Origin of the sequence: Bacillus sp. ISL-78, assembly GCF_018613455.1 — a bacterium.
In the GTDB taxonomy this organism is placed as follows: Bacteria; Bacillota; Bacilli; order Bacillales; family DSM-1321; genus Peribacillus; species Peribacillus frigoritolerans.
Genome location: NZ_JAGGQC010000027.1, coordinates 114,923 through 335,372, shown reverse-complemented (window position 1 = coordinate 335,372; position 220,450 = coordinate 114,923). Strand labels below are relative to the sequence as shown.

220 protein-coding genes, 1 other RNA gene, 5 pseudogenes and 2 riboswitches (1 of these 228 only partly in view) are annotated in these 220,450 nt (G+C 40.6%); of the genes and pseudogenes, 34 read left to right on the top strand and 192 right to left on the bottom strand.

Annotated elements, in window-relative coordinates; genetic code table 11:
- Positions 1 to 178 precede the first annotated feature (178 nt).
- The 6 genes and pseudogenes from J7I96_RS23935 to J7I96_RS23910 form a co-directional block, all read right to left on the bottom strand.
- Positions 179 to 1,594 (bottom strand): amino acid permease, encoded by a 1,416-nt coding sequence (locus J7I96_RS23935; protein ID WP_214771883.1) that lies wholly within the window; start codon positions 1,592 to 1,594, stop codon positions 179 to 181.
- 52 nt (positions 1,595 to 1,646) lie between these two features.
- Positions 1,647 to 2,408 (bottom strand): dimethylarginine dimethylaminohydrolase family protein, encoded by a 762-nt coding sequence (locus tag J7I96_RS23930; protein ID WP_214771884.1) that lies wholly within the window; start codon positions 2,406 to 2,408, stop codon positions 1,647 to 1,649.
- A 140-nt stretch (positions 2,409 to 2,548) separates the two neighbouring features.
- A pseudogene (locus J7I96_RS23925) lies at positions 2,549 to 3,735 on the bottom strand (amidohydrolase).
- Positions 3,736 to 3,786: 51 nt separating this feature from the next.
- The gene (locus J7I96_RS23920; RefSeq protein WP_251025263.1) at positions 3,787 to 5,130 is read right to left on the bottom strand and encodes a YfcC family protein; all 1,344 of its coding nucleotides are present in this window, start codon (positions 5,128 to 5,130) and stop codon (positions 3,787 to 3,789) included.
- Positions 5,131 to 5,285: 155 nt separating this feature from the next.
- Complete coding sequence (locus tag J7I96_RS23915; RefSeq protein WP_214771891.1) at positions 5,286 to 6,902, bottom strand: M20/M25/M40 family metallo-hydrolase; 1,617 nt, start codon at positions 6,900 to 6,902, stop codon at positions 5,286 to 5,288.
- Positions 6,899 to 7,777, bottom strand: a complete 879-nt coding sequence (locus J7I96_RS23910) for a dimethylarginine dimethylaminohydrolase family protein (RefSeq protein ID WP_214772158.1) — start codon at positions 7,775 to 7,777, stop codon at positions 6,899 to 6,901. Before J7I96_RS23910 ends, J7I96_RS23915 begins: the two co-directional genes overlap by 4 nt.
- A gap of 175 nt (positions 7,778 to 7,952) precedes the next feature.
- Between J7I96_RS23910 and J7I96_RS23905 the strand changes: the two genes are divergently transcribed.
- The gene (locus tag J7I96_RS23905) at positions 7,953 to 8,693 is read left to right on the top strand and encodes an IclR family transcriptional regulator (RefSeq protein ID WP_214771893.1); all 741 of its coding nucleotides are present in this window, start codon (positions 7,953 to 7,955) and stop codon (positions 8,691 to 8,693) included.
- Positions 8,694 to 8,768: 75 nt separating this feature from the next.
- Here J7I96_RS23905 and J7I96_RS23900 read toward each other — a convergent pair whose 3' ends face one another.
- From J7I96_RS23900 to J7I96_RS23890, 3 genes are read right to left on the bottom strand one after another with little or no spacing between them, the layout of a single operon-like run.
- Positions 8,769 to 9,017 (bottom strand): biotin/lipoyl attachment domain-containing protein, encoded by a 249-nt coding sequence (locus J7I96_RS23900; protein WP_048687574.1) that lies wholly within the window; start codon positions 9,015 to 9,017, stop codon positions 8,769 to 8,771.
- Between the two features lie 17 nt (positions 9,018 to 9,034).
- Positions 9,035 to 9,325 carry an SAV0927 family protein gene (locus J7I96_RS23895; protein ID WP_034307765.1) on the bottom strand — a complete coding sequence of 97 codons (291 nt, stop codon included), beginning with the start codon at positions 9,323 to 9,325 and terminating at the stop codon, positions 9,035 to 9,037.
- A gap of 34 nt (positions 9,326 to 9,359) precedes the next feature.
- Complete coding sequence (locus J7I96_RS23890) at positions 9,360 to 10,637, bottom strand: Glu/Leu/Phe/Val family dehydrogenase (RefSeq protein ID WP_214771895.1); 1,278 nt, start codon at positions 10,635 to 10,637, stop codon at positions 9,360 to 9,362.
- Between the two features lie 437 nt (positions 10,638 to 11,074).
- On the opposite strand from J7I96_RS23890, the gene J7I96_RS23885 reads away from it, so the two are divergent.
- Positions 11,075 to 11,278, top strand: a complete 204-nt coding sequence (locus J7I96_RS23885; protein ID WP_215048116.1) for a hypothetical protein — start codon at positions 11,075 to 11,077, stop codon at positions 11,276 to 11,278.
- A 330-nt stretch (positions 11,279 to 11,608) separates the two neighbouring features.
- Here the strand turns inward: J7I96_RS23885 and J7I96_RS23880 are convergent, their stop codons facing one another.
- Together J7I96_RS23880 and J7I96_RS23875 are read right to left on the bottom strand one after the other, a co-directional pair.
- Complete coding sequence (locus J7I96_RS23880; protein WP_053535505.1) at positions 11,609 to 12,955, bottom strand: APC family permease; 1,347 nt, start codon at positions 12,953 to 12,955, stop codon at positions 11,609 to 11,611.
- Positions 12,956 to 13,058: 103 nt separating this feature from the next.
- Positions 13,059 to 13,232 (bottom strand): hypothetical protein, encoded by a 174-nt coding sequence (locus tag J7I96_RS23875; protein ID WP_214771899.1) that lies wholly within the window; start codon positions 13,230 to 13,232, stop codon positions 13,059 to 13,061.
- A 133-nt stretch (positions 13,233 to 13,365) separates the two neighbouring features.
- Here J7I96_RS23875 and speB point away from each other — a divergent pair, with 133 nt between their 5' ends.
- Positions 13,366 to 14,334: an agmatinase gene (gene speB, locus J7I96_RS23870; protein WP_214771901.1), complete on the top strand. Its 969-nt coding sequence runs from the start codon at positions 13,366 to 13,368 to the stop codon at positions 14,332 to 14,334.
- A 114-nt stretch (positions 14,335 to 14,448) separates the two neighbouring features.
- Positions 14,449 to 14,682, top strand: coding sequence for a hypothetical protein (locus J7I96_RS23865; RefSeq protein ID WP_214771903.1), 234 nt, complete (start codon positions 14,449 to 14,451; stop codon positions 14,680 to 14,682).
- Positions 14,683 to 14,915: 233 nt separating this feature from the next.
- Here the strand turns inward: J7I96_RS23865 and J7I96_RS23860 are convergent, their stop codons facing one another.
- Together J7I96_RS23860 and J7I96_RS23855 are read right to left on the bottom strand one after the other, a co-directional pair.
- The gene (locus J7I96_RS23860) at positions 14,916 to 15,980 is read right to left on the bottom strand and encodes a M14 family zinc carboxypeptidase (protein ID WP_251025243.1); all 1,065 of its coding nucleotides are present in this window, start codon (positions 15,978 to 15,980) and stop codon (positions 14,916 to 14,918) included.
- Positions 15,981 to 16,218: 238 nt separating this feature from the next.
- The gene (locus J7I96_RS23855) at positions 16,219 to 17,412 is read right to left on the bottom strand and encodes a M14 family zinc carboxypeptidase (RefSeq protein ID WP_214771905.1); all 1,194 of its coding nucleotides are present in this window, start codon (positions 17,410 to 17,412) and stop codon (positions 16,219 to 16,221) included.
- Between the two features lie 346 nt (positions 17,413 to 17,758).
- On the opposite strand from J7I96_RS23855, the gene J7I96_RS23850 reads away from it, so the two are divergent.
- A complete protein-coding gene (locus J7I96_RS23850) occupies positions 17,759 to 18,517 on the top strand; it encodes a GntR family transcriptional regulator (RefSeq protein WP_214771907.1) in 759 nt (252 codons plus the stop codon).
- A gap of 38 nt (positions 18,518 to 18,555) precedes the next feature.
- Here J7I96_RS23850 and J7I96_RS23845 read toward each other — a convergent pair whose 3' ends face one another.
- The 10 genes from J7I96_RS23845 to J7I96_RS23800 all read right to left on the bottom strand — a co-directional run bounded on the left by J7I96_RS23845 (position 18,556) and on the right by J7I96_RS23800 (position 29,047).
- Positions 18,556 to 19,392: a PfkB family carbohydrate kinase gene (locus J7I96_RS23845; protein ID WP_214771909.1), complete on the bottom strand. Its 837-nt coding sequence runs from the start codon at positions 19,390 to 19,392 to the stop codon at positions 18,556 to 18,558.
- A gap of 17 nt (positions 19,393 to 19,409) precedes the next feature.
- Positions 19,410 to 20,216, bottom strand: a complete 807-nt coding sequence (locus J7I96_RS23840; RefSeq protein WP_250211001.1) for a carbohydrate ABC transporter permease — start codon at positions 20,214 to 20,216, stop codon at positions 19,410 to 19,412.
- Positions 20,217 to 20,302: 86 nt separating this feature from the next.
- A complete protein-coding gene (locus tag J7I96_RS23835; RefSeq protein WP_214771913.1) occupies positions 20,303 to 21,181 on the bottom strand; it encodes a carbohydrate ABC transporter permease in 879 nt (292 codons plus the stop codon).
- Between the two features lie 42 nt (positions 21,182 to 21,223).
- On the bottom strand, positions 21,224 to 22,510 hold the full coding sequence (locus J7I96_RS23830; RefSeq protein ID WP_214923477.1) for an ABC transporter substrate-binding protein: 1,287 nt from the start codon (positions 22,508 to 22,510) through the stop codon (positions 21,224 to 21,226).
- Positions 22,511 to 22,626: 116 nt separating this feature from the next.
- Positions 22,627 to 23,613: an SIS domain-containing protein gene (locus J7I96_RS23825; protein ID WP_214923474.1), complete on the bottom strand. Its 987-nt coding sequence runs from the start codon at positions 23,611 to 23,613 to the stop codon at positions 22,627 to 22,629.
- 232 nt (positions 23,614 to 23,845) lie between these two features.
- Complete coding sequence (locus J7I96_RS23820; RefSeq protein WP_214771917.1) at positions 23,846 to 24,931, bottom strand: GerAB/ArcD/ProY family transporter; 1,086 nt, start codon at positions 24,929 to 24,931, stop codon at positions 23,846 to 23,848.
- A gap of 12 nt (positions 24,932 to 24,943) precedes the next feature.
- A complete protein-coding gene (locus tag J7I96_RS23815) occupies positions 24,944 to 25,177 on the bottom strand; it encodes a hypothetical protein (RefSeq protein WP_214771920.1) in 234 nt (77 codons plus the stop codon).
- Positions 25,178 to 25,183: 6 nt separating this feature from the next.
- On the bottom strand, positions 25,184 to 26,371 hold the full coding sequence (locus J7I96_RS23810) for a Ger(x)C family spore germination protein (RefSeq protein ID WP_214923471.1): 1,188 nt from the start codon (positions 26,369 to 26,371) through the stop codon (positions 25,184 to 25,186).
- Between the two features lie 26 nt (positions 26,372 to 26,397).
- Positions 26,398 to 27,996 (bottom strand): spore germination protein, encoded by a 1,599-nt coding sequence (locus J7I96_RS23805; protein ID WP_396020133.1) that lies wholly within the window; start codon positions 27,994 to 27,996, stop codon positions 26,398 to 26,400.
- 697 nt (positions 27,997 to 28,693) lie between these two features.
- Entirely contained in the window at positions 28,694 to 29,047 is a 354-nt protein-coding gene (locus J7I96_RS23800; RefSeq protein ID WP_214771926.1) for a GNAT family N-acetyltransferase, read from the bottom strand.
- A 531-nt stretch (positions 29,048 to 29,578) separates the two neighbouring features.
- Between J7I96_RS23800 and J7I96_RS23795 the strand changes: the two genes are divergently transcribed.
- From J7I96_RS23795 to J7I96_RS23785, 3 genes are all read left to right on the top strand, one after another.
- Entirely contained in the window at positions 29,579 to 30,694 is a 1,116-nt protein-coding gene (locus tag J7I96_RS23795; RefSeq protein ID WP_214923468.1) for a GerAB/ArcD/ProY family transporter, read from the top strand.
- A 125-nt stretch (positions 30,695 to 30,819) separates the two neighbouring features.
- Positions 30,820 to 31,386 carry a DUF2238 domain-containing protein gene (locus J7I96_RS23790; protein ID WP_214771930.1) on the top strand — a complete coding sequence of 189 codons (567 nt, stop codon included), beginning with the start codon at positions 30,820 to 30,822 and terminating at the stop codon, positions 31,384 to 31,386.
- A gap of 20 nt (positions 31,387 to 31,406) precedes the next feature.
- Positions 31,407 to 31,982: a DUF2238 domain-containing protein gene (locus J7I96_RS23785; RefSeq protein ID WP_214771931.1), complete on the top strand. Its 576-nt coding sequence runs from the start codon at positions 31,407 to 31,409 to the stop codon at positions 31,980 to 31,982.
- A gap of 217 nt (positions 31,983 to 32,199) precedes the next feature.
- On the opposite strand, the gene J7I96_RS23780 is transcribed toward J7I96_RS23785, so the two are convergent.
- Positions 32,200 to 32,670, bottom strand: coding sequence for an endolytic transglycosylase MltG (locus tag J7I96_RS23780; RefSeq protein ID WP_214923464.1), 471 nt, complete (start codon positions 32,668 to 32,670; stop codon positions 32,200 to 32,202).
- A complete protein-coding gene (locus J7I96_RS23775) occupies positions 32,660 to 33,040 on the bottom strand; it encodes a hypothetical protein (RefSeq protein ID WP_214771933.1) in 381 nt (126 codons plus the stop codon). Before J7I96_RS23775 ends, J7I96_RS23780 begins: the two co-directional genes overlap by 11 nt.
- A gap of 481 nt (positions 33,041 to 33,521) precedes the next feature.
- On the opposite strand from J7I96_RS23775, the gene J7I96_RS23770 reads away from it, so the two are divergent.
- Positions 33,522 to 33,968 carry a DUF5392 family protein gene (locus tag J7I96_RS23770; protein WP_214771934.1) on the top strand — a complete coding sequence of 149 codons (447 nt, stop codon included), beginning with the start codon at positions 33,522 to 33,524 and terminating at the stop codon, positions 33,966 to 33,968.
- Between the two features lie 179 nt (positions 33,969 to 34,147).
- Here J7I96_RS23770 and J7I96_RS23765 read toward each other — a convergent pair whose 3' ends face one another.
- The 14 genes from J7I96_RS23765 to hmpA all read right to left on the bottom strand — a co-directional run bounded on the left by J7I96_RS23765 (position 34,148) and on the right by hmpA (position 51,191).
- Complete coding sequence (locus tag J7I96_RS23765) at positions 34,148 to 35,179, bottom strand: aromatic ring-hydroxylating oxygenase subunit alpha (protein ID WP_214771935.1); 1,032 nt, start codon at positions 35,177 to 35,179, stop codon at positions 34,148 to 34,150.
- 64 nt (positions 35,180 to 35,243) lie between these two features.
- Positions 35,244 to 36,638 (bottom strand): aldehyde dehydrogenase family protein, encoded by a 1,395-nt coding sequence (locus J7I96_RS23760; RefSeq protein WP_214923462.1) that lies wholly within the window; start codon positions 36,636 to 36,638, stop codon positions 35,244 to 35,246.
- A 166-nt stretch (positions 36,639 to 36,804) separates the two neighbouring features.
- Entirely contained in the window at positions 36,805 to 38,208 is a 1,404-nt protein-coding gene (locus tag J7I96_RS23755; protein WP_214923460.1) for an amino acid permease, read from the bottom strand.
- A gap of 58 nt (positions 38,209 to 38,266) precedes the next feature.
- Positions 38,267 to 39,448, bottom strand: a complete 1,182-nt coding sequence (locus J7I96_RS23750) for a Glu/Leu/Phe/Val family dehydrogenase (RefSeq protein ID WP_214771937.1) — start codon at positions 39,446 to 39,448, stop codon at positions 38,267 to 38,269.
- 55 nt (positions 39,449 to 39,503) lie between these two features.
- On the bottom strand, positions 39,504 to 41,168 hold the full coding sequence (locus J7I96_RS23745; protein WP_214771938.1) for a thiamine pyrophosphate-dependent enzyme: 1,665 nt from the start codon (positions 41,166 to 41,168) through the stop codon (positions 39,504 to 39,506).
- 79 nt (positions 41,169 to 41,247) lie between these two features.
- Positions 41,248 to 42,744 carry a sodium:solute symporter family protein gene (locus J7I96_RS23740; protein WP_214771939.1) on the bottom strand — a complete coding sequence of 499 codons (1,497 nt, stop codon included), beginning with the start codon at positions 42,742 to 42,744 and terminating at the stop codon, positions 41,248 to 41,250.
- The gene (locus J7I96_RS23735) at positions 42,744 to 42,965 is read right to left on the bottom strand and encodes a DUF3311 domain-containing protein (RefSeq protein ID WP_396020130.1); all 222 of its coding nucleotides are present in this window, start codon (positions 42,963 to 42,965) and stop codon (positions 42,744 to 42,746) included. Before J7I96_RS23735 ends, J7I96_RS23740 begins: the two co-directional genes overlap by 1 nt.
- Positions 42,966 to 43,018: 53 nt before the next feature.
- A complete protein-coding gene (locus J7I96_RS23730) occupies positions 43,019 to 43,993 on the bottom strand; it encodes a hydroxyacid dehydrogenase (protein ID WP_214771940.1) in 975 nt (324 codons plus the stop codon).
- 186 nt (positions 43,994 to 44,179) lie between these two features.
- Positions 44,180 to 46,114, bottom strand: coding sequence for a sigma 54-interacting transcriptional regulator (locus J7I96_RS23725; RefSeq protein WP_214923458.1), 1,935 nt, complete (start codon positions 46,112 to 46,114; stop codon positions 44,180 to 44,182).
- Positions 46,115 to 46,393: 279 nt separating this feature from the next.
- Positions 46,394 to 46,522, bottom strand: a complete 129-nt coding sequence (locus J7I96_RS28495; protein WP_285289428.1) for a hypothetical protein — start codon at positions 46,520 to 46,522, stop codon at positions 46,394 to 46,396.
- Between the two features lie 235 nt (positions 46,523 to 46,757).
- On the bottom strand, positions 46,758 to 47,192 hold the full coding sequence (locus J7I96_RS23720; protein WP_214771944.1) for a general stress protein: 435 nt from the start codon (positions 47,190 to 47,192) through the stop codon (positions 46,758 to 46,760).
- Positions 47,193 to 47,272: 80 nt separating this feature from the next.
- Complete coding sequence (locus J7I96_RS23715; protein WP_214771946.1) at positions 47,273 to 48,520, bottom strand: glutamate-5-semialdehyde dehydrogenase; 1,248 nt, start codon at positions 48,518 to 48,520, stop codon at positions 47,273 to 47,275.
- Between the two features lie 39 nt (positions 48,521 to 48,559).
- Positions 48,560 to 49,648: a glutamate 5-kinase gene (gene proB, locus J7I96_RS23710; RefSeq protein WP_214771948.1), complete on the bottom strand. Its 1,089-nt coding sequence runs from the start codon at positions 49,646 to 49,648 to the stop codon at positions 48,560 to 48,562.
- A 334-nt stretch (positions 49,649 to 49,982) separates the two neighbouring features.
- A complete protein-coding gene (gene hmpA / locus J7I96_RS23705; protein ID WP_214771950.1) occupies positions 49,983 to 51,191 on the bottom strand; it encodes an NO-inducible flavohemoprotein in 1,209 nt (402 codons plus the stop codon).
- Positions 51,192 to 51,361: 170 nt separating this feature from the next.
- Between hmpA and J7I96_RS23700 the strand changes: the two genes are divergently transcribed.
- A complete protein-coding gene (locus J7I96_RS23700; protein WP_057277839.1) occupies positions 51,362 to 51,826 on the top strand; it encodes an RrF2 family transcriptional regulator in 465 nt (154 codons plus the stop codon).
- 15 nt (positions 51,827 to 51,841) lie between these two features.
- Here the strand turns inward: J7I96_RS23700 and J7I96_RS23695 are convergent, their stop codons facing one another.
- The 3 genes from J7I96_RS23695 to J7I96_RS23685 form a co-directional block, all read right to left on the bottom strand.
- Positions 51,842 to 52,810 (bottom strand): HD-GYP domain-containing protein, encoded by a 969-nt coding sequence (locus tag J7I96_RS23695; protein ID WP_214771952.1) that lies wholly within the window; start codon positions 52,808 to 52,810, stop codon positions 51,842 to 51,844.
- Positions 52,811 to 52,894: 84 nt separating this feature from the next.
- Positions 52,895 to 53,080 carry a zinc-finger domain-containing protein gene (locus J7I96_RS23690; protein ID WP_034307842.1) on the bottom strand — a complete coding sequence of 62 codons (186 nt, stop codon included), beginning with the start codon at positions 53,078 to 53,080 and terminating at the stop codon, positions 52,895 to 52,897.
- Between the two features lie 5 nt (positions 53,081 to 53,085).
- Positions 53,086 to 53,757, bottom strand: a complete 672-nt coding sequence (locus J7I96_RS23685; protein WP_251025245.1) for a ribonuclease H family protein — start codon at positions 53,755 to 53,757, stop codon at positions 53,086 to 53,088.
- A 220-nt stretch (positions 53,758 to 53,977) separates the two neighbouring features.
- Between J7I96_RS23685 and J7I96_RS23680 the strand changes: the two genes are divergently transcribed.
- Both J7I96_RS23680 and J7I96_RS23675 read left to right on the top strand, forming a co-directional pair.
- The gene (locus J7I96_RS23680; RefSeq protein WP_214771954.1) at positions 53,978 to 54,391 is read left to right on the top strand and encodes a reverse transcriptase-like protein; all 414 of its coding nucleotides are present in this window, start codon (positions 53,978 to 53,980) and stop codon (positions 54,389 to 54,391) included.
- Complete coding sequence (locus J7I96_RS23675) at positions 54,375 to 55,283, top strand: DMT family transporter (RefSeq protein WP_214771955.1); 909 nt, start codon at positions 54,375 to 54,377, stop codon at positions 55,281 to 55,283. Before J7I96_RS23680 ends, J7I96_RS23675 begins: the two co-directional genes overlap by 17 nt.
- Before the next feature lie 44 nt (positions 55,284 to 55,327).
- Here J7I96_RS23675 and J7I96_RS23670 read toward each other — a convergent pair whose 3' ends face one another.
- A complete protein-coding gene (locus J7I96_RS23670; RefSeq protein WP_048688421.1) occupies positions 55,328 to 55,621 on the bottom strand; it encodes a DUF6123 family protein in 294 nt (97 codons plus the stop codon).
- Between the two features lie 304 nt (positions 55,622 to 55,925).
- Here J7I96_RS23670 and J7I96_RS28170 point away from each other — a divergent pair.
- Positions 55,926 to 56,115: pseudogene (locus J7I96_RS28170) on the top strand (transposase); the annotation flags it as partial.
- A gap of 97 nt (positions 56,116 to 56,212) precedes the next feature.
- On the opposite strand, the gene J7I96_RS23665 reads toward J7I96_RS28170, so the two are convergent.
- The 9 genes from J7I96_RS23665 to J7I96_RS23625 all read right to left on the bottom strand — a co-directional run bounded on the left by J7I96_RS23665 (position 56,213) and on the right by J7I96_RS23625 (position 67,356).
- Positions 56,213 to 57,088, bottom strand: a complete 876-nt coding sequence (locus tag J7I96_RS23665; protein ID WP_053535539.1) for a 5'-3' exonuclease — start codon at positions 57,086 to 57,088, stop codon at positions 56,213 to 56,215.
- 85 nt (positions 57,089 to 57,173) lie between these two features.
- On the bottom strand, positions 57,174 to 58,001 hold the full coding sequence (locus J7I96_RS23660; protein WP_214771956.1) for a sulfurtransferase: 828 nt from the start codon (positions 57,999 to 58,001) through the stop codon (positions 57,174 to 57,176).
- Positions 58,002 to 58,012: 11 nt separating this feature from the next.
- Complete coding sequence (locus J7I96_RS23655) at positions 58,013 to 58,774, bottom strand: nucleotidyltransferase domain-containing protein (RefSeq protein ID WP_214771957.1); 762 nt, start codon at positions 58,772 to 58,774, stop codon at positions 58,013 to 58,015.
- Between the two features lie 15 nt (positions 58,775 to 58,789).
- Positions 58,790 to 62,503: a dynamin family protein gene (locus J7I96_RS23650; protein ID WP_214771958.1), complete on the bottom strand. Its 3,714-nt coding sequence runs from the start codon at positions 62,501 to 62,503 to the stop codon at positions 58,790 to 58,792.
- 189 nt (positions 62,504 to 62,692) lie between these two features.
- The gene (locus J7I96_RS23645; RefSeq protein ID WP_202315735.1) at positions 62,693 to 62,857 is read right to left on the bottom strand and encodes a hypothetical protein; all 165 of its coding nucleotides are present in this window, start codon (positions 62,855 to 62,857) and stop codon (positions 62,693 to 62,695) included.
- Positions 62,858 to 63,004: 147 nt separating this feature from the next.
- Complete coding sequence (locus J7I96_RS23640) at positions 63,005 to 63,535, bottom strand: isoprenylcysteine carboxyl methyltransferase family protein (RefSeq protein WP_214771959.1); 531 nt, start codon at positions 63,533 to 63,535, stop codon at positions 63,005 to 63,007.
- Positions 63,535 to 64,623, bottom strand: a complete 1,089-nt coding sequence (locus J7I96_RS23635; RefSeq protein ID WP_214771961.1) for a type III polyketide synthase — start codon at positions 64,621 to 64,623, stop codon at positions 63,535 to 63,537. The genes J7I96_RS23640 and J7I96_RS23635 overlap by 1 nt, the downstream gene beginning before the upstream one ends.
- Positions 64,624 to 65,450: 827 nt before the next feature.
- Positions 65,451 to 66,764, bottom strand: a complete 1,314-nt coding sequence (locus J7I96_RS23630; RefSeq protein WP_214771963.1) for a nucleobase:cation symporter-2 family protein — start codon at positions 66,762 to 66,764, stop codon at positions 65,451 to 65,453.
- Positions 66,757 to 67,356 (bottom strand): xanthine phosphoribosyltransferase, encoded by a 600-nt coding sequence (locus J7I96_RS23625; protein WP_096337561.1) that lies wholly within the window; start codon positions 67,354 to 67,356, stop codon positions 66,757 to 66,759. The genes J7I96_RS23630 and J7I96_RS23625 overlap by 8 nt, the downstream gene beginning before the upstream one ends.
- A 160-nt stretch (positions 67,357 to 67,516) precedes the next feature.
- A riboswitch (purine riboswitch) is annotated at positions 67,517 to 67,618 on the bottom strand.
- A gap of 537 nt (positions 67,619 to 68,155) precedes the next feature.
- On the opposite strand from J7I96_RS23625, the pseudogene J7I96_RS28165 reads away from it, so the two are divergent.
- A pseudogene (locus J7I96_RS28165) lies at positions 68,156 to 68,467 on the top strand (transposase); the annotation flags it as partial.
- Positions 68,468 to 68,593: 126 nt separating this feature from the next.
- Here the strand turns inward: J7I96_RS28165 and J7I96_RS23620 are convergent.
- The 11 genes and pseudogenes from J7I96_RS23620 to J7I96_RS23570 form a co-directional block, all read right to left on the bottom strand.
- A complete protein-coding gene (locus J7I96_RS23620) occupies positions 68,594 to 70,105 on the bottom strand; it encodes a carboxypeptidase M32 (RefSeq protein WP_214771965.1) in 1,512 nt (503 codons plus the stop codon).
- Positions 70,106 to 70,235: 130 nt separating this feature from the next.
- Positions 70,236 to 72,149 (bottom strand): annotated as a pseudogene (locus J7I96_RS23615) (ATP-dependent DNA helicase).
- 229 nt (positions 72,150 to 72,378) lie between these two features.
- Positions 72,379 to 72,579: a cold-shock protein gene (locus J7I96_RS23610; protein ID WP_034307871.1), complete on the bottom strand. Its 201-nt coding sequence runs from the start codon at positions 72,577 to 72,579 to the stop codon at positions 72,379 to 72,381.
- Between the two features lie 193 nt (positions 72,580 to 72,772).
- Complete coding sequence (locus J7I96_RS23605) at positions 72,773 to 73,921, bottom strand: THUMP domain-containing class I SAM-dependent RNA methyltransferase (protein ID WP_214771970.1); 1,149 nt, start codon at positions 73,919 to 73,921, stop codon at positions 72,773 to 72,775.
- 613 nt (positions 73,922 to 74,534) lie between these two features.
- Positions 74,535 to 74,924: RNase P RNA component class B (rnpB, locus tag J7I96_RS23600), an RNA gene on the bottom strand.
- An 80-nt stretch (positions 74,925 to 75,004) separates the two neighbouring features.
- Positions 75,005 to 75,316: a cell division regulator GpsB gene (gpsB, locus tag J7I96_RS23595; RefSeq protein WP_034307876.1), complete on the bottom strand. Its 312-nt coding sequence runs from the start codon at positions 75,314 to 75,316 to the stop codon at positions 75,005 to 75,007.
- 199 nt (positions 75,317 to 75,515) lie between these two features.
- Positions 75,516 to 76,067 carry an SLOG family protein gene (locus tag J7I96_RS23590; protein WP_214771974.1) on the bottom strand — a complete coding sequence of 184 codons (552 nt, stop codon included), beginning with the start codon at positions 76,065 to 76,067 and terminating at the stop codon, positions 75,516 to 75,518.
- A gap of 66 nt (positions 76,068 to 76,133) precedes the next feature.
- A complete protein-coding gene (locus J7I96_RS28160) occupies positions 76,134 to 76,613 on the bottom strand; it encodes a CotD family spore coat protein (protein ID WP_238141512.1) in 480 nt (159 codons plus the stop codon).
- A 452-nt stretch (positions 76,614 to 77,065) separates the two neighbouring features.
- On the bottom strand, positions 77,066 to 78,322 hold the full coding sequence (locus J7I96_RS23580) for a ribonuclease H-like domain-containing protein (RefSeq protein WP_214771976.1): 1,257 nt from the start codon (positions 78,320 to 78,322) through the stop codon (positions 77,066 to 77,068).
- A gap of 36 nt (positions 78,323 to 78,358) precedes the next feature.
- Positions 78,359 to 80,635: a DEAD/DEAH box helicase gene (locus J7I96_RS23575; RefSeq protein ID WP_214771978.1), complete on the bottom strand. Its 2,277-nt coding sequence runs from the start codon at positions 80,633 to 80,635 to the stop codon at positions 78,359 to 78,361.
- Between the two features lie 122 nt (positions 80,636 to 80,757).
- Entirely contained in the window at positions 80,758 to 81,519 is a 762-nt protein-coding gene (locus J7I96_RS23570; RefSeq protein WP_214923456.1) for an alpha/beta fold hydrolase, read from the bottom strand.
- A gap of 141 nt (positions 81,520 to 81,660) precedes the next feature.
- Between J7I96_RS23570 and J7I96_RS23565 the strand changes: the two genes are divergently transcribed.
- On the top strand, positions 81,661 to 82,113 hold the full coding sequence (locus J7I96_RS23565) for an Hsp20/alpha crystallin family protein (protein ID WP_214923454.1): 453 nt from the start codon (positions 81,661 to 81,663) through the stop codon (positions 82,111 to 82,113).
- A 70-nt stretch (positions 82,114 to 82,183) separates the two neighbouring features.
- On the opposite strand, the gene J7I96_RS23560 is transcribed toward J7I96_RS23565, so the two are convergent.
- The 4 genes from J7I96_RS23560 to J7I96_RS23545 all read right to left on the bottom strand — a co-directional run bounded on the left by J7I96_RS23560 (position 82,184) and on the right by J7I96_RS23545 (position 84,855).
- Positions 82,184 to 82,768 (bottom strand): YppG family protein, encoded by a 585-nt coding sequence (locus tag J7I96_RS23560; RefSeq protein WP_251025246.1) that lies wholly within the window; start codon positions 82,766 to 82,768, stop codon positions 82,184 to 82,186.
- 76 nt (positions 82,769 to 82,844) lie between these two features.
- Positions 82,845 to 83,213, bottom strand: coding sequence for a YppE family protein (locus J7I96_RS23555; RefSeq protein WP_214771985.1), 369 nt, complete (start codon positions 83,211 to 83,213; stop codon positions 82,845 to 82,847).
- Between the two features lie 69 nt (positions 83,214 to 83,282).
- Positions 83,283 to 83,558 (bottom strand): hypothetical protein, encoded by a 276-nt coding sequence (locus tag J7I96_RS23550; protein WP_214771987.1) that lies wholly within the window; start codon positions 83,556 to 83,558, stop codon positions 83,283 to 83,285.
- Positions 83,559 to 83,913: 355 nt separating this feature from the next.
- Entirely contained in the window at positions 83,914 to 84,855 is a 942-nt protein-coding gene (locus J7I96_RS23545; protein WP_251025247.1) for a DUF2515 family protein, read from the bottom strand.
- A 140-nt stretch (positions 84,856 to 84,995) separates the two neighbouring features.
- On the opposite strand from J7I96_RS23545, the gene recU reads away from it, so the two are divergent.
- Positions 84,996 to 85,607, top strand: coding sequence for a Holliday junction resolvase RecU (gene recU / locus J7I96_RS23540; protein ID WP_034307899.1), 612 nt, complete (start codon positions 84,996 to 84,998; stop codon positions 85,605 to 85,607).
- Between the two features lie 29 nt (positions 85,608 to 85,636).
- The gene (locus tag J7I96_RS23535) at positions 85,637 to 88,405 is read left to right on the top strand and encodes a PBP1A family penicillin-binding protein (protein ID WP_214923452.1); all 2,769 of its coding nucleotides are present in this window, start codon (positions 85,637 to 85,639) and stop codon (positions 88,403 to 88,405) included.
- Positions 88,406 to 88,447: 42 nt separating this feature from the next.
- Here the strand turns inward: J7I96_RS23535 and J7I96_RS23530 are convergent, their stop codons facing one another.
- The 6 genes and pseudogenes from J7I96_RS23530 to J7I96_RS28150 all read right to left on the bottom strand — a co-directional run bounded on the left by J7I96_RS23530 (position 88,448) and on the right by J7I96_RS28150 (position 92,733).
- Positions 88,448 to 88,987, bottom strand: coding sequence for a YpoC family protein (locus tag J7I96_RS23530; RefSeq protein WP_214771993.1), 540 nt, complete (start codon positions 88,985 to 88,987; stop codon positions 88,448 to 88,450).
- Positions 88,984 to 89,640 carry an endonuclease III gene (gene nth / locus J7I96_RS23525; protein WP_063593994.1) on the bottom strand — a complete coding sequence of 219 codons (657 nt, stop codon included), beginning with the start codon at positions 89,638 to 89,640 and terminating at the stop codon, positions 88,984 to 88,986. Before nth ends, J7I96_RS23530 begins: the two co-directional genes overlap by 4 nt.
- 22 nt (positions 89,641 to 89,662) lie before the next feature.
- The gene (locus tag J7I96_RS23520; RefSeq protein ID WP_214771995.1) at positions 89,663 to 90,358 is read right to left on the bottom strand and encodes a DnaD domain-containing protein; all 696 of its coding nucleotides are present in this window, start codon (positions 90,356 to 90,358) and stop codon (positions 89,663 to 89,665) included.
- A gap of 114 nt (positions 90,359 to 90,472) precedes the next feature.
- Entirely contained in the window at positions 90,473 to 91,765 is a 1,293-nt protein-coding gene (gene asnS, locus J7I96_RS23515) for an asparagine--tRNA ligase (RefSeq protein WP_214771997.1), read from the bottom strand.
- Positions 91,766 to 91,928: 163 nt separating this feature from the next.
- Positions 91,929 to 92,403, bottom strand: a pseudogene (locus tag J7I96_RS28155) (4-hydroxyphenylacetate 3-hydroxylase N-terminal domain-containing protein).
- A 168-nt stretch (positions 92,404 to 92,571) separates the two neighbouring features.
- Positions 92,572 to 92,733, bottom strand: coding sequence for a hypothetical protein (locus J7I96_RS28150; RefSeq protein WP_251029228.1), 162 nt, complete (start codon positions 92,731 to 92,733; stop codon positions 92,572 to 92,574).
- Positions 92,734 to 92,931: 198 nt separating this feature from the next.
- Between J7I96_RS28150 and J7I96_RS23505 the strand changes: the two genes are divergently transcribed.
- Genes J7I96_RS23505 through J7I96_RS23495 form a run of 3 tightly spaced genes read left to right on the top strand, consistent with a single transcriptional unit; the run spans position 92,932 to position 94,909 of the window.
- On the top strand, positions 92,932 to 93,720 hold the full coding sequence (locus J7I96_RS23505; protein ID WP_214771999.1) for a fumarylacetoacetate hydrolase family protein: 789 nt from the start codon (positions 92,932 to 92,934) through the stop codon (positions 93,718 to 93,720).
- Positions 93,717 to 94,505 carry a fumarylacetoacetate hydrolase family protein gene (locus tag J7I96_RS23500; protein WP_214772002.1) on the top strand — a complete coding sequence of 263 codons (789 nt, stop codon included), beginning with the start codon at positions 93,717 to 93,719 and terminating at the stop codon, positions 94,503 to 94,505. The genes J7I96_RS23505 and J7I96_RS23500 overlap by 4 nt, the downstream gene beginning before the upstream one ends.
- Positions 94,506 to 94,522: 17 nt before the next feature.
- Positions 94,523 to 94,909 carry a 5-carboxymethyl-2-hydroxymuconate Delta-isomerase gene (locus J7I96_RS23495; RefSeq protein ID WP_214772004.1) on the top strand — a complete coding sequence of 129 codons (387 nt, stop codon included), beginning with the start codon at positions 94,523 to 94,525 and terminating at the stop codon, positions 94,907 to 94,909.
- A 79-nt stretch (positions 94,910 to 94,988) separates the two neighbouring features.
- On the opposite strand, the gene hpaB is transcribed toward J7I96_RS23495, so the two are convergent.
- Positions 94,989 to 96,461, bottom strand: coding sequence for a 4-hydroxyphenylacetate 3-monooxygenase, oxygenase component (hpaB, locus tag J7I96_RS23490; protein WP_214772006.1), 1,473 nt, complete (start codon positions 96,459 to 96,461; stop codon positions 94,989 to 94,991).
- Positions 96,462 to 96,624: 163 nt separating this feature from the next.
- Between hpaB and J7I96_RS23485 the strand changes: the two genes are divergently transcribed.
- Positions 96,625 to 97,494, top strand: a complete 870-nt coding sequence (locus J7I96_RS23485; protein ID WP_214772008.1) for a LysR family transcriptional regulator — start codon at positions 96,625 to 96,627, stop codon at positions 97,492 to 97,494.
- A 181-nt stretch (positions 97,495 to 97,675) separates the two neighbouring features.
- Here J7I96_RS23485 and J7I96_RS23480 read toward each other — a convergent pair whose 3' ends face one another.
- The 22 genes from J7I96_RS23480 to J7I96_RS23375 all read right to left on the bottom strand — a co-directional run bounded on the left by J7I96_RS23480 (position 97,676) and on the right by J7I96_RS23375 (position 118,271).
- Positions 97,676 to 99,241 (bottom strand): solute symporter family protein, encoded by a 1,566-nt coding sequence (locus J7I96_RS23480; RefSeq protein WP_214772010.1) that lies wholly within the window; start codon positions 99,239 to 99,241, stop codon positions 97,676 to 97,678.
- Positions 99,242 to 99,244: 3 nt separating this feature from the next.
- Positions 99,245 to 99,583: a DUF485 domain-containing protein gene (locus J7I96_RS23475; protein ID WP_053535567.1), complete on the bottom strand. Its 339-nt coding sequence runs from the start codon at positions 99,581 to 99,583 to the stop codon at positions 99,245 to 99,247.
- A gap of 345 nt (positions 99,584 to 99,928) precedes the next feature.
- Positions 99,929 to 100,252 carry a nucleotidyl transferase family protein gene (locus J7I96_RS23470; protein WP_214772012.1) on the bottom strand — a complete coding sequence of 108 codons (324 nt, stop codon included), beginning with the start codon at positions 100,250 to 100,252 and terminating at the stop codon, positions 99,929 to 99,931.
- Between the two features lie 208 nt (positions 100,253 to 100,460).
- Positions 100,461 to 100,643, bottom strand: coding sequence for a hypothetical protein (locus J7I96_RS23465; RefSeq protein ID WP_214772014.1), 183 nt, complete (start codon positions 100,641 to 100,643; stop codon positions 100,461 to 100,463).
- A 144-nt stretch (positions 100,644 to 100,787) separates the two neighbouring features.
- Positions 100,788 to 101,771, bottom strand: a complete 984-nt coding sequence (gene hpaD / locus J7I96_RS23460) for a 3,4-dihydroxyphenylacetate 2,3-dioxygenase (RefSeq protein WP_134782127.1) — start codon at positions 101,769 to 101,771, stop codon at positions 100,788 to 100,790.
- A gap of 31 nt (positions 101,772 to 101,802) precedes the next feature.
- Positions 101,803 to 103,317, bottom strand: a complete 1,515-nt coding sequence (hpaE, locus tag J7I96_RS23455) for a 5-carboxymethyl-2-hydroxymuconate semialdehyde dehydrogenase (RefSeq protein ID WP_214772016.1) — start codon at positions 103,315 to 103,317, stop codon at positions 101,803 to 101,805.
- A gap of 77 nt (positions 103,318 to 103,394) precedes the next feature.
- Positions 103,395 to 104,312 (bottom strand): 2,4-dihydroxyhept-2-ene-1,7-dioic acid aldolase, encoded by a 918-nt coding sequence (gene hpaI, locus J7I96_RS23450; RefSeq protein WP_063590708.1) that lies wholly within the window; start codon positions 104,310 to 104,312, stop codon positions 103,395 to 103,397.
- Positions 104,313 to 104,420: 108 nt separating this feature from the next.
- Positions 104,421 to 105,098 carry a GntR family transcriptional regulator gene (locus J7I96_RS23445; protein ID WP_214772018.1) on the bottom strand — a complete coding sequence of 226 codons (678 nt, stop codon included), beginning with the start codon at positions 105,096 to 105,098 and terminating at the stop codon, positions 104,421 to 104,423.
- A 177-nt stretch (positions 105,099 to 105,275) separates the two neighbouring features.
- Positions 105,276 to 106,460, bottom strand: coding sequence for a pyridoxal phosphate-dependent aminotransferase (locus J7I96_RS23440; protein ID WP_053535574.1), 1,185 nt, complete (start codon positions 106,458 to 106,460; stop codon positions 105,276 to 105,278).
- Between the two features lie 19 nt (positions 106,461 to 106,479).
- Complete coding sequence (locus J7I96_RS23435; protein WP_214923450.1) at positions 106,480 to 106,956, bottom strand: cell wall elongation regulator TseB-like domain-containing protein; 477 nt, start codon at positions 106,954 to 106,956, stop codon at positions 106,480 to 106,482.
- 18 nt (positions 106,957 to 106,974) lie between these two features.
- On the bottom strand, positions 106,975 to 107,145 hold the full coding sequence (locus J7I96_RS23430; protein WP_214772022.1) for a YpmA family protein: 171 nt from the start codon (positions 107,143 to 107,145) through the stop codon (positions 106,975 to 106,977).
- Between the two features lie 151 nt (positions 107,146 to 107,296).
- Positions 107,297 to 110,077, bottom strand: a complete 2,781-nt coding sequence (dinG, locus tag J7I96_RS23425) for an ATP-dependent DNA helicase DinG (RefSeq protein WP_214772024.1) — start codon at positions 110,075 to 110,077, stop codon at positions 107,297 to 107,299.
- Between the two features lie 160 nt (positions 110,078 to 110,237).
- Positions 110,238 to 110,621, bottom strand: coding sequence for an aspartate 1-decarboxylase (panD, locus tag J7I96_RS23420; RefSeq protein WP_214772027.1), 384 nt, complete (start codon positions 110,619 to 110,621; stop codon positions 110,238 to 110,240).
- A gap of 24 nt (positions 110,622 to 110,645) precedes the next feature.
- Positions 110,646 to 111,494, bottom strand: coding sequence for a pantoate--beta-alanine ligase (gene panC, locus J7I96_RS23415; protein WP_214772029.1), 849 nt, complete (start codon positions 111,492 to 111,494; stop codon positions 110,646 to 110,648).
- On the bottom strand, positions 111,491 to 112,327 hold the full coding sequence (gene panB / locus J7I96_RS23410; protein ID WP_214772031.1) for a 3-methyl-2-oxobutanoate hydroxymethyltransferase: 837 nt from the start codon (positions 112,325 to 112,327) through the stop codon (positions 111,491 to 111,493). Before panB ends, panC begins: the two co-directional genes overlap by 4 nt.
- Positions 112,328 to 112,670: 343 nt before the next feature.
- Positions 112,671 to 113,651, bottom strand: coding sequence for a biotin--[acetyl-CoA-carboxylase] ligase (locus J7I96_RS23405; RefSeq protein WP_214772033.1), 981 nt, complete (start codon positions 113,649 to 113,651; stop codon positions 112,671 to 112,673).
- The gene (locus J7I96_RS23400; RefSeq protein WP_214923448.1) at positions 113,636 to 114,820 is read right to left on the bottom strand and encodes a CCA tRNA nucleotidyltransferase; all 1,185 of its coding nucleotides are present in this window, start codon (positions 114,818 to 114,820) and stop codon (positions 113,636 to 113,638) included. Before J7I96_RS23400 ends, J7I96_RS23405 begins: the two co-directional genes overlap by 16 nt.
- 13 nt (positions 114,821 to 114,833) lie before the next feature.
- Positions 114,834 to 115,973 carry an N-acetyl-alpha-D-glucosaminyl L-malate synthase BshA gene (gene bshA, locus J7I96_RS23395; protein ID WP_214772037.1) on the bottom strand — a complete coding sequence of 380 codons (1,140 nt, stop codon included), beginning with the start codon at positions 115,971 to 115,973 and terminating at the stop codon, positions 114,834 to 114,836.
- 7 nt (positions 115,974 to 115,980) lie between these two features.
- On the bottom strand, positions 115,981 to 116,691 hold the full coding sequence (gene bshB1 / locus J7I96_RS23390; RefSeq protein WP_214772039.1) for a bacillithiol biosynthesis deacetylase BshB1: 711 nt from the start codon (positions 116,689 to 116,691) through the stop codon (positions 115,981 to 115,983).
- On the bottom strand, positions 116,675 to 117,100 hold the full coding sequence (locus J7I96_RS23385; RefSeq protein WP_048681639.1) for a methylglyoxal synthase: 426 nt from the start codon (positions 117,098 to 117,100) through the stop codon (positions 116,675 to 116,677). The genes bshB1 and J7I96_RS23385 overlap by 17 nt, the downstream gene beginning before the upstream one ends.
- An 18-nt stretch (positions 117,101 to 117,118) precedes the next feature.
- Positions 117,119 to 117,919 carry a 4-hydroxy-tetrahydrodipicolinate reductase gene (gene dapB, locus J7I96_RS23380; protein WP_214772042.1) on the bottom strand — a complete coding sequence of 267 codons (801 nt, stop codon included), beginning with the start codon at positions 117,917 to 117,919 and terminating at the stop codon, positions 117,119 to 117,121.
- On the bottom strand, positions 117,912 to 118,271 hold the full coding sequence (locus tag J7I96_RS23375; protein WP_214772170.1) for a nucleotide pyrophosphohydrolase: 360 nt from the start codon (positions 118,269 to 118,271) through the stop codon (positions 117,912 to 117,914). Before J7I96_RS23375 ends, dapB begins: the two co-directional genes overlap by 8 nt.
- A 168-nt stretch (positions 118,272 to 118,439) precedes the next feature.
- Here J7I96_RS23375 and J7I96_RS23370 point away from each other — a divergent pair, with 168 nt between their 5' ends.
- Positions 118,440 to 119,312, top strand: coding sequence for a YitT family protein (locus J7I96_RS23370; RefSeq protein ID WP_053535584.1), 873 nt, complete (start codon positions 118,440 to 118,442; stop codon positions 119,310 to 119,312).
- 134 nt (positions 119,313 to 119,446) lie between these two features.
- Here the strand turns inward: J7I96_RS23370 and J7I96_RS23365 are convergent, their stop codons facing one another.
- The 26 genes from J7I96_RS23365 to J7I96_RS23240 form a co-directional block, all read right to left on the bottom strand.
- Positions 119,447 to 120,121, bottom strand: a complete 675-nt coding sequence (locus tag J7I96_RS23365) for a zinc metallopeptidase (protein ID WP_214772043.1) — start codon at positions 120,119 to 120,121, stop codon at positions 119,447 to 119,449.
- Positions 120,122 to 120,206: 85 nt separating this feature from the next.
- The gene (gene ypjB / locus J7I96_RS23360) at positions 120,207 to 120,992 is read right to left on the bottom strand and encodes a sporulation protein YpjB (protein ID WP_214772045.1); all 786 of its coding nucleotides are present in this window, start codon (positions 120,990 to 120,992) and stop codon (positions 120,207 to 120,209) included.
- Between the two features lie 119 nt (positions 120,993 to 121,111).
- On the bottom strand, positions 121,112 to 121,708 hold the full coding sequence (gene lhaT / locus J7I96_RS23355) for a lipoprotein heptaprenylglyceryl N-acetyltransferase LhaT (RefSeq protein ID WP_214772172.1): 597 nt from the start codon (positions 121,706 to 121,708) through the stop codon (positions 121,112 to 121,114).
- A 177-nt stretch (positions 121,709 to 121,885) separates the two neighbouring features.
- A complete protein-coding gene (locus tag J7I96_RS23350) occupies positions 121,886 to 122,653 on the bottom strand; it encodes a menaquinol-cytochrome c reductase cytochrome b/c subunit (RefSeq protein WP_034307972.1) in 768 nt (255 codons plus the stop codon).
- 56 nt (positions 122,654 to 122,709) lie between these two features.
- Positions 122,710 to 123,384 carry a menaquinol-cytochrome c reductase cytochrome b subunit gene (qcrB, locus tag J7I96_RS23345; RefSeq protein ID WP_034307974.1) on the bottom strand — a complete coding sequence of 225 codons (675 nt, stop codon included), beginning with the start codon at positions 123,382 to 123,384 and terminating at the stop codon, positions 122,710 to 122,712.
- Positions 123,385 to 123,387: 3 nt separating this feature from the next.
- Positions 123,388 to 123,894: a Rieske (2Fe-2S) protein gene (locus J7I96_RS23340; protein WP_214772047.1), complete on the bottom strand. Its 507-nt coding sequence runs from the start codon at positions 123,892 to 123,894 to the stop codon at positions 123,388 to 123,390.
- Positions 123,895 to 124,054: 160 nt separating this feature from the next.
- Positions 124,055 to 124,516, bottom strand: coding sequence for a YpiF family protein (locus J7I96_RS23335; protein WP_214772048.1), 462 nt, complete (start codon positions 124,514 to 124,516; stop codon positions 124,055 to 124,057).
- 162 nt (positions 124,517 to 124,678) lie between these two features.
- Positions 124,679 to 125,230, bottom strand: coding sequence for a ReoY family proteolytic degradation factor (locus J7I96_RS23330; protein ID WP_034307987.1), 552 nt, complete (start codon positions 125,228 to 125,230; stop codon positions 124,679 to 124,681).
- Positions 125,231 to 125,271: 41 nt separating this feature from the next.
- A complete protein-coding gene (locus J7I96_RS23325; protein ID WP_214772049.1) occupies positions 125,272 to 126,543 on the bottom strand; it encodes a tetratricopeptide repeat protein in 1,272 nt (423 codons plus the stop codon).
- A 369-nt stretch (positions 126,544 to 126,912) separates the two neighbouring features.
- Positions 126,913 to 128,199, bottom strand: coding sequence for a 3-phosphoshikimate 1-carboxyvinyltransferase (gene aroA / locus J7I96_RS23320; protein ID WP_214772050.1), 1,287 nt, complete (start codon positions 128,197 to 128,199; stop codon positions 126,913 to 126,915).
- Positions 128,200 to 128,221: 22 nt separating this feature from the next.
- The gene (locus J7I96_RS23315; RefSeq protein WP_214772051.1) at positions 128,222 to 129,325 is read right to left on the bottom strand and encodes a prephenate dehydrogenase; all 1,104 of its coding nucleotides are present in this window, start codon (positions 129,323 to 129,325) and stop codon (positions 128,222 to 128,224) included.
- Between the two features lie 47 nt (positions 129,326 to 129,372).
- Entirely contained in the window at positions 129,373 to 130,485 is a 1,113-nt protein-coding gene (gene hisC, locus J7I96_RS23310; protein ID WP_214772052.1) for a histidinol-phosphate transaminase, read from the bottom strand.
- Positions 130,486 to 130,560: 75 nt separating this feature from the next.
- Positions 130,561 to 130,929: a chorismate mutase gene (gene aroH / locus J7I96_RS23305; protein ID WP_214772053.1), complete on the bottom strand. Its 369-nt coding sequence runs from the start codon at positions 130,927 to 130,929 to the stop codon at positions 130,561 to 130,563.
- A gap of 24 nt (positions 130,930 to 130,953) precedes the next feature.
- The gene (aroB, locus tag J7I96_RS23300; protein ID WP_214772054.1) at positions 130,954 to 132,033 is read right to left on the bottom strand and encodes a 3-dehydroquinate synthase; all 1,080 of its coding nucleotides are present in this window, start codon (positions 132,031 to 132,033) and stop codon (positions 130,954 to 130,956) included.
- A gap of 3 nt (positions 132,034 to 132,036) precedes the next feature.
- Entirely contained in the window at positions 132,037 to 133,209 is a 1,173-nt protein-coding gene (aroC, locus tag J7I96_RS23295) for a chorismate synthase (protein ID WP_034308003.1), read from the bottom strand.
- Positions 133,210 to 133,461: 252 nt separating this feature from the next.
- Positions 133,462 to 134,235 (bottom strand): CheR family methyltransferase, encoded by a 774-nt coding sequence (locus J7I96_RS23290; RefSeq protein ID WP_214772055.1) that lies wholly within the window; start codon positions 134,233 to 134,235, stop codon positions 133,462 to 133,464.
- A gap of 185 nt (positions 134,236 to 134,420) precedes the next feature.
- On the bottom strand, positions 134,421 to 134,867 hold the full coding sequence (gene ndk, locus J7I96_RS23285; RefSeq protein WP_034308008.1) for a nucleoside-diphosphate kinase: 447 nt from the start codon (positions 134,865 to 134,867) through the stop codon (positions 134,421 to 134,423).
- A 96-nt stretch (positions 134,868 to 134,963) separates the two neighbouring features.
- On the bottom strand, positions 134,964 to 135,926 hold the full coding sequence (hepT, locus tag J7I96_RS23280; protein ID WP_053535594.1) for a heptaprenyl diphosphate synthase component II: 963 nt from the start codon (positions 135,924 to 135,926) through the stop codon (positions 134,964 to 134,966).
- A 34-nt stretch (positions 135,927 to 135,960) separates the two neighbouring features.
- Complete coding sequence (locus tag J7I96_RS23275; RefSeq protein WP_034308012.1) at positions 135,961 to 136,671, bottom strand: demethylmenaquinone methyltransferase; 711 nt, start codon at positions 136,669 to 136,671, stop codon at positions 135,961 to 135,963.
- 3 nt (positions 136,672 to 136,674) lie between these two features.
- Positions 136,675 to 137,505 carry a heptaprenyl diphosphate synthase component 1 gene (locus J7I96_RS23270; protein ID WP_214772057.1) on the bottom strand — a complete coding sequence of 277 codons (831 nt, stop codon included), beginning with the start codon at positions 137,503 to 137,505 and terminating at the stop codon, positions 136,675 to 136,677.
- A 247-nt stretch (positions 137,506 to 137,752) separates the two neighbouring features.
- Complete coding sequence (gene mtrB, locus J7I96_RS23265; protein WP_076365643.1) at positions 137,753 to 138,001, bottom strand: trp RNA-binding attenuation protein MtrB; 249 nt, start codon at positions 137,999 to 138,001, stop codon at positions 137,753 to 137,755.
- Positions 138,002 to 138,021: 20 nt separating this feature from the next.
- Positions 138,022 to 138,588 carry a GTP cyclohydrolase I FolE gene (gene folE, locus J7I96_RS23260; RefSeq protein WP_034308020.1) on the bottom strand — a complete coding sequence of 189 codons (567 nt, stop codon included), beginning with the start codon at positions 138,586 to 138,588 and terminating at the stop codon, positions 138,022 to 138,024.
- Positions 138,589 to 138,893: 305 nt separating this feature from the next.
- Positions 138,894 to 139,166, bottom strand: coding sequence for an HU family DNA-binding protein (locus J7I96_RS23255; protein ID WP_034308023.1), 273 nt, complete (start codon positions 139,164 to 139,166; stop codon positions 138,894 to 138,896).
- Between the two features lie 504 nt (positions 139,167 to 139,670).
- A complete protein-coding gene (spoIVA, locus tag J7I96_RS23250; RefSeq protein ID WP_214923446.1) occupies positions 139,671 to 141,149 on the bottom strand; it encodes a stage IV sporulation protein A in 1,479 nt (492 codons plus the stop codon).
- A 233-nt stretch (positions 141,150 to 141,382) separates the two neighbouring features.
- The gene (locus J7I96_RS23245) at positions 141,383 to 142,105 is read right to left on the bottom strand and encodes a hypothetical protein (RefSeq protein WP_396020132.1); all 723 of its coding nucleotides are present in this window, start codon (positions 142,103 to 142,105) and stop codon (positions 141,383 to 141,385) included.
- Positions 142,106 to 142,121: 16 nt separating this feature from the next.
- The gene (locus tag J7I96_RS23240; RefSeq protein WP_048681698.1) at positions 142,122 to 142,319 is read right to left on the bottom strand and encodes a DUF2768 domain-containing protein; all 198 of its coding nucleotides are present in this window, start codon (positions 142,317 to 142,319) and stop codon (positions 142,122 to 142,124) included.
- Between the two features lie 261 nt (positions 142,320 to 142,580).
- Between J7I96_RS23240 and J7I96_RS23235 the strand changes: the two genes are divergently transcribed.
- Positions 142,581 to 142,730, top strand: a complete 150-nt coding sequence (locus J7I96_RS23235; protein ID WP_214923443.1) for a hypothetical protein — start codon at positions 142,581 to 142,583, stop codon at positions 142,728 to 142,730.
- A 301-nt stretch (positions 142,731 to 143,031) separates the two neighbouring features.
- Here J7I96_RS23235 and J7I96_RS23230 read toward each other — a convergent pair whose 3' ends face one another.
- The 6 genes from J7I96_RS23230 to J7I96_RS23205 form a co-directional block, all read right to left on the bottom strand.
- On the bottom strand, positions 143,032 to 144,405 hold the full coding sequence (locus J7I96_RS23230) for a putrescine aminotransferase (RefSeq protein WP_214923442.1): 1,374 nt from the start codon (positions 144,403 to 144,405) through the stop codon (positions 143,032 to 143,034).
- A gap of 303 nt (positions 144,406 to 144,708) precedes the next feature.
- Entirely contained in the window at positions 144,709 to 146,814 is a 2,106-nt protein-coding gene (locus J7I96_RS23225; protein WP_238141516.1) for a sigma 54-interacting transcriptional regulator, read from the bottom strand.
- A gap of 879 nt (positions 146,815 to 147,693) precedes the next feature.
- On the bottom strand, positions 147,694 to 149,031 hold the full coding sequence (locus J7I96_RS23220; RefSeq protein ID WP_214772066.1) for an APC family permease: 1,338 nt from the start codon (positions 149,029 to 149,031) through the stop codon (positions 147,694 to 147,696).
- Between the two features lie 376 nt (positions 149,032 to 149,407).
- Positions 149,408 to 150,460 (bottom strand): NAD(P)H-dependent glycerol-3-phosphate dehydrogenase, encoded by a 1,053-nt coding sequence (locus J7I96_RS23215; protein ID WP_238141517.1) that lies wholly within the window; start codon positions 150,458 to 150,460, stop codon positions 149,408 to 149,410.
- A gap of 16 nt (positions 150,461 to 150,476) precedes the next feature.
- Positions 150,477 to 151,787, bottom strand: coding sequence for a ribosome biogenesis GTPase Der (gene der / locus J7I96_RS23210; RefSeq protein WP_034308039.1), 1,311 nt, complete (start codon positions 151,785 to 151,787; stop codon positions 150,477 to 150,479).
- Between the two features lie 497 nt (positions 151,788 to 152,284).
- On the bottom strand, positions 152,285 to 152,905 hold the full coding sequence (locus J7I96_RS23205; protein WP_214923440.1) for a YphA family membrane protein: 621 nt from the start codon (positions 152,903 to 152,905) through the stop codon (positions 152,285 to 152,287).
- A 112-nt stretch (positions 152,906 to 153,017) separates the two neighbouring features.
- On the opposite strand from J7I96_RS23205, the gene J7I96_RS23200 reads away from it, so the two are divergent.
- A complete protein-coding gene (locus J7I96_RS23200) occupies positions 153,018 to 153,149 on the top strand; it encodes a YpzI family protein (RefSeq protein ID WP_095389675.1) in 132 nt (43 codons plus the stop codon).
- A 68-nt stretch (positions 153,150 to 153,217) separates the two neighbouring features.
- Here J7I96_RS23200 and fni read toward each other — a convergent pair whose 3' ends face one another.
- The 20 genes from fni to J7I96_RS23100 all read right to left on the bottom strand — a co-directional run bounded on the left by fni (position 153,218) and on the right by J7I96_RS23100 (position 172,392).
- On the bottom strand, positions 153,218 to 154,264 hold the full coding sequence (gene fni, locus J7I96_RS23195) for a type 2 isopentenyl-diphosphate Delta-isomerase (RefSeq protein ID WP_214772071.1): 1,047 nt from the start codon (positions 154,262 to 154,264) through the stop codon (positions 153,218 to 153,220).
- A 19-nt stretch (positions 154,265 to 154,283) separates the two neighbouring features.
- Positions 154,284 to 155,423, bottom strand: a complete 1,140-nt coding sequence (gene rpsA, locus J7I96_RS23190) for a 30S ribosomal protein S1 (protein WP_053535602.1) — start codon at positions 155,421 to 155,423, stop codon at positions 154,284 to 154,286.
- 216 nt (positions 155,424 to 155,639) lie between these two features.
- A complete protein-coding gene (locus J7I96_RS23185) occupies positions 155,640 to 156,227 on the bottom strand; it encodes a lysophospholipid acyltransferase family protein (protein WP_214772075.1) in 588 nt (195 codons plus the stop codon).
- Positions 156,224 to 156,898 carry a (d)CMP kinase gene (gene cmk / locus J7I96_RS23180; RefSeq protein ID WP_214772077.1) on the bottom strand — a complete coding sequence of 225 codons (675 nt, stop codon included), beginning with the start codon at positions 156,896 to 156,898 and terminating at the stop codon, positions 156,224 to 156,226. The genes J7I96_RS23185 and cmk overlap by 4 nt, the downstream gene beginning before the upstream one ends.
- A gap of 194 nt (positions 156,899 to 157,092) precedes the next feature.
- Positions 157,093 to 157,278: a YpfB family protein gene (locus J7I96_RS23175; RefSeq protein WP_048681726.1), complete on the bottom strand. Its 186-nt coding sequence runs from the start codon at positions 157,276 to 157,278 to the stop codon at positions 157,093 to 157,095.
- 68 nt (positions 157,279 to 157,346) lie between these two features.
- The gene (locus tag J7I96_RS23170; protein WP_214772079.1) at positions 157,347 to 158,006 is read right to left on the bottom strand and encodes a flagellar brake protein; all 660 of its coding nucleotides are present in this window, start codon (positions 158,004 to 158,006) and stop codon (positions 157,347 to 157,349) included.
- A 151-nt stretch (positions 158,007 to 158,157) separates the two neighbouring features.
- Positions 158,158 to 159,513, bottom strand: a complete 1,356-nt coding sequence (gene ypeB, locus J7I96_RS23165) for a germination protein YpeB (protein WP_214772081.1) — start codon at positions 159,511 to 159,513, stop codon at positions 158,158 to 158,160.
- A 14-nt stretch (positions 159,514 to 159,527) separates the two neighbouring features.
- Positions 159,528 to 160,352, bottom strand: a complete 825-nt coding sequence (sleB, locus tag J7I96_RS23160; protein WP_396020131.1) for a spore cortex-lytic enzyme — start codon at positions 160,350 to 160,352, stop codon at positions 159,528 to 159,530.
- A gap of 136 nt (positions 160,353 to 160,488) precedes the next feature.
- Positions 160,489 to 161,175 carry a glutamic-type intramembrane protease PrsW gene (prsW, locus tag J7I96_RS23155; RefSeq protein WP_214772084.1) on the bottom strand — a complete coding sequence of 229 codons (687 nt, stop codon included), beginning with the start codon at positions 161,173 to 161,175 and terminating at the stop codon, positions 160,489 to 160,491.
- A gap of 97 nt (positions 161,176 to 161,272) precedes the next feature.
- Entirely contained in the window at positions 161,273 to 162,238 is a 966-nt protein-coding gene (locus J7I96_RS23150; RefSeq protein ID WP_214772085.1) for an asparaginase, read from the bottom strand.
- A 27-nt stretch (positions 162,239 to 162,265) separates the two neighbouring features.
- Entirely contained in the window at positions 162,266 to 163,234 is a 969-nt protein-coding gene (locus J7I96_RS23145; protein WP_214772086.1) for a YpdA family putative bacillithiol disulfide reductase, read from the bottom strand.
- Between the two features lie 153 nt (positions 163,235 to 163,387).
- The gene (locus tag J7I96_RS23140) at positions 163,388 to 164,665 is read right to left on the bottom strand and encodes a Glu/Leu/Phe/Val family dehydrogenase (RefSeq protein ID WP_053535610.1); all 1,278 of its coding nucleotides are present in this window, start codon (positions 164,663 to 164,665) and stop codon (positions 163,388 to 163,390) included.
- 269 nt (positions 164,666 to 164,934) lie between these two features.
- On the bottom strand, positions 164,935 to 165,510 hold the full coding sequence (locus J7I96_RS23135; RefSeq protein WP_214772087.1) for a genetic competence negative regulator: 576 nt from the start codon (positions 165,508 to 165,510) through the stop codon (positions 164,935 to 164,937).
- 90 nt (positions 165,511 to 165,600) lie between these two features.
- Positions 165,601 to 166,494 (bottom strand): MerR family transcriptional regulator, encoded by an 894-nt coding sequence (locus tag J7I96_RS23130; RefSeq protein WP_251029227.1) that lies wholly within the window; start codon positions 166,492 to 166,494, stop codon positions 165,601 to 165,603.
- A 97-nt stretch (positions 166,495 to 166,591) separates the two neighbouring features.
- Positions 166,592 to 167,407: a metallophosphoesterase gene (locus tag J7I96_RS23125; protein ID WP_214772090.1), complete on the bottom strand. Its 816-nt coding sequence runs from the start codon at positions 167,405 to 167,407 to the stop codon at positions 166,592 to 166,594.
- Positions 167,408 to 167,489: 82 nt separating this feature from the next.
- Positions 167,490 to 167,948 carry a YpbF family protein gene (locus J7I96_RS23120; RefSeq protein ID WP_034308074.1) on the bottom strand — a complete coding sequence of 153 codons (459 nt, stop codon included), beginning with the start codon at positions 167,946 to 167,948 and terminating at the stop codon, positions 167,490 to 167,492.
- A 426-nt stretch (positions 167,949 to 168,374) separates the two neighbouring features.
- Positions 168,375 to 169,229, bottom strand: a complete 855-nt coding sequence (locus J7I96_RS23115) for a LysM peptidoglycan-binding domain-containing protein (RefSeq protein ID WP_214772091.1) — start codon at positions 169,227 to 169,229, stop codon at positions 168,375 to 168,377.
- Positions 169,207 to 169,833: a CPBP family intramembrane glutamic endopeptidase gene (locus tag J7I96_RS23110; RefSeq protein WP_214772093.1), complete on the bottom strand. Its 627-nt coding sequence runs from the start codon at positions 169,831 to 169,833 to the stop codon at positions 169,207 to 169,209. Before J7I96_RS23110 ends, J7I96_RS23115 begins: the two co-directional genes overlap by 23 nt.
- On the bottom strand, positions 169,823 to 171,328 hold the full coding sequence (locus tag J7I96_RS23105; protein WP_214772095.1) for a RecQ family ATP-dependent DNA helicase: 1,506 nt from the start codon (positions 171,326 to 171,328) through the stop codon (positions 169,823 to 169,825). Before J7I96_RS23105 ends, J7I96_RS23110 begins: the two co-directional genes overlap by 11 nt.
- A complete protein-coding gene (locus J7I96_RS23100; RefSeq protein ID WP_214772097.1) occupies positions 171,328 to 172,392 on the bottom strand; it encodes a YpbB family protein in 1,065 nt (354 codons plus the stop codon). The genes J7I96_RS23105 and J7I96_RS23100 overlap by 1 nt, the downstream gene beginning before the upstream one ends.
- Positions 172,393 to 172,682: 290 nt before the next feature.
- Between J7I96_RS23100 and J7I96_RS23095 the strand changes: the two genes are divergently transcribed.
- Entirely contained in the window at positions 172,683 to 172,931 is a 249-nt protein-coding gene (locus J7I96_RS23095; RefSeq protein ID WP_034308087.1) for a ferredoxin, read from the top strand.
- Positions 172,932 to 173,071: 140 nt separating this feature from the next.
- Here the strand turns inward: J7I96_RS23095 and J7I96_RS23090 are convergent, their stop codons facing one another.
- The gene (locus J7I96_RS23090) at positions 173,072 to 173,653 is read right to left on the bottom strand and encodes an ECF transporter S component (protein ID WP_214772099.1); all 582 of its coding nucleotides are present in this window, start codon (positions 173,651 to 173,653) and stop codon (positions 173,072 to 173,074) included.
- Between the two features lie 162 nt (positions 173,654 to 173,815).
- Positions 173,816 to 173,952: riboswitch (FMN riboswitch) on the bottom strand.
- A 321-nt stretch (positions 173,953 to 174,273) separates the two neighbouring features.
- Here J7I96_RS23090 and serA point away from each other — a divergent pair.
- A complete protein-coding gene (gene serA, locus J7I96_RS23085) occupies positions 174,274 to 175,848 on the top strand; it encodes a phosphoglycerate dehydrogenase (protein WP_214772101.1) in 1,575 nt (524 codons plus the stop codon).
- 46 nt (positions 175,849 to 175,894) lie between these two features.
- Here the strand turns inward: serA and J7I96_RS23080 are convergent, their stop codons facing one another.
- The 18 genes from J7I96_RS23080 to J7I96_RS22995 form a co-directional block, all read right to left on the bottom strand.
- Entirely contained in the window at positions 175,895 to 177,118 is a 1,224-nt protein-coding gene (locus J7I96_RS23080; RefSeq protein ID WP_214772103.1) for a GerMN domain-containing protein, read from the bottom strand.
- Entirely contained in the window at positions 177,084 to 177,644 is a 561-nt protein-coding gene (gene sigX, locus J7I96_RS23075) for an RNA polymerase sigma factor SigX (protein WP_048680217.1), read from the bottom strand. Before sigX ends, J7I96_RS23080 begins: the two co-directional genes overlap by 35 nt.
- Before the next feature lie 212 nt (positions 177,645 to 177,856).
- Entirely contained in the window at positions 177,857 to 179,650 is a 1,794-nt protein-coding gene (locus tag J7I96_RS23070) for an ATP-binding protein (RefSeq protein ID WP_214772174.1), read from the bottom strand.
- On the bottom strand, positions 179,647 to 180,363 hold the full coding sequence (locus tag J7I96_RS23065) for a response regulator (protein WP_034308096.1): 717 nt from the start codon (positions 180,361 to 180,363) through the stop codon (positions 179,647 to 179,649). The genes J7I96_RS23070 and J7I96_RS23065 overlap by 4 nt, the downstream gene beginning before the upstream one ends.
- Positions 180,364 to 180,652: 289 nt before the next feature.
- Positions 180,653 to 181,831: a c-type cytochrome biogenesis protein CcsB gene (gene ccsB / locus J7I96_RS23060; RefSeq protein ID WP_034308099.1), complete on the bottom strand. Its 1,179-nt coding sequence runs from the start codon at positions 181,829 to 181,831 to the stop codon at positions 180,653 to 180,655.
- The gene (gene resB / locus J7I96_RS23055; RefSeq protein ID WP_214772105.1) at positions 181,824 to 183,473 is read right to left on the bottom strand and encodes a cytochrome c biogenesis protein ResB; all 1,650 of its coding nucleotides are present in this window, start codon (positions 183,471 to 183,473) and stop codon (positions 181,824 to 181,826) included. The genes ccsB and resB overlap by 8 nt, the downstream gene beginning before the upstream one ends.
- 18 nt (positions 183,474 to 183,491) lie before the next feature.
- A complete protein-coding gene (gene resA, locus J7I96_RS23050; protein WP_034308103.1) occupies positions 183,492 to 184,022 on the bottom strand; it encodes a thiol-disulfide oxidoreductase ResA in 531 nt (176 codons plus the stop codon).
- A 209-nt stretch (positions 184,023 to 184,231) separates the two neighbouring features.
- On the bottom strand, positions 184,232 to 184,972 hold the full coding sequence (gene rluB, locus J7I96_RS23045; protein ID WP_034308106.1) for a 23S rRNA pseudouridine(2605) synthase RluB: 741 nt from the start codon (positions 184,970 to 184,972) through the stop codon (positions 184,232 to 184,234).
- Positions 184,973 to 185,275: 303 nt separating this feature from the next.
- The gene (locus tag J7I96_RS23040; RefSeq protein ID WP_396020129.1) at positions 185,276 to 185,803 is read right to left on the bottom strand and encodes a spore maturation protein; all 528 of its coding nucleotides are present in this window, start codon (positions 185,801 to 185,803) and stop codon (positions 185,276 to 185,278) included.
- Positions 185,804 to 185,816: 13 nt separating this feature from the next.
- Positions 185,817 to 186,410, bottom strand: a complete 594-nt coding sequence (locus tag J7I96_RS23035) for a nucleoside recognition domain-containing protein (protein WP_101222457.1) — start codon at positions 186,408 to 186,410, stop codon at positions 185,817 to 185,819.
- Entirely contained in the window at positions 186,403 to 187,563 is a 1,161-nt protein-coding gene (locus J7I96_RS23030) for a D-alanyl-D-alanine carboxypeptidase family protein (RefSeq protein ID WP_214923436.1), read from the bottom strand. The genes J7I96_RS23035 and J7I96_RS23030 overlap by 8 nt, the downstream gene beginning before the upstream one ends.
- Before the next feature lie 158 nt (positions 187,564 to 187,721).
- Positions 187,722 to 189,368, bottom strand: a complete 1,647-nt coding sequence (locus J7I96_RS23025) for an FAD-dependent oxidoreductase (protein ID WP_214923434.1) — start codon at positions 189,366 to 189,368, stop codon at positions 187,722 to 187,724.
- 176 nt (positions 189,369 to 189,544) lie between these two features.
- On the bottom strand, positions 189,545 to 190,108 hold the full coding sequence (gene ahpC, locus J7I96_RS23020) for an alkyl hydroperoxide reductase subunit C (RefSeq protein ID WP_034308115.1): 564 nt from the start codon (positions 190,106 to 190,108) through the stop codon (positions 189,545 to 189,547).
- A 443-nt stretch (positions 190,109 to 190,551) separates the two neighbouring features.
- Entirely contained in the window at positions 190,552 to 191,427 is an 876-nt protein-coding gene (locus J7I96_RS23015; protein WP_214923432.1) for a superoxide dismutase, read from the bottom strand.
- 121 nt (positions 191,428 to 191,548) lie between these two features.
- Positions 191,549 to 192,037: a YpuI family protein gene (locus J7I96_RS23010; RefSeq protein WP_214923430.1), complete on the bottom strand. Its 489-nt coding sequence runs from the start codon at positions 192,035 to 192,037 to the stop codon at positions 191,549 to 191,551.
- A gap of 22 nt (positions 192,038 to 192,059) precedes the next feature.
- Positions 192,060 to 192,476, bottom strand: a complete 417-nt coding sequence (locus J7I96_RS23005; RefSeq protein ID WP_214923426.1) for a hypothetical protein — start codon at positions 192,474 to 192,476, stop codon at positions 192,060 to 192,062.
- A gap of 55 nt (positions 192,477 to 192,531) precedes the next feature.
- Positions 192,532 to 193,113 carry an SMC-Scp complex subunit ScpB gene (scpB, locus tag J7I96_RS23000; RefSeq protein WP_034308120.1) on the bottom strand — a complete coding sequence of 194 codons (582 nt, stop codon included), beginning with the start codon at positions 193,111 to 193,113 and terminating at the stop codon, positions 192,532 to 192,534.
- Positions 193,100 to 193,867: a segregation/condensation protein A gene (locus tag J7I96_RS22995; protein WP_214923423.1), complete on the bottom strand. Its 768-nt coding sequence runs from the start codon at positions 193,865 to 193,867 to the stop codon at positions 193,100 to 193,102. Before J7I96_RS22995 ends, scpB begins: the two co-directional genes overlap by 14 nt.
- Positions 193,868 to 194,082: 215 nt before the next feature.
- On the opposite strand from J7I96_RS22995, the gene J7I96_RS22990 reads away from it, so the two are divergent.
- Together J7I96_RS22990 and J7I96_RS22985 are read left to right on the top strand one after the other, a co-directional pair.
- Entirely contained in the window at positions 194,083 to 194,175 is a 93-nt protein-coding gene (locus J7I96_RS22990) for a YjcZ family sporulation protein (RefSeq protein WP_072273196.1), read from the top strand.
- A gap of 165 nt (positions 194,176 to 194,340) precedes the next feature.
- Positions 194,341 to 194,877, top strand: a complete 537-nt coding sequence (locus tag J7I96_RS22985; RefSeq protein WP_214923421.1) for a DUF309 domain-containing protein — start codon at positions 194,341 to 194,343, stop codon at positions 194,875 to 194,877.
- 28 nt (positions 194,878 to 194,905) lie between these two features.
- Here the strand turns inward: J7I96_RS22985 and J7I96_RS22980 are convergent, their stop codons facing one another.
- Positions 194,906 to 195,250, bottom strand: coding sequence for a GNAT family N-acetyltransferase (locus J7I96_RS22980; protein WP_034308124.1), 345 nt, complete (start codon positions 195,248 to 195,250; stop codon positions 194,906 to 194,908).
- A gap of 577 nt (positions 195,251 to 195,827) precedes the next feature.
- Here J7I96_RS22980 and J7I96_RS22975 point away from each other — a divergent pair.
- Positions 195,828 to 196,697, top strand: a complete 870-nt coding sequence (locus J7I96_RS22975) for a DUF1002 domain-containing protein (protein WP_251025251.1) — start codon at positions 195,828 to 195,830, stop codon at positions 196,695 to 196,697.
- A gap of 38 nt (positions 196,698 to 196,735) precedes the next feature.
- On the opposite strand, the gene lysA is transcribed toward J7I96_RS22975, so the two are convergent.
- From lysA to spoIIM, 17 genes are all read right to left on the bottom strand, one after another.
- Positions 196,736 to 198,061: a diaminopimelate decarboxylase gene (gene lysA / locus J7I96_RS22970; protein WP_214772118.1), complete on the bottom strand. Its 1,326-nt coding sequence runs from the start codon at positions 198,059 to 198,061 to the stop codon at positions 196,736 to 196,738.
- A gap of 270 nt (positions 198,062 to 198,331) precedes the next feature.
- Positions 198,332 to 199,798: a spore germination protein gene (locus tag J7I96_RS22965; protein ID WP_251025269.1), complete on the bottom strand. Its 1,467-nt coding sequence runs from the start codon at positions 199,796 to 199,798 to the stop codon at positions 198,332 to 198,334.
- Between the two features lie 4 nt (positions 199,799 to 199,802).
- Complete coding sequence (gene spoVAEA, locus J7I96_RS22960; protein WP_214772121.1) at positions 199,803 to 200,384, bottom strand: stage V sporulation protein SpoVABEA; 582 nt, start codon at positions 200,382 to 200,384, stop codon at positions 199,803 to 199,805.
- Between the two features lie 43 nt (positions 200,385 to 200,427).
- Positions 200,428 to 200,850, bottom strand: a complete 423-nt coding sequence (locus tag J7I96_RS22955; RefSeq protein WP_034308131.1) for a stage V sporulation protein AB — start codon at positions 200,848 to 200,850, stop codon at positions 200,428 to 200,430.
- The gene (locus J7I96_RS22950) at positions 200,840 to 201,457 is read right to left on the bottom strand and encodes a stage V sporulation protein AA (RefSeq protein ID WP_311315203.1); all 618 of its coding nucleotides are present in this window, start codon (positions 201,455 to 201,457) and stop codon (positions 200,840 to 200,842) included. Before J7I96_RS22950 ends, J7I96_RS22955 begins: the two co-directional genes overlap by 11 nt.
- Positions 201,458 to 201,615: 158 nt before the next feature.
- Positions 201,616 to 202,905: an NCS2 family permease gene (locus J7I96_RS22945; RefSeq protein ID WP_048680228.1), complete on the bottom strand. Its 1,290-nt coding sequence runs from the start codon at positions 202,903 to 202,905 to the stop codon at positions 201,616 to 201,618.
- A gap of 279 nt (positions 202,906 to 203,184) precedes the next feature.
- Complete coding sequence (gene sigF / locus J7I96_RS22940) at positions 203,185 to 203,952, bottom strand: RNA polymerase sporulation sigma factor SigF (protein ID WP_034308137.1); 768 nt, start codon at positions 203,950 to 203,952, stop codon at positions 203,185 to 203,187.
- A 13-nt stretch (positions 203,953 to 203,965) separates the two neighbouring features.
- Positions 203,966 to 204,406, bottom strand: a complete 441-nt coding sequence (spoIIAB, locus tag J7I96_RS22935; RefSeq protein ID WP_034308139.1) for an anti-sigma F factor — start codon at positions 204,404 to 204,406, stop codon at positions 203,966 to 203,968.
- Between the two features lies 1 nt (position 204,407).
- A complete protein-coding gene (gene spoIIAA, locus J7I96_RS22930) occupies positions 204,408 to 204,758 on the bottom strand; it encodes an anti-sigma F factor antagonist (protein ID WP_034308142.1) in 351 nt (116 codons plus the stop codon).
- A gap of 131 nt (positions 204,759 to 204,889) precedes the next feature.
- Positions 204,890 to 206,056, bottom strand: a complete 1,167-nt coding sequence (locus J7I96_RS22925; RefSeq protein ID WP_214923419.1) for a D-alanyl-D-alanine carboxypeptidase family protein — start codon at positions 206,054 to 206,056, stop codon at positions 204,890 to 204,892.
- Positions 206,057 to 206,262: 206 nt separating this feature from the next.
- Positions 206,263 to 207,567 carry a pyrimidine-nucleoside phosphorylase gene (locus J7I96_RS22920; RefSeq protein WP_048680161.1) on the bottom strand — a complete coding sequence of 435 codons (1,305 nt, stop codon included), beginning with the start codon at positions 207,565 to 207,567 and terminating at the stop codon, positions 206,263 to 206,265.
- 66 nt (positions 207,568 to 207,633) lie between these two features.
- On the bottom strand, positions 207,634 to 208,446 hold the full coding sequence (locus tag J7I96_RS22915) for a purine-nucleoside phosphorylase (RefSeq protein ID WP_048680164.1): 813 nt from the start codon (positions 208,444 to 208,446) through the stop codon (positions 207,634 to 207,636).
- Entirely contained in the window at positions 208,447 to 209,649 is a 1,203-nt protein-coding gene (deoB, locus tag J7I96_RS22910; protein ID WP_214923417.1) for a phosphopentomutase, read from the bottom strand. It lies immediately after the preceding gene.
- A gap of 296 nt (positions 209,650 to 209,945) precedes the next feature.
- A complete protein-coding gene (xerD, locus tag J7I96_RS22905) occupies positions 209,946 to 210,839 on the bottom strand; it encodes a site-specific tyrosine recombinase XerD (RefSeq protein ID WP_214772124.1) in 894 nt (297 codons plus the stop codon).
- A gap of 5 nt (positions 210,840 to 210,844) precedes the next feature.
- Positions 210,845 to 211,072: a YqzK family protein gene (locus tag J7I96_RS22900; protein ID WP_034308153.1), complete on the bottom strand. Its 228-nt coding sequence runs from the start codon at positions 211,070 to 211,072 to the stop codon at positions 210,845 to 210,847.
- A 166-nt stretch (positions 211,073 to 211,238) separates the two neighbouring features.
- On the bottom strand, positions 211,239 to 211,688 hold the full coding sequence (gene fur / locus J7I96_RS22895) for a ferric iron uptake transcriptional regulator (protein ID WP_214772180.1): 450 nt from the start codon (positions 211,686 to 211,688) through the stop codon (positions 211,239 to 211,241).
- 119 nt (positions 211,689 to 211,807) lie between these two features.
- Complete coding sequence (gene spoIIM / locus J7I96_RS22890; protein ID WP_034308157.1) at positions 211,808 to 212,455, bottom strand: stage II sporulation protein M; 648 nt, start codon at positions 212,453 to 212,455, stop codon at positions 211,808 to 211,810.
- A 139-nt stretch (positions 212,456 to 212,594) separates the two neighbouring features.
- Here spoIIM and J7I96_RS22885 point away from each other — a divergent pair, with 139 nt between their 5' ends.
- Positions 212,595 to 213,158 (top strand): GNAT family N-acetyltransferase, encoded by a 564-nt coding sequence (locus J7I96_RS22885; RefSeq protein WP_214772125.1) that lies wholly within the window; start codon positions 212,595 to 212,597, stop codon positions 213,156 to 213,158.
- A gap of 36 nt (positions 213,159 to 213,194) precedes the next feature.
- On the opposite strand, the gene J7I96_RS22880 is transcribed toward J7I96_RS22885, so the two are convergent.
- Positions 213,195 to 214,376: an endonuclease Q family protein gene (locus J7I96_RS22880; protein ID WP_214772126.1), complete on the bottom strand. Its 1,182-nt coding sequence runs from the start codon at positions 214,374 to 214,376 to the stop codon at positions 213,195 to 213,197.
- Positions 214,377 to 214,928 (bottom strand): NUDIX hydrolase, encoded by a 552-nt coding sequence (locus tag J7I96_RS22875; protein WP_214772128.1) that lies wholly within the window; start codon positions 214,926 to 214,928, stop codon positions 214,377 to 214,379.
- 75 nt (positions 214,929 to 215,003) lie between these two features.
- On the opposite strand from J7I96_RS22875, the gene mciZ reads away from it, so the two are divergent.
- From mciZ to J7I96_RS22860, 3 genes are all read left to right on the top strand, one after another.
- A complete protein-coding gene (gene mciZ, locus J7I96_RS22870) occupies positions 215,004 to 215,165 on the top strand; it encodes a Z-ring formation inhibitor MciZ (protein WP_072273199.1) in 162 nt (53 codons plus the stop codon).
- Between the two features lie 56 nt (positions 215,166 to 215,221).
- Positions 215,222 to 216,130, top strand: coding sequence for an aldo/keto reductase (locus J7I96_RS22865; protein ID WP_048680187.1), 909 nt, complete (start codon positions 215,222 to 215,224; stop codon positions 216,128 to 216,130).
- A gap of 237 nt (positions 216,131 to 216,367) precedes the next feature.
- Positions 216,368 to 216,793, top strand: coding sequence for an Ohr family peroxiredoxin (locus tag J7I96_RS22860; protein WP_053535641.1), 426 nt, complete (start codon positions 216,368 to 216,370; stop codon positions 216,791 to 216,793).
- A 45-nt stretch (positions 216,794 to 216,838) separates the two neighbouring features.
- On the opposite strand, the gene J7I96_RS22855 is transcribed toward J7I96_RS22860, so the two are convergent.
- Together J7I96_RS22855 and J7I96_RS22850 are read right to left on the bottom strand one after the other, a co-directional pair.
- Positions 216,839 to 217,276 carry a MarR family winged helix-turn-helix transcriptional regulator gene (locus J7I96_RS22855; protein WP_214772130.1) on the bottom strand — a complete coding sequence of 146 codons (438 nt, stop codon included), beginning with the start codon at positions 217,274 to 217,276 and terminating at the stop codon, positions 216,839 to 216,841.
- A gap of 157 nt (positions 217,277 to 217,433) precedes the next feature.
- Entirely contained in the window at positions 217,434 to 217,694 is a 261-nt protein-coding gene (locus tag J7I96_RS22850; protein ID WP_034308173.1) for a YqkE family protein, read from the bottom strand.
- Between the two features lie 130 nt (positions 217,695 to 217,824).
- Between J7I96_RS22850 and J7I96_RS22845 the strand changes: the two genes are divergently transcribed.
- Positions 217,825 to 218,724, top strand: a complete 900-nt coding sequence (locus tag J7I96_RS22845; protein ID WP_214772132.1) for an alpha/beta hydrolase — start codon at positions 217,825 to 217,827, stop codon at positions 218,722 to 218,724.
- A 42-nt stretch (positions 218,725 to 218,766) separates the two neighbouring features.
- On the opposite strand, the gene J7I96_RS22840 is transcribed toward J7I96_RS22845, so the two are convergent.
- From J7I96_RS22840 to J7I96_RS22830, 3 genes are all read right to left on the bottom strand, one after another.
- On the bottom strand, positions 218,767 to 219,177 hold the full coding sequence (locus J7I96_RS22840; protein ID WP_311315202.1) for an iron-sulfur cluster biosynthesis family protein: 411 nt from the start codon (positions 219,175 to 219,177) through the stop codon (positions 218,767 to 218,769).
- A gap of 128 nt (positions 219,178 to 219,305) precedes the next feature.
- Positions 219,306 to 219,638, bottom strand: a complete 333-nt coding sequence (locus J7I96_RS22835) for a YolD-like family protein (protein ID WP_054400243.1) — start codon at positions 219,636 to 219,638, stop codon at positions 219,306 to 219,308.
- Between the two features lie 26 nt (positions 219,639 to 219,664).
- Positions 219,665 to 220,450, bottom strand: partial view of a Y-family DNA polymerase gene (locus J7I96_RS22830; RefSeq protein WP_214772134.1) — the 3' portion only. The gene runs 474 nt beyond the window's last position; the window shows 786 of its 1,260 coding nt (coding positions 475-1,260); its start codon lies off the right edge, out of view; the stop codon is at positions 219,665 to 219,667.

Genomic DNA, 220,450 nt, shown 5'->3' with positions numbered 1-220,450 from the left:
ATTTCTTTCTCAGTAAAGAGCTTTTTTGGCATTTAATTGTTCTCCGATTCTCCCATTTTTTTCATTATACATAAAAGTACCCTACAGAGCAGACCTTTTTTTAGTGTCTACTCTATAGGGTACAGTTTAAAAAACTGGCTAACCTTTTATACGAACGGGCAATCGATATAGCAATCTATTACAATATTTTTTCATTTTCCAAGTTCGTGTTCGATTCTGCTTTCTTGGCCAATTTAAATTTATAGAATAATATACAGGCTACCAAAAATCCTATTCCATAAAACAGTCCGACTCGTTGAGTAGGGTCAAAGGCAAGGAATACTAGAATCAGTGAACAAAAGCCTAAACAAAACAACGGGACGAATGGGTAAAATGGTACTATGTATTGTAAGTCTTCCGTTTTACCACCCGCTTTAATAAATTTCTTTCTAAACATATATTGCGATAAGGCAATTCCCATCCATGAGATCGTGACGGAAATACCGGCTATGGACATAAGTATCACGAACACAGTATCTGCCGCAATGAAGCTAGTCAATAACGAGAGAAGTGAAAAGCATATCGTAAAAAGAAGGGCATTCAATGGCACTTTCCTTTTGGACAATAGACCAAATACCTTTGGTGCCATTCCATCATGGGCCATCGACCAAAGCAATCTTGTAGATGCATACAGACATGAATTCCCCACTGAAAGAATGGCTGTCAAAATAATGAAATTCATGATGCCTGCTGCATAAGGTATCCCCGCTATCTTCATCAAAGTTACAAAAGGACTTTCCAATAGGCCTAATTCCGAAGAAGGGAATATGGCGGAAAGGATGATAATGGACGAAATGTAAAAAACAATGATTCTAAATAGTACGTTACGAATGGCTTTTGGGATGTTCTCTTCAGGTTTTTCACTTTCACCTGCCGCAATTCCGATAAGTTCCGAGCCTTGATAAGAAAATATAACATTCATCATTGTCACAAAGATAATTGTAATGCCGCCAACTGGAAAAAGACCAGAGGGAGCCAAATTCTCGAAGAATGGGGTTGGACGATCAGATAAAGAGACAAAACCAAAGATACCAGCGATTCCAATCAAGATAAACAAAATCACTGCAACGATTTTTATTCCAGCGAACCAATATTCCGCCTCTGCAAAACCTCTTGTCGTTAATGCATTCAATGTAAATAAAAGCACTATGAACACCGCACACCAAATCCAGGTAGGACTATGGGGGAACCATTGTTTCATCAATATTCCTGCTGCCGTAAATTCAACTCCTGCAGTTGCGGCAGAACCTACGAAATACATCCATCCTAGAGAAAAACCAGCGGAAGGCCCAATATATTCGGCAGCATATTTTTGGAATGATCCTGTAACCGGCATATGAACGGCTAGCTCGCCAAGGCAGACCATGACCATATACAAAATTAGACCGCCGGCTAGATAACCGACCAAGGCACCTCCTGGCCCCGCTTGGTTAATTGTATAGCCTGCATTTAAAAAAAGCCCTGTACCAATAACGCCGCCAAGTGAAAGCATAAATAAATGGCGTCTTTTCATTGAGCGTTTCAGCTGATCATTATTCTCCAGTCCATACCCCATATAATCACGTCCTTATTTTATCTATTAAACCTATGCCTTCTCCCAAACCATATTAGAACCTCAATGAAAGACAACTAAGTCCGCCATCTTGTTTTTGAAATTCAGTCATCTCCACTTCAATCACTGTGTATCCCAAATCTTCAATTTTTTTCTTTGTACCATCAAACCCTTTAGGGACAATAACGCATTCGTTCATTCTGACGCAGTTACCGGAATACTCTTCTTCCTCTTTTACGATGATTTGATTAAAGCTAGAAAAAGCCTCGTGATTAATGAATTCCCCTGCCACTAATAAGTTATTGTCTCCCAGGTAATTGACACCCGTTTTTAAATGAAAGAATTTCTTAAGGGGAATGATGGTCGTTTCATATCCATATTTACCCATAACATCTTTGAACTGAAGAGCACCGGCTTCATTCGTTCTAGTTGAAAGGCCAACATAGAAGTGATCCTCAACTTGCATTACATCCCCACCATCTAACATACCTGGAGATTGAATATATTCGATTGTGTCATAAAAGTCCTTTAAAACTTCTTTCATTTCATTGATCTCACCATTCCGGCTTTCTGCACCGGGATTGGTTACAAGGGCACATTTTGGCGTCAACACCGCGGTATCTTCAACAAACGTGGAATCAGGGTATCTCTCATCCGATTCGAGAACGGTCACTTTCACACCGCAGCGTTTTAATGCTTCTACATAAGCCTCGTGTTGTACAAGCGCTTTTTCATAATTCGGGGTTCCTAAATCCGATGTTGTTAAGCCATTTACAAAACTTTTTCCAATCTTTCTTACAATCGCATGATTAAACATATATATATTCCTCCTAAATAGGTAGCTTATTTTTTAAAATGTGGAAAATTCACCTTTTTGAAATAACTATGACAATAGCGAGAGAAGTGACAACCGAAAGCCTTTCTTGATAAGGGGTGTCTCTTATTAGCCCATGCTTCTCAATTATTTTGATGACCGCATAATTTATCCGCTATTCCTACAAAATATCTTACTCCATACCCTAAAGCCTTCTCATCGATTTTAAATTTAGGATGGTGCAAAGGATAAGCTTTTCCAAACTCATTATCATGGACGCCTAGAAATTGCATGGAAGAGGGAACGATTTCGGAAAAAGCCGAAAAATCTTCTGTCCCAAACATTGGATCATCAACCTGGATGATATTATTTTCTTCAAAAATACCTTCCATGACCGTTCCTGAAATATCAACGGCAGCTTTATCATTCACCACTGCTGGATACCCTAAATACCAAGTGACTTCACACTTTGCCCCATGCGCTTCTGCAATCCCCTTAACGATTTGCTCTAGATACTCCCTTGCTTTCACTCGGCTTTCAGAGTCCAAGGAACGAATGGTACCGCCGATTTCTGCATATTCAGGTATGACATTGAGCGCACTTCCGGAATGGAATTGGGTGACTGAAATGACAGGTGTCCTAAGAGCTGAAATTTTTCTGGAAACGATATGTTGAATATTCGTCGTTATTTCTGCACCAATGATAAGCGGATCCACCGTTAATTCCGGAGTTGACGCATGACCTCCCTGACCAATAATTTTAATTTCAAAATCATCGGCTGCTGCACAGAATACCCCTTCCCTTGAACATATGGTCCCTGTTCGTTCATAAGGAGTAACATGCAGTGCGAATGCATAATCCACTCCTTCCATGACCCTTTTTTCACCAATTCCTGAGCTCCTCCTGGCAGAACCTCTTCGGCGTGTTGGAAAATAAACCTGATTTCTCCATTAATCGCATCTTTTTTCGCGGAGAGGACTTTTGCAGCACCTAATAACATCGCAGCATGTGCATCATGTCCGCATGCATGCATAACCCCAGGATTTTTTGATTTATATTCAATATCTGCTTCCTCTTCAATCGGGAGTGCATCAATATCTGCACGAAAGGAAATGGTATTCGATTTTTGGGGTGATTTTTCAGCTCCTTTGAGAACCGCTAAAACACTCGTTTCGGTAGGTCTCGTCACTTCTAATCCTGTAAAGGTTTTTAATTTCCTATAAATGAATTCGGAAGTCTGGTGCTCCTGATACGAGAGCTCCGGATTTTCATGAAAATGACGTCTCCATGAAATCACTTCATCCACAACTGTCTCCTGTATTGTCTTCATCATAAATGCCTCCTAGATCACCTAGTTCGAATATTCAGTTTTTTCAGAACTTTAAAAAGGGCCATACTTTATGCTTTGAGCAATGATCAAAAAGATAATCGCTACGGCAACCTGAATCAAAAGAAAGGGAAATACCCATTTTACCCATTTCGTAAATGATATGCCGGCCACTGCCAGTCCAGCCAATAGCACTCCAGAAGTCGGAAATATCATATTCGAAATCCCATCCCCTAATTGGAAAGCTAAAACTGCCGTTTGTCTTGTCACACCCATTAAATCCGCTAATGGAGCCATGATCGGCATCGTCAATGCTGCTTGTCCACTTCCTGAAGGAACAATGAAGTTAAGGAATAATTGGACAATGAACATTCCGATTGCATTTATGGCGGGAGGAAGCTGCTCAACCAATCCTGCAGCATAATATAAAATGGTATCAAGCAATCCACCACTTGTAATGATGACCAAGATTGTCTGAGCAACACCTATTATCAATGCCCCGGAAACCATATCGCCTGCTCCTGAAATAAAACCATTAGCCATCTTGGACGGAGTCAAGCCTCCGATTAGGCCCATTATGATCCCGCTTAATAAGAACAAGCCGCCAATTTCACTTATATACCATCCTAATTTAATAACTCCATAGACTAATAGGATGAAATTCACCAATAAAATAATTAAAGCAGCGCTATGTCTTTTGCTCATCCTAAAGTTTTTATCAAGTTGTCCATGTTCTTCACGCCTGAATTTCCCATACTCCCCCAGTTCAGGGTTCCTTTTGACCTTCATTGCATGAAAATAGATGTACAATACTGTAACGACATAAAAAACTGCAAGAAGAGCGATTCGCAATCCCATTCCCGAATACATGGGCAATTCTGCAATGCTTTGGGCAACTCCGACATTAAATGGGTTCGTAATGCCCGAAATGAATCCAGTCGCCAATGTTCCAAGGATGACGATCGCAAAACCAGTAAGTGCATCAAAGCCTAATGCGATCGTCATCGGAACAATGATGGCGATATAAACTAATGCATCCTCAGCAGAGCCGATCAGTGTCCCTAATGATGCGAAGATTAATACCATCAACGGAATAAGCAATTTTTCTTTTGTTCCGAATCGGACAGCCACAAACTTAATGAAAGAATCCAGTGCTCCTGTTGCCTGCATGATTCCCAGTGCTCCGCCAAACAAAAAGACGAACAAAATAATTGACGCTCCTTCAATCATCCCTCCATGAATACTGCTGAACATTTCCAATAATCCCACAGGTGTTGATTCCACGAACTCAAAAGAAGTGGGATCGACTACACTTCGGCCATCCTTTTCAATTCTTTCATATTGGCCTGCTGGTAAGATATAGGTTAGAAACGTCACTATCACAATTACGATAAACATTAATACAAAAGGATTTATCCCTTTTTCCGGCAGCACCGTTAGTTGGTTAAGTGGCTTATTATTCTGATTAAGCGGCTTGGAAGTGATTGGACCATTAGGCAGGTCATTCATCTTTATACCCCCAGTTAAAGTTTAATACTTTCCTAATCGGACCATCACTTCTCAACCAAACACTTAAACATACTCATTATTAACTTCTCAAGCATAACGGGCGTATGGACAAAGGCGCTATCGATGTGAAGGCGCTCAGTACGCTGATGGGCATCCTTGCCGAATGGCCCCACATTAAGTACGGGTGCCTGAAGTTTTTGCATATCGGCAAAGGGAATGCTGTAAGTATCGCCCCAGACTGGTGTATTTTTTTCAAAAGCCGTCCAGCCATCAGAGTCATCAGTATATTGAACATAGCTTAAATCGCAAAGGCCATTAAAATAATGAATTTGTTTGACTTCTTCATCAAACTTTCTGGCAGTTTCCTTCATTAATTTCACAGATTCGATGATAAGCGGATCATCGGACGAATTGACGGCTGGATAATATGGCGGTGCGAACAGCAATACAATGGCGGGTGAAAGCTCCTGACATTGTATCATCAATTTTTCAGCGATCCGCACTGATTTTTCCCGTTCATCCAAATCCTTGTTTCCTTTAACTTCACTCTTTATTTGCTCAACAAAACTCCCGCCAAATTTGCCCTCGGCATATGAAAGTAACTTTTCGTAGCGCAATACTTGTACTTCGCCTACACCTTCAATTTGTTCACGCAGACAAAGTTCTTTATAAGATTCATTGCATTTCATCGCTGCTTCGTTCGCAACCTGCTCGAATAGTCCCATTATTTCTGCAGCTGTTCTTTTCATGATGAACACATTATAAAGCGCGGCTGCCCGATAAGGTGTCTGTGTTGAATATTGTAGTTTTAGGTCTTTTTGCTGAAGAGATACTGGTAAAGGTGTTTCCTCGCCAAGGTCACTTTCCAGAAAAAGAGTGTTCCACTCCATGAGCTGCGTGAGAAACGAGGCTATATAGTTAGCCGTTATGCCCTTTAATGGCTCACCTACATGAGTTTCTTTCCCATAAAAAAGGGCAGCGGGCATAATTTTCCCCAAAGTTCCGGAATAAATATAATGATTATTATCACCCGGTTTCTGTGAAAAGGACGGTTCACTATTGAGAAACACTTTATAGGAAAGGTCATATCTATCACGTAAAGCCACAAGTTCTTTAACTGCAGCCCTCATTCCAGCAGAATTCACTTCCTCATCCGGAACCGTTAACAGCAGGAGATTGATCGGCCATTGTTCGATGCTTGCCTTTTCGATGATAGCCATATGAAGGGCAAGCCCCATTTTCATATCCATCGTTCCTCTACCAAACAAATACTTTCCTGATTCCAGATCAATGCGCGCTTCTTCCGGCAGATCATCTTTCCTACCATGAAGTTTTTTCGTGAGCTCCTCTGGTTGAAATGCAAGAGTCTCAAGGTCACCGTATTCTTCAGTATGAACCGTATCAAAATGACTAATTAAAACAACGGTCTCCTTGCTATCGGGATGTTTATAAAAGGCATTGACAAAATTCCTGCCTAAATCTGCCTCGTGAAGCGATAAATGTGCCGGATTCCTTTTAAAATAATCGAGCTCCCTTAATTTCTCTTGCACCTTATAAGGGAACATTCGCTCCCCTGGTGTAAGAGTACGGCTTTCCCAGCTAACAAGTTCACACAACAAAGCACGGAGCCTTTCTGGAGTACCCCATAGTAATTGACTCATTTCAATCCCCCTTCATCAATATTTGTACGCACCACCGGGCAGGTTAAACAGGTAGGACCTCCAGTGCCTTTGAAACTGATTTCAGTTCCTTTGTACTCATAAACTGTCGCTCCCGAATCAATAAGCTTTTGCTTTGTGTAAGCGTTCCCAGAAGGTATCACGCAAACCCGCGGAGCAATGGCAAGCACATTACAACCCAAGTTCAAGTACTCATCAATCGGCACTTCGATAAGCTTAATGCCTCGTTCAATAAGCAGTTTTCTGAAAAAGACAGGCATAAGGCGGGAATGAACTACCGCTAAATCATGGTCGACCATGCTGATGAAAGACATTAGATGGAGACACTCTGCCTCTCCTTGATCATGCGGAAGCTGAACTACGATAAATTCATCCACAAGATGTGCGGTCATTTCCTTTAATTGCCGAATGGCTTCAGCGTTTGTACGATAACCATGTCCGACAACCAAGGTCTTATCATCAAGCCAAACGATATCACCGCCATCCGCGACCGCATCACCCGTTAAATACCCAATGATCGGAATGTTTTTTTCCTTACAGTATTCCTTGTATACAGTCGCTTCAGGCTGCCTCGATTCTTTCCCCGACTTTAAAATAATGGCCCCTTGGCTAGTGAATTTGACTGGGTCATGCGCATATAAGGAGTCAATGCCAACTACTGAAGATGCTGGCAAATAATCGATGTTTGGGACATATTTCTCCAAAATGGATATAAAGTCACCAAACTCCGTTAGCGCTTCGTTGAAATCTGGCTCTTCCAGAAAGTTGAAGTTCCGCCATGTTTGACTTAAATGCTCTTGACTAATAAAAGCTTCTTTCGGATGTTTTACAATGACACGATCCAATGGTTTGTACATGGACGAGCAAAATGTCACTGCCTCCCCCTCCTTTTCCGCATATCGGAAAACGTTTCCGCTAATAGGAATTTTTCTTTTATTATAAATTTAGTTTTGGTATAATGTCAATATGTTTTAAATTTTCAAATAAATTAACTTTTTATTTAACTTGTATGGAAAGATAGGTGGTTTGTATATGCAATCAATTGACCGCGCCATGAACGTCATAAAGGTGCTGGTATCCAATTCTTCTGAAAACTGGCTGTCAATTACGGAACTTTCCCAAGAATGTGATCTTCCTGTCAGCTCCATGCATCGTTTGTTAAAGGCAATGTCCTTGCATGGATTAATTCAACAGGACGGGCAATCCAAACAATATGGTTTGGGGAATATTTGGCTCGAATATGGTTTACGCATGTATGACAAAATGGATTACATTAGTCAAATAAGGCCTGAACTCGAAAGGCTTATGAACAAAGTGGAGGAAAGCGTCTATCTAAGCCAACCAATCGGGATGGAATCACTCGTTATCGAAAGGATCGACAGTGAAAAGAGCCAAATCCGGGTTTATGACCAGCTTGGCTCACGTGTACCTATGCATATCGGGGCTGCCAATAAAGCGATGCTCGCCTATATGCCATATAATCAAACGAAAAAAATCGTCGATGCTCTTCTGCCAACTCAAGAAAGAGCAGCTTTTTGGGATATATTGCAAGAGACTAAAACGAAGGGACATGGAATCAGTCACAGTGAAAGAACAGAGGGAACATGTTCTGTTGCCGTGCCGATATTGAACCATTTTGGGGAAGTTCACGGTGCGGTGAGCATTGGTTTTGTCAGCTTTAACCTGACAGATGAAAGACTCGATTTCCTCATTAAGAATGTGATGGAAACTGGGAATCGGGTTTCTGCAAAATTGGGGTATAGGGGACCATGATAATAAGAGAGAAGTGAAGGATTATCGGATAAAACGAAAAGAAGATGAATCATTTCATCTTCTTTTCGCTTTATATTAATCGCTGCCGGTCACAAATAAATCTTCTTTAAAATAGGCGAGGACCTCGCCGGCCACCACTGGTTCGCCTTCCAATACCTCCAATGTTTCTATTTTCCCGCTGACACCAATATCAATGATTTCCACACTTCCATCTGCCTTCTTAATCTGAAATAATTGTTCCCATTCGTAAAATCTGGAATTTTTGGATATTGAAATTTTTTCAACCCTGCCATCACAAGGGCTAAGAATCACATCAACGTACATTTACATCATTCCTTCCTTCAGTATTCTTCAAAATGAAATGGGGTTTGTAAAACTAACCTAAGAAAGTTTTGGAACTCAGATATATCTTCTTGTTCAATGCCGAGGGTCGGAGCCCAGTACTGATCTAAATTAATATCATTGGCACAAAGCAGGATCATTCTTCCGCTTTGCATGGAAGTCACCATTGCTTTACCGAAAAACTGGGCCGAATATACAATGGTTACATCATATCTATAATCTTGTGACAATAAGCAATAATGATGAATAGCCTGGTTTTCTTTATTTTCGGAAAGAATATCAAAATTCAACGGATTGCCCCCTTTCTTGTAATCCATAATTCGTTCAGAACCTGATCCACCCCCGAAGCTGGGATGCTTCTGCTATTTTGCGAATCCCTTCAATATAAGCGGCCACTTTCATGTTCACGGAATATTTTTGTGAAGTATGGTAGACATTCAAAAAGCTGGCCGTTATCTTTTCCTTCAATCGTTCATCGACAAGCTCTTCCGTCCAGTAATAACCTTGATTGTTCTGGCACCATTCAAAATACGAGACTATCACCCCTCCTGAATTCGCCAAAATATCAGGGACTAGGACTATACCCTTATCATCGAGAATCTTGATCGCTTCCTTTGTCGTCGGCCCATTTGCAGCTTCAATCAGGATTTCACATTTTAGTCGTTTCGCATTATCCTTATTCACCACTCCGCTAATGGCTGCGGGAATCAGCACATCACACTCTTTTTCCAATAATTCTTGATTGGATAAGGAATCTTGGTATAAGTTCGAAACCACCCCAAAAGAGTCCCTGTTCTCCAAAAGGTAAGGAATATCCAATCCATTCGGATCATATAAACCTCCAAGCTCATCCGCTATTCCGACAACCTTGGCCCCCATTTCATGTAAATACAATGCTAAATGACTGCCAACATTCCCGAATCCCTGGATAATTACCCGCATGCCTTCAATCGGAATCCCCTTTAAATCACAAATCATTTGAAGTGTATATAATACGCCCTTGGAAGTGGCTTTTTCCCTGCCCTTCGATCCTCCTAATCTCAGAGGCTTTCCTGTAATGAAGCCAGGTGAATCGAATTCCCTGATGTGATCATATTCATCCAGCATCCAGGCCATGATTTGTGAATTCGTATACATATCTGGTGCCGGGATATCTTTTGTAGGGCCCACTATTTGACTTACCGCCCTGACATACCCTCTGCTTAATCGTTCAAGCTCAAATGAACTCATCTGTCTCGGATCACACACAATGCCGCCTTTTGCCCCTCCGTATGGAAGATCGGTTATTCCGCATTTCAAGCTCATCCATCCGGCCAATGCCTTAACTTCTTCAGGAGTGACATCCGGGTGAAACCGGATACCCCCTTTCGTTGGACCGGCTGCATCATTATGTTGAGCACGATACCCTTGAAACATCCTTGTCTCGCCATTATCCATTTGAATAGGAATACAGACTTCCAGAAAACGCATTGGCGCTTTCAAAAAATCAAAAACCTGCTCTGGATAGTCCAAAACATGAATCGCTTCTTTTAAGATATCCTGGAATTCTTGCAGTGGATTATCCAATTGACGTTTTTCAATAACCTTAATTTCCTCTGACATTTTAGCACCTCACTTTTATTCTTATTACTTATTAAGCAACTTTCATGCCAGCTTTGAGGATATTGTATGAATAGCACCATACCGCCATCTGTCCTCACCCATATCACACATACAATCATCAGGACATATGTATTAATTCATAAGCAATTCAGATTTGCATATGTAAAAAGTGATGATTAAACACATAAAAAAACGCATCCTTTTAGGATACGTCAGACTGTAGACAAACAGCGATAATAATACATTCTAACGTAGCTTCCAGGCACTCGCTTTACGCGGGCGGTCCTGGTGCCTCCTCGGCTTTCGCCTGCGGGGTCTCGCACCTTCCGTTCCAATCAACTTTGTTTATCCTTTAAATAGAACCCTTTTGCCTACAGTCTTATTTGTTTTTAAAAAAGAAGTATTAAAACTTGAAATCAAAAGGATACTTTCTAAACATGATTCTATTAAGTGAAATCGACTTTAAATGTTGTCATTTGGAGCATTCGAATCATTTGGTTCGTATAATTGTGGACGCCATTGATATCTCTTTCATTTATGACTTAGTGAAAGAAACAGAGGTAGGCCCAAGTATTGACCCAGTAATCAAGGTTAACCTGACAATCAATCAATCAATCAATCTACCCTATTTAACCGATTGATGCGTAAGACCATTGAAGAGGTAATACGAACGTGGCCTATGCTGGTTCTTAGGTTATGTCTCTACTACTTATGGAAATATTCGCTGATGCAAAAGAAAAGCCATGGCATGCTTTGGACAACAAGCGGACGTAAAATATTGTCAGTGCAGGCGACTCTTACATGAATATAAAGAAGATATCCAACTGGACAGGCAAGGGCCAGAAATGGTCGCGGTCATCTATTCTTATCCAATTAAAAATCAAAAAGGTTTCGGAATGAAACCATTCCGAAACCTTTTGAAGTCTATAAATTGAAGCATCCTTATCGGATGCGTTTTTCCTTGGAAAATCTCATAGCTGAATTTCTTCAACTTGGTATTGGGGCGGTGCCTTCCTGAATGCCTTTGTGATATATAATAGATAACAAAAACCAATAATGAACCAACTCGTCCCCATTATTAGGGAACTTGCCTCAAGGTTGATCCATAGAATGCCAATTGCTATAGCTCCAATTAAAGGCATAATTAAGTATTTAATACACCCCTTTATCGTTCGGTGCTCCTTTTCCCGAATGATAAAATGGCTGATCACTGAAAGATTTACAAAGGTAAATGCCATTAATGCACCAAAGTTAATCAGTGACGTTGCTGTCACTAAATCAAAGAATAAAGCCGACATTGAAATGACTCCAACTATGAGTACATTAATGGCTGGTGTCTTCCACTTGGGATGAATGAATCCAAACCATTTTTCCGGAAATACTTTATCACGGCCCATAACATACAAAAGACGGGAAACGCTGGCATGCGAGGCTAGTCCCGAGGCTAGCGTATTGACGAATGTCGTACAAAGAAAAATGGATTGAAATAGCTTCCCGCCTACATAAAGGGCGATTTCCGGTAATGCAGCATCCGGTTCCTTAAAACGGGATATATCCGGAAAAAAGAGCTGAATAAAGAAAGATGCGGTAATGAAGATGATCCCACCCCAAAGCGCAGTTAAAAATATCGCTTTTGGAATCGTTTTTTTCGGATCCGGCGTTTCCTCAGATAGTGTCGTTACCGCATCGAATCCCAAAAAGGAAAAACAAAGGATCGTAGCCCCGGTAATTATGGCCGAGAAATCCATCCCTTCATTTACGAAAGGCATTAATGTAAACACTTCTCCTGTACCTTCCCCATCATTTAAACCTTTGACAACAAGAATGATGAACACTGCCATGATGGCAATCTGAATTAAAACAAAAAGCGCATTAAAGTTAGCAAGCACATTGACGCTCCTGAGATTGAGAATGGTGACGATTGCTACGAACAATACTACCCAAATCCATGTAGGAACTCCTGGAAATAATGCTGTCAGATAAATTTTGGTCAACAATGCATTGACCATAGGTAAAAACAAATAGTCCAGCAACGAAGACCATCCTACCAGGAATCCTAAATGAGGGTTTATCGCCTTTTGCGTATAAGTGTAGGCAGAACCTGCAGCAGGAAAAACCTTTACAAGTTTTCCATAGCTGGCAGCTGTAAAAAGCATCCCCACCAATGCAACGATATAGGCAGTCGGCACATGACCACCCGTAATCCCAGATACAATGCCGAATGTATCAAATACGACCATCGGGGTCATATATGCTAACCCCATCATAACGATTTGCCATAATTTCAGTGATCTTTTCAATGTAACCTCATTTTCCACCTATCATTCCTCCTTGAAACCGCTTTCAAATCAGTGAGTTCAATTTCTTAACTAGAATAATCCCCATGCCTCCCTCTATTTTAAAAGTTTTACCTGTATACCTTTATGCAATTTCTGTGCCATATGATTTCGGTTTATTTCGACAAACGAAAAACGCCCTAATTCCTTTATTCTTACCCGCAAATGATTGATTCAAAGATATGAAGTCTTCCAGCATCATCTTCATCGGCGATTCATTTCCCCATAACTTATTCGCCTTTGCATACACAAAGCCCATGTTATCTCGTAAAAAATCTCATTAAATCACTCACAGTGATTTGGCATGGTAATTGCATGATTAATCATCTATAGGAATTCATTTAAATGAGTTTCAAAATTATTAAGCTATAAGAAAATGGAGGAATAGAAAAATGAAATATCCTTTATCACCTGATGTTAAACCGGAGTTTTGTACCACCGGATCATTTATGCGCTTACCTGCTTCAAGGGAAAATGCCAAATTGGCAGTCGTAGGTATGCCTTTCGATACAGCTGCTTCATTCAGGGTAGGAGCCCGGTTTGCTCCACAGGCAGTCCGCCAAGCATCCATGACGTTGTTTCCTTATCATCCCATTCACAAGGTATTTCCGTTTGACGAATGTAATGCAATTGATATTGGGGACGTGTCAGTTATTCCCCATAATATACATCGAAGCTATGAGTTAATTGAAAAAGCTATGGCAGACTTGATGAAAAACGGCATCATTCCAATAGGCATCGGTGGAGATCACTCAGTAACATTGGCTAATTTAAGAGCAGCCGCAAAAATACACGGCCCTGTTGCACTTCTTCATTTTGATTCACATACAGATACTTGGGATACCTATTATGAAGAAAAATACTGGCATGGTTCCCCATTTATCCGTGCATATGAGGAAGGCTTGCTCCAAACGGATAAAGTTTTCCAGATTGGCATCAGAGGTACGCTCAATCATCCAGGAGATTTAGATTCCAGTACAGAACTAGGATACAATGTGATAACTACGCCCGAGCTGAAGAAGAGAGGAATCGAAGATGTCGTGAAGGAAGTCAAGGAAACCATCGGGGATACACCATGTTTCTTGACATTTGATATTGATTTTGTCGATCCATCCTGCGCTCCTGGAACTGGCACATTGGAGGTCGGCGGTCTGAATAGTTTTGAAACCCTAGAGATGATACGCTCTCTGCAAGGATTCAACTTTATTGGATTCGACCTGGTGGAAGTCCTCCCGCCGTATGATCCAACACAAATTACATCACTATTGGCAGCCACCATCATTCATGACTTTGCCAGTCTAGTAGCCTTACAACTAAAAGAAGAAGAAAAAAAGGAGAATTCAGCCGAAAAAAGTTTATAGGACAAACACTGGCCATACAGGCCGATACTGTTAATCGATCAGAAAGATCCAAGCTAATGATATAAAAACTAAGTAGAAAATAAAAAAGTCCTGAAATTCAAAAAGCATCTGTTTATGAAAACAGATGCTCAGACTGTAGACAAATTCGAAGAAAGCGAATTTGTCTACAGTCTTTTTTCTTTAAAAATGTTCCAGCTGATTTCAGAAATCCGCTCCCTTTCCGCCGACTGTCTGCCAAGCTTCCTCCACGCAAGCGTCGCCAGCTATTCGGCAGGAGTGTCGCAAATTTCTTCAATTGAGGGTCATAAAACAGAAAAAAACATTAAGGATCATCTAATCTTCCTTTAAAATCATGGTTCTATGTGAAATCATTCCGAACCCCCTTTTGTCGACAAACTGAGCATCTTCTTAAGTGAAAGCAGATGCTTTTTTTTATGTCAACTTTTACTATAGTAGTACTGCTATTTTCACTGTAAATAATGTCATATCGGGTAGGGAAAATTGGCTCCTCCTCCTGTTTCCGGCGACATAAGGAATCAAAAAAACACATCCCATCTGAAAGAGTGGAATGTGTCTTCATTTTATTCGTCTGATTCTGACCCAGGACGATTGTATTGTGTTGGCAGGGTGTCCCAAAAGCTTGCATCGACAGTTTCAATTGAATCATCGGCAAGAGCTCTTACAGCTGCATCCAAAGTGGTTACTGTTTGCTTAATGAGATAGCCATTACTTTTTTGTCCTAGCGCTACTGACTCCACATTGTGGTCCGACATACCTCGCATCTCAAAGAGCAATGTGGCAATATCATAACGGACGGCTGCACCATTACGGCCTATATTTTCTCCAGAACCGCCATCATACCTGCCAATATGCCCCCAACCAGTTGGTTCAATGGAGTTATATACGACAGCACCCAGTTTTTTTGAGGCTTCTAACACTTCAGGCTTTACGTTCGCGTTTGTAGGATAAAGAATCGAACCTGAAACAAGTTCACCGTCCGTTTCGCTTAGCGTCCCTTGATGGTGTAAATCTATCATGTAATCTATATCGTATTTCGCAAATACATTTTCGTGTAAAGCTTTTACCTCTACTTGCATGGAATCAGTTTCTTTAGCATGCTCACGATTCAAGTCGATCCCATTTGCATTTGCCCGTGTTAGATGCCGATCACCTTTTGCTAAATAGTCATCAAGAGGGAAATTAACATCTCCCATGGCCCCATCTGCATTTAACATGGGAATGATCAGTATATTAACATTTTCCAAAATGCCTTTAGTCTTGTTCGTGCCTAGATGTTTAATGAATTCGAGTGCGCCCTCGGTAGTCAGTTGTTCATTTCCATGCTGTTGCGTTAAAAATAGTATAGTAGGATTCTTAGGATTTGACATGTACTTCGCGAGGTAAATGTCCCTTCCTTTTACCGTTTCCCCGATTACTTCCAGTGCCAGCCTTTCTTGTTTTGCATCCTGTGTTTCAAGATAGCTTACCAGGCTTTCATATGTATGAAGATTTGAAGTTGTCACTTGTCCATTTCCAGCACTGGGGCCATTTCCAACCGCTCCGACTGGCACCGCAACAGCTGTTACTGCGCCTAACGTCATTAAACTAGATAATGAAACTGATAGAACTTTCTTTTTAAAATTCAATAAAAACCCTCCTTATAAAATATAATGATCAAAATATAACTATTAATAATATTCTGACATTTTTACTACTTTATGTTAATAGTCAAAAATGACTATGTTTCCAAATAGTTTTCTCCTACACTAATAAATTGTCAAAGGCGATATTCAAAAAACTATTTCTGTTTGCCGTAACCGATCATGAAGAAAAACCAGGCGGGCACCCGTCTGGTTACTAAGTTGATAAAACTATCAATTTTTATTATTGCCTGCCCTCCGTCAAGGGAATTGACTCGTATTGTTCCGGATTGATTTTATATACTGAACCATCAGTAACTCCATCAATTATTCCATATAACCCTCTTTCCACTGCTTTAATGAGCATGCCTTTTTTCTTTTGGCCAAAAGACTGTGTTTGACCCCTGACTTCAAAGAGCACTGTCCCGCTTCCATTTAAAGCAAAGGCTCCTAAAGCCGTTCCAGGAAGGTTTTGGTTTTGCGGATACAAGGATATATTCCCAAATGGAGAATTACCTTGTGCTTTCATGGCATTATATACCGCCACATTCAATTGTCTGGAAAAATCATAATTATAGTTTTTTGCATATTTGGCATAATCTTGTCCTGAAGGCGAGCTTGGATCAGGAACAAATTGAGCGGAAATCGAGTAGGTGACTAAATCATCCGTTCCATCAACTTCGTAATAGGGAGCTTGGTGATGTAAGTCCACAAAAATCTCCACCTTTCCGTATTGCTTCAGTAGAGACTTGTAAACATCACGTGTTGTTTGTGATTCAGGTGTAATGAACCAACCAGGGGTGGATGATTTTCCAGGGAAGTCTTTAGCTTGAGGAGTATAGTTTAAATCAGGATTAAAATCACGATTGACATCGAAGCCAGGTTTGGACTCATAATCGAATGATTCATTTTTGTATGTATAATAGTTCCAGGATGGTTTCGCTCCTGCTAACTGCGGAAACTGTTCCACGACCTCTGCCCAGGTCATATCATTTCCCCGACGGTTCAATTCAGCAGCATCCGGATTAATTTTAGGCAAAGCCACTAGGGTAATTTCTTTACGAATTTTCTCCGCTTCAGGAGAATTGGTCCCCAAAAACTTCAAAATATTCAAGATGGCATCCGTACCAGTTTTCTCATTTCCATGAATCTCACTTTGAATTAAAACGACTTTGTCGCCAGTCCCCACGGTTGCTTTATAGATTTCTCTATTTCTATTGGAATATCCAGCTACATCCACTTTTACTTTACCTTGGCTATCACTCGCAATTTGTTCTAGCTTTTTCCCTAGTTCAGCATGATCTGTAAAACCTGAAACCGAATAAGTTTGTTGAATGGGTGTTCCCGGGGATGTTTCATTAGCTGCAAATGCTGGTGCCGCAATACACGCCGATAAAACGGCAACTCCCAGAGTTGAAATAACTTTCCTGTTTTTCATATGACAACAATCACTCCCTTAGACTATTTTTCTATTTCATTATACAAAAAGGAAAAGTGGAAATATGTTGGAATTTGATGTCGTATTATGGCTATTTTATGATGCAGGCACCTGCTTTAACTATAAGTTAGGTGCTGCACTAATAAATACTCTTTTTATATTAGCTGTGTAAAAATGCATATTTTCCCACAACCACGATCCCCGACATTGTTATCTCGGATCGTTGTTGCAGAATGCCTTTAACCATTTATATATGTTGACTATGCATTTAGTCGAATTGATGATTTGTACTATAACATCACATTACGTTATAATAAAAGAAAAAAAATAAGAGAAAGGGGAAAATATGAAACTCAACACTCATAGTTCTACGCCATTATATATGCAATTGAAACAATCTATTATTGAAGATATAAACAAAGGGATTTACTCTCCTGGCGAAAGATTACCAACTGAAACAGAATTATGTGACATATATGGAGTTAGTCGCATTACTGTTAGAAAAGCTGTTTTGGACTTGGTGGAAGAGGGTCTTCTAATACGTCAACAAGGAAAGGGAACATTTGTCCAATATCCTAAAGTAAAAAGGGAACTATTTGCTGTTAATGGTCATGCTGAATATATGTCAGAATTAGGGAAGATACCTCAAACTAAAATCCTTTCATTTGGGACCATACCCGCACCGGCTAATATTTCTAAATCCTTGGAGATTACTCCTGAAAGTGATGTTCTTGAATTACAACGGATCTTATACTATGATAATCAACCTCTCACCTTAGAAATTTCTCATTATTCCTTAAAGGTTCTGCCTAAATTAAATGAACATGTCCATAACTCCGTTTCCATGTATGACATCATAAAGCATAAATATAATATAACTCCTGTTCATAACACGAAACTTTTAAATATGGTATTGGCAAATGCAGATGAAGCAAAATTTTTAGAGTGCGAAGTGGGAGATCCCCTTTTCAAAGTGGAGAAAGTGGCATTTGACGCAAAGAAGCAGCCCATCCATTCCTCCTTCTTATATTATCCTGCCAATCGCGTGACCTTTACGATTGATAGTTCCATGTCGCAAGAAAAAGGTAACGAATCCCCGTCCTAATCCGGGATCTCGTTACCTTTTTCCATCTATAAATCATGCTAAACCAGTATATGGTCAGGAATATATTCTTTACCATACCCAAAAGCTCCATAATCCTGACAGGTTTGGGAGGCAACTAAAGCTCCTTTTTGTAAAGCTTTATTTACATCTTGCCCTTGGACGTACGATGAGAGAAAACCAGCAATAAATGAATCTCCCGCCCCCAATGTATCCACAACTTTGGTTTGGATAATAGCTTGCTCATATAATTGATTTTCAGTTGATAAAATTGCTCCCTTCTCCCCACGAGTAACACATATCACTTTTGTGCCGAACGAATGCACCTTTTGAATCAGTGCATGGCACTCTGCAGTGTTTAAATTACTTCCTGAAAAAAATGCATAAGTCACATACGGACAAACTTTTTGTAAATAGTGTTCTTCTTTATTTGTCGAAAAATCAAAAGAAATGTCAATAAGTTGGCTTAATATTGGGAGGTTATGCTCTATATGGCTATAAACACTTGTATGAAGAAGGTCGTGTTGCCGAATATAATCCAAATCCTCGTCATCCAGTACAATCCCCAATCTCGATTGAATTCCCCCTCTATTGGAACCAATGAAAATTCGGTCCCCGTCCTTATCCAACGCGACGACGGCCATACCATTCTCTCCTACTGCTTGTCTTACTCTACTAATCTCCATCTTTTCCTTTTGCAATACCTCCAACACATGGTCTGCCGCCCCATCATTTCCTACAATGCCAATATATGAAGATTGCTCTTCATTTAAACGATTGTACATTACTGCCACGTTTAATGAATTGCCGCCGGGATATATCTTTCCTTGGTCTTTATAAAAATCTACTACGTTATCCCCAATTCCAATTAGCTTCATGCCTGTTCCCCCTGTTATCATTTTACACTTCCACTAGCAATTCCACGGATAAAATACTTCTGCATGAATAAAAATAAAATGACGATAGGTGCCGCTGAAATCGTTAATCCAGAAAGCAACACTCCCCAATCGGTTTGCAATGCATCTCGGAATTGCATTAAACCGGCAGGTATCGTACGCAAACTATCATCGTCTATAAAGATGATGGCGAACATGAATTCATTCCATGTATAGTAAGCTGTTAAAATTACCGTCGTTAATAAAATAGGTTTACTCATGGGAATGAAAATCCTAAAAAGGATTCCAAGGTTTGTGCACCCATCCAGCCGGGCAGCCTCTTCCAGTTCTTTCGGAATGGACAGGAAGTAGGCCCGAATCAACAAGATGGTTAGCGGAATTCTGTATGCTACATAAGGTAAGATTAACGCCCAATGGGTGTTATATATCCCAAGCTTCTGAATGATATTATACAAAGGGATCAGGCTTACTTGGGGAGATAGCATCAAACCGCCTAAGCATATGACCAAAATGAAAGCCTTTCCACGAAAATCAAAGCGAGACAATCCGTATGCACCTAACGCACTCACTAAAACCGTTAGAATACAAGTCATGCCAGTAACCATGACACTATTTAAAAAGTAGGAAGAAATCCCACTATTCCAAGCTGTAACATAATTTTCAAACAACCATGTATGAGGAAGTGACCAACTATGGTTGAAAATTTCCTCAGTGCTTTTGAAAGAACTGATGACCATCCATAATAAGGGATATGCAACAACAAGAAAGTAGGCGATCAAACCCGCATAAACAAGCGCTATTCTCATATTATAGGTTTTTCTTTTTCTTGCATACTTTAGATTTTCCACAACTAATTCCGGTATTCTGATCGTTGATTTAGGCATCTCCATTATTAATCCCCCTTTCCTGTTTTAAATATTTTCATTTGAACAAGAGAAATAAGTAACGTAATGATTAAGATAACCGTTGCTATGGCAGAAGCATATCCCATCATATCTTTTGAAAAAGCCGTTTTATATAAATAGGTACTCAGGACTTCCGAAGAAGTTCCCGGTCCCCCTCCGGTTAAGATATATGGCTCGTTGAACACTGTAAAGGCACCTGTCAATGTTAATATTACGGCTACAAATGTCATTTCCTTTGTTGCTGGAACCGTAATGTGAAAAAACGTTTTTATTTTATTCGCTCCATCCATTTCAGCTGCTTCATATAGTTCAGGTGAAATTTTTTGAATGGATACGATATATAACATGGCTATATAACCTATTGATTGCCACTGTGAGACAGCAATGACTGCATAAATTGCCGTTTCACTATCACCTAACCATGGCAGTGCTAAATTATTCAATCCAATCATTTTAAGAAACTGATTTAACAATCCTACTTCCGGGTTGTAAAAAAATGAAAACAGCAAGGCGATGACTGTCATTGAAACGACGACTGGTAAAAAATAGACTGTTCGAAATATAGGTGAAAATTTACGGATTAATTTATCTTCTAAAACAGCTGCAACAATTAACCCTCCAAAAACCTGGAAAATAATTGAAATGACTGCATAAAGAATATTATTTTTTAAAGCTTCATAAAATACGGGATCTTTAAATAAAGTAAAATAGTTATCCATCCCTACAAATGCTTTATCTGGTGAAAATGTACTCCAATTATACATACTATCGCCAATATTCTGGAAAATGGGAATATAAACAAGCAATAAAAAAACCAAGGCTGGAAGAAGATATAGATAAGGTACAAATTTATCGAGTTTTATCATTAAAATATCACTCCCTTAATAAACCGGAAAAATGATTTCCCCTTATTTCCTCGCTTCAAATCTAACGGTATCAGCAGCTTTTTGAACATCACGCATAATTTGTTTAGGTGTTTTATCTCCATTTAACATCATTTGTGTTCCTGTTAAATAGGCATCTGCAATACGCGCATCAATGCTCATGTCAAACCATGGGGCCATTTCTTTTGTGTTTAATATGCTTTGAACCGCTTCCAGCTGTTCCGGGGAAGAATTATTTTCATTCACCGTACCTTTAACTGCACTATACTTGCCCACATCAGTGACTAGTTTTTCTCCCATATGTTTAGTGGTTAGAAACTTTAAAAACTCCATCGCTTCTTTGGGATGCTTTGTCTTGGAAGAAATCATAAAGCCTTCAGGCGATCCCGTTAGATTTGTTTGATTACCCTTTCCTCCTTCTACCTCAGGAAAGTTAAACATTCCAAGTTCAAACTTAGTGGGTCCAAATAACTTGATCTCTGCCGTTTCTGCGTAAAACATAGGTGCTTTTCCATTTGAAAATTGCTGCCTTGCATATTCATGATCTATTGAATTAGTATTCTCATTAAAATAAGGTAACAACTCTTGGAATTTCTCAAGCGCTTTTATGTAGCCGTCATCCTTGAATTTTCCGGTTTTTCGATTATAATCCATTGCCAGCACTTCCGGACTAACCAGACGTTGATTCAATGTGCCCACATAATGGGAAATTGTCCAAGTATCTTGACTGCCGAATTGAAGAGCTGTGTAATCATTCTTTTTTAACACTTTTAATACATCGATAAATTCATTCCAGGTTTTAGGTGGGTGTATGTTCAATTTTTCGAAGACATCCTTGTTATAGAAAAACATTTTCCCATCCATAGTTACGGGGACACCATATACCTTATTATTAAATGTATATGGTTTGACTTGGGATGGAACGAGTTGAGAAGACCATGTCGGATCGTTTTTATAATAAGAAGTTAAATCCAAAGCTTTATTGCCTCGCACAAACTGACTGGCAAATTCATCACTCCAAGAGAAATAAACATCTGGTGGATTATTTGTACCTGTCATTACTTTAATTTTGTCTTTATACGAATCGTTTAGGACTGCTTCGGTTTTAATATGGATATCGGGGTTTTGTTTTTCAAATTCTTTTACAACTTCATTAAAGTAAGTTTTTTCCGGTTCCTTTGGCCACCTATGGAAAAATGTTAAGGTAGTTTTTCCAACATCTGATTCTGAAGATGTTCTTTCACCAGAACATCCCCCAAGCATTAAAGATAAACTTAAAAATGATGCGAATATAAGTTTTGTCTTTCTCATGAATACCCTCCTTTTTATAAATGCTTTTATCATCAGGAAATTATACTATAATGTTATAAAACATTATAGTATAATTCGCAAATAAAATATACAGAATATTAAGTTTTCTTCAATTATCAGTATTCTACTTTCCACATATAACGCCTTTTGCTTAAAGGATGATTACGGGCTTCCGCTAATTCTTCTGCATATTGACGTAATACACGATTTAAGATAAGCGGTGCAATATATCCTTTTACTTCTTCATCAATACCATCAAGATCATACTGTTTTGCATCTAACACCGTTAGCTTTTTGCCATAACGCTGTGAAAAAGCTAATGCTCTTTCTTCCAATGGTCTTGTTTCATCCAATCCCAATAGAATGATGAACGGTACATTTTCGTCAATAATTTCAAATGGTCCATGGAAGTACTCACCAGCATGAATGGCATGTGAGTGTATCCATTGCATTTCCATTAAGATACAAATGCTGAACGAATAGGCTGTCCCATAGTTCGAACCACTTGCCATTGTATAGATAACAGGTTCTTTTGCATGAGATTGTGCGAATACCCTTGCATTGGAAGCCTCTTGCTCAAGGGCTTTCTCATACACTGGCTGTAAGTTCTCCAAACTTGATACTAGTTTTCCAAACTTTTCATTGTTCTCCACCATATGAAGTACACCAAAAACTAATTGATATAAAACACTGAGGTTTGTATCGAAGGCGTTTACACCATTACCCCATTCATATTTAATATACACGTCCGAATTTTTGGCCAATGGTGATGCTGGTTCGTTCGTTAATGCCACTGTAAACGCACCTTTATTTTTTGCAAACTTAGCCGCTTCAGCTGTTTCAGGAGTTGTTCCGGACATAGAGCATAAAATCACTAAAGATTCCTTCCCTAGTTGTTGTGGATTGCGATGTATAAACTCATTTGAACTATACAGATCGGAGGTTATATTATTGGCTTCACGATCCAGTATATACTTAGCTGAATACATAATGGCAGATGATCCCCCGCATGCTACCAAATAAATATTGTTAATTTTCCTACCCTTTAATTGATCCAATACTGTTTTTACATTACTTTTTACATTCATAACCGATTTACTCATTTTCCCACTCCTTTAATATTTGATATACAACATTATGTAATGTTATATATTGTTATATTAAATCATCAACATTCTTTAGTCAATATATTTATCAGAAAATTTAATTTACTCCCTTTCCATGAATCAGTTAGCTGCTGAATTGCGGTTTTACCATCAAAATTTTCATGGCAAATTATTTTGTTTACAGATTATTTAACGTCCACTAGAACATCAAAAATGATGGACCCCATTCTTACTTCTTTCTAATTTTCCCAACCATTAATAATAACAATGGCAGAATAAAACAAATCGTTAAGGATAATGGTGTCCAAGCTGTAGCCATAAAGTTTTGATAATGTACGATATCGGGATGCGAAAAGATGGTAAAAGTAAGAATTAGAAAAGCTAATGGGAATAGAAGTATTTTGTAATTTTGTATCCCCAGCAATTGAGCTAGTCCCAAGGCGAGTCCGTAAAAACATATGGTCAACTTAAAATACTCTGTAAAAACCCATATGAAGGCCACAATGACCTCGACCCTTTCAAAAAAATCACCGATGCTTATCCTCATTCCCAGTTTATAAGAAGGGTAGGTTAACCTTGCTGTATTATCAGCACCCACTACGAGGATACAGAAAAGGATCACTAAGAAAAGAACGCCGCCACCTAATATAGTCCCTAAATAAAAGCTTTTCTTCATTTGAGCCTTTTCATGTACATATGGAGTGATCATCAAAAAGAAAACAAGCTGGACATAAGGCAGTGCTAAAGAGTGATATGATCCCTTCATTATCGGTTTCATGCCTTCTTCAAATATAGGTTGCAAATTTTCGATTTTGATATCCGGGATAAGAAATACGAATAAAATGAAAAGCAGCAGTACAAGCCAAGGAAAAAAGATTAATGCAGTCCGGCAGATAACTTCCAATCCTAGCCGTGCACCAAATAAGCTTGTTATTATAAACAAGATCATAATCATTTCCATAGGTGTCTCAACCAGAACCTGTGATGAAAAAAAATTCCCAATTTCACTAAGTAACGCTGAAGAAAGGTAATATAAATAAAATAAGAATAGCAGTGCAGAGATCTTCCCGATCCATTTCCCAAATATTTTTTCATTAACTTCTATATAAGTCATGGATGGGTAAAGCGATGCGAGCCGGGTAAATAAGAAAACGAAACATAACCCGATGAGAGTAGCTATAATATAGGCAATCCAGCCATCCTGTTTTGCTAAAGAGACAAGTACGGAAGGTAAAGTAAGTATCGCTCCTCCTATGGTGAATATGATGACCATTATAAGAAATTCACCAGAGCTGATTTTTCCTTTTTCGAGCATATCGATACCTCCCTAGGATAAAATACGATCCAAGAAATGAGCGAGTGGACTATATATTTTCGTTATCCAATCTATAGGAGTGGGAATGGTAACATCCTTGATAATTAAAATACTCAACGTCATGCCAACTAAAAGCAATAAAATGAAAATGACAATTTCCTTCCAGCACTTCTTTTTAATAAGGGGTGGTATTTCGAAAAATGAAATAATAGCTCCCGTACACACAGTTCCAATAATTGCCCACATTGATCTTTACTCCTCGATTTCTTTTTGAAAGGATTCTGATATGGTGCCTAAATTGCGTATCTTTGCATTAACGGTTACTTTCACATCCAAATTTGCGAATTCCTGATCCCAATTTCCTTCTAAACGTTTCCATTCTTTGGGATCAGTTCTATGAATTTCTTCACCAAAACCGAAGATGTCACTTTGATACTTCTCTTGAAGCGTTTTTATCGATCCTTCTATTTTATCCTTAATGTTTTTTGCGTATCTTTTATTCAATTCTTCAATTTTTTCAGGTTTTGATAAATCGATAGTGCATTCTACTTCACCTATACTCCCTTCTGACGTGACATTTATATCAATTTTCGGATTTCCATTTTTCACTTTCCCCTTGATTTTCGTTTTTGAACTAGTCGTGTTGACCGTAATTTGCTCACCCTCACATGGAATATTTACCGCAGTAGACTTAACATGATCTGTAACGTAACTAACACCTTTACTATCGTTCCTGTTTAACCAGCCGACAAGTTTATCCTTCTTGAATACTCCAAGATAGTCCAATCGCAAACCGGATATCGGGGAGATATTTTGTGCATTCGTAACCTTGCTTCCGGATTCGGGATCACCATAAACTAGAATCCCCGTTAGCATGGCCTGTCTGCCTTTGCTGACGATACTGCTGACCAGCTCATCCAAAGTGACCGTCCTTGTCGGCGCCCATCTTTTCTCTGAATTTTCCAAGGAGTTAAACACTTTATTTGCCGGTATTTTTTCAAGGGCCGTTTGCACATTAAGCGTATCATAAGCAGTTGAACCCTTCGCAACGGTCATATAGAAATCGGAACGCAACTCCTTTTGCCGGGAAAGGACATCCAGAGGCTTTGCAATTCCTGCCCTGGCCATTTCCTCACCAAAGACAACTTCACGAAGATGTGCGACATATAACCTTCTTGGTACATCAGTTGATAGGCTTCTTATTGCTTCAGCAATGGTTACACCGCTTTTCCTGAAGGTTACAACTTCCGTGCGTCCAGACCTGGCATCACCAGCCAGCTCACTCGGATTCAGAACTTGGACGGTTACAAGATATCCTTTATCCGATTTATCGATTCCCATGGCAGTAACGATGGCAAGTTCATTCAACTCAATGCTGCTCCAACAGCCTGATAAACAAATTATAGGTAACATTAAAAATACCTTTAGCAATTTTTTCATCGAAAAACCCTCATAATCTCATCAATTTAACTAGGTGGTTTCGGAGAACTGATATCTCCTCTGTCTGTATCGTTTTTACTGATCAATCGGGGCCGCTTTAATAATGACCAATGTGGCATACGAATGATGTTGTCTTTTTGATCTTGTAAAATGAATGGTGCATTTGGAGCTAAATATGGTAAACCAAAAGATCGTAAGCTATTTAAATGCAGGACCATCACGATCAGCCCCAAAATGATCCCGTATAATCCAAATGTAGCGGCAAGGATCATAAACAAGAATCGAAGCATACGAAAAGCGCTGGCCATACTATTGGCTGGAAACACAAAGCTGCAGATGGCTGTCAAGGACACGATGATAACCATTGTTGCTGAAACGAACCCTGCTTCCACAGCAGCCTGTCCAATTACTAATGCACCAACGATGGAAATGGATGAACCGATTGCCCTTGGCATCCTCACACCTGCCTCACGCAAAATTTCAAACACTACCTCCATCAGCATCGCCTCGACAAAAGCAGGAAAAGGAACTCCCTCTCGTTGTGAAGCTAGACTTATGAGTAATGGAGTAGGAAGCATTTCCTGATGAAAAGTCGAAACAGCTACATACAGTGACGGTGTCAGCAAAGCAAGGAAAAAGGATAAATACCGTAATACTCGAATTAATGTGGCAATATCTGCCCGTTGATAATAGTCTTCACTGGACTGGAAAAAATGCACCATCAGAGCCGGAACGATAAGGACAAACGGCGTTCCGTCAACCATTATCGCAATCCTTCCTTCTAAAATGGCAGCGGCTACAGCATCAGGACGCTCCGTATTGTAAACCGTCGGAAATGGAGTGTATACTTCATCCTGAATAAGCTCTTCAATGTATCCACTCTCAAGAATCGCATCTATATTGATTCGATTTAACCGGCTTTGCAATTCTGAAACGGTTTTATCATTGGCAACACCTTTTAAATACATAATCGCAACGTCCGTTTGCGTTTTTTCTCCAATCTGCTTTGTTTCAAGCCAAAGGTTAGGATCTTTTATTCTCCGTCGTATTAAGGCAGTATTTGTTCGCAGCGTTTCAGTAAATCCATCCTTTGGCCCTCTTACTACTGTTTGGGAGGAAGGTTCTTGAACTCCGCGATCGACCCACCCTCTCGAGCCGAGTGCCAATCCTTTTGGGGAGCCTTCCATCAATAACATCGTGTCTCCCGATAAAACATGGTTGAAAAGCTTTTGAAAATCTGTAATTTCCACTATTCCCCCTACAGGAAGAGTATGTGATTTTATCAATTCAAAACAATCAGGTACCGCTACGTCCAAGTCAGAGTTCCGAATTTCAACCATCAAAGTGTCGAGGATTAAATCCTGGATGGAAGCAGAATCCGTTAATCCATCTGTGTAAACGATGCCTAACTTAATTTCCCCATTTTTACCTGCTTGGAAATCCCTGATAACGATGTCTGAACTATTTCCTAACGTTTTCTTAATATGGTCTATATTATATTGAAGATCAGGGGATATAAGTTTTGTTTGATGATTCTTTGAGCCATTACTTCTGTTTTGGGATGTAACTGGATTTTGGTTTTGGTTTTTGGTTTTGCTGGAGTTTGGATTTTCGCTTTGATTCAGGTCTTCTAGTTGTTTTTTATTTTTCACCGATTGTTTAACTTCAATTAACTTCCTCAATGGGATAGGAACTCGAGATTTCAATGCTAACCCCCTCATAACCAAAAGTTTGTTAAAATTAGGTTTTCACCTTCGCTGCAATTATATCCATGTATGTAAAATAAATTGCTGTTCAAAAAACATTATATACATGATAATCTTTTATCAAAATTTCACTTTTTCCCTTATATCTACGATTGTTATCAACCACTTCCCGCATCTTTTCACACTCGGAAACAATTTGCCTTTTAGAATCAATTCGGCAGGGTGCACAATCTAAATCAATCCATTGGGAGTTATGTATAAAAGCAGCCTATGAGTAAATGCATAGATTGCCAATATTCGCATAATCCATTATTGGACTAAATTGACAGAAAAAAGGATGGTTTAGGGCCAAAAAAAACCCTGTATATTTCCACAGAGTTTTTAAAAGCTTTCAACTAATTTTTGGATGGCTTATATTAGGGCGTAAAGAACTTTTTTCCTTCATTCCAAGTTAATTAATACCTGGTTTTTCCAACCTCAACTTCATAATCATTATGTCCCCATTTTCCCAACACACTTGAAGTCGCGACATTTAATTTCCGGTACATGTACGATAAAAAGACTACGCCCAATAAGTCCTCTTCCCCATCCTAATATGGGTGAAAAGGCGCCGCTTTCAAGCTTCCAACGTAATATATTCAGCTCCTTGTTCTTTTGCCCAATTATGTATATAACTGAGCAGATTATATCCAAGGCCACTGGGACGATGATTTACATCAGTAACCAAATCTTGTACATAAACATAGCGTTCATTATATGAATCTTCACGCCAGCTAATACCTGCTAATGCTACAATGCTTGTATCATGATATAAAGCAAATAACTGTTTACCCTCCTTACGCATATCATTTAATAAATCTAGATATTCCTTTAAACTCAAATCTTTACGTAACTGACTCAATATAGGATAAGCCTGTAAAAATTGATGTTCTACAGTTAACTCCACTATATTTTCCACTGGTATTTTCATACTAATATTCTCCTAACATTTTAAGTTAAACTGCTTCGCCTTGCCCTTTATGACTCCGGATTAATTTTCTGACATTTAGCCCTATCAAATATGCTTGATAACCTAGAGCTTAAATGTTTTTCAATATCCTCTTCCTTTCTCCATATATTAGATATACCTATAAATCATATGCAAGGATCGTGCCATACCAAAGGAAATGTACAAGTTCAGTTCTATTAATATCGTCCCGGAAAGTCGAGAAGGTCCCTAACAAGTACGGATTTTTGAAAAATTAGGCCATGATAAAACAATATACGTTCCTTAACCATTTAGGTTCGGGACTAAGGAATTAAATTACTTTCTCTTGGACAGTAATTCCATGATTGTATAGTAGAGCTACATCAGTAAAAAGGCAGAAAATTCGCGACCGATTGATGTAACGGGGTTGGATTGTTGAAGATAGGCAATTATGTCCGTGTGAATAACTTGAACAAGAATAGACAAAAATAAGGAGTATTAAGAAGGAAGGAACAAACAAATAGGTGAAAAATAATGCCTGGTAGTTTCAAAATTTCATCACATCAATTGATGATTTTAATCCTTTTGTATTCGGTAGGAACGGTTATTTTACATACTCCTTCTCCTTTAGCTGGTTTTGCAAAGCAAGATGCGTGGCTTGCTGCATTATTTGGAACAGGAATCGCATTAATTTTTGTATGGTTTTACATCAGGGTTGGAAATTTATATCCTGATCTCGCTTTAGATCAAATAAATGAAAAGGTTTTCGGTAAGTTAGTCGGAAAGATGATCAATCTCACTTTTTTCTTTTGGTCTTTTTCAACTGCTGCAGAGACCACTTATTATGTGGGGAATTTCATTAAAACTTTTTGGATGCCGGATACTCCTCTTGTAGCATTAAATATATTGTTAGCTGCCGTGGTGATCTTTACAGTTCACCTTGGTATTGAAACTTTTACACGTACTCTGGAAATATTCTTCATACCCGTATTACTATTACTGACTATTTTTTTGGTTTCCATCATTCCTCAAGCAAACATTCATAACATTCAGCCAGTATTTGAAGGAGGAGCCAACCCCTTAATACGGGCGATACTTTTTTATGTCAGCGTGTTCACGCTGTCCCCTGTTATGTTTTTAATGATTTTCCCTTCAAAAGTCAATGAAAGAAAAAAAGGGGAAAAGGCTTTTTATATTGGCACTTTGATTGGAGGAATCATATTAATTCTGGTTATCATGATGAATATCTTGGTTCTTGGACCCGATAACACCGCAAGAAATATCGCTCCAAGCTATACGATGGCAAAAAAAATAAATGTAGGGAATTTCCTAATGCGGATCGAAGCAGTAATTGCCACTATTTGGATTTTTACAACCTATACGAGGACGGTTATGTATTTTTATGTTTCTGTTGTCGTATTTTCAAACATATTCAATATAAAAGATTATCGGCCATTTACTACAGCATTAGGGATGATAATGGTTTGTTATTCATTGATTGTTTTTCCGACGGTCTCTTCATCCGGGGAATACAATAAACATATATGGTTATTCCATGTAGCGGCTTTTGGTCTGGTATTGCCTTTATTATTATTTATAACAGCTAAATTTAGAAACATCATTAAAAAGCCCCCTGGTAGACAACAATGATCATACTAAAGTAAGATGGAGAATTTAAAAAAGAACAACATAAAAATACCCTAAAAATTCAATTTTGCCGTTCAATCTGCTCGATTGGATGATCGTAATGAATATTTACGAATGAGGTGAGTATATTGAAACATAAAATAATCATTATTTTTAGTTTGGTATTTATAGCATTCATGACTGGTTTACTCATCTTTTACCTCAAAAAAGATGATTCTTCTCGATGGATGGTGGCTCTAGGGGGAATATTGGTAAGTGCCTTGCCCATTTCATTACTGTTTGTAAAAAACAACCCCTTTAACATTCCAATCATAATCGGCTATTATGTTTTTGTTTTCTGTACTTCATTTTTAGGGTCCATCGCAAATTTTTATGTTGATTTTAAATGGTGGGACTCTGGACTTCATTTCTACAAAGGCATCTTCGTGGGTTTTGTGGGGATTGCCCTTTATAAACTATACATCCCTCAAAAAGCGGGAAAAGATGTTTCTAGGTGGGTCATTTTCCTTTTTGTTCTTTCACTTTCAGTCACTGCCACTGTTCTTTGGGAAATATATGAATTTGTGGGAGATCTCACTTTTACTCATACCATGCAACGAGGCGGTAATAAAGATACCATGTACGATATGATTTTCGGACTTACTGGCGGCTTGCTCATTTCCATTTATTCTAGTGTACAAAAATTAAAATTATAATGATTTGTTGAGGTAATCATATGAATCGTAAGCTAGTTATTTCATTAAGTTTAGTGTATGTACTTTTCATGGGGGCTTTATCTATTTATTACTATACAGCCGATGAAACTTTCAAATCACTGGTTTCGATAGGCGGTGTGGTATGTGGGGCACTTCCCCTTTCACTGGCCCTATTTACCAAGCTTCAATTCAATTTGCCAATTATCATTTCCTATTTGATCTTCTTATTCGGTTCACAATTTTTAGGATCTATTTTAGGTTGGTATGGACTGGGTTGGTGGGACACATTTTTGCATTTGTTAAGCGGTTCCCTTCTTGCTTTTACGGGAATTGCTTTATATGAACGATTGGTATACAGAAATGCGGGCAAAGAGATTTCCCCTTGGTTCGTCATTTTGTTTACCCTTTCTTTCTCGGCACTTGGTGGTGTCATATGGGAGATCTACGAATTTAGTTCTGATCAATTATTCGGAATGACACTACAAGGCGGGGGAAATAAAGATACAATGATCGATTTAATCGCGGATACGATTGGAGGACTTATCATTGCAGTGTGGGCTGGAGTGCGGACAAAGGTAAAGTTAAAAAAAATATAAAAAAACATTCCAGTTGATTTCAGGTACCTGCTCCCTTTCCGCCGACTGTCTGCCAAGCCTCCTCGACGCAAACGCCTCCGGGGTCTCGGAAAGCGAGTGCCCCACGTTCCAATCAACGTCCAAATTTGTACCAGCAAAAAAAATGTAGCCAAACTCGATGAAAATCGAGTCTGGCTACATTCTGAAACGACCATCTTAACAAGGGTCATTTTTATGTTCATTTAAATATGATGGAAATTATTTTTTCCGTCGTCATCGTACTATCCACCACATATGTTCCAGGTCGTAACCCGTTGGCCTTGCCTTTCTTTTCAACCGCGTCGGAAAACTCATTGGCATTTTTGATGACTTTCGCTTTTTGCAGGGTTTTACCCACATCGATGCTTGTCGAGCCTTTGGACACAGTAAGAACTGTACGGTATATGATTTTTTCCGTTGGTTCTTTTACCGTTTCTTTTTCCGCCTCCGCCTTATCTTTAACCGACTGTGCTTCAGCAATCTGATCTTCCCATTCTTTTTCGGAATGTATGACATACCCTTCTGAAGCCAGAGACTCTTTCATTTCATCTTCTGATAGTTTCTCAGACGTGCCGGTCGCTTCACCTGGACCAAAGAAGTTCACTGCACCGCATAAGCCTGCGGCAACAACAAGGCCTCCGGCAAAGCTGCGCATTGATTTAGATGTCATTGGCCACATTTCTCCTTTCATTCGTCGTTTTCATGTAAGGAGTAAGCATCCGTACTATTTCTTCTTCCGGCTGTTTTGTCTTAAGTGCGATGCTTTCAAATGAATAGCCCCGCTTATGTAGGTCGAGTACTTCACGCAACATGTTTCGCTTTTCGGAAGACATTCCCAAAATGCCTGCCTCTTGCACCGTAATTTCAGCATCTATCTCGATGTTCCTGATTTTTTCCTGTAATACATTCATTTCATCCCCAAAAGTGCTGGCAATCTGTTCCAATTGACTGTCCACTTTTACAGAATCCTTTTTAATAAACGATAAAATGAACAGTAATACTGCTGCAGCGAACAAAATGATCAGAGCCCATTCCATCATTCTATGTCCCTCCTTAATCTTTGAATCTAATATCTCGCTTTCTAATTATATATTGATTTGTTCCAAAACTCGATTTAAAAGTACTAAATACCACAATAGTCACGTATTTATGACAAAAAAAGGCGTGGGAAGGTCATCCATAACTATTAATAATGAAAAAACTAAAAATAAATCTTCCATTTCAGGACCATTTTACCATAACCCATTCAGCATTCATACCATTATTGGTATATTAAGGTGAATGATCTTTATTTCGCCTCCTCATACTGCGACAATTTTTTTCAACACATATAACAGGGCATTCCATTGATCATCCACATATATCACTGCGTTTACTTTTCCCTCAAAAAGGTCCAAGGGTATATTAAATGACAAACATGTTTCCAAACGATAAGATATATATAGGTTCCTTTTCCTATTTCATTAATAGGTACGATTTTTTCAGTGCCATTTATTGGTGCAAGATAATAAGGAGGAAGCAATGAAGATCAAAATAAGCAATATACCGGGTTTCATGCAAGACGAAATCGAACAACTTCAATTAAAGTTGTCCCCCTTGTTGAAGAAAAATATGAAATACGGTTTTTTTTCAACGGTGATGATAGGCTTTTCCATCATTAATCTTTTTTTTCTTTTATTTAAGAACGACTCTTTGCCCATCTCGAAAATCGCACTTGGAATCTATGCATTGGTGGGAGCTGTAGGATTTGCCTTATTAAAAGAAAACAAACACAACCAAAGAGAAATAGTTAAAATGAGTCAAAAATATATGTTGGATAGAATCAATAAAAGCAACTATTTAACAGATGCCAGAAAAAACAATTACTTTAAACGGGTAAATGAGTATCCGCTTACCGCCATGAATGTTTTTTTTGACTTTCTTGCTGAAGAACAACAAAGGAAGAACAATTCCTCCCACCCCGAATAAATAAAAAGAAGTTTGCAAATTCCATAACAAATAAGGGAAAAAGGCAACACAAAAAAAACAACTCAACCAGTATGCACCGGTAAACTGCCGAATCATACTGGTTGGTTGCTTAGGTTTTTTGATTTGCAAATTCTCCATGAACGCCATTTTTAAGTGCATTCCAATTTCGAGCTCAGTGGTTAGTCCTGGAGCTTGTTTTCAATGAGTTCATGAAAATAGACTGCAGCATGTTCTGTTGGAGAAAAGATTCCATTTGTAAATGCCTCGGTACTTAATCCTTTTTGCAGTTTTTCCACTAGATCAAAATCTTCCTGCCGTACTTGATCAACAAATTTAAAATATTCTTCTTTTTCTATGGTTGTTTTTTCATCTAAGGAATAATCCCGATAAATACCTAACGACGTCACAGCATCAACCGGAATTACTTGAATGGTATTCACGTTTCCATCTCCTGGATAAACGTTAATCATCATATTTGGCCAAACCCAATAAAAACGCGCTTGGTCCCCTTCGCCATTTTTGCTTGCTGTCATATATTGATAGGTGAATTTGTCATGTGTCGTTGTGCAAAAGTTTGCTAAATCAAAGGATTTAGCAAAGCCAGGATGAGCAATGGAACAATGATCACATTCCAGGTAATTGTCAACAACGGCCTTCCAATTAGCTTTTACTACACGGCGGGTTTCCCTAACTAGTTTCAGAGAATCAAAGAATGGATACTCTTTCATTTCCTCTAAAAATTCCCGATATGCTTCTGCCATAGAGGGTGCATTTTTGTCAAGATTGACAAAAATCATGGCATTCTGAACTTCTAAGCGAATGGATTTCATACAGCTGTGTACCCCCAGTTCATTCGTTTTAAAATTAGGGGCTCTATTTACACTTCCGTCTAATTTGAACGTCCATCCATGGTATCCGCATTGCAAAATTTTCTTATTTCCTTTATCGGCGTTTTCTACTTTCATTCCGCGATGAGGGCAAATATTGTAGAAAGCACGCAGTTCACCATCGGTCCCGTGAGAAACGATAATAGGCTCTCCGGCGATATCCAATGTCATGAAATCGCCTACCTTTTCCACTTGGCTTGCATGCCCCGCCAAAATCCAACTCTTTCTGAAGATCTTTTTACTTTCTTCATTGAATACCTCTGGATCGACATACCGTGAATAAGGCAGTGTAGGGCTGAACTGTACATTTTCTTTCGTGGACATATTGAAATCCCCTCCTGTTTTTGATCTAAGTTAAAAGTTTAAAAACGCTTTAGTTTAATTTTAGTTATATCCGATCCATATAGACTGTCTTGACTTCTGTATAGAATTCAACGGCACTTTTCCCTTGTTCACGGCTGCCCGCACTTGAATTTTTACATCCGCCAAATGGCATTTGCGGTTCGGTTCCTGCAGTTTCCGAATTGACATGAACAAGGCCCACTTCAACATCTTCAATAAACCGTTGAGCCGAAGTTAAATTATTCGTACAAATGGCTGCGCTCAATCCATACTCTGTATCATTCGCCATCTTAACTGCTTCCTCATAATTTCCGGCCTTAAAAAGGGCAATGACTGGTCCAAAGATTTCTTCACGCGCAATGCGGGCATGTTGAGGAACATTTTCAAAGATTGCCGGCTTGACGTAAAAACCATTTGCCAATTCCGCTTCTGCCGGGATCTCTCCTCCGCACAAAAGTGTAGCTTCTGATTTCCCAACATCGATCATTTCAAGCACTCCATCGCGTTGTGATTTAGATACAGCCGGACCTATATATGTTTCTTCGTTGAGCGGGTTGCCCATTTTTAATTCTTTCGTACGAGCCACCAGAAGATCCCGGAATCCTTCATAAATTCCTTCCTCCACAATCACACGGCTAGTGGCTGTGCACTTTTGCCCTGTGGATTTAAAAGCTCCGCCAATGGCTATTTCCACTGCTTTTTCAAGATCAGCATCTGCAAGGACGACGAGCGGGTTTTTACCTCCCATTTCCACTTGCACTTTCTTACCATGTTCAATGGCTAGTTTTTGAATTTGCTGACCTACTTGATTCGAGCCTGTAAAAGATATAGCCTTCACATCAGGATGTTCCACTAATGCAGCGCCAATGACGGAACCCCTTCCGAATACACAATTGATGACACCGGGCGGAAGACCCGCTTCATCAAATGCTTTTAGCACATGATGGACAGACTTAGGTGTAAGATCAGCCGGTTTAATCACGACTGTATTCCCGTAAATCAGGGCCGGCGCCAATTTCCATACAGGGATGGCGATAGGAAAGTTCCACGGTGTAATCAAACCCACCGGACCGAGCGGGGTACGGGTAGTATATAAAAATGTATTGGCATTGGCTGAAGGAATTACTTCCCCGAGTGGCTGCCGAGCTTCAGCAGCATAATATTCAAGTATGCTGGCAGCCCGATTGGCTTCCCCCATCCCTTCCAAGAATGTTTTCCCTTCTTCCTGTATCAAATCTTGACCTACTTCCGGCATATTCCTTTTCAAAATATCAGCTGCTTTTTGCAAATATGAAGCCCGTTGCTGAAACGACAAATTTTTCCAGTCAGGATATGAATTTTTTGCGGCTGCCACTGCATCATGTAAATCAGCCGCAGCACTTGATGGAAATTCCCCTAAATTTTCACCATCATGGGGACTAAGATTTTCTCTATACTCCATTCAATAGTGATTATTATATGCAAGTTATAAGAAAACGGTCGTTTAAGATTCATGTAGAAGTTTGCAGTTAAAAGCAAACCTATAAATTAGAGAAGTAGAATAATAGAATACGGAGGAAATAGTATGCGTTACTTAAATTATATTAATGGAAAATGGAAAGAACCCACTACAGGAAGGCTGGCACCTCGACGTTCCTTCGCGCATATCTGAAGTAGTAAAATATATAGCAAGCAACAACGAAACCCAATCCCCAATACAACGAAGTTCGCTGTGTCGGATCATAAGCGGTGAACACGAAAATACCTAGACACATAATGATGCAGAGAATCGGGGCAAACGGGAAGAAAGGCACTCTAAACTTCAGATTTTCAACCTTTCCGCCTGCTCTGATATACTGCTTCCGGAATCTGTACTGTGCGAAAGCAATCGCCATCCAAGTAAGCACCCCTCCAACCCCGCTTATGGAAAGCATCACAACGAATAACGTTTCTTCCGCTACTACACTAGTAAGCAGCGACAGTAAGGCAAAGACCATGGTGACTAGTAAGGCGTTCATAGGTACACCGCGCCGATTGAGCTTTCCAAATGCAGAATGCGCCATACCGTTTTGAGAAAGGGAGAAAAGGATCCTGGTACAAGCAAACAGACCCGTGTTTCCTACAGAGAGGACCGCCGTCAAAATTACGAAATTCATAATGTCAGCTGCATAAGGAATGCCTACCATTTCAAACACGGTAACAAATGGGCTTTCCAGTACACCGACTTCTTGCCAAGGAACGATGGCCGATAGAACAAAGATTGCCAGTACATAGAAAAGCAGTACACGTATTACAATGTTTCGAATCGCTCTCGGAATGCTTTGTTGCGGGTTTTCCGTCTCACCTGCTGCAACACCCATGATTTCCGATCCCTGGAAAGCGTATACGACTGTCATCATAGATATGAACACACCCGTGAATCCTGTAGGAAATAGTCCATCACCTATAAAATTGGAAAAGAACGGAGCAGGTTGTGCATCCTCCATATGAATCAATCCAAACATCGCTGCTGCACCGATAATTATGAAAAGAATGACGGCAAGCACTTTAATACCGGAGAACCAATACTCTGTCTCTGCAAAACTTCGCGTAGTCAATGCATTTATAGTGAATAAAAGTACTGTAAATATCACACACCATATCCATACTGGTATATCGGGAAACCATCTGGTCATGAGCAAACCGGCCGCTACAAATTCCAATCCTACGTAAAGTGCCCAGCTCAGCCAGTAAACCCAGCCAATGACAAAACCAGTGGCGGGTCCAATAAATTTCGTTGCATGGACCTGAAAGGAACCAGACACCGGCATCACTACCGATAATTCACCGAGACAAATCATCGCCAAGTACATTAATAAACCACCGACCAAATAGGCGACAATCGCTCCTGAGGGACCAGCTTCACCGATTGCATATCCTGATCCCAGGAAAAGACCTGTTCCAATTACCCCACCTAAGGAGAGCATGAATAAATGTCTACTCTTCATTGAACGCTGTAATTCTTTTGGCTGATTTTCATCTTCTGTTTGCATGAATTCCCCCCCTTTTCTGATCGATAAACTGCCTAAGCACCTTTATGGTTAACATTAGTTAACGAGAGTTCCCCGATAACGCTTCGGATGGCTCTTCATATTCCGGCAAGTCGCTGATTGTCGGTTTAAATATTTCATAAGCTACTTCTCTTTGATATTTATTTTCGTATTTAGCTTTTTTAAACAAATGATACGTATTTTTCCTGCATAGTCTTTCAATATCATCAACGACAGCTTGTGGATTTGGTTTAACTAGTCCGAAAATCACCGCATCATAAAACCTTATCGCCCCCAGGTTGGCAACGAAATCATTGACAACATCAATACCTCTTTGTTTTATGATCTCGTCTCCCTCAGGAGAAAGGGGAATGTTTGCCGCCTCCACAATCAAACTCGCTTTTACGCTTTTAGCATTAGATATGTGGATGACATCCTCCAGTGCGGACGGAATTAAAATGTCGCAATCAATGTCGAGCCATTCCGTGTTTGGCCTTACATCATAACTCGGTTCAAAAAAGGCCTTATCCATTTCTCCGTACATATTTTTATGATCAATAAGCTTTTGGACATTCAATCCTTCTTCACATGTAACCAAAAGGGCTGCATCGGAAATTCCCACAACTTTATAACCTAACTGGGTCATTTTCAATGCACAGCTTGCGCCTACACAGCCGAACCCTTGAATGACGACTCTCGCTCCGGCTTTTCCGCCTTTAAATTTCCATGCCTCATCTGCGGAAAATGCCACACCATAGCCTGTTACGACATCGTTTAAAAACAACCCGTCGATTTTTGTCGTCAACAGTTCATCGAAATCTTTTATCCCTTGCAGAACATTCGGATTCTGCTTCATTGATTTCGTTAGGGGGATATCAATGCCAAATTCATTAAATATTTTGAGTACATCTTCATATTTGGTACCTAAATCACTGCCTAACGATACCCCTATATCTATATAAGGCATCATCGCAATCAGAAATCTTCTTAACACTGCATATGCGTCTGGCGCTTTATAATCATAGGCAATGCCCGCTTTACAACCGCCAGTCGTCTCAGACTCACAGGCTACATACTTATAAGCCATCGCCTCGGCCAGCCTTTCGACCTCTTCTCTTGTAACCGTTGGGTGCATTCTTGTACCGCCGCCTGTGTATCCTTTTACAAAGTTATGGACGACCAGCCAGCCTTTAGCATCTGTTTCCGTATCATTCCATTCAACAACTATATATGGTTTTAACAACTATGATACCTCCCTTGCATGCCTTTTTTTTATTGGGTCCCGCCAACTTCCAATGTTAATTGTTAGACACTAGCTTTTCGTGTACTTCCTTCTTATCCTGGCCTACAGTTAGAATCTTTGGATTTACTGCAACTTCTATTACAGCCGGCAGCCCTGATGCAATCGCCCGTTGCAGCGCTGGCGCAAAATCAATATTTTTTTCAACCTTTTCACCATGCGCCCCAAATAAGCGGGCCAATCCGGCAAAATCAGGATTAGATAAGTCAGTTCCAACGGCCCGGTTTGGAAAATGCTTTTCTTGATGTGCTCGAATTGTTCCGTAAATATTGTTGTTCACAACAATTGATATGGTCGGAATTTTATACCTTACAGCGGTTTCAATCTCTTGGAGAGTCATCATGAAGCCGCCATCTCCTGAAATAGAAACAACCTGTTTGTGAGGCTGCGCCAGTTTTGCCCCAATAGCAGCAGGCAGTCCATATCCCATTGCACCCGACGTTGGCCCCACGTATGTGTTTTCTTGTTCAAAACGATAATATCTTGATAGCCATCCAAAAAAGTTGCCTGCATCATTTGTAATGATGGTATCCTTCGGCAGACAGACAGCCAGATCATGCATCAATCCGTCCATATCCACGAAATCTTCTGTGTAATCGAACTTCGGTTCAGAAAATTCAATATATTTATCGTGCAATTCTTTAAGATGATCTTCGCCTGAAATAAAAGATCCTGATTCTGGCGCTTGCAGTGCTTGTTCCAAAAAGCTCCTGGCATCCGCTTCTATGGCAAGCGAAGGAGCATACACTTTACCAAAAATATCGGGACAAATATCCACATGAATCAGCTTTGAATTTTTAGAAAGCAAGGTGTAATCTTGTGTTCCTACTTGAGAGAATCGTGTCCCTAATGCCAAAACTACATCTGCCTCCCGGATTGCATCAAGTAAATATTGGGGTGTCCCAAATCCAAGCCATCCTGCATAGCAAGGATGTGAGTTCGGAAACGCGTCAAAACGACGGAAAGCTGTAACGACAGGAAGTTTCATTGCCTCCACAAACTGTACAAGCAACCTATTGGCCTTAGAATGAATCACACCTCCGCCAGCAATCAATACGGGGCGCTCCGCGTTTCGTATCATATCCCTCGCCTGCTTCACATCTTCCATATGTGGTTGAGGAGGAAGCGAACGATATGAAGTGAATATGTTCAACTCTGCCTCGTCTTCCAACATGTCATGCGGCAAAGCCACTAATACAGGGCCCGGACGCCCGGATCTCGCAATATGGAAAGCACGTTGCAATAATTCCGGGATTCTTTCCACACGATCGATCTCTACCGTCCATTTACATAAATGACTGAAAAAACCCGTCAAATTCACTTCCTGGAATGCTTCCTTTTCTTTAAAAGGGCGTTCGACTTGGCCAATAAGCGCAACCAAAGGGGTTGAATCCTGAGCAGCAGTATGAATGCCGATAGCTAAGTTTGTAGCACCCACTGCACGCGTTGCCATACAGACTCCCACCTCTCCTGAAGCCTTGGCATACCCTTCCGCCATAAAAGAGGCACCTCCTTCATGCCTTGCGGAAATAAGTTCTATTTCAGGATGTTGGTATAGTGCATCCATTACACTAAGATAACTTTCACCTGGTACACAAAAAGCTTTTTTTACCCCTTCTTTAGCCATTACTTCTACGACTGCTCTTCCTCCACTGACTTTCATAATCAAGCCTCCCGCTTTCAAAAACGTGTTTTTATTCTATTAATCTATGATTATATGAATATTGGACTGATTCCCACTGTCATTTAACAAGCTTTTCCATTCCTGTAGCCTGTTTATTATCTTCTTTCATCCCAATTGAAGTTTTTCTTGTAACGGCACTCACTCCTAAAGTCACTGCGATGTTGATGAATAATACAGCTAACCCTACATCAAGATCTTGTATGGCTTGCGGCAGAGATGGAAATAATGTAGCAAGTGTCGTACCTGATGTGGTCAAGTACACAACAATTAGAATTCCAACGATCATTCCGGCAAATGCCCCTTGAACCGTGACAGGATTCTTTTTCCACAGACTGAAAAACAATGCTGGAAACAACTGTGCCATGAAGCTATATGCCATAAGATACAACGTAAAAATCGACTCCCCGCCATTGAACGTAAAATATAGAGTCACTATAGAAATGACAGGTACTAACATCCTGCTCAATCTTTGTAGCTGGTCATCCGATGTATTTGGCTTCCATACCTTATATACATTTTTTGAAAGTATCGTGGCCGTGGCCGTCAACACGAGTGAACTGGGAATAAGGGCGGCCATTGCCCCTGATGCTCCAATAACCCCGACAAACCAGGGATCAAATGACATCTTCGCCATTTTAAATAAAGCTAAATCTGCTTCTGCTCCTTGTAAATTCGGAACTTGGAGAATCGCAGAAAAACCAATAAATAACGAAAAAATGATGATTACTTGATAAATTGGCATAACCCCAGCATTCCAACGAAGTGATTTCGGACTTTTTGCAGAGAACACTCCCGCCAACATATGAGGAAACATATAGAATGCCAGTGCTGTCATGATCGTAGCTGATATAAACCAAGAGATACTCAAACCTTGTTCCGGGAAAATCAAAAATCCTTGTTTTGCTGTATCGATTGATTCAAACATCGGCTGTATACCACCGTAATAATGAATTGGAAAATAAATCCCCATAAAGACGACAACAGTCAGAATCATGATATCTTTAATGACCGCGGTCCACGCCACTCCATGCATCCCTGAAGCCGTTACATAAATCGTGATTGCAATTACCCCAACAACTATAGCCACATTCGGAGAAATGGACTCATAGGAGGCTTCCGATACGATTATTCCTAATCCTTTCAACTGCATGATCAGATATGGAATAATAGAAATGACGCTAATTACCGCCACAAGAACACCTAGAGCCGGACTGTTGTATTTTTTGTCATAAAAATCAGATTGAGAAATGACATTATTTTTTTGGGCATATCTCCAAATAGGCGGCAACAGCCAATAGGCGATTACAAAATAGAAGCAATTGAAAGCGTATAAGGCAGGAGGCATACCAGATCGATAAGCTCCTCCGCTTGCCCCCAAAAACGTATATGTCGTAAACATTTCACCTGCTATCAAGAAGAAGAGCAATAAGCTGCCGAAACCTCTTCCGCCAATAGCCCATTGTTCCAAACTCATATTTTTACCTTTTCGAGCTTGAAGCCCTAACGATATACACAAAACCAGAAAGAAAAGGATAACGAGCAGGGCTTCATTCATCAGTCTTCTTCCTCCTCGGTTGCAGGATCAAGTTTATTAGCGATTATCAAAAACACTGATGTAAGACAAACCCATAAAATAGCCCAAAAAAGAACGAATGGCATCCCTAAAACATAAGGTTCAATTCGATTGATAACCAAAAGCGAACCAAGTGCCGGTATTGCACTTATCACATAGACTATTTTCTTCATTTGTTCACCATCCTTATCAACAAATGCCAAACTTGAACCACCCAACCTGGTTTTCTGAAAAAACAGATAATCTTTCTGTATGATTACATGGACAGCCTTTTAATTAAGGGCTCATTTACTGCCCAATTCGGTTTCACGCCAGAAAGAACTTGTTCCACTTGCATGGCTGCATGTACAGCCATGCGTATCGAACCTTCCTTCGTCAATGCCGCATTATGAGGACTGACAATCACATTATCCAATTTAAAAAGGGGGTTCCATTTATCAGGAGGCTCAACTTCAAATACGTCTATTCCGGCACCGGCAATCTCGCCAGCTTGCAAAGCATTTACTAAATCAGCTTCCTTCACCACACCTCCCCTGGAAGCGTTTACAAAAAAGGAGGAAGTTTTCATCCAGGAAAACTCACGGCTCCCTATTATTCCTTTTGTTGTTTTCGTTAACGGCAGATGCAGACTAATAACATCAGCGTTCCTGAATACCCATTCTAAATCTGTTGCTATCTCCAGCTCAGAATTCGGTCTGGCTGTAACATAAGGGTCGTAGCCAATCACTTTCATATCGAAGCCTTCGGAAGCCTTTTTTGCCAGTATTCTGCCGATTCTCCCCAGTCCGATAATCCCCAAAGTCTTGCCTTCCAAGTCCATGCCAAAAAGTTGATTACGGATAGCAAAATTGCCGCTGCGCAGCTCTTTATCAGCCAAGCTTAAGTTTTTCGACAATGCTAAAATTAATGCCATTACATGTTCAGCTACAGAATTCGCATTAGCCTCTGGGGTATTTGTTACATATATGCCACGCTCTGTAGCGGCTTCGATATCGATATTGTCCAAGCCCACTCCATACTTAGCTATTACTTTGAGGTTTTCAGCTGCTGTAATAACTTCTCTATTTATTACAGCCGTCGATCTCGTCAGTACTGCATCACAGCCTTTGATTTCTTCAATAAGAATTTTTTGCGACAGATCAGACCCTACTTTAATCTTAAAGCCTTTTTCTACTAAAAAACGTTTCCCCTCTTCCTCAATATCTTGAGGAATATACACTAAATGACTCACATTGCCACCACCCTTTCATGTTAACCTTGAAGGAAAAATCTTTCCTACACCATTGTATATATACAATTATTGTGCCAACATAAAAAAGATCCGTTTATTCAAGAAAGAAGCCAATTCGATCTCAAACCAAGACATAAATAAAGTTAACAAATTGTTTCAAAATGAATTAATTTGTTTCATTACGCTTCAATTTGTTTCAATATTCAAATTTTTCATCTTTCTCCATAAAGTCGTCCGACTCATCCCTAACTCAAAAGCAGCTTTTCCTTTGTTAAAATTCACCTTTATTAACGTTTGAACAATTCTTTCACGCTCGGATAAATGTATCCCAGGTAATATATCCATCTCTTCGTTTTGTTCCGAAAGCAGTATCTTCTTATTACTTTTATTCGGAAAATACATTTCGATATCGTACACATCAATTATCTTGTTCTTATAAAGAGCGCATAATCGCTCACAAAAATTTTGCAATTGGCGAATATTCCCTTCCCAATTCCCTTCACTCAGCCTTTTCATGGCAGTTTCCGAAATTTTGATTTGTTTTTGCTCCGAATGACCTTTCCGAATAAAGGCATTCACCAATAACGGAATATCTTCTCTGCGTTCCCGAAGCGGAGGCAATACAAGGTCCAGCACACTCAGGCGATAATATAGATCCTCCCGAAAGTCATTATTCTTTACCATTTGCATGAGGTCTTTGTTCGTTGCCGACACTATTCTCACATCAACCGGGATTACTTTATCATCACCTATGCGCATGATTTCACGCTCCTGCAGGACACGCAGCAGCCGGCTTTGCATTTTTGGGGAGATTTCTCCTATTTCATCTAAAAAAATCGTTCCTCTATGGGCCAGTTCAAAAAATCCTTGCTTTCCGCCTTTCATGGCTCCCGTGAAAGCTCCTTCTGCATATCCGAAAAGCTCACTTTCCAATAGATTTTCGGGAAGGGCTGCGCAATTAATGGCAACAAACGGGTTGTTTTTCCGGTTGCTATGATTATGTATGCTTTGGGCGAATATTTCCTTGCCCGTCCCAGTTTCTCCAATTATAAGAATGTTTGAATCCACTTCACTATAACGTTGAGCCGTTTCAATCGTCCTCTTGATTTCCGAACTCCGGTACAATATATCATCAAATGTGTACTTCGCTACATGTCCGCGTGAATGAAGCTTTCTAAAGAACTTCCCTTCCATCTCCTGAATGCGTGTAACATCTTGAAAGGCGACCATATCCCCCACTTTTTTACCCTTTAAAAATATCCCGACTTTTTTTACCGATAATTGAATGGATTGGTAAGCAACGGTATCTTTTTCGTATTCATCGTCGCTTAAAAGCATATTACGAAATTTTCCGGGCTTTATTATATCGTATACTGAATTTCCAATTACGCTTCCCTTGGAAATGGCTAATATCTCCTGAGCGGCCGTATTGAATACGGATATTTGTCCTTTTAAATCTATTGCAATAACCCCTTCATAGGCATAATTAAGAATCGTTTGGTAACGCTTGGTCTTCTCCTGTTCCCTTCTGCTGACAAGAGCTACCCTTTTCGCCTCAATCAACGCCTGCCGAAATGATTCCTTTCCAGTATCAACCAGAATGGCTCCCAATCCTATCTCTTCAGCATATTTACAGGTACTTAACCCACTTAATACAACCTCACAGCCATCTCTGGCGGCTAAATCCACTAAACTGACTGAGGACTCGATATCATTTAATATATAGGACTGAATTGGCAAATCAACGATATCCGAAAGGTTTTCCACGCCATAAATCATATTCAAAGCTCCTATGACGGCCACTTTTTTACTTCCGAAACGTGCCTTGCAATCATGCAGGGAACGAATGAGGTCAATGCCCTGCACAGGTATATCAACGATAGGAATGGATTCATTGCATTCTTTTAATAGTTTCGTGATTAATCCCCTTGAGATGATTACATCGGCATCAAGCTTCAACTTCCCAATCTTATCGGCATCCTCAACTACCTCCTCTAAAACAAACTTCACTGAACCGTTACCATTGTTTTCCGATTCCTCTAACTTGTTGAACTCCTCAAATCTTTCAAAAGCATCCGTAATATACCCTCTGCGGGGAACAACGAGTTTTATTTTTATCAAAATACCCACCTCCAGCGTAAAATCAATTTGGCTTATTAGATGCAAGCTCTGGCAACCTGTTATTCTAGCCCAAGTCAATAAGGACGAGATATAATAAAGGTAGCTAATAAGCAATTTAAAGCCGCGATGAGAAAAGTAATGGCCATAAGTACGCTTGAAATTTTTTCTGCATTTTATTAAGATTTTTCATTTTGAAAAATAAAAAACCCTGTTATCCTGGGTTTTTAAGGATTCCGATTGATATTAATTATTACAAAAAGAATGGACATTCAAATCATCTCATTTAAACTTACTTTTCATTACCAGAAAACGATTTTCAACATCAACAACCGCATAATGATCCTTATGGCGAAATTCATCATGCCTCTTTAATTTCTTAAAGCGGCTTCCATCTACGTTATTTCCCATAATTCCCCTTCCTTTCACGCTAACAGGACTATATTCCTTTTATTCTTCATACAAATGTAGAATTCCTCTTGATTTATTGTTACGGACAATAAAATTAGTCTACAAACATTTTAACCCCGTTCAAGAAATCCTGAACGGGGTTTTTCAATAAATAATGGTTTTGAGTTTTTGTGGGCATTGAGCTCAGTTGTCAAACTTCGTAAATCTGTTCATTCGAGGGGCTTTACTTACGAACTTAAAAGGGATCGGCGATGACAAGGATTTTCCCTGCCTTAATATCCTCTACGTATTGATCGACTTCGGCTTCCTCCAGCCCAATGTCCAATAATGGCTTTCTCAATCCGCCTGCTCCCGATGCTGCCCCGGCTGCAGCTCCCCCAAAAGTGGCGAAAATCGGTCCTGCTGCCAATATCGGACCTATTCCTGGTACGGCCAATGCACTCATTCCAATAAGCAGTCCTGTCAATCCGACCGCTCCGCCGGCAGCTGCCCCAGCTACTAATCCATCAGTCTTTGCCGGGCTGACTTCCTCGGCTTCATTTGGTAATTTATCAATATTTTTTGCCAATACTGATATTTGATCGGATGTATATCCTTGTTCCTTTAAATTTCCGACTGCTGAAATCGCTTCATTTTCATTTTCATATATTGCTATAAACCTCTTGTCCATGGTATCTGCTCCTTTAAAAGTAATGTATTATACAATACCCTTAATTGAGTTTTAATAACCTTCCATGAATGAAATGAATTCTATTCCCGGATTTGCCCCTGGCCATAAATGAAGTACTTGCTTGATGTTAATGCAGGTAAACCCATTGGTCCGCGCGCATGCAGCTTTTGTGTGGAAATGCCGATTTCTGCGCCATAACCGAATTCAAAGCCGTCGGTGAAACGGGTGGAAGCATTGTGATAAACGGCTGCGGCATCCACTTTATTCAAAAATGCAGAAGCATTTTGTTCATCCCTCGTTAGGATTGCTTCAGAATGCTTGGAACCGTATCGGTTTATGTGATCAATGGCATCGGATACACCTTTTACGGTTTTCACGCTGATTTTTAAAGCAAGGTACTCAGTTGACCAATCTTCCTCCGTAGCCGTTTTTGCTCTCGGAAAGACGCTGCAAACCGCTTCATCTCCAAATACTTCAATACCCTTTTCGTCCAGGAGTTCCAAAATACGCACTCCATTTTCTTTAAACCATTCTTCATGGATTAGAAGCCCCTCGATAGCATTGCATACGGAAGGGCGCTGAGTTTTACCGTTTAAGACAATTTTCTCGGCCATCGTGATATCTGCGGTCTGATCGATGAAGATATGGCAATTGCCTGCACCTGTTTCAAGGACGGGAACAGTGGACTCCTTAATGACCGTTTCAATTAAATTCTTTCCGCCTCGTGGAATCAAAACATCTAAATACTCATTAAGATGAAAAATTTCCTTAGCGGTTTCACGACTTGTATCCTCGATCAACTGAACAGCTTCTACTGGGATTTCCGTATTCTCTAATGCTTTATGAATGGAAGAGACTAGTGCCATATTGGAGTATTTGGCTGACGAGCTGCCTCTTAAGATGACAGCATTCCCCGTTTTCAAGGATAATGTAGCTGCATCGATGGTCACATTCGGCCTTGCTTCATAAATCATCCCGATTACCCCGATCGGCACCCGTAACTTTTTAATCAGCAAACCATTTTCTTTTTCGATCGTCTCCAATTGTTCCCCAATTGGATCATTTAATTCGATTAGAAGCTCAATGGCCGCTGCCATGTCATCAATACGGTTACCATTCAACATAATTCGATCTAATATAGACTCACTGAAGCCTTTTTTCCTGCCTTCTTCCAGATCCTTTTGATTTTCCTTTATCAAAAAGTCTTTATCGATAATAAGTTGCTTAGCAATTTTTCCAAGTGCCTCATTTTTCTTTTCCGTACTTAATCCGATTAACTGATAACTGGCTTTTTTGGCTGCCTTTCCTTTCGCTGTCACTTCACTCATTTCCCAAATTCCCCCTTTTCTTTCATGAAATTGATTTTTTTATGCTTTCACCCATTTATCACGATGAATTACTTCTATGGAAGTGATCACAAGCTCGGATGTCCTCTTTCCCATGGCCTGTTTTAATTCTTCGTCGGAATAAAGGACCTCCCCCCTCCCTAATAATCCATTTACACCAAAGACTTCGACAACATCGCCCTTGTTGAAGGCTCCTTTAATTTCATAAATCCCAGCTGGCAGCAGACTGCTGCCATTTGAAACTAGAGCCCTTTCGGCACCTTCATCAACGAAAATTTTTCCGGAAACTTGTGAATGAAGGGATATCCATTGTTTGTTTTTCGTTACCATCGTCATGTCTTCATTCCCTATATATGTGCCATCACCATTGCCTTCAAGGATAGTTAGAAGTTTATCACTCCCCAAACCAGATCCGATGAATACTTTCACCCCTAGTGACAATGCTGTTTGCGCTGCAATCAGCTTCGATTTCATGCCCCCGGTTCCGACATTAGATCCTGCGCCTTCTGCCATTTGCAATAAATCCGCCGTTACCTCGGATAATTCATCAAATCGTTTCGCCCCTGGATTTGTCTGTGGATTGGAATCATAGAGCCCATTAATGTCCGTTAATATGATCAAGTTCGTGGCGTGGACTAACCCGCTTACCAGAGCGGATAGCATATCATTATCACCAAAAGTCAACTCCTCGACCGATACTGTATCATTTTCATTTATAATCGGAAGGATGCCGCGTTCAAGCAATTCCATCAATGTCGCATATGCATTTTTATATCTATCTTTTTTCGAGAAATCTTTCCTAGTTAATAAAATCTGCGCCGGAACGATTCCAAAGTTCCCTAATTGTTCCATATATGATTGAATCAATAGGCTTTGCCCCACCGCTGCAGCAGCTTGTTTCCCTTTGAGCGTGACAGGTCGCGTAGGGTAGCCGAGCTTGCGAAAACCTGTCGCTACAGCACCAGATGAAACAAGGACAACTTCATGCCCCGCTTTCCTTAACGCTGCCACTGCCTGGATATGATCGGAAAATTTGTTTTGGTCGATTTCACCTTTTGTGTTGGTCAAAGAACTACTTCCTATCTTTACAACGATGCGTTTCTTTTCCATCGATAACTTCCTCCAATAAATATCTAAGACATGAAAAAAAGCCCTTTTCATCCTCGAAATAAGGACGAAAAGGGCTGCTCTCCGTGGTACCACCTTCATTGAATGCAAGTTCATGCATCCCACTTTGCCTGATAACGCCAGGATTTGCGCCTATGTTTTGCATAGGACTCAAGAAGCAGGTTCTGCGCATTCCTGTCGCGGGTCTTCCAGCAATTGACGCCGCTCTCTGTCACAGTGATTCTCGCATACTAATCTTCTCTCAACGTTCATTGTTTTAATATAGTATGCAAAATTATCTGCTTGATGTCAATAACATTCCTGCGATGAATGAACCTTATAAGGCAATTGCCGGGCCGAAGAACTCATAGTGAATTTTATCCGTATCTATCCCCAATTCCTTCAGGTAAGTGATGATCGCCTTCATGAAAGGAACAGGGCCACACACATAATAATCAGCCTCGGGTTTAACAAAACTGCTCAATAATTCCTTATCAATATATCCTTCCTTTTCAAAATTCGGCAGGTTCTTATCATCCTCACTCGGACTTTTAAAAACAAAGGATAATTGATAGTTGATAAGCTTGTGGCCTAGTTCTGTCAGTTCCATTCTGAACGGCTGTAGATTGCCATTTTCGGTTGCATGTATGAATTGTACATCACGATCAGGTGTTTGTTCAGCTACCGCATTTACCATGCTCATGAAAGGCGTTATGCCAACGCCTCCGCTCAAGAATACTGCCGGTGTTCGTTTATCCAAGTCGATGGTGAAATCACCTGCAGGAGCCGTTACGTCAATACTGTCACCCATCTGAATGGATTCATGCAAGTAGTTTGAGACCATTCCATCAGGAGAGGTTCCCGGTTTTTCCTTTTTAACGGAAATACGGAAGTAATCTTTTCCCGGAACATCAGATAAACTATACTGACGGTTGAATAAATAGCGTTCACCCGGTATCTCGATCCGAACGGTAATATATTGTCCTGGAAGAAATGCCGGAACCACATCTCCATCTGATGGCTTTAGATAAAAGGATGTGATTACGTCACTTTCCCGTACTTTTTCCACCACTGTGAATTGTTTGAAATCAGACCATCCTCCGACCTGATTGGAAGCTTCGTCATAGATTTCCTTTTCGATGCTAATGAAAACATCCGCAATGACTCCATACGCCTCTCCCCAAGCTTGAAGGATTTCTTCTGTAGCCGAATCTTGTAACACTTCCTTGATTGCGCCTAATAGGTGTTCTCCAACAATTGGATAATGTTCGGGTTTGACTGCAAGACTTCTATGCTTTTGTGCTATTTGCTTCACGGCAGGTATTATCGTTTCAAGTTGATCTATATATTTAGCTGCTGCCAAAACCGTGTTGGAAAGTGCAGTTTGCTGGCGCCCCTTTTTTTGATTGGCATGATTAAAAACATTTAATAATTCAGGATGTGCTTCGAAAAGATTTTTATAGAATACAGTTGTGATAGTTGTACCATGCACTTCTAATACAGGTACGGTTGATTTGATAATATCGATAGTTTTCTGGGATAGCATAGGTAAACCCCTTCTCATAAACAAGTATTTTAAATACATGTTTATATTAGAACTTAAATGCATTAAAAGCAATATTTTTTATACATCTTTTCAGATAATAAGTTTTCATGTTTATAAAATGTTCACATTTATGATATAGTCAAATGGGGATAGAATGTGAGGCGATAAACATGAGGTTGACGAGTTATTCCGATTACTCACTTAGAGTTTTGATTTACCTGGCTACCCACGACCAAAGCAAATTATCTAATATCAAAGAGATTTCTGAAGTATATCAACTGTCTAAAAATCATTTGATGAAAATTGTTCATAATCTAGGTAAATTAGGCTATATCGAGACGATACGTGGAAGAAATGGCGGTTTCCGGCTTGCAAAATCCCCTGCTGAAATAAATGTAGGGGAACTAGTGCGGAGAACCGAAGAAGATTTTTATCTAGTGGAATGTTTTAAAGATCACGATAACTGTGTGATTTCTCCCGTTTGTTCATTGAAATTTGTCCTTAACAATGCCTTGGATGCTTTTCTTCAAGTCCTTGATCAATATACGATTGCAGACTTCAGCGAAAATAAAGTAATGCTCAAAACCTATTTTGATTCGGTAAAGCAGAATGACGAAGAGCCCGATTTTTTATAATCGGGCTTTTTTCCATTAACCGATGATTCGTTCGATTTGCCATTCTTTTTCCATCCGCAAATCTATGATCTCTGTACCGGTTTTCAATAAAGCTTTAAGGGGATCGTATGGATCGATCATGATAATCGTCCCGAACCGTCCATTGGTAAGCATGACTTCTTTTCCTACCAACGTGGACATTAATCGGCTTACAAGCTCCATTAGGATCTCAGGATTGAATTTACTGAACATATCCCTGTTCATTTGCTCGATCACCTTATAAAACGGCATGGCCTGATGATATACACGATTTGATGACATCGCGTGGAATACATCGGCTATAGCGACGATTTTCGCATGTAGATGGATATCCTTTCCACCCAGCCCTAGAGGATAGCCTTGCCCATCTTCCCGTTCATGGTGCTGGAGGGCTGTTAATGCAATCGATGGTGGGATTCCAGGGATATTTTTAAGTAATTCATACCCATAAATGGCATGGCGTTTCATCTCTTCATACTCTGCCTCATTCAGTTTACCCGTTTTTTCCAATATACTATCCGGAATCTTGGTTTTACCCACGTCATGCAGCATGGCTGCCAATGTCAGGGCTGAAAGGTTTTCTTTAGATATTCCAAGCTTCATCCCTAGATAAGTGGCGATGATCCCGACACCGATATTATGCCGATACGTGTATTCGTTATCTGCATGCAGCTCATCGAAAAGGGAATAAATATCAGGATTCATAGCAGCTTCTGCAATGACAGGTGCAACTTTTGCTTTAATCAATACAATCTTTTCAAGCTGTATTTTTCCTTCTTTACGTATATCTTGAAAGATGTTTTTCAATTGAAGAGAAGCTTCGTTGATTCTATCCTGAATATTTACGTTAGGTTGTGCATGATTTACTCTTAAAGCAAATGCATCTTTTTTCAATTCTTCCCTTATTAAATCAATTTGGGGTATGGTAAGAGGCTGTTTCACAAGCTTCCCTCTTCTATTTTTCATCGCTCTCACACTTTTCTCTATTTTTTACCTATAATACCATATCCTTCATTGCCTTGTGTCTTAATGAAAGCAATTTTTGGGCACTTAAGTTCGGTCACTAAGTTCATTGCCCAGCTGTTTTAATTTTTCACCAACCGTGCATTCTGAAATACAGAACTGATGGGCATACGTACGCCCCTTCTCTTTTCGAAAATGCTTTCTTAAAAAACAATCTTGGCAAAATGAAGCGAGAACATCTTCCACTTCTTCATATATTTTTTTCCTGTTCATCGTTGTTATGGCTCCTTTGACCCAGCAATTTCTATTTTACTGAAAATGTCTTTTCCTTGTAGTGCAAGTGTGGCCAGGCGATCGGCTTCCTGGTTTTCCTTTCGGGAAATCGGCTTGCAGACGGGAATGATCTTTAATTTATCCAGTTTCGCTTCAATGCGGTCCAGCCATTTATTTAAGTTTTCTTCCATACAGGGCCATTCACCGGAAAGTTGATTTAAGACGACGAGAGAATCCCCTTTAAAGACACAGCTTTGATGGTGGATTCCAAGTTCGTCCATCTGCCTGACCGCTTCATGAAAAGCCGCATATTCAGCTTCATTATTGGATTCGAATTGCTCCAATTTCACATTGCTCCGTAACCGCCAGAACTTCTTTCCTTGTCGATAATAAATGGCAACACCAATTCCTGCCACCTTTTCATCTTTTTGAAAACCTCCATCAAAGAAAACCGTCACATCCTGCGGTTCTTCCTCAATTTCCGTCAGGAGTTTCTTTAACTCCTTCTTGGTCCATGTTGTATCGAATTCATCCTTGAATTCCACTTCTTTCAGCCTTCCTGCCTTTTCAAGATCTTCTGTAATGACCAGTGCAGTCCCGGCATCAAGCCAATCCGAAACGAAATCGGCAGATGGTTTTTTTGAAGCTTGATATGTCCATTGCATAATTACCTTCAAAGATTTCCAGCTCCTTATCCATTCACGATTCATGCAGAACAGCTTACAATTTTCATACCTTTTTTTCGTCATACCCTTTATAATATATTGTAAGCATTTTAAACACTCTTTTTAATTATAGTTCCCATATGAGCCTGAAATTCTCATGTTCAATCTTAATTTTAAAAGGAACGTTTTTATATCGAACATTTTAACAGTTAAACTCGAGGAGGAGCACATCTTGATCGAAGTGTATATTGATGGTGCCAGTGCGGGCAATCCAGGGCCTAGCGGTGCAGGTGTTTTCATAAATAATAACGGTGTGGTCGAGAGGCATTCCTTTCCGCTTGGGAATATGGAAAACCATGAAGCGGAGTACCATGCCTTAATCAAAGCATTGGAAATTTGTGTGGCCAATAAGTATCAAGTCGTTTCTTTTCGTACGGACTCCCAAGCCATCAACCAAGCCATTGAAAAAAGATTTGCAAAGAATAAATATGCACTTTTGCTGGAACGGGCATTAAAGCTTTCCGACAAGCTTGATTTATTTTTCATGAAATGGATTCCAAATATCGAAAATAAGTCCGCAGATGAGTTGGCGAGACGGGCCATTCGATTGAATAAGGCTGAGGAAATTCATGAACAAGACAGCTGATTTTTCATTATTATTCGTTGTATTCATCTGGGGCGTCACTTTTGTCATGGTCCAAAATGCGCTATCTTTTCTTGACCCCTTCACCTTTAATGCCGTCCGTTTTTTCATGGCGTTCGTATTCTTGCTCATCCCTTATTTATTGACTCTACACAAAAAGGGAAAAAACGGGAGCAAGGGCCTTTTTAAAGCTGGGTTTCATATTGGTGTATGGCTTTTTCTCGGTTATGGGCTTCAAACGATCGGATTGAATTATACAACGCCTGCAAAGACTGGCTTTATAACAGGATTAAGTGTTGTCATGGTACCTGTTTTTTCCCTGCTGCTTTTAAAGCATAGGCTTTCCCGCAATACCATAATAGGTGTCGCAGCCGCAACCATCGGACTTTATTTAATGACTTTCGCTGACCGCTCCAATTTGAATATCGGTGATTTACTTGTATTTTTATGTGCAATCAGTTTTGCCATGCAAATCATTACTACCGCTAAATATGCCAAGACACTTCCCGCTTTACCGCTGACGTTGATTCAGGTTTCCACCGTATCTTTATTATCATTTGTTTCAGCTTTCATTTTCAAAGAGAATCATTCCGTCATCTTCAGCTCAGAGGTCATGTTTCAAAAGGATGTATGGACTGCTTTGTTGGTTACGGCAGCCCTTGCCACGGCCTTCGCCTTTTTCGCACAAACCTTCTTCCAAGCCTATACGACACCTACAAGAGTGGCGCTGATCTTTTCAATGGAACCGGTTTTTGCAGCGTTATCCTCATACATATTGATAGGGGAACAATTGACTTCCGCTTCCATCATCGGCTGCGCATTCATATTCTTGGGAATGATTTTTGCAGAACTGCCTGTTAAGAAAAAGAAATCGGTGACACAGGAGTTTTCTTGAAAAGCCCAATAAAATAAATCGGACTTCCAGTTACGAAGTCCGATTTATTTAAGTAGCCCCTGTTCTTTTGCAAACGATACCGCTGCACTACGCGTTTCAATGCCATTTTGTTTTAAGTTTTCCAAAAAGGAGATATAAAAGCTGCCATCAAAATTCTTTTGTACCTTCAATGTCAACTCTATTGCTGCATTGACTAAAATATCACTTGCATCCGTGTAGCGCTTACCAAAATAAATAAAACCAATCGCGTCATTACCAAAAGTGAATCCCTTACCCTCTAAAAAACTAACATACTCTTCAGTTGATTTCGCCACTTCTGCATCCACTCCATACTTCATGCCTTATTTTCATCTTACCGTATATCAAAGAATTTGACTATCCATTTTTCGACAAAAAAATCATCGTACAAAATAAAGGACCTCCCATTAGGAAGGTCCCAGACTGTACAATTTGAACGTTGATTGGAACGTAGGGCACTCGCTTTCCGTGGGCGGTCCGGGAGCCTCCTCGGCGCAAATGCCTGCGGGGTCTCCCTTCGACGCACTTTTCTAAGCAGGGGTCTCGTACCTTCCGTTCCAATCAACTTTGTTTCACCTATTAGAAACTTAAGGTGATGTATCATCTCGTCAACATCAAGCTGTAAAACCTATATATGCGAAAAGCAATTAAAGATTGAACGTGTATTCGGAGATTCAAAAGAAAAGCATGATATGCATTGGACTGCTTTAAGGGGGTTCTTAAAAAATTGTCGATTCAGGCGATGCTAACTTTCGCTGGCATTAATTTAAAGAAGGTGGCCAATCGTTTAATGGCAAGTTCCAAAATGGTCTAACATAGTGGGCTAGTAGAGCCCCAATCTCTTAAATTCAGGCGAAAATTTAAAGGGAATTCCAAAAGGGGGCTCCCATGTGGGAGCTCCTCTTTTTTGATTAGATCATTCGCAGTAAAGTCCTGAATTCATGATCCCTAGCCAGATTTTTGACCTTTTCGCGATCATACTGATAGACCGCATCGTCCAAAGGACATGAAATTGGTACATCACATTTTATTTCTGCTAGCTTTCTGGATAAATGAAGCATATCGACAGCGGATTCAATTTTAGCCCGTTGCCCATTCGTCAATGAAGCAACATTTTCAAGAATGCCTTCGATACTTTGATACTGTATCAATAATTTCAATGCTGTCTTCTCCCCAATTCCTTTAACCCCGGGATAGTTATCAGCTGTATCACCCATTAAAGCCTTTAAATCGATCATTTGCCTTGGTGTAATCCCTTTCCACTCAAAAAAGCTATCGGGATTATGCACCTCATAGTTACCATACCCTTTTTTTAACAATAGTACGGAAATGTTTTCATCTATTAACTGAAGCATATCTTGGTCGCCAGTCAATATACCCACTCGGCTATGCTGTGCAGATGCTTTGGCAATTGTCCCGATACAGTCATCCGCCTCATAACCAGAGAGTCCTATGTTAGGGATATCGAATGCTTCAACCGCTTTTTTCGCTAAGTCGAATTGAGGAATCATTTCGACTGGAGCTTCTGATCGATTCGCCTTGTATCCATCAAATAATTCATTTCTGAAAGTCTTGCTGCCCATATCCCAACATACCGCTACATGACTGGGTGAAAAGTGATTCACCGCCGTCAGCATATGCTTCAAAAAACCTTGAACGGCATTTGTCGGGATGCCTTTGGAGTTAATCATGAATTGACCAGTAACGGCCGTTGCATAAAAAGCTCTAAATAGAAGCGCCATTCCATCGACAAGCATAAAGGATGGATGCTGCTCATTTTCTTTCATTAACACATTATCACCTCTATCATGATGTACTTCCATTTTAACATAACTGTCCCTTTTTTTAAGGATTGTTTAATTGGAAAAAATATTATTCAATTGGATTATCATCATACGAGATCCAGTCACTGAAACTGCCAATATAAATCTTCACATCTTTAAAGCCCGCTTCTTTCAGGGCGATATAATTGGGTGAGGCCGTCACACCTGAACCGCAGTACACAATGATTTCCTTATCTTCACCGATGCTTGTGAAATTCGACTGAAGATCTTCCTTCTTTTTAAAATAGCCATTTTCCAGAACGTTCGTCCAAACCTTATTTATTGCACCAGGTATATGGCCGGCTTTTTTATCAATTGGTTCCTCGATTCCCTCGTAGCGCTTAGATTCTCGTGAATCCATTAATACGATATCGTCAGGTCTATTCAAAGTGTAATCCTTCACTTCTCGAAAAGATGCAAAAACGTGCTCATTTATATCGATATGATATTCGGTTGGCATATAATTCATTTGAATCGAGTCAATCGGATAGCCCGCATCCCTCCAGGCGCGATATCCCCCGTTCAGGACAAAGACTTTCTGATGCCCAAGGTAGCTTAGCAACCAGACAAACCTGGAAGCAAAAGAACCTTCCCCGCCATCATAAGCGATAAGTACAGTATCGTTGGTGATTCCACTTGATTCCAGTTTACCTTTAATGGTTTCCAGGTCAGGGAGAGGATGTCTTCCGCCATGCTCTTGAACCTGACCAGACAAGTCCTTTTCAAGATCGAAATAAACAGCGCCTGAAATATGGTCTTTCTTGTAATCATTATACCCTGCATCAGGAGAGCCTAGTTGAAAGCGGCAGTCACAAATCCTGATATCCCTGGAATTCAACAACGGCAACAGCTCTTCTTTATCGATTATAAAACTCATCTCATATCCCCCTATTCCAAAATGGCCCAAATTAATTCATTAAGTTCCATTTCCATGTTCTTCCCTTGATGTAGCTTAGTTATCTCATTCTTTATGGAAAGTGATTTCCCTTCTATCAGCGAAAGATTATTTTCACCTTCATCGTTGCTTATACATTCTTCCATTTGTTTTGCTTTAAATATCCGGGTCATCCTGTTTTTCATTCCTTGATCCGTTGAAACCGAATCAAGTAATTCCCATACCGATAATGGTGGCAGCGAACCCCGTTGGATGATATATTCAAGGGCTAAATACGAGCGGTATACTTGTACCCATATTTTTAGCTCTTTTCTTTCGGAACCCCTTGTTTTTGTCACTTGTTGAAGATTGTCGCTCATCATCCGATAGTAATGGTGCCCCAGTGCCTTTTTGGAATAGCAATCCGCTATCAAACCAGTCATCTTCCTATCATAATCCGGATGGGTTATCAACCTGATAGGTGACTGAAACAATTCAAATAGAGCAGGGTTACTCTTTAAGGTAAGTCGGGATGATTTAAAGAGATCCCAGCCTTCCATATCAAATAGGCCTTCTTTCACTTGAATGACCTCAACTGGCTGACTCAAGCTCAAGTATGATCGCTTATCATTATGAACATATATAAACCGAACATCGTAATCCGATTGGACCGATGATAAACCAAAAGAATGGCTGCCAGTAACAGCAGCCATCAATATGGTTATATCCTCATTCTTTTCCAGGTATCTCAAGCGTGAAATAAGGTTTTCTTTCATGAATGAACCCCGTTTCTATTTCGAATGCATTTTAGCCAATTCCGCTACAGCATTTTCATAATACGGTAAATCAACCGTTTCCTCCAATGCTGCACGTAAACCTGCAAAGATATCCGATACTTCCATCTTAAACTCTTTTTGAATCGCGAGTAGCTCTTGATCGAGGACTTCATTATACATTTCGAAAATCCGCTCACTCTGTTCTTTTGCATATATAAGGGCAGGTTCATCCAAACGCTTCTGAAGACCTTCACTCATTTTCGCTTTTTCATTCTTTTCAAAGAAAGATTTTGGATTCTTGAATAATGACAATTCCTTTTTGAATTCCCCTGTATCCAATTGGGCAAAAGCTCCAGTGAATTCAAGGGATTCCCTCTCATTGGGTTCATATGGCTGTAATGAAAGGGTTCTTCTTATTTTTTGCATCTGCTGAAGCAAACTGCCCTGTTTCTCATTCAGTAATTTATTTACGAACATTTCCGTCCTTAAAGCCGTTGCCCGCATTTCCTGGGCAAGGTCAAAGCCTAACGCATCCAATAAGTTCTTCATCGATTGCTTGAGGACAATTTTCAGATCGCCTCCATCATCTTTTAAAACAGCTGGATTGAACGATTCTTTGAAGAAATCATTAAACCGGAAGAAGACCCGTTGTTTACTATAGAAAGTCAATTCGTCTATCTCTTTTTTCAACCGTTGCTTTTCGGCATCCCCTTTAATGACTGAAAGGAGTTCTGAAATGGCCTGTGACTCATGAGAAAGTGTCTCCAGGGCTTTTCGTTTCGCTTTCTCATCCTGTCTGGAAGCTGTAATTACATCTCGTAGCAATTCTTCGGTTCTTTTTACAGCCGCTTGAGCCGATTCAATCGCAAGTCCAGTTAAATCGTTTTCTATGAAAGAATCGAATTGGCCTTGGAATTCCATGATTCCGCTATTAGGAAGGAATGAATGCTTAAACGAACCAGGCGTTTGTTTTTCCATCAACGCCCCCTTACTCGTAAGCGGGAACAGTTTTGGAAAACGGATACCGAATCCATTCAATTGATCTGTGACATAATCCATCACTTCGTCCAATTCGTCAGTCGTTTGTGCCAGGTCGACTGCATTGACGATGAAAAACATCTTATCCATAGCGAAAGAATCTTTCACACGTCCAAGCTGTATCAGGAACTCCCTGTCTGCCCGGGAAAATGGATGATTATAATAAGTCACGAATAGGATGGCGTCCGAATTCTTAATATATTCGAAAGCTGCTCCAGTATGGCGTGCATTAATCGAATCGGCCCCAGGTGTGTCAACAAGGACCATCCCCTGCTTTGTCATTTCACAGTCATAACGCAATTCGATCAGATCAACAAGACATGACTTGGACTCTTCCGCAGCAAACCGTTTAAATCCTTCAAGGTCTACCGTAACCACATTTCCTAAATCATTTTGGTACTCGGGAAGCCCTTGATGAAACGCCCTAAGAAACGATAAGTGCGTTTTACCCTTATCAACTTCCCCTGCCTTCGCAATGATTTGCCCTGCTAGTTGAAGTGCTTCATCCAGAGTTTTTGCCGATTTATCAAAAGCTGCCAATGCCAGGCTTACATCTTCCAACAGCATCGCTTCTGTCTTTAATTTGACGGTTGCCGTTCCATGTGGATGCTCAGCGTCCGAAGACATGATTTTGTTGATTGCGGCAGTTGTCGGATTTGGTGAGACAGGAAGGACGCTTTCTCCCATCAAAGCATTGGCAAAGGAAGATTTACCCGCACTGAATGCACCGAAGAGGGCAACCGTGAACGTCTGTTGTTCCAAGCGATTTGCCTTCTCTTTCAATTCTTTATAAAGCGATTGAAACCCTCTCAGAGGTTGGATCAGCCCGGCCGCCTGTTTTAAACTCGCTGCAGTCTCCATCAGCTTTTCTTTTCCGCGTAAATCAGTAGCATCAGATGAAGAAACAGTCACGGAAGGTACAGCTTCCTTGAGTTCTTTAACATGATCACTTACAGATTGTTCGTTGACAGACCTTGAATTACTTACTTTATCGGTTGTCATGATTTTGACTGTAATATTTTTTTCCTCTTCATTCCATTGAGTTAACAGCATATCGATTTCACGCTCATCGACCAATGATTCAGTTTGATGGGCAATGGCATCTAAACGTTCCGTTTGGTACTCGATTTCCGCGTTCATCGCAGCAGTAACTTTAAGAGCTTCCGCAAATTCCGAAAAACCTTCAAGTTCCTTATCGATGGAGATAGACTGCCGTTCCACAATTCCTTCCATAACGGTAACCATATCATTCAAAAATCCTTCTGATACATCACGTGCTTTCTTTTTAATGGCTGATGCTAAATCATTCGTATAGTTTAAAACGTATTCACCCGTAATATCGACTTGAGGCTTCAAAGAGTTTTTTATGTAAGATTCCGTTACCTCGATCTGAAGCACCTGAGCCTTACTTTCAAGTGTTGAATCATGGATTTCCGCTTGATTAAGCGTTTTAACCGCCAGTTCTTTAAGATGCCATTCAAGCTGGGTTTTTACCTTTTCTTGTAGATCGCTCAAGAACGCCTTAATACGTGCCTCACGTTCGGCATCCGTTTTTTTCTTGGCAAATAATAGACCCATTTTAAAGTCCGGCTGGGCCGATTCCAAGAATGATTTACCTAAGTCCCGTGTTGCCGCCGGCATGATGTATGCGCCTTTTAAAATGGTTTCCAATGCATCGGCATACTGGACCTTGATTTCCTCTATGCGTCCAGTCAATGATTTTTTTTCTTTCAATAGGCTGTCCACCTGATTCGTCAGGTGTATCCGTTCTTCATGAGGAAGTTCTGATAATACTTCGAAAGCATCGGCATGTTCCTCTTCATACTGCTCCTTCAGCCAATTAAGATGTCTTTCGACAAGAGCATTAGCCGATTGCATGATGGCATCTTTCCCATCATTTAAACCTTTGCCCGCCATTTCATATATGAATTGCTTGACCACTTCTATTTCATTTTCGGTATTGTTCAAGTCTCTTACGGATGTATAAAAAATACCATCAGGATATACATTCCAGTTCGCAAAAGCTTCAGAAACGGAAAGCTTGAAGTCTTGAAAGCCAAGCTCATTCTCATCATGCTTATCGATCATATTGATAATTAAATATGTCGGTTTTTCAGCCTCCAACAATTCTTTCGTGAATAGGAAGTTCACTTCTGATTGGACGTGATTGTAGTCCATGACATAAAAGACGACATCAGCTAGATGCAAGGCAGATTCCGTAGAAACTCTATGTGCATCGTCTGTCGAATCGATTCCTGGCGTATCCATGATCGCACATGAATCCGGCAGTGAAAAATCATTGGAACTTATCGTTATTGCCGATACAGAATCTCCATCCTTGGCAAATTTCTTGACCTCTTTAAAGTCATAAGGTGCAGGAAATAAGACTGGTGGCTGATGATGGTAAAAGACTTTGGCATAGTCTTCCCCTTTTTGTACTTTTACCGTATTTGCACTTGTTGGAATCGGACTTGAAGGCAATACTTGATCACCCAGGAAAAAGTTGATCATACTAGATTTCCCCGCTGAAAAATGCCCGCAAAAAGCGATGATGAACTCCTCTTTATTCACTTTCATAATTAACTGTTTCATTTTATCTGCATTGCCTGTATCACCTGCCGATTGAAATTTCTCATACATGGCAGTCAAAATCCCCAATTTGGACTGTTGCTTTAACGTTTCTTGAATCATGAATCCATACCCCTTAATCTATCGTCATTTTGATAATCTTATTGTAAACGATTTCGTTTATTATTCATACCGTCAGCTTTATTTTACTATATGATTCATTACAGGCCATGTTCAAAAAAAAACCACCAATTGGTGGATTCGCTCAGTTTGATCATATTATTAAAAACGCAAAAAAAAAAACCAGGATGTTTACCTGGTTGTTGGGGTGGGGTTAAAAGCAGCTCGGTTTTCCATCGGTGACTCGGTATAAGGTTTTACTGCCTTTGCCGGTTTTTGTATATTATTCAATACATGTTTCATCACAAAACCATATGTAGCGATTGTCAATAAAATGAATACCCAAACCATTACCAACACCATCCTCTTTTATATTGATTAGCTTTTAGTTTTTAGTTTTTAGTTAAAATAACTGATTGAAATCCGAATGAGAATAATTTTCATCTTCATTTAGAATCTTATCACGAACGATAATCATTTTCAATAAGTAATTAAATTTTTTTATTATTCTCCCTTAAAAACCGTAGAATATTCCGTATGTTCCTTTAATGCCTTCTCTTCCAGTGGGATTCTTACCGTCATCATCCAAACATTCAATAAACTAAAGATGATAGCAGTATAATATGCATTGAATAATAAGGAAATAACTAAAATCTCAGTTGCCACTATGATATAGTTCGGATGTTTGAAAAATTTATAAGGACCTTTAATGACCACATCGGCATCAGGAACCACTATGATTTTTGTATTCCAATGTTTTCCCAATGAACGGATTACCCAAATCCTTCCTGACTGCGCAATTAGAAAAAAGGGCAGCCAAATTGGCCAAAGTCCAGATATATCCATTTCAAGACCGACCACTTCAATAATGAGAACAATAAAAAAACTAAGATGCATCAGAACCATCCATTTGTAATGGGACTCACCGTATTCTATTGCTCCCCCAGCTTTCAACTGTTTTTCATTTTGTTTGGCGATATATAATTCAACAAGGCGCTGTATAGCGATCAAGATAATGAAAATGGCGAAGATCATCACTTCCACCTCATTAACACAAGTTCAGATGAAAACCCAGGCCCCAATGCAGCAGCCAGGCCCACCTCACCTTTATTCCCGCCCCGCTGCATGAACCTCTCCAGAACGTACAAAATAGTTGCTGAGGACATATTGCCGAATTCACGCAATACGCTCATTGACTCTGCCGTCATGCTTTCATCGAACCCGAGGGCTTCGTGATAAGCATCAATTACTTTCTTGCCTCCAGGATGAGCGATGAAATCTTTTACATCGTTTAGATCGAATCCATTTTCCATTAAGAACTCTTGAACATTCGGTTTAAGCCAATCCTTGATGATTGTAGGGATATCTTTCGAAAAAATCACGTATAACCCTTGATCTTTAACATCCCACCCCATTACATCCAATGAATCCGGCATAAGCGTCGATTGCGAATCCAAAAATTGCAAATGTCTTACTTTTTTTGAGAACCGAACACTCGGCACTTCATCACCACAAACCAAAACACAGCTTACTCCGTCGGAAAATAGGGAAGTCCCAATTAAATTGCTTTTAGAGATATCATTCCTTTGAAATGTCAGACTGCATAACTCCACGCTTAAAACAATCACCTTCGCAGTCGGGTATGCTTGGCAATATTCAAAAGCACGTGATAGGCCACTCGCTCCCCCTGCACAGCCAAGCCCCCAAATCGGAATCCTTTTAGCATGCGGGTTAAATGTAAGTTCATTCATTATCCTGGCATCAATGGTCGGGGTGGCAATCCCCGTGCTTGAGATAAAGAAGAAAGCATCTAGCTCGTTTGCCTGCAGTCCTTCTTTTAAAAATTCTTTGTTGGCTAAGCATTTTTCTATAGCTTCTTTCCCAAATTTGATTGCCTGCTGTATATATAAATCATTTCGATCGGCAAAAGAATGATCCTCTTTAAACCAATCGAGATCATTTGAAAAATATCGATTTTCCACTTGTCCATTCTTAAAGGCCTTTAGTAACCGTTCTATATTCTTAAATGATGCTCCAAATATTTCTCTCGAAAATTCCATGATTTTTTCTTGCGAAAGCAAATGTGGCAGCTTTACATGAGATGCAGATAATAAATACGGCATGATTCCACCCCTAAATATTCATGATATGGTTAATATACCCACCATGATACCAATTATGCTTTATAGCTAAATGGTGATATGTATAGGCATTTAATAATTTCCATACAATAGAAAATACAACAATACAAGTGGAGGAAAATCTGCCACGAATATCACCTTTCATGCAGATAAGGACGCTAATGGATTCCTGTACGAAAGGCTGACTTATGAGGTTCGGCTTTTGAATGTCCAAAGAGAAAGGAATAATGGAGTAAAGATCGAGGGAACCAACGGATGGGATGAGTAAAACGGTGAAATCATGTTTGAATCCTTTGCAGCAGAATTCGGCAGCATGCTTGCCGGTAATGTTACCGCCTCTTTAGACAAAGCATTGATATTACACCTCCCACGTCATTATGGGCAATGGCGAAAAAATGGCGAGGTACCTTTCACCTTAATAATCGAAATGTATACACGATATAATAAAACCCCCTTACCTATAATTTGGTAAGGGGGCGCTTTCAGTCGTCTTTCTTTACTGAAGATTGATTTTGCACTTGTATAATGATGTTTTGAAACTCCTCTTTTCCACACACACTGCACCTATACTCCTGGCTAAGTATGGTCCGGCAATGAATACAATATTTTTTCTCCATCCCTATCACTACTTTCCTGAACATATACTATCAATATATTCAAAAAGTGAAGAGAGTTTCCTTTTATCTGACAAAACTCTAAATTCATTATCAATGATATGCTTCTGCCAAAAAATGCCCAAAATCCTCTTCACCTGAGGATTTTGGGCATGTAAATGGGTGAATCTATCAAGAGTATAGAATCTATTTTAATCAGGCTACATTTTGCCCTTCAATACGGGCTTCCTTCACTTTCCCTTTTGTAGGGATGATGTTAAAGACGATATTCAAGAATATGGCTGTCAAACTTCCGGCAACAATACCGTTTTCCGTTAAGATTTGAAAGCTTTCCGGAATTTGCGCAAATAGCTCAGGAACGACGGTCACCCCTAGTCCCATCCCTACTGAACAAGCGATGATCAATAAATTTTCTTGAGAAGCAAAATCAACTTTGCTCAACATCTTAATTCCAGCGGCAATTACCATCCCGAACATCGCCACCATTGCACCGCCAAGCACGGATGAAGGGATAATTGTCGTGAATGCACCGATTTTTGGAACAAAACCTATGAAAATAAGAATGCCAGCCGTTGTGAATATGACATTTCTTGTTTTAATGCCTGACAATTGAATCAAGCCGACATTTTGTGAAAAAGCTGTATACGGAAAAGCATTGAACAAACCGCCAATCATGATGGCAAGTCCTTCAGAACGATATCCGCGAGCCAGATCGTCTTCTGAAATTTCTTTGTCCGTGATTTCACCAAGAGCATAATAAACACCAGTCGATTCCACCAAGCTGACAATCGCCACCAATGTCATTGTAATGATTGCCGTGACGTTGAATGTCGGGGTTCCAAAGTAGAAAAAATGAGGCATATGCAGCCAAGTGGCACTGGCAACCGAGCTAAAGTCCACTTTCCCAAGGAAGAAGGCTGCAAATGTTCCTACTAACAGCCCCAATAAAATAGAGATGGAGCGTACGAATCCTGATGAGAATTTATACATGAATATAATGAATAACAAAGTTCCGAATCCAAGAGCTACATTATTCAAGTCTCCGAAATCAGCAGCTCCTTGGCCTCCACCAAGGTTGTTGATGGCAACAGGAATGAGCGTAATGCCAATAATCAAAACGACCGATCCAGTGACAATGGGCGGGAAGAACCTTGCCAGTTTTCCGAAAAACTTACTAATGATAATGACGATCAATCCTGACGCCAAAATAGATCCATAAATGGAGTTGATTCCATATTGCGTACCAATTGCAATCATCGGGCTAACTGCTGTAAATGTGCAGCCCAGGACGACCGGAAGCCCAATTCCAAAGAATTTATTTTTCCATACTTGCAATAAAGTTGCTATCCCGCACATCAAAATGTCTATCGAAACTAAATAAGTTAACTGCGCTGCAGTCAATCCCAGCGCCCCACCGACTATCAATGGAATGACGACTGCACCGGCATACATGGCAAGAACATGTTGTAATCCTAATGAAGCAACTTTTAATGGTGATTGACTAGACATTAACGGCTTCTCCTTCCTTTTCCTCAGCAAACGTTATCTCCCCGAATTTCAACTCAGCAATCCGTGCAAGTGATTCCACTTGAAAACCTTGTTCCCTAAGATCCTTACCACCGCTTTGGAATGCTTTTTCAATCACGATGCCGATTCCGGCCACTTCTGCTCCAACCTGCTTACAGATTTCCACCAACCCCCGGGCTGCCTGTCCGACAGCAAGGAAGTCATCGATGATCAAAACCTTATCTCCGGCTTCAATATATTTATTGGAAACCGTAATGGTATTGGTTTCTTTTTTTGTAAAGGAATGAACGGACGCCGTTACTAAATCATTTGTTAAAGTAAGTGATTTACGTTTACGGGCAAAAATGAGCGGAACTTCCAATTCCAGCGCAGCCATCAAACCAGGTCCAATGCCAGAAGATTCAATTGTCAGCACTTTCGTTATTTCCTTTTGTTCGAAACGTTTTACGAATTCTTTACCAATTTCTTTCATTAATATAGGATCCATTTGATGATTTAAAAATGAATCTACTTTTAAAATATCTTCTGATAAAGCTTGACCCTCGGACAAAATTTTATCCTTTAAAAGTTGCATGAAGGTTCCTCCCAATCTTGGATGTTTATTGACCCATAATCTATGCAATTGTTTCCAGGCATATAAAAAAGCCCAAGAAACATTGCGGCACTTTTTTGGAGTGAAGCAATACTTCTTGGGCATGAATGAAAATGAATCAGCAAAAGCCTTCAATATGCAACAAGATCTATTACTCACCCATAGTCGAATTATTTACGGTAATCCGGTAGAAACTTGCAGGCCATATCCCTGCTATTATACGAGTGAAGCTTAATATTTTATTAATATATGAATTATAACAACGCTGACTCTATTTGAAAAGTTATTTTTGTTAAAAACCGAACTTTCAATAAAAAAAATAATTCATCATTCGTATTAATAGAATATTGTGAAATCACTAAACCTAAATGACATGGATTTACCTATAAAGAAAAAACATCGCTCCCACTTCAAATAACATTTGGATTTTGCACATGCCCTTTTATGGTTTGTACCGTTGAGTTCCTCTACAGTACTCGCTTTCGGCGGGCGGACCACCCTCGTCGCCTTTGCGCCTGCGGGGTCTCCCCTGGCGCTTTTCCCACAGGAGTCTCGCATCTTCCGTTCAACTTTGTTTTAACTTTTAGAATCCTATTGCCTATAAAGCATGATTCTATTCAGCGAAATTAACTGAAAATGATTACTTTAAATCAACTAGTGCCAGCGAACCATTAGATTCGTGAAATGAAGGCTGCCATTGACTTCTTTTCCATTTATGATTTGGTGAATGATAGGTATTCAGTTTAAACTGACCTTTGGCTAAGCTATTAATGACTCCTTAACATATAAAGAGGGCTATCGTGGGTACAAATCGCCAAAACACATCTGTGCAACATCCTCATCTTTATCACAGTGTACAAAAAGAATATCAAAAAGTGGTGACACGGCCTATCTGGCAAACATATGTGGAAGAGGCAGATCATCTGCCTCTTCATTTAGATGAAAAACTATATATGCGAAACGTAAAGAAACGATTGAGCGTGTATTCGCAGATGAAAAAGCAGTGGACTACTTTAAGGGGACTTAAAGATTGTAGATGCAGGCGATGCTTACTTTTTTCGCTGGATTACTTAAAAAAAGATGGCCAATTGGACATAGTAAGGTCCAAAAATGGCCTAACCTAGTGGGCTTGAAGAGCCCCAATCTCTTAATTTCAGGCGGAAATGTAAAGGGAATTACAAACTGAGAAGGCCTTGACATTTAATGCAAGTCCTTTGATTCATTTGATTTTATAAACTTCTTTATATTTATCTTCAAGATACTTTATTAAATACTGAACATTCAGGCCTTCCCCTGTCGTTTCTTTCAAAATCTCCAAAGGTTTTTTTGTTTTTCCATATTTATGTATCTTTTCATTAAGCCATTCCCTGATTGGCGCAATATCCCCCGCTTCCAACAGTCCATCAAAATCAGGCAAATCTTTAAGCATCGCTTGCTTGATTTGAGCTGCATACATATAGCCCAATGCATAAGAAGGGAAATAACCAAAGCTGCCATCTGCCCAGTGTACATCTTGCAACACGCCCATGGCATCATTTTCAGGAACAATCCCCAAATAATCCTTATACTTTTCATTCCAGACTTCCGGTAAATCCTTCACTTCAAGTTCTCCATTAAAAAGAGCCTTTTCCAGTTCATACCGAATCATTATATGTAGAGGATACGTCAGTTCATCTGCCTCAATACGGATGAACGATGGTTTCGATTCGTTAATGCCCCGGTAAAATTCATCCAGTGTCACGTCATTGAATTGTTCGGGGGCATATTCTTTTAATAAGGAGAATTTATTTTTCCAGAAGCTATGGTTCCGTCCAATGAAGTTTTCGAAAAATAAAGATTGTGATTCATGGATCCCCATGGATGTCCCGGAATCAAGAAGTGTTCCAATTAACTCATTGGCGATATTCTGTTCATAAATGGCATGTCCACATTCATGAATGGTACCAAAGATTGCCCCTCTAAAATCATTTTCATCGTATCGGGTCGTCACCCGGACATCTCCCCTATTTATTCTAATTTCGAAAGGGTGAACCGTTTCATCCAGCCTGCCAGCCTTGAAATCGTATCCTAGCTGTTTTAGAATTTCCAAGTTGAGTTGATGCTGTTTTTCTTTTGGAAATTCTTTATAAAGAAACTCTGTTTCAGGTCTATGTTCGCTCTTTGCAATCTGTTTTACCAAAGGAACGATCCTCGACCGAAGCTCACTGAATACGCTGTCAAGTACATCTACAGTCATGCCTGGTTCATACATATCCAAAAGGGTATTATATTTCGTCCCTTCATATCCCCAGTATTCTACAAACCTGCGGGTATACGCTACAATTTGCTCCAGATAAGGTTGAAATAAAGAAAAATCTGCTTTTTCCCTTGCCTCTTCCCATGCACTTTCAGACCGCGATTGTAAAATGACGAATTCCTTATATTCGTTTGCAGGAATTTTCTTATTCCTTTCAAAATCTTTCTTACACTCTTGCACCATTTTATTAGTCGTTTCATTAAGAGGCTCCTTCGAAAGTTCTGCAATGAAGGATTCCATTTCTTTACTTGTGGTCATATTAAACACTTCGGAGGAAAGCACCCCGATAACTTCGGAACGCTGCTCAACTCCCTTTTTCGGTGCACCTGTGCGCAAATCCCAAAAAATTAACGCGAGTGCTTCATTATACGCCGAGATTTTCTTTACATATTCTTTGAACTCTTTTTCTACCAGATCGATACCCTTTTTAACCATAATCACTGCTCCTTCCAACTACACTTTACCATATTATACAAAAATCATTCCTATCAGAACCACTCCGATTAATAAATTAAAATAAAAAAGAACCAAGGGGCACCTTGGCTCTTTTTTGGATAGACTTGAGTTAAAGCGTAACAGGAAGAATGGATATAATCTTCTCTTTCACCTGCTCCGAAAGATCCTTATCAATCAAAATCTGGACTGTCCCCGAATCATTGCTCGTCCTGATCAAACGCCCTATTCCCTGGCGCAAGCGAAGGAGCATGTATGGAAGATCCACTTCTTCAAATGCGTCGGTAACCGAGTTGCGTTTGGCCTCGAAAACTGGATCGCGCGGCGGGAATGGCAGGGAGTGTATCACAACATTTTGTAATGATGGCCCTGGAACATCAAGCCCTTCCCATAAATGATAGGAGAAAAGAACAGATTGCTCATTCTCTTGGAACTTCTTAACCAGCTCGCTGATTTCCGCTTCCCCTTCAAAATAAAATGGATAAGAAGATATTGGGCAGTTTTCCTTGAACCAATGCAATTCTTCTTTTGACTGGAACAACACGAGTGTTCGACCTTCATTTTCCTCAATTGTCTTCATCGTATATTGAAGTTTAGCCAATTGATCTCCGTTTTCGAAGGCAGGCATGTTCATTTTCATGACTTCATCGTAATCAAACGGTGATTCAACCGAGAAGCTGTCATACTTTTCTATCCCTAAACTATCGGCAATGTATTGGAAGGATTTATTATCCGATAATGTTGCCGATGAAAAAATGTAAGGGATTTTTTTAGAGAATACCTGTTCAGACAAAATATCCTGTACGAGCCTTGGCATGATGACCAATGTTTTGGTCATTTCATTTTCTTCAAACCAGGAAACGGCCTGTTCATCCTTTACAAATAGAGAAAGGGAGTAGCCCAGCTGCTCTAAATATTCTTCCGTCACTTTTAAATCATAATCATTGATCGTGTACATTTCCGCTTCAAAAACCAGGTTCTCTTCTAACTCCTCAACCTTTTTGTGAAGCTTATGGGCAAAGCTTGTAATTTCTTTGGACATTGGGATTTCATAACGATTAGATCCGCTGACATGTATCGCTTTTTCATCCAACAAATCAAAAAATTCTTCATTGATATCAATTAAATCCTCAATGATGTATAAGGTTTCTTCACGAACCTGATTGGCTGTAAGCAATTCTAAAACCGAGGCAAGGGTTTGTTCCCCAACTTTATAAGTTAAAGCCTTTTGAGCGGCAAATTCCAATAAGTGACCTTCATCAAAGACAACGCAGCTATGATCTGGCAGCAATGGCAACTGTCCTTCACGCTTACGCTTTTCCTTAGTCCATACATGCTCCATGAAGAAGTCATGTGAACAAATGATCAAATCACTTGATTTTCGATAGTGGTCCCGTGATAGGGTTTGCCCGCATCGATGGCGTTTATCACAAGTGAAACAGTTTTGGAGTTGGTCCCAGCCAACTTTAGACCAGTCTTCATCATTTAAATATGGGTACTGTTTACGGTCCCCATATGCTGTATAGGCGTTCATGGATGAATTATCATGGACAAACTTGGGAAGTTCATCATATAGCTGATCTATTCCCTCTGAATCTTCATGATTCACTGCGTATTCCAACTTCTTTAGACATACATATTGATCGTGATATTTGGCAAGCCGAACATCCACTTCAATACCTAAAGCATTCTTGATTTTTTAGATGTCGCCTTCCTCTTTGACAAGTTGTTCAATCAACGTTTCATCTGCACACGAAATAATGGCCGGTTTATTCGTATATCTCGCATAACAAATCGCATATAGTAAATAGACCAATGTCTTACCGGTCCCTACCCCTGCTTCAGCAAAACTTACATTCTTTTCCTTAAAGGCTTTTTCTAACTGAAATGCCATGAATATTTGTTCGTCACGCAGCTCAAATCCTTTTTCGGGAAGAATATCGTAAAAGACATCACCGATCCATTCTGAAAGCTTATCGTAAAAAGAATCTTCCTTTGTTACCGAAAAAGGCAGTGTTTTAAGCATCCTGGTCTCCCCTTTTATCTATCATCAGTGTATAGAATCCGAATCATTATAATCTTAGGCAAAAGTATATTATCCTTTATTTCACATTAATAGTCAAGATATTTACCAACCATTAGAAAATGAAACGTATTATGTATGTTTTTTCTATGTATGCTGCCTCGTTGCCCCATTCGTAAAATAAAAGACAGGCTCCAAAAGAGAGCCTGTCTGTAAATAATATAGGGTTGAATTAAGCTTTGTTTACGTTTGATGCTTGTGGTCCACGTTGACCTTGTTCTACATCAAATGTAACGTCTTGGCCTTCTTCAAGAGTTTTGAAACCTTCGCCTTGGATAGCTGAGAAATGTACGAATACATCGTCTCCACCTTCACGTTCGATGAATCCAAAACCTTTTTCTGCGTTAAACCATTTTACTTTACCTTGTTCCATTTTTGTTGCCTCCTAGTGTGTTCTCCACACATTATATTACTATCCTTGCTCAAAAGAATATTAAGGTATTCCTTAAATTTGAACAAAAATAATTCATTATTAGAATAACAGAAAAGGAAATGATAAGCAAGACTGGAACCTATTATGAATAAATCGTCCTGACTATCAGAATCCTCCGTTATATTCTACCTACTTATTCACCTTGAGGCTGTCTTGGCGGCCTTTTCCCCCAATATTGATAAAGGTCAGCACGGATGAAACCATTGAACAATTTCCTTTTTTTCGTTGCAGGCTTACCATAATGCTGTTCGAAGTCAGGGTTGGAGGTAATCATGTATACTGACCATGTATCAAGCTTCTTGAAGGCTTGGCCCATTTCCCTATACATCTGCTCAACCGCTTTTTTCTCACCAAGACGTTCTCCATAAGGCGGGTTCCCGACAATGACACCATACTCTTTCCTGGTCGAGATATCCCTCACCTGCATTTGTTTGAATTCGATCAGATCACCAAGACCGGCTTCAAAACTATTAGCTTTAGCTATATCGACCATTCGATGGTCAATATCACAACCGGATATGTCCAAGTACTGATCATAATCGGCTAAATCTTCAGCCTCGATCCGTGCTTCATCCCAAACCTTGCTGTCCATCCATGACCAAGTTTCAGATACGAATTCCCTATTAAACCCAGGTGCTATGTTCTGACCAATTAAGGCCGCCTCGATGGGAATCGTTCCAGATCCACAAAATGGATCTATGAAAGGTTTATCCGCTTTCCAATTGGTCAGCATGATTAACGCAGCCGCCAATGTTTCTTTAAGAGGCGCCTCTCCCTGCCCGGTTCGATATCCCCGTTTATGCAGACCTGCACCCGAAGTGTCTATGGTAAGTGTCACAACATCTTTTAAAATAGATACTTCAATTTTAAACAAAGGACCAGTCTCGGCAAACCAAGACACTTGCTTGTATTTACTTTTCAATCTATCAACAATTGCCTTTTTGACAATCGCCTGACAATCAGAGACACTGTATAGTTTTGACTTAACGGATTTTCCACTCACGGGGAATTCGACATCGGCCGATAAGTAATCCTCCCAATTCAATGCCTTTGTTTTTTCAAACAACTCATCAAATGAATATGCTTTAAATTCCGCGACTTTAATTTTCACCCTATCGGCAGTGCGCAGCCATAAATTAGAGCGGGCAATGGCGGATTGATCACCTTTATACGTGATTTTACCATTTTCGACTTGACAATCGTAACCAAGATCCCGAACCTCCTTGGCAACAATTGATTCCAATCCCATTGCTGATGTTGCGATAATATCGAATTGTTTCATTTATTCTGCACCTTCTTTCCATTAATCCAAATCAATGGCACCTTTTCATGAATTTCTTCATTTATGTATTTTAGAAGCAGGCATTGATTTTTTACATGTAAACCTTATTTAAAAGGTCTACCGCCTTTTATCTTGTCGCTAGAATTCTTCATTGTTGGCCAAGCTTCTATCATGATCATATAGCTGGAACAATTATGGATTACCGTGAGACTTTACCTTATTATCACTGCACCTTAAGATACTCGCTGCAATTATATGATTGAATTCATCCAAACCAATTATGTATGGTTCCCATCCATTATCCACCTTCATTTTTATGGCAAACAGAAGATAGGGAACCTTTATAAATAGGATACCCAGAATCAAAGAAATGCTTAACATTCCAACACTATTTTTAAAAACGTTTCCGAAGACTTCATTCAAGCTATTTTCTATCCGCTGAACACTTTTCGAAGGGTATGAAAAACTTGCCAAGTTCTAAGTTTAACACAGCGGAGTTTCAGAAAACGAAAAATAAATGGAAATGCCCAATCTTTTTATATAAGGCCAATCTCCATAAACAAAAACTCTCCTTTTAAAAGGAGAGTTGTGCTTTTGGTGTAATATGATAACGTTTTGTAAGCCATGTTTTGTTCCTCAGTACTGCAAGCGACTCGCGTCTCGTACTTCGGCGGTAATCATCTATCTACAGAAGCAAGTGCTCCTGTCCTTCTCCTCGTTCATTTCCAAGGAAGAAAGCGCCCCTACCATTAATTTGGGTTTCTCGCTCGTGGGGTTTACCTCGTTCCACCCTTTACATTTCTGTAAAGGCTACGTCACTGTGGCACTTTTATAGGTATTCATGCCATATCCAAAAGGACTTAGGCATTTTCCCAGCCGTCAGCAATCCAAGATTGCTGCCCAAGCTTATTTTTTCGCCAGGCACGAACACTACGGACATCGCAGTCCGTGCGAGCATGGACTTTCCTCTACTGCATAAATGCAGCAGCAATTACCCAAACGTTAACATAACATAATTGATTATACTCCATTATTCACGAAAACACAATACCAAAATAATTTTCATTTTTACAATGCAAAACCTCAATCAAAAAGCTTGTTACCAAAAACGTGCTTTTCCAAGTTGGATAACCGTTTAAGGATGTCAAAGTTAGTGGTTCCCGGGGTAGCACTTGGAGCAGGTTGATTTGGACGTTTTGTACTCTCGTCGGCTTGTTTTTTCAATTTAAGATTTTCTTGTTTAAGATCTTCAATTTCCTGATGGAACACTTCATAATCTTTAATGATCAGATCCAGGAATTGATCCACATCTTCAGGTTTATACCCGCGCATGGCTGTTTTAAAATCTTTTTCAAGAATATCTTTAGCCGTTAATTTTATCTTATCGGATAGCATAAGACTTCACCTCAATACTTTCGCCAATACAATCGACTTTTTTATTATTTTTTCAAATCTGCTTGGGTTTGTCAACGAAACACCTTTTTGTATCTTACTGTTTCAGTGAACGGTATGTAATCCCATTAAAACTGTATCTAAATTTCATAATAATATGATTATGCTTTAGAAACAACTTTTAATCCATAATTATTTTCTCTCATTCTTCGGACCAGCTCGCTTCTTCCGCAGCCGATTGCAAATCATCAAAGTTTATCTGAAAGATGGGGTATGGCTGTGTTTCAGCTTTTTTCATCGCTTCGAAATAAGGATATCTGGCTGATCCTTCTTTTTCGGCTTCGAAAATGATGAGCATGGCATCACTTTTATGGACCATATACCTATTTTTGATTTTAAGCTGTTCGGGCCCTTCATATGGTTTGTTGAAAATGGATTCAACAAAATCGGCACGGGCCAATATGGATTGGTAAAACTCTTGGTTCGTTTCATTCCATGATTCTTCCTGTTTCAGGAAAGGAGTAAGCACCCCTAATTTTAGCTGATGAAATTCTTCCTGTAATTCGAAAACCACTTCGGCACCCCATAGTTCCGTACCCAACTGACCTGAGATGATCACCCATTCCAGCCCATCTTCCACCAATGGCAGGAGACGCTGTTTCATCGCTTTCTTTATATATTTTACGGCTTCATGGTCATTTTTAAATATCCCGAATTCAAAAGCTTTGTAGCCGGTCATATACAAAACCTTCATTGCATAGTCAATCTCCCTTTTAACATGATTATGTAAGAAAATAAGGGCTTAATAAGCCCTTATTTTTTAGTATCCAAAATGCCTAGGCGGACAGCATGGGTTTTGCGGCGGCCTTCCACAAATCAAGTGTTGATTATAGCACTCGTTCACAACGGATTGAGTATGCGGGAAATAATGCTTAAATGTGTTCACATGTTTATTGACATTTGTAGTATGTGATGGATGAACGACAGGAATCACTGTGTTCGATACATTCGTATTGACAAATTGCTGTGTCGGAGAGACTTGCGCTGGGGCAACTTGAGATGGAGATGTTTGTGTTGGACCATATTGCGCTGGAGACACTGCCGATGGACTATAGGCTCCCATTACGTTGGACTTTTTACCAGTTGACGCTCCCATTACGTTGTTCTGTTTACCGGTTGATGCGCCCATTACTCCAGGTGCGTTCCCGTATGCTCCCATCACATTGTTGGATGCGCCCATTACATTGTTGTATGCACCCATTACGTTGGGGTTATTTCCTCCACTATTACGAAAATACATTTATAATACGTCCCCTTTCATCATGATAAGTTTAGTCTTACCATTATAGACTATGAAAAAAAGGGGATACGTGTACTGATGAAATGACCTAATTATACAGAATAAGTATAAAACGATGTATGGCTGTCGATAAGTACACTATTATATGAATGCTATCTCTTCAAATATAGAGGTTAATTTTCTACAAAAAGGAATAGAGACTGTCTTTTAATGAAGTAAATAAAACTATCGTTAAACAAAGGACAACAAAAAATAGAAATAAAGTCGTTTTATACATTTCTCCGCTCCGCTTTCACCTTAATTTTATTTGATGTAAAGGTATGAAATGAACGCTTGGAATTTCACCCTCAACTCTTTCCATTTTACACACAATAGTTGAAGGCTACAATAATTGTATACATATTTTTTATTTTCATCCTTTTGCACTAAAAGACCATTCTCATTCCTTTATTTTATACAGAAATATCCTTTGAACCTTCTTTCTTTTCGAGCCGCCGAATCCTCTTTTCCAATTCCAATTGTTTTTTTTCCTGAGTGATCCCTTCTCTTACCATCTCTTGATGGGCGATTATTGAACATTTTAGAGCATGGCCGACTTCCTTAAATTGATGTTCGTATAATTTTGCACATTCAATCTGTGCCTTTATCCTTATTTGCACATTCCCTTTTAAGGCAACTTCCTTCCAAATCTCCAAAGCTTCATTGAATTGTTTTAGCTTCTTTTTCTGGAAAGCTAAGGCATGACCAGCCATTATTCGATCTTCCTCACTTCCCGATTCCAATATTTTTTGATATGTCTCAACTGACTCCTCTTTTTTCCCCAAATAATCGAGCCATCGTGCAATCTCCATGGACTCTTCCGTATATCCATCGATTTGGAGGATTTTTCGAGACAAATGAATATACAATGTGATCAGTGATAAGATATCCCATTCATTATGCTTCATGATCCCAAACAGAATTTCCGGATTCTTCCTCTCAACAAAATCAAAATAAATCATCGGCGCCAAATATCCAGGAATATCATCCTCTCTATGTACACCTAGAATATCTGTTTCGACCGCAGATAATTTCACTCGCTCCAATTTGTTTCTCCAAAGGCGCCTTGAAGCATGATACAAATCGAAATGTCCGAACTCCGGTAGTTTTGGTACATGTTCTTTTATTAAGGTATGTCTTGTTTTCAGCTGAGGCCAATCAAAGGATTTACCATTATATGTGACAAGGGTTTCGTAATTGATGTTTTCCAGAAAGCTTTGATAAAGCGGGATTTCACTTCCTGGCTGCGGAAGGATATGTTGCTTCACGACAACTTCTTCACCTTCTAAATAGGCATAGCCAAGTAAAAAAATGGTATTGCCCGCTCCGCCTCCAAGCCCTGTCGTTTCCGTATCGAAGAAAAACAGATCTTCACTTTTAACGCCCTTGGCGGAGAGTGGATGCTCCAATGAAGCTTGATTCCACTCTTTTACGACCTTTTTCAACTCGGAAAATGCATATAAGCCGTGTTTGTGATTTATAGGGTAGCGGACTTCCCTAATGAAACAATAGTCACCATCGAAATGAAAGGAAACGGTATCGTTCTCCAGCCACTTTTCAAAGTAAGGAATTTCTTCATTCTCTTTCTGGTCGATTACTTCTATAGGAGAAGTATGTTTCTCTAGGTTCATATGGGTTTTCATACGGTTTAGTTTATTTTTTAAAGACATGAAATTACGCCTCTTTTCACGGATCCCTGTAATCTATTAATGTTTTTGCTTACAAAATTGACCTAATAATTGTTTGGCATCACTCTTGGCTGTTTTCGTTGCGGATTCCGTTCCGATACAGGAGGGACAGCCGCTTTCACAAGTGCAATTCTCGATCATTGATATTGTTTCCATCAGGATGACTTCTGAGTTTTCATATACTTTATCACTTAACCCTATGCCACCTGGATAACTATCATAGATGAAAATGGTCGGTTTTTCATTATGCGCTGCCTTAACCTGCGGATACACATGGATATCATGCGGATCGCACATAACATATAGCGGAATCATGTAATTTAGAGCATGGGAGGCTCCTATCATTCCTTGTTCTATTCGATTTTCGTCCCAATTGAATATATCAGAATCCATGGAAAGCATGGCCGAACTCGTATGCAGCTCCATCTCCGGAAGACTGATTGGTCCTGAACCAATATTTTCATGAGTTTCGAATTTGATTTTCTTGAAGATCGTAGGCATTGCCCGGATTGCGACATCACCAAAAGCAGCTGCTGTGGAAGCGAAAGTTCGCTGTTTATCGACTTCCAATACAGACAACTGGACAGCAAGGTTAGCATCCGTATAATAGTCCACATTTACTTCTCGTACATAAGCTTTCTTTTCATCCCAATCAAGTTCTTCCACCTGAAATTGAATTCCCTGGTGCAAATAAATGGCTTCATCGTGGAGAAGGGTCATTGCACTGAACGTATCCATTTCCCCGATGACCCGATTAACCGGTGCATTCGTTTGGTCGATGATCACGACATTTTCCTGTGCCGCTGAACGCAGGCTGATATTGCTTGCGGGAAAAGCATCATTCATCCAATGCCATTTGTCCCCATTCAAGTGTAAGACCCTTTCTTCTGTAAGGAATTCAAGAACGTCCATAATCTCTGTTTCCCCAAAGGTGTCGCCTTTTTTAAATGGCAGCTCATATGCTGCACATTTTACATGATCAACCAGGATCAAAAGATTATCCGGATTGATTCTTGCCGTTTCTGGATTTCTGGTAAAGAAATAGTCGGGATGCTGTACGATATATTGATCAAGGGCACTGGAACTGCCAACCATGATGATCAATGCTTCACCATGCCTTCTTCCCGCACGTCCCGCCTGTTGCCAGGCACTCGAAATGGATCCCGGGTAACCAGTCATTATGCAAACCTGAAGCTGGCCGATATCGACACCCAACTCAAGTGCATTTGTGGATACCACTCCATAAATGGAACCATCCCTAAGGCCTTGTTCAATCTCCCTACGCTGTGTTGGCAGATATCCGCCGCGATAGCCCCTGATTGATTTTGGCCCCAATTGCTTTGACACAAGTTCCTGTAAATATGTCAATAGAATTTCCACACGAACCCTGCTTCGCGCAAAAACGATGGTTTGAATTTTATTTTTCAAAAATTCATTTGCAAGCTTCCTGACTTCCAAAACCGCACTCCTGCGTATGTTCAGCGGTTTATTGACTATTGGGGGATTGTAAAACACAAAATGTTTTTTCCCACTCGGGGCTCCGTTATTATCGATAAGGACCATTTGTTTTTCCGTAAGCTCTTCTGCCAACTCTTTTGGGTTATTGATCGTAGCGGAAGTACAGATGAATACAGGGTCGCTTCCATAAAAATTGCAAATCCTCTTTAACCTTCTAATGACGTTGGCTGTATGACTTCCGAAAACGCCGCGGTAAATATGAAGTTCATCGATGACCACATACTTCAAGTTTTCAAATAAAGAGACCCATTTCGTATGATGGGGCAGGATTCCTGAATGGAGCATATCAGGATTGGTGATCACGATATGTCCGGCCTGGCGGATTTTTTGCCTGATATTTGAAGGTGTGTCCCCGTCGTATGTATAACTATTTATTTCAGCATCCATTTCATGGATCATTTCATTCAATTCGCTTTTTTGATCATAGCTCAGTGCTTTTGTCGGAAAAATATAAAGCGCCCTGGTTTTTTCATCTTCCAGTATTTTTTGAAGGACCGGCAAATTATAGCATAATGTTTTACCAGAAGCAGTAGGTGTGACCGCTACAAGGCTATTGCCGCTGACAGCAGTATCAAATGCAGTAGCCTGATGGGTATACAACCCATTTATCCCCCGTATTTCAAGAGCATGCTTGATCTTATCATTCATTGCTTCGGGAAAAGGAACATGTTTTGCCTCTTTTGCTTCAATGACTTGCCAATGTACTATATTATCTTTAAAATCTTCATTTGTTTTTAGATCCTTGATGACTTCCAGTAAATTTTTTCGCAGTTTCATTTAACCACCTCATACTCCTATTCTACCGAATGAACGTTCTATGCAAAAGGGAAACTATTTCCTATTCAAAAAAAAAGCTAGAAACGTCAACATCTCGTTTCCAGCCCGGTCATTTTTTTCACTTAATTCTTCTCGACAAAGCGAATGATTTCTTCAATTAGTCTGCCTGGAGCTTCCAACATTCCCATATGGCCGCTGCCCTTAAGTATTACTTCATTAATACGGCTCCCTTTTACAGAAAAGGTTTTTTCAACGGGAATCACCTTATCCTTTTCACCTGCAACCAAAAGGACAGGCAACTCCGTATCTTTGAGAACATGATTTCTGTCTATTCTGTTCCTCATGGCATGTAAAGACCCTATCGCACCAATTTCACTTGTTTTATATCCGATTTCCTTTGTATGGTCAATATTGGGATCATCGGAATTAGCGAAAAGCTTTGGTATAAGTCCGTCAATGAAAGCAGGGATTCCCTCACCTTCGATTTTCTCGACTGATTTTAATCGCCCCGCCTTTCCAGTCTCATCATCTGGGAAAGCGGTGGAATGTACCAATGAAAAACCAGACAATTTCCCAGGAAACCTTTCTGCGAATGCCAAGGTGATATATCCCCCAAGCGAGTGACCAAACATATATACCTGTCCGATTTCCAGTTCTTCCAAAAATGACGCAATATCAGCAGCCATATCTTCAATCGAGAAAGACTCCCCTATTTCCTCACTTGCACCATGTCCCCGTAAATCAACGGCAATAACCCGGTATTCTTCCTTTAATCCAGCAATGATGTCACTCCAATATTCATGGCTTCCGCAAAATCCATGGATAAACAACAATGTCTCCCTTCCCTTCCCGGTATCTATGTAGGAAAGCTTGCTATCTGTCATATTAATCCCTCATTTCCTTTATTAATCATTCAGTACCGTTATTCCCTATGGACCTGAATCTGAAACCCAACAGTCCATTCACATTTCTTCATTCCTCACATAGCTTATAGGCAAAGGAATTTTTTAGAAAGGAGCACCGTGATGACCTCTTCTGAAAAAAATAATAACCGGAATCGAATGGAACCCTTTTCCCATTTCATTAACAAAATGGATCGGCTGTTTTCCGAAAGGCCTCCTAAAGGCATGTTGAAATCTCTTGACGATTTCTTCGGTTCGGCGAAAGAACGCAGCTTTCCAGTTGATATTCACGAAACGCATTCAGAATATACCCTTACTGCCACCTTGCCTGGAATTCCACGCAGCCAAATATCAATTGATGTACTGGCCCATGCCGTAACCATATCTGCAAAGCATGTAGATGGAAAGCATAAAAATCAAGGATTGTACCAAAAGGAAGTTTCAACCGGTACTTTTTCAAGAACCATTTCCTTTCCAAAACCGATTGATGAAGCAAATGTGACCGCTCGACATCGCGATGGCATCCTCACGCTTCACCTACCCAAAATCAGGGGGAATCGGATTGAAATCCATTAGGCATGAATAAAAGCAGACTTAAAAAAGTGGCTGGTCACTTGTAAGTCTGCTTTTTTCTTTTATTCACCTTCTATGCTTTGAAGAAGCCTCCTACTCCTTTGACCATTGAAGATACTTGGGAAACTGTATTCATCATTTGTCCAGCTGTGTTCATCATCTTCGTTATATCCATGGAGCCATCTTGTGTTTTGAATTGATTCATGACCGATTTGAAACCCGATGGCTGGGGTTTTTGCATGAACTGCTGCTTTGGATATGGATTATGAGCCTGCTGCTGACTTTGCGGAGGTCTTTTAGCTGGCTGTAACGGATTTGCGAACGGACTAAAAGCTTGCGGCTGAAGATTGGACTGGAGTGGCTGCATGTGTGCCATTGGCTGCATAACACTGTTGCCCGGATAAGCTCCAACAGGCATCGCCTGCTGCGGGACTGGTTGAAATGGGTGATAAGCTGCCTGCTGATAAGGATCATGATATGGCGTCATATAGCCCCCTGTATCCTGGTGATGATATGGATACATAAATGGTTGTTCGAGATTATGATTATTTGGCGGAGGATACGGCATTGGCTGTTGGTATCCTCCCCAATTTTCCGGCATTGATTGAGGAAACTGTCCTTGATTTGGGGAGATTTGGTTATAACCGGATCTCATCATGACAATAAGCCCTCCTCTTTTTCATTACATGGTTCTGATAATATATGAAAAAAGAAGGAATAAAGTGTAGGTGTTTTTATGATAAAATCCGATCGATTTCCATTTTTACATTATTAAGGATGAATTCGATCGACTGGACATGGCTTTTAAATCGCTTATAACTTGTTTTAGGAAAAAATGCCTGAACGGCCACATCAGAAAGGTTATGGGCGGTTTGTTCGATTTGCTCGGGGAAAAGATGCCTAAATTCGGTTTCTTTCATCCACTCCTTCATTCCGGTTTCCCATTCGATGCATACGGTCCTGACCTGATCTGCAAACGGCTTTACTTCAGAAAAGAAATCCTTTTCCTTTCCTTCCAGGCGTACACTTTCATAAATATCATCTGCCTGGTCCGTATATTTAATCAATTGTTCTGTTAACAGCTGCAGTTTTTCTTTTTGCACAATATATTCCTCCGTACATTTGTTTCCCTTAGTATAATCCAGTTCTCCATAAAATGAAATTCCTGCGAATTATACGTGCACTTCAGTGAAAACCTTGTGTTTTATAATTGTTTTTTCCGGAACAATGGAAAAGGAGTGGTTCACACCTTCAGCATTCACCCAATAATCCTCGGCTTTCTCAATGGCTTCCTGGGCTTCATTAACCAAAGTATATTGTTCCGCCCATAGTTTACACCGCACTGTATTTACAGTTTCCCCATATGAAATTTCCAAACGATCCAGGCTGGTACTGATCTCAGCTATCATCCTTAATATCTCTTCTGTTGCGACACTTTTATTGACCATGCTGATCCCTCCCATTCTTTACCTGTACTATTCTTTTTTTTATCTGAAAGCCCTTCATGACTGACAAAACTAGAAGCGAATCGGCAAAGAAAGTGCAATTCACTTAATTTATTATGCCCTTCGACAACAATGGCAGAATGAAGAATGGAGTTTTAAACAAGAATACAGACAGGAGGTGATTTTATGCAGTCGAATGAAAGCAGACAGCAGAAAAACGAAAAACGACAAAAGCCGCCCACTAAAGAGGCAGGAACGGGAAACCCGAAACTTAGTGGAGAAAACCGCCCCTCTACGTAAGTAATAAATACTGAACGATAAACAGGGAAGGCTTCATCGACGCCTTCCCTGTTTCCTATTATAAAATCCAATTTTTGATTATTGCTGCCGTGTGCAGCTGTTTTTGTTTATGATCATACCATTCCGTCAAATGCGGGTCTTCTTCCCATTTGGGTTCAATGAACCATTTTTTTTTAACCTTTTTTTTCATATCCCATTGCTCTGTCCCCCCTGCTTGATGATGAATCAATGGATATACTCCTCTCAGCATAGGGGTTTCATGGTACCTAGGCTTTTTCCGATATTGTTCATAATCATATCTGGCACCCGTTGGTTCAGTCCTGCAGGAAAATTCATAAAATAGTGGAAATAAATCTTCAGAAAATAAAAGCCCAGCCAACCGTTTCCCCAATTCAATCCTTTTATCGATATTTCTAAAATGCGCAACGGACGATCCATACAGTTCTCCATTGCAAGTAGGAAATAAAACAGTGCTAAAATGCATCCAGTCCTGCAGGAAAAATAACAAAGAATGAAAAACGAAGGATTGCTTTTTAATAACCGGTTCTTCAATGATATTTTGTTCATTTATGATAAGCGCAGTGACTAATTTTTCACGATTTCCATGTTTCCAAAAGGAATGCCATTCGTTTTTCATGAATTTGGTAATAAAAAAATAATGACATAAGTGAAACAATGGACGTCCATATTTCGTCGAATAATGATAGAGAAGTAATTGCGGATATGCATCTTGGAATATCCTCCAGTTGGCTTCTTCATAGGTTAGGAATAATTGATGCCTGTATTTAAGGCCAAGTAAATTGGAAAACCAAATCCCTTCAAGATCACACATATTCCAGCCTGCATTCCTGGAAACCATCCCGGCTAAAAATGACCATTGTATTTCTGGATGGATTCTAAAAAATTGTTCATATGCTTTCGTTCTTGATATATTATCCCTATTCCCTTTTGCAGTTTGGGCTTTTATGGATTGGAGCAACTGCTTTTCCGTCTTTAACATTCGCATCTAGCCTTTCTATAGCGATGAATTGTGACATATAGTTGTACATAAATCCTATCGTTCTAAGAAACAATTCTTTTTATTCACATTTTGGATTCTTTTTTTGCTAATATAGATAAGTGAAAAAAGGAGGGGTAAAAGTGGCATTTCATTATCCCAACGGACGAAGATTTGTACCGCAGGCTATGGAAGAAAAGAAAAGTCCACTAAAAAAAATCAGTTACAGCAACCGGGGAAAAACATTGGAAGACGATTTGAACGAAACCAATCAGTATTATTTAGCACACGGCATTGCCGTCATCCATAAAAAACCGACACCCATCCAAATTGTCGATGTCCACTATCCGAAAAGAAGTGCTGCAGTCATTAAAGAAGCTTATTTCAAACAAGCATCGACCACCGATTATAATGGTGTTTATAAAGGAAAGTACATTGATTTTGAGGCAAAGGAAACGAAAAACAGCAGTTCGTTCCCGCTGAAGAATTTTCATGACCATCAAATTGAACATATGAAGCATATCGTTCAGCATGACGGAATTGCGTTTGTCATCATCCGGTTTTCCGCAATGGATGATATATATTTAATGAGTTCCGAACAATTGAGTTTTTATTGGAAGAGAATGAAAGAAGGCGGACGCAAATCTATAACTCTTCAAGAGGTTGAAAGCAGTTCACGAAAGATTACTCTTGGCTTTCAACCGAGAATTGACTATATTAAAGTAGTAGATTCGCTCATCTCAGAAAATTTTTAGTTTTTTAGAAAGGCAGGTTAGCTGTAAAAATGGCTGAAAAATATAATACTAGAGAAGAACGCCGAAAGCAGGGGCAGACTCAAAAAAAGGGACAGAATAAAGGTCCTAAAAAGCCAACCAATATGCTTAAGCGGATTTTCCTTATACTTGTTACAATCGGAATAATAGGCCTGGTTGCCGGAGGAGCTGCAATGGCTTACTTTATAAGCGACGCTCCAGAACTTGACGAAAAGCTTTTGAAAGATCCGGTTACATCAAAGATTCTCGATGAAAATGGTAAATTACTTGCTGAAATCGGAAAGGAAAACCGGGATTATGTAAATTATGAAGACATACCCGATCTTGTCGAAGAAGCTTTCCTCGCAACGGAAGATTCCCGCTTTTATGAGCATCACGGGGTCGATTTCTTACGTCTGGGCAGTGCCGTCATAGCCAACTTCAAAAACGGATTCGGCTCAGAGGGTGCAAGTACATTGACCCAGCAGGTCATCAAGCGGTCTTATTTAACACCTGATAAGACCATTAAAAGGAAAGTCCAGGAAATGTGGCTATCCATACAGCTTGAAAGAAAATATACAAAAGAAGAAATTTTCGAAATGTATGTGAATAAGATTTTCTTTGCAAACCGTGCCAACGGGATCTTAACTGCATCGCAAACTTATTATGGAAAAGATCTTGACGAATTGAAATTGAACGAAGCGGCCATGCTTGTAGGATTACCGCAAAGCCCAAGCAGGTATGACCCGTATAAATACCCTGAACGTGCGAAAGAACGCCGTGATATTGTCCTTCACTTAATGAACAAACATGGATATATCACTGAAACGGAAATGAAAAATGCACAAAGCATCGATATAACAGAAGGACTTCAAGAAATCGATAAGAGCCAAATCGATACGACCGCATATGATGCATTCATCGATTTGGTAATTGAGGAAGTCGGAGATATGGGTGACTATAACGTATTTACCGATGGTTTGGAAATCCAGACGACCATTGATAAAGATGCCCAAGAATATGTTTATAACATGTTGAACAGTGATGAAATCATCAATTATCCAAGTAAAGATCTCCAAGCCGGAGTCACATTACTCGATACAGAAACTGGTGAAATTAAAGCAGTGGGCGGCGGCAGGAATACGACGGTTAAACGCGGCTGGAATTATGCAACGGATGCCAAGCGATCACCTGGTTCGACCATTAAGCCGATTCTGGATTATGGTCCTGCCGTGGAATATTTAAATTGGTCCACCTACCACCAAATCAAGGATGAGGAATACACTTACAGCAATGGAACACCACTTAAAAATGCTTCCGGACGACATTATGGCAATGTAACGACTCGGGAAGCACTGGCACGGTCATTAAATATTCCTGCCCTAAAAACGCTTCAAGCAGTCGGCTTGGACCGTGCACGTGACTTTGCCACTGATCTTGGGATTCCTTTCGACAAGGAAATTACCGAATCGGCAGCATTGGGCGGCGGTAAGGATGTTTCTACACTTGAACTTGCCGGTGCATACAGTTCATTCGGAAACAATGGTATTTATAATGAACCGCATAGTGTGAAAAAGATTGTTTTACGTGATAAAACAACCATCAAAAACAAGACGGAATCAAAACCGGTCATGAAAGATTCGACAGCTTTCATCGTGACGGACATGTTGAAAAGCGTCATGAAAGAACCATATGGAACAGGAAGGTTAGCCAATATACCTAGCCTCCCGGTAGCCGGTAAAACCGGGTCAACCAATTTCACGCCTGAACAGCGTGCAAAGAATAACATCCCATCTTCGGGTGTAAAGGATAGCTGGATGGCAGGTTACACTACCAATTATACAGTCGCAGTTTGGGCTGGTTATGATAATGCATCTGGTGAGCAAATGGAATATCTGGGTGAATCATCTCAAAGAATCCCTAAATACATCTTTAAGAATTTAATGGAACATATGGCTCAATCAAAAGAAACGAAAGACTTTGATCAACCTGACAGTGTTGTGAAGGTTGGAGTCATCAAAGGTTCGAATCCAGCTGTTAAAGCCAATGAATATACACCAAGCAGTAAAATCACTTATGAATATTATGTTAAAGGTCACGAGCCAACACAAGTGACGACAGAATATGAAAAAATCGACTCTCCTGGCATTAACGCTTCTTACAACCAGGAAAGCAATGAAATCAATTTATCATGGTCATATCCTAAAGGTAATGGGAATACCCAATTCGAGGTTATGATGTCTGTTGACGGCGGCGCACAGAGCGTATTGAAAAAATCGAAGGATACTAGTTTAACGATTCCTAATCCAACCCCTGGAAGTAAATATACTTTCTCAGTGGTAGCATTAGTGGATAACCAACAAAGTGATCCTGCGAGTACATCTGTCAAAATACCTGCTGAAGCGGAAGTCCCTGAAGATACTGAGGACGAGAAAATTGAAGATCCGGCCGAAGGTGAGGATACGGAACAAGAAGCTCCGGCTGAAGGCGAAGAAGACAAAAAAGACGAAGACAAAAAAGACGAAGACAAAAATAACAATGGCGAAAACGACAATAACGGTAATAACGGCAATAACGGCAATAGCGACAATAACGGCAATAACGGCAATAATGGCAATAATGGCAATAGTGATAATAATGGTAATGGCAACAACACAGATGACGGAAATGGCAATAATGGTGAGGACGTCGAAGGCGGGGACGGTACCACTGACCCTGGAACGGTGGAAGAGGAAAAACCAGTCGAGACCCCTGTTCCCGATCCTAATCCGGACCCAGATCCAAACCAAGATACTGAATAAATATTAATGAAGAATGAACAAAAAAACGTCTAAGCTTTTGGCTTAGACGTTTTTTTGGCTGTTCGTATTTTTGATCATGAACTTCACATATTGTTTTTCAAATTCTCGGAACAACTCACTAAGCTGTCTATAAGAATGAAAAAAAGCGGGTCTAGCTAGGATGAAAGAAAGTCTTTCATCCATGTTCACCGGAATATTGTTAAAAGATTGCATTTGGAACCGGAAATCATTCAATGCCACTGGCTGCCCATGCATCCAGAAGACTGCGGTTAAAAGTAAACCGATACCCTGCTTCATGAGTCCCAAGGTCTGTCCCGCTTTTCGCTCAGAAAATAGCAAACTGCATTCTGAATCAATTCCCTTCCATCTCTCCAGCAGTTCCTTTACATGCATTGACCCTTTCGTCCAAGGAGCATAAGCTTCTACATTATTATAATAAAGTAACTCATACGGGAAAGCCTCGAATGGAATCGTTTCACTCCAAGCTGCATATCGTTCTTTTTCCAAGATGGTTTCCTTTTCAGGAAAAAACAAATGATGGACCAATTCTTCAGGGACTTTTAATGATATGGACTGCGTCAATTGGCTTCTTTCCTTTTCATTCTTTTTTTGCCTTCACGGCATAATTCGAGAAGCGGGCAGGTTTCACATCTTGGTGACTGGGCCTTGCAATGATAGCGTCCAAAGAATATCAGGCGGTGATGCGTAACGGACCACTCATCCTTTGGTATCTTAGCCATCAACGTTTTCTCAACGTCGAGGACACTATCCTTCCAACGGCATAATCCCAGGCGCTTGGAAACACGCTCTACATGGGTATCCACAGCGATCGCAGGCACATCAAAAGCAACGGAAACGACCACATTCGCCGTCTTTCTGCCAACGCCAGGCAATTTAACAAGCTCATCACGATCTCTCGGAACTTCCTTACCGTATTCTTCGATCAACATGCGCGACAGCTTTTGTATATTCTTAGCCTTGTTACGAAACAAACCGATTGAGCGAATGTCATTTTCCAACTCTTCAATCGGAACGCTTATGTAATCCTCAGGCGTTTTATATTTCTGAAATAAATCCTTCGTCACTTTATTGACTAATACATCCGTACACTGAGCTGACAGGGCAACAGCAACCACCAATTCAAATGGATTGGAGTGATTCAGCTCACAATGGGCATCCGGAAACATTTCACCCATCGTATCCAGACAATATCGAATTTGAGCTTTATTCAACATATTGGTTCTCCTTCAATTTACTTTACTGCTCGAGCCAGTTATAGAAAGGCACATCTTTCAATGGTTGTGCAGTTTCCGTCTTTCGGTCCCTCTTTTGATGAACTCTAAATTTTTGTCCTTGCTCCCTTGCCTGTTCCAAGGTTTTAATGCCATTCTTTTTCCACTCGAATAAAATTCGATCAATGTATCGGAAATTCAATTTTCCTGAAATGACAGACTCCCTCAGAGCTGACTTAATGATTTCAGGTTGATGGTCATCCTCCATCCACATTGCCAATGTCTCACATTCAAAGGGAGATAAAGGGCGGCCGAACTCCTGTTCAAAAATCGTATAAAGGCTCTCCCCCGCTTTTTGGATTTCTGCAGACTCTGCCTGTTTCAAGGTTTTCAGGAAACAGTCCATCATTTTTTCATACAGTGGAGACAATGAATATTTTTCCTGCCCGATTTCTTGGCTCCCCTCAACCACCATTTCAACAAATCCCCTTTGGACCAAACGCTGGATCATGAATAGACATTCCGTTTCCTGCAATGTCATTCGGTCAGAAAGTTGGGAGGGTGCTGGGAAATGATTACCTCTATCGATGAAGCTTTGCAATTGTAATAATAGGACCATTTCTTGTTCATTTAGTCCCATTGCACTATAGTTAGTCAACAAAAAGGATGGAATCGTTATCGTTCCTTCCTTAAACCACGCATATAAATGTTCTTTATTCATGTTTTTGGACACCTCTGGTTTAGTATAACATGAATACGGCCCATCGAATAAGTTTATAATTTTAACAAAAAACGGTTATCTGCCAATAGGCAAGATAACCGCTTCATTACGAAATCAAGGATATAATCGATTTAATAGACGAGGGAACGGGATGGTTTCACGTACATGCTCGACTCCACTGATCCATGCTACGGTGCGTTCCAATCCCAAACCGAAGCCTGAATGCGGCACAGAGCCATATTTTCTTAATTCCATATACCATTTGTAAGCATCTTCGCTCAAGCCATGCTCATTGATTCTCTGTTCAAGCAATCCCTGATCATGAATCCGTTCTGAACCGCCAATTATTTCTCCATATCCTTCCGGAGCGATCAAATCGGCACAAAGAACGACTTCTTCCCTTTCAGGATCTGGCTGCATATAGAAAGGTTTGATTTTGGTTGGGTAATGAGTTATGAAAACGGGCTTATCATAACTTTCCGCTATCGCAGTTTCATGCGGAGCTCCAAAATCATCACCCCATTGAATATCATCAAATCCTTGTTCATGAAGGAACTTAATGGCTTCATCATATGTAATGCGCGGGAAAGGAGCTTGGATTTGTTCAAGCTTCGATGTATCACGGCCCAGTGTATTCAACTCAAGCTCGCAGTTTTTCAATACGGATTGGATGATGGAAGAAACGAATTTCTCCTGGACCTCCAGGTTTTCTTTAAATTCGATGAAAGCCATTTCTGGTTCAATCATCCAGAACTCGATTAAGTGTCGTCTTGTTTTGGATTTTTCTGCCCTGAAGGTTGGACCAAAGGAAAATACCTTCCCAAGTGCCATGGCAGCCGCTTCCATATAGAGTTGACCACTTTGTGAAAGGTAAGCATCCTCATCAAAGTATTTAGTCGCGAACAATTCACTTGTTCCCTCTGGTGCGCTTCCCGTTAAAATTGGGGGATCCACTTTAACGAAGCCTTCTTCATTAAAGAATTCATATGTAGCACGGATTATTTCATTCCGGATTTTCATGACTGCATGCTGCCTTTTTGAACGCAGCCACAAATGGCGGTTATCCATTAAAAATTCAGGACCATGCGCTTTAGGTGTAATGGGATAATCCAATGATTCATGAATGATTTCAATATCTTTCACCTGTAATTCAAAACCGAACGGCGAGCGTTCATCCTTTTGAATGACACCTGTTACATACAAGGATGACTCTTGCGAAACCGATTTCGCACGAGCGAAAATCTCTTCACCCACTTCAGCTTTCACGACCACCCCTTGAATAAACCCAGAGCCATCACGTATTTGAAGGAAAGCAATTTTCCCACTGGAACGTTTGCTGGCAAGCCAGCCTCCAATGGTTACTTCTTGATTGACGAATTTGCTAGCATCTTTTATTGTAATTTTCACGGAATTTACCTCCAAAAATAACTTAACTTACTAATGAATTTACTCTACTTATTATACCCATAGCCCTGCTTACAAGCAAATAAATCAATTGATGCGGAGGTTCCATGCCTTTTATATCATTCTTATTATGTTTTTTAGTGTATTCGCTAGATTGCATGGCAGTTTACCATTCTCGAACGCCCATGCTCTTAGGCACGAATACATGATCAAGGACGCTGACTGCGTCGAAGCGACTAGAAAGCGGGTAATCGAAAGGAGTGCCTGTCTTGGCAGCCGTTTCTTCAAAAGACTGTCTGCTGATCATTTTTAATCCCGGCGCATTCATCGGCACAAAGAAAATCAATGCATGGCTTCTATCTCCTTCCCCAAGATCGACAGGAGAATGATTCGTGACAAAATTATATTTCGTAAGTGCTGCAGTAGTTACAACCATTTTAGCTCCGCTTACGATTATTCCATCATCCCGCTCTTCCACGGTACGTACAAATACCCCCTTCATTTTCATGTAGCGGTTTATTCCTCTCCATTGCCGGATTTATAATTGTATGGTTACAGAAGGGAACGTCCCTTGTCGTTTTTTCATACCATCTTTTCGCATTATCTTCAAATCCCTTATAAAAATCGCTATAAGGTCCCAATGATCCTGTAAGTGCAGCTTTGTAATCAGGGGTAGACCCATGAAACCATAACTCAACTTTGACTATTGTGGTATGGCTTCCCTTGCTTCAAGCAGCTCTGTTGCGTTCTTTGAGGCCTTGAAGAACTTATGGGTAGTATGACCTTATGACCTCCATCTGTCTCAGCCGTTAAAATCCGTGCAGTATCCGGGGCATGCAGGGCATCATATAACTGCGCAATTTACCTGGCAGAATTGCGATAGGGGGCGCCACTTCATCTACCTTATCACCGTTCAAGAATACCGTTTGTCCATCTCGTAAACTTTCTAAATACTCTTTGCTATTCATCATCCGAACATCCCCCATCCACAATCTTTGAATTCCTAGCTTCATACTAACTAAATATTCCAGGCATTTTTCTGTTGAAACTCAGCTTTTTTCTAACATTTTTTGTCTAATTATACTGAATAATCTAAAAATGTTGAACTTAAACAAAAAATCATATACGATATCATATATGATTAATTATAAAATCAAGGGGTGAGTGCCATGGCAAAAGCAAGAGTGAAGCTTAAAAAGTCAGATTATTCAGAAGAAGTGGAAATACTGTCGAACCGCTATATTTTAATGAACGGTGTTAAGTATGAGGTATCACGAATCAAGTTGGATAACCCTATTTCAGGAACGGTATATGGAACATTATTAAACTATAAAGGGTCATTGGAAGCATTGAAGGGAAAGATCGACCATCCGCCTTATAATGAACCTCCTAAAGGGCCGATCCTTTATATTAAACCTAGAAACACGTTTTCTTCTTATTCAAATCCAGTTCCCCTTCCAGCCGGCATACCTGAATTGGAAATCGGAGCGGCACTTGGAATAGTGATCAGTAAAACGGCTACAAGAGTCAAGAAAGAACATGCATCGGATTATATAGAAGGTTTTACGATCGCCAATGATATTAGCATTCCTCATGAAAGCGTTTTTCGTCCTGCTATCCGCCATAAAGCCCGTGATGGATTTTGCCCGATCGGTCCATGGGTCGTATCCAAGGAATCCATCTCCAACCCCGACTCTTTAGGACTTCGTGTATATATTAATGGAGAGCTAAGGCAAGAAAATTCAACTTCAAATCTAATTCGCTCCATCCCCCGGCTTATTGAGGATGTAACGGACTTCATGACCTTGAGTACGGGTGACGTCCTTCTAGTTGGAGTTCCTGAGAAAGCACCGCTGGCCAAAGCCAATGATCAAGTCAGGATAGAAATAGACGAAATTGGTTATTTGGAAAATACGATCATTTCCGAGGAAAAATTATCACTGGAGGGGATTTTATGAAGAGAGCCCGTGTAGCCTATGCAGGTGCCATACATCCAGCAAGTGAATATCATGGCCAGCTCCAATTGGCGGATGGCCGGCTTGTCAATGAGCAGGACGTTGTCTGGCTTCCCCCTGTGGAACCACGAACTGTCTTCGCGCTTGGCTTGAATTATGCAGACCATGCGAAGGAGCTAGCTTTTAAAGCCCCGGAAGAACCCCTTGCATTCTTAAAAGGTCCCAATACATTCATCGGCCACCGGGGACAGACAAGGCGGCCTGCTGATGCAGCTTATATGCATTATGAATGTGAACTGGCAGTGGTCATCGGTAAAAAGGCGAAGAACATAAAAAAGGAAGAAGCCTTTAATTATGTAAGTGGATATACGATTGCAAATGATTATGCAATAAGGGATTATCTGGAGAACTACTACCGGCCAAATTTAAAGGTCAAAAATCGTGATACCTGCACCCCCATTGGTCCCTGGCTCGTCGATGCCGAAGATATTCCAGATCCTTCGAATCTTGCCATCAAAACTTACGTCAACGGAAAATTGACTCAGCAAGGCAACACGAAAGACATGATTTTCGGCATTGCTGATTTAATCGAATATTTCAGCAGCTTCATGACATTGAGTCCAAACGATATCATATTGACAGGCACACCTGAAGGCTTGGCGGATACTGCTGTAGGCGATGAAATCATCACTGAAATTGAAGGTATCGGAAAACTCGTTAGCACAATAGTCGGGGACGATGTATTTACTGAAAACGGGGATCGGCTCCACCTAAAAATTAACAAATAATGGAGGGGATTAACCATATGCCTCATATAATTATTGAATATACGGATAATATCAAAGATGAAATCCAGATTGACGGCTTATTAAGAAAGGTGAATGATGTACTGATATCCTATCCCACCATCTTTCCGATTGGCGGGATTCGATCCCGAGCCATTGAATTGAAGCATTATCGTGTTGCCGATGGTACAGAGGATGATGCTTTTGTTCATGCCATACTAAAAATTGGCGCTGGACGCCAGGACAGTGATAAAACAAAAGTATGTGACCACCTTTTTGAAACGCTGGAGTCCCATTTGGCATCCCTCTTTTCAAAAAGATACTTTGCCCTCTCCATGGAACTTGCGGAATTCAGTGATTTTGGCACATATAAAAAGAATAATATCCATAATCGATATAATAAATGAACAAAGTTTTCATATTTAAAGGCCTTCCACATCATCGGGAAGGCCTTTAAATTAACATTCTTTGCCACCGCTACCTGGCTTAGTTGATTTCTGCAAGGTTTTCAGTGCGGTTCAAGAACTCTTTGACACGGTCCACATATTCTTGTTTATCATAGCCGTTATATAAAGCGCTTGCCATACGGACCGGATCCCCAAAAAAGAACCTTTCGTACAGCGTTTGCCTGGATCCAAATGAACTCATGCATACATCCCATGCAAGACGGTACAATTTAACCCTGTCATACGCTCCACCATTCGCGGCTTGAAGATATTTATCCAAATCCGGTCGAAGCTCCGAATTGAAATCCGCTTCATTTGGTATCGCCATTAAGCCACTAGCTCCAAGAAGCTGCATTATTTCACTGAATCTAGGGTAAATCTTCGGATAATAATTACGGGCTATGTTTAAAGGTGTGAAATCGGGTGTCATCATTCCCCACTTATCCACTTTCGCATTTGCCTCCGAAGCTGTAATGAAAGCCTTTACCGTTTCAAGCGCTATGATGACTTCCGAGACTTTCTCCTGAACATGCTGGTATTGCCCGATATTGATTGTTTCCACCATTAGCTGCAAAATCCCCAGAATGAACTCGGTTTTAGCGATATTCTTCGATACCACCTGATGGGTCATATGAACAACGGCATTGCTTTCATTATAAGCCTGGTTGCAAATGCTGACATCCCCATATGCAAATACCCGATTCCAAGGTACGACTACATCATCAAAAACGATAATCGTATCCATTTCCTCAAATCTTGAACCAAGGGGATGGTCAAAATGCGATTTGCCATAGTCGAATGATTCACGACAGATAAATTTCAACCCCGGAGTATTATTTGGTATGGAGAAGGCGAATGCATAAGGGTTTTCTTCTTCTGATTGTTTAAGCAATGTGGAAGGGAAAACCATGATTTCATCCGTTATTCCTCCTTGTGTAGCTAATAATCTTGCACCCTTTATAATTAGTCCTTCTGAATTCTTGCCGGCAATCCTTGCAGCGATGTAAGGATCCGGAAGCTTTGCGGCACTAACTCCCCTATTAACCTGGGGTTGAATCAAGGTATGTGTCAACGACAAATCCTTTTCCCGGCAAAGCTCATAATAGTCTTTCATATTTTTAGCAAATGCCGAATCCTGAGTACCGAACATATCAGCTGCAGTACCGTACGCCATCATCCCACTGTTGATATAGTCAGGGGAACGTCCCATCATTCCATTATTATGTCTTGCCCATTCTTGAATCATTTTCCTCCTCTTTTCAAGGTCTTCCTTAGTCCGCGGCTGCATGAATGAGGTTCCTACTCTTTCGTTTGAAGTTGGTGAAATATAAGTCATGATGTCATGTTTCTCAGAATCATGCTGCAAATCATATAATTCGGCCTGTGTTTTCATGACCCCTTTAAAAGCTGGGTGTTGACTGATCTTATCTTTTACTTGCTCTCCATTGATCCATACATTCGCCTTTGCTTTGTCTACCCTATCGATATATTCTTTACCTGTTTTAGCCGGCATAATTACATCCCCCTTAACACTAAAGTGATAAAGCGCTTACAATTAAATAAATTCCAAATATTGAATTAATTACTATAACAAAATATACCATGTGTTATGATATATATATAATACTTAAAAAATTCAATATGTATATGTTAATCATATGTATGAGGTGTATATAATGGACATCCGGCAGTTAAAATATTTTGTGACGATCGTTCAGGAAGGGCAAATAACCAAAGCCGCAAAAAAATTACATATGGCTCAACCGCCTCTTAGCCAGCAACTTAAAATGATGGAAATGGAAATCGGTGAAAAACTGTTCGATCGGAATGGAAAGAAACTTGAACTCACTGAAACTGGCAAGGTCCTTTATAAAAAAGCTGAAGCATTATTAAACCAGTTCGAAGAATCGCTGCTGGAAGTGAAGGAAGTCAGTAAAGGGGTAAAGGGCACTCTTTCCATAGGGTCAGTAAAAACTTGCTTTTCTTACATTCCGCAAAGGATGAGAACCTTTAGAGTTAAATACCCTGACATACGTTTCAAGTTAATGGAAGGTGATACGTTCCGTTTGACAGAAGGCTTAATAAACAGGGAAATCGAGTTGGCCATTGTAAGGCTTCCTATTAACGGTAAGCAATTCTCATCGATTAACCTTCCGCCGGAAGACTTTGTGCTTGTCACCCCAAAAGGTTGGGATATCCCAGACTCGATCGAATTCAAACAAATTAAGGAATATCCCCTCTTATTGCTGCATAGGGTTAGCGGACAAGGTACCTACGAACTTATAGTGGATGAATGCTTAAGACATGGATTTGACCCTACGATTGTATGTGAATGTCCTGATGCTGCAATGATCTTATCTTTAGTGAAGGAAGGAGTAGGCGCTACCATCATGCCACGTACCACGTCCAAATCGTTTTCAACCCAGGGGATAAAAATAGTCGAATTGATAGATTGTGAAGTTCAATCGGAAGCCGCCCTTATTTGGCTCGAAGATCGCTACCTTTCTAAAGGCGCCGTCAAATTCCTAGAAACTTTTTCTGAATGAATGCCCAGTTATCCTTGAATATTAGTGCGCCTGTACTTCTTTCTAATAATCTTTTGTATTCGTTCGAATTTCTATATCCATTGAAAAGAAAAAAGCAACCCATCAGGAGATGGCTGCTTTTTCAAATCCATTCACAAGTGCATTGACCTGCGCTTTATTTATAGGCATGCCTTTACTTCATTCAATGTCGTAAAACACCTTTAACATCATGACCGGTATGGGACTTTACCAGGATTTCATTATAATTGTCTTTTGCAACCGTTTTTAGACCGGTCCTGCGATTACCGACCAAGGCACCTAAATAGCAGGCGATGAATCCAAGCGGAATGGAAACGATTCCTGGTGAATTCAAAGGGAAAATCGGCTCACCTGTCATAATCGTTGCTCCAGGGACCGGGTTCCAGACATTTGGACTGAGGGCCACGAGCAAAAGTGTACCAAAAAGACCTGTCATCATACCGACTATCGCTCCAGTTTTATTGAATTTTTTCCAATAGATCGTTAGAAGGATTACTGGCAAATTCGAACTGGCGGCCAATGTAAAGGCGATAGATGCCAGAAACGCTACATTGAATTCCTGCAGACCTAATGATAAAACAATCGTAAGTGCAGTCACACCAATGGAAGCCCATCTAGCCATCGTCATTTGCTGTTTTTCCGTCGCTTTTCCATCTTTTAATATTTCATTATAAAAATCATGTGAAAATGCCGTAGCACCTGTTAAAACGATTCCTGCAACTACTGCGAGTATCGTTGCGAAGGAAACGGCCGCAATAAATGCGAATAAGATGTCCCCGCCCACAAGTTGGGCCAATAGAGGTGCAGCCATGTTACCTGCTGGATTAGCGGCCATGATATTCGATGTTCCGACCAACTTCGCAGCACCGAATCCGAGAAAAATGACCATGATATGAAAAGCACCCATAATCCACATCACCCAAACAACCGATTTTCTTGCCACTCGTGCATTCGGGACAGTCAAAAAACGTATTAAAATGTGAGGCAGACCTGCCGTTCCCAAAATCAGGCCCAATGACAAGGAAGCTGCATCCCATCCACTGGCATACTTAATACCTGCCTTCAGGTAATCTGCACCCATTGGTGTTGCTGTTTTCATATCCGTGAAAATTCCGATGAAACTAAAATTCAACTTCCACATGACGATCATGAATAATATAAACACTCCGCCTATCAGCAGGATCGCTTTAATGATCTGCACCCAGCTCGTCGCCGTCATCCCCCCGAATAGAACAAATACCAACATTACAATACCTACGATGATGACAGAGGTATTATACGGGATGTCCAAAAGCAATTTAAATAAAGCACCTGCAGCAACAAGTTGCCCCAGCATGTACATGACTGATATCACCAGGGTATTAAAAGCGGTCACTCCCCGGACCTGTTTATATTTAAACCTTGCAGTAACCATATCAGCCAATGTGTATTTCCCTAAGTTCCTTAATGGCTCAGCCACTAGGAATAACACGACAAGAAATGAAACAAGTGCTCCATACATCAGGAAAAATCCATCATATCCAGTTAAGGAAAATGCCCCAATCAACCCTAAAAACGTGGAAGCCGACATAAAATCCCCGGCCAATGCAAGTCCATTTTGCCTAGCGGTCAACCCGCCCCCGGCCGTATAAAAGGAGCCTGCCGTTTTAGTTTTTTTGGAAGCGAAATACGTGATGAAAAGCGTACCCATCGACATTAGCGCAAAGAGAATGATAACTGTCCAATTCATGATTCAAAGCCCTTCTTTCTCGATGATTTCTTTTATTTGTTCATCGATTCTTTCAGATTTCCTTACATATATGCTGCAAACCCATACAGACATAACCGTAATGGAGACACCGTACACCCACGCCCATGTTATGTCCCCAATGAAAGGGTGATCCAGGATATCTGTGTAAAAAACTAAGAAGGGCAAAAGCAGGGAATATCCCATAAATAAAATCGTAAAAGGGATGACGAACTTCTTTTTATCGGAAAGCATATTCTGAAACTCTTTCGAGGCAACAATTTTTTCATAATCCACTAGATCAGTTTGTTCCGATTCTTCAAGTTTTTTTTCCAGCCGAACCATCTCTTCACACCTCTTCTGATCTTTATTTTTTCCAAGGACGGTCCTGGTAGTATTCCTCCGATGTCAGCCGCATTCTTCAATGGCAAATTCTTCCTACATCCCAAAATCCCTACAATCCAACAGTTACAAATAGGGCAGCAGTAAGCTCCCACTGCTGCCCTGTCCCAGACCATATCTTTTAGAAGGCTTGCAATTTGGCAATAGACTTGGCTCGCCTATCCTTCATCTATTTCACTTTTCCATTTGATATGAATCTTCTTTCCTTTCAAAGGAAGAGAATCATTGAAATGTAAGTGCCAACTCCCTTGAAATGATCCGTCCATCATTTGATGGGCTATTCCTTCATTAATATTTCCTTCGGTATGGATTTCGATTTAATACACACCGGGCGGGGGGTGTCAGGAATGCTTCTGACAATGTAACGATGATGTGTTGATTATCCTCGGAATCGATTGTCCCTTGACTTTCAAAATATGAGCCAAGATATGACGGGATATCAGCGAACCGACTTTCCGCAATCAAGTTTCTAAGCTTAGTGGAACTTACTTTTTCATGGTCAATTTCTAATTTCTTCATTTCCGTCACTTCAAAAAATCGCTTACCTTCGATTTTCAGCGTTTCCATATTCCCTTCCCCTTTATGCCCATACCGGAAATCGAATTCAGCCACGGCATGTTTGCTTTAAATCCAAATAGAAAATCCTCGATAAAATCAGAAGGTGAAAGATGGGCAAATGCGGAATCGAAGTACAAGTCTATCAAGGTATCTACTAAATCCTGCATAGTTTTGCTTTTTGCTCTTAAGGAGTAATGTATGTTTGAGGGGTTTGATCGTTTCCGATGATTTGCTTTAGATGTGGAAAAAAAGTCATGACTGCCTATTTGAAATTTTGCTGTTTGGCAATCCTTTTGGCTAGATTTATCAATTCTTGATGGCCTAGATGAACTCCGTCGAAAAATCCTAGAGCTACATACGGTTCTGCTTCTGATGGGAAAGTGGGTGCTGAACATGAATGATAGCCAAATCCATCTTCCTTCCTATGATTCTTGAAAGGTTCCATTTACTCAGTAAAAGGAACCCCCATAATCCTGCAGTCTTCCATCAACTTTTCACCATTTGCACTGGCGCCCTATTGAAAAGACTATGAGAGTCCATGTATGTTTTGCCTAAATTTTGCATGATTCATCCTAGATCCCGCTTCTATTTAGATGATGAATTCAGGCTTACTTTTTGCCAGGATCGGTTCTTTAAGAGGAACTTCCTCTCCTGATATTATATCAAGTACAGAAGATGCCTCATCAAACCATGAATCCGGAGCTTGGGCTCCCCAGAATGTCTGGCGTCTTGGATCATTCAAGTCCCAATGAATCGGTTCGGTATCCGGGTCAGATGTTAAGTAATCCCCATTGTATAATTCGATTCTATGGCCGTCCGGGTCTCTTAAATATAGGAAGAATGCATTGGATAGGCCATGCCTTCCTGGGCCGCGTTCGATCGACTGTGCATATCCAAGAGATGCCAGTACATCACAGGCATGGATAAGTGCAAGGGGGTCAGGTAGAAAAAAGCCTACATGGTGAAGTCTTGGACCGATACCGTTCATGAATGCCTGGTCATGGACCGTTTGCTTTCTATGTAGCCACGTTGCCCATAATTTGCCCGACTCATCCACTGTATCTTCCGAGCAGGCAAAACCTAATTCTTTCATATAAAAGTCAGAGGCTTTTTGCACATTTGGCACACAACAATTCACATGATCGATTCTTTGGACCCTCGAACCCCTATGCATATCATATCGTTGCAGTAATCTCTCGGCTTTATCCATTTTGTAAAAAAACTCCACTGGCAATCCTGAAATATCCTGAACTCGCAGTGACTTGCCTAGTGCATGCTGTGTTCCTTCCTGCATCCACTTCATTTTCATTCCCTTGGACAGGAAGAAAGATTCCAACCCTTCAAGGTCTTCCTCTTTTTCAACCTTGTATCCTATTGCTTCAACGCTTGGCTTTTCTGCCTTTTGCAAGATAAGCGAATGATGATGCGCTTCCTCTAAACCACGTAAATATATGTGGTCATTCGTTCTTTCCGTTTCAATAAAACCTAAAGCATCCACATAAAAGGCTCTTGATTTATCTAAATCTGTTACATTAAGTATCGTTCTCGCAACACGAATAATAGAAAAGTTCATAGTATTCTCCCCTTTTTTAATGAAACCCGGATTATTTTTCAGCAGAAGAAACGGCATTTTGTTTTATGTCGCCAAATTTTGGAATGTGATGTTCTCCAATTGCCACGTGGATAACTTGTGTTTCCGTATAGAATTCAAAGCTATAATGGCCGCCTTCACGTCCTACCCCACTATATTTCGATCCTCCAAATGGAATCCGCAAATCCCTAACGTTTTGGGAATTCACCCAGACCATCCCACTATCGACAGCTTGAGCAAATCTATGTCCACGTTTCATATCATTGGTCCAAACATAAGCAGCTAGCCCATACTTTACATCATTAGCCATTCTCAGTACTTCCTCTTCAGTCTTGAAAGGAATGACAGCCATGACAGGTCCAAAAATCTCTTCTTGTGCCACCGTCATATCATTTGTACAGTTCAAAAGAAGCGTCGGGGCAATAAAATTCCCTTCCTTGAATGCACTTGGTATGGCTCCGCTTACAATTTCCGCACCTTCATCTTTTGCTATATCCAGATATCGGGAGACATTATTAAAATGGTTACGATGGATCAGCGGTCCGATTTCCGTGTCTGGATCCATTGGGTTTCCAATTTTGATATGATGAACGCGCGCCTTCAATTCTGCCACGAACTGGTCTATTATCGATTCATGGACAAATAATCTGGAATTGGCTGTGCATCGCTCCCCATTGAATGAATAGATTCCCCATATCACTGAATCCAGGGCCTTTTCTAAATCTGCATCTTCAAAAATGACTGCTGGTGATTTACCGCCGAGTTCCATGGAAAAACGTTTCATTGTATCTGCACCATTTTTAATGATTTCAGCGCCGGTTGTCGTTTCTCCGGTAAAAGAAATCAATTGGACTTCAGGATGGGCAACCAAGGACGCCCCCGCTGTCTCCCCAAAACCGTGAACGATATTGAATACGCCTTTTGGCAGACCGGATTGATCAATGATTTGAGCTAATTTATTGGCAGTCAATGGAGACCACTCCGCCGGTTTAAGGACACATGTATTGCCTGTAGCCAGGGCCGGGGCGATCTTCCAGGTTTCTAACATGAAAGGTGCATTCCAAGGAGTGATTAATCCTGCCACTCCTATCGGTTTATGAATCGTATAATTGATGAAAGTGTCATCCATTTGATATGACTCTCCTATCAGCCTGCTTTTCACCATTTCAGAATAAAAACGGAAATTCTCCGCTCCCCTTGCCGCTTGTTTTTTTGTCTGGCTAATCGGCAACCCTGTATCCAGTGATTCCAAAAAGGAGATTTCTTCGGCATTTTCTTCAATTAGATCAGCAATCCTATTCATGTACTTCAATCTTTCTTCCACTTTCATCGTTCTCCATGGGCCATTATCGAATGCAGCTCTTGCGGCGGCGACCGCTTGATCAATATCCTCTTTAAACCCTTCTGCCACATTATTGATTGCTTGATTATTAAAAGGGCTTAGATTTTCAAATGTTTTTCCTGAGATACCATCCACAAATTGACCATTGACGTAATGCTTCACATCCTGCACGGGAAAGGTTTGCATGATAAATCCTCCTTTAAAAATTAATTCGGGAAGATGACAAAAATCGTTTGGATTTGTGCAATCTTCCCAACTAGCCATTATGACTGGATTTTTTGGTCAATCAACCCGTATGATTGAAGGGTTTCACGCAGCTCTTTTTCCAATGGTTCAGAAGGCGGTCCCATAGGCGGCCTTAATGCCGGATTGATTTTCCCCATCATCCCCATCGCAGCTTTTAATGGTCCTGGATTGGTTTCTTTAAATAAAACATCATTCAATGGCATTAATTTGTAATGGAGGTCAAGCGCCTTATCTACATCACCCTCCACCCAAAGGTTATAAATGTCCGCCACTTCTTTAGGAGTGATATTGGCAGTAGCACTTATATGTCCTGCCCCTCCAATAGCCAACATTGGATAGCATAATAATTCAATGCCAGAATATAAGAGAAAATCCCTTCCGCAATTTAATAAGACACGGTTCACATGTTCGAAATCTTTATTAGATTCTTTTACACCAATAATATTTTCACAATCTTCAGCAAGACGTGCCAATGTCTTCACTTCTAAATTCGTCGCCGTTCTTCCGGGAATGTTATAAACGATCAGCGGGATATCAACAGCATTAGCTACGGTTTTAAAATGATTATAAAGTGCCTGTTGATTCGGTTTATTGTAATAAGGTACGATGACTAAAGCAGCATCCGCGCCCATTTCCTGTGCCCTTTTTGTCAAATGCAACGTTTCTTTCTGATTGGCAGATCCGGTACCTGGTGCAACTGGAACACGGGCTTTTGCTGCTTTAATTGCCGTTTCCATCACTAATTCCCGTTCTTCAATCGTAAGTGAACTCGGCTCGCCTGTAGTCCCGCATACCGAAATTCCATGGGAACCGCTTTCAATATGCCAGTTTACTAGATTTTCAATGGCCTTTACATCAACTTCCATCTTGTCATCAAAGGGAGTGATAACGGGTGCGATGGATCCTCTTAAACGACTTTTGATTTCCTCGTACATTTTTCTACCACCTTTTCGTTATTTGAATATTCCGAATAATCCAAGTGAAAAAATCGGCTTTGCTTTTATCAATAATCAATCGACTATAATAAAACAAAGCCTGGGTCATCAAAGTGCCTGATCTTGATTAGTTTCCGCCCTCTGCTTGAATGTGCTTATCGCATTCAGTTTATGCTTTCTCACCAATGATTCAATTTCTTCAAAAGATGCTTTTTCCTTTAGGAGCTTTATGATGCTTTCATGTTCGCGAATCGATTGGACTGCGCGTTGCGGCACCATGGTGAACATGGACTTTCTGACTCTATTCATTCTTTGTTGTGCCTGTTTAATTTCCTCTATTAAAAAGGAATTTCCGGACTTTTCATAAATTTCCGCATGGAAACATTCGTTTAATTTACCAAACAGCTCTAATTCAAAGTTATGGAGGGCTTTTTCCATTTCATTGTTTAAATTAATTAGATTTTCAAAATCATGATCATTCATGGTTAAAGAACTGAGTGCAGCTGCATATCCTTCAAGCAGAGATAAAACAGAAAGAGTTTCAATGTATTCGCTCTCATTTATGCTTGTAACCACCGCTCCACTATAAGGCTTATATTGAATAAGGCCGTCAGATTCCAGTTGCCTGATCGCTTCCCTGACAGGAATCGGACTTAAACTAAGTTCTTTTGCCGTTTGATCGATAATGATCCGCTGTCCAGAACCATATGTTCCATCCAAAATTAATTTACGAAGGTGCTCATAAGCTAGTTGCTTTTTGCTGGGGTTTTTGCTTTTCTCTTCCATATTTTCATCATATATGAAATCATATATGATTGCAATCGATTTTCATTAAAAATCATATATGATTTTCCACATGCTTGTTTGCATATATAAATGCAAAGTCCCGCCTTCTTCACGAGTCGAAATATAATCCAACTAAAAAAAACCTGCAGACTCAGTCTGCAGGTTTTTAATAATAAATTAGGCCATTTTTGAATTAACGAATGAATGTATTCTTTCAACGGCTGCTTCCAGCAGCTCCAGTGAAGTTGCATAAGAGAGTCTGATGTTATCAGGTGCACCGAACCCTGAACCTGGAATAACAGCCACTTGGGCTTCTTCAAGCAACGCAGTCGTAAAATCTTCGACATTGCTGTACCCTGTTAATTCAACTGCACGTTTAACGTTCGGGAATAAATAAAATGCCCCTTGTGGTTTAATGCAGCTTACACCTGGAATTTCAACCAATTTATCATAGATTTTATTCAAACGGCCTTCAAATGCTTGACGCATTTCCTCAACAGGCTCCTGTGTACCTTCATAAGCCGCAATCGCACCATATTGAGCGGTTGTGGTTGGGTTGGATGTGCTATGGCTAGCAAGGTTCGCCATTGCTTTAATGATGGACTCATCACCGGCTGCATAACCTATTCTCCAGCCAGTCATCGAGTGCGATTTAGAAACACCATTGATGATGATCGTTTGCTTTTTCAATTCAGGTGAAATCTCTGCAATGGATGTATGTTTAGCATTTCCATAAACCAATTTTTCGTAAATTTCGTCGGAAACGATCAAGATATCATGAGCCAGGCAAACTTCCCCGATAGCCGCCAATTCTTCCCTGGAATAAAGCATGCCCGTTGGATTGCTTGGAGAGTTGATAATAACCGCTTTCGTTTTATCGGTAATTGCTTGTTCTAATTGTTCTTTCGTGATTTTATATTGATTTTCTTCCGTACCGACTATATATACCGGCTTACCGTCAGCAAGCTTGATTTGCTCAGGATAGCTCACCCAATATGGTATCGGAACAATGACTTCATCTTCTTCATCCAGGATCGCTTGAAACAATGTGTACAGCGAGTGCTTTGCACCTGAGCCAACTGCAATTTCAGAAGGTTTGTAATCCAAGCCCTGATCACGCTTCAATTTAGCCGCAATTGCTTCTTTTAGCTTCGGCAGACCAGCGGATGGCGTGTATTTAGTTTGACCTTCATTCATGGAAAGAAGTGCTGCATCTATGATATGTTTGGGCGTATTATAGTCTGGTTCACCTGCACCCAAACCAATTATATCTAAACCTTGGGCCTTAAGTTCCTTTGCTTTTGCCGTAATGGCCAATGTTGTTGATGGCGTTAATGACTGAACACGGTTCGCTAATTTCATTTTAAATTAATCCTCCATTCTAAATGCTTCGATAATACTTTAGCCATTCCCCAGTTTTAAAATCATAATAGTCATAATTAAAGCGCTCGGATTCATCAAGATACGTTACTTCCCAAAGCGGGACGTTCTTTTCCAAGCCTAGCTTAACCGAAATGATTTTTTGAGGATTAAGCTTTTCTTTGACAATGTTCATGATCTCTTTTTTTGATTTACCATCTTTATAGTTTTCCACTACTATTTCTTTCTTCTTGTCCTCAGGAAGCCAGACTATTTTTTTAGTCCCTTTTTCCCCCTTACCAATGATGACAGAGTATGAATCCTGCCCATTATAAAGGTAGAATTCTTCCATGGTAACAAGGCCGCCCTCTTCCTTTGCCTTTTTAAAAGCCTCATCACCAGCCTCTTTTTTAGGCTGCAACGCTTTAATATATGCCCCGCTGACAAATCCGATAAAACAAAGGACTAGGATAGAAGCAATAATCAACCATTTTTTCAAAGCTGCTTTTCCTTCTTTCTATGTACGATAAATTGTAAATATCGCTTTTTCTTGATCTTGGGAATCCAATGCCAGACCGAACATCAAATCATCTTTTTTCAATGTTCGGTTCAAGGAATCCACAATTTTATACAGATCAGGAGAATTTTGCAACCTGACTGTTGAAATTACTTCGATTTTACTTTCCATGAAAATGCCCCTCCATTTTAATAAATTGTCAACAACCACTGGTATGAATAGGATTTGAAGGCTTTACCACCTATCACATTATACCAGCTCAGTGGTTATTTTTCTTTATAAATTCATAAAAATTCCTGGATTAATGAATTATCAAGATCCTTTAAATCCACTCTTCTATCATTTCAGCCATTTCTGAAATAGTGCCTTGGTGCCAGTCCACTTTCGGAATGGCCTTTTGAAATTCAGTTCCATATTTAGCAGTGATGATGCGGCGATCGAGTATAACCAAAATCCCTTTATCTTCCGGAGTGCGTATAAGCCTTCCGAAACCTTGTCGGAACCTTAATAGGGCTTCGGGTAATGAATACTCAGAGAATGGATTGCGCCCCTGATTCTCGAGAAGTTGGCATTTTGCAGCTGTTACTGGTTCATCCGGTGGCGAAAAAGGCAGCCTGACAATGATTAAACAAGATAAATCCTCGCCAGGGATATCGACGCCCTCCCATAAGCTGGTTGTCCCAAACAGGACCGCTTTCTCGAAGTTTTGGAAATTCCTGAGCAGCCTCATCCGGCTTCCGCCAGAAATCCCTTGTGCAAACAGGGTGAACTCATCCAGAACACCACAATCTTTGACCGAATGATAGGTTGCCCGCAGCATTTCATGCGAGGTGAATAATACCATCATTCTCCCTTTCGCTGCCTGAGCGGCAGCAATAATATGGTTTGCTGCAGTTTCGGAGAATTCGTCCACCGATAAACAATTGATATCTGGCAGATCATTTGGTACCAGTACCTTTACGAGTTTCTTATAAGGAAAGGGTGATGGAAAACTTGCTGTCTGGATCGGCTCATTCTCTAATCCGAGTTGTTCCTTAAAATACTTAAAAGAATCCTTCACCACAAGGGTTGCCGATGTCATGACCACACTTTTTTGGCGACCGAAATAGGAATCCCATAGCCGTTTACTGCCTGCAATCGGCTGAACCGTCAAAGTCACCCCATGCTGAGGTGCTGCATTCGTATAATCAAGCCAATAAATATTTTCTTCGTGGGGCTTGATGAAAAACTCATGCAAGGAGACCCTGGTATCCTGTAAATGTCCAAGCAGCACCTCGATATCATTCAAGTGAAATAATGAATTTTTCCCTAATGGGGACTCATTATTCAATAAAAGGGCCAATCTTTTCTCTAACTCCGTGATGATGTATCCTAATAAATCCACCAACCGCTCAGCGACAAGAATCGCTTTTCCCCATCTTCCATCATTCATTTTGAATGAAAGCCGTTTTGGACTCACAGAACGTGAAAGTTTTTCCGCCTGATTGGAAAGGTAATAAAAAAGCTGTTCGAATTCATACGAAAAATCACTAAGCTTTTGATCTAATTCATGTGAAGACTTTCCATCCGTCAGTCCGTTATTCAAGAGCATCCTGTCCAATTTATATAATAATTGCTTTTGATCCGATGTCCCCAGTCTGTTCAAAATCGTCTTCACCGAAATGTAATTTAGCCTGCTCCCAAGCTGTTTGGATGCAGCCTGTTCCAAATGGTGTGCTTCATCGAGAACCAAATACCCTTTTTTGGGAATCAAGGCGTCTTCCGTAAGAAGATCCGTCATTAAAAATGAATGGTTAGTAATGATGATATCCGCCTTGGCAGCTGTTTTTTTTGCCCGTTCAAAAAAATCCAATTCAAGCCAGGGCTGTTTTAAACCGGCGTATGTAAGACCATCGCTTTGAAGCCTATTCCAAAATAGCTGACCGCCGCTTGTTAGGTTCAATTCATCTTTATCACCTGTTACGGTCTCAGTAAGCCAAACCAATATCTGCATTTTCGTTAAGGCCGTTTCATAATTATCTTCCTTTTCACGCAAAGCCCTTTCGAACTTTGCCAAGCTCAAATAATTGCTTCTCCCCTTCAGTAAAACGGCTTGAAAGGTAAAAGGAAGGATTTTCTTAAGCTTAGGAACTTCGTTTTGAAGAAGTTGGTCCTGCAACTGAAGCGTATATGTCGAAACGACGACAGGTTTTTGATGTTTTTTTGCAAAATAAACGGCCGGAAGCAGATAACCTATCGATTTACCAATACCTGTTCCAGCTTCAATGATTGCATCCTGGCTGGTTTCGAAAGAATTGTGAATCAGGTTCATCATATCAAGTTGTCCGCTTCTTGCTTCGAATGCAGGGAATGCATTTTGGAGCATGGCTATTTTTTCATCATTGCCGAGCGGGAATTTAGCCCCCGTGTCTTTATGATCACCTTCCTGTTCAGCCTTTTTAAAGGCAAGGCCCCTATAAGTAATTAGATCAGGCGAATGGACTTCGGCTTTAGCAAGTTTGCTTGCAATGCAAGCATCTATTAATTCGGAAACCTCACTTTGTAAGGAATAAGATAATCGATACAACTGTTTAAGTGTCATGACTGGAAGATTCATCAGCTTTTTTTTCAATTCCAACAATAATAAAGCGGTGGCATATGCATCACTATCCGCTTGATGGGGCCTGGAATGATCTAGGTTTTCTTCTTTTGCCAGCTGGTGCAGCTTATATCCATCGGATGTTGGTTTTAATATTTTCGCTAACTCCACTGTATCAAGGGTGGAACCATAAAACGGCTCAAACCCGCATCGCACTAGTTCTTCCTGTAAAAAAGATAAATCAAATAAAACATTATGGGCAACAAAACAAGCCCCTTCTATAAGCCGGGCAATATTTTCTGCAACATCTTCAAAGTCAGGTGCATTTTTTACCGTCTCGTTGCTTATTCCGGTCAATTCTTCAATAAACAAGGAAATTTCCTGTCCGGGGTGGATGAATGTCGAGTATTCATCCACGATTTGGTCATTTTCGATGACCACTCCAGCAAATTGAATAATCCTATCTCCTTTTTTCGGAGAATTCCCTGTTGTTTCCAAATCGACCACTACATATCGTTGCATCATGAATTGTACACCTCAAACTTCGCTTTCTCCACTTCCTGATGGAATTCTCTTATCTTTTTTATACCATAATAATCGTAATAAAGGAAACAAGCCGTTCATCAAAAGACGAAAAGGACCGGCACCTGTATGCATGTTTCATGCACATGTGCCGGCCCTCCGCTTACATGATCGTAGCTGCAGGTTCGTTTGAAATTAAATCAATGATTTTATTGTTTTCATCCATGATCGCAACTTTTGGTTTGTGATCTCCCAGTTTATCCTCTGGAACCATCACATAAGAAATGATTATCACGATATCATCCGGCTGCACCAGTCTAGCTGCCGCTCCATTCAAACACACGACACCGCTCCCCCGTTCACCCGCAATCACATACGTTTCAAGCCTTGCACCATTATTATTATTCACGATGGCGACTTTCTCATTAGGCACAATCCCCACCGCATCTATTATATCTTCATCAATCGTAATGCTGCCTACATAATTCAAATTAGCTTCAGTTACCCTTGCACGGTGGATTTTACCATTCATCATCGTTCGAAACATCTCAATTCCCCCTGATCTTATGATTTATTCTATATATAAGGTGATATTATCAATTAGTCTTGCATGCTTGAACTTTACAGCCATTGCAATGATGATGTTTCCTGTCAATGATTCTAGTGGTTTAAGTTCCGGGTATTGATAGACTTCAATATAGTCGATCACTCCACTTGTTTGGGCAGTAATATGTTCACTAATTAGAGCCGTGACGGTAGCTGCATTTCTTTCACCCGATTCAACCGCCTCTTTGGCCTTCAATAAACTTTGGTACAGCTCTTTAGCCTCCATGCGTTCTTGATCTGATAGGTTCACATTTCGCGAACTCTTCGCTAACCCATCTTCCTCGCGTACGGTATCTACAGCAACAAGCTGGATAGGGAAATTGAAGTCTTTGATCAGTCCATCTATCACGGCGACTTGCTGGGCATCCTTCTTACCAAAGTAAGCTCTATCCGGAAGGATGATATTGAAGAATTTCGTTAAGACTGTCGCTACACCATCAAAGTGTCCAGGCCTTTGTCGCCCGCATAAAACATCCGTCCTGCTTTGGACAACAACTTTCACAGAAGGTTCTTCTCCGTACATTTCATGGACTGTTGGATAGAAGAGATAATCCACTCCGCCATTGGCTGCGACATTTTCATCCCGTTCCAAATCCCGCGGATATGTTTCAAAATCCTCATTCGGTCCAAACTGCATCGGATTTACAAAAATACTCAATACCACAATATCATTTTCTTTGCGGGCCTTTTCCAAAAGGGTTGCATGCCCCTCATGCAAAAACCCCATTGTCGCTACATAGCCAATGCTTTTGTGATTGTTTTTTTCCTCTCTAAGTGCCAATTGCAAATCAGCTGCTGATGTAAAAGTTTTCATCTTTTTCCTCCGTAAAGTTCAGAAAGCTGCTCTTCCTTCATCGTGAATGTATGTTCTTCCGACGGAAAATCTTTAGATTTCACTTCATTCACAAAGCTTGTAATCGATTGGCCAATCAGTTCATTGGCATCTCCATAAACTTTTACGAATTTCGCTAGTCGATCTACCCCATACTTGATGACATCATGGTAAACGAGGACTTGACCATCCGTTTCTGCGCCTGCTCCAATTCCAATGGTTGGAATTTCGAGATTTCGTGTGACAAGTTCCCCCACTTGATATGGAACACATTCAAAAACTACTAGCATCGCCCCTGCCGCTTCACACTTTCTCGCATCTTCCAAGAGTCGTGCTGCACTTTCTGCATCTTTTCCTTGCACTTTATATCCCCCCAGAACTCCGACGGATTGAGGAGTCAAGCCAAGATGGGCTACAACCGGGATGCCTGCCTTTGTCAATGCTGATATTTTTTCAACAACATCATCCGCTCCCTCAAGCTTCACGGCATCCGCATTGCCTTCCTGCATGATGCGGGCTGCATTTTTCAGTGTTTCATCCATTGATAGGTGATAGCTCATAAAGGGCATATCCGTCACGACAAATGTATTTGGTGCCCCCCGTTTTACTGCCTTCGTATGATGGATCATGTCATTCACCGTAACTGGAATCGTTGAGTCATATCCCAATACGACCATTCCTAAAGAATCACCGACTAAAATCATGTCTACACCTGATTGTTCGGCTAACTTTGCTGACGGGTAATCATAAGCCGTGAGCATGACAATCTTCTCTTGATTTTGTTTCATCTTCAAAAAATCTCCGGACAATTTCATTACGTTTCCTCCTTTTAATGGAGGAGATGAAAACATCAGCGAAAACTGGTGTCTATACATTCATGCGCAAAAAAAGGACTGACTAAAAAAGTATCTGTTTTCGCTTCGAAAAACGGCATGTAAAGCCACAATTCGATCAATAAACAGCACTTAGCTTTTTAGTCAATCCCTTTGTTTCATCAGAAGTTTCATCCCTCCGTCCCAGTCCAGTTCTCTGGATCAAGGCAGATTTTCATATAATTTGGTATTTATGGGGGTGCAGTTCACATGAGATACTGCCCACTTGCATTATAACAAGCCAAATTGAATATTTCTATTTAATTTTCACGAATTTGACAAAAACCTACTGAATTTCAATATCTGCAGAATATATCGAATGTACGGTTCCTTTTCCGTCTTCAAGAAGTAAGACGCCTGAATCCGTTATGCCCAATGCTTTTCCGATAATCGTGTCATTAACGGTACTGGCTTTGATTACCTGTCCAAGACTGATCGCATAACTCTCCCATAAATCCTTTATAGGCATGAACCCTTGATCTAAATATAGTTCGTACAAATTTTCCAGGCGAAATAATGCTCGTTGAATGACCTTGGACCTTGAAACCGTCCCTCCACTTTCAATGAGAAGGGAAGACGCTTTTTCCTGCAGTTCTTCAGGAAAATCCTCCAATTGCTGATTGATATTCATTCCAATTCCGATAATGACAGAATGGATTCTATCTGACTCCGCCTGCATCTCCGTAAGGATGCCCACCACTTTCTTGCGATTCACCAAAATATCATTAGGCCACTTTATTTGCGGCTTCAAATCAGTGGTATCCTCTATAGCCTGAGCTATAGCGACCGCGGCCAATAATGTAAGTTGTGGCGCCTCATGAATCGGAATTTTCGGTCTTAGGATGAGACTCATCCATATCCCGCTGAATTTTGGGGAATGCCAAGATCTCATTAGCCTTCCTTTTCCGGATAACTGCTCCTCGGCAACGACGAGGGTTCCCTCCTGAACGCCTTCATTTGCTAGTTGATGCGCAATTTTTTGAGTGGATTCCACAGTTTCCTGATAATGTATCATCTTGCCGATCGTTTTTGTTTCCAAGCCAAGTTGTATTTCGCTCTCGGATACTTTTTCCGGCGCCGATATGATCCGGTAGCCTTTTTTCCTAACAGCTTCGACATTATACCCTTCACTTCGCAGGTCTTCTATATGCTTCCAGACCGCTGTGCGCGAACAGCCAATGTATTCAGCAATTTCCTGACCGGATATAAACGCACCATCCGCTTTTGAGAGGGCTTCCATCAGCTTTGTTCTTAACTCAGATTGCATTTCTCCAGCCACCTCTTAATTTCTTCTTTATCATTTCTTAATTCTTCATTCAAGACAGCTTTCAATATTTTTTCCAAGTATTCCTTGACCCATGGACCTGGTTTTTCTTGATGCCAAATCAATAAATCCGTCCCCGTGACATCAAGATCCGACATTTGTTTTATAATAAGTTCATTGTAGCGTTGGTGTGAATTCTCTTCAGCATCCGATACATTCCCGGCTTTCAGTGCAGCTCTGACTTTAGCAGCTTGTACCGTTATGCCATGACCTGCCTGAAATACATCGATGGCTGATGGTTCTTTACTCTTCACCAGCTTTATCGTACGTTGAACGTTTCTTATAGTTTTCAATGGCAGCTTCCATGCCCTCAAAGCCTCTTCGATTTCTTGATCATTTGTGTGAATCATGATGATAGACCATATTTCTGCAGCATTCAGTTGATGAAGCGGCAGGTTCAGTAAGTCCATCAGATGATCTTTTTTACTTGAGAATAGAGGCAGGTATTGATATAATCCGCTTTCCAACAAGAGTGAGAAAGCCTTTATCTTATTGGACCCGGCCGCTAGTTTCTCAAATTCAACCAGAATTCTCTCGACAGCGATTTCACTGATGTTCTGGGCGTTCTCTTTAAGGGAATCAAAGGTTTCTTGATCCAATTCAAAATCAAGTTGACTGACGAACCTTAAAGCACGCATCATTCTCAATGCATCTTCATGAAACCTTTCATGCGGGTTACCAACTGTGATAATCCTTTTTTGTGCCAAATCGCGCTTACCATTAAATGGATCGATGATCTTTCCGGTCCTATCCATTGCTATTGCATTCATGGTAAAATCTCTTCTTTGCAAATCTTCGGTCAAAGAACGGACAAACTTTACGGCATCGGGCCTGCGAAAGTCCGAATACCCGCTTTCCGTTCTAAACGTCGTAATTTCGTATGTACCCGTATCCGTAATGACAAGCACTGTACCGTGGTCGATTCCGATATCAGCCGTATTAGGAAAAATCCTTTTGATTTCCTGGGGTGTTGCGGAAGTAGCGATGTCCACATCGTTTATTGGCCTGCCAAGGATATAATCCCTTACAGAGCCGCCAACGAAATAAGCCTCATATCCTGCTTCTTCAATCAATTCCAGAATGGGTACTGATTTCAAGAATAATCGATCCATCAGCGTCTCCTCCCTATTCCATGGATTTACCTTCAAGTGCTTGAATGTAGATGGCTTCATACTCTGACATAATCGTATCACTATGGAAATCAGTATTGGCCCTTTCCATAGCAGCTTCAGAAAACCGTTTATGCAAACTCGGGTCGCTTAAAAGTCCAACCGCTTTTTCAGCAACCATTTTGACATCTCCCAATTCACAAATATAACCAGTCTCCCCATCAACGATGACTTCAGGTATTCCCCCGATATTCGTCCCGATACAAGGAACTCCACATGCCATCGCTTCGAGCAGCACAAGTCCGAAACTCTCTTTTTCCGATAACAGGAATATCAAATCACTGATTGAATATAATTCCGCAAGGTTATCCTGCTTGCCAAGGAACAAGACCGCATCATCGATTCCAAGATCTTTAGCCAATTTCAATACGGTTGTCACTTCCGGCCCGTCTCCTACGAGCAGTAGCTTTGCAGGCATCTTCTTTTGAGTTAAATAAAACGCCTGGATGACATCTTTCACTCGCTTGACCGAACGGAAATTCGAAACATGTATGATCACTTTTTCATCTTTCCTGATTCCGTATTCATCTTTAAGGTAATCGGAATCGGATTTATGGTACTCCCTTTCATCAATGAAATTATAGACGGTTTTGATTTCCTTTTCCGGCGCGATTAATTCATGTGTTTGCTGAACAAGGGAATTAGATACTCCTGTAACGACATCTGATTGCTCTATGCCGAATTTAATCAAATTGGTCAATGAGGGATCATGGCCCAAAACGGTAATATCCGTACCATGCAGTGTCGTTACGATCTTTACTTCATTACCTGACATCTGCTTTGCAAGGATCGCACAAACAGCATGTGGAATTGCATAGTGAACGTGAAGGATATCTAATTTCTCCCGTTTTACGACATCCGCCATCTTGCTTGCAAGTGCCAGGTCATATGGCGGATATTGAAAGACTGAATATGAGTTCACTTCAACCTGGTGATAAAAAATATTACAGTACATCTTATTTAAGCGAAAAGGGATGCTTGAAGAAATGAAATGTATTTCATGTCCTTTTTCTGCAAGCATCTTACCTAATTCAGTTGCTACGACACCAGAACCCCCAACTGTCGGGTAACAGGTAATTCCAATTTTTAATTTCATAAGATTATTATTCTCCTAACAAATCGGCATTGATCAGTAACGGTTTTTTTGTCATGAATCCCTCCGCAAAGGCGACACCCACTTCTTTGCCAAACATCCGCTCCCGTGCCTCTACAGTCTCGATATAGCCATTAACCAACGGTGTTTCTACAGATACCTGACTTTTTTCGAATTGGCTCCCATATGCCCTAAGGCTATCCAGCTTTTTCGATATTGTAGACGTGATATCCACGACGAAGTCCGGTTTGTGAAACCCATTGATCATATAATAGTGCATATTTTGGATTCGATGGGAATCCAGACCTTCTTCTTCCATATACTTTCTTACTCCTGCCGAAAAAACTGCTTCCTCGACTAATTTGGCACAGTTACCATGATCAGGATGGCGATCTTCCAAAAATGGTGCAAATACAAGTGCAGGTTTATATTGGCGAATGACCGTGATGATTTGGTTTATGTATTCCGCCTTCATGTATAAACCCCTGTCGGGTAGATCAAGGGAAATCCTCTTCACCCCAAGGATTTCAGCAGCCTTATCGGCTTCCTCTTGCCGCAGTGGAACGGTTCCATTGGACGACATTTCAGCTTTTGTCAAATCACAAATGACAATTTTCCTGCCTTGTTGCACATATTTAGCGATTGTGCCACCCATACCGATTTCAACATCATCCGCATGTGCCCCGAAAGCCAGGATATCTATGTTACTTTTGTTTATCATTTATCTCACCTTGTTTTTGCCTTAGTTTTAGCCAGTCCATATATCCATGTTTCAAACCTTGTATGAGCACTTCTGCAGTGCCCATATTCGTTGCCAAGGGTATTTCATATACATCTGATAGGCGGATAAGCGCCGATACATCAGGTTCATGCGGCTGTGATGTCAAAGGATCGCGGAAAAATAGGACCATGTCCATTTCTCCGCGTGCAATCATTGCACCTATTTCCTGATCCCCGCCAAGAGGTCCTGAATGAAAACGATGGACAGGCAGTGATACTTCTTCCATGATTCGTTTCCCAGTCGTACCTGTTGCAAATAATTCATGCTGCTCAAATACATCTTTATAGGCTGTCACAAATTGAATGATATCTTCTTTTTTCATATCATGGGCAATTAAGGCAATTTTCATCGTAAATCCTCCTGATCCCTATTCAATAATATTTTCCAGGCCGTATACAAGAACATCCAATTTCATGACGGTATCGACAGCAAGTTTGACTCCTGACATGAATGAAGCTCGATTAAAGGAATCATGCCTAACCGTCAATAGCTCTCCATCACTTCCGAAAAGCACCTGTTGATGGGCAACGAGTCCCGGCAGACGGACACTGTGGATATGCATGCCATCTACATTTGCACCTCTTGCCCCCTGGATGGTTTCTTTTTCATTAGGGTGCCCCTGTTGTTTTGTTTCACGTACAGCTGCAATCATGTCTGCCGTTTTGGAAGCAGTTCCAGAAGGTGCATCCAGTTTTTGATCATGGTGCATTTCTATGATTTCCACATCCGGGAAATACTTTGCGGCCATTTGGGAGAACTTCATCATCAAAATGGCGCCAATTGCAAAGTTTGGCGCGATGATGCAACCAATGCCCTTTTCTTTTGTCAATGATTCCAGCTTTGCTAAATCCTCTTTTGTAAAACCAGTCGTTCCCACTACAGGGCGGATGCCATGATTAAGTGCCGTTTCGGTATGGAACATGCCCACTTCCGGTGTGGTCAAATCGATCAATACGTCTGCCTCTACAGAAGAAAAGCATTCATTTATATCAGAAAAAACCGGTGCTTCAATCCCGTGAAAACCTTCTATTGCGGAAAGGCTTTCCCCGTTATGCTTGCGGTCTATGACAGCTGCCAATTCAAACCCTTCTGTCCTATGTACAAGCTTCACCGCTTCATTTCCCATTCTGCCTCGTGGACCTGCTACAATCACTTTCACTTTACTCATCTTTATTTTCCTCCTTCATTTCCTCTTCTTTTCTTGTCCATCTATCTTTATCGCGGGTTGTAAATTTCTCCATGACCGAATCATGCGAGTTTTGAAGATCGATCCCTAAAGAATTGGCAAAACAAATCAACACAAAAAGCATGTCCCCCAATTCCGCTTCAATGGTATTTTCTTCTTCTGTCGCCTTCTTTGGTTTTTCACCATGGTAATGATTGACTTCCCTAGCCAATTCCCCAAGTTCTTCAGACAAGCGGGCGAGCATGGCCAGAGGGCTGAAATATCCTTCTTTAAATTGTCCTATGTATCGGTCGACTTCCGCTTGCATTTGTTGGATCGTCTTTTGCTTTTCCATATGAGTCACCCATTCTTGATTTTCGTTTTCAAACATCATACCTTCTCCATGTTAGCTAAAAGTGAAACAGATGACAACAGATACGTTTGCGAATCAAAATTGCCCATAGTTGGTTAATTAGTTATAATAAGTAAATTAATGCTATGCAAACCTTTGGAGGTATGGGACATGCTTTTGGGCTTAAAATTGAAAAATATCATATTCATCCTTTTTGGGGCTGGAATATTCGCATTTGGCCTCGTGCATTTTAACATGCAGAACAACTTGGCCGAGGGCGGATTCACCGGTCTCACCTTGATTATATATCAACTTATCGGGATAAATCCTTCTTATTCTAATTTGATTTTGAATATTCCCTTATTTTTAATCGGGTGGAAATATTTAGGTCGCACATCTTTCTTTTATACGATTATCGGAACGGTTGGCCTCTCCGTTTGGCTATGGGTTTTCGAGAGATACGAATTTGAAATCAATCTCGGTAATGATTTGATGCTTGTGGCATTGTTTGCCGGGGTCTCGGTTGGTGTCGGGCTGGGCATCATTTTTCGTTACGGCGGTACAACAGGCGGAGTGGATATCATTGCCCGTTTTGCCCATCGTTACTTAGGGGTGGGCATGGGTCGGACCATGTTCATCTTTGATGCGGTCGTCATTGGCCTGTCCATCCTTACCTACCTGGATTACCGGCAAGCGATGTATACCCTTGTTGCCGTTTTTATAGGTGCCCGAGTAATCGACTTTATGCAAGAAGGAGCCTATGCTGCCAGAGGTGCAATGATCATTAGTGATAAAAACAAGGAAATTGCCGAAAAAATCATGAATGATATGGAGCGGGGCGTAACTGTATTAAGGGGCTATGGGTCCTTTACACGCAATGACCGGGAAGTCCTCTATTGTGTTGTTGGGAAAAATGAGTTAGTCCGCTTAAAAAATGCCATAACTTCTGTGGACCCTCATGCATTTGTATCAGTCAGTGAAGTTCATGACGTATTGGGTGAGGGCTTTACCCTTGATGAGAACAAGAATCCCATTGAAAGGTGATCCATTGACTGTACATACCGATTGAATGCAACCCTTATGAATGTTGCCCTGTCCAACTGAATTTTATTAGCTTGTGCAGAAATACTCTTAAAAATGAAAAAAGGACCCCATCCCAAGATGGTGTCCTTTTCTCATTAATCTTCTTCCCTCATTCCAGTATACATAAGCAGAAGGCGAACTAATTCCAGAACGGCTACAAGAGCGGCAGCAACATAAGTCATCGCAGCGGCACTTAATACTTTTTTCGTTTCCCGTTCTTCATCATTCCGGATGACCCCGGCGGAAACGAGTTGATCCATCGCCCGAGAAGAGGCATTGAATTCAACCGGCAGGGTTATCACTTGGAACAATACAGCGGCTGCCATAAATACGATACCAGCCAATAGCAACTCAGGGATTGAAGCTAACATCCCGATTAATATCAAAATCCAAGATATGTTAGAGCCAAAATTAGCTACCGGTACTAATGCATGACGGAAACGCAAGAATGCATAGGCTTCTTTATCTTGAATCGCATGTCCAACTTCATGGGCTGCTACCGCTACACCGGCAACTGAATGGCCGTGATAGTTATCCGTTGATAAACGCACTGTTTTATCCCTTGGGTCATAATGGTCCGAAAGCATTCCAGGCGTCTCTTCGACCCTGACATTGAACAGTCCATTTTGATCTAAAATGGCCCGTGCCGTCTCAGCACCGCTCATACCGGATGAGGCCGATACCTTTGAATATTTTTTATATGTGCTTTTCACTTTCATTTGTGCATAAATCGGGATTAAAATGATAATCGCCAAATAAATGAAATACATGGTATCCTCCTATAACTATTATTACTCTTAATTCTATGGATTGAAGGCAACCGTGTCAAATATAGTGTTCTCTTCCCCTGTCTTTTTAATCATTATGTTCTTTCCTTGGTTTTTCCCTATCCCCTTTATATTTTCTCCAGCCTACATAAGAAAGCGTCATGATGATGATTGAGCCTGTCGATATGATGACCCACCAAAGGGAAGGATCTGCATCATCTTCCCCCATATCATCAAAAATGGAGGTTAGTTCGTTTTGCAACGCATCCAGTTCCTTTTGACTTTCTCCATCACTGATTACCTCCGGACGGTATTGGTTGATGTATTGAATCCTCGTGTCCAGTTGCTGCATCGTTTCTTTAGAAAGGTCGACTTTCAAGCTTGGATATATCATTTCATATTGTGATAGGAATAAGTTCAATTGGCTATTGAAGGTAATTGTGTCTTGATTGATCGCGGCATTCTTTGTCTGCTGGAAAGAATTCATCATTTGATCCTCCATCTCCGTCCAAAGAGGCTGATGGGTGGACTTGACCGCATCAACAACAAGCCGGAACTTTGTAACAGAATTAACCTTTTCGGAATCTCCCTTGTTCATATCCTTTATTGTCATCAACGCCTCATTATGAGCTACAGTGATAATTCGAAGTTCGTCCATATCAAGGATCTGCTCTTTCGCTGTCTCTTTTAAAAACCGGTCAGAAAAAAACGTCAACATCTTTTCCGAATCTCCATATCGCTTCAACTTGGTCATTTCCAAGGCTCTATCGGAAATGTCATCTAATTGCTCCAAACTTGAAGAGGATTCTGCATAGACAGGGAAATGTAAGACGACAAATAAAACAGCAATGGTTAATATGAATTTTTTCAACATGCTACTCGTCCCTCCTCATATCTCTACTAAAACGATATGAAAGAAAAAACATGAGTAGACCTCGTTCAACATAAAAAAGTTAACCCTGCTTTTAAAAAGCTGTATTACGAGTTAACTTTTTAATGGATGATGGATAGGGTGGTCCGCTTTTTTCTATATCCAAAGTACCAGCCGACATAAATGGATAGTATACTGAGCCAAAAAGTGAAATAACCTATCGATTTCATATATACCAATAAATCACGATAAATTGGCATCATTTCAAAAACATAATCGATTATGTCATTATGTATGGTCCAAATCGCAGCCACTATCAAATGCCAAGGTTTTATTCGATAAAATGGTGCATATAATACCCCTTGTATCGCCATCCCCAAGTGAGAAGCCATTAACATATAACCTTCCCATGGCAATGAACCGGTTGTCACGAAGGTCATCAGATTCATTGCAACCGCCCATATTCCATATTTGAATAGAGTTATGATCGCCAACGCTTCCATAAGTCCGAAATTCCTTCTTAACAGAAACCCCAATAAAACAAATACAAAGAACAGGCTAGCTGTCGGACTGTCCGGCACAAATGCCAAAAAAATCGCCGGAGTGTTTTCCAATTGACTACCGTACCAATAATATCCATAGGCAGTACCGAATATATTTATTAATAATAACAAAGATAGCATTTGCCGGTTTGCAAGCAAACTGTAAATAACATTCATTCTTATACCCTCACTTACATTCTCAAGTATATTCATTTTACAGGCCATCAACCAGAAAACCAAGTATTCATTTCATATTCTTCTCATATACGCTTCAATTTACCAATAAAAAAGCCGACAACCGTAGTCGTCAGCTTTATTTGCAGCCTATGAAAGAAATTGAAGTTTATGGCTATATCACTTTGTCGATAAACCAGATACAAATTCAGCTAATGTTTTCAGTTCTTCATCTGTACCTTTGAACATGCCAGCTGGCATGGCACCCTGGCCTTTGACTGCGATTTTAGAAATTTCTTCTGGCTTCAATCCAGTGTCAATTAAGCTTGGCGCTCCTGCCCCACCAGTTAATTCTGCTCCATGACAGCTAATACAGCCATTAGAATCCATCAATTTATACCCATCGCTCTCTTTATCAATGTCTGCACCTTCCACGATGGCTCCTTGCTTCTTGGAAGCTTCCCAATCGTGATGGGCTGCGGACTCCCATGTTAGATAGAAAACGCCAGCCATTGCCAATAGCATGAAGCCTACAGCAAAAGGACGTTTCGCCGGGCTCCGCTCTGGACCACGATCTAAAAAAGGTGCCAAGAGCAACGCTCCAAAAGCCAAGCCAGGTATTACCATGGACCCGATAGCATTATAAGGACCTGAAGCATAGGTATACTTAAGTAATTGGTAAAGGAATAGGAAATACCAGTCCGGCAGAGGAATATACCCTGTATCTGTTGGATCTGCTATCCTTTCCAATGGTGACGGATGCGCGATTGTCAGGCATAGGTAACCTACAAGAAATACAGCTCCTACCATCCATTCTTTTAAAAGGAAATTAGGCCAAAATGCTTCAGTTTTCCCAGGATATTCTGAATAATCTTTCGGAATATTCGGTTTACGGTCCGCGGAGATACGCGAGTCACCTACGAATTTCATACCTTTCCCACGATGCATTGAACAATTCCCCTCCTTTATGAAAAGGTTTTTTTGGTTTTTGGTTCACCATTCTTTTATAGCGGACCTGAAATACCTTGTTTTCGGATCATCAGGAAATGAGCCGCTAGTAAAGCAAATAATGCTGCTGGCAGGAAGAATACATGAATTGCAAAGAATCGTGTCAATGTCTGTGCTCCAACGATTGTTGGATCTCCTGCTATCAATGTCTTGAGTGCCGGTCCCATCAACGGTACCGATTCGACAATTGTCAACGTAACTTTCGTTGCGAATAGCGCTTTCATATCCCATGGCAATAAATAACCAGTCAAGCCTAATGCCAGCATGATGAAGAAAATCAATACGCCGACCATCCAGTTCAATTCACGCGGTTTTTTGTAAGCTCCCTGGAAGAAGACACGAAGAGTATGTAAAAACATCATAACGATAACTAGACTTGCTCCCCAGTGATGCATACCACGGACAATTTGACCGAAGGCAACTTCATTTTGCAAATAATAAACAGATTCCCAAGCGTTTTTAATGTCCGGGACATAGTACATCGTCAAGAACATGCCTGACAATATTTGGATGACCGTAATGAAGAAAGTTAACCCACCAAAACAATATACGAATGCGGAAAAATGATGTGCGGGGTTAACATGTTCAGGAACCTCATGGTCAGCAATATCCCGCCATAACGGCGTAATATCTAAACGCTCGTCCACCCAGTCATATAACTTTGTTAGCAATGTTTACGCCTCCCCGTGCGGTTTTAGTTGACCCAAATAAAGTATTCCATCTTTTTCTTTCGTGTCAAAGACATCCAATGGTGAAACCGGCGGTGTCCCTTTCACATTCATCCCATCTTTCGTATACCTGCCATAATGGCAAGGACAGAAAAATTGATTCGGATTAGTCTTATCCGTATTCCACCCTACCGTACAGCCCAAATGTTTACAGATTGGAGATAAAGCAACGATCTTACCATCTTCCGTTTTGTAAACCCAAGCTGTATTTGTTTCTTCAGACTCATACCACCCATCGACCTGTTTAAAACTAAAGTCGACACGGGTTGGTTCGGTAGTCAGTTCACCTACCTTCTGCTTAGTTGCAACGTAATCCCCGCCTTTATCAGCTGATAATACAGGATCAATTGCAAACCTAACCATAGGCATCAACATACCGGCCGCCATAAATCCACCAACGCCAGTAAGTGTGTAATTAAGGAATTGACGTCGTGAAACATTATGCTTGCTCATGCGTTTTCCCCCCCTCTATTACTATACTGAGAGCCCAAAGGACCAATAAATAGCGACACTATAAAACTAGGACATTTCCATGATATCTCAATAATTTACCAAGGTCAATATTTGTAAAACCCAAAAGGTGGCAACTATGTGTCAAATAATGCGAAAAATCCTACTTTTTTTCATTTTTCCAATTATAAGAGAAAATATCAAGGATTTGGAGAACTTGCTGGTTAATCATTTCCCTTGCTTGTTCAATTTCAAGCCCCTCCAAGGGAATGGCAGGAATCCATACTAAATTATTTTCCAATTCCCGCTCTTCTTTTTTCCACTCGAAATCCGATGTAAGAAAGAAAACATGCTCGAAATTATTTTCTTTCACTTCATTGGCCCAACGCTTTAACCGTTCAACCTTATCCATTTCATCACTTAAATAATGAAATGTCGGCAATAAAAGAATTCTACCTTTCATCTGCTTTTCAATTTCCAAGCTTAAAATGGTAAGAAATTCATTCATTGAGCCCGATTGCTTCATTTGCCCTTTAAAAGATAGGGGAACCAAAGGAATCAAAACGGTATCCACATACTCTTTTGACTGCATAAACATGTCAAGATCTTTTGCTGTCCACTTCATGTTTTTTCTTCACTCCCGATTTTTTGAATCAACTCCTTATCATTTTACCATTATTTTTATAACATCTTTACCATATACCCATAGTCTTTACAAAAATGTGGATTTTATCAATGTTTTATAAAAAATAAAAACCTTTCCTGATTACGGAAAGGTCAATTTATTTCATCCAAGTACTTTCAATTGATTCAATTGTTCGGTTAAATCCTTAAATGCTTGTTCATCATGCTTATCAAGTGCTTCATCGATTTCCTTAAGAAGACGGTCCCTTTGAAAATACAACATGCTTCTTTCTAAAAATTGTTCAGCTAGCAGCTGATCTTTTTCATTCGATGCCGTCGATTTCGGCATGAAGGGATTGTGCTCGAGTACCGCTGCATATTGATAGGAAGAGTAAGACGATTTAAAATTAAGCTGAATATAAATGTCTTCGTCCCGATTTAAACGGATATCATGAAAAGATTTCTCTGCATCGGTCGTCATGATATTGGACTTATAGAACCTGAAAGGGACCTCATCCACACAATGTGTCGACATGATCAGTCCACGGGGGCAATATTGTGCATTTTCTACAAAATGAACCTTTTTCATCAGTTGATCATGACTCATTAAGTAATTCAATATCCACACGCATTCTCTTCGCTTCAGTTGATAATGATTTAAGAACCACCGAATAAAATCCTTCTTCTCATTCACAGAAACAGGGGCAGCCACCATGAATTCCCTCCTCTGTCTTGATTTAGTTGTGTTTCACTTATCTACATATCCTCTGTGCTTTCACCTAGCCGCTCCAAAATCATTGCATACTCATCATTCGCCGGATTCATCTCAAGCAGCTTATTAAATACTTCTCTAGATGTGGCTCTGTCTCCTTCTTCAATTAAAAAGAAACCATAATCTTCAAGGAAATCTTGATTGCTCTTGAATGAATTATATGCTTTATGATAGCTGGTTAATGACTCTTTAAATTGTTCGGTATGCTGATATGATACAGCAGCTATCCAGTCAAACTGAGGATCATCCTCTCCATATCGCCTTACTTCACCTATACACTCCAATACATCTTCATACCTTTCTTGGTGCATATACAATTTCAAAAGGGTGAGTGCAGCTTCCAGATATCCCGGATCAATGGCAAGTGCTTCTTTAAATAGATTTTCAGCCTCTTCGTCAAGCCCGCTTTTCAAGGCTATTTTACCACCGAAGAAGTAAAGTTCCTTATTGAATTCATCAGCCTTGATTCCTTCTTTGACCGTTTTCAAGGCATTTTCGAGATCTTCAAGATGTTCATAACTCTTTGCCAGGTACAAATATAGTGAATGATATTCATGATCTAATTCTTTCAGTTCAATAAACTTTCGTACGGCTGTCTCATAAAGACCTGCCTGAAAAGCTGTAAATGCATATTCAAATAGAGTATTGATTTCAAGTCCATCCTTCAAGGCCTTTTCAAAGTGCGGAAGGGCCTCCTCGAACTTGCCCGAGCTGCTTAATGCTTCAGCAAGCCTCTGATTGACATTAACACCAGCGATTTCTTGTTCCTGTTCCAAAACCTTTATGTAATTTGCAATGGCTTCCTGATCCCTGCCTTGATGAAAGAACAGTTCAGCTAGTGCAAAATCAATGATGACCTCATCTGGAAGCATTTCCTTAGCCTGCAGTAATTTCCGTTCGCTGACCTCATCCATCCCCTGTAATTGATAAAGGTCCGCTTCCAAAAGCAAAGCACTTGGATATACTTCATCATCTGCACTTACTTTTTCAAGCATCAGCATCGCTTCATCTTCCTGGTCCATATCAATCAGGATTTCTGCCAACGAAACAATCAATTCTCCTTCATCGGGATAGAGTTGCAGCAGATGTTCAAAAAGTTCTTTTGCCTCTTCGGCAAAGCCAAGCTGGAGCATTTCTTCGGCCAGCAATAAAATGTCCTCTGCTGACTCTGATGATTTAATTCGATTTATATGTTTAAGAGCTTCTGTTAATTCCCCTTTTTTTAAATGCTGTATAACTTGTTCCACTGTGTTCATTGTTGAATCCTTCCTTTTGCATGATAGACTTGGTCCCTAGTCATACACACTCACGCCTTAATGTAACATACTCTGCCATTGAGAACAAAATACCATGTAATCGCGAGATGCATAGTAAACAGTATTCATTAGTTTACCATACTGCAGCCTTGTATTCCATCGATGAAGTCCCCTCCCATTCTCATTAAAAAAAGGTTACTAGTTAATTCTCCACGCTACGGTAAATCTCCTTTTTGATCTTGAACCCCTTTTTCATTATTTTCATGATCAATACAGGTTGAAAAAAGCCCCGATGTTAGCGCTTTCAACACTTTTAAGCATTTAAAAAAAGTTTACAGACCAAATAAGGTATGTAAACTTTTTTTATATTTACTTTATCAATTGCGTCAAATGGCCAAAAAATTGTGGATATGATACATCGATGGCATCAGGGTCGGCAAGTTCCACTTCCCCATCCGTTATCAAAGCCGCTACAGCAAGCATCATCCCGATACGATGATCCCCATGGCTTGTAACCGTACCTCCATTCAGGGCTTTACGGCCTTTGATGATCAATCCGTCTGCTGTCGGGGTTATATCTGCCCCCAGGATGGAAAGCTCATTTGCAACAGTATCAATTCGATTCGTCTCTTTCACTTTTAATTCTGCTGCATCCTTGATCGTCGTTATCCCTTCTGCCTGTGTCGCCAGAAGTGCAATTACCGGTATTTCATCGATGAGACGGGGAATTAAATCACCGCTGATGGTCGTTCCTTTTAATCGGGAGCTTCTGACCGTGATGTCACCTGCAGGTTCACCCTCGCTCGTCTTCTTCTCTATCGTGATATCAGCCCCCATCGATTTCATGACTTCGATGATTCCAGTCCTTGTCGAATTAAGGCCCACATTCTTTAATACCACTTCACTATTTTCCGTAATCGCTGCAGCCACCATGAAGAAAGCTGCCGAAGAAATATCACCCGGCACATGGATGGCCGTCCCTTTGAAGACTTGATTTCCGCTTACTTTAATCGTATGGCCGTCCTTTTCGATTTTACCGCCAAACTCCTGGATCATTCGTTCTGTATGATCACGGGTCTCTTCCGGTTCGATAATGATCGTTTCACCCTCTGCCTGTAAACCAGCCAAGATTATCGCAGATTTCACCTGTGCACTCGCTACAGGCAATTCATAGCGAAACCCTTGCAATTTGCCTCCTCTTATGGCGAGGGGGGTATATTCGGCTCCTTTTCGGCCATCAATGGTTGCCCCCATCTGACGAAGAGGGTTGACTACCCGGGTCATTGGACGTTTGGCTATCGATTCGTCACCTGCCAAAACGGCTGAAAAATCCTGTCCTGCCAATATGCCCATCATTAACCTGATCGTGGTACCGGAATTTCCGACATCCAGTACTGATTCAGGTTCCTTTAATCCATTAAAACCTTTGCCTTCAATTTTGACGTGCTGGCCATCTTGTTCAATATGGACTCCAAGCTGCTTAAAACAGGAAATCGTACTTAAACAATCAGCTCCTGGAAGAAAATTAGTTACTGTCGTTTCCCCTTCGGCAAGGGCTCCAAACATTATCGAACGATGGGAGATCGACTTATCTCCAGGTATGGCAATCGAACCACGCAATGTTTGGATGTTCGTTTGTAATTTTTTTGTATTCATAAAACCATCCTTCCCTAAATTATTATGCCAGGATCGTTTCATAATCTGTATGTCTTGAAATACACTCCGCAGCTTTTATGCGATCAACATCCGTTTGGAAACTGATGACCAGCACACCGTATATCTCTTCCCTGGTTTCAATGATCCTGATGTTTGTAATGCTGATACCTTCTTGTGCCAAATATCCGGTAATCTCTGAAATTATTCCGGCATAATCCGGTATATCGATATATAAATCATAAAACGCTGGTATGGCGCCTTTCGCATGTGTCGGCAAATCATCCCTGAAAATCTTGGCATCGGTAAAGAATCGAAGGATTTCTTCACTATCTTCATTCGCAACCAGACCTTTTATATGCTCCATTTCATTCAGCCAATCATTCATTAATTCAAGCAGCACATCCCGGTTATGTAACAAAATGTCACGCCACATTTCCGGACTGCTTGAGGCGATTCTGGTAATATCCCGGAATCCGCCTGCTGCGAGCCTTGAAATCAATTTGTTTTCCTTACTGTAATTCTCTGCCTGCTTAACGAGCCCCGATGCGACAATATGCGGAAAATGGCTAATGACCCCAGTCAGCTTATCGTGTGTGGCAGGACTAACAATAAGAAAGTTAGCTCTTGTCCCCTGCAGCCACCCTTTCAGCTGCTCAACTTTTTCTTCTTTGATGGAATCCCCGGGAGTAAGCAAATAAAATGCATGTTCGAATAAATGTAATTTTGCTGCCGCAGCGCCACTCTTATGGGAACCAGCCATAGGGTGCCCCCCGATGAAGGCCACCCCTTTATCTATCAATGGTTTCGCTGCCTTAACGACTGTATCCTTCGTACTTCCTGCATCAGATATGAGGACATCACTTTTTAAATCCATTTCAGCCAATTGAGCTAAAATCTTCACGGTTTCATTGACAGGCACAGCAAGTAGAATCAAATCAGCTTCACATGCTCCCGCTTCCAAAGATGATACAGAATCATCAATGATCCCCAATAGCATCGATAGTTGAACATTCTTTTCACTTAGGTCCATACCAACAATCACGGCTTCAGGATGTGCATGGCGTACAGCCATGGCCAGTGATCCGCCTATTAGACCTAAACCTATTACAAAAACCTTACCCTTCACTCTTCTCTCCCCCGCATCTTTTATGCTCCTCTAGGTTTGATGAAACGTTAAAGCAGCGAATCAGAAGGTGCCTCAACTTCATTCAAAAAAGCTTTAATAGCATGGATCATTCCTTCATTTTCTTCCGTAGAACCAATCGTTACCCTCAGGCTGTTAGGAAAACCGAAAGATTTCCCCGACCTTGCGATGAAGCCGCGCTCAAGCAAATATTGAAATACCACATCGGCATCCTGTTTAAAATGGATAAAGATGAAATTACCTTGTGACGGGTAATAAGCCAAATTTTCCTTATTGCAAAATTCATAGTACTGCTTTAGCCCTTTTTGATTTTCTTCCTTGCATTTTTCAATGAAGGCCTGATCTTCCAAAGCGACGATTGCAATATTCTGTGCAAATGTGTTCACATTGAATGGTTCCCGGGATGGATCTAGTTTCTGGATGATATCCTCATCCGCCAAACCGTACCCTACCCTAAAACTGGCCAGTCCATAAATTTTCGAGAAAGTCCGGAGTATGATCAAATTTTTATATTTATTAATCCATTGGTTCGTTCTCGGGTAATCCTCAGCCGTTGCATATTCACAATAAGCTTCATCCAAAACGATAAGAACATCTTCCGGCACTTTTTCGATGAACGATAATAAGTCATGTTCCGAAATGTATTTACCTGTTGGATTATTTGGTGTACAAAGCCAGACAACCGCTGTTTCATCATCTATTACTTTAAGCATTCCTTCTAGATCATGAGCACCGTCAATATGAGGAACTTCCCTGATTTCCGCTCCTTCTAGCGTGGCATTATGGCGATACTGCGAAAAAGTGCCTGTTGCCATGACCGTATTCTTCCCAGCTCCCAATAGACTCCTGGAGATGATTTGAATGTTCTCATCAGATCCATTTCCAAAAATAAGCTGAGTTTCTTTCACACCTGTATGTTTCGCAACAGCTTCTCTTAGCATCGTTGCATATCCATCTGGATAGATGGCAAACGAATGGGTTGCATTCTTAACGGATTCCTTGACCTTTTCCGAACAGCCAAAAGGGTTTTCATTTGAAGCTAATTTCGTGATTTTTTCCAACCCGTATAATTTTTTCACTTCATCAGTGGATTTTCCCGGTTGATAAGACTTCAAGGAAAGGACCGCTTCATTCCATTTCATGTCAATCACCTCTATATTTTTATCACTTTAAAGTAAGAAAGTGTGAGAATAGTATATCATAGATTTATAATCATTTTATATCTGCTTTGTCAAATCTGGCCGTAATACCGTAGCCCCTGCCTGGTATACATGCTGTATCTCTTTTTGAGATTTCGTCGTATTTACGTGAATCATGACCCGGATGCAAAATGGCAAGGAATTGCTCACCGGTATTTCTTTCATGCATGTAACCGGTACATAAGTCCAGCCTTCGAATTTCCTCAAGGCTTTGGCAGGAAAAACAGAACGAATCTCTTCCGTAGCAGAAAAAAATACAGAAGCTACCATATCGGGATCAATTTCGTTGACCTGAATGATCTCGGACATCAACTTTTCGACAGCTGAAATCACTTCCATTTCTGTGTCTCTTTCTACTGTAGTGGCACCCCTTATTCCTCTTATCACACATAGTCCCCCTTCTCCTGAACTCTAAATCATCTCCGCCATTTCCTCTATCAGCTCAGAGTCGGCCATATCCATTAATAGCGGTGACCCCACTTCGTTTAGCAGAACAAAGGTAGCTGCATCATTGACCGATTTTTTGTCTGTTTTCATTAATTCAAGCAGAATTGCATGTTCAAGTCGGGTTGGAATGGTTATTTGATATCCTAAATAAGCAACCCAGTCAATAAACTCATCTAGTTTAAAATCGAGATCCACTTTCTTTCTGCTTAATTTAAGAGCATATACCATCCCGATTAAAATCGATTCCCCATGCGTAAAGTTTCCGTATCCCATTGAACCTTCCACTGCATGTCCAAGCGTATGACCAAAATTCAAAAAGGCACGAATGCCGTTTTCCTTCTCATCCTCTTCGACAATTTTAGCTTTAATGCCAATCCCCTTTGTAATCATGGTAAGGAATTGCTCATCCGTTATATCATTCAAATCAACAATATTCGACTTTAACCATAGATAAAACTCATTATCTGCTATCAAGGAATGTTTAATGACTTCTGCAAAACCTGACCTTAATTCTTTAAGTGGCAGAGTCTTTAAAAATTCCAGATCATAAATGACCGCTTCAGGCTGATGAAAGGCCCCAATCATATTTTTCCCTAGCGGGTGATTAATGGCAACCTTGCCGCCCACTGCACTATCGTGGGCAAGCAAAGTCGTCGGAACCTGTATAAATGGAATCCCTCTCATAAAAGTAGCTGCAACGAATCCAGCCAAATCACCGACAGCACCGCCGCCAAGGGCGATAATCAATGACTTGCGATTCATTTGTTTGGATAAGCAGAAGCTTTGGCATTCATAAAACACATCGAATGTTTTAGCATGCTCCCCTTCTGGCACTACATGATGCAAAACCGGTTTTCCCGTCTTGATCAGGGCGTCCTTCACAGTCTGCAAATGAAGTGCCGCCACTTTCTCATCAGTTATGATCAGAATCTTGTTTAGATGATTCAGTTCATGTGTTATTAATTCGGGCAATTCATTGATTGCCTTCTTGCCAATTAAAACCGGATATTGCTTGGAAGCCGTTTTTATTTGGATGGATTCCATGATTTAAAACCCCTTTACTTCTTCCCGATATGATCTTATGTACTCTGCTAATTGCTCATAACGATCTGAAGGGAATTGATCAACGATGGCAGCCGCCAGTTCCCATGCGACTACCGCCTCAGCAACTACTGCTGCTGCAGGAACCGCACAACTATCGGAACGCTCGACACTTGCTTCAAACACTTCCTTCGTATCAATATCAACACTTTTCAAAGGTTTATATAAAGTGGGGATCGGCTTCATCACACCGCGTACAACTATTGGCATTCCAGTTGTCATACCGCCTTCAAAACCGCCGAGGCGATTGGTTTTGCGGTAATAACCCTGTTCTTCATCCCATGCGATTTCATCATGGACATCACTGCCGAATAGATGGGCCGCTTCAAATCCTAGACCTATTTCCACACCTTTAAATGCATTGATGCTCATTATCGCTGCGGCTAGTTTTGCATCAAGCTTACGGTCATAATGCACATAACTCCCCACTCCCACCGGCATTCCTTCTACAATGACTTCGACGATTCCGCCGATGGAATCTCCTTTTTGTTTCGCTTCATCAATTGCATCCTTCATCTGCTGCTCTACGTTTTTGTCGAAACATCTTACGGAAGATTCTTCTGTTACTTGTTGCAATTGCTGGATCGTTTCGTATTTTGGCGGTTCTGCCTTCACTCCGCCAATTTCCAAAACATGTGATGCCACTTCTATCCCCAATAAAGACAATAGTTTTTTTGCGACAGAACCTGCCGCCACCCTTACTGTCGTTTCACGGGCCGAAGAGCGTTCCAGGACATTTCTCAAATCGCGGTGCCCATATTTAATCCCGCCGTTCAAGTCGGCATGACCAGGACGTGGCCGGGTGATTTTACGTTTAATTTCTTCAGCTTCCTCTTCTGAAAGCCCTTCACTTCCCATGATCTTTGTCCAATGTTTCCAATCATCGTTCTCGACCACCAAAGCAACCGGTGAACCGAGTGTGTAGCCATGTCTGATTCCTGAAGAAATAAAAGCCTGATCTTTCTCGATCTGCATCCTTCTTCCACGTCCATGCCCTTTTTGCCGGCGCCCCAATTCTTGATTGATATCCTCATTCGAAATCGGCATTCCTGCCGGTAATCCTTCAATGATAGTAGTCAATTGCGGACCATGTGATTCTCCCGCTGTTAAATATCTCATCTTCCAGCCCCCTTTTAGCACTTTAAAGTGTATATGTATCAATATACCACAATTTTATGAAATGTGGGTATATGTAAAACGTAAAAACCATATTGTTTGAATTTAATCACTTTTCACTCTACTTTACAAGTACTTAAACATTTTCGATATAGATTAATCTTTCAAATCAGAGTTCTACTGGATTTGCTATTACTCGACAAACGAAAAGGACTGAACGCCCATGAGCAGAATCAGTCCCTTTTTTAAAAGTATTTACTTTTTCTTGTAAAAAAATGTGTCGATCGTTTCAAATTGATATTTTCCAGGGGTGAATATTTGCTCTGTACTTCCTACAAAAAAAACCCCGCCGCTTCTTAGTGATGCACTGAATTTTTCATATAACAAATTTTTGGCTTCTTCCGTGAAATAAATTAGCACATTGCGGCAAATGATTAAATCGAACCCCTGTTCAAATCGATCAGCGAGAAGGTTTTGCTTTTTAAATGTTACCCTTCTCTTAATTTCTTCATCAACACGATAAAAATCCGCTTTTTTTTCAAAGTATTTCCTTTTGATTTCTTCAGGCACTTCATTTAAGGAACGTTCAGGATACATCCCCAATTTCGCTCGCGCCAACACATTTTCATCCAGATCCGTCGCCAATATCTCTATCTGGCTAAGTGGAACCAGATTGGATAAAATCATGGCAAGCGTGTATGGTTCCTCGCCAGTTGAACAGGCCGCACTCCAAATCTTTAACTTTTTTTTGCTTGCTAATAACCCTGGAAGGATTTTCCGCTCCAATACTTCCCATCTTTTCGCATTTCGATAAAATTCGGAAACATTGATTGTCATTCTATCCAGAAACTCATTTAGAACTTCTGGATTGGTTTGAATGTCTTTATAGTATTCTCGAAATGAATGATATCCTCTTTTTTCATATAGAGATGTCAATCGCCTTTTCATTTGCCCTTCCTTATATAATGCCAAATCAATGCCTGTTAACGTTTTGATATTGCGAATAAACTCTTCATATTCTTGAGGCATTCCTACGACTCCCCTGCACATAATATTTAAGTGGTCCTGCCCTTTATATATCGGAGAGTGCCATATTTTCTTTAAACTACAATAATTCCTTACCATGCCGGGAAGTTAAAAAAGCAATGCAAAAAAAACGGGTTCCATCGCATAATGACGATGGAACCCGCTTCCTATATAGTGATGAGTACTAATTAATAAACCCACTCGTTTACAAGTTTAGAATACTCAACAAGTTCTTCTTCTTTGAAGAATAAACCGATTTCACGTACAGCGCTTTCAGCTGAATCAGATCCGTGAATGATGTTTTTGCCGACAGTTACGGCAAAATCGCCACGAATTGTTGCTGCTGCTGCATCTTTAGGGTTAGTAGCACCCATCATTTGACGTGCTGTAGCGATTACATTTTCACCTTCCCAAACCATTGCGAAGACAGGACCTGAAGTAATGAAGTCCACTAATTCGCCAAAGAAAGGACGTTCTTTGTGCTCGCCATAATGTTGCTCAGCCAATTCTTGAGAAATGACCATTAATTTTGCTCCTGCAAGAAGGAAGCCTTTCTTTTCGAAACGGGAAACGATTTCACCGATTAAATTGCGTTGAACGCCGTCAGGCTTTACCATTAAAAATGTTCTTTCCATGAATGTCACTCCTAATATGTATCATTGTTATTTGCCTATATAAGGCAATACTTTTAGAATATTACCATTGTTTGATGAGTTTCGCAACTCCCATTATCAAAACTTTCTTTTTCCGATATTTTTCGCGATATCCGATAAAGTTTTTCTAGCTTTAATGGCAGGAAGACCTTTCAACTCAGTAAAAGCTTTTTCTAAATACATATCACTGATCCTCGCTGCCTGTTCAATGGCACCGGAAGTTTTTATCGCATTGATTATATGGGACATTTCATCTTTTGGCGTATCTTCCCGAACAGTTTCGATAAGCTTTTTTAATTTTGGATCCTCCATAGCGATCAAAACGGGTAAAGTGATATTACCTTGAATCAAATCACTCCCGGCCGGTTTACCAAGCTCTTCTTCCGACGCCGTAAAATCCAATATATCATCGGTGATTTGATAGGACATACCGACATAATATCCGAATTTAAATAGCTTTTCGTGAATTCCCTCTTCAACACCTGCTGAAATGGCTCCCAACTGGCAGCTGGATGCAATGAGCAATGCCGTTTTCCGTTTGATCCGTCTAAAATATATCCGCCAATTCTGTTCGAAATTATACTTATCTTTAATTTGTTCAATTTCCCCAAGACATAGTTCAACCATGGTATCAGCGAGAATCTGATGCGCAAGCGGAGACTCGATGACCGCCATCATTTCCAGTGCACGAGCAAAAATGAAGTCGCCTGTGTACATGGCGACGCGATTATCCCATTTCGACTTGATGGTAGCCGACCCTCTGCGTAAATCCGCATCATCCACAACATCATCATGTACAAGGGAAGCCGTATGAATCAGTTCCAGAGTCGCTGCGACATGCTTTACGACATGAATATCATAGTTGCCAAACTTCGCACCCAATAGGACGAATACCGGACGGATCCGTTTTCCACCGGATTGCAGTAAATGCAGGGAAGCTTCCCTTAAAACCGTGGAATCCGCTTCAATTGCGGCTTCCAGTTCTTTTTCTATTAATTGCAAATCTGCATTCAAAAATGAATACATCATTTTAAATTTCATACATTCCACCCAGCTTTGTCCATTGCTATTCTGCTTATTTTGAAGGCTTGTACCCGAAATGTGTTGCTGCTACCCCACCGAAATGGGCTTTATAACTGACATTTTCCATTCCTGCCTGCTTAAACATGTTTTCAAGCTTTTTCATGCCTGGGAAATCTCGAGCCGATTCCTGCAGCCATGAGTATTCACTATAGCTTTTTGCGAATAATTTGCCGAACATGGGCATGATGAAACGGAAATAAAAATAATATCCCTGTTTAAAGCCTAGCATCGTTGGCTGTGACGTATCCAGGCAAACGACCATACCACCTGGCTTCGCTACACGGTTTAACTCTTTAAGCACTTTCATGTAATCAGGGACATTCCGCAGCCCGAAACCGATCGTGACATAGTCAAAGCTATTATCCTCAAAAGGAAGTTCCATTGCATTCCCATGCATTAGGGAAACCTGATCCAGATTGAGTTCCTTCACCTTTTGTTCGCCGATTTTCAGCATGTTTTTACTAAAATCCAGACCAACAACCTTTCCTTCTGGTCCTACTTCATTAGCAAGGGCAATGGTCCAGTCCGCTGTTCCACAGCATACATCCAGTGCATGGGCGCCTTTTGGGACATTCATGATGGCCATTGTAGCCTTCCGCCATTTAAGATGCTGTTTAAAGCTGATGAGGGAATTCATCTTGTCATAATTTCCGTAAATCTTTTCAAAGACATGATGAACTTTTTGCTCTTTAGACTGCTCCATGATTCACCCTTCTTTCACATATGAATTTGCCATACTCTCTGTTTGTTCCAAGATGGTCTTCACTCTTTCCAGTAGTTCATCATCCAACTTTGCCAGCTTCCGCATCGAGCGTTCTACGGATTGCCTGGCATCCCTCAGGCACTTGTCGAATTGGGTGCGTACCTGTTCTTCCTTTTCCGAAATGGGAACATCCCCACCGATCGAGTCATCAAAAAGCATTTCCCTTAGGACATCAAAAACTATTGATTCCCCCGACTTCATATAACCGCTCTTCTCGGCATGCAACCGTTTTAAAAGCAGCAGATCTTCCGATATTTCTATCCAGGCAGGCTCATTATAGTAATTCGCCAGTTTCTGAATCAGCGAAGCCTCGATCGCTTTTAACGTCATTAAAAGCGTTGGTACATCATGAATCGACCCTTGTTGGTATAGAATGATTTTATTATCATTTATTTTTTTTATCGCGCTTGAAAGGATACGGATCATATCAACATTACCTATACTGGCAAGCCCTTGATAATATAAGCCACTATAGTAATCACCGGCAAGCACTTGTAATTGACGATTTTTCAATACCTCGGGCGACTCGATTCCTTCACCCGAATTCGAGACGATTTCATGGGTATCCAGAGCTATTTGCACTAACATGGTTGAAATGATGTATTGATTCCGTTTTTCGCTTGTAACGTCCAAATCGTTAAACAATCCCCAAAGCAACATCAGTTTATCTTCGTCCAGGCTTGGCTTTTGTATATACTTCAACAAATATGGATGTTGAGCTTTCGTTTCTATTAATCGTTTTAATTGCCTTATGTCGTCCGTTATGTTTAACAATTGAGATCACCCTTGCATCCCCGAAAGATAATTTTTTTCATACATATTGGTTTCTGTCTGTGTAAAATACACATTATTATACCATAAAAACAATCAGATGAAATGGTCAACGTTTATAAAATGAAACTTCCAAAAACAAGGAAATCATCGACTTTTGCTCTTCAAAAACATGGATGCGGGAAATTTACAGCTTGTTAAACGCGATATCAGGTGATTGATTTATAATTAACCAAGCATTGAGAAACGATCATTTGTCAGGTGAATTCTTTTTGGAATCACTTTCTATCTCTCCGAATGGGGTATAGACCTTTGCATGGCCCCTGATTTTAATTGCCGAGGTATGCTCCGTGAATTGTGCGATCATCACCTCTCCTGAGTCCAGTTTTTCGGAGTGGTGAAACTTGGTGTCCGTTCCTCTTGTCAACCCGATGACATTCACACTATCCTCAATGGCTTTGATTACGACAAAATCATTCAGAATCTTTTTTTCATTCATTTTTTCCTGCCCCCATATCCTTAGTCTTTAATGAATGCCAGTACTTCAGCTCTAGTACGGTGATCCTTCGCAAACGTTCCCCTTACAGCTGAAGTCACTGTTTTAGATCCCGGTTTTTTCACGCCTCGCATGGTCATGCACATATGTTCAGCCTCTACTACAACCATTACACCATGAGGCTCGAGCTTTTCCATTATCGAGTCTGCAACTGTAGAAGTGATGCGCTCTTGAAGCTGCGGACGCTTCGATACAGCCTCAACCGCCCGTGCCAATTTGCTTAAACCAGTCACTTTTCCGTTTTTCGGAATATATGCTACATGGGCTTTCCCGTAAAAAGGGACTAAATGATGTTCACATACCGAGTAAAACGGAATATCCTTTACAAGTACAAGTTCTTCATGGTCCTCCCCAAAAACAGTATCGAAATATTCCTTTGGATCCTGATTAAGTCCAGAAAAAATTTCTTCATACATTCTGGCTACACGAGCAGGAGTATCCAGCAGTCCTTCCCTCGTTGGGTCTTCCCCTACAGCCTCGAGAAGCATTTTAACCGCTTCTTCTAATTTGGCATGATCAACATTAGCCATTTTTTGTACCTCCTAAAAAATCAATAATATTATGTATTCAGATAAAAAAACCAAAGCGCGTTGCACCCGGAAATCCATAATTGCAATTATTAAATCACCGATTACCCATACATTGAAGCCCTTTAAAGGCAGTTTCGTCGGAAGCGGTTTCGGATGGTTATTTTCTTGTGCAGTTTTCACCATCTGAAGCGTTTCTAAAATATTCACTGTCCTTTATATTATCACAGATGGAAATTAAGAAGCAAAAAAAGGACCGCGTTTTCACGCGGCCCTTTTCGGTTAAGCACCCGTATGTAATGGTAGAATTACTTCACTGCATCTTTCAGCGCTTTACCGGGTTTGAAAGCTGGCACTTTGCTAGCTGCAATTTCGATTTCGTCACCAGTCTGTGGGTTACGGCCTTTACGAGCCGCACGTTCACGAACTTCAAAGTTACCAAAACCAATCAATTGGACTTTATCACCGTTTTTTAGAGCTTCTAAGATTGTATCAAAAACAGCATCAACAGCTTTTGTAGCGTCTTTCTTAGAAATTTCAGTTGCTGTAACAACTTCATTAATTAATTCTGTTTTGTTCATGCCATTCACCTCCTCCCAAAAGGAATCTTTATAAAAAATCATTATTACAACACTATAATAGTGATTTGATATTAGCTTCGGTCAAAAAATTTTCATTCACTGACAATCAGGGATTACCAAGCCGGTTTAATTTCCAAATTATTCATCCGGAAATTTATAAATAGGTTGAAATCGCTGTTATAACGCGTTTTCTGTATGTAGATTATCACAAATCCTATAAGCTTAGCAAGGGAATTCAAAAAATAATGGGAATCTTTTCATTAATAATTGTATATATTATAAATTTTGTCTTTCGCTATTCATCATTTCCCTTTTTTATAGAAATTAAACTTATTATATTGCTGAAAATCGCTTAACCACAGGGTTTTTTCAAGATTATACTAAAAAACAGCAGATTAATTCAAATATTAGCGTTCATAAATGATATTTTTCTTGCGATCCTGCCGTTTCTCCCATGTAAAAAGACCAATCCATAAATGGAGTTGGTCCAGCCTTAAACGTTTTCTATAAGATGATGGCAATCAAACCGCCACTGCCCTCATTAATAATCCTCTCAAGTGTTTCTTTTAATTTATAGCGTGCATTGTCTGGCATCATCGCTAATTTCACCTGTATGCCTTCCCTTACGTAGGAACTTAGGCTTCTTCCAAAAATATCGGAGTTCCAAATGGAAAGCGGATTGTCTTCGAAATCCTGCATCAGATAACGTACTAATTCCTCACTTTGCTTTTCCGTACCGATGATTGGCGAGAATTCGGATTCGACATCGACCTTGACCATATGGATGGAAGGGGCTACGGCTTTTAGCCTGACACCGAACCTGGCTCCCTGGCGGATGATTTCCGGTTCATCAAGACTCATATCGTTAAGGGATGGCGCTGCGACACCATATCCAGTTTGTTTAACCATTCTCAACGCATCGGCCACCTGATCATATTCTGCTTTCGCATACGCAAAGTCCTGCATTAATGATAACAAATGATCCTTGCCCCGAATCTCCACACCGACAATTTCCTTCAGAATATCATCATAGAGTTCATCCGGAGCGTATAGGTCTATTTCTGCAACCCCCTGCCCCATCTCAATGCCTGCAAGTGCTGCACGGTCAATGAACTCGAATTCATTGAAATGACCGACTACACGATCAACATCCCTTAGGCGCTTAATGTCCTTGACGGTCTCTTTAACCGCTTCCTGGTAACTTTCCCTTAACCAATGATCCTCGCGCAGAACCATAACCCAGCTCGGGAGATTAACATTGACCTCGAGAACAGGAAATTCGTACAAGGCTTCGCGCAGTACGCTGTAAACATCCGATTCCCTCATTCCCTCGACACTCATGGCCAATACGGGGATATCATACTTTTCCTGCAAGGATTCCCTCAGTGCTACCGTATTCGGGTGGTGAGGCTGAACGGAATTGACAATCATGATAAATGGCTTGCCAACCTCTTTCAATTCTTCGACGACCCTTTCCTCGGCCTCTAAATAATCACTTCGCGGGATTTCTCCTATCGAACCATCCGTAGTAACGACCACGCCTAATGTGGAATGATCCTGAATTACTTTGCGAGTACCGATCTCGGCAGCTTCATTGAACGGAATCGGCTCTTCATACCAAGGCGTGTGAATCATGCGGGGACCATTTTCATCTTCATACCCTTTTGCCCCGGGTATTGTATAACCGACACAATCGACTAAACGGATGTTCACGTCGAGACCTTCAGCTACTTGAATCGACGCTGCCTGGTTCGGTACGAATTTGGGTTCCGTCGTCATGATCGTCTTTCCGGCAGCACTTTGAGGCAATTCATCCTGTGCCCTGGCACGGTCCGCCTCAGACGGTATATTCGGAATGACGACTAGCTCCATGAATTTTTTAATAAATGTGGATTTTCCAGTCCTGACGGCACCGACCACCCCCAAGTATATATCGCCACCGGTCCGTTCAGCTATATCTTTAAAAATATCTACCTTTTCCAAGGTATCCCCTCCCGAATTAGAGTTTTGGGATTTCGTTTATCCATTTGCATTTATTTAGGACAATATATATCTATGATGTTGTCCTAAAAATTTATTCCATTTATTTCCCTGGTTCAATCCCTTCCTCCACCAGAAATTTTTATATAAGGGTTGTTATTTTAAAAGTAAGATGAAATAAAGATAAAAGAAATAACCCTTCCCCTACAATATATTTTGCAGAAGAAGGGTTATGCCTATTTTGTTAGAAATATTGGGGTATTTGTTTTTTCATCAATTGTATATGGTAACGAATAGGCAGGGACGAACTCCGAACTCCGCACCAGCAGTTCCCGGATATCTTCACCTTGCTTGATTTTCCCCTCATTCTTCTTCAATGCCTCAAGTAAATCCGGAGTATAATCAACAAAAATGCTGCCTTGACCATCGACTACAAGGAATAAATCTTTTTGTGAAAATGGACTAGTGACCGTCGGAGCTTCCTTCAGGCCCATCTTTTCATAATCAAGCGTGAAGACATTATTGGATAACCTTTCCTTAAACGGTGGGTATCCGTTGCTTTGCTGATAGGCAGTCAATCTCAAGGAAACATCCTGAATCTTCTGCGCCATCCTGACATCCAATAGCTTTACAGTCGGATCTTTTTCAACATTAACGAGGATGTATTGAAAGATACCCCCGGATTCAAAGGCATTGTCCGGCGGTTCAGCCATATACCTCGGCGAAATCTTAGAAAATTTTATGACATATTTTTGATAAATCGGTGTCCCTGCATCTTTAGTAACTATCGGCAGTATGCCGCCTTCATCTTTCTGAAATTGATCCACTGCACTTTGGACGGATTGTATTTGCTCTTTATAAGGCAGTTGGTTTTGCATTTTTTGCTTCTCCGGATATAAGCAGCCAGATAATGATACAGTGATGCATAATAAACATAATATTTTGAAAAAATTTCTCATCATTTCTCCTCACCTATCAAGTGGTTGGCCCGCTAAGAACAACGATAAGGATGATCAAGCCGGCCAGAATCATAAGTATGTATGCGATAATTGCTGTCAAGACTCTCCAAAAACCTTTTAATTTATAGCGGCTTAAGTAGATTAGAAATATAGAGATAACCATAAAGCCCATAGCTATAAAGGATATCCACATTTTTTGCAGAGCAGGTGTCATATCTTCATCACTCCTTTTTCCAGAAATTATTATAACATACCAAATTACGTTAAAGGAATTAAATCCTTGTCCAATCTGTGTAATTCCCGTTTTCATTACTCGTTCTCGTGAAAAAAAATTTCTGAGATCCAGTTATATAACGAGAAATATGTAATTATTCCCTCCTCCAAGCAACAAAAAAACACCGCAATGAATGTTTCAGTTTATAAACAAACTCGATAATAATTGAGTTCGTCGACAGTTTTTTAAGGTGTTTAAAATTTGACCGTTGATTGGAACGCAGTGCACTCGCTTTCCCCGGAAGGTCCGCCTACGGTGCCATTAGCGCCTATGGGGTCTCCCATGGCCCCGCTTTCCCGCAGCAGTCTCGTACGTTCCGTTCCAGTCAACCTTGTGTTAACAGGAAGATAAGCTCCTTATTCAAGGGTGAAAACGCGAGGTGATGAGGATACCTTTGATCAGCTTGAAATGTTTACTTGGACCACCTCTTGCAGCGAACTATTTGATTAGTAAAATGGAGGCTGCCATTCATGTAAAGAAGATGTCCACCTAGACTTGCCGAAGGATAGAAATGGTCGAAATAATGACCTTGGAGAGTTCATCATTATCCAAAACTGCTATAAATTCAAAAAGGTTTCGGAATGGTACCATTCCGAAACCTTTTTATCTACAGTCTGAATCAGCCCTATGGCTGTTTTTCTGCTTTTTTCAATTAAGATTGAAGCGTCGGCAAGACTTCTTTAAACGCTTTAATGACTGTATCGACTTCATCCAGCTTAATAGTCAATGATGGCTCGATCCTGATTGTTTTGGAATTAATAAGCGTACCTGCCACCAAGATGCCTTTATCAAAAAGGGCTTTTGAGAATTCATAACCCACTTCATCTTTATGGAACTCAATACCGATCATTAATCCTTGGCCGCGTATTTCCAGCACCTTATCTTTGTGCTCAGCAGCCACTTCCCTTAACCCATTTAAGAAGTATTCCCCAACTTCTGCAGCACGCTGCGGTAAGTTTTCTTCCAAAAGTACGTCGATCGTAGCAATGGCCGCAGCACAAGCTAATGGATTTCCGCCAAATGTCGTAGTATGCATGAATGGATTGTCGAACCAGCTTTTAAATACTTTCTCATTGGCTACAACAGCGCCTGCAGGCATTACTCCGCCACCGAATGCTTTCGCTAAACAAATAATGTCCGGAACAACATCATATAGCTGGGATGCAAACATTTTACCTGTCCGTCCCATTCCTGTTTGCACTTCATCCAAGATCAATAACGCATCATATTCGTCACACAATGCCCGAACCTGTTTTAAATAATCTTGCGGAGGCAGGATGACCCCTCCTTCACCTTGAATAGGCTCCAACAGCACAGCAGCAACATCTTCACCGACCAATCCGCAACTTTCAAACGTTTTTCTCATCATATCCACATCACCGAATGGTACATGGCGCACACCTGGTACCAACGGGATGAACGGTTTTCTGAACATACCCTTTGCCGTTGCAGACAGGGAACCAAGGCTTTTGCCATGGAATGATTTTGTCGTGGAAATGATCGTGTATTTGTCACTGTACATTTTAGCCAGTTTTAGTGCAGCCTCCACGCTCTCGGTACCGCTGTTCGTAAAGAATGAATATTTTAGATCTCCCGGCGTGATTTCAGCAAGGATCTTGGCAAGCATTGCACGTAATGGATCAAGCAAGTCCTGGCTATGAAGGGCTTGTCTTTGCAATTGATCGGTTACTGCCTTTACTACTTTAGGGTTACGGTGGCCAACATTATAAATACCAAAGCCACCTAAACAATCAATATATTTTTTTCCATTTACATCCGTAAAACAGGAATCTTGATCAGACCACTCCACCGAAGCGAACTGTGTGTCTTTAGTGACCGTCTTCCGGTATTCCAAAAACCCAGGGTTTACATGGTTACGGAAATTCTCGACCGTTTCTCTTGTTACCCACTGTGCATCTTCTTTTGAAATTTCTTTCTGCTCGATTAATTGAAGCACCTTTTTAATATAATCTTGAGTTGCTGATTGGGTAGCTTGAGTGTTTTTACTTTCTACGTTAATTGACATTTTATAATCTCCTTTTTTAATAGCTTTAGTTGATGGGTTAATTAAGTTTGCTTGTTTTATGAAACTTTGATGCTTACCTCCCTTTTTTCTTATACTTACTAATCAAGCAAGAACCATGCCAAGTTAATTCACCAATAAAATCGCATTTTTTTAAAAAAACCACTCTTAAATTATGCAATTATGCATATCGTTATTTCACTTTGCATAATCAAGTGTGGGAAATCATTGAAAAGCTTCGAAAATGCCTTCATAAAAATAAAAGCCGTTGACAAGTGATTTTCATCACTCGGCAACGGCTTTTAATCAAAATGCATCATTTTCGATTTTCTTACTTTGTTCAGCTAACACTTTTTGATACTTCCTGCTCACTGACGATTGACTTATCCCGAGCGCTTTAGCCGCTTTGGTCGTGGTTTTATACTGTTTCATGGCAAGCATGATCAATTGTTCTTCCACATGATCCTGCGCTTCCTGCAGCGGAAGGATTCTCGTAATGATGGGTTTCGTTTGTTTAAAGTCACTGCCCACAGGTATGAACCTTTGAATGAAGTCAGCATCGATCATCTCTTCATCTGCAGAAACAACCAATCTTTCAATCATGTTCTGCAACTCACGAATGTTTCCCGGCCAAGTATAGACTTCCAGTATATTTAATGCATCAGGGGAAAAGTGATAATTCCGCTGATACCTTTCATTCAGTTTTTGCAGGAAATGAAAGGCTAGCGGCGGTATATCCTCCGGCCTTTCCCTTAATGGGGGCACATGTATGGGTATGACGTTCAATCGATAGAATAAATCTTCTCGGAACGTGCCCATCTCGACCATTTTTTCCAGACTCTTATTCGTGGCCGCAACAATTTGAACATCAATGGAAATGGGTGTGGTGCTGCCAATCGGAATCACTTCCTGTTCCTGGAGTACCCGCAGCAGCTTGACTTGCAGATGTATGGGCATGTCACCCACTTCATCCAGGAATAATACACCTTTATTGGCCTGCTGAAAGTATCCTACCTTCCCATTTTTATCCGCTCCTGTAAAGGAACCCTTCGTATAACCAAACAATTCACTTTCGAGAAGGTTTTCCGGAATCGCCCCGCAATTTATCTTCAGGAAAGGTTGTTTAGATCGCCTGCCCATTTTATGAATGGCTTCAGCAATCACTTCTTTACCTACTCCCGACTCCCCATTGATTAATACAGTAGATGAAAAATGGGCTATTTTCTTGACTTGGCTGATTATTTGCTCCATTTTAGGACTTGCAAAAACCAACTCTTTATAAAATTGATCCTGTTTTTTGAAAGAGTCCAGTTCTTTCCTCATTTCATTTAATTCCGATTTCAATTGTGTCGTTTCCGTTATATCCCTTGATGCAATGACTATTCGATCTATTTCCCCTTTTTCATTGAACACAGGGGTGCCGACGGAAAGGACTTTCTTATTCATTTTCGTATCTTGGACAATCGATACTTTCTTTTTTTGTTCAAGGACTAACCGGGTTACCGAAGGATTAAAAATCCCTTCATCTTCTAATTGCAAGAGATTCTTCCCGATATAATCTTTTAAGTCCTTCCCCCAGAATCCCGAGATGATGCTGTCACTATAGCGCAGCAGCTCTCCTTTTTGATTGACTACAAGTATTTCATCATAGATATTCGCTAAAATGGCATTCAAGTCTTTATTCGAGCTTTTTATCAATTCTATTTCCATGGCCATTTCCTCAACCATCGGTAAATCCTGAACGATGATGATCAGGCCTTCGACTTCTTTTTCATGGTTCAGAATCGGGCTATAGTCGACGAGCACACTCATGACATCAGTAATCTCCAACTGATTCAGAATACTGCTCCCGCTGGCAAACACGCTATGTATATGCTGCTTATTGAAGATGTTCGCAGCAGGTTCATTAAGGACTTGTTCAGAAGGTTTTTTTATCATCTTCAAGCCTGATTCATTGAAGTTCACGATATTCTTTTCTTTATCAGCCACAAATATCCCCATAGGAATGGAGGTTAATATAACATTCAGCAGGTCTAAATTTTGTTTGCTGTCCTGCTTGAATAATTCTGCTAATACATCTTCCCTTTTTACATAACCCGTTAGCAGGCCATCATCCGTTTTTATCAGCACGATAGGTTCACCGATAATTTGAAACAGATGCGGCAAGGAAATGTTAGGGTGCAATTTACAGACATTATCAATCGAAAAAGCATACTGTAAAAGCTGATCGACTGTCGTTATTTTTTCATTTAACGGGAGGTCATCCATGCGGATATACGCAAACACTTGATTTTCCTTCATAAGAAAGAAGAAAGGTTCCTGTATCTCATGAATATTTTGGTCTGAAAATGTAGGCTGATCAATTGTTATAGTTATGAATGGTCTAATTTTATCATCCGGAATAGATAACACAGTTTCACTCTCCTTTTGTAACCTAACCTATATTTTATCACAATTCCGAATTGCAAGATAAAAAATAATAGGCACCATTACTCATATCCAGCATTTACCTTTACTCATTCCACAACAAAAGGGTCCATTAACGGACCCTTTTGAACCTGATATGCAGCTTAGACTTATTTTATAAAGGACCGTCCACCTTATCTTATACATTCCAATCATGTTTGACTTTTGCTTATTCCTATTTGTAATGATTCGTGGATGGCAGTCCTCTGCTAAGGATTTTTATACAGATAGAACCGCTCCCTCCATACCGTCATAAAGCTTCATACCATCAGCACTATAAGGAACCAAGGGTAAAATATATGCTTCTGCCCCCGTCACCATTCCTTATACATCCCCCTGCGTAATTTGTCAGATAAATACCATCAAAAGCAAGGCGACGAACGTTAATACAGCATTGCTTTCGCACCCATTTTCCTAACCATGACACGGGAACCGTCACAATAATCAGTAAATTCAACGCTTATGGATAGGTCAGTACAGAAGGAAATTTATTAAAAGCAATATAATTGAAATGAATGATTAATCCATCAGTATCGACTAACCTGCAAAAACAGGCATATGTATGAATGGACTTTTGCATATAAACCTATACCGAACCTGCCGAAGGAATGACTTTGCCAACATTACATAACCGTACGCCGGGAAAAGCATCACCATAAAGCTCCCGGGCACCATATTAATCTACATATTCTTGCCCTAAGTGCTGAATACATGTTGCTAACGCTATGAACGGCATGGGAACAACAAGCAATAGCATTAATGACCTCTTTATTTCTCATCAGCCATGTAAGACCCTCCCTCGTGTAATGAAACAGTAGAATAAATTCACTGTGCTTTTTCAAAATGAAATAGCGGAGGGGATTCCGTAAACCATTTTGTCCGATATAGGAGATAACCAATCCCAATTACCGCCCAGACTATTCCTAAAATCAAGGAACTCATACCGAGATTAAGCCAAAGGATGAAGACCGAAGCCGCGCCTAAAACCGGGGACAGAATAGTTGAAAGAAAACCTTTAATCGTTCTGAAGCTTTTGTTTCTTATCGAATGGACGATTACGCAAATATTCACGAAGGTAAAAGCGATTAATGCCCCAAAGTTTATGAGGGAAGTGGCCGTAACCAAATCAAGGAATAAGGCAACCAGTGATATCGACCCGACAAAAATGACATTAAAAAATGGCGTGTTGTACTTGGGGTGGACAAACCCAAATAGTTTTTTCGGGATCATTTGGTCACGCCCCATGACATATAGCAACCTAGAAACACTAGCGTGAGATGCCAGACCGGAGGCAAGGGTACCGCATAACGTTCCTGCAAGAAAGAATGCCTGAAATAACTTCCCGCCCACGAAAAGGGCAATTTCCGGAGAAGCTGCTTCAGGATCGCTAAAACGGGAAACATCCGGGAAAAATAACTGTGTAAAGAATGATGCCGTCACGAATAAAACCCCTCCGATCAGGGCAGTCAAAAAGATTGCCCGGGGGACCGTTTTAGATGGATTCGGTGTTTCTTCCGATAAAGTAGTGACTGCGTCAAACCCCAAAAAAGAAAAACAAAGGATTGTAGCACCAGTTATGAGCGTCGAGATTTCCATGTGGGGCCCGATGAATGGCTGAACCGACAAGACCTCTCCAGTCCCTTCTCCACCCATGACGCCTTTAACGACAAGAGCCCCAAAAATGAAGATGACCAACATTTGAAAAAAAACAAGGAAGCTATTAAAGTTAGCCGCAAAATTAACATTGAATAAGTTAATGACTGTCATTAAAAGGACAAATGCCACCACCCATATCCATGGGTATACTTCCGGAAAAAGAGCAGTTAAGTATATTTTTGTCAAAATGCCGTTCACCATCGGTAAAAATAAATAGTCAAGTAACGAAGACCACCCGACAAGGAAGCCTAAATGAGGACTGATCGTTTTTTGTGTGTAAGTATAGGATGAACCTGCCTGCGGATATATTTTAACCATTTTTCCATAACTGGCTGCCGTAAACAACATTGCCAAAAGAGCAATGATATAAGCGGTCGGCACATGCCCCCCGGTTTTTTCGGAAACTATCCCGAATGTATCAAAAACAACCATCGGCGTCATATATCCAACACCGAGCAATACGATATGCCACAAGTTTAATGACCTTTTCAGATTACCTGTTTGCATGTATCATTCCCCTTCCTTTTTAAGCGAGAAAAGGGTAACTAACTTTTCTCGCCACCCCTTATAATTTTTTGGTCATATTACACTACGCAATTTTCATACCAAAAAAAAGGGTCGATTTTTAACAAAAAACAAGGAAATATGTAGAATGATTTATGCAAATCTGAATAATCTATTCAATTATTCATAAATTGAAGATTTTTTGCCCATAAAAAAAGCAGAAGATATTTAGATACCTTCTGCTCATTTGACTAAATCCCCCGTGCCGAGGTCAAATTACTAGTTTACTTTCGTTGCATTGTATGCTGATACACGGCAAGGCGCATCATCAAATGCCTAATTTAATGAAATTCTTTTATGAAAATCAACAGATTGGAGATTAATCCTGCTGCCTGCTATCCAATATGTTAAAAAGTTCTTCCATCTCATTCGTTTTTGAACGATTCATCAAAAGGTCAACTGCCTTTTTCACTTCTTCCCCATTGAATAAAACATCGTACAGAGCTTCTGTGATTGGCATATTCACTTCGTACTTTTGGGCTAGTTGATAGGCGGCTTTAGTGGTTCTGACACCTTCAACGACCATCCCCATGTTTTCCAAAACTTCTTCAAGTTTTTGCCCTTTACCAAGCATATTCCCAGCTCTCCAATTACGGGAATGAACGCTTGTACAAGTGACGATCAAGTCGCCAATCCCAGCTAAACCTGAAAACGTTAGTGGGTTAGCCCCCATGGCCGCCCCTAGACGGGATATTTCAGCCAATCCCCGTGTCATTAATGCAGCCTTGGCATTATCCCCATAGCCTAAACCATCCGTAAGGCCGGCACCCAAAGCGATGATGTTCTTTAATGCCCCACCGATTTCAACACCAATCAAGTCCGGATTTGTATAGACACGGAAATTATTATTGATAAAGATGTCCTGAACCCTTTCGGCAGCTTTCATATTCTTTGAAGAAACGGCAACTGTTGTCGGGTGACGTAAACTGACTTCTTCTGCATGGCTCGGTCCAGAAAGAACCACTATATCTTTAAGCCAATCCGCCGAAGAGACTTCCTCAATCATTTCTGATATACGAAGCAGTGTATCAGGTTCAATTCCTTTACTCACATGAACGATCGTCAATGGTTTATCATGAGCCTCTTTAATCTGGCCAAGCACTTCCCTGTAGGCTTTTGTCGGCACCGCCAAAATAATTATTTCAATTCCGGCCAACGCTTCCTTAAGGGAAGAATAACCTTTAATCCCCAAAGGCAATTCAATGCCAGGCAAGTATTTTTCATTCGTATGATTTTGATTGATTTCATCGATTTGTTTCTGATTATGTCCCCATAATCTCACTTCATGCTGGTTATCAGCGATTACGAGCGCTAAAGCAGTCCCCCAGCTCCCAGCTCCAATCACTGCGATACTTTCTTTTTCTTTTACCACGGTATAACCACCTTTACTATTTTCTCTGGCGTCCAAAAATTCGTATTGGTGTTCCTTCAAAACCAAAGGCATCCCTAATTCGATTTTCTAAAAATCTCTCATATGAGAAATGCAATAACTCCGGATCGTTAACGAATACGACGAAAGTTGGCGGCTTGATGGCTACCTGTGTCGTATAGTAAATTTTCAAACGGTTTCCATTATGAGTCGGTGTCGGATTCATTGCCACGGCATCCATTACCACTTCATTCAATACATTTGTCTGAACCCGGATAGCATGATTCTCACTAGCCTGATCAATGACCGGTATTAAGGTATGTGTCCGTTTTTTCGTTAAGGCAGAAAGATAAATGATTGGCGCATAATCCAAGAACAGGAAATGAGCCCGGATCTTTTCTTCAAAATCCTTCATCGTTTTTTCATCTTTCTCGATGGCATCCCACTTATTGACGACGATGATGACCGCCCTACCCGCTTCATGGGCATATCCTGCAATTTTCTTATCCTGCTCACGAATTCCTTCTTCAGCGTTCAGGACTACAAGAACAACGTCTGAACGTTCAATTGCCCTTAATGCACGAAGTACGCTATATTTTTCCGTACTTTCATACACCTTGCCTTTTTTCCGCATCCCTGCTGTATCAATAATGACATACTCTTTGCCATTGTACTTATACGGAGAGTCAATCGCGTCACGAGTCGTACCTTCAATATCACTGACAATGACACGTTCTTCACCTAATAGTGCATTGACCAGAGAAGATTTACCTACGTTCGGTCTTCCAATCAAGCTGAATTTAATGACATCATCAGCATAATCCGGGCCGTCAAATTTAGGGAAATGTTTAGCCGCTTCATCCAGAAGGTCACCAAGACCAAGTCCATGAGAACCGGAGATCGGGAATGGATCGCCAAAACCTAACGCATAGAAATCATAAATTTGATCTTTCATTTCTGGGTTATCGACTTTATTTACCGCAAGGACAACCGGCTTTCTGGATTTATAGAGAATCTTTGCGACCTCTTCATCAGCAGCCGTTACACCTTCACGACCATTCGTCATAAAAATAATGACATCAGCTTCGTCAATGGCAATTTCAGCCTGCTGGCGAATTTGTTCTAGGAACGGCTCGTCACCGATATCAATTCCACCTGTATCAATAATGTTAAAATCATGTGTCAACCATTCACCCGAACTATAAATCCTGTCCCGGGTCACTCCTGGAACGTCTTCAACAATTGAAACCCGTTCTCCAACTATTCTATTAAAGATTGTCGATTTTCCCACGTTCGGACGACCGACTATCGCAATTACCGGTTTTGGCATTGCTATTCACCCTTTCTGCTACTATATCTCTGTCAAAGTCACGAAATTCATGAATGCATTTATTACGGTTGCTTTGCATTATTGATTTTCATAATTTCCTTTTAAAGGAAAAGGTTGTATTCATCATCATTTAAAGGAATCTTTCATCAGTAAGAATAATCCCAACTGATGTTCAGTTAAACTCATCAGGTATTCACGGGCGGTTTGTCCACTTGACGCCCCGGTTCCTTAGGTGACATGAAGCTGAACCCTCTGCATGCTAAAACTTGATTCTAAACAGCCCAAAAAAATGAAGAAAGCTTCGGCATACGGCTTCCTTTTTAATTGTTTAGAGCATTTTACGATTTATCTACAGACCTCTAACTATCCTATAGTAACAAATTTCTCGCCAATCAACAATGATTGTATGAATAAAAGCCTTCCAATTCCAATTGGTTCCATTTATATTTCTGCATTTTGATAAAATAGCTAATACCCCATACTAATTTTCTCCATACTCATTGATTAAAATTCTCTTTTCCTTGTTTTGATAAAAATCTCGAATGGGAAATTGTATAAATGTATTGGCCAACCAGTTCCAACATTCTCCACAGTATGTTTGCCCCCAATACCAGCACGGCATTATCATGCCATGAGTAAGCAAGGGCCACATAAGGTAAAGAGTGGTAAGCAAGTAATCCCGAATATATAATATCTCCTAGCAGCATCCCAATTAAAAGGACGAACAATCGATGTTTCCAATTTTTAAAAAGTAATAATATGAGATAATTCAGGAAAATACACAAAAGATAAGAGGGTTTCATTATGAGCCATATCGGATCAAGTAAAGAAAAAAGTTGAAAGCTCGCATAAGCGAGAGTGATAATAAGACTTCCGCTAATCAGTTCCATCATCTTGATGATTGATTTCTTCCTAATATACACACACAGAATAAAGAAAAGATACGGTCCGCTCAAATGCACGGAAATCAATGGAGCCTCCAGTTTATAGCCCGCTAATACCATTACGGCTAATAGATGAAAAAGAAAATCAAAACGATAGGGAACCGTTTTCGGAATAAAAAACATGATAATGACCCAAACTATCCATGAAATCCAATAAAATATAATTCCATCCATGCAGCGTCCCCCCTTTTAGGAACATTATGGGTTGTTTATTCAAAGTATAAACGTTAGGCACGGCATTTAATGAGGAAACCATACCCCATTCATTTAAAAAGGAGGTGTGAACATGGGAAAAGATCGACAAGAGAAGAAATTGAGAGAAAGTAAACGGGTGGAGTCCGACAGGGACCAATCACTGGGTCTTAAAGGGGCAACAAGAATGGAAAGCCCTGAAGAGGCACGAAAAAGGAATAGTTAAGTCTATCCATGAACAAAAAGGAAGCATCTCCATTCGATCCAATGAGATGCTTCCTTTTTGTGGGTCATTTATTTAGCATACGCGGAACAATCAATGCCTCTTTGAGATAACCAATGATAGGTATTTCCTTTGATGACTAATTTCGATTTTCTTAGCTCTGAGATATTACCGCATCCGAGTGCAGTCATGATGACCTTTAAATCTTCATGTATGTAATGTATTTCTTTAATCAAATGCTCCAAGCCCAACTCTTTATAGAGCTTGAGGAAATGTCCAGCCAATCCGACACCTTTCGCTCCTAGCGCCAGGCTTTTTGTAATTTCCAAAGGGCTTTGAATGCCACCCGACCCAATGACTGAAAGCTGTGGCGAAACATTCACTGCTTCGACAATCGAAGCGGCTGTCGGTATGCCCCATTCATTAAAATAGCCGAGTATTTTTGCTCGTCTTTCATTCTCGATTTTAGCAAAATTCGTTCCGCCAAACCCGCCTACATCAATGATTGAAACACCTACCGAATGTAATTGCCGCACCGTTTCCATACTCATCCCAAATCCAACTTCTTTTACGATGACAGGAATTCCGATCGTTTTATTGATTTTTTCTATTCTCGAAAGGGTACCCGCAAAATCCCTGTCCCCTTCAGGCATCGTCAATTCTTGGATGACGTTAATATGTATTTGAAGGGCATCGGCCCCGATCATTTCGCTTGCCCGCTTAGCCTGTTCGACTGTTGCTTCACCACCGAGATTACCAATCAACACACCATCAGGATTTTCCTTCCTTACAACTTTGAAAGAAGCTTGCTGGCTAGGATCTTTGATGGCTGCCATTTGCGATCCTACCGCCATGGCGATTCCCGTTTCCCTTGCAGCAATGGCTAGGTCACCATTCAATTTTTCCGTTTCAGGGCCTCCGCCTCCGGTCATGGCATTTATAAAAATTGGCGAACTTAATTCAAGTTCGCCAACTTCTGCTGTGAGGTTCACATTATTCAAGGAAATACCTGGTAAGCTTTGGTGAATAAACGAAATATCTTCTAGTCCGGTTTGTTGCTGCTGTCCTGTCTTAAGCGCAAATTCTATATGATCTAATTTTCGTTGTTTTCTCTCCAAGGCCATCACCATTATTATCTTATTTTAGTTTTTTCAATTGATCACCGATCATTTCACCTAGCTGAAAACCCTTCGATTCTTCAGGCATCTCATAATCTGATGTGTTGTAATTGGATTGAGGTTCTTCAAGTTCCTTGATGCTCAATGATAAACGCTGATCCGTTTCATTGACTTCCAGCACTTTCACTTCGACAGACTGGCCTTCTTTAAGTACTTCTTGCGGTGTGGCAATATGCTTGTGTGAAATTTGTGATATATGGACAAGACCTTCTACGCCTGGAAAAATTTCCACGAATGCACCAAAAGAAACAAGGCGTTTGACGATACCTTCCAGTGTAGAGCCTTTGGCAGCTTTTTCTGCAATTCCTGCCCAAGGTCCAGGAAGGGTATCCTTGATGGAAAGTGAAATCCTTTCATTATCACGATCGATGGATAACACTTTCACCTGAACCTTATCCCCTTCGGACACAACATCGGATGCCTTGTCGACATGCTGATGGGAAAGCTGGGAAATGTGGACAAGGCCGTCTACGCCACCAATATCCACGAACGCACCAAAATCGGTAATCCTTTGGACCACACCCTCAAGCACTTGCCCGCTTTCAATCTTATCCAAGACGTTTGCTTTTTGCTTTTCCTTTTGGTCCTGGACCACTGCCCGATGTGAGAGGATTAAGCGATTTTTGTCTTTCTCAAGTTCAACGATCTTGAATGTTAAAGTTTTGTTTTTGTAATCAGAAAAGTCTTCAACGAAATAGTCTTCTACTAGAGAAGCTGGAACAAAACCACGTACGCCTAGATCCACGACAAGCCCGCCTTTGACGACATCTTTAACTTCAGCCTCAAATACGTCTCCATTTTCAAATTTCAATTCCAGGTCATCCCATGCCTTAAGAGCGTCAATTTTACGTTTTGATAGAATGAGAGCTTCTTCTTCGACTTTAATGACTTCCAGCTCCAATGCATCACCTTCCGAAACGGCATCTGAAGCCTTTTCGACATGCAGGCTTGAAAGCTCACTGATAGGTATGATTCCATCAGTCTTGCTGTTTTCCACATCGACAATGACCTGTTTTTCTTCTACCTTTGAAACGGTTGCTTTAACTTGATCCCCAACTTTGTAATTGTTCACTTCTACTTGGTTCATATCTTCTGTCATTACTAACTCCTCCTTAACCCATGACTGATCAGCAAATTTCCTCTTCATCGGCCACATATTTTATTTAAAGTGGTTCAATAAAAACACTTTCCTAATAAAGATAAAAACAGTTTTTTTAAGAGTAATAAAGTTATAATTCCTTTTCATCGGCAATAAGGAACAATACCCTTATTTTATAAATTCTAACAAAATCAGAAAATTGTCAAGTATGAAGGACTATTTATGTTCGGAAATCAATTTCCCAATATGCTCCATGATGATCTTGGTGGCGTCATCGGCTGATATTTTCTGTTCACGATATTCGGTAAAATTTATTGGAGGACCGTAAACGACCTTCAATGGACGTAAAAATTTATATGGGCCGATGATTGCACACGGTATGATAACGGCATCAGACCGCAACGCAAAAAATCCGGCCCCCGCCAAACCTTCTCCCAATTGACCAGTCTTGCTTCTGGTTCCCTCGGGAAACAGACCAATCGCCTTGCCCTCCTTCAAAAGCTTTAAGCCTTTCCTAAGGGATTCCCGATCGCTATTGCCGCGTTTCACGGGAAATGCATTTACTCTTGGTAATATACCCTTTAAAACAGGCGCATGAAACAACTCTTCTTTCGCCATGAAATGAATATCCCTTGGAGACGTCATGCCAACTACGGGCGGATCCAAATTATCAATGTGATTGGCACAGATCAAAACCCCGCCCTCTTTAGGGATATGTTCCTTTCCGAGTGCTTTAACCCTAAACGAAGGCGTTAAAACGCCTTTTACGATGTTCTTGGCAAATGTGTAAAAATCCAATGTCATCTTTTCCTCTCTTCTATTAAAGACATGATACTTTCTGCAACTTCCTGAATCGATAATGAGGTCGTATCGATTTCGATAGCATCAGCTGCCTTTTTCAATGGCGATACCTCGCGTTCGGAGTCCAGCTTGTCCCTTGTTGCGATTTCTTCCCTTAATTTTTCGATATCTGATGGAAAACCTTTCAATATATTTTCCTGATGCCTCCGCTGTGCCCTTTCATCAACGGAAGCGATTAGAAATACCTTTACTTCGGCGTTTGGTAACACATGCGTACCGATGTCCCTGCCATCCATGACGACACCGCCATTTTCACCTAAGATTTGCTGCCTGCGAACCAATTCCTCCCGGATGCTCCGGTGCTTGGCCACTTCCGAAACGGAACCAGTCACTTCATTGTTCCTGATTTGGGATGTCACGTCCTCGTTATCCAAGAAAACCAACTGCCCATTTTCACTTGGTCTTAATTCGATTTCCGTATTGATGAGAACTTCTGATAATGCTTGTTCATCATCAAGAAGAATCTTTTGATTAAGGGCCTTATAGGTAATGGCCCTATACATCGCCCCTGTATCCACATATATGTAATTGAACTTTTCTGCTACAATTTTAGCAACCGTGCTTTTTCCAGCAGCAGCTGGTCCATCGATTGCGACTGATATTTTTTTTTTCATAAATCCTCCCAAGAATCCTACAATCATGCTGATTATTTAATACCTTTTCATTTTATCACAACTAGCGGGAAAATCATTAATAAAAGGGATGTGTACGTTCAAAATCACCTTTGTTCTTTTTTTGATCCCTACAGCCATCAAAAGGTTATCCTTTTATTGAAAATCTTCTTACAAAAAAAAGCGGATCACCGCTTTTACTTATGGGTCCCATTGAAAGTTTCAATGATTTTCGTATAATTATTGCTGGTGACACCTTCATACCTCGAGAGCTTGGTCAAATCAAAGATTTGATCCTCCCTGCTCAAAAGGAATTGGAAAAAAAATAAGCAGGCCAATTGGATGATGATCACTTTAATTAATAGTCTTTCAAATGTTTTCATATAAGCCGCACCCTCCATCCGTTTATATTAGCAGTATGGATGGAATCGCTGTTTTTCATTCAATCATGTTAAACAGGCAAGCCTTTTTTCTTTAAATCCACCTGCTTTTCAAATATAAACCTCATTAATGTCTGTATATCATTTTTTGAAGGTTCAAGAAATTGGACGTGCAAAAGCATATTTCCATGCTCTTTTTCCGTTACGCGAATGACTTTGCTTTTTAACCTTAAATAATGAATCTCACCTGATTTCAACGTAAGCGCCATCCACAGGTATAATTGCGAAACCGATTGAATTGCGGTGCCTTTTAAAAGCCTTATGGAAGCCCCGCCAGCGCTGATATCCTCCGTTAATGTGCGAAAAGGAGTAAACTCGGAATGTTCTGGGTGAATGGCCGTATCCAAGGTTACATCCAGGCGTACGAATTGCCTTCGCTGGATTTTAACAAACGTTTCTGCTTCGGGCAGCAATAGTTGCATCATGGGTATTCTACCTTTCACTTTTCCAAGCACTTCAGACTCGAATACATAAACAGCCTGCTCTTCATTGGAAAATGTGACATTGAACTGTGTCCCATCCATAAGGAATGCAATTTTTCCAGTCTCAACATCGATGGGAAAGTCCGTATAGAAACAACCCGTTCCCATTTCCACAACCATACAATTGAACTTTTCCTTCTGTGGTGTGTATTTTGGTTCGAGCATTAATATATCACCAATTTTAAACATCGTCGTCCACGTCCTTTTCGATAGTAGGAAAACACATAATATTACCTATTAAATTCCTATATAATCCAATAATGATGAAGTTATTATGTCATGAAATAAGAAAAAGGGAAAGTGACTAAGCACATTTCCCTACATGATTGACGATTTTTTTTTAAATTAAATTCTCGTATACCGGTTCGGAATTTTTTAATTTTTCAACCTTTTCTTCTTGACCGGTATCTGCATTAATGAAAATACGGTAGGTATCGTCTTTAATCGTACCGAGAAATTCATAACAAAGAACTTCTTCACCAATATCATTGGTTATTAACGCCTTGCCTTCTTCCATTATTTTTACATTGCTGTTGATTTTGTCCTTAGCTTCTTTCTCGGACATTTTCGGATTCCCTACTTCCCTGGTTTTATGTGATTTCAAATACTCATCAGCTGAAAAACCTATAACGGTTCCATCATCCAATGCGATTTTGACCTTGACTGAATCTGGATAAATCTTGACTCCATTTTCTGAGGTTACGAAATTCAATAATGCGATATTATCGTATTGGGCACTTTCAAATAATTCAAGTGAACTGAAATCATGTTCCTTTAAAAAAGCTTCGGCTTTTGTATAGGCTTGATTCAAATCAATATTGGTTTTGTTCACATCTCTATTATTGATATACCAAATAGGGTAACCGCCTTTTTTTGTCAAATCCATATTCAATTCAGTACCGGAATCTTTATCAAGGATGCTCACACTATAAAATCCATAATCAGAACCTTTTCCGTTTTCTTCCACATTCACCTTCAAATTTTTGCTTTTTGAGTGTGCATAGTTTTTTGCTGTCGCGATTGCTTCTTCTTTCGTAATGGTTTCACCTTGCAAATTTTTGAAGTTTTCATCCCTCTGCTGTGCAGAAGTAAAAGTCGGGTTCATCTCATTCGTTTCCCCGTACCCAGATACTTTTTTCTCTACCGTCTTTAATCCGTCAATGATCGTGTTATCCGAACTTTCTTTCCCTGATGCAAGAGCCATTTCGACATCCATCCACCTTAAATTGTTTTTAAGGACTAGATACTGCACTTTCCTTAACTCGCCCTGGATGTCTCCTGCCTGTGTGTACAAGGATTGCAGTGTCGCATATTCCTTATCATTCAATGGTTCTTTTTCAAGGTCCCGTACCGCTGTTTTATAACTGAAGTCCGCAATTTTTGATAAAAATTCCTCTGTCTTATTAAAAGGAAGCAAGGTCAATGGCAACTGCCCGACATCACTTTGGGCTTCGGAAGTGATACGCCAAACATCTGTTAACGCCGGACTTAATGAATAACGTGAATTCATGGCCAAAGTACTGCCGACCTTATCGTGCAATAAATCCACCTGATAGCTTAAATCATGAAAGGCTCGCTGATACGTATTTTCCGCGTTGATTAATACAGCATTTTTTTCCTTATGTTCTTGATAACCCCAGAATGCAGTTCCCGCAATAACTACAACAAGCAGGGCAATCACTATATTCCTGATCATTTTCCTTCACCTCTTTACTTACAAAAGATATGTTTTCCGATTCTTTTAATTTGTTCCCTTGACCAGATCCATTTGCTTGTTGCCGTATCGGGATTAAAATAATATTCTGCATTACCACTTGGGTCCCACCCATTGATAGCATCCACCACGGCTTCTTTCGCCCTTTCGTTCGGTGTTAGCCAAATCTGTCCATCCGCAACAGCCGTAAACGCCCCAGGTTCAAAAATCACTCCCGAAATGGTATTAGGAAATGCAGCACTTTCCACCCTATTCAGGATTACAGCTGCAACGGCAACCTGGCCTGTATATGGCTCCCCTCGCGCCTCTCCATAAACGGCATTGGCCATTAGCTGTATATCGTTTTGAGAATAACCCCCTGGAAGATTGGCAGATGTCGTTGGTTTGGAAGGGGCCTTTCCGGTAGCGGTTCCTCCAGTTCCATTCCCTTTCGCTTTTACTTGTTTTTCAATGGGGACTCCCCCATAATAGGTGAACTCGTTTCCTTTATTGATTTGCTCATGAACCCAAGCTTTATTGAAATTAGACGCATTCGCCAACTTCTGTTTTGTTGTAGTCCCTGCTAAACCATCGATTGGCAGCCCGAAATCTTGTTGAAAGTTTCGAAGTGCCCAATAAGTGCCCCATCCATAGGCTCCATCAATCTTTCCCTTATAGTAACCGGTGTTTTGCAGACGTGCCTGCAGTTCAATTACATCATCTCCAACCGCACCTTTTTGGATGACCTGGCTCGAAAAGGCATTTGTTCTTGTTTCCGGGTAAATTCCGAAACATATAGTTATACACGAAAACAGCAAAAGCCATTTCCATTTTGACGAAATTCCTTTCATCAAAAACACTCCTCTTTTTCTTGAATTAATGTAATTCTATTTTCTTCTTTACTGGCTTTTTTATTCCAAACATAAAAAAAACGGAGCGGGCAAAATATGCCAGCACTCCGTTTTTTGATAGTATTCGTCATTTGCTAAGGTAGTTATTGTGTGAAAGTTTTTCTGCGTGAAAGTCAGACAACAAACGTGCTTTCTTTACTTTTTTCATGCCTAACCACCATAGATAAATCATGAATGGCATAATAAAGTACACCCAAAATTTTTGGGAAACCAAAATATAATCGTAAATCCCATGTAACGAAATTGGTATGATCAATGCCAATAATAAATAGACCCTATTATTCGAAGCCGAAAATTTCGCCTTGCCCAAATAATATCCCATGATCACACCGAACAAAGCGTGACTGGATACAGGGAGAACGGCCCTTAGAAAAGCGTGTTCCACCCCGTTGGCCAGCAGGTACAAAATATTCTCCATTGTGGCGAATCCAAGGGAGACTGCAGCTCCGTAGACAATCCCATCATATGGCTCATCGAATGCCACATGCTGATAAATAACGTAAATGAGTATGAACCACTTGAAGAATTCCTCAAGCAGTGCAGCCCATAAAAAAGCATTTGCTAAATCCGTATTCAAGATTTGCTCGGTTTCGAGCACATACTGTATGAACATAATCGGCAATACAAGAAAAACACCGAATATAAATGTTTTGACCACAACCGATATCGGTTCGGTCTCATATTGATCTTTCAAATAGAAATAGCTCAATAGCGCCAATCCTGGCGCAATAGCCGCTGACAACATGACCAGCATTAGCTGACCCTCTTTTCATCTTCGTTTCCTTAATCGTACCATGGAATGAAGAAAAACTGAATCCAAGAATCAACTCTTCCATATTTTATTTAATCCTTCAGTACTTAAAGAAGGTCTCATCTATAGGGTTTTCGCTTGCCAGCATGACAGCTAACTTTATTCGTGCCTTCTTGCTATCATAATCAGCGCCTAAAATCACACCGCGTTGTTTTAGATCAAATGCGCTGCCTTCATAATCATAAGCTGGGTATACTTTTCCTTCTTCTGCACTTGTAGTCATGATGATCGTTATTCCTTTATCGATTGCAGCTTGTATGGAGGTTACCATTATAGGGGTGACTTGTCCCCTTCCTACACCCTCGAGCACGATGCCTTTCGCACCGTTTGCGATCGCAGCATCAATAAAGAGGCCGTCAGCTCCTGTATGGCACTTGATGATATCCACCCTTGGGATGCGATTCTGAATATCAAAACACTCCCTATGTAAAGGTTTTTGATAGATGCTCACGACATCATTATCAATTATCCCCAAATATCCATAGCCAAAAGATTCGAATCCCTGTAAATTGGAAGCATGAACTTTTTTGACATACTTTGCTGAATAGATCCGCTCATTAAAAACGACCACTACCCCAACATCCCTAATAAGATCACTCGCAGCGCATAATATCGAATTCCTTAGATTGGAGTATACATCGGTGCCCACTTCTTGAGGAGAACGTTGGGAGCCGGTTAATACGATTGGACGTTGATCATTACTCGTTACATCAAGGAAGTATGCCGTTTCTTCAAGTGTATCCGTACCGTGTGTCACGACGATTCCCGTAACATCTGGATCCTCCAATTCCTTTTGTATGGCTGATTTAAGCTGCTGCATTTTTTCAAAGGACATGGACATGCTTGAAATCTGGAAAAGATCAACCACTTTAACCTCGATATCGCTGGGCAATTCGCAAAGAGATGCCAACTCATGGCCAGTCAATGCACCAGAGGCCAACATCCCATTCACAGTTTCTTTACTGGCAATAGTCCCACCAGTCGTTATTAATGAAATTTTTCCCATACGGTCACAGCTCCTCATTTATATCATTCACTTTTCTTTAACGGCCAAATGATAGGCAATCAATCCACCATGAAACCTGCCGTTCTCGATGAAGATTTCGTTCGCATTATTTCCGGCTGCCAGAACTCCTGCAATATAAAGACCTTTAACGTTCGTTTCCATCGTTTCCTCGTTATATGCAGGCCTTCCAGTCTCCTTATCAATAGTTATGCCCATTGCAGCTAAAAAGGAATGGTCAGGATGGTAACCAGTCATTGCAAATACAAAATCATTTTTAATGACCTTTTCCTCATCACCTACATGATAAATCACGCTGTCTTCCGTTATGCTATCGACATTCGCATTAAATTCCATCTTGATCGTTCCATTGCGGACTAATGATTCGAATTCCGGAAGAATCCAAGGTTTGATACTTGGAGAGTAATCCGACCCTCTATAAAGGACTGATACCCTTGCTCCTGATTTGACCAATTCCAAAGCTGCATCCACACTTGAGTTTTTGCCACCGATGACTGCAACATCACAATTATAGTAGGGATGGCCCTCCTTGAAGTAATGAAACACTTTAGGGAGCTGTTCGCCCGGTATGCACATATAGTTAGGATGGTCATAGTATCCGGTCGATATGATTACATGCAGAGCTGTATAGTCCCCCTTCGATGTCTTGACTAAAAACTTGCCATTTTCTCTTTTTTCCACTTTTTCCACTTTTTCAAATGTATTGACCCGCAATTCTTTCCTTCTGACTACCTCCCTATAATAGGCTAGCGCCTGATTGCGGACCGGTTTTCGATTTTCGATTATAAAAGCGACATCACCAATTTCCAGTTTTTCACTCGAACTGAAAAATGTTTGATGTGTCGGATAACGGTAAATGGAATCAACCACATTTCCTTTTTCAATGATCAGGGACTGTATTCCCACTTCTTTAAGAGCGATCGCAGCAGCCAATCCACACGGGCCCCCACCTATGATAATGACTTCTTCAACATTCATCTTTATTCTCCACTGCCTTTCCATCCACTATGTGATACGTTCGTCTAAAAATAAAAACTCCTATCAATACATGATAGGAGTTTTTACAATTCTTTTCAATGATAAAGCAATGAACATGATGTTAACTATATATTAAAACCGATTTGAATCCTTTTAGATCCAACCACGGAAGCGAGAAGCTTCAGCCATTTTTCTAACGCCGATCATATATGCCGCTAGGCGCATATCAACGCGTCTTGATTGGGCAAGTTCATAAATGTTATTAAAAGATTTGACAAGGATTTTTTCCAGCTTTTCGTCCACTTCTTCTTCAGACCAGTAATACCCTTGATTATTTTGTACCCATTCGAAGTAAGAAACCGTTACACCGCCAGCAGAAGCAAGCACATCAGGAACAAGAAGGATTCCGCGATCCGTCAGGATTTGTGTCGCTTCAATTGTTGTAGGTCCGTTAGCTGCCTCGACAACGATCGATGCTTTGATATCCGCAGCATTTTCTTCAGTGATTTGGTTTTCGATTGCAGCCGGAACTAAAATATCACATTCCAATTCAAGCAGTTCTTTATTTGAAATTGTGCTTTTAAACAATTTCGTTACGGTTCCAAAACTATCTCTCCGATCGAGAAGATAATCGATATCCAATCCCTCCGGATCATGGAGTGCACCGTATGCATCTGAAATACCAATGACTTTAGCACCTGCGTCATGCATGAACTTAGCTAAGAAACTACCTGCGTTACCAAAACCTTGAATGACGACCCGTGCCCCTTTAATATCGATGCCGCGTTTCTTGGCAGCTTCATTGATACAGATCGTTACACCCTTAGCAGTGGCTGATTCACGGCCATGAGAACCACCAAGCACTAGCGGCTTACCCGTAATGAATCCTGGCGAGTTGAATTCATCCATACGGCTGTATTCATCCATCATCCAAGCCATGATTTGGGAATTTGTAAATACATCAGGTGCCGGGATATCTTTAGTCGGCCCCACGATTTGGCTAATTGCGCGAACGTAGCCCCGGCTCAGCCTTTCAAGCTCACGGAATGACATATTACGAGGATCACAAACGATTCCGCCTTTACCCCCGCCGTATGGCAAATCTACGATGCCGCATTTCAAACTCATCCAAATGGATAATGCCTTCACTTCACGTTCCGTTACATTAGGGTGAAAACGGATACCGCCTTTAGTAGGCCCAACAGCATCGTTATGCTGCGCACGGTAACCCGTGAAAATTTTAACCGATCCATCATCCATGCGTACCGGTATCTTCACCGTCAATAAACGCAAAGGTTCCTTCAAGAGCTCAAAAACTTCTTCCGGGTAACCCAGCTTATCCAAAGCTTTATGTATTACAGTTTGGGTTGACCTCAGTACGTCGTGTTTTTCTTCTTCATTAACTTGGCTATTGCCTTTTGCCGATTCCATTAAAAGTACCTCCTAGAATATCTCATCCATATATAAAATTATAATGTACAAATAGTCCTCTTCATGTGCTAGTATACACCTTCGTTACATTTATGCAAGAGTAAAAATGGGAAATTAAAAGTTGGAAATATTCTAAAAATGAAAACGTTATCATATCAACTGCTTTCTTACTCTTTTACCGTATATCTTGTTCGGCCGAAAGTTGACATAAAAAAGGCAAACCACATTTTTTTACGGTAATGCGGCTGCCTTGTCTTCTTTGTTTTACATCAGCTAAAATGTTTGAGCAAAACATGTATCGCTTCATTTTCGATGATACATGTTCCATATTCATTGATGCGGCTGAGTGTCAATGTAGATGCATGGCCATACTCAGCCGCTAGAGATATGACCGTGTCATATGTCGTGTCTTTAACATTTTCGATAAGTAAATAGTATCTACCCTCAAAATGATAAAGGGTACTATCAAGCAAACCTTGAAAAGATAATCTATGAGATAATTGGACGATATCTTCAAAGTCATCGAAAACATAAAGAATATGGGGGAAATCATCAATTTTCACCTGTAAATCCAAAAATTCCTCTTCGTCTGCCAATAGTTCCTCTTCTTCCTTTGTCACAATGATTATCAACCCTTGTGCAGGCAAGGAGAAAATTTCGATTGCAATGGAGCCACTCATTTTAAAGCTGAGTTCTTCGCACGCTTCTTCGACCATATCCTGAAATAGCTTGTGGACCTTTAAGGAATTCCCTAAAATATCTTCTTTCGTTATGCCTCTATCAATTAAATCATCAAGGGTCAAAAAAATCTTGATTTTATTATTAGTTAATCGTTCCAGCTTCATAAAAAAATGCCCCCTGGTTACCATCTTCATACATCATATGAAGCCTTGGTCTTAGAGTGCATATCCATTATTTCTCCTAATACGGCCGTCCTAACCTTTCAGCCACTCCTCCCATTTAGATTGCATGTCCCCCATTAAGACTCCGCCGAAGGCAGTTCTGTCTTCTTCAGAAATAAGGCTCATAGCCGCACCGCCAATGCCCACCTTCAAATCCGGAAAATCCTTCATTAACGCTTCAACCAGCTTAAATGTTCCAGCAAGATTCTCTTTCAGTGAACATGACATGAATAGGTAAGAGGGCTTAATGATGTTTAAAGCGGTGAAAAGGTCCTTATCAGCAATGGATTCTCCTAAATAAATGGTTTCATACCCTTTCCGCTTCAAAAAAATGGTGAAGATTAATAGTCCAAATTCATGTTTTTCACCGGGAGCACAAACGGTAAGGGCTTTCGGAAGAAAACCATTAGTAGGAATTGTATGCATAACCGAACTGATCCTGGATTTAATTATGTTCGAAGCAAAGTGTTCATGAGCGGAAGTAATTTCTCCCCTTTCCCACTTATCTCCAATCTGAACCAATATTGAACCGAGTACATCCACTATGGTTTGTTCGATTGTATACATACTGAACGCTTGGCTTATCAGCATATGGGCTTTATTTTCATTGAAATTCAATAAAGCTTCGATTAATTCATCCGATAACTTAATCGCTTGTCCATCCTTACGGTTCGTTTCAGGAACTCCAGGCGCTAGAGTGCCAGTACTTTCGAGAAGTGACACGGCTTGGCTTATTGTAAAACCTTGCTTTGTTTTAGTAATGAGCCACTTAAGGATTTGCAGATGTTTTTCAGTATACAGCCGGTGCCCCGATTCATTCCTCACAGGTTCGATAAATTTATAGCGCCTTTCCCAAGCCCTAAGGGTTCCCGACTGAATGTCCAGCAGTTTTGAAACTGCCTTTATATTATATTTACCTTCTTGCATGGTTTTACAAGGCCTCCAATAACTGACGATCATTTGATGAAATTATAGTGGATTCTTCAAGGTCTGTAAAATCCCGGTATGCTCGCTTAAAAGCAGCCTAATAGGTTTTTTCCACAGCTTCTCCTATTTCAGTGTCTGTCCCCCTTTTCAGGGTGAAGAGGTGCGTTTCAGGCTTTGCTTCAAGCCTTAAAGGCACTGCGCTTGTACCATAACCATTACTCGTCATATATATACATCCCCCCTCTTTTTTAACGCTTCCGATCTGATAGGGCCCGAATCCGAATATGCGAATCTGCCCGCCATGGGTGTGACCTGACAGGACAAGACTAATATGGTGTTCCGGAGTCAACTGTTTCTTGACCAATGGATTATGGCTCACCAAAATCCGGAAATCTTCATTCCCGCAATCCGACAGGGCAAGGTCAAGCCTATCACGTTCTTCCGATATATCATCAATGCCCAGAAGAGCGATTTTGCTGCCATTCTGAGACTCAAAAGAAACAGCTGTATTATCAAGGATCTTCACCCCATGTTTCAAAAGAGTCGCATCCAGTTCATGGAAGTCTCCTTCATAATCATTATTACCCCAAACAAAATAAAGGGGACCAAGTTCTTTTAGTTTCAATATATTTTTTTCCACACGTTCTAAGGGAACCCCGCTTTCCCTAATGTCACCGCCGATTATCACCAAATCTGCCTTGTCACGTGTTTCCTCAATCATCTTATCCGCAACGATACGCCGATGAAGATCGGATATAAAAAAAATCCGCACATCGCCAAAGCCTTCAGGAAAGTCTTTGAAATATAGGTCTTGAGAAATCACCCTATCTTGCATAGCCGTACGCCACATGTAAAAGACCATGGCAAATGACAGCAGGATGATGATTAAAAATAATCCAGATAACCATAACATCTTCGTTAAACCTTCTTTCCATCCTTATCCAAACGTACTTCCATATAACCATAAAACGGTATTACCCGCAATTAAATATGATTCATTTATTTTCATGATATAAGTTAATATCATAATTCTTCTTCATCATTTCAAAAACCTTATGGCGATTTTTCCATTCTTCCTCTTTTTCCCACAGTTGCTTACTTTTATTAATGATTTCACAGCGTAGCAGTTGAAACTCCTTTTCAGCTTTATCTAGCTTTTTTTTAATTAAAACCATATATCCATATAGACCAATCGCTGCCGCCAAAAAAAGGAAATGGCTAAAATGGTCGACGAAAACACTAAACATACTGAAAAAGGAATAGGAATAAGGTACAACGATATAAAAATAAAGATAAATCATAAAAAGGACAGCAACAATCATGGTTGCCCATAAGCTTTGAAGATGCTTCTTTTTAAGTGCCTCGAATTTTTTCTTCCGATCCACGACATTTTGCAGCATTTGTTTTGTTGCTTGATCCGTTTTCTCATCCAGTAAAATGATTGTCGATTCCATCGCATTTCCTCCTCTGCTCTTTCAAATCATGATATGAAAGAGCAGAGGAAAAAATGTTAATGTATCTGTAACGATTGCCTTCATACTTAACCAAGTTGAACAATATTAAAAATACCCTGCCTATAAAGACAGGGTAAGACTGGAGAAACTCGATAATAATTGAGTTTGTCTCCAGCTTTTTTAGGTTTTTAAAATTTGAATGTTGATTTTCACTTCAGGCACTCGCTTTCCGCGGGCGGTCCGGGAGCCTCCTCAGCGCCCGCATGCGGGGGTCTCCCTTGGACGCGCTTTTCCCGCAGGAGTTCCGTACCTTCCGTCCCAATCAACTTTACTTTAACATTAAGGTAGAACTCCTGTTGCCTAAAGTCTTTTTTTGTTTTGAAATAGAAGGATTTAAAAACTTGATTTTTTCTAAAGGTGCCATCATTATTTCTTGATTGGAATTTTCAATACCTGACCTTTGGAAATTTCATTTCCATTCAGCCCATTCCACTCCCTGATCAGAGCAATCCCTTCCTGTGATTTGTAGTAATTCATGGAAATGCGAAATAATGTTTCTTGACCTTGAACAGTATGTAAGACAACTTTGTATTCCTCTTTATCTGATTTAGCGGCTTGTACATTTTTCTTCTCTGCTGCTGCTTTCTTTGCCTTTTCCTCTGCTTCTTGCTGAGCTTTGGCCCTAGCCTCAGCTTCTCGCTGCACTTTAGCCTTTTCCTCAGCTTCTTGCTGTGCTTTGGCTTTAGCCTCAGCTTCTTGCTGCACTTTAGCCTTTTCTTCAGCTTCTTGCTTTGCCTTGGCTTTTTCCTTAGCTTCTTGCTGCGCTTTAGCCTTTTCTTCAGCTTCTTGCTTTGCCTTGGCTTTTTCCTTAGCTTCCTGCTGCGCTTTGGCTTTGGCTTTGGCTTTAGCCTCTGCTTCTTCTTTTTCTTTCTCCGCTTTAGCCTTTGCCGACTCTTTTTCCTTTAAGTCCTCTGCCGTTGCTGTAGTTGGAATCGATTCTTTCTCTTCCTCTTTTAAGACGACTTGGTCACTTTTAGTAACAGGTAAAGGCCTTTCCTGAAGATATGTATAAAGGCTGTAAAATCCAATTGGAAGCAAAATGAAAAATAACGCTAATAATTGTATAATTGGAAGTTTAATCTTCACTTTACTTTTTTTCTTTTTATTCCGGTGGACTTTGCTCCGTTTGGGCAATGATGACTTAGCCTTCTGGCGTTCAATTCGCGATCGAAGTTCACCAGCCTGATCATTTTCTTTTTTATTCTTTTGCACCCGGCTCATTCAAGTCACCCCCTTTCTTGCTAAACCCTCTTTGCTTTTTGTTCCTGATTAAAATACCAAGGATAAAGTCAATCAAAAAGTGGGCCGTAATCGTCACGATGATATTATTAGTCATTTCAAATAGAAACCCGATAAAGAAGCTCAAAACCAATACATTTAAAAATAAAAACCAATTAAAAAGGTAACGATAGTGAACGGCAGCAAAAATGAGGCTCGTAAGAAGCAAACCAAAATGTGTTTGCAACACTCCACGGAATAATACTTCTTCACCTATCGCTACCACTAAAGCTACGACAAATATCATCGGGTATGACAAATTACTGAAAATGCGTTCGTTAATACCGCCATCATCCTGATAGGAAGATGGTGTCACTTTCATAAGCAATATGTCAATTAACACGACAATGACCCCAGCAGGAACACCAATCAGCAAAATGTTCAGGTCATCAAAGATAAATAAGTCGAAAAAAGCAGAACGGTCTTTAAATAAAATAATACCTAAAAAGATGGCTAACGTTAAGAGAATAATTTGTGTAAGGAACAAATTATATAGCAACTGTCTATTAGTAAGTTGTTTAATTAATTCAGCTTGCTTATTTTTCATTGCCATTTTCCTTCTTTAGTAAGATATTAGCCAATTCCTTTTTCCAAGTGGAAAAGGAATTGGCCGGATCCACCTTGACTTCCGGCCATACATCAGCCATTTTTTCGGCATCCATCCCACAGATATCACAGCAGATGGGGTTAGCGTCCCGATGCTTTTCTCCAAAATAGTCCAGTATCCCTGAACGGCGACATTCCTGTGCATATATCCAGTGAAGGAATTTATGCAGCTTTTCTTGATTACTGGTTTTCCTCTTTTGACAATACTCTTTCATCTCTGCCACTTGATCCTGGTTATTGCCCATAATAAACTGGGTAAAAAAACGGAGCTGGATTTCGTTCAACGAAAAGGATTGCGACAGCTGCTCTTTTTCTGAGGGGGTCAAATTCGCCAGATTCTTTTGTGATTGATTAAGGAAAGAACATACACCATCGATTTGCGAATCCGTAGGCAACTGTTGCTCCATCAAATGAAGGGGAAGCCCTTCATCCCCTTCGCTATATAATAAGACAGCCACACTTTGTTTTCGGTCTCGCCCCGCCCTGCCAATCTCCTGAAGATATGCTTCCATCGTGGACGGGATATGAAAATGGATAACATATCTGACATCCGATTTATTCACACCCATTCCAAAAGCACTTGTTGCGCATATGATTTTCAACTGGCCGGAAATGAATTGCTGCTGAATGAGCATCCTTTGTTCCTGCTCCATTCCACCGTGATAATAATTGACACTATCGATCCCGTTATCCTGTAAAAACCCCGCGACTGATTCCGCCACTTTTTTAGAGGAAAAATAAATAATTCCGCTTCCGGTAAATTTCCTGACAAGCTCCAGCACACGGGCTAGCTTCTCATCGTAGCTGAACATTCGCTCGATAATAATGGCAATATTTTCACGATCAACGGATGAGACCATTTCCTCGACCTGCCCAATGTTAAGTTTAACAACGATGTCCCTCCGGACCTCATGGGTTGCAGTTGCCGTCAGGGCAAGCGTCAACGGATTATTCAGTTCACGCCTCACTACTCCTAAATTCAAATAATCCGGACGGAAATCGTACCCCCATTGTGAAATGCAGTGTGCTTCGTCTATGACGAACAAACCTATTTCTATGGATTTCAAGGATTTTATCACACCATCGATGCTAAGCATTTCGGGAGATAAAAAGATAAATCGATAACTATGTAACCTATCGAAAGCTTTCCTTTTTTGATTAAGCGTCAAAAAAGAGTTAAGGGTCAATACACTTTTTTCTCCGCTCATCTTCAGCTGATCCGCTTGATCCTGCATTAAAGATAATAACGGGGAGACAATTATGACAGTCTTATTTACCAGATAAGCCGGCAGCTGATAACATAATGATTTACCTGACCCGGTCGGGAGCATCGCTAATGTATGACGGCCGGACATCAATGATTCAACCACTTCCTTCTGTCCTGGACGGAATTCATCAAAACCGAATTTTTCTTTGAGGACTCGTTCTATGTTCATCATCTCTCACCTATTTTCGCAAGTACAAGTCTTATTTGGAAAAAGCTTATTTGTTTATTATCGACCATCTGCTTGATAGCTTTAAGTTTTTTTGTACCAAGTTCCTTAATCGCTTCAGCAATTTCCCTCTCATCCTCGATTGTCACATAATCGGAAATCGGAAAATCTTTTTCCGATAAAACAATTTCTACAAGGTGATCTTCGATGGTGTTGACTTTCAATCTGCGGATTTCAGCTATTTCACCGAGGCTTTTCCCTTCCTGGATGAATCGTAAAGTAGTCTTTGTAGATTGTGTCAAATGAGGATTGCCACTCCTTTTCCAATCATTGGTTAAGGAGGATAAGAGAGGGTAGTCACTACCCGCTTCCATTTCTGCAAGCATTTGATGCAATGAGTCAAGGAATGTATAGCGAACATACTCTTCTTCCGCCTTTTTCCTTTTTGCAATCTGTTCGAACGTTAGACCAATCCTGTTTATCCCGGTCAATTTCAAAATGAAAATGTCTCGTTTCATATCACTTTGATTTTCTAAAAGGGATACCAGTTCATCATATAGATGTTGGGCAATCAACGCTCGATCCTGACGATTGGCATGTAAAAATTCCTTTACGAAGAATTGGATTTTGGGATTTCGTTGTATCGGATAAAAACGTCTTTCATTGTGGACAATATGGGATATGGTTTGAATGAGTAAGTTTAACCTTTCCCAGAAAACAGGGGTGATATTGTGATACTTCCAACCATTTAAATATTCCGGAAAAGGATTAATTTTAAAGTAATCGTCCAACATTCGTTCACCTTGCAAACTAATTTCATATGCATCTGGTTTATCCGTTAAATTAATCAATTCATGCTTAAGTGAATGTTCAATGTTTTGATTTAATTGCTGACGGGTAAATCGAGGTATTGTCCCAAAAATATCCGTTAACCCGAATAAGTGGGCATCTTGGATAGTTTGTGACGATTTCTTCCCCTGCAGCATATGGTATATAGCATAAATGGAGCGCTCACCTTGAAATTTTTTTATCGCATATAGAATGATTGCCTGTAGATAATTATTCATGGGACTCACATCCTTGTTTCATTTAACCAATAAACCCATTGTAACAAAAATCTGCAAAAACCGCCGTTATTATTGATGAATACAACGGAGATTATGTGACTAAATGACGAAACATGGAAAGGGCCAAGTTAATTATTTCGATGTTTTTCGTTGACATTCAGCTACATGATAGTAATTATCAATACAATTTCTATTGAAAAGTTTGGCATTCGGTCTTACAATAAGAAAGAGATAATAATCTGAAATAAAAAGATTATCAGTTGTTAATCAACTTAGGAGGGGTTATATTCATGGCTAAATTTACTATTGTGGATAAAGAAACATGCATAGCTTGTGGAGCTTGCGGAGCAGCGGCACCAGATATATATGATTATGATGACGAAGGGATTGCATTTGTTACCCTTGACGATAACGAGGGTATCGTTGAAATTCCAGATGTACTTATAGACGACATGATGGATGCATTTGAAGGATGCCCTACGGATTCCATCAAAGTTGCTGACGAGGCATTTGACGGAGATGCACTAAAATTCGAATAAAAGTACAAGCCATTTTCAATCGAGAATGGCTTTTTCTTTTGGCCAATGTCGCATTACATCTTCCCTACCAAAAAAACAGGCATGAAAAAACAACCGGATATTAATATCCGGTTGTTTTTTCATATCTATCGTCAATGCCATTAAGCATTTTTATATAATGTTTGCTTATTGATCCATGTCTGTAATTTAATGAACAGCAACATGAATACAGATGTGATGAGCACGCCTTTAATCACGTTGAAAGGCAAGATTGCCGTCGTAATGAACTTTCTTGACTCGGGCGCCGACATGGCATCCCATCCCATAAAGAAGGTATAGGCCGGTAAAAAGACAAAATAGTTTAATACGCTCATGAATACTGCCATGGAAACTGTTCCCGCAAGTAAGGCGAACGTCATTCCTTTTTTTGAATTGATTTTCTGAAATACATAATAAGTCGGCAAGACAAACAGTATTCCGGCTATAAAGTTAGCGATATGCCCCACAGGCACAGCAGTCAAGGTCCCTGTCATGACTAAATCCAATAGGTTTTTAATGAACTCGACTAGAATTCCAGCCATCGGACCGAAAATCAATGCCGCCATCAGTGCTGGTATGTCGCTAAAATCAACATTGAGAAAAGGCGGGAATCCTGGAAACGGGAAATTTAAAAGCATCAATAAATACGAAATGCTTCCCATCATGGCAAGTGAGACCATTTTTTTCACTTTGTTCTTTTTCATAGTTCTCTCTCCTTCTTTTCCGATCTACCTGAAAAAGAGGTTAGGATTCCAAAATGTTGATGTTCAATAAAAACCCTTTAATTCCAATGGAATTAAAGGGATAAATTAAAGGTTACATCAAACAAACGTTCAGCAAATAACTGTTGAAACGCACTAAGGAACCTCCATCTTCTCCCATCCAGACTATACTGTCGGCTTTGGAATCACACCAAATCCTGCCTTGTAAGGCTCGCGGGCTTAGAAGTAGAAATTCCTTCATCACCGCCGGTGGGGAATTGCGCCCCGCCCCGAAGATAGACCTATAAAATTTTTTATACTTCCTATTATATCTGAAATGCCTTTTTTTTGATAGCATTTTTTCTCATTTGATGCATGTAGGATGAATATTGATCGTCGCAGTGAACGGCTTAAAACAAACAGCGGATTTACAATATGTCCATTCGAAAATTTTTCTCAAAAGGAGACGAAGCTATTTATAACGCCACATTTAAACGGATGATCAGATGAAAATCATTTGTTTAAGCGCTTTCATTCAGATAAGCCAAATTGACATTATCAGCATTTCAATTGTAAAATTAACTGAAATTTAAGATAATTCTCCCTTAGGAAGGTGTTTAGACGTGTATCGGATTTTAGTAGCAGACGCCATTAAACCAGAAGGACTTGGACCGCTTTCAGAGGCATCCAATATTCATCTCATTCAGAAGACCGTAGAGGAAGCTGCAAACGAACTTGAACAGATCGATGCAATTCTTGTGAGAAGTGCAACAAAAGTTTCGGAAGATTTAATGAACCGTATGCCACAGTTAAAAATTATTGCACGCGCTGGTGTCGGTGTTGATAACATAGACATCCCCGCAGCGACAAAACGCGGGATTGTCGTGGTTAATGCACCTGACGGCAACACCATATCAACAGCTGAACATACATTCGCGATGATGGCTTCATTAATGCGCCACATTCCGCAAGCTTATGCTTCATTGAAAAATGGGGAGTGGAAACGTTCTTCATATACGGGAACTGAACTTCGTGGTAAAACATTAGGCATAGTTGGCTTTGGGCGCATCGGAGGGGAAATTGCCAAACGCGCTAAAGCGTTTGGCATGGATGTCATTGTCTATGACCCGTTCCTGACTGTAGATCGAGCAAAGAAAATGTCCGTAACGGCCCTGTCATTGGATGAATTGCTTCCTAAAGCAGACATCATTACTGTTCATACACCACTAACGAATGAAACTAGAGGATTAATTAATAAAGAAAAACTGCTTACCTGTAAAAAAGGGGTTTATGTACTGAACTGTGCCCGTGGTGGAATTCTGGACGAAGATGATTTATATGAAATGATAGTTGAAGGGCATGTTGCCGGGGCGGCACTGGACGTTTTCGTCGAAGAACCTCCACTTGGCCATAAACTGCTGGAACTGGACAGCGTCATTGCTACGCCGCATCTAGGTGCTTCCACGAAAGAAGCCCAATTAAATGTCGCCGTACAGGTTGCCCAAGAAGTATTGACATATTTCGAAGGAAATCCAGTCTCAAGTTCAATCAACCTTCCAGCCATATCCAAAGAGGTGTTTGAAAAGGTACAGCCATTCCATCAACTTGTTCAGCAAATGGGATCGATTGCTTCACAGTGCATGAATGAAGGAATTCAGGAAATCTCCGTTACATATGCAGGAGAATCTTTGGATTTCGATACTGCGATTCTTACAAAAAGTCTAATCTCCGGCTTTTTAAGGTCAAGAGTTGATGCATCAGTCAATGAAGTGAATGCCTTGTTGATCGCAAAAGAGCGCGGCATAACCATTGGTGAAAAAATCTCTACGGACTCTTTAGGTTACTCGAATTTGATCAGCCTTAAAGTAAAAGGTGACAACCGAGAATTAACAATAAGTGGGACCTATATCGAAAATTACGGTTCTCGAATTGTAAGTTTGAATGGTTTCAAAATTGACTTTCATCCAGAATCGAATTTACTTTATATCCAGCATACCGATAAACCCGGTGTAATCGGTAACGTAGGTAAGGTCCTGGGTGATCATGGAGTGAATATCGCCACCATGCAGGTTGGCCGAAAAGAAGCTGGCGGTGAAGCCATCATGGTTTTGAGCTTCGATTTACCCTTAGAAGACAACATGAAACAGTTTTTAATGGAAACAGAAGAAATTACGTTCATGGCCCGTATTTCATTATAAGAAGAAAAAGTGCCCGCAGCGTGGGCACTTTTTTCTGTTAATGCATTCAATTCACTTGGTTCGGTGCTTCCGGCACCATTATGTCTTCAGTTAATTTCAGCTTTCCCACCTCTTCAATAGGAGCATTTTCAAACTTCACTTTTTCAAAACCAAAATCCTTAGCTATGAAGAGTATGGCTTCTAAAGCTTGAAGGGTTTCCTCACTATTTTCAATAACAGCTTGATCTGATAGGTGAATGATCACAAGATCTCCATTAGAGCTTATCCTTTCCCATTTCAGGTCATGGGGGATTGCAGGTGAAATTCCCTCGATGTCCGCCTCCCCTTTTCCGGCTTGCAGCGCCTCCTCAAAGTCCCGATAACCCATATTGCTTGGAACAAGGAAACTTGGAGAGGACTCATCCCTTTGATAAAGAAGGTATGTGCGTTTTTTTTGATGAGGTATATCCATCTCCTTTAAATATCCGGCATGTGCAAACCTGGCACCTTGCTTACCTTCTGTGGAAAATGTCATTTTCTCTATATTGTTATAGGAAAGCGTTTCTTCCATCGAATGGAGAAAAAGTGTATCTTCAGCCAACAGTTGGCTTTTTTCTGGAAAATCAATATGGGCAGTGTTTATATCGTTTCCTTGGCTAATCTTTATATCAAGCGGAAAATAGTCAGATAGCCCATATTGCGCTTCATCGATATCGGACATTTGATTAACTAACTGATTCAGTGTATCGCTTTCATCATGATGTTTAAGTTTAATTGAAATGGGAACGATGAAATTCATTTGATCATCTGGGACACCCATCGTAATGATCGAGGCATTTTTAAGGTCATCCTGGTAGATCGCTTGTTCAAATGCTTTTTCCTTTTCCCCTTTTCGCGGTTCCATTTCTGAAAACTTGTCTTTGGATTCTATTTTCGCTTGGTTACTCGAAAACTCTTGGTCTTCTTGTTTATCTTCTGAGGGCTTTTCTTGGTTACTTGTATCCTTCCGTTCAAGATCTGCCATTTCCTTACTTTCAGATAGAGATAATTTCCCACTGCTGCCGCTGTCTTCTCGACTTGTCGTTCCTTTTTTTTCTATAATGAACGATGATGCCAAAACAACCATTAAGAATAAGGAGGCAACACCCGCGAATAGAGGTATCCAGTGTTTCCTTTTCTTTTTATCATGTATTCTCGCATACACCTCTGCCTTGGTTCGGTCATCTTTTAATTTCGGAAGTTCGCGCAGCATGTCTTCAATTTCGCTTTCTTTCCAACGGGATCTCCTCAATGCGGTGGCCCTCCTTTCCTGATAAATCTTCCATCAACTTTTTAATGGCCTTCAAAGCTCGGTGCTGGGTCGTTTTTACCTTACTTTCACTCCAATTCAATACTTCAGCAGTTTCCGTAATGGACAATCCCTGAATATATCGTAAAATGATCACGGATCTTTGATTCGTGGTACACCGGTTTAAGCATTGGTAAATATCTTGGATTTCATCGTTCTTGATAGCCACTTCCTCGGGAATGGGCTCTTCATCTTTTAACAATTGCCTATCCCAATCAAAATTAGGAAAGATTTTGTCTTTCCACCCTTTTTGTTTCCGAAAGTGATCAATCGTCACATTTCTTGCAATCGAATACATCCACGTTTTTTCACTGCTTTTTCCTTCGAAGCGTTCATAGGCCTTCATCACCCGGATATAAACCTCCTGAACAAGGTCTTCGGCGGTTTCTCGATTTTTAGTCATATAAAAAATGAATTGATATATTTCCTGATGATATTTTTCATAAAGATCGTGGAAAACGGAATCCATCATTTCCCCACATCCGTTCATAAATATAGTCGTCAATCCTGAACAAAAGTTACATACTTCGGCTTTAATCTTATTATAAAATTCCGTTAATTTCCACATATGGTACTTCTTATTTTGTTTCCTAAAAAAACAAAGACAATGGAAAGAAATCCAATTGCCTTTGTCTTCGCAGTTCTTTATGAATCAAGATTATCTGGCGGTCCACCTGTCATTCATTCAGCGTTTTCCATAATTCGAGGCAAAATGATACTGAACGTCGTACCTTTATTAGGTAAACTGTTTACCGAAATGTAGCCATCATGGGCATTGATTATATTTTTTACGATTGCCAAACCCAATCCGGTACCCGCACGGCCGCGGGTCCTTGCTTTATCCGCTTTATAAAACCTCTCGAATACAAAAGGCAGATCTTCTTCGGGAATTCCAGATCCAGAGTCCTTCACATCAATGATCAGTCCCCTTCGATCACTTGTCCTCTGAATGACATCAATGTTACCGCCTGGGGGAGTATGACGAATCGCATTATCAATTAAATTGGTCAAAACCTGTTCAATGCGGTCCGGATCGAAATGCCATTGAATCTGATTGTCTTGCAGGCTGGCTGATATTGTAATCCCTTTATCTTTAGCCAGCCCAGAAAACTTACTTGTAATCCTCTTTAAATAAGGAGAAATAGGTACGCATTCATAGCTAAGATTCATTTTACCCGATTCCAATTTAGCTAGATCGAGAAGATCATTGACTAAACGTCCCATTCTCAAAGATTCATCATAGATGATGCGGGCCATTTCCACCTTTTCCTCTTCACTGCCCGCAATGTCATCTACAATCGCTTCACTATATCCTTGCAACATTGAAATCGGGGTCCTTAACTCATGGGAGACATTCGCTATGAAATCAGTCCTGAGTTTGTCCATACGTCTTTCATCACTCATATCCCTTATGATGGCCACCGCTCCCCGAATATTGTCGCCATTTGTATATAGCGGACTGACAATCAATCCCCAATTGCGGCCCTGCAAGGTAATTTCACCGACTTGTTCCTTATCGAAGGACTCTGATTCATCAAAAAGATTCATCAAAACCAAAGGGACATTCACATTATCTTCCCGGTTATAGCCCTTTTCAAAATACCAAGATTGTAGAAACCTTTCCGCTGGCGGATTCGTTTCAAGAATTGTGCCGTCTTTATTGAAGGTGATGACCCCATCTGCCATACTGCTAAGAATGCTGGAGAGATGTTCCTTTTCCTGACTAAGTGCATTCATATTGAATTTCAGTTGCTTCCTCATCTGATTAAACGCTATGGCCAGCTCACCGATTTCATCTTGAGTCAGTATTGGAACCTTTGTATCAAATTTCCCCCGGGCAATCGCTAGGGCAGCTTCCCTCATTTTCACCAATGGAGCATTGATTCTTGTAGATAAAAAGAAAGCAAAAATCGTTGTCAAAATAATGGCGATGCCTGCTGCCAATAAAATGAACTGTGTAGTGGATTTGGTGGTTTCCTCCATGGACTCCAACGATTGAAATAAGAACACTTCATCCTGTTCCCCATTCAATTCAAGCGGAATGCCTACCACGATTGCGGATAAGCCCTCGTTTCCCGCATCATCTGATAGCGCCATTTCCTTTTTTACAGTCTTTCTTTCCGTAAAAACCTTGAGCAATTCGGGGTCATTTTTAATGAGTTCCGGCGTGATTTCAAACTCATTATCTCCACCGATGGATGAGAATACCATTTTGTCATCATTAAGAATGATCATTTTCGTTTCATTGCCTATTAATTCCGAAGCTATTTGTAATACCTCATTGCTGGATCCCTGATGTTCATTGGTCACCTTAATGATTTGTTCAGCCGTTTTGGTTAAATCATTTTCAATATTTTCAATTTGGAAATTCTCAAAGAATTCGACCAGCAGAACGGTTAAAACAATTAATACAAACGACACGAGCAATAGGATCGTTGCCCATAGCTTCCCTACAACACTGCCCCATAGCATCAGTCATTAATGACTTCGAACTTGTAACCTACACCCCAAACGGTCACAATCATCTTGGCTGCGTTTTCGGATATGCGGTTTAATTTTTCACGCAAGCGTTTAACATGCGTGTCTACAGTTCGAAGATCTCCAAAGAATTCATAGTGCCATACTTCTTTTAACAATTGCTCCCGGTCAAAAACCTTATCTGGGGATTTCGCCAAGAAATATAACAATTCATATTCTTTCGGTGTTAATGAAACCTCTTTGTTATCAGCAAGTACACGGTGGGCATCATTATCTATTGTTAGATGCGAGAAGACGATCACATCTTTTGCCGTCGTTTCCGTCTGCATGTAACCTGTGCTTGAAGAGCGACGCAATAGAGCTTTAACCCTTAACACGACTTCACGGGGACTGAACGGCTTTACGATATAATCATCGGTCCCCACTTCGAATCCTTGAACACGGTTCACTTCTTCCCCTTTAGCCGTCAGCATGATAATTGGAGTCGTTTTCTTTTCCCTTAATTCACGGCAAACTTCGATTCCATCTTTCCCAGGCATCATAATATCCAATAAAATTAAATCATAATCATTTTCAAGGGCTTTTGTTAAAGCCATATCTCCATTTTCAGCTTCATCGATTATGTATTCTTCCCTTTCCAAATACATCTTTAGCAGCCGGCGGATTCTTTCCTCATCATCCACCACGAGAATTTTAATAGCGTTATACATTATGTAATCAGCCTCCTATCATATATTCTACAAAATGAATACTTCATTGACTAATACTTTTTCCTTACATCGTACGATAAAGAGCCGATTTCACAAGGCTTCCATGAACCTTTCACCATTTTGTCACAAAAAAGACTCCGACCGTCCATCAAGAATGAATAAATGCTATTTCACCCGAAATATTGAATGATATTGACAGAAAAAGGGATCATTCTCTAGAAAAATCGATAAGCCAACTCTCGACGTTTCTATCAAAAGACCCCCTTCATCTAAACATTACAATACAGAATCAAGCATATGAATGCAAACCAGCAATAACAAGATTGACGAAAATCAGGTTAAACATGATGATGGCAAAACCGATGACGGCAAGCCAAGCCGATTTTTCCCCTTGCCACCCCTTTGACATCCGCAGATGCAAGAAAGCCGCATAAAACAACCAAGTAACCAATGCCCAGACCTCTTTCGGATCCCAGCCCCAGAATCGTGTCCAGGCCACTTGAGCCCAGATCATTGCAAAAATGAGGGCACCGAGTGTAAAGATCGGAAAACCGATAAGGACCGAACGATAACTAATCTCGTCCAATAAATTCAAATTCACATTTTTAACGATCGGTTTAATCAAAGCTGCCACTCTTTTGCGAGCAATCAACCTTATTAAACCATACAGGACAAGTCCCATGCCGAATGACCAAAGAACAGTATTCAGTTTCTTGGCATTGATCAGTGCAGGCATGTCCACCAGCGGTTCAAATCGATCCGTCTCGATGAGTTTCCCTTCATTGGGACCTACCAATGCCGGCAGGTTGAATTCCTGTTTGACTTCGGCACCTTTTTTATCGACCCAATCAAAATTCGCCTTATAATCCATGGCAGCAAAAGAAGAAGTGATGATGACGAAACCGATGGTGCAGACCAATGTGAACATGATGACTTCAAGCCAGAACGTTCTTTTGCTTGATTGTGTCTGATCAACGAACTTGATTAAATAAATGATGGCAGTAACGAAACTTATGGCAAGGATCGACTGTCCTGCCGCTGCGGTCGTTACATGAATATGGAGCCAATCACTCTGCAAAGCAGGGATGAGTGGCGAAATTTCTGTAGGGAACATACTTGCATAAGCGATTATCAATAATGCAATCGGTAAAGCGAATAGCCCAAGGGCAGGTGTTTTATAAAGAAAATAAATTAATATGAAAGCACCGACCAGCATCATTCCGAAAAAGGTCGTAAATTCAAACAGGTTACTTACCGGGGCATGTCCGGCAGCAATCCATCTAGTGATGAAATACCCAATTTGCGCAGCAAACCCGATAATGGTGACGAAAATGCCCAGTTTTGCCCATTTGTTTTGTTTCTTTTCCTCCGCACCGCGTTTATCCTTGATCGATCCCCCGAATAAAAAGGTGGCGATCAGATATAAAATGAAAGCTGCATATAAAAGGTTACTGCTTAATTCAGCCATTTAATACTTCCCCCTTACTAGAAGATTTCTCCTCTTCAAGTTGATCCATTGGTTCGGAAAGTGATGTTGATTCTATCGCTTGTTTTATATCTCTTTTAATGCCGTGCCAGTTTTTGTTTGTATGGCCGGCCAAAAGTATCTCATCATCTTTCCTCTTAATCCATATACGCCGATGATTCCAATAAGACCCTTGGACAACGCCGATCATGAAGATGATTCCACCCGTGAATAAGATCCAAAGGGTTAAATCCTTCCTGACGGTCAAAGCCGTGACATCTTGGGTTTCCACACCATTAAAAGCCATTTTATAAGTGTTTTCCCCTAAAGGCTCCACAGTCTCCTTAATCGCTACGAAACTGACTTCACCCTCTGGCTTATCCGGAGTATGCATCTTAAAGATAAATGCTGGATTATTCGGAATCTTCGATATCGTTCTAGGTTCACCTTTTTCATCGAACTCGAAATCAGGGAAGTAACTGATCAAGTCAACGGAATATCCTTCTTTCAACTCGTATTTCTTTTGAGGGTTGTTCAAATCAACCTTTAAGCTTCCATATTTCTCTTCGGTTTTTTTATTTATCAAATTAAACGCCATCGTACTCAGCTCATCCAATTTATAGTCTACTTGGTAGAGGGCATAATGATCATGTTTCAGAGGTTCATTGACTTTGATTTTATAATCTTTAAGCTTATCAAGGTCCACTTTTTCCCCTGGTAAGGTTTCTCCCTTGCGCTCATATAGCGTAACATCGGATTGATATGTTTTTGCGATCGTACCGGTTTTATCAATTGCAGCACTGTACTGCTTATCTTCTTCACTCTCTTTGTCATACACCTCTAAGGTAAATTCATTATTCTGAAGATAGTATTCACCATTTGTACCGGGGATTTCTTTCCTCTCGCCTTCACGCAGCCAAAGTACTTTGTCGATATACATCCCAGGGACGGAACGCAATAATGCTCCAATTAAGAAAATGATAAGTCCTATATGATTGACATAAGGTCCCCAACGTGAAAAACGACCTTTTTCGGCAAGTATATGACCGTTTTCCTCTCGTATATGATAACGCTGCCTTTTTAGCCTATCCTTTACTTCCTCAAGGTTGATATTGTGGTCTTCAAGCTTTGTCACCCCATAAATCCGCTGACGTTTCATGAAACCGTCATGACGTGTAACCCCTTGCTTTTTTAACGATCGATATAACGGAAAGAACCGGTCGATACTGGCAATCAAAAGTGATATGCCCAGCATGCCTATGATAATCAAATACCACCATGAACTATACAAGTTATGAAACCCGAGTTCATAATACACCCTTCCGAACCAGCCATATTCCAGTTCATAATGTTCTGCAGGCGTCGCGGTTGAAGGGATGTACATTTCCTGGGGTAAAATCGTCCCGATAGCTGAAGCGATCAAAGCAATGACAATGAGCGTCACCCCGACCTTAACGGAAGAAAAGAAATTCCATATTTTATCGATGATCGTTTTTTTATATGTTTGTGAACGCCTGGCACTTCCTTCATATCTCATATCAATAAGCTTGTTCTCTTTTTCGTTACCAAGCACCATTCCGCATTTCCCGCATATCTTTGTGCCAAACGGATTTACATGACCACAATCGCATTTTACTTCTTTCATGTCAAAAACTCCCCAATATTATGGTTTAATTCTCTCCATATGCTTTTGGATGCTCTCTTCTGTCAAAGCTCCGGTGATGATATCTATCACTTTCCCCTCTTTATCAACCAAAAAGGAGACAGGCAATATATCCACGCGGTAAGCATTTTCCACTTCCCTGCCTTTATCGATCATGACAGGAAATGTAAGATCATGCTTTGTAATGAAATTATTGACAGCATAGTCAGATTCCCCGACGTTAACGGCCAATATCTCAACACCCTGGTCTTTAAAGTTTTTATATTGATTTTCCATATAAGGCATTTCATATTCACACGGCTTGCAATATGTACCCCAAAAGTTCAGGAAGACGCCTTTTCCCTTGTAATCTGAAAGTTTATGCTCTTTACCTTCCATATCAGTCAAGACGAAATTGGGTGCATCGGATCCTTTTCTCAGGCTTTCATTCTTATCTTTAGTGAAGTTCGTATAAAGGGCAAACACTAAAGCTGCACCTAAAAGCAGGAGAATGATGGTTCTGCTAATGAGGCGTCGCTTCTTTTTATCCATAGAGATCCTCCTAAGGCCACACTAAATTTAACCATACCATTATACCATTTAACGCCATGTCCTTTATATTTACATTTCTGAAGGTTTTGTGACATTCTTTCCCGATTCATGAAGGAAAAGGTATTTACAGGTTGTTTTCCACCACCCATTTCTTCCATCGGAAGAATGGGGTAGTGGTTTCAACCTATCAATACGGGAAAAATACTAGCTTACATTCTCCGCTGTTTAGGCTCGGTCGTTGCTAAAGTCCGCATTAATTTAACTTCATGTGGAGTCAGCTCCCGGGAATCCCCTGCAGTTAAACCGTCCAAGGTCAAGAAACCATATTGTTCCCTCTTCAATTTAATGACGGGATGGCCAATTGCTTCGAACATCCGGCGGACTTGCCTATTCCTGCCTTCATGTATTGTGATTTCAACTATGGCCGTTTCCTTTTTCTTGTCGGTAGACAATACCCTTGTCTTGGCCGGCGCAGTCTTGCCATCCTCCAACTTGATACCCTTATCCAGCTTTTTCAAGCTTTCACGCAAAGGCATCCCTTTCACTTTTGCCACATACACTTTATCCACTTCATGCTTCGGATGCATTAACGTGTTTGCGAATTCCCCGTCATTGGTTAAAATCAACAAGCCCGAAGTATCGTAATCCAAGCGGCCAACTGGATAAATCCGTTCATTGATGTAAGGGAAAAAGTCCGTTACGACTTTTCTGTTCTTATCATCAGAAACGGCCGAAATGACGCCGCGCGGTTTATAGAATAGGAAATAAACCGGAGCTTCTTTTTCAAGCGGGACTTCATTAACCTCAACCTTGTCATTAGGCCCCACTTTCACACCTAATTCCTTCACTACTTTGCCGTTCACTTTTACCTTACCTTCTAAAATCAACTCTTCTGCTTTACGGCGGGAAGCCAGTCCAGCATGTGCTATCACCTTTTGTAATCGTTCCATCTATCTTCACCCCATAGTATAATCATTCGTTTGTTATTGTCTATACATACACAATCATACAATTATTACATATTGAGAGGCAAAAACAAAAGGTTTTTCGCGATTAAGAGCTTTTCTTTTATTATTACACCAATAATGGGACGGTTAAATGGTTTGGTTTCCATAATGAGTGTAACATAGCTTATTTTTCCATACAAAAAAATGTTTCTTTTGATGAAAGTTTGAATACACCTTAATAATGGAGGGCTGCTTTTAAGAAAAAAGACAAAAAAAAAGAAATGGAATCGTCCATTTCCCTACCTTTTAATTCATACCGAAAACCAGTGTGACGACAATAACGGCAGCTATGATTCCAATCAAGTCTGCCAAAAGGCCGACCTTAAGGGCATCACCCATTTTTTTGATTCCGACGGCTCCAAAATAAACGGTCAATACATAGAAGGTGGTATCTGTACTTCCCTGAATCGTGGCAGCCAAGCGGCCAACAAAGGAATCCGGTCCATAAACCGATATCAGGTCGCTGGTGATTCCTAAAGCCGCTGTTCCGGATATTGGTCTAATAATCGCAAGGGGTAAAACCTCAGACGGGAAATGAAGAAAGGAAAGCAAGGGGTGCAGGGATTGTACAATGAAATCCAAGGCCCCTGATGCCCTAAATACTGAAATCGCCACAAGCATCCCTACCAGGAAAGGAATAAGGGAAAAAGACATGCTGATTCCTTCTTTCCCCCCCTCAACGAAGGTCTCATAGGTGGGAACTCTTTTCAATGTGCCGTACAGTAATATGCAGAGAATCAAAATCGGTATCATCCAAATTGAAATGGTAGTCATCCAGTGCAACATCCTATTCCCTCCCGTTCCTCTTTCTCCTGTAATAAAAATATCGATCTATCGCGATTCCTCCAACGGCAGAAATGGCCGTTGCTATTATGGTCGGAAAAACGATGTCCGTCGGGGAGTGGGCATCGTAATTCATGCGGATCGCAATGACAGTAGTTGGAATCAACGTTACGCTTGATGTATTGATTGCTAAAAAAGTGACCATCGAGCGGCTGACCGTTGCTTTTCCTCCATTTAGTTTCTTTAGCTGTTCCATGGCTTTTATACCAAGAGGCGTAGCTGCATTCCCCAATCCGAATGTGTTTGCCATCATATTGGAAAGTATATACCCCATAGCGGGATGATTAGGAGGAACTTCTGGGAACAGCCATCTCATGAACGGCTTGAACAAGTTGGATAGTTTATCTAACAGCCCCGATTCCTCCGCTATTTTCATCAGACCCAGCCAAAAAACAAGTATGCTCATCAATCCCAGACAGAGGGTGACCGCTTCCTTTGCGCTAACAAAAAGAGCTTCATTCACCTGTTCCATCGTCCCATTAACCATGCCAAAGACAATACCGATCACAAACATCCCGAACCAAATGTAATTAACCATTTCGTCCGATTCCCAATACTGCTTCAAATACTTCAGCCCATGAAGATTGGAATGATTGTTGCTTGAAGCTTTCTTTTGCTTCCCCATAAAAAATTGACCGAGTGCCTATTTTCTTCCCATCAAGATAGATGGATGCTCTGCCGACCACTTCCGGGATTTTCCTTTTATCATCCCAAGCCTTCTGGGGCTTCAACAATTTCATTTTCACTTTGACCAATTCTCTCTCTTCGTTTGTAAGTGGGTATGAAAAATCATTTTTAATGTAGACATGTCCTTTATATATTTTATTTTCCATGTTTTCCACCATGCCTGCAGGTAAAATTTCTGTTGGCTTATAATCCTTAAAGGCGGATTCGTACATGTGAATATGATCATTCCAATCATCCGGACCATTCAATGTCACAGCAATCAGGTCATGCTCGTTTTTGGTTGCCGTCGTGACCAAGGTACGTTTTGCTAGTTTCGTATACCCTGTTTTCCCCCCTGTGCAATACTCATATAATTGTGTAAGTAGGCGATTTTTGTTCTTCCATACATAATCCCATTGTTCTGTGGAATTAGGCGCCCTGTGCTCCTTTGTTCCGGCAATCTTCTCATACGTTTCATTTTGCATGGCATAACGAGTGAGGATGGCCATATCATAGGCGGTTGAATAATGGTTCTTCGTATTATCCAAACCATGTGGATTTGAAAAATGGGTATTTTTCATCCCTATTTCTTCCGCCTTTTGGTTCATCATCCAGACGAATCCATCCAGGCTTCCTCCAACCTTTTCGCTGATTGCCACTGCTGCATCATTACCTGAACGAAGCATCAAGCCATATACCAAATCTTCGAGCTTAATTTTTTCTCCTTCTTTTAAGTAAAGGGAAGATCCCTCCGTCCCGAAGGCATTGCTGCTCACCTTCACTGTCTCATCCATTTGTCCCGATTCAATGGCCAAGATAGCCGTCATTATTTTCGTAATGCTTGCTATGCGATTCTTTTCATGAGCATTCACTTCATAAATGACCCTTCCGCTATCCTCATCCATTAAAATCGCACTATGGGCACTTACGGATACATTTGCATTGGCGCTTTGTACAGGAGCCATAAAAGACAATAGGAGAATGACGATACACAAACTCGATAACCCTTTATATAGAAAACGCATGAGTGCCCCCTCGTCTCTTTACTTGTTTTTGTACAAGTTTATGCAAAGGGACAAGTGTTATGAATAAAAGAATCTAAACCTTCCTGATATCCACTGTTTTCAATGGAGAATTTCCATAAAAAAAAATCGATAGGGACCCCTATCGATTTAGTGTTCTATTATACTAATAAGGCAGCGATTTCATCAATTTTCTTAGCTCCGAATACGACTTCTTCATCATTGATGATCATGGCCGGCACGCTCATGACTTTATATTTCTTCTTGATTTCCTGGAAATTGCTTATATCGACCATTTCAGCTTCAACGTTAGGGTTTTCAATCGCTATGCGCTGTGCACCCACAACAACGTCTGGACAGTAGTGACATGCCAATGAAACCATGACCTTAATGTTCGCTTTTTTACTGATTCCCTTAATTGAATTCAATACGGCTGAATCCAATGCTTGACCAGGTCCGGCCAGGTTATAGATGGCCAAAATGAAGGAATTCAACTCATGGCCGCCTGGTACACCATGGAATTTGACGCCACTGTATTCACCATTTGAATTTAAGAGGGCAACGACAGGGAACTTATCCGCATTGATTTTTTCTTCGATTTCCGCATTTTCCCCTTTTTTGTATAACTCAAGATGAAGCTTATCTCCTAATTCCGCAACATCCAACAAGAAGTCTCGCAATTCGACTGATTTTGGCAAACTTTCATCGACAATGGACACCATTGTAACGTCGCTCTCCATCTTACCGAAGATTCCCTTTAATTGGCCACGTAACGCATCACTTAATAAAGCGCTCTTGCCTGCTGGGACAGCGGCCTGTTCTTTTTTCGCCAGTTTTTCAACTTCAGGTTCATCTTTGATTCCCAGGCGATCTTTTTCTTCCTCAATATATTTGCCGGCATCCGTTGCTGCAATCGCTCCATCAGATACAGCTGTGATAATCTGGCGCAAGGATTTTGGCCTTAGGTCGCCCGCCGCATAGACACCATTCACATTAGTCTTCATATCATCATCGGTTAAAATGTAACCAGCATCATCCATTTCGATATGGCCCTTGAATATCTCTGTTTTCGGCTCGTAACCTATGAAAACGAATACGCCAAATGTATTGTCTTCTTCCTTCGCCTTATATTCAAATTCTTCTTTGGTAACGTTATTGATGAAACGTGCACTTTGAATCATCCCGTCTCCATGAACCCCAAGGATTTCCGTATTGAATTTCACTTCAATCTTATCATTTGCCATTACTTTATCAACAATGGACGGGGCACACGAGAAGCTTGATTCACGGGCGATAATTGTAACTTTTGTAGCAAAACGTGTCAGGAATATCGCTTCTTCAGCTGCTGCATATCCTGCCCCGATAACGAAAACTTCCAACCCTTCAAAGAATTCACCATCACATGTTGAACAATAAGCTACACCGCGGCCAGTGAATTCCTCTTCACCTGGGAATCCTAGCGTTCTTGGTGTAGCACCCGTTGCAATGATGATGGCGCGTGCATGGTAGTCCCCACCAAGGGTTTTAACCACTTTCACATCACCGGAGAAATCCACACCCGTTACATCAGCTTTGGCGAATTCCACGCCAAAATCTTCGTTTTGAAGCTTCATTTCTTCAACTAATCTAGGACCCGATATATGACGGATACCAGGATAATTGGCTATTTCCGATGTAGTTGCAGCTTGTCCGCCGCCAGTTCCTTTTTCAAGAATTATCGTCTTTAGCTTGGCTCTTCCTGCATAAACGCCAGCTGAGAGGCCTGCAGGACCCCCGCCAATAATTAATAAATCATATATTTTTTTCATCTTTTGTGCTCCTTGCTGATTGATATTACTTGCTAAACTGTTATTTTGACAAACAAAAGGCACTTATTTTAAGTAAGTGCCTTTTGTCATTAGATCTTGTCGGACGAAATGTCCCAGTAATCATAATCAAAACTGGTTATGTCCATTAATTGAAGAAATGGACCATCCCATAAAAATTAAAGCTTACCTACTAGGTCCAGGCTTGGTTCAAGAGTATCTTCACCTGGTGTCCATTTTGCAGGGCAAACTTTATCCCCATGTTCCGCAACGAATTGTGCAGCTTGAACTTTTCTTACAAGTTCTTCAGCATTACGGCCAATTCCTAGGTCATTGACTTCGTATGCTTTAATTTGTCCTTCTGGATTTACGATGAAAGTTCCACGTAGAGCCAATCCATCTTCTTCAATCAATACACCGAATTGACGGGATAAAACGTTTGCTGGGTCAGCTAACATTGGATATTGGATTTTTCCGATTGTATCAGTAGCATCAGCCCATCCTTTGTGGCTGAAATGAGTATCTGTTGAAACTGAGTAAACTTCGCAACCAATTTCCTTGAATGTTTCATAGTTATCTTGAAGATCGGCTAATTCAGTTGGACATACGAAAGAGAAGTCAGCTGGGTAGAAAAAGAATACTGCCCATTTCCCTTTAACATCTTCAAGTGTAACTTCTTTGAATTCTCCTGCATGGTAAGCTTGTACTTTAAAATCTTCAACTTGTTTATTGATCAATGACATAATAAATTCCTCCAATAGCTATTTTTTTATCTGCTCCTATTTATAATAATTATTAAATAGAAATTAGTCAATAAATATACCTTAATAATTTTTAAGTTCACAAATTGGTCACAGTTTTTATATTAATATAAATTAATTATTTTTAAAATCCCATAGTACTTCAAATTAGCATTTCCAACACATTTCCAATATTATTTCTAGGATACAAATAAAGACACATGCTCATTATTTCGTGAGATGATTTCCTCTCCTTTTCAATCTAATTATAATATCCAAATGAGAATCCCATAAGTAGCTTTCAAATAAAATTTTCAGGTCTCCCTTCATATCTTTCCCATATTCCCCCTAAAAAATTCTTGTTTCGAAATTTCAAGCAAAAAAAACGAACCTTGACGGCCCGTTTAGTTGTATTGGTTCTCCAAAGACATTTTATATTTTATCAGTTATTGCTTTTTCCAAATAAGCTTTTTCGCTTCGGTGAACCTTACGGCTATTTTCGGCCAGTTTACAACGTCCCACCATTTGTCCACATAGCCTGCCCGATTATTTTTATATTGCAGGTAATAAGCATGTTCCCATACATCAAGAACAAGGATAGGGATCGTATCCCACTGGGTCAAAACCATGTGCAATTCCGATTGAAGTATTTCTAGCCGCCGCGCACGCGGAGACCAGACTAATATCGCCCAGCCAACACCTTCTACTTGTTTGGCAGCCTCACTAAAATGACTTTTAAAAGCTGCAAAGCTTCCAAAATCCTTCTCAATCTGTTTAAGTAAATCCCCCCTTGGCTGTCCGCCCCCTCCAGGAATCATCACTTCCCAGAACAGCGTATGGAGATAATGGCCTGATCCATGAAAGGCTGCTTCCTTTTCCCAATGTTTCAACAAGGAAAAATCATTCGTTTCTCTCGCTTTTTTCATCATCAATTCCGCTTTATTCAGACCATCGACATATGCTTGATGATGTTTATCATGGTGCAGATACATGATTTCCCTTGAAATCGTCGGTTCCAACGCTTCATAGGCATAAGGTAACGGCGGTAGCGTATGCTTCCCAATCGGCACTGATTGCCTTTCCTGTATATTGAATTCTCTAGTGAGTTCTTCAATTTCCTCGTAGACCCGAGCCATCTCTTCTTCAATCAGGACCATATCCTCATAATCCATTTCTTCCGTATCCATATTCTTCGCCAATCCGGAAAGCCGTTCAATGTTTGACAGCAACGGCGAATCGGTGATATCGATCTTCTCAAGATATTCCATCACTCCATCAACCCAATCACTTACCTCTTTAGCATAATCTCTTACCTCAGACATCTTGCAACCTCCCCCTATTCCCCATGCACATAAATCATCAAAGTATTTTATGTTTCGATTAAGCGGAGATTCCATTTATAGCTAAAAAAAACAGCAAGGCTTATTAAGCCTTGCTGTTTCATTATCTTGACTGCAACATTTTCGTCCGGTAATCCGTTTCATAAAACTCCAATTCTTCACGCATGGTCTGGAATCCACTTTCCACGGCTTTCAGAATGGATATTATGCTGTCAGGTACACTTTGGTGAAATTTAATCGAGTTTTTTCCTGTATAGGCAGACCTGCTGTCCTCAAACCACCGATCTGATTTTGGGGAAAAGTATTCTTCGATACATTGATGATAAACTCTATAAAGCGTCTTTTCAGCTGCAGCTTTATTGAAAACATCATTTTTCAGAACGATTTGGCAAGCCTCCAAGCCCTCTTCACAACTTACAAGCATTCTTCTTAAACTTGAAAGGATTCCTTTATAATAGGCTTCATCCCCGCTTTTTTCTTCTTGCAGCTTAGAATAGGTCGTCTCATTTATAAATTCTTCCAGTTGAGCCACTGTCGTTTCCAAAAAGCCCTTTACATCCTCAAGCTGAGATTTTACCAATGTATTCCCCAACCGTGAACCCTCCTCAAATTGATTAAGATTGAATATAATAGTCAACATGTGATTCTATATCATATGGTTTAGCTTGGTCAATAGATATAAACACTTTCTCCAATTTTTCAAAATCTATATTTTCGAAATAACCAGCCAGCTCTTTTTCTGCATTTATATATATTCGTTTTCGGTTAACCAGGCTCGGGTCTTTGAGTAGACAGACCAAGGCGATGATGTCAGCCATATAAATATCTCTGTTAAGGCTTTTGAATAGGGGGTTGGCGGGATATGGGGTCCAAAGAGTGACCATCTCATCAAAATAGCGAAGATACAGTACATTCAGCGTCTTTTCTTCTCCATCCTTTATGTATTGTAAAACGGATCGATTAAAAAAGTCCTCAGGTGAATTTGACTTTTCCTTTTCAAGCCCAAATCCATTGCATGCTACAATTCGCACCCGCAATCCCCCCGCATTCATTTTTTTCTATATTATCACAATTCAAAGAAAAATGTTATTCGATTGTTTGCTGAAATTTTTCAAAAAACAAATCGGCTTCACCACTTTCAAAGCTATCATCCGAATTATCGGCGAGAGGCGGTAATTCATCTATGGAATTCAGGCCGAAGTAATCCAAAAACTCTTTTGTTGTCCCATATAAATAAGCCCTGCCCGAGCCTTCAGCACGTCCGACTTCTTTAATTAAGACTTTGGTGACAAGTGTATGAATGGGGCGTTCCGTTTTCACTCCGCGTATTTCATCAATTTCAGCTCTAGTAATCGGCTGCTTATAAGCAATGATTGCGAGTGTTTCCAATGCCGCCTGGGATAAGCCTTGAGTGCTTGATGTTTCGACTAGTCTTTTCAAGTAATCCGAGTGCTCTTTTTTTGTCGTCATTTGATAAACGCCCGCTATTTCGATCACTTGAATCCCGCGAACATCCGATACATATTCTTCCTTTAAACTTTCAACGATGTCCGTTGCTTGATATTCCGTAATTTCCAGGACCGAGGCAATTTGTTTGACAGAGAGCCCTTCATCTCCGGCAGCAAACAATAATGCCTCAAGAATCCCTTTCCAATTAATAACTTCCAACTGGTTCTACACCTTCCTTAGCAGCAATCATGATTTCCGAAAAATTATCTTCTTGTTCAACGATGATTTCATTAAGTTTCATCAGTTCCAGCACCGCCATGAAAGTGATGACGATATGCTCCTTGAGCGGGTTCGAAAACAGTTCAAAAAAACTTTTCTTCCCTTTAATGGACTGTAACTCAATCTTGATTTCATCCATTCGTTTCTCTATCGATATCTCTTGTTTTGTTACTTTCGTGTAAAGCGGCTTTTGAATTTTTTGCCTTCTCAGCAATTTCTGCAGAGCCCCCAACATATCATATAGACTTATATTCAACTCTTGTTTATCACTTTCCGCTTCTTTAACATAAACAGATAGATCACTTGGGGGTTTGGTGAACATCAAACTTCTTTCTTCTTCCATCCCTTTAAATTCTTCGGCTGCATTTTTATACTTTTTATATTCTAATAGTTTTTCCACAAGCTCATCCCGTGGATCTTCCTCAAATATTTCCCCATCTTCATCAATCATTTGCTCATCTTCATGCTTTGGAAGCAGCATTTTACTCTTGATGGCAAGCAGTGTTGCAGCCATCACCAGATATTCGCTGGCCACATCCAATTCCAGATGCTGCATCGTATGGATGTAACCTAGGTATTGATCTGTAATATCAGCCATCGGAATATCGTAGATGTCTATTTCAAGGCGATTGATCAAATGCAGGAGTAAATCCATCGGCCCTTCGAAAGCGTCAATTTTTATGTTATAACCCATTAAATTACCTCATTTAAATCTAATTGGCCGATATAGACCTATTTCTTTTACTAATCAAGTATAGTGGATTGCCGCCCTTTATCCAAATAATAATTTACTGCCCATAGAAAAGTTTTTATTTGGGATTACCGTCAAATGGGTCGGTGCCCAATCACATTCTGAAATCCAACATAACCTAGAAATGTAAGAATAGCAGAACAAAGGAGGTACTCATTATGGGTGCAGGTGGTTTTGGAAACGGCGGCGGTTTCGCGTTTATTGTAGTATTGTTCATTTTATTAGTTATCGTCGGTGCTTCTTGGTGTTAATGGGAGACTGATGAATCAGCTGATTGCCTTGCAATCAGCTTTCTTTATTTTCCAAGAAAAAATTCTATGCTAAACTTAGTGAGTATACATAGCGGATGTTAAGCTATAAGAAAATGGCTTTTTGCCATACTTAGTTTATTCCATCAAACAAAAGGGGTGCTCCTATTGACTTACGCGGAAGACTACCTTTCTTTCCTTGTCCATTTCCATGGAACAAGGGATTACTTCGAATGTCATGAAATCCTTGAAGAATATTGGAAGGAAACCGCACCAAAAGAGCGTGACTCCCATTGGGTCGGGCTCATTCAGATTGCGGTTGCCCTGTATCATGATCGCAGGGGAAACAAAAAAGGGGCTGCAAGGACCTTGTCTAAAGCCTTGGCAAATCTCCACCTAAAAAAGGCCGAGCTCCTGAAGTTGGGACTCGATCCAGAACGACTGTTCAAATTGCTCGAGGATACCCATGAGCGAATGTTATCACAAAATCCATATAAAAGCATCAATCTGCCAATATCGGATCAAAGACTGATCAAAAAATGCCAATCCATGTGTTTGCAAGAAGGATTCATATGGGGGGCGGATAGCGACATGGCCAATACATCGATAGTTGATAAGCACCTAATGCGTGACCGTTCGGATGTCATTTCAGAAAGGGCTCGACAGCTATCCCTTCGAAAAACAAGAATGGAGGACCGCCATTAAAGGCGGTCCTCCATTCAAGCTTTCATATTCAGAAATCTTCACACCTGTCAAGAAAGCTTTCCGTAAACTCATTTGCTTTTAATTCTTTGTCAGGATATTGCTCCTTGATGGCCCTGACCATCGTTTTACCGATACCTTGCTTCCGGAAGGATGGATTTACAGATATATGTTGTATCTCAATGTGGGTTGGAGAGACTTCTATACCGATCAGGCCCGTAATCTCTTCATCTTTCCATAAGAACAGCTGTAGGTTTTCATCCGTTTCATAATTCTTCATCGTATTCCGAAGCGTTTTTATCTCTTTTTCATTTGGCATGAAAGATAATAATCCCATGGCAAACTTCTCATAACTTTTCTTATACTTAATCAACATAATATCCCTCGTTACTAAATAACGTTTTTATTATCTTCCTGTTTCCAATTAATTTGCTTTGAATAATATTCCTCACATATAACATTTACATCATACATAAAAATTCCGTTCGTTTCAACATCACTTTCAGCACTTGATTTATCAATGGGCTATGTGCTAAGCGATAAACAGCCAGTATACGATTCCCCACATCAAAGCGATAATAAGCATCATAAGTAAAAGAGTCTTATTACTTTTCCTCATCCCATACTCCCTTTATGAATGGTCCAAATATTTAAATAACGAATTCATTCTACTATAACTTAACACAATCTGACAAATATCCTTGCAATCTTGCTTCAATTTTACTACATTGGTAAAGTGATCTAGGTTCATAGAGTGCCAACTTAGGTATAAAAGACAAAAGATACACCCAACTTCTTCGTTAAAATGAACGTAGCTATTTGGCTATAAATTTTTTTCAGGAATATATGTATCTTTTTTAGCCTTTGTTTCGTCAAATACTATGAATCTGATTTAAAGTGCCGCCCTTTTTTGAAAGATTCCCAATTCAGCAGGAAAGTTAAGGAGGATTATCATGAAAAAAATGAATAAATGGGTCATTGTAACCATTTTATTATGTCTATTATTGCCATATAAGGCTTTTGCAGATGCAGCTGTTGGTGAAATGATCGTCACACTTGGTGAGAATTTGACAAATGAACAAAAAAATATGATTTTATCAGAAATGAAAGCACCCAATGATGTTGAGGTTTTAACCGTTACAAATGCGGAGGAACATGAATACTTAGGAGACTATATCGCTAGCCGTCTAATCGGTACAAAAGCGATTTCATCCTCTGCGATTACTTTGGAGGAAAAAGGTACCGGTCTTAAACTGGAGTCGAAAAACATTAACTGGGTTTCCGATGAAATGTATATCAATGCACTGGCTACTGCAGGAGTAAAAGATGCTACCATTTATGTCACCGCACCTATACCTGTTTCCGGTACAGCGGCTTTGACAGGAGTCATTAAAGCCTATGAGATATCTGCCGACAAGAAGATTCCTGAAGATGTGAAACAGGCAGCGAATGAAGAAATGGTGAAAACAGCAAAATTGGGTGACGAAATCGGTACGGAAGAAGCCTCTGCACTTGTTACGAAAATCAAAGAGGAAATGGCTGCAAACCCACCAGCCAATACTGAAGAGGTCCGCGAGGTTGTCGAGTCTTCAGCAAAAGACCTTGGAATCGCCTTAAATGAAGATCAAATTCAAAGTTTAATTGATTTATTCAATAAGCTAAAAGAATTGAATATTGATTGGAACGCTGTCGGTGATCAGCTGACTGCAGCTAAAGATAAACTTTCCAATTTTCTTGAATCCGAAGAGGGTCAATCATTTCTGGATAAATTGAAAGAAGTGTTCAGTAGTTTAATAGACGCGATCAAATCACTTTTCAGCTGATTCAAATAAAAAAAGGATGGCCAATGCCATCCTTTTTTCTATTCTTTGACGACTGCCGCTTCATGAAGGGCCAAGTCCAAATGGATAAGATCTTCGTAAGTTTCGCGTTTGATGACCAACCGGGCTTCTCCCTTTTCGGCAAAGACGACAGCCGGTCTCGGAATGCGATTGTAATTATTCGACATGGAGTATCCATATGCCCCTGTACAAAATACCGCCAAGACATCACCGCGGCCGGCTTTTGGCAATGGTAAATCCCAAATCAACATATCTCCGCTTTCACAGCATTTGCCGGCAATGGACACTGTCTCCTCCACAGGGTCGAGCGGCCGGTTTGCAAGAATGGCATCATATTTAGCTTCGTAAAGAGCGGGACGTATATTATCACTCATGCCCCCATCTACGGCAATATATTTACGGACATTAGGAACTTCCTTTTCAGAACCCACCTTGTACAGTGTCACACCGGCGTCTCCGACCAATGAACGGCCAGGTTCGATCCAGATTTCAGGCATCACTAAATCAGAATCAGCAATTAGGTTCTGCACTTCCCTAACGATCTCCTCAACATATTGAGACGCGGGTAGCGGGTCATCCTCTTGTGTATACCGGATCCCGAATCCCCCTCCGAGATTCAATACCTGTGGTTGAAACCCTACCGAACCGTGCCAATCACTCAGCTTGCCGATAATTTTTTGGGCTGCCAGAAGGAAACCGGTCGTTTGAAAGATTTGGGAACCGATATGGCAGTGCAATCCAAGAACTTCCAGAAACTTACTATGAAGCGCTTGTCGAAGGGCAGCTTCGGCCTGGCCGTTAATAAGATCAAAACCAAATTTCGAATCTTCTTGCCCTGTCAAAATATAATCATGCGTATGGGCTTCAATACCCGGTGTTACACGAAGAAGGATTTTCATCTTTTGTTCACGGTTTGTACAAATTTCTTCCAACAGTGTCAACTCTGAAAAATTATCGACTACTATACAGCCAATGTCATGATCCAAAGCCATATGTAGCTCTTCTTCACTTTTGTTATTTCCATGGAAGTGAATCCGTTCTGTTGGGAAATTTGCCTTAATTGCCGTATATAATTCCCCCGCTGAGACAACATCGAGAGACAGTCCCTCTTGCTCAGCCAACTGGATCATGGCAATCGAAGAAAAGGCCTTACTTGCGTAAGCAACTTGTGCTGAAACCCCCAATTCCTCAAAAGTTCTCTTGAACCCCCTCGCCCGTTCGCGAATTAGCTCTACATCATAAACATATAATGGTGTTCCAAATTGTTCGATCAATTCGATCGTGTCCACTCCGCCAATCTCCAGATGTCCACGTTCATTGACACCACCGGTTCCGTACAAATGCATGATAGCCTCACCTTCCTGACTTAAAACTATTAATAAGAAATGAGGCAGCCTCAAATAAAGAAAACCCGCTGTAAAAGGTCCTCTATATAATCCTGCCTCATCCGAATCAATTATCCCATGTAAATATTGTTATCTATGACTGCTTAGTAGTTCGAAGGGAAAGACAGATTGTTTAAACTCCAAAGAGTCATAGTAGCTTTATCTCTTTGTTAAGCCCAACTTTATCGCTTTATCCGAATAAAAATAAATTACCACAACTTTTCGACAACATCAACCTTTAGATTTTCTCGGCTGTCTATATAGATCTTGGGGATGTACAATGCTCGGACGTTCTATAGTACCAGGATAAGGTCTTCTTAATATTATATGTGACAAGGCCTTCGGCTGAAACGGGAGAAGCGGCCATAAATAAGGTGTATTTAATGTTTTTATACTAGTGAGCATGATCAAATAGAGTGTGATGCCTATGACTAAACCAGGCACTTTAAATAATGCGACCAAGACTATCAATACTAAACGGGTAATTTTATTTGCAACTCCTAGTTCTAAACTCGGAGTGACAAATGTACCTATTGTCGCTACGGAAGCATAGAGAACCACTTCAGGAACAAATAGGCCAACATCTATCGCTATCTGTCCTATCAAAACCGCCGCAACCAAGCCCATTGCCGTGGAAAGCGGGGTCGGGGTATGGACGGCTGCCATCCTTAAAAATTCTATCCCAATATCGGAAATGAAGATTTGGATCACAATGGGTATATGTGTTTTTTCATTCGGCCCGATAAACTCGAACTTCTCCGGCAGGAGGGAAGGCTCTAAACAGAACAATAACCATATCGGCAGCAAGAATAACGAAACGAAAATCCCAAGAAAACGGACCCAGCGCACCAAGGTACCGACCGCAGGTGCCTGCCGATACTCCTCGGCGTGTTGCATGTGATGAAAAAGGGTGGACGGGGTAATGATGACACTCGGTGAAGTATCCACATAAATAAGGACATGACCCTCAAGCAAATGCGTTGCCGCCACATCGGCCCGTTCCGTATATCTGACAAGCGGGTATGGGTTATACCTTTGCTTTACGATGAACTCTTCGATCGTTTTATCAGACATCGTGATGCCATCAACCTCAATATTATTCAATTCCTTACGAACGATTTCTATTAAATCCGGATCGGCAATATCTTTAATGTAGCCGATGGATATATCCGATTTCGATCGTTCCCCCACATGCAACATTTCGAAACGCAATCTTTCATCCCGGATTCTTCGTCTGGTTATCGCTGTGTTAATGATGATATTCTCGACAAAACCATCCCTTGATCCACGGACGACTTTTTCGGTATCGGGTTCTACTGGCTGTCTCCCGGGATAACTCCTGACATCCACGACCAGCCCTATTGGTTTACCATCAACAACAACGACGATTAAACCGGATAATACCTGATCAACAAGCTCATCCATCGTCTTTATTTCCTGAACGGATTGGTGTACGAGCAAGTCTTTGACTACATCAAAAACTTTAGTAGACACGATATCGGCATTTTTGTTATGAATGAGAGAATCGAGGATATCAATGATGTACTCCGTATCCGTCAGTCCGTTTATATAGTAAAGATGTACATCTTTTCTTAAGACCTTTATCTTTCTTACTCCTAAGTCAAAGCTAACGCCTAGACCTACTTTCTCTTCCATGTATGCGTCAACTTCCGCTACCCTACTCGGAATCGGCATCATGTTTTCAGGTTTTTCTGAAGTCACCATGACCACTTCTTTCCAATATGATTTCCACCGCTAGCTTCGTTATCGGTGCTCCTCTTTTAAAATCGTCCTGATGGGACATTTTTCCGATATCCCCTATCCCAACTACTATGGGAACATGTAATTGATCGATGCAATACACCGTATCTCCTGTTATCTTCCCCAGTTCAAATTCCTCGGCGCCGTATTTATCGACCCCGTTCGGTGTCAAATTACCATCACGGTCAATACAGATATCCACCTTGGTCCACTCTTCCCTTCTAGTCTTTGAAGCGACCGCTATCACGCCAAGGACATCAATATCAGGGTGTCCGGCAACTACCTTCATTGCCTGTTCGCCTGATCCTTCTCCTATAAAACCGCTATCATCAAACATGACCAATACAGGATCATACTTCGCCTTTTTTATTAATTCAACTAACTCCAATCCCGTATATCGTGATGGATTACCTTGGGACATGGAGATACATCTTCCCCCTATTTCCTTGGCTACATGCTCGACAGCCCGTTTCGCATACTCATCTCCATCCGTAATCAATATCACTTTTCGTTTGGTCACCATCTTGGGCCTTCCTTTCATCATCAGGAATAGTTACCTCTTACACTTATAAGTCGACAAAATAAATCCATTGGAATAATGATCCGGCTATTTTCCCCAATACGAGTGCCATTAACAAATAAATGATCTTCTCTTGAATTCCGATTCGTTTTGAAAGAACTGGAAATACATTCAGGACTTCAGTTAAGGCAGCCGCAAGCATCCCATTAAATATCCCGTCAGCCAAACCGATCGGAATTAAAAGAAAATGCGGAAGGGAAAGTTCCGTTTCCTGTAATCCTAACCATGTTCCTGCGACAACTCCGGCAATGATGGCTCCTTCATAGTAATGTATCATTTTCATTGTTTTTGTCAGCTGAGTCAGTCTTGGAATCACCCCAAGTACAGTTAAAAACGCTACAAAACCGGCACCTGTTGCAAACCCCCCGGCTAAACCGACAAAGATTCCGAAGATGATCTTACCGGTCATCAAGGTGGCGCACGTTTTCCTTATTTTCATTCATGATTACATAACGGTCCAAATCCTGCTGATAGTTGAACATTTCAACCTCGAGCGGACTAGGTTCCTCATTGAAGCGTTTTTTAAAGAAATGATTAAAAAATAGAATCATGCCCATACCAAGGCCGAAGCTATATGGGATTTGGATCAATAACGGCTTATCTTCCACTTTTCCCGTTATTATAGTAAAGATTTTTTGATGCACTTCCCCCATGCTGACATCCACATGAAAATTCATGATCGTCATCCCGCCGCCGACAAATAACAAAAACCAAACTAAGGCGAATGTCAGGTATGACATTTTCTTTTTCGAAAGGATGATTTCGATGATCGTTTGGGAAGGGCCGAATGTTTCCACTTCAATAGTCGGATCCATCTTGCGGATGGACATGATAACTTGAGCTAAATCAATGACAATAATATTCTTATCTTCCTTCTTGACCGTTAATAATATGATTTCTTCAATTTTGGTAATCACTTCTTCAGGTCCGATTATCCTTGCAATATCTTTTATCCTCACCGTTTGATTTCCCTTTGCTTGTACACGGTTCCTCATCCTGATATATACAACTGTCATTATCATCACATCCCGACCTTTTATTTCCTTATGCTAGTAGTATGGATTGGAAGCAGTTTGAAAATGCAGGAAGTGAACCATGTCCAAATATTACTAATTTGAAACCAAAAAAAGACACGCTGCAATGACAGCATGTCTTTTTGGTTTACATTCAACTATTAATGAGTGGGGAAGAAAATCAGCTGAACCAAAAATATCAACCCAAAAATATAAATGAGCGGATGTACCGATTTTCCTTTTCCGCTGAATACCTTCATTAGGGGATATGTGATGAACCCAATTGCAATCCCTGTAGATATACTTGAAGTAAGCGGCATCGTTAAAATGATCGCAAATGCCGGAAATGCCTCATCGAAAATTTTCCAATTGACTTTAGCCAGCCCTTCCATCATGAAACATCCCACGATGATCAAAACGGGAGCTGTGATTGCTTGAACTGAAGAAATTGCCGATATCAATGGAGAAAAGAAAATCGATGCAGCAAACAAGATGGCCACGACAGTAGCGGTTAATCCCGTACGTCCGCCTGCAGCCACTCCCGTACTCGATTCCACATAGGCAGTCGATGGGCTTGTACCAAACATCGAGCCGACTGTAGTCGCAATCGCATCACCTAAAAAGGCTTTCTTGGCACGAGGGATTTTCCCATCCTTCGTTAGTCCTGCCTGTTCTGTCACGCCAATCAAGGTGCCTGTCGTATCGAAGATCGTTACAAGTAAAAAGGCGAAAACAATCGAATATAAAGAATTCGTGAAGACCCCAGCAATATCGATATCGAAAAATACCGGGGTTGGAGGTACAGATAAGACCCCATCGAAGTTGAGCAAACCGATAAAGTAGCCAATGATTGCCGTAACGATCATGCCAATGAAAATGGCCCCTTTTATATTACGGGCCATAAAAATCAAGGTAATGAATAAGCCTGCTAACGCTAAAACGGTTCCTGGCTGATGTAAATCGCCAAGCGTCACCATCGTTGATTCATTTGGCACTACGATTCCAGCATTTTTCAATCCGATAAACGCAATGAATAAACCAATTCCGGATGTGATGCCGTATTTTAATGAGTTAGGAATCGCATCAATTATCATTTTACGCAAGCTAGTCACGCTAATTAATAGAAATAGCAAACCAGCAATGAAAACCGTACCGAATACGGTCTGGTATGAAAGGCCCTGTGCCCCCACCACACTGGCAAAATAAGCATTCAAGCCCATCCCTGGTGCTATCGCAATCGGGTATTTTGCAACGAGCCCCATGATTAGGGTACCTATCACCGCTGATATGACCGTTGCCATGAAAACTTGTTCAAATGGAATTCCGATTGAAGACAATAAAGCCGGATTCACAATGAGGATATAAACCATAGTTAAAAATGTCGTAACACCCGCCATGACTTCTGTACGGACATCCGTCCCATTTTCTTTCAGGGAGAAAAACTTTTCCATAAACATTTTAGACCTCCAGATCTAAAGGAATCACCGACAACCGTTTGCACGAAAAGACAAGGTGTCCTAATATTGTATTGCATCGACGTTTTAACTGTTCAATATTCATTGAAAGAAAGATAAAAAAAACGAATGAGAAACGCGACCTTTACTATAATATTCGTTTTTATTCCTAAATTCAACTAAAAATTCGACCCCATCCCTATTTTCATCTTAAATCACTTTTACTTTTTCCTAAAATCAGTATTTATTTTCAGTTCAATAAAAAAACCACATGAATCACTGATTCATGTGGTTTTTCATTTGCTGAAGAATCTTCTTTTCCAGCCTTGATACCTGAACTTGGGAAATACCAAGCCTTGCCGCCACTTCCGATTGCGTCTGATCTTTATAATACCGCAGGAAAACAATCAGCCTTTCACGTTCATTCAATTCATGTATGGCTTCTTTCAAAGCGATTTGATCGAACCAGGATGTTTCATTATGGTCGGCAATCTGGTCAAGAAGAGTAATCGGATCTCCATCATTTTCGTAAACCGTTTCATGGATCGATGAAGGGCTCCTGCTAGCTTCTTGGGCCATGATGATTTCCTCTGGCGATAGCTCTAAATGTTCCGCCAATTCATTGACAGTCGGGACGCGGCCATACGTCTTTGAAAGTTCCTCTTTGGCCCTGCGAATTTTATTCGCCATTTCCTTTAATGACCGGCTTACTTTAACCGTTCCGTCATCACGGATAAAACGTTGGATTTCACCAATGATCATAGGCACAGCATACGTTGAGAATTTCACTTCAAACGATAAGTCAAATTTATCCACGGACTTCAACAGACCTATACAGCCTATTTGATAAAGGTCATCCGGTTCGTAACCTCGATTGAGGAATCTTTGCACTACTGACCATACAAGCCTCAGATTGCTATTGACAATCAGATTCCTCGCATCTTGGTCACCGCTCTGGCTGCGTTGGATTAAATTCCGCAATTCCTCATCTTTTAAATGGGGCTGGCCTTTCTTGCTCTTCTCGTTTTTAACCTCCACATCCATATGCAAGTCTCCCTTAATTGCACAAAGCTCTGCTTGTAGTTAAGTGCTTTTTTAATCGAATGATCGTGCCTTCGCCCTTATGGGAAATTATATTGATTTCATCCATGAAGTTTTCCATGATGGTGAATCCCATACCGGAACGTTCAAGTTCGGGTTTTGTCGTAAATAACGGCTGTTTAGCCTCCTCGACGTCTTCAATGCCCAGTCCTTCATCCCGGATGGTCAATTCCACAGTATCGCCTTCGATGACCACTGAAATGTAGACCCAACCTTCCGGGTCACTCTCATACCCGTGGATGATCGAATTCGTAACGGCTTCTGACACGACAGTCTTGATCTCTGTCAATTCATCCATCGTCGGGTCCAGTTGGGCAATGAATGCCGCAACAGTTACCCTGGCAAAAGATTCATTTTGGCTAAGTGCAGAAAATTTCGTTTCCATTTTATTTTTCATATTAGGCAACCCCCAGTCTTTGCAAAGCGTTTTTTTCGGATAGTTCCATTTTAACAATTTTAAACAACCCTGACATCTCAAATAACCGCTTTACTGCTGGAGAAATTGCACAGACCACCATTTCACCTTGCTTTTTGTTTACCTGCTTATAACGCCCCAAAATAACTCCGAGCCCTGAACTGTCCATAAAATCCAGTTCTTCCATGTTGAGGATGATATGCTTGATATTATGCTTTTGAATGGCTGCCTCTGCCTGATTCTTCAATTTTTCTGCTGTATGATGATCTAAATCACCTTTGAGACGAATGCACAATACGCGGTTTTTCGCCTCCATATTAATCGTAAGACTCATTATATACAGCCTCCTTCACTGTCTTATAAAGAGTCAAATTCTCTTTTTCACCTGCCGATTCCTCCCTACTAGCAAAACTAGTGGAGTTTCGCCTAAATTAGTACGATTAACAGGCAATGCGACAATTTATTCTATTTCGCTTGGGTAAACATGCCGAAAGCCCGTTTATACAATTGCCACCAGCTGGCATTATCAACAGTTTCCTTCGCAACAATCGGAGATTCGACATATACCTTGCCGTTTTTCTTCAATTCAAGCGTACCAATTTCATCACCTTTTTTAATCGGGGCATCCAAATCTTTTTCAAGCGTGATTTTTTTTGTAAAGTCCTTTGCCGTTCCGTTTTTGGCTGTCAAAACTGATATAGGTTCACTTGTGACGCCCACCACGGTTTTCTTTTGCCCTTTACTTACCTTGGCTTCACCTAACACCTCACCGCGTTTATAAATAGGGTATGTGATGTATTGTGAAAATGCATAATCTAACATCTTGGTAACCTGAGCGTTTCGTTCCTTTGGAGAAACGGCTCCGAAAACGACGGCAATGACACGCATATTCCCTTTTTTAGCAGTAGCTGTCAAACAATACTTCGCTTCATTTGTAAATCCTGTTTTCAGTCCATCGACCCCAGGATAAAATTTCACTAACCTATTTGTGTTGACGAGCCAAAATTTCTTTTCGGTATTTTCACGGAGATAATCTTCATATGTACCCGTGAACCTTGTAATCGTATCGTATTTCAATAATTCCTTCGCCATGATCGACATATCATGTGCCGAACTGTAATGATCTTTAACAGGAAGTCCCGTTGCGTTTTGGAACTTTGTATTTTTCAACCCGAGGTCTTTCGCCTTTTTGTTCATTTCCCTGACAAACTCTTCTTCCGATCCAGCTAGACGTTCAGCCATCGCCACCGATGCATCATTCGCCGAACCAATCGAGATGCCCTTAAGCATTTGTTCCGTGGTCATTTCTTCTCCTGGCTCAAGGAAAATCTGGGAACCGCCCATCGACGCTGCATACTCACTAGTCCTGATTTTCTCCTTCATGCTGAGTTCGCCTTTATCGATCGCTTCCATGATCAGCAGCATCGTCATGATTTTCGTCATGCTTGCCGGTGAAAGGCGATCGTCTGCATTTTTATCATAGAGAACAGTACCTGTATCCCGTTCAATCAAAATAGCGGATTTAGCATTTGCCGCCAGTTCGACTCCTTTTTCTTCAGCTGCTTTTGTATGCGGGGTGTTAAAACCCAATGCTACCAAAACGGTTAAAAAAACAGAAAGAATCCGCTTCATCTCCATACCCTCCAATCTTTATATTTTTTATTTTTTCCATTAAAACCATTTTTATACAAATAAAGATGAATTTTGAACATATACTGGATATAGGGTAACAAAGTGAACCAAATTAAAAGAGGATGCGCATGGGCATCCTCTTTTAAGAATTCAATGGGAAAAACGTAAAAAGGCCGCTCAAAAGCGCGGCCTTTTTTGGAAAATGTTTATTCCATGATCTCTTTATAGATCAATGTAGGTTTTTCTATTTTCTCTTTGGAAATCGCAATGCTTTCATACAATTTTTCTTTTACCTTTGAAACATCTTCAAAATTGCTGTAAATCGTCACAAGTGATTCACCTTTTGCTACGGTCTCCCCGATTTTTTTACGAAGTACCAGTCCGACTGCCAAATCAATCTCTGATTCTTTTGTCGCCCGCCCGGCGCCTAAGAGCATGGCTGCCGTTCCTACTTCATCAGCGATGATTTCCGATACATATCCGTCCTCTTTCGCTTCCAGCTCGAAAGTATGAGCAGCCTGCGGTAGTTTTTCCGGCTGATCCACAACCGAACCATCGCCTCCCTGCGCTTCCAGGAAAATCTTGAATGAGTTAAGTGCAGAACCATCCTTGATCGCATTTTCCAGCAAGGTTCTTGCTTCTTCCAGCGAGCTTGCTTTTTTGGCAAGGTATACCATATGGCTTCCCAGTGTTAAAGAAAGTTCCGTTAAATCTTCCGGCCCCTCTCCTTTAAGCGTATCGATTGCTTCCTTCACTTCTAAAGCATTTCCGATTGCGTAACCCAACGGTTGGCTCATATCGGAAATGACAGCCATCGTGTTTCGTCCCACATTGTTTCCAATGCTAACCATTGCATGCGCCAATTCTTCGGAATCTTCGAGAGTTTTCATGAAAGCGCCCGCTCCCGTTTTAACATCAAGTACGATTGCATCTGCACCAGCGGCGATTTTCTTACTCATGATCGAGCCAGCAATCAAACCGATACTGTTAACGGTACCCGTAACATCGCGCAATGCATATAACTTTTTGTCGGCCGGAGTCAGGTTACCACTTTGCCCAATGACAGCTATCTTATTTTTATTGACAAGCCGGATGAACTCGTCATTTTCTATTTCGACATGAAATCCTTTTACAGACTCCAACTTATCGATCGTCCCGCCTGTATGGCCAAGACCGCGTCCTGACATCTTTGCCACTGGAACACCAACAGCAGCAACCAATGGTCCAAGCACTAGAGTTGTGGTATCACCCACACCGCCTGTTGAATGTTTATCGACCTTAATTCCTTCAATCATCGATAAATCAATTTGATCTCCCGATTCGACCATTGCCATGGTTAGATCAGCACGTTCCTGCTCATTCATGCCTTTAAAATAAACAGCCATTGACCAAGCGCTCATTTGGTAATCCGGAATCGATCCATCGGTAAACCCATTGATGATGAACTGTATTTCTTCTGTAGTAAGAGCCTTTCCATCACGCTTTTTCTCGATTAAATCTACCATTCTCATATTAGAATCCCCACTTTTTAAAGACACCGATTTTCTTAAGGTGTACTTGTATTTTTTTGGTTCGTTTTATATGTCTTTAACGATTTGCTTAACAAATTCAAGAAAACTGCTTTTCACTTTTTCAGTCGTTTCAATTACCTCTTCATGTGACAAAGGCTGATCCAGAATGCCCGCGGCCATATTGGTAAGGCATGAGATTCCGAGCACCTTCATTCCGCTATGCCTTGCTACGATAACTTCCGGGACTGTCGACATACCAACTGCATCCCCGCCAAGGATCCTTGCCATTTTCACTTCTGCCGGTGTCTCATAGGTCGGTCCTGTATTACCGATATAGACACCTTCTTTGATATCCAATCCTAGTGAAGCTGCTATTTTTTTTGCTTGCGTCCGAAGGTCTTTATTATAAGCTTCCGACATATCAGGGAATCTAGGGCCGAAACGCTCTTCATTAGGACCAATCAATGGGTTTGCCCCCATTAAATTAATATGATCCGTAATGAGCATCAAGTCACCTGGTTGATAGCTTTCATTAACGCTTCCGGCAGCATTCGTTACGATTAACTGTTCAACACCAAGAAGTTTCATTACACGGACAGGGAAAGTGACCTTCTCCATGGAGTAACCCTCATAAAAGTGGAAACGTCCTTGCATCGCTACAACCTTTTTGCCACTTAATTGTCCAATAACAAGCTGTCCAGCGTGTCCTTCAACAGTCGATACCGGGAATTCCGGGATTTCGTGGTAAGGAATCGTTATCGGATTTTCAATTTCATCCGCCAATACTCCAAGTCCGGAACCAAGAATCAGTCCTATCTCCGGAGAGCCTTCAATTTTACTTTTTATGAATGACGCAGCAGTCTCTATTTTATTAAACATCTATTTATTCTCCCCTAAATTTAGATCGCCCAATATACTTTTTCCGAAGGCAGGCATTTTCACATCAAAATTAGCAGCGACCGTCGCCCCAATATCAGCAAATGTATCTCTTATTGGGAGTTCGGCACCTTCTGTAAATCGTTTGGAATAGACTAACAATGGTACATATTCACGTGTGTGATCGGTTCCTTCATGGACCGGATCATTCCCGTGATCGGCAGTGATGATCAATAAATCATCCTCTTTCAGTTTATCAAGGACTTCAGGCATGCGAGCATCGAATTCTTCCAATGCCTTTCCGTATCCCTCTGGGTCACGGCGGTGACCGTATAAAGCATCGAAGTCGACTAGATTAAGGAAACTTAACCCTTTGAAATCCTGTTCTACTGTTTGAATTAATTTATCCATTCCATCCATATTGGATACGGTCCTTAATGATTCAGTGACACCTTCCCCATCAAAGATATCCGAGATCTTCCCGATTGCAAGGACATCATATCCAGAATCTTTCAATTCGTCCATTACTGTCCGGTCAAACGGTTTCAATGCATAATCATGACGGTTAGGCGTTCTTTTGAAGTTGCCTGGTTCACCAGTGAACGGTCTGGCAATAACGCGTCCAACCTTGTACTCATCAGCCATTGTCACTTCACGGGCAATTTCACAAATCTTGTATAATTCGTCTATCGGGACGATATCTTCATGTGCAGCAATCTGTAATACGGAATCAGCTGATGTATATACAATCAGCGTACCCGTTTTCATATGTTCCTCGCCAAGCCTCTCAATGATTTCCGTGCCGCTTGCCGGGACATTCCCAATAATCCCCCGACCCATTTTCGCCTCGAGTTCATTGACTAATAATTCCGGGAAACCATCTGGAAATACACGGAATGGAGTCGATATATTCAATCCCATGATTTCCCAATGACCAGTCATCGTATCTTTCCCTGTAGAGGCTTCCTTCATTTTCGTATAGTATGCGAGAGGTTGCTGAGCTTTTTCAATTCCCTTGATTTCACGGATATTGCCTAAACCCAATTTTGCGAGAGTCGGCATGTTCAATCCATTCATTTTTTCTGCGATATGGCCGAGTGTATCCGCACCTTTATCGCCGAATAAATCTGCATCAGGTGCTTCGCCAATCCCAACTGAATCCATAACTATTACAAATATTCGTTTAAATGCTGAATTCCCTTTCATGAGTCATTCCTCCTAAAATAGTAAATCACTTTTTATACTCTCTATAATACCCTTATTCTGCTCAGTTACTCTTCATTTAAATGAAATCGCAAGAACGTCAGAAGTCTGACCTCTCTACATTGTAAACGATTACCATGATGGAGACAAATAATATATTTCGGAATGAAACAAAGTGCCATAAGATGTGCGTTAGAATCATCAGCATCCCTTATAGCCGTCTCGCCGACACAGAAAAGGCTGCTCCTTCAACTGCCTCGCAGTTAAATTCACAACCTTTCTATCATTCTATTAATCCTTTAAGCTCGCGGATGGAATTTTGAATAGACATCCTTGATCCGTACGTTCGTAATATGGGTATAAATTTGAGTTGTCGAAATATCCGCATGACCAAGCATTTCTTGGACGGCACGTAAATCAGCCCCATTCATCAATAGATGTGTCGCGAAAGAATGTCTCAGTGTATGCGGTGTAACTTCTTTTTCAATCTGTGCCGATTTTACAAGTTTTTTTAGAATCTTCCAAAATCCCTGCCTTGTCAGCCTATTTCCATGATGATTCAAAAAAAGTGAATCTGTCCTGTGCTTTGGGCTGGCCATTTTCCCCCGGGAACTTTCCATATAATGTTCAATCGCACCCAATGCAGTTTGTCCAATCGGAATGATCCTCTCTTTATTTCCTTTCCCTACACAACGGACAAAACCCATCGATGCATGGACATCACTCACATCCATGGATATCAACTCACTGACACGCATACCCGTCGCATACATCAGTTCGAGCATTGCCTTATCGCGTAATCCGAATTCATCCATTTTCTTCGGGGCTTCCAATAGTGCTTCCACCTCTTCCATGCTTAACACCTTTGGAAGGCTTCGTTCCGGCTTTGGCGTTTCTATATGTATGGACGGATCCTGATTTGTCACTCTTTCCCTTAGAAGAAATTGATGAAAAGATCGAATGGAAGCTATATGACGCGCCACCGTCTTCGATGATTTCCCTTGATCCTTTAACTTCACGAGAAAATGCAGGATGTTCACCCGCCGCGAATCATTCCAATCTTCAATGGTTTCAACATCTTTCAGAAAGCTCCAATATGATCTTAAGTCACGCTCATACGAGACGAGCGTATTCTTGGCAAGTCCTTTTTCAATGGTTAAAAAATGAATGAAATCCCTAATTTGATTCTCCATATTCATTACTCCCCGTTTAAATAAAACAACATTAGGCGTTCAAGCCATGCATCATCACCCGTATCAACAGCCTTCGATACTTTTACAGCCATGCCTTTCGGTTCATCATAACGATGATAACTTTGATATTCCTGATTTAACCATACCATTCCTATATAAAAAAGAACAGTGAAGCTCACAAAGAGAATCATCACTTTAGCCGTGTGCAAAATAAGCGATAATGATGTTTTCATCCTTTCCCCTCCCATTCGACCCTTTGTATCAATCTATGCCCAACAGGACAAGTTTTATACGTGTTTCGGAAAGGAGAAGTCAAAAACAGCTCTTACTTGAGTAAAACCAGCTATTAAATGCAGAAAACCTTCTCCATTAAATGGAAAAGGCCCGTCTTCATTCACCCTACTTTTCTTCTTTGTCATGACATCGATGACAAATGCCATGAAAGGTTAATCTATGGTCTTTTATCTTGAAGTTCCAATCGCGTTCCACAATGTCTTCTACGTCTTCAAGTAGGTCTTCCTGGATCTCATCTACCGCACCACATTCCACACAAACAAGATGATGATGGAAATGCGCAGCTCCTTCTTGTCTTAAATCATAACGGGAAACCCCGTCTCCAAAGTTAATTTTATCCACTATTTTCAATTCAGTCAGCAACTCTAGCGTACGGTAAACTGTTGCCAATCCAATTTCCGGCGACTTTTCTTTGACAAGGAGGTAAACGTCTTCTGCGCTTAAATGATCCTCTTCATGCTCAAGTAAAACGCGGACGGTCGCTTCTCGCTGAGGCGTTAATTTGTAGCTGGACGAGTGTAACTGCTTTTTTATCCTATCAATTCTATTTTCTATTTCCATACCTAATATTCCCTCCCGCGCCGCTATCTTATCCATTATATCAAAAGAGGGAAAACTGTCAAAATAGATTTCTTGTTAATGATAAAAAAATTTGCGGGAACGGTATATTTCCATCAATGCCCCAATAAACTTACGACATTTTTCATTAAAGAAGGGGATAGGTACGCTTCAAATGCAGCAGCCGTAATCAAGAATAGCCCCGACAAAACCAATGAGAAAATATACCGTGAAATTATCGGCTTCAGCGGTTCACGAACCTGCTTAAGGAAAATCCGGCTGATCATTTTCATGGATAGTGAAACGGCAAGGACGGTTATTACGATGAATATCGGGACGATGAATATATTTTGGGGTAGAATAGCGACAAACGATAATAAGAACCCGCTCCATCCCATTTGATTGACTAAAAAGCCGACCGTGAATCCAACGACCATCCCTTTTATAAATAACAAAACCAGGATGACAGGCAAACCGATGACCGATATTCCGAGAATCCAGATGACCCCGATATATTTTATATTATGCATAATACTTTGGCTGAACATATCATGCGAAGATGCAAATTCACCTTTGGATACTTGTCCGAAAAATTGCGATAAATAATAGAACAAGTCTTCCTTTTGGGTAAAGCTCAAACTATTCACCAATATTGCCCCAAAAATGACACCCATCAAAAAAAGCACAGTGATAAAGACATATAATGAGGAATGTTCGTTAATATGTTTCATTACGGCATTTTGTACGACAGATTTTTTTTTCATCTTTCATCCTCCCAACTCCGCTTACTAGAATCTATGTTTTCGCTCTTTCATTTATGCTAAGAAAACTTTCCTCTTCAGCCGAACACATTGAACCCAATTCATGTTATAATTTTCCACATCAATGAGATGGAGGCAGGTTATGAAGGCTATATTAATGGATTTTCCCGAAAAAATTGAAACCCCTCGATTATATTTAAGACCTTGTCAGCCTGGCGATGGCCTGGACCTTTACGAAGCCATTGTCCATTCTAAACCTGAATTGAAACAGTGGCTGCCGTTTGCCCATCAAGATGTTTCTTTGGAAACTTCTGAACAGAACGTCCTTAAGGCCTTTGCTGACTTTATTTTAAAAGAGGATATCAGACTCCATATTTATAGGAAAGAAGACGATCAATTCATCGGTTCCACTGGTCTGCACCGAATCAACTGGGCTATCCCTAAATTCGAAATTGGCTATTGGATTGATACGAGATTCAGTAAACTGGGCTACGTAACGGAGGCAGTGGAAAAGTTAACTAAATTCGCCTTTTACCATTACGGTGCAAAACGGGTCGAAATCCGCTGTGACCCTAATAATATTGCCAGCAAACGAATTCCCGAGAAGCTTGGATTCACCCTTGAAGGAATTTTGCGTAATGACTGCCTTAGTGCAGACGGCACGGAAGTGCGGGACACCTCCATTTATGCAAAAACAACAAATTAAAAAAGTCCTGACAGATCTCATCTGTCAGGACTTTTTTCAGGTTAATTCCTTTTTGACCTTTCCATATTTTCCTCCGCCCCCCACTTCAAAAGAAAGCGTCCCTTTTCTGGCAGAATCGATGTAGACCGCCAATTTTTCAGGAACGATTTCCATTAGCTGTTCAAGCGTAACTTCATGAAGGATATTCATCTCTGTTCCAAATGCCACCAGCAGTTTTTCCATGGATTTAGGTCCGAGTCCCGGGATGAAGTCGAGTGGCACTTGATGGATATACGGCGGCCTTTCCTTTCCGTCTCTTCTGTCCATCCCGGAAACGGAGAGTTCTTCAATCCTGGACGATACCCCTTTAATAATGGATTTATTACCACACTCAGGACATTGTTCACTATCCCTCAATACCTGATGTAAACACCCTGAACATACGGTTTGATGATACTTTCCCAATAAGGGGTTCAATCCATAATTAACGGTCACCTTGCGATTCCCTGTTTCTTTAAGGGCTTTTGCCAGCTCATTGAAACTTGGTTCTTCAAGCAGGACTTTTTGATATTCACGAGCGATTTTCCCAAGCGAATGCGCATCGGAATTTGTTACGAATACATAGGGGTCCAACTCCTCGATATCCTTGACCATTTCTGTATCTGAACTTAAACCAAGTTCGATGGCATCAATTAGCTCCGGATCGAATACTTCAGTCAGACTGGATCGCACCCCTTTTCCATATAAGCTTTTAAATGGGGTGAAAACATGTGCCGGGATAAACAGGCCGCCCAGTGACTTCACGGTTTTTTGCAGCGTTCTTCCATCACAATAAATCCTTTGGGAGCTCAAGGTGATATTTTTAACATGTCCGCTCATCCATGAGGAGAATTCCTTCATCGCTTTTAAAGTGGGAAAATAGGCAAGGACATGGATCGGTCCATTACAATTATGATCATAAATTTCAATCTCCGAGCCCGGAATGATGGTTGTATTCTTGTACTGAAGTCCGCCATCAGTCTTTTCCGTGATTTCGCCATCAAGAATCCCCGCTTCGATCTCTTCGATAATTTCAGGAGAATGACAATCGATTATCCCGATTAGATCAAGGCCCTTCCTGTCACTTGCCACTTGCAGCACATTGCTGAAGGTTAACGTTTTAGCACCTGTTATTTTCACGGCCCTTCCGCTTCTCGTTCTGCCTATATGGATATGCAGGTCAGCGTAATACTCTTTCATTTATGATGTCATCGCCTTTTTCAACTGCAGATACTGAACTGCATATGCCGTTTTGGCATCCTGGATCTTCCCTTCATCCAGATAAGTTTGAGCTTCCTCCAGCGTAAGTTCAAGCATCTCGACGAATTCATCTTCATCCAGCGGTGCCGCATTTTCTTTCTTTTTCAAATTGTGGGCCACATACATATGGACCAATTCATCGGCGAAACCTGGGGATGTATAGAAGGATATGATGTGCTCCATTTTTTCACATTCATAACCTGTCTCCTCTTCCAGCTCCCGTTTAGCCGACAGCACCGGTTCTTCGCCTTTTTCAAGCTTCCCTGCAGGAATTTCCACCAAGCTTCTCTCCAGTGCTTTACGGTACTGTTCAACCATGATGATTTTATTTTCTGACGTTAGAGCTATGACGGCAACCGCTCCCGGATGCTTGATTATTTCACGTTTACCCGTTTTCCCATCAGGAAGCTCTACATCATCCACTTGCAGGCTGATTACTTTTCCTGTGAAGATTTTTTCCGAAGACAGTGTTTTTTCTTCAAATTTTTTCATCGTGACCACTCCTCTGTTCTAATTGCAGCATGATTCCTCATACATTTTACCATAATAGAGATGGAGGGCGATTTAATGAAAGTTTACGTATTGGAAAAAAGCGTTACTTTATCCGGAAAGAGCTGGGAAATCCTTCAAAAACTAAAGCAATTGCAAAATCAATATGTGTATGTCAATGATTGGATTGCCGACATTCACGATCAGGTGCCACCCACTCCCTTAAAACGGATCAAGTGAATTCTTTGAGTGAAATGGATTTCTCCTTTACAATGAATGTAAAGGGAGTGGATAACATGAAAAAACGCAGACTAGGAAATTCTGACTTGCTAGTTTCTGAAATCGGGCTTGGATGCATGTCATTGGGGACTGTTGAAAATCAGGCATCCGAAATCATACAGGCCGCTTTAGATGAAGGAATCAATTATTTTGATACGGCCGATTTATATGATTTCGGTATGAATGAAGAAATCGTCGGAAAGAATTTAAAATCGGTCCGCGATAAGGTATACATAGCCACCAAGGTCGGAAACCGCTGGAATGAAAATAAAGATTCCTGGAGCTGGGACCCATCCGGCGCTCATATTAAAACGGCAGTAAAAGATAGCTTAAAGCGATTGGGGACTGATTATATTGATCTTTATCAGTTACATGGCGGCACCATTTCAGACAATATCGAAGAAACGGTAGAAGCATTTGAAGATTTGAAAAAAGAAGGCTATATCCGATATTATGGAATTTCCTCGATTCGTCCGAATGTCATCAAGGAATTCACTGAAAAGTCTGAACTTGATTCCGTGATGATGCAGTTTAATCTGCTCGACCGCCGCCCAGAAGAGTGGCTGTCCCTTTTGGCCAACAAACAGATCAGCATGATCGCCCGTGGCCCCCTTGCCAAAGGGCTGCTCAGTGAAAAGATGCTTGAAAAGGCAAATGAAGATGGATACCTTGACTATAGCTATCACGAACTTAAAGATTTGCTTCCGCAAATAAAGGACAAACTTTCCGATAGGAAGTTGAATGAAACGGCACTTCAATATGTATTGTCCCATCAAAGCGTAGCTACCGTTGTTCCAGGAGCAAGCTCAGTACAGCAGCTCCGTGATAACTGCCAAGCTGCCAACAGCCCTTCACTGTCCACAACCGAGTTGGATATCCTGAAGCGGTTGACCAAAGTGAACAAATATGAAAGTCACCGGAATTAAAAAAGAAATGTCAGGACAAACCTTTAGGCTGCTCTATCTCCGTTTAAACAACGGGATAGTCAGCCTTTTTCCGTTCCATCTTTTTTTCGCCTTCTTTACCAATTTCAAGTTTCCGATCATTGTAATTCTTTCAAAACCCATTTAACGGTTTTAAACTTTTCATTGGACACCCCTATATTAATATTGTACAATTCAGTTGTGCACAATTAAAAATAAAAAGATAAGGGAGAAGAAATGATGACAAAAACATTATTTACAACGTCTGTAACAGTCGATGGGGGAAGAGAAGGAACGGCAATTTCTGCTGACGGCAACTTCACGGTTGATATTGCGATGCCTGGAACACCAAGAGCTAAACAAATGCCTGAAGCATCTAATCCGGAACAGCTTTTTGCAGCTGGCTATGCTGCATGTTTTGATAGTGCTTTGCAATCAGTTGGTAAAATTGAACGCGTTTCTTTCGATTCAAAAGTCACCGCAAGCGTCAGTCTATTGATGGGTGAGATGCATCAGTACAGCTTGGCTGTAACTTTGGCTGTGAAGGGATCCGGTGTCGACAAGGAGACATTCGAAACCCTTGTTCATAAAGCGCATCAAATGTGTCCTTATTCAAAAGCAATCAATGGCAATGTGGATGTCGCTTTTGAAATAGATGTAGACTAAATCCAATAAAAAGACGCTTGGAGGTTCCCAAGCGTCTTTTCTTTGCTAAAATTCCTGTAATGTTTTCAATAGTTGGAGCAGCGAAGCTTTTAAATCCTCGACCACCTTCTTGTCCTCACCCGACATTGCCGAAATGCGATCGGGAATGAAACAGGCATCTTCCTGTAAACCAAGTCCCTTTTCCTTCAACTTGATCATGACAGACCGTTCATCTTCAGTGGAACGTTCACGGACAATCAAGCCATTCTGCTCCATTCGTTTCAACATGGGGGTAAGCGTTCCTGAGTCGAGGGCAAGGAGTTCCCCAAGTTTTTTTACTGTAAGTGTATCCTGTTCCCATAATAGAAGCAGAACAAGATATTGAGGATATGTCACTTCAAGTTTATCAAGCAGCGGTTTATATTTCTTCGTCATTTCCCGCGAACTTGCATAAAGCAGGAAACATAATTGGTCTTCCAGTACTTTTTCTATTTTATTTTGCATCCTATCACCAGCTATTAGTAGTCCATCCGATATGAAAGCATATCGGACTTATCTTTAATATAATCGTTATACTTTCTAAAATAAAGGAATATCAGCAAGGAATAAATCTTCCTCAACAGAAAAAGGGCGTCAGCCCTTTTAAAACTGCTCCCTGCTCTTATTTATAATTCTTCCAGTTCAGATTGCTTTCACCCAATAGTTCTTCGAATGATTTATTCTTCTCCCGCCGCTTTCTTTCTTCACGTTTTTTTTCTTCTTCCGCTTCCCTTTTCTCTTGTTCAGCCTCATTAAGCTCTTTTTGCTTTTGACGAAGCTGGGACATGATATCTTGATTGATCATATCACCGAGTTTCAATGAAGATGAATCTTTATCTTGGTTTTTGCTTTGACTTTGTTTTCGCGGCTGTTTCTTTTTCATCCTTAAAACCTCCTGGCCATTTATGAAATTATTATATCACGACTGCCGTTTTCCTCATCATGGTTTTCAAACAGTGTTTTCCCATTTCCCTCATGGTAAAATAAAGTAAATCAATCGAGGAGGTCCTTTCATGAAGAAATGGTGGTTTACACTGGCTGGAATCCTAGCTTATATCATCGGCGTCGGCCTTTATTTTTCCAATCGGATCATGTACATGAAAAAGAAGGAAGATGGTTTTATCCAGAATCGTGAAATCATGGCTAAACGCCTGATCACGGAGGATTTCGATAATCTGCCTAAATCGGAAATTTGGGTATCGTCACCATCCGGATATTCCTTGAAATGCTTGTTTATCGAACCGCATGACTCCAAAAAGTGGGTGGTCATTTCTCATGGTGTGACGGAGAATAAAGTCAATTCGATTAAGTACATGAACATTTTTCTTAAGCGGGGCTTCAATGCGATCATTTATGATCACCGCCGGCATGGGGATTCCGGCGGCAAGACGAGCAGTTATGGACATTATGAAAAATTCGACCTGAAGGCCGTAATCGATGAATTGAAAAGACGTAAAGGGCCCGACCTTCATATTGGCATTCATGGAGAATCCATGGGGGCCGTAACACTGCTTTTATATGCCGGAATGCTTGAAGATGGTGCTGATTTTTACATTGCCGACTGTCCATTTTCGAACTTCGAGGATCAGATCAAACACCAGCTCAAGCATGAAGTCCCATTACCTTCTTGGACTGTATTTCCGCTCGGGCGTACGTTCATCAAACTCCGTGACGGCTATTGGACCAATGAAGTGTCCCCAATCGATTATATGAAAAATATCCGAAAACCCGTGCTGTTCATCCATAGTGAAAATGACAGTTTCATTCCCGCTTCCATGTCAGCGGAATTATATGCAGCAAAAGAAGGCCCAAAACAGCTGTACATCGCTAAAAAGGGGGCCCACGCTCAATCTTATAATGAAAATCCAAAAGAATATGAAGATCAAATCGATCAATTTCTAAAACTTGTCTGATAAGAAAAAGAGGGTATCCACGATCCCCTCTTTTGCTTTTAGTTAGATTTTATTAAAAAAGCTCATCCTCGGATTTAAGATTTGATTCGGACTTTTTAATTGAAAGCTGTTCGCTTCCGGAACAAAGTCTATTTTCATGACTTCATCAAGAAAAATCATTTTTGATTTCTCAACATATAGCGAAATTCCGTTCGTTTCCACTTTTTCGGTACCTTCTTCAGGTTCGTTGACCCACCATAGCGCCGTCACACCACTTACCACGCAGCCGCAGCCATCAGTATCATATTTCAACTGTAAATATCCTTCTTGTCCCTGTACCTTACCGGCTATTTTCTCAGCCGCTGTTTCCGTCCATTCAATATACATGATTGCTGCCTCCCGATGTCTTTGCATTCCCCCATTATAAACGATAAAAACGTTTCTGTTAACGAAACTGCCTGCTTCCTTATACAAGATCTGCCCTCATGGAAATCACTTTCCTCATGAACCGTTCTAACAAATGCCGATTCTTTTATGCCCTTTCATCACGATGCCGTTTCGAAAATGAAAGGCTGTCCCTTGGGGAACAGCCCTTCCGCTCATCATTCCATTATCCTTACATCCGCTATATCGGAAAGCCTGATATAGTGAGCCTGCTCAAACCGGTCAACGATATGAAGCTTTTGGGTGAGCTCATTATAATAATGGATCCTGCCGATTAACAGCTGATACCGATTTCCTTCATAATGAGCAATCGTGACATCCTTTCTTTCCTCCATCGCTTCCCCCATTACCGCATTCATTTCTTCCAGTTGCTGCTCATCCAGGATGCGCTTCGTTTCATATCCATCCTCCACCACCCAATCACGGAGCATCTTCACATGTTCCGGCAACATCATCGATGTCCATTTGATACGGCCGCGATCACGAATCATTCTTTTCCCCCCTTTCAAAGTCAGCCTTACGCCTTATGCCCACCAAGCAACTTGCTTCGGTATACGGCTGTACCCGCTTCTGTATACGAAACTGCACGTAGTAACGATTTGGCTCCATATTTGTGGCGAATTCGATCAACCGTGTAACTCAATTCCCGCTTCTTCCAGCGCGAAGCATCAAATAAAGTCAGCTGCATTTCATTATCATCCACAATATTCGAGAGTCTGACCTCTATGCTTCGAACCGTTTTTTGCTTATAGTTCTCATGGAAAAGCTCCAGGCAAACTTTATATAACTCCATCGTGATGTTGGTCGGTTCGTTAATCGAACGCGAACGATGGAAACCTCCGCCAAACTCATCCTTGCTGTAACCAATGCCTAGGCTCACCGTTCTTCCTGCCTTACGATGAGTGCGTGCCCTTCTTCCAACTTCTTCGCAAATTTCCAGCATGACCTGCTTTACCTCATGCTCATCCTTATAATCCCGCAGCAGGATTTGACTTTTGCCGAAGCTGACCTGCCCTTCGATGATCGCTGCCCCCATATCGGATAAATCTATTCCCCAGGCATGGTGGTAAAGCTGATTGCCCATAATTCCAAACTTCGCTTCAAGTAATTCAAGATCATAATTGGCAAGCTGCCCAACCGTAAATATACCCATTCCATGAAGGGTTTTTTCTACGCGCCTGCCGATCCCCCACATTTCACGAAGCGGGGAAATCGGCCAAAGTTTGCTTGGCACATCCTCATACTTCCATTCCGCAATCCCTTTATGTTTGGCTTCCAAATCAAGGCAAAGTTTTGCCATGAG

Coding starts and splice junctions, on each gene's coding strand:
- J7I96_RS23935 (WP_214771883.1), bottom strand. CDS start 1,594: ATGGGGTATGGACTGGAGAATAATGATCAGCTGAAACGCTCAATGAAA.
- J7I96_RS23930 (WP_214771884.1), bottom strand. CDS start 2,408: ATGTTTAATCATGCGATTGTAAGAAAGATTGGAAAAAGTTTTGTAAAT.
- J7I96_RS23920 (WP_251025263.1), bottom strand. CDS start 5,130: ATGTTTATCGTAATTGTGATAGTGACGTTTCTAACCTATATCTTACCA.
- J7I96_RS23915 (WP_214771891.1), bottom strand. CDS start 6,902: ATGAGTCAATTACTATGGGGTACTCCAGAAAGGCTCCGTGCTTTGTTG.
- J7I96_RS23910 (WP_214772158.1), bottom strand. CDS start 7,777: ATGTACAAACCATTGGATCGTGTCATTGTAAAACATCCGAAAGAAGCT.
- J7I96_RS23905 (WP_214771893.1), top strand. CDS start 7,953: ATGCAATCAATTGACCGCGCCATGAACGTCATAAAGGTGCTGGTATCC.
- J7I96_RS23900 (WP_048687574.1), bottom strand. CDS start 9,017: ATGTACGTTGATGTGATTCTTAGCCCTTGTGATGGCAGGGTTGAAAAA.
- J7I96_RS23890 (WP_214771895.1), bottom strand. CDS start 10,637: ATGTCAGAGGAAATTAAGGTTATTGAAAAACGTCAATTGGATAATCCA.
- J7I96_RS23885 (WP_215048116.1), top strand. CDS start 11,075: ATGATTCTATTAAGTGAAATCGACTTTAAATGTTGTCATTTGGAGCAT.
- J7I96_RS23875 (WP_214771899.1), bottom strand. CDS start 13,232: ATGGGCTTTGTGTATGCAAAGGCGAATAAGTTATGGGGAAATGAATCG.
- speB (WP_214771901.1), top strand. CDS start 13,366: ATGAAATATCCTTTATCACCTGATGTTAAACCGGAGTTTTGTACCACC.
- J7I96_RS23865 (WP_214771903.1), top strand. CDS start 14,449: ATGAAAACAGATGCTCAGACTGTAGACAAATTCGAAGAAAGCGAATTT.
- J7I96_RS23855 (WP_214771905.1), bottom strand. CDS start 17,412: ATGAAAAACAGGAAAGTTATTTCAACTCTGGGAGTTGCCGTTTTATCG.
- J7I96_RS23850 (WP_214771907.1), top strand. CDS start 17,759: ATGAAACTCAACACTCATAGTTCTACGCCATTATATATGCAATTGAAA.
- J7I96_RS23845 (WP_214771909.1), bottom strand. CDS start 19,392: ATGAAGCTAATTGGAATTGGGGATAACGTAGTAGATTTTTATAAAGAC.
- J7I96_RS23840 (WP_250211001.1), bottom strand. CDS start 20,216: ATGAGAATAGCGCTTGTTTATGCGGGTTTGATCGCCTACTTTCTTGTT.
- J7I96_RS23835 (WP_214771913.1), bottom strand. CDS start 21,181: ATGATAAAACTCGATAAATTTGTACCTTATCTATATCTTCTTCCAGCC.
- J7I96_RS23830 (WP_214923477.1), bottom strand. CDS start 22,510: ATGAGAAAGACAAAACTTATATTCGCATCATTTTTAAGTTTATCTTTA.
- J7I96_RS23825 (WP_214923474.1), bottom strand. CDS start 23,613: ATGAGTAAATCGGTTATGAATGTAAAAAGTAATGTAAAAACAGTATTG.
- J7I96_RS23820 (WP_214771917.1), bottom strand. CDS start 24,931: ATGCTCGAAAAAGGAAAAATCAGCTCTGGTGAATTTCTTATAATGGTC.
- J7I96_RS23815 (WP_214771920.1), bottom strand. CDS start 25,177: ATGTGGGCAATTATTGGAACTGTGTGTACGGGAGCTATTATTTCATTT.
- J7I96_RS23810 (WP_214923471.1), bottom strand. CDS start 26,371: ATGAAAAAATTGCTAAAGGTATTTTTAATGTTACCTATAATTTGTTTA.
- J7I96_RS23800 (WP_214771926.1), bottom strand. CDS start 29,047: ATGAAAATACCAGTGGAAAATATAGTGGAGTTAACTGTAGAACATCAA.
- J7I96_RS23795 (WP_214923468.1), top strand. CDS start 29,579: ATGCCTGGTAGTTTCAAAATTTCATCACATCAATTGATGATTTTAATC.
- J7I96_RS23785 (WP_214771931.1), top strand. CDS start 31,407: ATGAATCGTAAGCTAGTTATTTCATTAAGTTTAGTGTATGTACTTTTC.
- J7I96_RS23780 (WP_214923464.1), bottom strand. CDS start 32,670: ATGACATCTAAATCAATGCGCAGCTTTGCCGGAGGCCTTGTTGTTGCC.
- J7I96_RS23775 (WP_214771933.1), bottom strand. CDS start 33,040: ATGATGGAATGGGCTCTGATCATTTTGTTCGCTGCAGCAGTATTACTG.
- J7I96_RS23770 (WP_214771934.1), top strand. CDS start 33,522: ATGAAGATCAAAATAAGCAATATACCGGGTTTCATGCAAGACGAAATC.
- J7I96_RS23765 (WP_214771935.1), bottom strand. CDS start 35,179: ATGTCCACGAAAGAAAATGTACAGTTCAGCCCTACACTGCCTTATTCA.
- J7I96_RS23760 (WP_214923462.1), bottom strand. CDS start 36,638: ATGGAGTATAGAGAAAATCTTAGTCCCCATGATGGTGAAAATTTAGGG.
- J7I96_RS23755 (WP_214923460.1), bottom strand. CDS start 38,208: ATGCAAACAGAAGATGAAAATCAGCCAAAAGAATTACAGCGTTCAATG.
- J7I96_RS23745 (WP_214771938.1), bottom strand. CDS start 41,168: ATGAAAGTCAGTGGAGGAAGAGCAGTCGTAGAAGTAATGGCTAAAGAA.
- J7I96_RS23740 (WP_214771939.1), bottom strand. CDS start 42,744: ATGAATGAAGCCCTGCTCGTTATCCTTTTCTTTCTGGTTTTGTGTATA.
- J7I96_RS28495 (WP_285289428.1), bottom strand. CDS start 46,522: ATGGGAAATAACGTAGATGGAAGCCGCTTTAAGAAATTAAAGAGGCAT.
- J7I96_RS23720 (WP_214771944.1), bottom strand. CDS start 47,192: ATGGACAAGAGGTTTATAGCAATATATGAAAATGAAAATGAAGCGATT.
- J7I96_RS23715 (WP_214771946.1), bottom strand. CDS start 48,520: ATGAGTGAAGTGACAGCGAAAGGAAAGGCAGCCAAAAAAGCCAGTTAT.
- proB (WP_214771948.1), bottom strand. CDS start 49,648: ATGGAAAAGAAACGCATCGTTGTAAAGATAGGAAGTAGTTCTTTGACC.
- hmpA (WP_214771950.1), bottom strand. CDS start 51,191: ATGCTATCCCAGAAAACTATCGATATTATCAAATCAACCGTACCTGTA.
- J7I96_RS23700 (WP_057277839.1), top strand. CDS start 51,362: ATGAGGTTGACGAGTTATTCCGATTACTCACTTAGAGTTTTGATTTAC.
- J7I96_RS23695 (WP_214771952.1), bottom strand. CDS start 52,810: ATGAAAAATAGAAGAGGGAAGCTTGTGAAACAGCCTCTTACCATACCC.
- J7I96_RS23690 (WP_034307842.1), bottom strand. CDS start 53,080: ATGAACAGGAAAAAAATATATGAAGAAGTGGAAGATGTTCTCGCTTCA.
- J7I96_RS23675 (WP_214771955.1), top strand. CDS start 54,375: ATGAACAAGACAGCTGATTTTTCATTATTATTCGTTGTATTCATCTGG.
- J7I96_RS23670 (WP_048688421.1), bottom strand. CDS start 55,621: ATGAAGTATGGAGTGGATGCAGAAGTGGCGAAATCAACTGAAGAGTAT.
- J7I96_RS23665 (WP_053535539.1), bottom strand. CDS start 57,088: ATGAAAGAAAATGAGCAGCATCCATCCTTTATGCTTGTCGATGGAATG.
- J7I96_RS23660 (WP_214771956.1), bottom strand. CDS start 58,001: ATGAGTTTTATAATCGATAAAGAAGAGCTGTTGCCGTTGTTGAATTCC.
- J7I96_RS23655 (WP_214771957.1), bottom strand. CDS start 58,774: ATGAAAGAAAACCTTATTTCACGCTTGAGATACCTGGAAAAGAATGAG.
- J7I96_RS23650 (WP_214771958.1), bottom strand. CDS start 62,503: ATGATTCAAGAAACGTTAAAGCAACAGTCCAAATTGGGGATTTTGACT.
- J7I96_RS23640 (WP_214771959.1), bottom strand. CDS start 63,535: ATGATCTTCGCCATTTTCATTATCTTGATCGCTATACAGCGCCTTGTT.
- J7I96_RS23635 (WP_214771961.1), bottom strand. CDS start 64,623: ATGCCGTATTTATTATCTGCATCTCATGTAAAGCTGCCACATTTGCTT.
- J7I96_RS23630 (WP_214771963.1), bottom strand. CDS start 66,764: ATGTCTAGTCAATCACCATTAAAAGTTGCTTCATTAGGATTACAACAT.
- J7I96_RS23625 (WP_096337561.1), bottom strand. CDS start 67,356: ATGCAACTTTTAAAGGATAAAATTTTGTCCGAGGGTCAAGCTTTATCA.
- J7I96_RS23620 (WP_214771965.1), bottom strand. CDS start 70,105: ATGGTTAAAAAGGGTATCGATCTGGTAGAAAAAGAGTTCAAAGAATAT.
- J7I96_RS23610 (WP_034307871.1), bottom strand. CDS start 72,579: ATGGAACAAGGTAAAGTAAAATGGTTTAACGCAGAAAAAGGTTTTGGA.
- J7I96_RS23605 (WP_214771970.1), bottom strand. CDS start 73,921: ATGAAACAATTCGATATTATCGCAACATCAGCAATGGGATTGGAATCA.
- gpsB (WP_034307876.1), bottom strand. CDS start 75,316: ATGCTATCCGATAAGATAAAATTAACGGCTAAAGATATTCTTGAAAAA.
- J7I96_RS23590 (WP_214771974.1), bottom strand. CDS start 76,067: ATGAAGGTTTTGTATATGACCGGCTACAAAGCTTTTGAATTCGGGATA.
- J7I96_RS28160 (WP_238141512.1), bottom strand. CDS start 76,613: ATGTATTTTCGTAATAGTGGAGGAAATAACCCCAACGTAATGGGTGCA.
- J7I96_RS23580 (WP_214771976.1), bottom strand. CDS start 78,322: ATGTCTTTAAAAAATAAACTAAACCGTATGAAAACCCATATGAACCTA.
- J7I96_RS23575 (WP_214771978.1), bottom strand. CDS start 80,635: ATGAAACTGCGAAAAAATTTACTGGAAGTCATCAAGGATCTAAAAACA.
- J7I96_RS23570 (WP_214923456.1), bottom strand. CDS start 81,519: ATGACAGATAGCAAGCTTTCCTACATAGATACCGGGAAGGGAAGGGAG.
- J7I96_RS23565 (WP_214923454.1), top strand. CDS start 81,661: ATGACCTCTTCTGAAAAAAATAATAACCGGAATCGAATGGAACCCTTT.
- J7I96_RS23560 (WP_251025246.1), bottom strand. CDS start 82,768: ATGATGAGATCCGGTTATAACCAAATCTCCCCAAATCAAGGACAGTTT.
- J7I96_RS23550 (WP_214771987.1), bottom strand. CDS start 83,558: ATGGTCAATAAAAGTGTCGCAACAGAAGAGATATTAAGGATGATAGCT.
- J7I96_RS23545 (WP_251025247.1), bottom strand. CDS start 84,855: ATGTTAAAGACGGAAAAGCAGTTGCTCCAATCCATAAAAGCCCAAACT.
- J7I96_RS23535 (WP_214923452.1), top strand. CDS start 85,637: ATGGCTGAAAAATATAATACTAGAGAAGAACGCCGAAAGCAGGGGCAG.
- nth (WP_063593994.1), bottom strand. CDS start 89,640: ATGTTGAATAAAGCTCAAATTCGATATTGTCTGGATACGATGGGTGAA.
- J7I96_RS23520 (WP_214771995.1), bottom strand. CDS start 90,358: ATGAATAAAGAACATTTATATGCGTGGTTTAAGGAAGGAACGATAACG.
- J7I96_RS28150 (WP_251029228.1), bottom strand. CDS start 92,733: ATGATGAATAGCAAAGAGTATTTAGAAAGTTTACGAGATGGACAAACG.
- J7I96_RS23505 (WP_214771999.1), top strand. CDS start 92,932: ATGGCAAAAGCAAGAGTGAAGCTTAAAAAGTCAGATTATTCAGAAGAA.
- J7I96_RS23500 (WP_214772002.1), top strand. CDS start 93,717: ATGAAGAGAGCCCGTGTAGCCTATGCAGGTGCCATACATCCAGCAAGT.
- J7I96_RS23495 (WP_214772004.1), top strand. CDS start 94,523: ATGCCTCATATAATTATTGAATATACGGATAATATCAAAGATGAAATC.
- hpaB (WP_214772006.1), bottom strand. CDS start 96,461: ATGCCGGCTAAAACAGGTAAAGAATATATCGATAGGGTAGACAAAGCA.
- J7I96_RS23485 (WP_214772008.1), top strand. CDS start 96,625: ATGGACATCCGGCAGTTAAAATATTTTGTGACGATCGTTCAGGAAGGG.
- J7I96_RS23480 (WP_214772010.1), bottom strand. CDS start 99,241: ATGAATTGGACAGTTATCATTCTCTTTGCGCTAATGTCGATGGGTACG.
- J7I96_RS23475 (WP_053535567.1), bottom strand. CDS start 99,583: ATGGTTCGGCTGGAAAAAAAACTTGAAGAATCGGAACAAACTGATCTA.
- J7I96_RS23465 (WP_214772014.1), bottom strand. CDS start 100,643: ATGGAACCTTTCAAGAATCATAGGAAGGAAGATGGATTTGGCTATCAT.
- hpaD (WP_134782127.1), bottom strand. CDS start 101,771: ATGAACTTTTCTATTATTCGTGTTGCGAGAACGATACTTAATGTAACA.
- hpaE (WP_214772016.1), bottom strand. CDS start 103,317: ATGCAAACCTTTCCCGTGCAGGATGTGAAGCATTACGTCAATGGTCAA.
- hpaI (WP_063590708.1), bottom strand. CDS start 104,312: ATGTACGAGGAAATCAAAAGTCGTTTAAGAGGATCCATCGCACCCGTT.
- J7I96_RS23445 (WP_214772018.1), bottom strand. CDS start 105,098: ATGGAAGAGAAAAGCAAAAACCCCAGCAAAAAGCAACTAGCTTATGAG.
- J7I96_RS23440 (WP_053535574.1), bottom strand. CDS start 106,460: ATGAAATTAGCGAACCGTGTTCAGTCATTAACGCCATCAACAACATTG.
- J7I96_RS23430 (WP_214772022.1), bottom strand. CDS start 107,145: ATGGAAAGTAAAATCGAAGTAATTTCAACAGTCAGGTTGCAAAATTCT.
- dinG (WP_214772024.1), bottom strand. CDS start 110,077: ATGATGCAACGATATGTAGTGGTCGATTTGGAAACAACAGGGAATTCT.
- panD (WP_214772027.1), bottom strand. CDS start 110,621: ATGTTTCGAACGATGATGAATGGTAAAATCCACCGTGCAAGGGTAACT.
- panC (WP_214772029.1), bottom strand. CDS start 111,494: ATGAAAACTTTTACATCAGCAGCTGATTTGCAATTGGCACTTAGAGAG.
- panB (WP_214772031.1), bottom strand. CDS start 112,327: ATGAAATTGTCCGGAGATTTTTTGAAGATGAAACAAAATCAAGAGAAG.
- J7I96_RS23405 (WP_214772033.1), bottom strand. CDS start 113,651: ATGCAATCTGAGTTAAGAACAAAGCTGATGGAAGCCCTCTCAAAAGCG.
- J7I96_RS23400 (WP_214923448.1), bottom strand. CDS start 114,820: ATGGATCGATTATTCTTGAAATCAGTACCCATTCTGGAATTGATTGAA.
- bshA (WP_214772037.1), bottom strand. CDS start 115,973: ATGAAATTAAAAATTGGAATTACCTGTTACCCGACAGTTGGGGGTTCT.
- bshB1 (WP_214772039.1), bottom strand. CDS start 116,691: ATGATAAACAAAAGTAACATAGATATCCTGGCTTTCGGGGCACATGCG.
- J7I96_RS23385 (WP_048681639.1), bottom strand. CDS start 117,100: ATGAAAATTGCCTTAATTGCCCATGATATGAAAAAAGAAGATATCATT.
- dapB (WP_214772042.1), bottom strand. CDS start 117,919: ATGAGTAAAGTGAAAGTGATTGTAGCAGGTCCACGAGGCAGAATGGGA.
- J7I96_RS23375 (WP_214772170.1), bottom strand. CDS start 118,271: ATGGAAAAGCAAAAGACGATCCAACAAATGCAAGCGGAAGTCGACCGA.
- J7I96_RS23370 (WP_053535584.1), top strand. CDS start 118,440: ATGCTTTTGGGCTTAAAATTGAAAAATATCATATTCATCCTTTTTGGG.
- J7I96_RS23365 (WP_214772043.1), bottom strand. CDS start 120,121: ATGTATTTCATTTATTTGGCGATTATCATTTTAATCCCGATTTATGCA.
- ypjB (WP_214772045.1), bottom strand. CDS start 120,992: ATGTTGAAAAAATTCATATTAACCATTGCTGTTTTATTTGTCGTCTTA.
- lhaT (WP_214772172.1), bottom strand. CDS start 121,708: ATGAATGTTATTTACAGTTTGCTTGCAAACCGGCAAATGCTATCTTTG.
- J7I96_RS23350 (WP_034307972.1), bottom strand. CDS start 122,653: ATGCATCGTGGGAAAGGTATGAAATTCGTAGGTGACTCGCGTATCTCC.
- J7I96_RS23340 (WP_214772047.1), bottom strand. CDS start 123,894: ATGAGCAAGCATAATGTTTCACGACGTCAATTCCTTAATTACACACTT.
- J7I96_RS23335 (WP_214772048.1), bottom strand. CDS start 124,516: ATGAAGTGGACAGCAAAAGATCTTGACATGTTTATGCAGTCAAAAGAG.
- J7I96_RS23330 (WP_034307987.1), bottom strand. CDS start 125,230: ATGGTGGCTGCCCCTGTTTCTGTGAATGAGAAGAAGGATTTTATTCGG.
- J7I96_RS23325 (WP_214772049.1), bottom strand. CDS start 126,543: ATGAACACAGTGGAACAAGTTATACAGCATTTAAAAAAAGGGGAATTA.
- aroA (WP_214772050.1), bottom strand. CDS start 128,199: ATGAATACAAAAAAATTACAAACGAACATCCAAACATTGCGTGGTTCG.
- hisC (WP_214772052.1), bottom strand. CDS start 130,485: ATGAAATGGAATGAAGCGGTCCTTTCCTTGAAGTCTTATCAACCGGGA.
- aroB (WP_214772054.1), bottom strand. CDS start 132,033: ATGGAATCCATCCAAATAAAAACGGCTTCCAAGCAATATCCGGTTTTA.
- aroC (WP_034308003.1), bottom strand. CDS start 133,209: ATGAGATATTTAACAGCGGGAGAATCACATGGTCCGCAATTGACTACT.
- J7I96_RS23290 (WP_214772055.1), bottom strand. CDS start 134,235: ATGCCTCAAGAATATGAAGAGTTTATTCGCAATATCAAAACGTTAACA.
- ndk (WP_034308008.1), bottom strand. CDS start 134,867: ATGGAAAGAACATTTTTAATGGTAAAGCCTGACGGCGTTCAACGCAAT.
- hepT (WP_053535594.1), bottom strand. CDS start 135,926: ATGAAATTTAAAATGATGTATTCATTTTTGAATGCAGATTTGCAATTA.
- J7I96_RS23275 (WP_034308012.1), bottom strand. CDS start 136,671: ATGGAGCAGTCTAAAGAGCAAAAAGTTCATCATGTCTTTGAAAAGATT.
- mtrB (WP_076365643.1), bottom strand. CDS start 138,001: ATGAATGAAAAAAAGATTCTGAATGATTTTGTCGTAATCAAAGCCATT.
- folE (WP_034308020.1), bottom strand. CDS start 138,588: ATGGCTAATGTTGATCATGCCAAATTAGAAGAAGCGGTTAAAATGCTT.
- J7I96_RS23255 (WP_034308023.1), bottom strand. CDS start 139,166: ATGAACAAAACAGAATTAATTAATGAAGTTGTTACAGCAACTGAAATT.
- J7I96_RS23245 (WP_396020132.1), bottom strand. CDS start 142,105: ATGAGAAATTTTTTCAAAATATTATGTTTATTATGCATCACTGTATCA.
- J7I96_RS23240 (WP_048681698.1), bottom strand. CDS start 142,319: ATGACACCTGCTCTGCAAAAAATGTGGATATCCTTTATAGCTATGGGC.
- J7I96_RS23230 (WP_214923442.1), bottom strand. CDS start 144,405: ATGTCAATTAACGTAGAAAGTAAAAACACTCAAGCTACCCAATCAGCA.
- J7I96_RS23220 (WP_214772066.1), bottom strand. CDS start 149,031: ATGCAAACAGGTAATCTGAAAAGGTCATTAAACTTGTGGCATATCGTA.
- der (WP_034308039.1), bottom strand. CDS start 151,787: ATGCCAAAACCGGTAATTGCGATAGTCGGTCGTCCGAACGTGGGAAAA.
- J7I96_RS23205 (WP_214923440.1), bottom strand. CDS start 152,905: ATGGATGGAATTATATTTTATTGGATTTCATGGATAGTTTGGGTCATT.
- J7I96_RS23200 (WP_095389675.1), top strand. CDS start 153,018: ATGGGAAAAGATCGACAAGAGAAGAAATTGAGAGAAAGTAAACGGGTG.
- rpsA (WP_053535602.1), bottom strand. CDS start 155,423: ATGACAGAAGATATGAACCAAGTAGAAGTGAACAATTACAAAGTTGGG.
- J7I96_RS23185 (WP_214772075.1), bottom strand. CDS start 156,227: ATGACATTGGATTTTTACACATTTGCCAAGAACATCGTAAAAGGCGTT.
- cmk (WP_214772077.1), bottom strand. CDS start 156,898: ATGAAAAAAAAAATATCAGTCGCAATCGATGGACCAGCTGCTGCTGGA.
- J7I96_RS23175 (WP_048681726.1), bottom strand. CDS start 157,278: ATGAAAACATTTGAAAGACTATTAATTAAAGTGATCATCATCCAATTG.
- J7I96_RS23170 (WP_214772079.1), bottom strand. CDS start 158,006: ATGTTTAAAATTGGTGATATATTAATGCTCGAACCAAAATACACACCA.
- ypeB (WP_214772081.1), bottom strand. CDS start 159,513: ATGATCAGGAATATAGTGATTGCCCTGCTTGTTGTAGTTATTGCGGGA.
- prsW (WP_214772084.1), bottom strand. CDS start 161,175: ATGCTGGTCATGTTGTCAGCGGCTATTGCGCCAGGATTGGCGCTATTG.
- J7I96_RS23150 (WP_214772085.1), bottom strand. CDS start 162,238: ATGGGAAAAATTTCATTAATAACGACTGGTGGGACTATTGCCAGTAAA.
- J7I96_RS23145 (WP_214772086.1), bottom strand. CDS start 163,234: ATGAATGTTGAAGAAGTCATTATCATAGGTGGGGGCCCGTGTGGATTG.
- J7I96_RS23140 (WP_053535610.1), bottom strand. CDS start 164,665: ATGGAATCGGCAAAAGGCAATAGCCAAGTTAATGAAGAAGAAAAACAC.
- J7I96_RS23135 (WP_214772087.1), bottom strand. CDS start 165,510: ATGAAGCTGGAACGATTAACTAATAATAAAATCAAGATTTTTTTGACC.
- J7I96_RS23130 (WP_251029227.1), bottom strand. CDS start 166,494: ATGCAAGAAGGTAAATATAATATAAAGGCAGTTTCAAAACTGCTGGAC.
- J7I96_RS23125 (WP_214772090.1), bottom strand. CDS start 167,407: ATGTTATGGTTATCTGGATTATTTTTAATCATCATCCTGCTGTCATTT.
- J7I96_RS23120 (WP_034308074.1), bottom strand. CDS start 167,948: ATGGAATCGACAATCATTTTACTGGATGAGAAAACGGATCAAGCAACA.
- J7I96_RS23115 (WP_214772091.1), bottom strand. CDS start 169,229: ATGAGCCGGGTGCAAAAGAATAAAAAAGAAAATGATCAGGCTGGTGAA.
- J7I96_RS23110 (WP_214772093.1), bottom strand. CDS start 169,833: ATGAAAAATAAGCAAGCTGAATTAATTAAACAACTTACTAATAGACAG.
- J7I96_RS23105 (WP_214772095.1), bottom strand. CDS start 171,328: ATGAACATAGAACGAGTCCTCAAAGAAAAATTCGGTTTTGATGAATTC.
- J7I96_RS23100 (WP_214772097.1), bottom strand. CDS start 172,392: ATGAATAATTATCTACAGGCAATCATTCTATATGCGATAAAAAAATTT.
- J7I96_RS23095 (WP_034308087.1), top strand. CDS start 172,683: ATGGCTAAATTTACTATTGTGGATAAAGAAACATGCATAGCTTGTGGA.
- J7I96_RS23090 (WP_214772099.1), bottom strand. CDS start 173,653: ATGAAAAAGAACAAAGTGAAAAAAATGGTCTCACTTGCCATGATGGGA.
- sigX (WP_048680217.1), bottom strand. CDS start 177,644: ATGGATTCCGTTTTCCACGATCTTTATGAAAAATATCATCAGGAAATA.
- J7I96_RS23065 (WP_034308096.1), bottom strand. CDS start 180,363: ATGTATAACGCTATTAAAATTCTCGTGGTGGATGATGAGGAAAGAATC.
- ccsB (WP_034308099.1), bottom strand. CDS start 181,831: ATGGCTGAATTAAGCAGTAACCTTTTATATGCAGCTTTCATTTTATAT.
- resB (WP_214772105.1), bottom strand. CDS start 183,473: ATGAAAGAAGTAAAATGCGATTGTGGTCATGTAAATCCGTTTGGCACA.
- resA (WP_034308103.1), bottom strand. CDS start 184,022: ATGGATAAAAAGAAGCGACGCCTCATTAGCAGAACCATCATTCTCCTG.
- rluB (WP_034308106.1), bottom strand. CDS start 184,972: ATGGAACGATTACAAAAGGTGATAGCACATGCTGGACTGGCTTCCCGC.
- J7I96_RS23040 (WP_396020129.1), bottom strand. CDS start 185,803: ATGACTACCATTTCAATTTGGATGATACCGATTTTGATTCTCTGCATA.
- J7I96_RS23035 (WP_101222457.1), bottom strand. CDS start 186,410: ATGGTTAATTACATTTGGTTCGGGATGTTTGTGATCGGTATTGTCTTT.
- J7I96_RS23030 (WP_214923436.1), bottom strand. CDS start 187,563: ATGCGTTTTCTATATAAAGGGTTATCGAGTTTGTGTATCGTCATTCTC.
- J7I96_RS23025 (WP_214923434.1), bottom strand. CDS start 189,368: ATGAAAAAAATATATGATTTATTAATTATTGGCGGGGGTCCTGCAGGC.
- ahpC (WP_034308115.1), bottom strand. CDS start 190,108: ATGTCATTGATCAATAAACAAGTTGAAGATTTTAAAGTACAAGCTTAC.
- J7I96_RS23015 (WP_214923432.1), bottom strand. CDS start 191,427: ATGTCTGAGGTAAGAGATTATGCTAAAGAGGTAAGTGATTGGGTTGAT.
- J7I96_RS22995 (WP_214923423.1), bottom strand. CDS start 193,867: ATGGGTTATAACATAAAAATTGACGCTTTCGAAGGGCCGATGGATTTA.
- J7I96_RS22990 (WP_072273196.1), top strand. CDS start 194,083: ATGGGTGCAGGTGGTTTTGGAAACGGCGGCGGTTTCGCGTTTATTGTA.
- J7I96_RS22980 (WP_034308124.1), bottom strand. CDS start 195,250: ATGTTGATTAAGTATAAGAAAAGTTATGAGAAGTTTGCCATGGGATTA.
- J7I96_RS22975 (WP_251025251.1), top strand. CDS start 195,828: ATGAAAAAAATGAATAAATGGGTCATTGTAACCATTTTATTATGTCTA.
- lysA (WP_214772118.1), bottom strand. CDS start 198,061: ATGCATTTGTACGGAACCGGTGGTGTCAATGAACGTGGACATCTGGAG.
- J7I96_RS22965 (WP_251025269.1), bottom strand. CDS start 199,798: ATGATGCCGATTCCGAGTAGGGTAGCGGAAGTTGACGCATACATGGAA.
- spoVAEA (WP_214772121.1), bottom strand. CDS start 200,384: ATGGTGACCAAACGAAAAGTGATATTGATTACGGATGGAGATGAGTAT.
- J7I96_RS22955 (WP_034308131.1), bottom strand. CDS start 200,850: ATGACCGGTAAGATCATCTTCGGAATCTTTGTCGGTTTAGCCGGGGGG.
- J7I96_RS22950 (WP_311315203.1), bottom strand. CDS start 201,457: ATGACAGTTGTATATATCAGGATGAGGAACCGTGTACAAGCAAAGGGA.
- J7I96_RS22945 (WP_048680228.1), bottom strand. CDS start 202,905: ATGGAAAAGTTTTTCTCCCTGAAAGAAAATGGGACGGATGTCCGTACA.
- sigF (WP_034308137.1), bottom strand. CDS start 203,952: ATGGATGTGGAGGTTAAAAACGAGAAGAGCAAGAAAGGCCAGCCCCAT.
- spoIIAB (WP_034308139.1), bottom strand. CDS start 204,406: ATGAAAAATAAAATGGAAACGAAATTTTCTGCACTTAGCCAAAATGAA.
- spoIIAA (WP_034308142.1), bottom strand. CDS start 204,758: ATGAGTCTTACGATTAATATGGAGGCGAAAAACCGCGTATTGTGCATT.
- J7I96_RS22925 (WP_214923419.1), bottom strand. CDS start 206,056: ATGAAGCGGATTCTTTCTGTTTTTTTAACCGTTTTGGTAGCATTGGGT.
- J7I96_RS22920 (WP_048680161.1), bottom strand. CDS start 207,567: ATGAGAATGGTAGATTTAATCGAGAAAAAGCGTGATGGAAAGGCTCTT.
- J7I96_RS22915 (WP_048680164.1), bottom strand. CDS start 208,446: ATGTTTAATAAAATAGAGACTGCTGCGTCATTCATAAAAAGTAAAATT.
- deoB (WP_214923417.1), bottom strand. CDS start 209,649: ATGAAAGGGAATTCAGCATTTAAACGAATATTTGTAATAGTTATGGAT.
- xerD (WP_214772124.1), bottom strand. CDS start 210,839: ATGGAGAATCAAATTAGGGATTTCATTCATTTTTTAACCATTGAAAAA.
- J7I96_RS22900 (WP_034308153.1), bottom strand. CDS start 211,072: ATGAAAACATCATTATCGCTTATTTTGCACACGGCTAAAGTGATGATT.
- spoIIM (WP_034308157.1), bottom strand. CDS start 212,455: ATGAAAAAAAAATCTGTCGTACAAAATGCCGTAATGAAACATATTAAC.
- J7I96_RS22885 (WP_214772125.1), top strand. CDS start 212,595: ATGAAGGCTATATTAATGGATTTTCCCGAAAAAATTGAAACCCCTCGA.
- J7I96_RS22880 (WP_214772126.1), bottom strand. CDS start 214,376: ATGAAAGAGTATTACGCTGACCTGCATATCCATATAGGCAGAACGAGA.
- J7I96_RS22875 (WP_214772128.1), bottom strand. CDS start 214,928: ATGAAAAAATTTGAAGAAAAAACACTGTCTTCGGAAAAAATCTTCACA.
- mciZ (WP_072273199.1), top strand. CDS start 215,004: ATGAAAGTTTACGTATTGGAAAAAAGCGTTACTTTATCCGGAAAGAGC.
- J7I96_RS22865 (WP_048680187.1), top strand. CDS start 215,222: ATGAAAAAACGCAGACTAGGAAATTCTGACTTGCTAGTTTCTGAAATC.
- J7I96_RS22860 (WP_053535641.1), top strand. CDS start 216,368: ATGACAAAAACATTATTTACAACGTCTGTAACAGTCGATGGGGGAAGA.
- J7I96_RS22855 (WP_214772130.1), bottom strand. CDS start 217,276: ATGCAAAATAAAATAGAAAAAGTACTGGAAGACCAATTATGTTTCCTG.
- J7I96_RS22850 (WP_034308173.1), bottom strand. CDS start 217,694: ATGAAAAAGAAACAGCCGCGAAAACAAAGTCAAAGCAAAAACCAAGAT.
- J7I96_RS22845 (WP_214772132.1), top strand. CDS start 217,825: ATGAAGAAATGGTGGTTTACACTGGCTGGAATCCTAGCTTATATCATC.
- J7I96_RS22835 (WP_054400243.1), bottom strand. CDS start 219,638: ATGATTCGTGATCGCGGCCGTATCAAATGGACATCGATGATGTTGCCG.